The organism is Streptomyces sp. LE64, from assembly GCF_052606915.1.
In genome coordinates, this window is sequence record NZ_CP199708.1 from 5,974,864 (window position 1) to 6,205,549 (window position 230,686).

Consider the following 230,686-nt stretch of genomic DNA (forward strand, 5'->3'; position numbering starts at 1 on the left):
TTCGGGGCAGGTGGGTGTGGGGGTGTGGGCCCGGACGGGCCAGTCATGACGCGGGGTTTCGGCAGTGCGCGCCGAGTCTGTGTGCAGCGGTGCGGAGGGACGTCTCAGACGGGGACGGTCGTGTCGTGTGCGGTGAGCGCGCCGGTGAGGACGCGGCGCCCGCGCTCCGAGGCGAGCAGCGCCTCGGAGCGCAGGACGTCCTGCCGGGCCGCGCGCACCAGGTCGTCGGCCGAGGTGAACTTCACCGTGTCGCGGATCCGTGCCACGAACCACAGCCCCACGCGCTCTCCGTAGAACTCGTCCGTGGTGTCGTGGCAGTAGACCTCGACGTGCACCTCGGGGGTGTCGCAGAAGGTCGGGTTCGACCCGATGCTGATCGTGCCGCGGTGCACGGTGCCGGTCGAGTGGCGCACCACCCAACCGCTGTAGATCGCCGGTGGCGGTACCGGTGAGCCCGGGTCCGCCGCCACGTTGGCGGTGGGGAACCCGAGCCCACGGCCCCGACCGGCGCCGTGCACCACGGCACCCGTGAGGTGCGCGGACACCGGCAGGACCTCACCCATGGGGGATGAGCTCCCGGAACTGGCTGGTGTGGAAGACCAGCGGCTCCACGCCGGAGAACAGTTCGGCGGTCAACAGCTCCAGGAGCACGATCTCGTGGTCACCGCCGTCGTAGACCGCGCTCACCCGGGCGGTCAGCCACAGGGCGGCGTCCTCGATCAGGACCGCGCCCTCGGGCGTCGCCCGCCAGGCGACGCCCTCGAAGCGGTCGCCGTCCCGGGACGCCAGCCGCCGGCAGAGCGTGCCCTGACCGTGACTGAGCACGCTCAGCCCCAGAACGGACGCCTCGGCCAGGCGCGGCCAGGTGGCCGAGGTGCGGGCCACGCTGACGGCCACCATGGGCGGTTCGAGCGAGATCGAGACGAACGAGCTCGCCGCGAACCCGACCGGTTCGGTCCCGCGCAGGGCGCCTACCGCGACGACACCGGTCGGGTAGGCCCCGAACGCCCGTCGCAGCATCGCCGCGTCCAGCTCCGCGGGCACGGGCGCCACGGGCGGGGTGTGGGCAGACGTGGCCATGGTCTTCGTCATCCTCTCGTCGGGAGTGGTGGGCTCAGTGCCGGTACCGGGCGGCGGGGTGGCTGGCCGGCAGCGCCTGGTCGGACGCCCCGGTGAGGCGCTCGCGCAGGCTCTCGCCCTCCGTGTACTCCCCGCGGAAGACCCCGCGTTCCCGCAGGATCGGCAGGACCGACTCGACGAAGTCCGTGGTCGAGGTCGGCTGGATCGTCGGGGACAGCAGGAACCCGTCGAGGTCGGCGCCCTCGGCGAGGGAGCAGATCTCGTCGGCGATCTCCTCGGCGGTGCCGACGACCGGACGGGCGCCCACGCCGTGGGTGTGCCAGTCGGCGAGGACGTCCCCGACGGTCTTGTCCGCGAAGCGGGCCACCTGGGTCTGCGACAGCTCGGTCGACAGGTCCTTCATGGGGGTCTCGGGCGCGTAGGACGAGAGGTCCAGCCCGGTGAACATGGCGTAGCTGGCGACGGTCACCTCGGGCCGCTGGGCGTCGAGGATGCGCTGGTAGCGCCGCTCCGCGTCGGAGGTGGTGGCTCCCACGACGCAGGAGAACGCCGACATCACCTTGACCTCGTCGGCGCCGCGGCCGGCCTTGACGGCCTCCTCGCGGATGGCGGAGGTGTGTCCGGCGAGCTGCGCGATCGAGCCGCTGCCCACGAACATGCACTCGCCGTGGCGCCCGCCGACCCGGCGTCCGGCGGGCGAGGCGCCGGCCTGGAACAGCACGGGCGTGCCCTGCGGGGAGCGCGCGGTGTTGCCGTAGCCCTGCGAGCGGAAGTACGGGCCCTCGTGGTTGATCAGGTGCACCTTGGAGGGGTCGGCGAACCGGCCCTCCTTGTCCTTCTCCAGGGCGTCCGGCTCCCAGGCGCCCTCCCAGTACTTGTAGACGAGCTCCAGGAAGTCCTCGGCCATCTTGTAGCGGTCGTCGTGGGCCACCATCTCCATGCCGAACGCCTTGACGGCGGTGTCGGCGGTGCCGGTGGTCACGATGTTCCAGCCGATCCGGCCGCCGGAGAGCTGGTCGAGGGTGGCCATGCGGCGCGCGAACGCGTACGGGGGCTCCACCAGGACCGAGCCCGTCATGACCAGGCCCAGGTTGGTGGTCGTGGACAGCAGGGCCGAGGCCACGACCACCGGGTCGAGCCGGGGGAGGTCGAGGGTCTCCTCGGTGGCGATGGGCGGGCGCTTCCCGTCGATCTCGGACCAGCCCCAGGCGTCGGCGAGGAAGAGGAAGTCCAGCTTGGCGTCCTCGCAGATGGTGGCGAGCTCGCGCCAGTAGCCGAGGGTGTCGAAGAGGTGCCGCTGGCTGTCGGGGTGGCGCCAGGTGGCGGTGCCGCTCGCGTTGGTCTGCGCGTTCTCGAACAGGCCGATCTTGAGGTTCCTCATGGTGGTTCTCCGTAGTGCAGGCGGGGTGACCCGCGGGGGGTGTCAGAGGGAGGAGGCGACGGCGGGTGCGTCGAGCTGGTCCGCGTACGGCATGGAGGTCTGGGCGCCGCGGCCGGTCGCGGCGTGCGATGCCGCCCGGACCGCCCGTTCGACCGCGGCCGGGAGGCCGCTGCCGCGGGCGAGCGCGTCCGCGAGGGCGCCGCAGAAGGTGTCGCCGGCGCCCACGGTGTCGATGGCGTCCACCGTCGGTGCGGGGACGTGGCGGGTGGTGGTGTCGTGCGCCTCCTTCAGGACGGCGCCGTCGGCACCCAGCGTCACCACCACGGCCCGGCACGGGAGCGCGGCGCGCTCCAGCAGGGCCCGTGCCTCGTCGACGCTGGTGGGCCGGTCGGCGCCGAGGAGCGAAACGAGTTCGCCGAGGTTGGGCACGAGGACGTCGACGGCGGCCAGGACCCGGTCGTCCAGCGGACGGGCGGGTGCCGGGTTGAGGACGACGACCCCGCCCTGTTCGTGGGCCCGCAGCACCGCCAGCTCGACCACCTCGGGTGCGATCTCGTGCTGCACGAGGACGATCTCGCCGGCCGAGCGGACGAGCCGGTCCGGCAGGTCGTCGACGTCGAGGTCGGCGTTGGCCCCCGGGTTCACGACGATGGTGTTCTCACCGGAGCCGTCGACGACCACCGCGGCGATTCCGGTCGTGGCGTGCTCGTCCGTCCGCACGGCTTCGACGTCCACGCCCTCCGAGACGAGCGTGTCGAGGATGGCGTCCGCGTCCGTCCCGACCCTGGCGACGAGCCGCACCGGCGATCCGAGGCGGGCGGCGGCGACGGCCTGGTTGGCGCCTTTGCCGCCGACCCCCTCCACGAAGTGCTGTGCGAGCACGGTTTCGCCGGCGTGCGGAAGGTCCGCGACGGTCAGGACGAAGTCGCGGTTCACCGAACCTACGACGGTGATGGGCGACATGTGAACTCCTTGGGAGATCGATTTCCGACATGCTGTACCAGAGCACCCGAGACGTCAAGTAGCCTCATCGTGCCCATTCGCCCCGATGCCGTGGCGCCATCCCGCCCCGACCGAGAGGGACCACCCACGTGACAGCGCCCCGACTGATCGACGTGGCCGAAGCCGCCGGCGTCTCCCGCGCCACGGCCTCGCGCGTGCTCGCCGGCACCCCGCGCAACGTCGACCCCGAGCTCGCGCGCCGCGTCGAGGAGGCCGCGAACCGGCTGGGCTACCAGCCCAACCACTCGGCCCGGGCGCTGCGCACCGGCGAGACCGGCACCATCGGCGTCGTGCTCCCCACGCTCGCCAACCCGTACTTCGTCCAACTCGCCGACGCCATAGCCCAACACGTGCGCGCGGCCGGGGGCACGCTGGTGGTCTCCGACGCGGCGAACGACACCGCGATCGAGGCCGAGCAGATCGACACCCTGCTCAGCGGTCGGGTGGACGGCCTGTTCGTGGTCCCCGTGTCGGCGGGCGCCTCCGGACCCGCCATCCGCGACGCCGCCCGACGCCGTCCGGTCGTCCTCTTCGACCGCTGGGCCGAGGAGTCCGGCACGGTGGCCGTCACGCTCGACAACGCCGCCGCGGTCCGGCTGCTGGTCGACCACCTGGAGGGCATCGGGCGCCACCGGATCGCCCTGGTGGCCGACCAGGCGTCCTCCGCGGGTGCCGAGCGCGTGGCCGCCTTCACCGCGGCGCAGGGGCCCGACGCCACCACGATCCTGCTGCCGGACTTCACCACCGACGCCGGCCGGACGGCCGCCCGCCGCATCATCGAGCGGCGCGACCGGATCGACGCGGTCGTCTGCGGTGCGGACGTCCTCGCCGTCGGGCTGGTGAGCACCTTGCACCGCTCGTCGGTCGCCGTGCCCGGGGAGATCGCCGTCACCGGCTTCGACGACACCGAGATGCTCAAGCTCCTCGACCCGCCGATCACCTCCATCCGCCATCCGCTGTCCGCGATGGCCGAACGGGGGCTGGCCCTGCTCCAGGCGCCCGGCCGCGAACGGGCCGAGCGGGTCGAGCGGTTCGCCCCGCAGCTCGTGGTCCGGGCGTCGACCGACGAGTCCTGACAGCACGTCAACCGGCCCGGGAGCGGCGCGAACCGAAGGCCACGACGCGTCAACTCCGCCCTTGTGCATCCTGGTTGGGCCAGCTTCCACCGGCGCGGTGGACGCGCGCCCGGATCTCGAACGCGGCGTCGAAGCCGGCCCTGCCGCCGGAGGGAACCCCGGCAGGCGTCCACCGCGGGGCGGGGTGTCGCGGCGCACCCGCCGGGGACGGGGAACTCACCCGCCCGGCCCGTTCGGGATGCCGCCGGGCCCGTGCCCGGGCAGATTGGCCGGACCGGACGGGTGCGAGGGGCGGAAGCGGCATGGGCCAGCAGGAAGGGGGGACCGGGGGCCCGGTTCGCCGGTGGCTGGCGCGGCTCGCCGTCCTGGCCGCGCTGGGCGTGCTGGTGGTGTTGGTGGTCGCGTGGGGCGAAGCCGGGCTGGTGATCGTCGGCATCGGACTGCTCGGGGTGGTCGTCTGTGCCGTGGGGGCGTGGTGGTTCCTGGCTCACCGGGGCGCGGTACGCCTCCTGGGCGCGGTGGTGGCGATCGCTGCGCCGGCGGCCGTTCTGGTGCTCTTCACCCATGAGGGCCTGTGGCTCACGGCACTGGTGCTGGGCCTGTGCTGGGTCGCCACCGTGGCCTGCGCCCGGGCGGCGTTGCGGGGCTCCCCCGACCGGCCGCCGCGCAGGACGAGCGTCGCGCCCCGGCCGGAGCACCCGGTGCTGATCATGAACCCGAGGTCGGGGGAGGGGAAGGTGGGCCGTTTCGGCCTGGTCGAGCGGGCCGGGGAACGGGGGGCCCGGGTGCTCCTGCTCGACCCCGCGGCCCCCGCCGACGTCACCGCACTGGCCCGTGCGGCGGTCGCCGAGGGTGCCGACCTGCTGGGGGCGGCCGGCGGGGACGGCACCCTGGCGCTGGTCGCGGCCGTGGCCGCCGAACACGGTCTGCCGTTCCTCGTGGTGCCCGCCGGCACCCGCAACCACTTCGCGCTGGACCTCGGACTCGACCGGGAGGACCCGGCGCGGTGCCTGGAGGCGCTGACCGACGGGGAGGAGTTCCGCGTCGACCTGGGCGAGGTCGCGGGCCGTCCCTTCGTCAACACGGTCTCGTTCGGCGTGTACGCGGACGTGGTGCAGCGCCCCGAGTACCGCGGGGCCAAGGCGGGCACGGCACTGAACCTCATGCCGGACCTGTTGCTGGGGGAGGGCGTCCGGAGGGTGGACGCACGGGCGGACGACACGGTGCTGACCTCCCTCCAGGCGCTGTTGGTCAGCAACAACCCCTACGCCTCGCCCGACGCGTTCGGCGGTGCCGGTCGTCGGCCCCGTCTCGACTCCGGCCTGCTGGGCGTGTTGGGGCTGCGGGTGGAGGGGGCGGCGCAGGCCGCCGACCTCGCCGTGCGGGGCTCGCGGTCCGCGGGGCTGACCGTGCTGACCGCCCGTGTGGTGGAGGTCACCTCCGCGGCGGGCGAGATCCCGGTGGCGGTGGACGGCGAGGCCCTGCGGCTGACCACTCCCCTCGTGTGCGCCCTCCGCCCCGGTGCGCTGCGGGTCCGGGTGCCACGGAGGACGGTGCCCGGGCCCGTGCCCGCCCCGCCGCTGGACTGGCGGCGTCTCCTGCGGCTCGCGTTCGGCCGGTCCCGCTGAGCCCGCCGCGCTACGGCGGGGGCGCGGCGGCCCGCACCGCGCGGTGGACGGCCCGGGCGAGCCGTGCGCCCCACGGGGAGCGGGGGCCCGCGAAGCCGTGCACCTCCGCCCCCGGGGCGGGGACGCGTGCGGCGACGCACACGGCGTCGGTGGGGGTGCCGGAGCAGTCGTATCCGGCGTCGAGCAGCGCCTGGACCTTGGCCTCGGTGGCGGTGACGACCGCGTTGACCAGCGCGGCGTCGGTCAGGGCGACCGGGAGTGCGACGACGATGTTGACCGTGCCGGGCTGATGCGGCACGGTCGCGCTCCCGGCCGGGGAGGCGGCCCACCCGCGGACTCCGAGCCCCGCGGTGGCGACCGCGCCGACCCCGCCGTCCTGCGCCCGGCCGTGGGCCGTAACGTCGGCGGCGGTCATCAGGCCCACCCCCGTGCCCCGCGCTCCGGCGTCCGCCGCGAGTGCGGCGAGGTGCCGGTCCGGGTCGGTGCGCCGGTAGCCGTGCGAGACCTGGGCGTTCAGCACCCAGGCCCGCTCGCCCAGGCCGCCGCCCAGGACGGAGCTGCTGACCATGCGCCAGCCGGGACCCGCCCGCCAGAGCAGGGCGCCCAGGGTCCCGCCGTCCTCGACCCGGGCCAGCCGCTCGACCCGGAGCGGGCCGACGGAGGTGCGGGGCGGCGGGACGACGGTGCTCACCGGGGGACCTTCCACGGACGACGGGGACCGGGCGATCGTACAAGCAGTGCGGCGCCGCCCGGGCTCCGGCGTCGGCGTCCCCCGGGCCTCGCCCGCCCGGGGGACGCCGCGTCCGAACTACCAGGACGACTTGGTCGTCCCCGGGAGGAACCCGGCGTGCGCCAGCTGTCGGGTGCGCACCCGGGAGAGGCCGAACTTGCGCAGGTAGCCGCGGGGGCGGCCGTCCACGGCGTCGCGGTTGCGCACCCGGGTGGCACTGGCGTCGCGGGGCTGCCGGCGCAGTTCCGCGGCGGCGGCCTCCCGCTCGGCGTCGGTGCTGGAGGGGCGTCGGACGACCTCCTTCAGCTCGGCGCGCCGGGCCGCGTACCGGGCGACGACCTCCTTGCGCTTCTCGTTCTGGGCGATCTTGCTCTTCTTGGCCATCAGACCTTCCCTCCGCGGGCCCGGATGCGGGCCACCGCGGCCTCGATCCCGATCGAGTCCACCGTCTTGATCGCCCGGGCGCTCAGCGTGAGGCGGACGTGCCGCCCTTCGCTCGGCAGCCAGTAGCGCTTGTGCTGGATGTTCGGGTCGAAGCGGCGCGAGGTGCGGCGGTGCGAGTGGGAGACGGCGTTGCCGAACCCCGGTTTGGCGCCGGTCAGTTGGCAGTGGGCTGACATCGGTGGTGCGTCCTCTCGAAGGGCTCCGTAAATGATTATGGAAATCATTGTCATATACTGCCCTGGTGATGCGCAACGAGGACCACTCGATCGGCCGGCCGCCGGCCGCCTCCGCGTCTCGACGACACCCCGCCGTCCCGCTCCGTCTCCACCCGCACCGAAAGGGTTCCCGGATGAGTCCGCCCGCCGACCGCTTCCCCCGTAGGTCCCCCGCCCGCCCGGTCGACGGCGGGGGGCGGTGATGGAACGCGCACACCGGCTGTCGGTCGTCGTGGTCGCCGGACTCCACGCCGAAGCGCGGACCGAGGTGGTCGAACGGCTGTTGCGGGCCGTGCCCGGGAGCGTGGCCCTGCACCACGACCTCACCGGGGCGGCCGGGGGCACCGTCCGCTCCCTGCTCCGCGACGCCTCCGGCACCCTCGCCCACCGGGACGCGGCCTGGGTCAACGACTGCGCGTGCTGCACGCTCCGCGAGGACCTGGTCCCCGAACTGGAGCGGCTGGCCGACGACCCGGTGAACCGGCTGGCCGTGGTCGAACTGTGGGACTCCGTCGAGCCGAAGGCCATGGCGGAGGTGATCGCCGCGCACGGCAGCGAACGGCTGGCCCTGACGAACGTGGTCACCGCGGTGGACCCGGCGCTCGTCCTGCCCTACCTCGCCAACGGGGACGACCTCGCCGAGGTGGGCCTCGCCGCGGCGCCCGCGGACCGGCGCACGGTCGGCGACACCTGGGCCCGGCAGGTGGAGTACGCCCCCGTGCTCGCCCTCGTCGAGGGGGCGGCGCAACCGGTCGACGAGGAGGACCGTGCGCTCCTCGCCCAACTGCACCCCACCGCCCTACGGGTGCCGGCCGACTCCGAGGCCCTCGCCCGGATCGTCTTCGCCGGCTTCGACGTCGACGCCGCGGCGGCGGCCCAACACGCGGCCAGCGCGCTGCTGCCGCAGGACGCCGACGAGGCCGGCGTCGCCACGTTCGTCTGGCGCCGGCGCCGACCCTTCCACCCCGAACGGCTCCACGAGGCGCTGGAGGAACTCTGCTGCGCGGCCGCCCGCAGCCGGGGCCGGTTCTGGCTCGCCGACCGCCCCGACACCCTGCTCGCCTGGGACGCGGCCGGGGGAGCGCTCTGCGTGGAGAACGCCGGCCCCTGGCTGGCCTCGCTGCCCGAAGCCGCCTGGGAACTGGTCCCCCCGGTGCGTCGGGCGGCGGCCGCGCTCGACTGGCACCCCGACCACGGCGACTGCTGCCAGCACCTCGTCTTCACCTCGCCCGGCCTCGACCGGGACGGGCTGGAACGCCTCCTGGACTCCTGCCTGTTGACCGACGCGGAGTACGCGGCCGGCCGCGACGGCTGGAAGCGACTGCCCGCCGCCTTCGACGCCCTCCTCGACGCCCCCTGACCCCGTCCGGCACCCCCGACCCAGTGAAGGAGTCTCCATGACCCGCCCGCCCCGGCCCGCCAAGCAGGGCCGACCGCGTCCCAACCCGCTCGACGCCGCCGGCATCACCACCATCGACTACAAGGACACCGAACTGCTGCGGAAGTTCATCTCGGACCGGGGCAAGATCCGCAGCCGTCGCGTCACCCGGGTGACGGTCCGTCAGCAGCGCGCACTCGCCGCGGCCGTCAAGACCGCGCGGGAGATGGCACTGCTGCCCTACGCCGAGCGCTGAGCCCCGCTCCACCCCGGGCGGGGCTCAGCGGGGCCCGGCCGCGCCCGGTCAGGCGAACCGCATGCCCGCGTCCACCACGATGTTCTCCCCGTTGATGCCGCGGCACGTCAACAGCAGCATCGTCGTCGCCACGATGTCGTCCGGGGTGGGCAGTCGTTTCGCCGGGGTCCGCAGGCGCATGGCCTCGTACCAGTCGGCCCGCACCGGATCGGCCTCGTCCACGGCGGCGGTGCCGCCCACCACCCCCGGGGTCAGCGCGTTGACCCGGACCGGGGCGATCTCCACGGCGAGCGAGTTGACCAGGCCGATGATCCCGGCGTTGGCCATGGAGATGGTGGTGGAACCGGGAACGGGGCGCCACATCGACAGCCCGCTGAACAACACCACCGAGGCGTCGTCGGCGAACTTGGGAAGCGCCTTGTTGACGGCGGTGGCGTAACCGACCGTCTTCATCAGGGACGTGCGGGCGCAGTCGTCCGGGCGGAAGTCCCTGATGGTGTTGTGGTCCCGGTCGAGGGCGGTGAGCACCAGGTGGTCGACCCGGTCCATGCCGTCGAACAGCGCACCGATCGAGTCCCAGTCGGTCAGTTCGCAGGCGGCTCCGGTGACCGAGCCGCCGATCTGAGCCGCCCTCGACCGGGCCTGGGCCTCGTCGCGTCCGGTGATGGTCACGCGGGCGCCCTGGGCGGCGGCCGATTCCGCGACCGCGAAGCCCAGGCCCCGGGTGCCGCCGATGATGACGATGTGACTGTCCGGTCGCAGCATGTGCGTTCTCCTCGATGGTGGTTCCGCCGTTCCCGGGCGGGGGAACGGCGGAGGGGAAGGGGATGGGCGGGGAGGGGGCGGATCAGGCCGTCACGGAGCGGCGGCGCAGCAGGCTCGCCCGGGTGATCACCCCGGCCGCGGCCAGGGCCGCCGCGCCCACCGCGGCCGAACCCCAGGCCGCCCCCGACAGTTCGGTGAGCCCGAAGGCGTGGTCCAGCGACCACTCGCCGGGACCGGTGAAGCCGAGGGCCGCTCCGACCACGGCGTACAGCAGGGGGAGTTCGAAGCCGCCGGTCTGGGCCCACAGGCCCTTCGACGCGTTCACCGAACCGGCCACGATCAGCGTGCCGCAGGTCATGGCGGCGGCGAGCGGGGACAGCAGACCGAGCACCAGGAGCGCGGCCGCGGTGATCTCCGAGGCGGCGGCGACGAAGGCCATGGTGCGGCCCGGTCGCAGGCCCCAACTGGAGAACACCCCGCCGGTGCGGTCCAACCCCAGCCCGCCGAACCAGCCGAACATCTTCTGGGCGCCGTGCCCGAAGAGCAGGCCGCCGAGCGCCAGCCGCAGCAGTAGCAGGCCGATTTCCATGGGTGTCTCCTCGTGGTCTGTTCTCGGGTCCGCCGCAGCGGTGGTGAAGGGGAGGCGGTGGGCCCGCGAGGTCCTCGCGGGCCCACCGGGGTGCCGGCTGCGGACCGGCACCGAACGGGGGGCGCTTCGCGGCGGCGGGACCGGACCGCCTGGACCGGTCGGGCCGCCGGGGTGTGCGCAGCGCCCGCCGTGGCGCGGGGGCGGACCCGGGGCGGCCCCGTCGGGACGGGGCCGCGGGGGTCAGGACTTCGGTTGGTGCGCGCCGGTCATCAGCGCCGCCAGGTCCTCCGGGTTGAGGAAGGACGGCGGGGGCGGCGGCCCCCAGTTGAAGAGTCCCTTGGCGCCTTCGAGGACCTCGGGCGTCCAGAGTTCGTCCTCGGAGACGGTGTCCATGTCGGAGTAGTACTCCGAGAAGTTCCCGGCCGGGTCCTTGAGGTACCAGAAGAAGTTGGACCCCGCGTGGTGCCGACCGAGGCCCCAGACGTGACGCTCCGGGTGGTCCTCCAGCATGGCCTGCGCGCCCCGCCCGATGTCGTCGATGTCGTCCACCTGCCAGGAGGTGTGGTGCAGGTAGTTCACCGGGGAGTTGAGGACCAGGATGTTGTGGTGGTCCGTGGAACAGCGCAGGAAGGCGCCCTTGCCCTTGATGTAGTCGCTGGCCCGGAAGCCGAGCCCGTCGACGAGGAAGCGGGTGGTCGCCTCGTAGTCGACCGACCCGATCACCGCGTGGCCCAGCTTGCGCGGGCGCACCGGCCCCTCGCGCAGCACGCCGGGGGCGCGGGCGCCGGCCCGCTCGATGCGGCCGGGCCCGTTGTAGGGCGTCGCCGATATCCGGGGTTGCCGGATGCGTTCGGCGATCCGCACCGTGACCCGCACCCCGGTCACCGCCTCCACGGCCGTCAGGGACGTGTCGTCGAGGGTGACCGGCACGCCCAGCGTGGTGAGGCTGGACGCGGCGCGCGCCAGGTCGTCCGCGTCGTCGGCGCCGATGTTCGCGGCGACCAGGCGACGGACGGGGGAGTCGACGATCCGCAGCTGTGCGCCGCCGTCGAGGGTGGTGAGCCAGCCCGACTCACCACGGCCGAGGCCGAAGTCCTCGTAGTAGGCGGTGGTCGCGGCGACGTTGGGGACGCCGATCACCACCGAGGTCAGACCGTGCAGGGGCATGGAACGCCCTCCCTTCCTGTGACGCGGGTGCGGCGGGTCACGTCAGGCCCCTCGGGCCGCGACCATGCGGTGGCGCATCTCGCCGATGCCCTTGACGTAGCTGACGAGTTCGTCGCCGTCCTGGAGGTAGCGCTGCGGGGTGCGGCCGAGGCCGACGCCGGCCGGCGTACCGGTGAAGATCACGTCGCCCGGCAGCAGCGGGGCGACCGCGGAGAGCCGCGAGATCAGCGCGGAGATCGGGAACACCAGGTCGCGGGTGCGGCCCTGCTGCACCTGCTCGCCGTTGATCAGCGTGCCCAGTTCCAGGTCGTCCCGGTCGGGGACCTCGTCGGGGCTCACCAGGACGGGGCCGACGGGACCGAAGCCGGGGAAGGACTTGCCCAGGCTGAACTGGGGGGCCGGGCCGGAGAGCTGGAGCCGCCGCTCGGAGATGTCCTGGCCCACGGTCAGCCCGGCGACGTGGTTCCATGCCTCGGCCTCGGAGACCTGGTCCGCGTACCGGCCGATCACGGCGACCAGTTCGACCTCCCAGTCGACGTCTCCGCCCGCGGGCAGGGTGACCTGGCCGTAGGGGCCGGTGAGGCAGGAGATGAACTTGGTGAAGACGGTCGGGGTGTCGGGGACCGCGAACTTGGACTCGGCGGCGTGGTCGGCGTAGTTGAGGCCGATGGCGAAGACCTGGCGCGGGCTGGGGACCGGGTTGCCGAGGTCCTCCGGACGCACGCGCACGGCGTCGGGGCGGCCCGGGGTCACCGTGGCCGCGAACTCGGTGAGGGCGTCCCAGCGTTCGTAGGCCGACTGGACGTCCGAGCTGAACCGTCCCGCGCTGGCGCGTTCGACGTCAACGGCTTCTAGGGGGGCGGTCATCAGGCTCAATCGACCGGAAACGTTGGCGACTTTCACGTGCACTGCTCCTCTGCTCGGTGCAGCGGCTCGTCAGCCGTGGGACGACCCGTCGAGCGGGTCCACGGGCCGCCGGAACGGTGCCCGGCGCTGCCGACCGCTGGTCCGTGAAACACCGGATGGTTCACGGAATGCCCTATGTGTACCCCTCGATATTCGACCGGTCAACCATCTTTCGAAAGTTTATCTCGGGTTCGCATTCCGATACAGTGTTCGCATGGCACGTGAGGGGCGCGGGGGGACCACCCGCACAGAGGGCATTTACCGCACACTGCGCAGCGATATCCTGGGAGGCCGCCTCGTTCCCGGCGAACGCCTGAAGTTCCCCGACCTCTGCGAGCGCTACAACACCAGCGTGGGTGCCGCCCGCGAAGCGCTCACCAGACTGAAGGGGGAGGGGTTCGTCAAGGCCCAGCCCCGGCAGGGCTACATGGTCACGCCGCTGTCCCACTCCGACCTCGCCGACCTCACCGAGGCCAGGACGGAGATCGAACCCCTGGTCCTGCGGCTCTCGGTCGAGCAGGGCGACATGCGCTGGGAGTCCGACGCGGTCGCCGCCCACCACATGCTGGAGCGCACCCCCTTCTTCGCCGAGGGCGAGCAGGGGGGCATCTCCGACGACTGGACCGAGGCCCATGCCGCGTTCCACCTCGCGCTGATCGCCGCGTGCCGCAACCGCCGGTTGCTGGACACGGCCAAGGCCATGCGCGAGGAAGCCGAGCTCTACCGACAGTGGTCGGTCTCCTTCGGTCAGGAGCCCCACCGCGACCTGGCGGGCGAACACCGCGCCCTCCTCGACGCCGCGGTCAGCCGCGACGGCGATCTCGCCGCCCGACTGCTGCGGGACCACATCTCCCACACCACCCGGCTGCTGATCACCTGCGCCGTGGACGAACCGAACACGGAGCAGGGCAGCCCCGCACGAGAGTAGTTCGCGCTCCCATGCACAAGGTCCTTCCCACGGCGGCGGACGCCGTCGCCGACATCACCCACGGAGCCTCCCTGGCCGTCGGAGGCTTCGGCCTGTCGGGCATACCCGACGAGCTGATCGACGCCCTGCTGCACTCCGGTACGGCAGGGCTGCGGATCGTCTCCAACAACTGCGGCGTCGACGACTGGGGCCTCGGCCCGCTGCTGACCGCCGGCCGCATCGACCGGGTCACCGCCTCCTACGTGGGCGAGAACAAGGAGTTCGCCCGCCAGTACCTCGCGGGCGAACTGGAGGTCGAACTCGTCCCCCAGGGCACCCTGGCCGAGCGGCTCCGCGCCGGCGGCTGCGGCATCCCGGCCTTCTACACCCCGGCCGGCGCCGGCACCCAGGTCGCCGAGGGCGGACTGCCCTGGCGCTACGGCCCGGACGGCTCCGTGGCCGTGGCCTCGCCGCCCCGGGAGACCCGCGCCTTCCAGGGTCGGGAGCACCTCCTGGAACACTCGATCACCACGGACTTCGCCCTGGTGCACGCGGCCCTCGGGGACCGCCACGGCAACCTCGTCTTCGCCGGCTCGGCCGGCAACTTCAACGCGCTCTGCGCCATGGCCGGCAAGATCACCATCGCCCAGGTGGAGCGCCTGGTGGAGCCCGGCGAACTCGACCCGGTGCACGTCCACGTGCCCGGCGTCTTCGTGCAGCGCGTCGTCCCGGTGGCACAGGGCATCAAGCGCATCGAGAAGCGCACCGTCCGCCCCGTGCAGGGCTGATCCCACCCCATCCGCTCCCCGGGGCGCGCGGGACCCCGCAACCGCGCCCACGGCCCTTCCGGGGCCGTTCGTCGCCCTCCTCGGGGCCTCCCGCGCACCCACCCACCACCAGGAGAACTCCGCCATGGCGCTCACCCGTGAACAGATGGCCCGCCGGGCCGCCGCCGAACTGGTCGACGGACAGTACGTCAACCTCGGCATCGGCCTGCCCACCCTCGTCCCCGGGCTGCTGCCCGAGGGCATCAGCGTCGTCCTGCACAGCGAGAACGGCATCCTCGGCGTCGGCCCCTACCCCGTGGACGGGGAGGAGGACCCCGACCTCATCAACGCGGGCAAGGAGACCGTCACCGTCCGCCCCGGCGCCGCCCTCTTCGACTCGGCGTTGTCCTTCGGGATGATCCGGGGCGGCCACCTCGACGTCGCGATCCTCGGCGGGATGCAGGTCTCCGCCACCGGGGACCTGGCCAACTGGTCCGTCCCCGGCAAGATGATCAAGGGCATGGGCGGGGCCATGGACCTGGTCCACGGTGCCGGCCGGGTCATCGTGCTGATGGAGCACACCACCCGGGACGGCGCGCCCAAGCTCGTCGAACGGTGCGACCTCCCCCTCACCGGGCGGGGCGTGGTGCACCGGGTGATCACCGACCTCGCGGTGATCGACGTGACCGACCGGGGCCTGCGCCTTCGGGAACTCGCGCCCGGGGTGAGCGAGGAGGAGGTCCGCCGGGCGACGGCCGCCCCGCTGCACGTCTGACGGACCGTACGCCGCACGCACACAACGGGAGCGGGCCGGTCACCACCTGGTGACCGGCCCGCTCCCGTTGTGTGCGGCCGCTCGGTCCGGGCGCGCCGAACGGCCGACGGCCCCCCAAGAGCCGTCGGCCGTCCGACGCGGTCAGTCCCTCACCGTCAGCCGGTGACCCGGGACTTGAGCTCGACCAGCGACTCCATCAGCGCCTCCTCGTCGACGCCCACCAGGCGCCCCTCCTCCTTGCGGACGACCCCGTTCACCAGGACCGTCTCGACGTCGGCGGAGGTACCGAAGATCACCGCGTAGGCCGCCGGGTCCCCGACCAGCGGGCTGAAGCGACCGCTGTTCATGACGACCAGGTCCGCCAGCTTGCCCGGCGCGAGCGTGCCCAGGCTGTCCCCGAGGCCGAAGGCGTACGCCGGGTTCACCGTCGTGGTGGCCAGCAGCTCGCCCGGCTTGAGGGTCGCCAGGTTCTCCCGCGGGTTGAGCGGCAGCCGGCCGCCGTCCCGCGCCTGGAGGGCGTCCTGGGCCTGCATCAGGGTGTTGCTGATCCGCAGCTGCGAGAACAGGTCCAGCGGCACCCGGGCGGGGGTGTCGGTGCCGATGCAGAGCTTGACGCCCTGCTTGATCGCCCGGTTCAGGACGGTCAGCGAGCGCCCCACCGACACCTCGACCTCGGGCGTCACCGAGATCGCGATGTCCGCCTCGGCGACCATGGCGAGTTCCTCGTCCGAGGCGGCGTTCACGTGCACCGGGATGAGGTCGCTGCCCAGCAGCCCCTCGTCCCGCATGTCGCGCAGCTGGTGCGGGGCGTTCTGGTGCAGCGTGGAGCGCAGCCCCAGCGAACGGGCGAACTCGACCTCGCGCTTGAAGCGCTCCATGCCGACGACCTCGATCTCCGAGAGGCCGACCCCGAGCTGGACCAGGGCGTCCTCGCCGGTCACCACGGTCTTGCTCAACTCCGCGATGTGCTCGAACTTCTCGTCGAGGTCGCGCTCGGGGTAGCGCTGGCCGTCCAGCGCGTAGCCGAGGGTGAGTCCGTACCCCATGAGCACCCGCTGTCCGGTGCGGTGGTGCGCGGCGAACACCGACTCGGCGTGCTCCCGGGTGAGCAGCCCGTGCGCGAAGTCGACCGCGCCGGTGATGCCCCGGTCGATCATCTCGACGCCGCAGGCGTACACCGCGGTCTCGTAGTCCTTCGGGCTGAAGTCCTCCCGGGCGCGCGAGACCACGTTCTTGTAGATGTCGTGGGTCCACAGCTCCGAGGCGATGCCGCGCAGCGGCTGCTGCCACATGTGGATGTGGGTGTCCACCATGCCCGGGATGACGATCTTCCCGGTGGCGTCGATGGTCTTGTCCGCCGGGCCCGCCAGCCCGGTGCCGATGGCCTCGATCCGGTTGTCGCGGACCAGCACGTCCGCGTTCTCCAGGGTGCCGATCTGCGGGTCCATCGTGACGACGGTCGCGTTCTTGATGAGGATGCTCGACGGCATCGTGTCAACTCCTGTGGGTGAAGAGCGGGGTGGGACGGAACGGGCGGGGACTACCGCTTGGATTCGAGCTCCCAGTACCGGATCACGGACGGGAGCGTCGGGGTGCCCTGCACGTTGTCCACGGTCTTGCCGTTGTAGGCCCAGAACGACTGCGCCTCGTGGAAACCGCAGTCGAGCGCCTGGTCGTTGATGGTCTTCGTCATGTCCTGCCACGCCTTGTCCGCGGCCTTCGCGTCGGGCGCCGCGAGGGCGCGCTCCACGGCGCTGTCCAGCTCGGGGTACGCGTTCTTCTTGGGGTTGCCCGCGCCGCTGGGACCGAACTTGTACAGGTAGTAGTCGTAGACGCTGGCGTCACCGAAGTCCGCCATGATGGCGGCCGGGTACTTGCCGTTGTTGTAGACCGTGTAGTACTGGCCCCACGTCATCATGTCGAGCTTGACGTCCACGCCGATCTGCTTCATCTGGTCGCGGAACAGCTCGGCCACGGTGCGCTGGATGTCGTAGGTCGGCAGGGTGAAGCTGACCTTGGGGTTGCCCGCCTCGGCCATCAGCTTCTTCGCCGCCTCGACGTCGTGCGGGTAGCCCTTGACCGAGGGGTTGTAGCCCTGCTGACCCTCGCTCATGCGCTGCTGGTGGACCTTGGACATGCCGTTGAACTGGGCGTCCACGATCTCCTGCGGGTCCATCGCGGTGCAGATGGCCTGCCGCACCTTCGGCTCGGCGAACACGCCCTCCGTGTCGTACATCAGCAGGTGGAAGATGGACTGCTTGTACGTCAGCAGGGACAGGTCGTTCTGCTTGGCCCGCTCGACGTAGGGCGCCGTGGTGTAGGCGATGTCCAGCTGACCGCTGCGCAGTCCGTTCATCAGCGAGTCGGGGTCGTTGATGAAGTGCACCTCGATCCCGCCCACCTTGAGGTCCTTGGCGTTGCGGTACTTGTCGAACGCCTTCGCCACCACCTTGGAACCGGCGACGGAGGCCCCCGCGTCGTACACGAACGGCCCGGTGCCGGAGGGCTTCTTCGCCCAGTCGCCGGCGTCCAGCGCCTTCGGCGAGATCATGTAGCCCTGGCTCCGGGCCAGGTTGGGCACCAGGTTGGGCGCCGGGGACTTGAGGCTGATCCTGACCTGGTCGGTGCCCACCGCCTCGATGGCGGTGACCGGGGCCATCACCGAGGTCCACTGGCCCTTGCTGGCCTTCATGCGTTCGAGGTTCTTCACCGCCGCGGCGGCGTCGAAGGGGGTGCCGTCCTGGAACACGACGCCCTTCTCCAACTGGAAGGTGATCTCCTTCGCCGTCTCCTTCCAGGACGTGGCGAGCTTCGGCTCGATGGTGACGCCGTCCTTCGCGAGCCCCACCAGTCCCTCGTAGACGAGGGCGGTGTAGGTGCTGTTCGCGCGGTCGATGGTCTCCCAGTCGTTGAGCGGGACGGCCACGCCGAAGCGGGCCATGCCCTTGCCGCCGGTGCCCTTCGCGCCGCCACCGCTGCTGCTGCTGTCGCCCGAACCGCAGGCGGAGACGACGGCGATGGCGAGGGCGACCCCGACGGCGGGGTAGACCTGACGGCTCCTGCGGCGTGATGACCGCCCCGTGGAGGAGACGGGCGTGGTCTTGCTCATGGTGCTCTCCGATTTTCGAGGGTCCGAGGGCCCTAGGTGGGTGAGCTGCGCGGCGGGGAGCGGCCCGCCGCGCAGGAGGTGCGGGGGGAGAGGGGGTCAGGCAGCGGTCCGCGATCCGCGGACCTCTTCGGCGTGGTGGCAGGCCACCAGTCGCTCCCCGGAGCCGGCGGCGGGAACCTGCGGCAGGGGGAGGGAGACCGGCCGTGGGGTCTCGGTGCGGCAGAGGTCCGTGGCCCAGCGGCAGCGGTTCTGGTAAGGGCAGCCCGGCTTGTCGTCCAGGGGGCTCGGCGGTTCCGCCTTGCCACCGGTCAACTCGCGGCGCAGCCGCGACCGCTCGGCCTGCTCGTCCGGGTCGGTGACCAGCGAGGAGGCCATCAACATGTGGGTGTAGGGGTGCCCGGGATCGCCGTGCACCGCCTCCGCCGGACCGCTCTCCGCCATCCGCCCCAGGTACAGGACTGCGATGTCGTGGCTGACGTGGCGGACCACGTCGAGGTCGTGGGCGATGAAGAGGTAGCTGATGCCGTACTCGCGCTGGAGCTCCATCAGCAGGTTGATGACCTGGCTCTGGGTGCTCACGTCCAGCGCGCTGACCGGCTCGTCGCACACGATGAGCTTCGGCCGCACGGACAGGGCCCGGGCGATCGCCACCCGCTGGCGCTGTCCGCCGGACAACTCGCTCGCCATCCGGTCGCCGTGGAACGCGGAGAGTCCCACGTCGTCCAGCGCCCGGGCGACCTCCTTGTCCAGGGCGGCCCGGGACAGGGGGCGGTGCCGGGCGATGGTCTGACCGATGATGGTCGCGACCGTCTGCCGGGGGTTCAGGGACGACAGCGGGTCCTGGAAGACGACCTGCACGTCCTTGCGGTACGACAGCGGGGTCTGCCGGCCGAACCCCGAGATGTCCTGGCCGTCGAAGACGACCGTGCCCTCGGAGACGGGCGCCAGCCGCAGGATCGCCCGGCCGATGGTGCTCTTGCCCGAGCCGGACTCGCCCACCAGTCCCAGCGTGCGTCCGCTGCCGATGGTGAAGCTGACGTCGCGCACCGCGGTGAACGAGCGCCGTCGGCCCGTCATGCCCCGCCCCAGGCCGTACCGGACGCTGAGGTTGTCCACGGACAGCAGTGGTTCGTTGGCGCTCATTTCGTTCCCACCAGACGCAGTTCCCCGGCCCGCACGCAACGGACCCCGTCAGTGATCGGCACCGGCCCCGAAGTGCAGGCGGCGGTCGCGTACTCGCAGCGCGGGTTGAAGCGACAGCCCTGCGGCCACTCCCAGGCCGCCGGAACCCGGCCCGGGATCGTCGCCAGCTCGGCGCCCCCCACGCTGCCCTGCGGCATCGCGTTCAGCAGGGCTTCCGTGTAGGGATGCTTGGGCTTGCCCAGCGCCCCGCGCACGTCGCGGACCTCCACCACCTGGCCGGCGTACATCACGCCCACCCGGTCGCAGACGTCGGCGACCACGCCCAGGTCGTGGGTGATGATCAGCAGCGACATGTTCAGCCGCTCCCGCAGGTCGGACAGGAGCTCCAGCACCTGCGCCTGGATGGTGACGTCCAGCGCGGTCGTCGGCTCGTCCGCCACCAGCAGTTCGGGCTCGCTGGCCAGCGCCGCGGCGATCACCACGCGCTGGGCCATGCCGCCGGAGAACTGGTGCGGGTAGTCGGCCAGTCGGCGCTGCGGGTCGGGCACGCCGACCAGCGAGAGCAGTTCGGCCGCCCGTTCCCTGGCCTGGCCGCGCGACATGTCGCTGTGGGCGCGGATGCCGTCCACGAGCTGGTCCCCGATGGTGTGCACGGGGGAGAGCGCGGACATGGGGTCCTGGAACACCATGCCGATCCGCTTGCCGCGGATCGCCCCCCACTCCCGCTCGCTCAGCCCGACCAGTTCGGTGCCGTCCAGGGTCACCGAGCCGGCGGAGACCTCCACCCCCCGCGGCAGCAGGCCGAGGAGCGTGGACGCGGTGATCGACTTGCCCGAGCCGGACTCGCCGACCAGGCCGAACGCCTCGCCGCGGGCGATGTCGAAGCTGACCTCGGAGACCAGGTCCGCGGGACCGCCGGGGGTCTGGATGGCGGTGACGGTCAGCCCCTCGATCCGCAGCAGCGGAGCTTCCGCGCCGACCGCCTTCACCGCGGTGAGCGGAGCGGTCGCCTTCCCCTCGGCGGCCTGGGCCGCCCGGGTCGCCTTGAGCGCGGCGAAAGCCTTGCGGTGCTTGCGGGTGAAGGGCGTGCGCCGGGCCGTGGCGTCCCGCAGGCAGTCGCCCAGCAGGTTGTACATCAGCACGCTCAGGGTGATCGCCACACCCGGGTACACCGCGAGCATCGGCTCGTCGGCGAAGTGGGCGCGGGAGGCGTCCAGCATGCCGCCCCAGCTCACCTGGGTGGTGTCGATGCCGACGCCGAGGAAGCTCAGCATCGCCTCGATCAACAGGGCGGTGCCCAGGGCGATCGACGCCTGGACGATCACCGGGGCGGCGATGTTGGGCAGGATCTGCCGCAGCATGATCGCCGGCGTGCGCAGCCCCGAGACCCGGGCGGCGTCCACGTAGAGCCGCTCGCGTTCGGCGAGCACCACGGCCCGGGTGATCCGCATGAAGCTCACCGCGAACACCAGGCCCACCGCGAACATGGCCTTGACCAGGCCGTTGCCGATGATCGCGACCAGCGCCAGGGCCATCAGCAGCGCCGGGATGGCCTGCATGACGTCCGCGATGCGCATCCCGATCCGGTCCCACCAGCCGCCGAGGTAGCCGACGAGCAGGCCGAGGCCGACGCCGAGGACCACACCGATGCCGACGCTCTGGAAGGCGGCGATCAGGGCCGTGCGGGTGCCGTAGATCAGCCGGGAGAGGATGTCGCGCCCCAGGTCGTCGGTGCCGAGGAGGTGCTCGGCGCTCGGGCCCTGGAATCGGTTGGAGACATCGGGCTGGATGGGGTCGTGCGGGGCGACGAAACCGGCGGTCAGGGCCACCAGCACCTGGATCAGCAACAGCGCGAGACAGATGACGGCGATCGGCTGTCGGACGGTCCGGCTGAGGACGCCGGCCTGCTTGCGGCGCGCCCGACCCGGTGCGGCACCCTCGGTGCCCGGGGGCTTCTCGCCGATGGTTGCGGCGGTCACTGCGGCCTCACCTTCGGGTTGACGATGCCGTAGAGGATGTCCACGGCGAGGTTGACGCCCAGCACGATCAGGGCGACGACGACGATCGAGCCCTGGAGGACCGGGTAGTCGGCGCGGACCACGCTGTCGATGAGCAGGGTCCCCAGGCCGGGGATGGCGAAGATGCGCTCGATCACGAAGCTCGCCGCGACCAGGACGGACATCTGCACCGCGAGCACCGCGAGCACCGGGACCATGGCGTTCTTGGTGGCGTACTTGAGGACGATGCGCCGCCGGCTCACCCCGCGGGCGCGCAGCGACTGGACGTAGGGCGACTCCAGCGCCTCGATGGTGGCGCTACGGGTCTGCCGGGCCACCACGGAGGCGGTGCTCAGTCCGAGCGCCAGCGCCGGTAGCACCAGGCTCTGCACCCACATCCCGGGATCCTCGCCGAGCGGGGTGTATCCGACCGCGGGCAGCCACTCCAATTCGACCGCGAAGGTCAGCGCCAGCAGCAGCGCCACCCAGAAGCTCGGCAGGGCCAGGCCCAGGGCGACGAGCACGGTCAGCAGCCGGTCGGGGACCGAACCGGGACGCAGGGCGCCCAGCAGTCCGAGCGGGATGCCGGCGAGCAGGGCCACCGCCATGCCGGCCAGGGAGAGCGAGAGGGTGATGCCGAGGCGCTGCGAGATGGACTCGGCCACCGGGACCCCGGTGTACAGCGAGGCTCCCAGGTCGCCCTGGAGGGCGGCGGCGAGCCAGTCGGTGAACTGTTGCCAGAGGGGCTCCTGAAGACCCAGCTGGCGCGAGAGCTCGTCCCGTTGGTCCTGTCCGGCTCCCTCGCCCAGGATCTGGGCGACGGGGTCGGTGCCCGTCAGCCGGACCAGCATGAACACCAGGAGCGACACCAGGAACAGCGTGGGCAGCGCAGAAACGATTCTTCCGAGAACGAACTTGGTCATCGTTCCGCCCCGCCCCGCCCCGCCGTCCACGGCCGTGCGTCACCCCGCACGATCCGCCCCGGGCTCCTGCGCGCATCGACTGCGTCGCCGCGCTCGCATGCCACTTCCACGATGGCCACTCCTTTGTGTCAGTCCGCGAGGAGCTCGGCTCTTTGCGGAATGACCACATGTGTAACCGTTTCACATTCGAGGAGTCAACGATGTTTCGAAACTTTGAGACCTCTTCGTATCCAACGCAAGGTCTCGACCGCCCTCGCGGATGCTCCCGCCGAGGTGGTGGCGTGCGCTCCGGAAGCCCTTCCGGACGCCGGGGTCCTGGGCTAGCCTCGCGTGACGGGGACGTCGCGACGGCACCCCCGGACGGAGGGAGGCGGGCGATGGGTACGCGGACGGCCCGTCGGACCTTACTGGTCGGTAGCGCCAGGGGAGTTGCCCGCCGCACCCGGGCGTGAGGGCCGACCGCTCCTCCGCACCCGCAGCGGGTGCGTGCGTACCGGGCCTGGGTGCCCGCTCAGGGACGCCGGGCCCGGACGACCACCAACTCCTCGTGCACCGCGGCGGGCTCCAGCAGACCGCGGGCGCACAGCCAGTCCCGTCGACGGCGCGACACCGGACCGAAGGGCACCCGGGCCCGTTCGCTGACGCCTGCGTGCAGACCGGCGGCCCGCAGCGTCTCGTCCGTTCCACAGAGCCCGGAGTGCACCACCAGCAACAGCCCGGCCGGGGACAGGAGGCGCGGCGCGTCGGCACAGATCCGGTCCAGCAGGCTCCGCCCGTGCGTCCCCGCGTCCCAGGCCCGGGCCGCTCCGTGGGACGCGGTCACCTCGCACGGGGCGGGAACGTACGGCGGGTTGCTGATGACCAGCCCGACCCGCTCGGCCCGAGCCCGGTGCCCGGTGCCGGGCGTCTCACACCGTGCCCGCCCGTGCGAACTCCTCGGTGAAGGCGCGGGTGAACTCCGGGAGGTCGTCGGGCTTGCGGCTGGTGACCAGGGTGTTCGGGCCGGTGCGGCTCACGTGGACGGGCTCGTCGATCCAGGTGCCGCCGGCGTTGCGGACGTCGGTGCGCAGGCTGGGCCAGGAGGTCAGGGTGCGTCCGGTGATCACGCCGGCCTCGATGAGGGTCCACGGCGCGTGGCAGATGGCCGCCACCGGCTTGCCCGAATCGAAGAACGAGCGCACGAACGCGACCGCGGTGTCGTCCGTGCGCAAGGCGTCCGGGTTGGCCACCCCGCCGGGCAGGACCAGCGCCCCGAACTCCGTCGGGTCGGCCCCGTCCACCACCTGGTCGACGGGGAAGGTGTCGCCCCGGTCGAGGTGGTGGAACGCCTGGACCCGGCCCGGTGCGGTCGAGATCAGCGACGGGACGTCCCCCGCGTCGATCACGGCCTGCCAGGGCTCCGTCAACTCGACCTGCTCGACGCCCTCGGGGGCGACCAGGAAGGCGATCCTCACGTCTCCTCACTCCTCTCCGTGACGGGGCCGCCGGACGGGTGCTGCCGCCGTACCCGGTCCGGGGACGGCGGGGCGGCCCCGACCGGACGGGTACCCGGGCCGCGGCGGGCCAGTGCCGCGGCCCGGGGCGTCGCCGTCCGTGGACCGTCGAGTACCGAGGGTGCCCGTTCCCGCCCCGGGTGCGGATGCCGGGCAGGGTCCTTTCGCCCGGACGATGCGGGGTACTCGGACGGCATGAACGGCATGAACGATGCGAACGGCAGGAATCCCGGCGAGCCCGTCCCGGGTGCGCGACCCGATCCCCGAGGGGGAGTGCCGCCGGGGGAGACCCCGCCCGCCGAGTCCGGCACCGGCCCGGCCACCGGGCCCCGGGAGGACACCGAACGGGGATGGGCTGCCCTCCCCCTGACGCTGATCCTGATCGTGGCGCTGGTCTTCGCCGCGTTCTTCCTCGTCTACGCCCTCACCCTCGCGCTCTGACGCCCGCGGGGCGTGGTGCGGGGGCGGCACGTCGTGGGGCCGGCCCCCGGAGCCCGTCGCTCACCCCGGTGGCTCCGGGTCGAGCAGCGGCATCAGCCCGTGCGGGAGCCGACTGCGGAAGACCGCCCGCTCGGCGGGGGAGAGGGCCCCGGCGACCGTGGACAGGACGGCGTGGATGTCCCACTGGGGGGTGCGCGGCCGGACCCCGGTGTGCCCGGCCACCCGGCCGCAGAACTCCTCCGCCCCCAGCCCCTCGGCCTTCGCCGCGCCGGACGCGCTCACCGTCTTGGCCAGCCGGTCGGGGAGCCACGAGACGATCCGTTCGGCCCCTTCGCGTCCGAGGTGCTGCGCGAGCACGGCGAGCACGGCGTGGCTGACCACCGCGGCCTCCTCGTGGCTGGTGTACTCACCCCGCTCCCGCACACGGGTGAGAAATGCGTCGTCGGACATGGCGAACGCGCCTCCTCTGGGACGGGCCCCCGGGCCCGACTGCGTTGCGGACGGGAACAACGTCGCAGAAACGCAGGCGTCCCGCATGCCGTGGTCCGGGTCCGGGAGCGAACGCACGGGCCTGCAGTTGCTCGGGTGACGTGTGTGAGCAGGGAGGCCGAAAACACTCCGATGAACACCCTTCCGGGTGATCTGATCGATGAAGGGACGCCACTAGAATCCTTGCATCTGAGGAATTCCATTGCTTGCAGATGGGATTCGCCATCACGTGCTCGTGCACATTCCGGTGCCGTGGAAAAGGGCCGGAGGAGGGCGGGCACCTTCCGGGAGGGGACCGCATGGAGTTCGTCAACGGTGTCGACGCGACCGAGATCGAGGGCGTCACCTGGGTCAAGAGCAGCGACAGCCAGGGCATCGGCAACTGCGTGGAGGTCGCGTCCCTACCGGGTGGCGGGATCGCGGTGCGCAACTCCCGTGACGCCTCGGGCCCGGCGCTGATCTACACCGCCGCCGAGGCCCGTGCCTTCCTCGCCGGGGTGAAGCGGGGCGAGTTCGACGGATTGGTGTCCTGAACTGCATCCGAGAGAAGGTTAGTTCGGCGGACGTGTGGACTCGGGCGCTGGAATACTGTGTGTCGATGGCTCGTGACGTCGAGGAGTCCCATGCCCGCCGAACCGTACGATCGTTCGCCTTCGACAGCTCGTGTCCTCTCGCTGCACCGGGGCCGGCGGGACGATCCGCCGGCCCTGCTGCTGGGCGCCCAGTTGCGGCGGATGCGGGAGGAACGGCGTCTCACGCTGGAGGCGGCCGCCGCCTTCATCCGGGGCTCCGCGTCGAAGGTCAGCAGGATGGAGCGGGCCGAGAGCGCCGTCTCCGAACGCGATGTGTGGGACCTGGTCGAGGGGTACGGGTCCCCGGCCGACGAGCGCGCCGAGATCAACGAACTGCTTCGACGGGTGCGCAGGGACCAGGGAAAGAAGGAGTACAGCGACGTCACCCCGGGCTTCCTGCGCCGGCTGGTGAGGTTGGAACAGCGGGCCGTGCGCGTGTTCTCCTACGAGCCCTACGCCGTCCCTGGGCTGTTGCAGACCCCTGAGTACGCCCGGGCCATGGTCCTGTCGGAACTGGCCGACGAGGACGGGCGGGCGGACGAGGCGCTCGTGGAGCGACACGTGTTCGCACGCCGGAACCGGTGGGCCGACTTCTGCGACGCGGGAGGGGCCGAACTCCTGGTGATCATGGACGAGAGGGCGCTGCACTGGTCCGTGTCCGACGACGCCGTGATGGCCGGGCAACTGCGCCGTCTCCTCGACCTCGCGGAGACGGACGGGATCTCCATCCGGGTCATCCCCCGCGACGGGGGCTTCCGGGCGCCGGCCCCCCTCGCGTTCACCCATCTGGTCCTGCCCGACCGGCCGCAGCAGGTCCAGGTGGTCTACGTGGAGAAGATCGACGGCGCCGACTACTGCACCGACGAGACCCGGCTGGAGAAGTACCGGGCCCGCATGGAGCGGGCCATGGGCCTGGCGCTGTCCTGGGAGGACAGCGCGCGCCTGATGCGGCGACTGGTACGGGAGAAGGAGGCGGGGGAGCGCTGAACTCCCCCGCCCGGGTCAGGGCAGCAGGGCGATGCCGCCCCACTCCTCCCAGTCGTCGGTGCGCTGCCGGGGGACGACCTCGGTGTCCGCACGCCAGGTGGTGACGTTGACCAGTCCGGGCTCCCGCACCGTCACGCCGAGGTCGTCGAAGTAGGCCGCCACCTCGGCCTTGGCGCGCACCCGGCCCCAGGAGCCGTGGGTGGCGTCCGCCATCAGCCCGGTGACCCGGTCGCGGATGTCGGCCCGCTCGCTGACGAGCTGACAGATGACGAAGATGCTGCCGGGCGCCAGTTCGCGCTTCACCCGGTGGAGCATGGGGAGCACCTGCTCGTCCTTCAGACAGTGCAGGACCGAGACGAAGAGCGCGGCGGTGGGCTCGTCGGGGCGGATGAGCCGGCGCACCTCGTCGTGGGCGAAGATCGCCGCGGTGTCGGTCATGTCGGCCTGGACCACGGCCGTTTGTCGGTTCTGCTCCAGTCGGGTCCGGCCGTGGGCGGACACGATGGGGTCGTTGTCGATGTAGACGACCCGGGAGTCGGGATCCACCCGCTGGGCGATCTCGTGGACGTTGTCCAGGGTGGGCAGCCCGGAGCCGTGGTCGAGGAACTGTCGGATGCCGGCCTCCTCGGCGAGGAACCGCACCACCCGGCGCAGGAAGGCGCGGTTGTTCAGCGCCAGGGCCTGCGAGTCCGGCACGATCTCCAGCAACTCCGCGCATGCGTCGCGATCGGACCGGTAGTTGTCGACACCCCCCAACAGCCAGTCGTACATGCGGGCGACACTCGGCGTGTGCGTGTCCACCCGAGGAGGACCGGACTGCTCTCCCTGACCCATGCGACCCCCAGAACTCCCCGTGCAACAGGGCGTGAGATGTGAAGTGCCCATGCTAGTAGGAGGGTTGGGGCCTGTCAGCGAGGTCGGGGGGCGCGCCGGGCGCACGGAGTGGCGGTACCGGAGCGGCCGGGCGTCCCGGGGCGCCCCTGCATGGGCTCCCGCCCGGGGACACTGCCTGGTGCGACGGGACAGGGGCCGTCACCTGTCGTCGTCCTCATGCCGGACTCGCGAGGGGATCAGTAGGGCAGTCCTGAGCGCTCCGCATGGGCGATCAGCGCGCGGACGGCCGAGGGGGACGTGCCCGTGATCTGCGCGATCTTCGAGGGCGTCATCCGCAGGTCGCGGGAGAGGAGCACCGCATCGGCGTGGGCAGGCGGGAGCAGCCGGTAGAGCGGGGAGTCCTTGCACTGGCGGCGGGCGGCCTCACCGGTGACCGTGTGGCGCAGCACCTGCCAGGCGGAGGCGAAGGTGTTGGGGCTGCTGAGCAGAGCGGTCCAGCGCACGGCGATCGAGGTGAGCGCCTCCTCCGCGACCGCGACGGTCTCCTGGCCCAGCCGGGCCTCGGCGTAGCGGAGATAGACGGGGCGGGCCAGCGTGCGGAACGCCTGGTAGTCGTGTCGACGGGTGGAGGGCGGCGGGCGGTCACCGGGGTCCGGGGACGGCAGGGCGTCGTGCACGGTGCGCGGGCTACGCGGGCCAGCCGTCAGCTCTGCCTCGACCGGGGCCGGCGGCAGCCGTTCGGTTCGGGTCGGCCGGGTAGCGGCCCGGCGCCGTCCCGGCGTCCTCCGTGCACCGCGCGGACCGTGGGGACGGAAGGCGCGGCTGCTCCGCGGAACGAATGGCGCACGGTGGTGGATCTCCTCGTCGATCGGGCGGCGGGGCGCCGTACCGGGCCTTCCGGTACCGGGCGGGCCGCGGGCTGATGTGCCGATGACCGTACCTCCCTTCGTAGGGCTGCCTTCCGCTTTGCTGACCTTGGAGCAAACGCCGGAGAGGAAACGTAAATGTCGATGCATGGGAAGCGTTTGTTTGTCAAGTTTGAATGTTGGGCTCCTCTTGATGGGTCATGATGAGAGTTGATCGAATGTAAGCGCTTGTTCATTTGGATTTGTATGGAATCTGGGTGGTTATCGACTCTCTTGCATATGCACCTTGGGTGTCCCGCAATATGGCAAGCGCTCGGCGGGTCGCGTTGAGGAAAAAGAAGGTAGTGAAATTAATCCTTAAGAGTGAACTTGGCTCGGACGGAGGGAGGGTGTGGTATGCCGTCAGTGGACATGTGTCATTCGGGCATTTTGCGAGATGTGCGGATGCGAACGGTTCGGCGTGGTGGATGGAGGGGGTGCGGGCCGGATCCGCGGCCACTGCCCCACTCGCGGCGGGCCGCGGATCATCCCCGGCCCGCGGAGCGCTGACGGACGCCGCCTTGACCGCGCCCCGGTCGGTCAGCCGGCCCGCAGCGCGGTGCGCCTCCGTTGCCGGGAGCCGAGCAGCCGGGCGCCGAGCCGGTCCTCCATGAAGGTCGTGGCGTGCACGCCCAAGACCGGGTCCGCTTCCCGTTCGGGTTCGTCGGCCAACAGCCCCTCGGCGACCTCGCCGCGCACCGACTGCTCGTGCACCGCGTCGGCTTCCACGTGCCCGTCGTGGAAGCGCCGGGCCGCGGCCCCGCCCCGCACCGGCGCAGGGCGTCGGCCATCCGGGCCGCGCCGGGGGAGACGGTCACCTCCACCGCGGCGAAGTGCCCGACGAGGGAGCCGCGCCGGGCCCGGTGCAGGCCGAACAGGGACATCGTGGTCACCACCCGCCAACACGTCGCCCGGTGCCGCGTCCAGATGGGTGCCGTAGGCGGGGGCCAGACCGAGGTCGACCATGAGGTCCGCGAACAATCTGGCGTGGACGTCCTCGGCCCGGCCCGCACCGAACTCGTCGTACTCGACGGCGACCATGCCCGCCTTCGCCCGGCCGTCCGGGTCATCCGGGTCGCTCGCGGCGGCGGGGCCCGAGGACCGTTCGGACCAGGAGCCCGGCGAGACCGCTCGTCAGTGAACTGGTGACGAGGTCCCGGACCACCAGCAGCAGCACCGAGAGCAGGAGACCCGCCGCCAGCACGGCCGCGACCCCGAGGGCGACGCGAGCACCGCGACCGCAGCCCCCGCGCGCGGCGGGCAACACCGGTTGCGGGGCTTGCGCCCGGTCCGCCGCGAGGTCGAGGGTCCGTCCGTGGGCGTCCCTGACCAGGTGCGACCCGGCGGTCATGGCCCAGCCTTCCGTCGCCCGTCCCGTTCGGGCCCGCTACCAGTAGTGGCGTCGGCCGCCCACTGCATGGCCCACCGCCCCGAGGAGCCAGAGGACGACACCGATCACCACGAGGGCGACGCCGATGCTCCAGAGGACGCTCACCTGGGTGAGCAGCCCCACGACCAGCAGGGCGACACCGAGAACGATCATGATTACTCCAGGTACGAGTAGACGAATCGATTCACCTCGTCGTGTTCCCGGTGCGCGCCCCGGGCCCGCGCGGACCGAGCGCCGGGGTCCCTCGGGACACCGGAGCGGCCACGTGCCCCGGGCGCGCCCGCACCCGTCCGGTACGCGACCCGGGCGGGTGCGGAGGGCATCGGACGGCCGTCAGGGCTTGAAGGCGTCCTTGGCCTTCTCCTTGGCGGCCCGGACGTCGCCTTCGGCCTCCTTCGCCCGCCCTTCCGCGGCGGTGCGTTCACTGCCCACCGCACGCCCTGCGGCCTTCTGCACCTTTCCCTTGACCTGCTGCGCTTTCGCGCGGGCCTTCTCGCTCTTCGCCATCGCCGGCACCTTTCGTCTTCTCGCTCGATCGCCGTGCACCACACGGGGCACAACGGCGCGTCCCGTCCCGGGTACCCCCGGGACGCCGTCCATACGGAACGCACGCGCACGACCCGGGCGGCGCGCAAGCGCGCCCGTCCGCGGCGGGAGGCCCGTCGCCGGGGCGGGCGAGCAGGTGCGAACGGGTGTTCAGGGTCCGGCGGTGAGGGCCACCGCCCGCGCGTGGAGTCCTTCCAAGGCGTCCAACACGATCGTGCGGTGGTGCCACGTCAACCACGCCCCCGTCCCGCGACCGAGTGCGCACAGCCCCCGGGCGGCCGGGGCCGCGAGCACCTCGTGGGGCCCGGGACGGAACACCGAGAGGTCTCCCAGGAACCGTCCGCCCCCGTCCACCAGGGCCACCCCGTGCCGGGTGCGTCCCCAAGGTGCCTCGGCCCCCGGAAGGGAGGTGTCCAGTACGGTCACGGGCACCCCCGGCCGAGCGGCCCGCACCCCGTCCTCCCCCGGCGGTCGGTGCGTCTCCAGGGCCGCGGACTCGTCACCCAGGTGCGCCTCCACCACGAGGCCGCCGGTGAGCGGGTCGACCAGCCGGACCAGGCCGGTGGGGGCGCCGGTGAGCTCCGCCGCCCGACGCAGCGAGGCGCTGAGGACCTCGGTGTGGTTGGTGAGGGCCACCGCCCTCCGTTCCCCGAGCGGGACCGGGGGCGTCGGCCGTCGGCCCCGCCCGGGGAACCACGGACCGTGCGTGGGCGGGGCCTTGACGACGACGACCGCCGACGCCAGGTGGCGCAGCTTCAGGTTGTGCCGCTGCGCCACGGCCTTGAGCAGTTCCAGGGCGTCCGCCGCCCCGATCGCGTAGCGGCCCTGGAGGACGCCCTGCGCCTGGGCGACCGCGGTGCGCGCCCGCATCTTCCGCACCAGGTGGTGGAGCGGCCCGTCGACCGCACCGGACTCCAGGGGCACCGGTGCGCCCGGAGACCCGGGCGGGGGGCGGTGGGTGCGCCTCGGCCGTCGGCAACGGTCGACCGCCTCCGCCACCGACGCCGCGGTCGACACCGTGCCGGCGGGACGCCACCCGTCCGGCCGCGCCCCGATGACGATGAGGCGCCCGGGGAAGCGGTCCAGGGCCGTCGCCACGACGGGCGGCACCCCGGCCGCACCGGGTCCCGCCGCCGTGGCGCTCAGGTCGAGGACCACCGCGACGCAGTCCCCGGGCCGGCTCGCGGCCACGGCTTCCCACTCCGGCGCGGACACCGGGCCGGCGAGGTGCAGGACCCAGAGCGCACCGGCCCCTTCGGGCAGGAGCACCACCTGGGCGCAGGGAAGGGGGATGCGGTGGGGGGACATGACGAGCGGCCTCCGGACGAACGGGGGGCCAGCGGCCCCGGGGACGGCTCCCACCCTCTCCGGCGGCCGGCGGGCCCACGAGTACCGAGCGCGAAGACCTTTCGCCACGCGGGTCGAAAAACGAAGGCCCGCACGTGGCGGGTGGTGCTCCGGTCGCGCAGCCACCTTCCGGGCACCGCGCTCCCACCGGCCGGGAGGCGCGTCGGGTCCGGGAAGTGACACGCGTAGCGTGAGCCTCGGCACGCGCCCTCCCGGCGCACACGAGCGTGAGGGTGGGGAGCCGGTCAGCATGGGCGCGCTGATGTTCGAAAGTGATGACCTGGAGCGAACGGAGGAGTTCCTGAGCAGGGCGTACGCTGCGATGAGGATCGGCAGCAGCACGCCCGCCGAGAGCCACGCACGGATCTCGCGCCACGCTTCGGCGTCGGTCAGCGTGGACCTGGTGCAGATGAACTTCGAGATGAGCTACGAGGTGGGGCCGCTGGGCCGGATCGGTCTGTGCAGCATGCACACCGGCTTCATCCGGGACCACGCCGCCTCGGCCCCCGCCGACACCTACGGCCCCGGAGACGTCTTCTCCCTGGCCCCACCGGACGAGCCCTACCGCGGTCGGGTGGACCGGGCCCGCTACCACGTCACGCTCATCGCCCCCGAACTGCTCGCCCAGGTCGCCTCGGCGGCCTCGGACCGGGAGCCCGACGCGGTGCGGCTGACCGGTCACCGTCCCCGCTGCGAGGAGGCCGCCCGCAGGCTCCAGGGGATCATCACCCACCTCCGGGACCACGTCCTGGACGCACCCGATCTCCACGACCAGCCGCTGGTCCTGTCCACGGCGGCCCAGTACCTGGCCGCGAGCGTGCTGAGCGCCTTCCCCCACACCGCCCCCACCGAGGAGACGGCCCGGGACCGCCGGGACGCGCGCCCCCTGACGGTGCGTCGTGCTGTCGCCCACATCGAGGCGCACGCCGACCGCGAACTGACCGTCGCGGACATCGCCGCCGCGGCGCACGTGACCACCCGCGCCCTCCAGTACGCCTTCCGCCGGCACCTGGGCACCACGCCGATGAGGTACCTGCGCCGGGTGCGGCTGGCCGCCGCGCACGAGGAGTTACTGCGGGCCGACCCGGGTCGGGGCGTCACGGTCACCACCGTGGCCGCGCGGTGGGGCTTCGCCCACCCGGGTCGGTTCGCCCGGGAGTACCGGGCCGCCTACGGTCGTCGTCCGTCCCACACCCTACGGGCCTGAACCGGACGGTACGGATGAGGCGGATGGTTTGAAGCGTTGCTTCCGGGGCACACGTGAGCCGTGCTTGGGAACGCAGGCACACTCCTGGAACCGGTTCCGGCCGCCCGGTGTGTGCGGCGCGACCGGGACCGCTCTCCCACCGAGGCGAAGAACCCCGTGCAAGGAGCGAGATCCCATGAGCACCCCCCTGTTCGCCCCCCGGGGCGGCCGTCCCCCCGGGCCCGCGGCGGCCTGTCGCGTCCGTCGAGCACCCGGCGGTGCTCCGTGACGGTGGCGTTCGGCTACTCCGCCGTCTTCACGGGAAGTCCCGCCGACGGCGACGAGCACGTGGTCCTCCGACTCTCCGGCGACCTGGACGTCAGCTGCCGGGAGGACCTGGAAGCGGCGTTCGCCCTCTGCCGCTGGTGCCGACCCGAGGCGATCGCCGTCGACCTCACCGCCGTCACCTTCCTGGACAGCGCGGGGTTCGGCCTGTTGGAGGCCGCCCGGAGCGCCGGGGCGCGCCAGGGCGTGCCGGTGGAGTTCACCGGTGTCCTGCGGCCACCGGTCGCGCGGTTCCTGTCCCTGACCGGAACGCCCGTCGCCCGGACCGTCCCCCGTGCCGCCGGGGCGCCGTCCGGCCGCCGCCCGGCGTCGCGGGCGGTCCGGCCGGCTCCCCGGGGCGACGGCCGGGGCCGTCACCGGGCGGTGTCCTGGCGGGCGGTGGTCACCGCCGCGGGCTTCGCGGGGCTGGCGTCCCTGCTCTGCGCGGCGGTGCAGCGCACGGTCCCGTGAACGGGCCGGGGCCGCCCGCCGCGACCGGGGCCCGGAGCGGCCGTGTGGCGCCCCGCCGTCCGTTCGAGGGAAGGGGCCGAGCGGCCCGGCCGGAGCGGTGACATGGCCAGCGGGTTCACGGGTACCCGCTCCCCATGACCCCATCGAACGCTCCTGTCCTGCCGCTCGCCGCCACGGACGGCGTCGCGGGCACCCTCGGGCTCCTGTTGGCGGGCGCGGCGGTCGTGGCCCTGCTGATCGTGATGGTGCAGCGCGGCATCCGTCGGCGCCGCCGCGAGGGCCCGCCGCCCCGTCCCGAGGAACAGCCCCGACCGCCGAGCCATCGGCGGGCGGACCCGGGCCGGGAGGGCCCGCCGCCCCCGCCGCGGGGCTGAGGTCCGCCCGTGTCCCTCGGCCACGCCCCGGTGCGGGCCCGGACCTTCGGGTCCGGGCCCGCACCGGGGCCAGCGACGGCCCGCGCCCGCCCGTCTCCGACTACGCCGGTGCGTCCGTCAGGGACGATCGCACCCATGTCACCAGGTCGGGGTCGTCGAGGCCAGCTACCCACCAGTCCGCGGTGGTGCCCCGGTGCGCCGGCGCCGGTTCCCCGACCCCGATGACCTTGAGTCCCGCCCGGTGCGCGGCCTCGATGCCGGTGAGGGAGTCCTCCACGGCGAGGGTGGCCGGGCCCTCGGTGCCGCAGAGCTCGGCGGCCTTGGCGTAGAGGTCGGGTTCGGGCTTGGGGCGGAGGTCCTCGTCGGGCACCACCAGGTGGTCGAAGTGCTTCAGCAGCCCGGTCCGTCCCAGGCTGGCCTCCACGACGGCCGCAGGGCAGTTGCTCGCGACGGCGAGCGGGACCCGCCCCGAGAGCAGCCGGACCAGCTCGGCCGCACCCGGCAGGACGACCGGCACCGCGTCGGCCAGCGCGGTGAAGTGCGACAGCAGGGACTGCGTCAACTCCTCGGCGAGTTCCGGCTTCCCGGCCTCCTCGGCCATGAGGAGTCCGCATTCCACGTAGTGCACCCCGGCGGCCTTGGCGGCGAAGTCGGGGGGAGCCTTCAGCCCGAAGTCGGCGAACGCGTGGACGCGCGCCGACTGCCAGTGGGACTCGTTGTCCACCAGTGTTCCGTCACAGTCGAACACCACGGCCGCAGGGGCTGTGGAAAGGACAGCAGAAACGGTCATGCGGGGTTCCCTTTCATGAGGATCGCATGCGCGAACAGCCGTGACGGGCATGCGAAGACAGGGGTATTCCCTGTTCAGGAGGGGTGGGGGTGGGTGATTCGCCGCTCCGGAAGGATGTTCCTCCCGGGCGTCCCGCTTGACGGTACGGAGACAAAAACGAGGGGGCAATGTGGCATTGAATGTGGATCTTCCATGAAAAATCAAGAAGAAATGATTCTTCAAGTCGGGCGGGGTGCGAGGTTCCTATGTGATGCCACGTCAGAACTGTTGCTACTCAGGGGAATTGTGAACCCAGTTACGGAAGGTGAAGATGGGTAGTAGTGGTTGGGGTGTGCCTGCTGATCCGCCGGTGTGATTCACCCCCACGTGGGCGTGTTGCGGAATGACGGTCGGTCCATCCGATGAAGTGCGCGGGAGGGGGTGCCCCGGGGCGGGGGGCGAATCGTGCGCCCCGGCGCGGGTCGCCGCCCCGGATCGGCCCGCATTCCCGCCGGTCCCTCCAATGGCCGTCCGCTTTATCGCCTTCTGAAGGATTTGGCCTAGGATCTTCTCTGTGGAGGCGCCGCGCGGCAGCCGTCCTCGCGGCCGGAGCCGCCGGTGCGGCACGGACGCGGATCCGACCCGTCGCCTCACCCGTACGGAGGCACGATGAGCTACTTCCTGCCCGACGACGAGGCGGTCCTGGCCGCCTGCCAGGGACTCGCGCTCGCCCACCCCGGCATCGGCCTGTGCGTCGAACCGCTGTACCTCCTGGCGTCGAGACCGGCCCCACAACGCCGCGTCGCCCTGGTGGCCGGCGGCGGAGCCGGTCACGAACCCCTGCACACCGGCCTCCTGGGGCGCGGCGGACTCGACGCGGTGGTCCCCGGACCGGTCTTCACCTCACCGGGCAACGCGCAGATCGTGGCGGCCTCGCACGCCGCGGCCTCGCTGGGGCAACGCGACGGCGTCGTGCACATCGTGAAGAACTACACCGGCGACCGCATCAACTTCGCGCTCGCCGCCGACCAGATCCGGGCCGCGGGCATCCCGGTCGCCGAGGTCGTCGTCGACGACGACCTCGCCACCGAGCACACGGCGGTCGGGCGGCGCGGCACCGGCGCCACCGTGGTGGTGGAGAAGCTCCTCGGGGCCCTGGCCGACCAAGGGGCCGACCTGGACGGCCTCGCCGAACTCGGCACCCGGGTGGCCGGTGCCTCCCGCAGCCTCGCCGTCTGCGCGCGGGCCCACACCTCGCCCGGGGACCGCTCGCCCTCCTTCCGCCTCGACCCCCGCCACTTCGACTTCGGGATCGGCATCCACGGCGAACGAGCGGCCCGCACCATCGCCGAGGTCGGCACCGACGAACTCGTCGCCCGCATGCTCGACGAGTTGCTGGAGCACGTGCGTCCCGGTCCGCACGGGGTCGTCGTCGTGGTGTCCGGACTCGGCGGCACCAGCGAGCTGGAACTCCGGGCCGTCGGCGCCCTGGCCCACCGCCACCTGGTGAACCGGGGCGCCCGGGTGCACGCCCTGGCCGTGGGGACGTACATCTCGGCCCTCGACATGGCCGGCTTCACCCTCACCCTGACCGCCCTGGCACCCGGCTGGGCCGGACTGTGGGACCTGCCCACCGACACGCCCCTGCGCCTCCCCGGCGCGGCCGCCTTCCGCACCACCGCGCTCCCCCCGGCCCACGGCACCTCCGTCACCTCCCGGTGGGACGCGCCCGCCCCGCCCCGCGCGGAGCGGGGGGCGCGCGCCTTCCTGGACGAACTCCACCGCATCAGCCGGCTCTCCCACGCCGAACTCACCGAACTCGACCGGGCGACCGGGGACGGCGACTTCGGCGACAACTTCTGCGGCGGTGTCACGGCGGCGGTGGGCCTCGCCGACCGCAGCGGCGCGGCGGGCACCGAGGCCCTCGCCGACACCTTCCGCGACCACGTCGGCGGCACCAGCGGCCCCCTGTTCGGCGTGCTCTTCACCGCGCTGGCCCCCGTCGCCGATCGCACCCCGCCCGACGTGCCGGCACTGGCCACCGCCCTGCGCCGGTCGCTGTCCCGGATCACCACGATCGGCGGCGCCGCGCCGGGGGACTGCACGCTGGTCGACGCCCTCGCCCCGGCCGCCGACGCCCTGGCCGCGACACCACTCGCGAGCCCGGAGCGGGCCCTGACCGCAGCCGCCCGCGCCGCCATCGCCGGGGCGCACGCCACCGCGGCCCTGACCGCACGCCGGGGCAGGGCCAGCTACGCGGACGGGTACAGCGAGGGCCGTCCGGACCCCGGCGCGGTCGCCGTCGCCCTCGTCCTCACCGCTCTGGCCCGCGTCCACGAGCCCCTCCCCGCCGGCGACCTGCCGTCCCTGCCCCGCATCGCCCGGGGCGGTGCGGAGGACGTCAGCTGACCTCCCTCAGGGCGTCCCGGCGCAGCTTCGCGCAGGTGGTGGAGAGGATGCGGGAGACGTGCACCTGCGAGAGGCCGAACTCGGCGGCGATCCGGTCCTGGGTCTGGTCGCGGAAGTACCGCAGGTAGAGCATCCGCCGCTCGCGCTCCGGCAGCCGGGACAGCAGCGGCCGGACCGCCTCCCGGTCCACCACCGTGTCCAGCCCGGGGTCGGGCTCCCCGTAGGTGTCCGCCAGCACCGATCCACCGTCGGGGGCGTCGCCGGTCCCGTTCACCGGTGCGTCCAGGGACAGCGTGCTGTGCGCGTGCAGGGCGAGTAGCCCCTCGCGGACCTCGTCCTCGGCCAGCCCGGTGCGTTCCGCGAGGGCGGCGACGGCGGGCTCGCCGCCCTCCCCGCCGAGTTCCTGACGGGCGGTGCGCACCCGGTTGCGGAGTTCCTGGACCCGGCGCGGAACCCGCAGGGTCCAGGAGTGGTCGCGGAAGTGGCGGCGGACCTCACCGGTGATGGTGGGCACGGCGAAGCTCTCGAAGGCGCACCCCCGGTCCGGGTCGTACCGGTCCACGGCCTTGACCAGGGCGAGCGCGGCCACCTGCCTCAGATCGTCGAGGGGCTCGCCCTTGCTGCGGTACTTGGCGGCGATCCGGTGCGCCATCGGCAGCCAGGCCCGGGTCACCTCCTCGCGCACCCGCGAGCGTTCGGTGCCGGTGGGGAGGGACGCGAGCAGGCGGAAGGCCGCGGCGGTGTCCGGGGCGTCGTCATGGGGATGGGCACGGCGAACCGTCGGGGAAAGGGGCGTGCTCATGGGACCTACTCCTTGACAGGGCGTGTCACGCTCGGTCCGGGGGCGCACCAGCAGGTGGTGCCGGCGGGAGCGGATGCGGTGCGCACCCGCCGCCACCCGGCCCCGGCTCGGTGCCTGGGTGTCGAAGCACGTGCTTGCGCGCTTGCCCTCCTTCCACCCTGGCAAACTCCCGTCACCCCCGCATCCGCGCACTCACGGGGTGACCGTCCGTGCCCGAGCCGTCGCCGGCGGAGCGGAACGGCCGCCCGCGGCGGGCGCGCCGGATGCCCGTCCGGGTGGCGGGTACCCCCACCCGGAGCCCCCGCGGTTGCGGCCGGCGGGCCGCCCGCCCTCCATGGGGATGACGGTGGGAACGACGGGAACGAGGAGGAGGCACCGTGCCGCGAGGACCGAGCCCGGACCGGGAGCAGCGGCGCCAGCCGGCGGGGAGCCGACGGGGCGGCACGGTCCGGGGCCCCGGACCGCTCCCGCACGGACGGACAGCCGCTCCGGCGGGTACGCCGCCGTGAGCCGCAACGGCCCGGGGGACCCGGGGACCGTCACCACCCGGGTGCCCGCCCGGCTCGACCGGCTGCCCTGGTCGCGCTGGCACTGGATGATCGTCGTCGGGCTGGGCACGGTCTGGATCCTCGACGGCCTCGAAGCGACCGTGGTCGGCGCCATCGCCAGCCGCATCTCCGAGGACGGCAGCGGGCTGTCCATCACCGACGCGCAGGTCACCGGCGTCGCCGCGGCCCTCTACGTGGCCGGGGCCTGTTCCGGCGCCCTGTTCTTCGGCCGGCTCACCGACCGGTACGGCCGCAAGCGCCTCTTCCTCGTGACCCTGTCCGTCTACCTCGCCGCCACCGCACTGACGGCCGTCTCCTTCTCCGCCTGGTGGTTCTTCCTCTTCCGCTTCCTCACCGGCTTCGGGATCGGCGGGGAGTACGCGGCCATCAACTCCGCCATCGACGAGTTGATCCCCCGCAAGTACCGCGGCCGGGTCGACCTGATCATCAACGGCAGCTACTGGCTGGGCGCCGTGGGCGGGGCGCTGCTGTCCGTGCTGGCCCTCGACACGGACCTGTTCCCCAAGGACCTGGGCTGGCGGCTCACCTTCGCCCTCGGGGTGGTCCTCGGACTGGTGATCCTGCTGGTCCGCCGGCACGTTCCGGAGAGCCCGCGGTGGATGCTCGTCCACGGCCACGCCGACGGCGCCGAACACCTGGTCGACGAGGTGGAACGGGAGGTCGAGCGGGAGACCGGACGACCGCTGCCCGAGGCCGAGGGCGAGCTGACCGTCCACCAACGCGGCGTCATCGGCTTCGGGGAGATCGCCCGCACCGTCTTCGGGGTCTACCCCCGCCGGGCCACGCTCGGCTTCGCCCTCTTCGTCGGACAGGCGTTCCTCTACAACGCCATCACCTTCGGCTTCGGCTCCATCCTGGTCACCTTCTTCGACGTCCCCACCGGGGCCACCGGCTACTACTTCGCGGTCATCGCGCTCGGCAACTTCCTCGGCCCGTTGCTGCTCGGGCGGCTCTTCGACACCTGGGGGCGGCGGCCGATGATCGCCGGCACCTATCTGCTGTCGGGGGTGCTGCTCTTCGTCACCGCCGCGCTCTTCGGCGCCGGGGTCCTCACCGCCACCACGATGACCGCGTGCTGGTGCGTGGTCCTCTTCTTCGCCTCCGCAGGGGCCAGCTCCGCCTACCTGACCGTCAGCGAGATCTTCCCGATGGAGACCCGGGCGATGTCCATCGCCTTCTTCTACGCCATCGGCACCGCGGCGGGCGGAATCTCCGGTCCCCTGGTGTTCGCCGGGCTCACCGAGAGCGGCGTGGTCGCGGAGGCCGCCCTCGCCTTCTGCATCGGCGCGGGCCTGATGGTGGCCGCCGGCCTGGTCGCCCTCTTCTTCGCCGTCGCCGCCGAAGGACGGTCGTTGGAGGACATCGCCACCCCCCTCTCCGTCCGGAGCCCCGAGGGGCCGGACGGACCGGCGGTCACCGGATCGGCGCGGCGGCCGGACGGAGGGGGCCGCCGAGCCGGACCGGGACGCCGGGGGAGTACAGGACGCTGACCGGTGCGGCCCGGGGCGCCGGCACCCCGGCGGCCGTGAGCAGGTCCTCCTCGCACGCCACCAACTCGGCGCGGTGCAGCGGCCAGCGCGGGTGGTGGTTGGCCAAGTAGGACGCCCTGCCGAAGAACGCGTTGTGCAGGCCCCAACGTGCGGTGAGGAAGTGCTCCAACTCGGTGGGTTCCGGGATGCGGGCGCCGGTGCGCACCACCAGGCGGCTGGACGCGCGCCGGGGCCCGGGCCAGCGGCGGGTGCTGGTGTAGGTGACGGTGTCCCCGCTGGTGCGCACGCCCATCCGGGACCACAGGTACGGCAGCCGGAAGCCGATGCGCCCGAGCAGTACGGGGACCAGCCGCGCCGCGTCCATGGACCGGAAGACCACCCCGCGCCGTCCCCGTGCGTCGACCGAGTACAGCCGGACGTTGGTCTCCGGGAAGGAGCCGAAGTACGGCACCGCGGGGAGTCCCAGCCAGCCGACCCGGTGCATCCGGAAGGCGATCAGCCCGACGTACGTCAGCCCCTCGTGCGTGTCGGGAACGGTGCCCGCGGGCAGCAGGTGCGCCACCTCCTCGGGGGGCACGGCCCAGTGGACGAAACACAGGTCGAGCCACTGCTGGGTGAGCAGCGGCCGAGGTATCGGCACCGGGGCGTCGGGGGTGACCGGGGTTGGCTCCTGCACGGCGCCAGCATGGCAGAGGCGCGGTGCGGGCGGGAGGGCGCCCACCGCGATCGCGGTGGGCGCGGGCCGGTCAGCCGGGCAGCACGGGGAAGTTGGCGCCGAAGACGTTGTCGGGGTCGTAGGCGGCCTTGACCCGACGCAGCCGGTCGAGGGTGGCGGGCGGGTACACCCGGGGCAGGGCGGCGTCGTGGTCGTGCGTCTCGAAGCTCAGGTACAGCCCGGTGGCGCCCAACGCGTCCCAGGCGGTGTCCCCGTGACCGCCGGGTGCCCCCCGCAGCATCGCGGAGAGGGCGAAGTTCTGGGTGCGGTGGGCGTAGGCGGTGGCGTCCGCCGGGACGTCGTTGACGGCGCCGCCGACCGACCGGATCTGGAAGTAACCGGTGTCCCCGCTCTCGAACATGCCGGCCACCGTGGTGGTGACCCGCTCGTCGAGGTGGTCGACGAGGGCCGAGCGCATCCGGTAGCCGCCCTCGCCCCGGTGCGCGTTGCGGCCCTCGGTCACCACCCCCGAGTACGGCACCAGGTGCGCCTGCTGCTGGAGCAGCGGCGCGACCGCCAGGAGGGGTTCGAGCGCCGCGACCGCCGCGTTCGGTTCGTCGTCCGCCCACATCGCGTACGTCTGGCCGATCATGCGCCCGCCCTGCCGGACCACCGTGAGGAACGGGGTCAGCTCGCGCGGGCTGGCCTCGACCACCTGCCCCCAGGCGCTCAGGAACCCGGCCAGGTCGGAGGCGTCGTGGGTGAGGACCGCGAGGACGACGTCACCGAGTTCGGTCGCCTCGACGTCCAAGGAGGTGATCACGCCCATGTTGGCTCCGGCCCCGCGCACCGCCCAGAACAGGTCGGGCTCGTGCTCGGCGTCGGCGACCACCGTCCGCCCGTCCGCGAGGACCACCTCGGCGGCCCGGACGTGGTCGATGGTGAGCCCGTAGGAGCGGGCGAGGAAACCTATCCCGCCGGCCGCCGCGAGGCCGCCGACCCCGACGCCGCCGGAGTCCCCGGAGCTGACGGCCAGTCCGTGCGGGGCGAGCTGCGCCGCGACCCGGCCCCAGCGGGCGCCCGCCCCGACCCGGACCAGACGCCGCTCCCGGTCCAGCAGCGTGACCCCGTCGAGGGCACCGAGGCCGATGACGATCCCGCCGTCGTTGGTGGCGCGGGAGCTGATGCCGTGGCCGCCGCTGCGCACGGAGAGCGGTACGGACTGGGCGCGGGCGTAGCGCACCGCCTCGGCCACCTGCCCGGTGGTGGAGGGGCGCAGGACCAGGCCCGGGGCGCCGGGCCAGAGGTAGGTGGAGCGCACGGAGCCGTAGGCCCGGTCGCCGGGTTCGACGGCCCGGTCCGCCAGGGAGTCGGGCACCGCCTCGTAGTCGATGCCCGGGCGGCGGGCGGCGAGGGCCGCGGCGGGGCGGACCCGGTGGCCGGTGGCGGTGCCGGCGGTCCTCCGCTCGGCCTCCACCGCCTCCCGCAGGGCGGGTGCCACCTCGCGGCCGAACACGGAGAGGGCGCGGGGGTCGTCCGAGCCGAGGATGAAGGTGCTGAAGCCCTCGTCGAGGACGAACGGCAGCAGTTCCTCCACCCACTGGTCCGGCGGGCCCTGGAGCTGTCCGGTGGAGGGGCCGAAGCTGCCCGAGACGTTCAACAGGCGCCGGATCTCGCGGGGGTCGCGGCCGACGCGCTCCGCCTCCCGGTCGATGAGGGCGTTGCTCTCGGTCACCGTGGGGGAGCCCAGGTAGCTCAGGCTCGGCAGCCAGCCGTCGCCCTTGGCCCCGACCAGGCGCAGCATGCGCGGCTTGTACGCGCCCAGCCACAGGGGGATGTCGTGGGCGGGCGCCGGTCCCCGCTTGGCGCCGCTCACCGAGTGGAACTCTCCCGCGATGCGCAGCGGGCCGCGTTCGTCGGCGTCCCAGATGCCGCGGATGATGTCGATGGCCTCGCTGAGCGCGGTGATGCGCTGGCCGGGGGTGAGCGGGGGCACGCCCATGGCGCTGATGGCGTCCCAGAAGGCGCCGGCGCCCACGCCGAGGCTGAGCCGGCCGCCGGAGAGCAGGTCCAGGCTGGTGGCGGCGCGGGCGAGGACGGCGGGGTTGCGCAGCGGCACGCTGGTGACGTTGCTGGCGATCCGGATGCCCTCGGTCCGGGCGGCCACCCAGGTCATCAGGGTCCAGTTGTCCAGCAGACCCGGGTTGTAGGGGTGGTCCTGGAAGGTGACCAGGTCGAGGCCGACCTCTTCGGAGAGCACGGCGAGGTCGACGACCCCCTCGGGATCGCCGCTGCCGGGCGTGAGGAAGGAGCCGAATTCCAGTTCGTGCCCGTAGTCGGCCATGGTGCTGTCTCCCCTGGAGGTCTCTGCGCGTCAACCAACAACCTAGTTGATTGATAAACCAAACAGGGGGGCGGTTTATGCCCGACCGTCCGGGCGCGGCACGCCGTCACCGCCGCGTCGGGTTCAGCCCGCCGCCACGGCCGCCCGGACCGCCGGCACGACCTCCGCCGCGAACCTCCGGACGACATCGGCCCCGTCGTCGCCGGAGGCGTCCACGACATGGGTGTTGAACCCGCCCGCGCCGTGCTCCAGGACCGCGCCGGTCAGCTCCTCGACCCACTGCCGCACCGAACCGCCCGTCCACCGGCCCTCCGGATCGCGGGGCGAGAGAACGTCCCGGTCGGTGAGGACCCCGCCGAAGTTGAAGTACGAGATCACCTCGGCCGGGTCCCGGCCGGCCTGGCGGGCCGCGCGGTCGATGCGCGGACGGGCGGCCCGGTAGCTCTCCGCCAACCAGTCCGCACCGAAGCTGGGGATCCAGCCGTCGGCGAGCCGCCCGGTGATCGCGAGGGCCCGGGGGCCGTTGGAGCCCGTCCAGATCGGCGGGGTGGGGACCGGGGCCGGCAGCACCCCGCTGACCCGGTAGAAGCGTCCGTCGAAGTCCACGGGGCCCGCGCCGCCACCGGTGAGCAGCCTGATCAGCACGATGGCCTCCTCGAAGGCGCTGACCGCGTCCTTGGGGGCCAGCGTCTGTGCGCCGAAGGCCGCGATGCGCTTCCAGATGCCGCCCGAGCCGAGCCCCAGGACGAACCGTCCTCCCGAGAGGGCGGAGAGGGTGGCGACCGTCCGCGCGAGCACCGGCGCCGGCCGCAGCGGCAGATTGGTCACGCCCACGTAGCCCGAGATCCGTCGGGTGCGGCCGAGGGCGAAGCCGAGGGCGGCGTACGCCTCGTGGTGGTCACCCGCGTAGGGGTGGTCCATCAGGGAGAAGAGGTCGAACCCGGCCTCCTCCGCGACCAGGACGCGCTCGGAGAGCGCGGCCGATTGCGGGAACGGGACGTTGGCGTCCAGTCCGAAGTACGGGGGGCGTTCGAGGGGCATCGGTTCCGCTCCTTCTGGCGTGCGCGGGACGGCTCTCCGACAGCTTCCCCCACCTCGTCGCGGGGCGCCCGGTGTGCGGACCCCGCCGGGTGGGCCGGGTCGGGGAGAATGACCGCCATGTCCGCACGCCCCGCCCGCACCCAGCGCACGCCCCGACTCACCGCCGCGACCGTGGTCGACACCGCCCTGCGGGTGGCGCGGGCCGAAGGACTGCCGGCGGTGAGCATGCGGCGGCTGGCCGAGGAGTGCGGCGTCTCCGCCATGGCCCTGTACCGGCACGTGGCGGACCGGGAGGACCTGCTGATCCGGATGTTGGACGTGGTCGCGGACGGGGTGGCGCCGCCCCCCGCGACCGGGACCCCCCGGGAACGGCTGACCGCGGTGCTGCACGGCATGCACGACGCCTTCCACCGCGACCCGTGGGTGGTGCAGGTGCTGGCGACCGAGGGGCTGGCGAGCACCCGCGTCCTGCCGGTGCTGGAGGTCGTGTTCGCGGCGTTCGCCGATGCCGGCATCCCGCCGCAGCGGGCGCGCGACTCGTACGCGATGCTCTTCAGCTTCCTCTTCGGCGAGACCCTGGTGACGCACAGCGACCACGAGGGCACCCAGGCGCGGCGGATGATGCGGGAGCTCGACCCGGAGCGCTATCCCCGGCTGGCCGCCGCGATCGCCACGGGCGCCCCGCCCGGCACTCGTGACCGGGAGCGCTTCGCCCTCAACCTGGAACGCCTCCTGGACGGGGTGCTCGGGGCGTAGCCCCGCCCGGCCGGAAGTCCGTCGCCCCGTCGGGGAAACCTTGACACCGTCAAGTCACTTAGGGCAGCCTCACTTTTGTATACGCCGTATACCTGTGGAGGCGGGATGCCCACGACCCACGACGGGCCACGTCGACCGAACGAGGGCCCGGTGACCCCCGCGGGGGCCCGACCGCCGGCCCCGCCCCCCGAACCGGAACCCGCCCCCGAACCGGACCGGGGGGCGGGGCTCGGTGACCTGCTCGCCCCCGTACGCGGACGCCTCGTCCTCGCCGTGTCCCTCCAGGCCCTCGCCGCCGTCGCCTCGGTGGTGCCCTTCGCGGCGGTCGCGGAACTGGGCCGGGTGCTCCTCGACACCGCGCCGGACGGCGCCGTCGACCGGGAGCGCGCCTGGTGGGTCGCCGGCACCGGAGCCGCCGCCATACTGCTGGGCCTGCTGTGCACCCTCGCCGCCTCGGCCCTGGCCCACCTCGCCGACAACGACCTCAGCCTGGCGCTGCGCCGCCGCCTCGCCGCCCACCTGGGCCGGGTGCCCCTCGGCTGGTTCACCGAACGCAACTCCGGCCTCGTCCGCAAGTCCGTGCACGACGACGTCTCGGCCATGCACCACCTGGTCGGACACACCCTCACCGACCTCACCCGCGCGATCGTCGTCCCGCTCGTCTCCCTGGCGTACCTCTTCGCCGTCGACTGGCGCCTGACCCTGACCGTCCTCGTGCCCGTGGTGGTGGGGCTGGCGCTCTACGGCCGGATGACGGGCAGTGCCTCCGCCCGTGCCGCCTACACCCGCTACGACGAGGCCCTCGCCCGGGTCGGCTCGGCCTCGGTGGAGTTCGCGCACGGGATCGCGGTCGTCAAGACCTTCGGGCGCAGCCGCCGTGCGCACCACCGCTTCACCGAGGCCACCGACGACCTCGCCGCCTTCTTCCTCGGCTGGGTGCGGAACACGTTCCGCACCAGCGCCACCGTCGAACTGGTGCTCTCGCCGGTGTTCCTGCTGCTCTGGATCCTCGGCACCGGCTGCCTCTTCGTCGGTCGGGGGTGGGCGCCCGCCGTCGACCTGCTGCCCTTCGCCCTGCTCGGCCTGGGACTGACGGCGCCCCTGCTCGGCCTCGGCTACTCGGTGGAGGACGTCCGCAAGGCCCGCCAAGCAGCCGGCCGGGTGGGCGCCGTCCTCGCGACCCCGCCCCTGCCCGACCCCGCCCCCCACGAACGCGCCGAACCCCGTGACACCACCGTGGAGTTCGACCGGGTCACCTTCGGCTACGACCGGCGCTCCCGTGCCGTCGAGGAGGTCTCCCTCACCCTGCGGCCCGGCACCGTGACCGCGCTGGTCGGCCCCTCCGGCTCCGGCAAGACCACCCTCGCCCGGTTGCTCCCCCGGTTCTTCGACGTCACCGGGGGAGCCGTCCGGATCGGCGGCGTCGACCTGCGCCACCTCCCCGCCGAACGCCTCTACCGACTGGTCTCCTTCGTCTTCCAGGACGTCCAACTCCTGCGCGCCACCGTCCGGGAGAACATCGCCCTCGCCCGCCCCGGCGCGAGCGACGCCGAGGTGTGGGCCGCGGCCCGCGCGGCCCGCATCCACGACCGCGTCCTGCGGCTGCCCGCGGGCTACGACACCGTCGTCGGGACCGACGCCCACTTCTCCGGGGGCGAGGCCCAACGGATCTCCATCGCCCGGGCCCTGCTCGCCGACGCCCCCGTCCTCGTCCTGGACGAGGCGACGGCCTTCGCCGACCCGGAGTCCGAGGCCGCCATCCAGGAAGGACTCTCCGCACTCGTGGCCGGACGCACCCTGTTGGTCATCGCCCACCGGCTCTCCACCGTCGCCGGCGCCGACCGGATCGTCGTCCTCGACCGCGGACGGATCGCGGAACAGGGCACCCATGAGGAACTGTTGGCCCTGAACGGTCGCTACGCCCGCTCCTGGGCCTTCGACGAGTACGCCGCGGCCCCGTCCGACCGGCGCGCCCCGGAGGCCACCCGATGATCCGCCGGTTGCTCGCCGTGCTCGACCCCGAGGGCGCCGCCCGGCTCCGCCGGATGCTGGTCGGGCTGGTGCTCTGCGCCGTCCTCCAGGGGGTCGCCTTCGCCCTGCTCGTCCCCCTGCTGCGGGAACTCCTCGACGGCGGCGGCGCCGGGAACGCCCTGCCGTGGTGGGGAGCCCTCGCGGTGGTGGGCGCCGGCTACGCGGTGGCCCACTGGGACAGCACGCTGTGCGGCTACCACGTCGGGGCCGGTCTGGCCCGTACCCTCCACCACCGGATCGGCGACCACGTGGCGAGCCTCCCGCTGGGGTGGTTCACCGCCGAACGCAGTGGCCGGCTCACCCAGCTGACCGCCAAGGGCGTCATCGACGTGATGGGCGTCCCGGCCCATCTGCTGCGGCCGATCGTCACCGCGTTCGTCACCCCGCTGGTGACCGTCGCGCTGATGTTCTTCTTCGATTGGCGGCTGGCCCTGGCCGCGCTCGTCGGACTGCCGCTGGCCGCGCTCGCCCATCGGATCACCGGGCGGGTGGTGGCCCGCAACGACCACGCCCACGACGCCGCGTCGGCCGAGGCCGGCGGCCGGGTGATCGAGTTCGCCCGTGCCCAGCCGGTGCTGAGGGCCTTCTCCCGCTCCGGCGAGGGGCACCGGGCGCTCGATGCCGCCCTGGTCGCCCACCGGGCCACCGGGCGCCGGCTGCTGCTGACCGCGGTTCCCGGGTTCGCCGCCTTCGTGATGTCCCTCCAACTCGCCTTCACCGTGGTGCTCCTGGCGGGCACCGTGCTGGCCCTCGACGGATCGGTGGGAGCCCCGGAACTGATCGCCCTGCTGGTGCTGGCAGCCCGGTTCGTGGAACCGCTCGTGGTCGCGGCCGACCTCGCGGCCTCGGTGCGGATCGCCGGGAACTCGCTGGACCGGGTCGAGGCGCTGCTCGCCACCGAGCCGCTCCCGGAGCCCGGGGCGCCCGCCGTGCCGGCCGACCCGGAGGACACCTCCGTCGAACTGGACGGAGTGGTCTTCGGCTACGACCCGAAGACGCCGGTCCTCGACGGCTTCTCGCTCCGGGTGCCCCCGCGCACCCTGACGGCGCTGGTCGGCCCGTCCGGCTCCGGGAAGACCACCGTCACCCGGCTGCTGGCCCGGTTCTTCGACGCCACGCAGGGCAGGGTGCTGGTCTGCGGCACCGATGTGCGGGAGTGGACCACCGAGCAGTTGATGTCCCGGATCTCCCTGGTGTTCCAGGACGTCTACCTCTTCGACGCGACGATCGCCGAGAACATCCGGATGGCCCGCCCCGACGCGGACGAGGAGGAGTTCCACCGGGCGGCGCGACTGGCCGGAGCGGACGAGATCGCGGCCCGGTTGCCCGACGGGTGGGACAGTCGGGTCGGCGAGGGCGGGGCGGCCCTCTCGGGCGGGGAGCGCCAGCGGGTGTCGATCGCCCGGGCCCTGCTCAAGGACGCCCCCGTCGTACTGCTGGACGAGGCCACCGCGGCGCTCGACCCGGAGAACGAGCACGTGGTCCACAGCGCGCTCACCGCGCTGGCCGAGGACCGCACCCTCCTGGTGATCGCCCACCGCCTCCAGACGATCGTGGCGGCCGACCGGATCGCGTTCCTGGACGAGGGACGGGTCGTCGAGTGCGGCACCCACGAGGAACTGCTGGCCCTCGGCGGTCGGTACGCCCGCTTCTGGGAGGAGCGCACCCGGGCCCGCGGCTGGAGCCTGGCATCGCGGTCCGGGTGACCGGAGGGGAACGCGCGCAGGGGTGGACGCGGCGGTCGGCCGGGCACGTCGGTGTTCGGCCGACCGCCGTTGCGGCTCGGACGGCCGGGTGAAACGTGACATCGAACACCCCCTGCCAGCAGGGGTGTTGGGGTCATTTGCGGGCATCCGCCCGCAGTCCCGTTTCGAACAGTCGTAAACCTGAAGTGGATCAAGTTCACCGTATTGAAGGATCAAATACCGCTTCCCGTGGTTCAACGGGCACGGCACGACCTACGGTTCTCGCGGATCGGGGACGGACCTCGCGGACACCTCCTCCTCGGCGCATCCGCCCCCTTTCCGTCCCTTCTCCCCTTCCCCGCCTTCCCGGACCTTCCGGACTCCGCGGATCGTCCCGAAGTGCCCCCGCCCGAAACCAAGTTCACCCGACGTGCGCGCACGCGCCGGACGTCGACCAGCAAGGAGAGCCCAGCCCGATGACCGTGGACTCCAGCCCGGAGCTGCACCAGGAACCGCGCCAGCAGAGCAGCCTCAGCACGGCGGCTGCCCGCAACCTCGCCACCACCACCAAGTCCGCTCCGCAGATGCAGGAGATCACCTCCCGCTGGCTGCTCAAGATGCTGCCCTGGGTGGAGGTGTCCGGCGGTGCCTACCGGGTGAACCGCCGACTGTCCTACACCGTGGGCGACGGTTCCATCGAGTTCGTGCAGGACGGTGCCGCGGTCCGGGTCATCCCCCGCGAACTCGGCGAACTCTCCCTGCTGCGCGGCTTCGACGAGGTGGACGTGCTGACCGCGCTCGCCGACCGCTGCGTGCAGCGCGACTTCCGGGCCGGCGAGACCCTGATCGAGCGGGGCGCTCCGGCCGAGCAGATCCACCTGATCGCCCACGGCCGCGTCGAGCAGGTCTCCACCGGTCCGTACGGGGACGAGACCGTGACCGCGGTGCTCGCCGACGGCGACCGCTTCGGCCAGCAGGCGCTGTTGGACGCCGAGGCCAGCTGGGAGTACACCGCGGTCGCCCGGACCGCCGGCACCCTGCTCACCCTGTCCCGGGCCGACTTCGAGTCCGTGACGGCGGGTTCGCCCGCCCTCCAGGCGCACATCCGGGAGTTCACCGCGCTTCCCGAGAAGCGGCAGAACCGGCTCGGCGAGGCGGAGATCGCCATGTCCGCCGGGCACGAGGGGGAGTTCGCGCTCCCCGGCGCCTTCGTCGACTACGAGTTGAACCCGCGCGAGTACGAACTCTCCCTGGCGCAGACGGTGCTGCGGGTCCACACCCGCGTCGCCGACCTCTACAACAAGCCGATGAACCAGACCGAGCAGCAGCTCAGGCTCACCATCGAGGCGTTGCGCGAGCGCCAGGAGTACGAGCTGGTGAACAACCGGGAGTTCGGCCTGCTCCACAACGCGGCCTTCAACCAGCGCATCCAGCCCCGCTCCGGCCCGCCCACCCCGGACGACCTCGACGAGCTGCTGTGCCGCCGCCGCGGGTCCAAGTTCTTCTTCGCCCACCCGCGGACCATCGCCGCCATCGGCCGGGAGTTCAACGCCCGCGGTCTGTACCCGGACCACGTGGACGTGGGCGGTCAGCAGGTGCCGGCCTGGCGCGGGGTGCCGATCCTGCCCTGCAACAAGATCCCGATCACCAAGGAGAACACCAGCTCCATCCTGGTGATGCGCACCGGCGAGGACAACCAGGGCGTCATCGGCCTCAACCAGACCGGGCTGCCCGACGAGTACGAGCCGGGCGTGTCGGTGCGGTTCATGGGCATCGACGAGACGGCGATCATCTCCTACCTGGTCACCACGTACTACTCCGCCGCGGTCCTGGTGCCCGATGCGCTGGGCGTGCTGGAGAACGTGCAGATCGCGCGCACCAGCGGCTGAGCGCGCGGGCGCCCGGCTGCCGGGCGCCCGCCCCACCGCGTGCCGCCGGTCGGTCCCCGTGTCCCGACCGTCCCCGGTCGCCCCGACCCGACCGAGTGAACGATTCGGCGGTCGGCACGGTCCGGTTCCGGCACCCCCGGGGGCGCCGGAACCGGTGCGCCCGGAACAAGACCACCCCAGTCAAGGAGAAGTGGTGCGCCCATGAGCACCGAAGCGCTGCAACGCGTCCTGCGCGGCCCGACCGGCCTGGGCACGGCGAGCCTCTACCCCGGGCGACGGGAGACCGCGCCCGTTTCCCCGGGCACCCCGATCCCGGGGCTCTACCACCATCCGGTGACGGAGTGCGACCCCACGCGGGTGGCGGAGGTGGACCGCCGGATCAAGACGTGGGCGATGGACGAGATCGAGCTGTACCCGCCGGAGTGGGAGGAGGAGTTCGACGGGTTCCGGGTGGGGGAGTACATGACGGTCTGTCACCCCGACGCCCCCACCGTCGACCACCTCATGATCGCCGCCCGGCTGATGGTCGCCGAGAACGCGGTCGACGACTGCTACTGCGAGGACCACGGCGGTTCGCCCGTCGGCCTCGGCGGACGGCTGCTGCTCGCGCACACGGCCCTCGACCCGCTGCACACCGTCGGCGAGTACCAACCGCCGTGGGCCGCCTCCCTGCACGCGGACGCCCCCCGGCGGGCCTACCACTCGGCGATGGAGCACTTCCTGGAGGCGGCGACCGCCTCCCAGGCGGATCGTTTCCGGCACGACATGGCCCGGTTGCACCTGGGGTACCTGGCGGAAGGCGCCTGGGACCACATGGACCACGTGCCCGAGGTCTGGGAGTACCTGGCCATGCGCCAGTTCAACAACTTCCGCCCCTGCCCCACCATCACCGACAGCGTCGGGGGCTACGAGCTCCCCGCGGACCTGCACGCCCAACCGGCCGTCCAGCGGGTGATCGCCCTCGCCTCCAACGCGACCACCGTCGTCAACGACCTGTACTCGTACACCAAGGAACTCGACAGCCCCGGCACCCACCTCAACCTGCCGGTGGTGATCGCCGAGCGCGAGGGGCGCACCGCCCGCGAGGCGTACCTCAAGGCGGTCGAGGTCCACAACGAACTCATGCACGCCTTCGAGGCCGAGTCCGCCGCGCTGGCCGCGGCCTGTCCCGTCCCCGTGCTGGCGCGCTTCCTGCGCGGGGTCGCCGCCTGGGTGGACGGCAACCACCACTGGCACCAGAGCAACACCTACCGCTACAGCCTGCCCGATTTCTGGTAGAGGAAAGAGAACGCCCGTGACCTCCGTGTCCATCCCTGAGACCACCGTCCGCGACGTCGTCAACGGGCCGGCCCCGGCCACCCCGTACCAAGGTGACATCGCCCGCTACTGGGACCACGAGGCCCGGCCCGTGAACCTGCGGCTCGGTGACGTGGACGGCCTGTACCACCACCACTACGGCATCGGGGACGTCGACCACGCAGCCCTGGAGGGCACCGACGACGCCGACCGGGCCCAGCGCCTGATCGCCGAGCTGCACCGGTTGGAGTCCGCGCAGACCGATGTGCTGCTGGACCACCTCGGTCCGGTCCGACGGGACGACCTGCTGGTCGACGCCGGCTGCGGTCGGGGCGGTTCCCTGGTGATGGCGCACCAGCGCTTCGGCTGCCAGGTGGAGGGCGTCACCCTCTCGGCCAAGCAGGCCGACTTCGCCAACGGCCGCGCCCGTGAACTCGGCATCGACGACGCGGTCCAGGCCCGGGTGTGCAACATGCTCGACATGCCGTTCGGCACCGGTCGGGCGGCGGCCTCGTGGAACAACGAGTCGAGCATGTACGTCGACCTGCACGACCTGTTCGCCGAACACTCCCGCATCCTCGCCCCCGGCGGTCGGTACGTGACCATCACCGGCTGCTGGAACCCGGTCTACGGCCAGCCCTCGAAGTGGGTCTCGCAGATCAACGCGCACTTCGAGTGCAACATCCACTCCCGCCGCGAGTACATGCGGGCCCTCGCCGACAACCGACTGGTCCCGCAGGCAGTGATCGACCTCACGCCCCAGACCCTGCCCTACTGGGAGCTGCGGGCGACCTCGCCCCTGGTCACCGGCATCGAAGAGGCGTTCCTCAACTCCTACAAGGACGGTTCCTTCCAGTACCTGCTGATCGCGGCCGACCGCGTCTGACGGTTCCGGCCCGCCCGCCCCCGTCCGCCCCGTAGCTCACCGGGGCGGACGGGGGCGCAGTCGCGCGCCGGGATTCACCCGGGCGTGTGGACGGGTACCGGCCCGGCGGGCGGGGGCGTCCGGGTCCGCGGGGCCCGGACGTGGCGCGGAGCGCGGGTCCGGTCACCTGATGGAGGCATGACGATCTGGTCATCAACCGCCAGATGCGAACATTTCACCGACCCTGAATTTCGTATGTGATGTTCAGTCAAGTTGGCGGGAAACTACGTAAGTTGACGGTCCTATGGGCGGACCGGGGCGGTATGGTGACCGACCGTGCGAGACAAACCGCGGGTCGTTAGCTTAGGCTCCCCTAAGTTAAGAGTCCGCGGTCGGGGATTCCTCGTGCGCCGTCATAGGAGAGTCGTGTCTCAATCGGACAGCACCGACACCGGGTCGGCGCCCGCGCCCGTCCGGTCGCCGCGGTCGTCACACGCCCTCTGCGGGTCGACCTTCCCCTGACACCGACGCGTCCCCCCACGCTGGACCTCCCACGGCGTCCTCGGGCGTCAGCTCCGCCGTGCCCCCTCTCGACCCAAGGCAGACTCGTGTCCATTCAGTTGCCACCCTCCTCCGCCCCCCTCTCCGCCCACCCGGTGGAGGTCCTCCCGCCGGCGGTCCGTGCCCGCCTGACGGAGCTGGCGCGCCGGGAGATCCCCGTCTCGACCTACCTCTACGACCCCGCGGTGGCGATCGGCCGGGCCCGACAACTGCGCGAAGCGCTCCCGGAATGGGCAGCCGTCTACTACGCGGTCAAGGCCAATGCGTTCCCCGCCCTGGTCGAAGCCCTCGCCCCGCACGTGGACGGCTTCGAGGTCGCCTCCCGCTCCGAAGTCGAGCTGGCCCTCGCCGCGACCGGGACGCCCGCGGGCGCGCCCGCCCCCCTGGTCGCCGCCGGCCCAGCGAAGTCGGTGCCCGTCCTCACCGCCCTGGTCCGGGCCGGCGTCGAGGCCGTCAACGCCGAGAGCCCCCTCGAACTGCACCGGATCAGCCGCATAGCCCGGGCCGAAGGGGTCACCGCCCGGGTGGCCCTGCGGGTCAACCCGGCCGAGATCCCCGTCTCCGGGTCGCTGCACATGGGCGGCGCCCCGTCACAGTTCGGCGTGGCGGAGCCCGAGGTGCCCGCCGTGCTGCGCGAGGCCCGCACCCTCCCCGGGATCGACCTGGTCGGCTTCCACATCCACGCCGCCTCCAACAACCTCGACGCCGAGACCCACGCCGCCTACCTGCGCTGGTGCGTGGAGTGGAGCGTGCGCACCGCGCGGGAGAACGGCATCGACCTGCGGCACGTCGACATCGGCGGCGGCATCGGCGTCGCCTTCGAGGGCGAGCCGCCCTTCGACGTCGCCCGGTTCGGCGAACTGGCCGCCGCCGTGGAGGTCCCGCCCGGCGTCAAGGTCGTCCTGGAACCCGGCCGCTTCCTGGTCGCGGACTGCGGCTGGTACGCGGCCGAGGTGACCGACCTCAAGACCTCCTACGGCGAGACCTTCGTCATCCTGCGCGGCGGCATCAACCACTTCCAACTCCCCACCTCCTGGGAGATCGTGCACAACATCGCCGTGCTCCCGGTGGACGACTGGGCCGAGTCCTGTCCCCGCCCCGTCGCCGAGGACACCCGGGTGACCGTGGTCGGCGAACTCTGCACCCCCGAGGACACCCTGCTGCGCGACGTCCGGGTGGACCGGGTGCGCGCCGGTGACCTCGTCGTCTTCCCCTACGCGGGCTCCTACGGCTGGGAGTTCGCCATGCACCGGTTCCTCGGCCACCCGGTGGCGGAACGCCACCTGATCTGAGCCCACCCGCTCCACGCACGGACCTCCGACCGGGGCCGACGACGCGCCCGGTCGCGTCCCGTGCTGCCCGCTCCCTCCCCGAACCCCACACAGGAGCAGTGACCATGACCGTCCACCCCGCCGAGCGCACCGCCACGGGCGCCGCCGAGATCCTGGAGCGCCAGCGTTCCCGGGAATCCTCGGCCCGCACCTACGCCCGCTCCTTCCCTATCGTCCCCGCCCGTGCCGAAGGCATGTGGGTGGAGGGCACCGACGGCCGCCGCTACCTCGACTGCCTCTCCGGCGCCGGCACCCTCGCCCTCGGACACAACCATCCCGTGGTGCGCGAGGCCATCCAGCGCACCCTCGACTCCGGGGCCCCGCTGCACGTCCTGGACCTGGCGACCCCGGAGAAGGACCGCTTCACCGACGCCCTGTTCGCCACCCTGCCCCGCGGCTTCGCCGACCGGGCCCGCGTCCACTTCTGCGGGCCCGCCGGAACCGACGCGGTCGAGGCGGCCTTCAAACTGATGCAGACCGCCACCGGACGCCGGGGCCTGCTCTCCTTCGGCGGCGCCTACCACGGCATGACCGCCGGCGCCCTCGCCGCCTCCGGCGGGGTCGCCACCCGCACCCCCGTCCCCGGCATCGCCGCCGACGTGACCCGCTTCCCCTACCCGTACCCCTACCGCTGCCCGTTCGGCGTGGGCGGGGAACAGGGCGCCCGCCTCTCCAGCACCTACATCCAGCGTCAACTGGACGACCCCAACGGCGGGATCGTCCAGCCGGCGGCGATGATCCTCGAAGCCGTCCAGGGCGAGGGCGGCGTGGTGCCCGCCCCCGACGACTGGCTGCGCGAGGTGCGCCGCATCACCGCGCAACGGGACATCCCGCTCATCGTCGACGAGGTCCAGACCGGGGTCGGGCGCACCGGTGCCTTCTGGGCCGTCGAACACAGCGGCATCGTTCCGGACGCCATGGTGATGTCCAAGGCGATCGGCGGCAGCCTCCCGCTCGCCGTGCTCGTCTACCACCAGGACTACGACGGCTGGCTCCCCGGCGCGCACACCGGCACCTTCCGCGGCAACACCCTCGCCATGGCGGCCGGAGCCGCGACCCTGGAGTACGTGGCCGGGCAGGGGCTCGTCGAACGCGCGGCCACCGTGGGAGCCCTGATGACCGCTCGGCTGGAGGCCCTGCGCACGGCGCTGCCCGCCATCGGCGACGTCCGGGGCCGTGGCCTGATGCTCGGGGTCGAACTCGTCGACCCCGAGGCCGAGCCCGACGCCTGCGGTGCCCGCCCGGCCGACCCGCAGACCGCGGTGCAGGTGCGGGCCGCCTGCCTGGAACGCGGGCTGATCGTGGAACTGGGCGGACGCTACGACGCCACGGTCCGACTGCTGCCGCCGCTGATCATCTCCGACGAGGAGGTCGAAGCGGTGCTGGACCGGCTCACCGACGCCATCGCCACGGTCACCGCACTGCGCAGCCCGGGGGCCCCGGCATGACGCACGACCTCGCCGTCCCCCCGGGCAGCGGCTCCGCCACGGTGGACGCCCCGCCCGTCGACCCCCTTCCCGCCGCGCCGGTGACCCCCGCCGGCCCCACCGGCCGGGCCGCCGCCCTGTCCGGGAGCACCGCCGGGCCGGCCGCCCTGGAGCCCCTGGTCCGCACCGTGCTGGACGCCCTCGCCGCCGGGGCGGCCCGCCGCCGCGGCCCCCTGCCCGCCGGCGCCCCCGAGGAGGGGGCCGCCGAAGTCGTGGCGGCGCTCGCCGCCGCGCACGGGGACGGGGCCCTCGGCCTGCTCACCGAAGCGCTGGCGCACGGCAGCGCCGACCCGGCGGACCCGCGGTGCGCCGCGCACCTGCACTGCCCGCCGCTGGCCGTCGCGGTCGCCGCCGACCTCGCGGTGTCCGCGCTCAACCCCTCCCAGGACTCCTGGGACCAGGCCCCCGCCGCGACCACCCTGGAAACGCAACTCCTCCAGGAGCTGGCCGCCCTGGTCGGCTACGACCCGACCACCGCGGCCGGGGTCCTCACCTCCGGCGGTACCGAGTCCAACCTGATGGGCCTCATGCTGGCCCGGGACCGGGTCCTGGGCCGGGCGACCGACCGGCAGATCGAGCTGACCGGAGTGGCGGGCAGCACGCTCCGCCCCCGGATCTTCGCCTCCGCCGCCGCCCACTTCTCGGTGGCCCGCTCGGCGGCCCTGCTCGGCCTCGGGGAGGACGCGGTCGTCGCCGTCCCGGTCGACCACGAGCTGCGGATGCGCCCCGAGGCGCTCGCCGCGGCCCTGCGCGAGAGCACCGCGCGCGGTGAGGTGCCCCTGGCCGTCGTGGCCACCGCCGGAACCACCGACACCGGCGCCGTCGACCCCCTCCACACCTGCGCCGACCTGGCCGCCGAACACGGGGCCTGGCTGCACGTCGACGCCGCCTACGGCGGCGGTGCGCTGCTGTCCGACGCGCTCGCCCCGCTGCTGGACGGCATCCACCGGGCCGACTCCGTCTCCCTGGACTGGCACAAACTCGGTTGGCAACCGGTCGCGGCCGGCGTCTTCCTCGCCCGCGAGGCCCACACCTACGCCTCCCTCGCACGCCGGGCCGTCTACCTCAACCCGCAGGACGACGAGGAAGCCGGCTACCCCAGCCTGCTCGGACTCTCCCTGCGCACCACCCGCCGCGCGGACGCCTTCGGCATCGCCGTCACCCTGCGCACCCTGGGGCGCAGCGGACTGGGAGCCCTGGTCGACACCTGTCACGCCCTGGCCCGGCACGGCGCCGAGGCGGTCCGGGCCGAACCCCGGCTGGAACTGCACGCCGACCCGGTGCTGACCGCCTTCCTCTTCCGCTACCTGCCCGAGGACCCCGACCCCGTGCACGCCGACCGGGTGAACGCGGCCCTGCGCCGCCGACTGCTGCGCGAAGGCCGGGCCGTCGTCGGCCGCACCGAGCTGCCCGGCGAAGGCCCCGGACGCGTCCGGCTCAAGCTGACCCTGCTCAACCCGCACACCACCCCCGCGGACCTGGAACACCTGCTGCGGACCGTGGTGGCCGCCGGCCGGACCGAGGAGGAGGACCGGTGAGCACCCGGCACCCCGTCACCCCCGACCCGCTCGACGACCCCGACCCGCTCCGGGCCGGCGACGCCGCGGCCACCGAAACCCTGGTCCGCGCCTACGTCCGCGAGACCGGCACCGAAGTCCCGCCGACCGGAGGGACGTTGACGCTCGACCTGCCGGCGAGCGGACTGACCCTGTCAGTCCCGGTGCGCCACCGCTCGACCACCGGCTGGCACCGCTTCGGCATTCCGCGGCCGAAGGGGGGCGGCCCCGAGGCCGACGCCGCCCTGGTCGCCGCCGCCCTGATCCGGGAGACCACCGCGGACCGCGGCGTCGGTCCGCACCTGGGCACCGACGCCGCCGCCCGGGTGCTGAACTCCGCCCGCCGCACCGCCACCCACCTCGCCCACCGGCGTGCCGAGGGCGAGGCGGGCCACGGCCCCACCCCGTTCCTCGACGCCGAACAGGCCCTGCTCCTGGGGCATCCCTTCCACCCCGCCCCCAAGAGCCGTGAGGAGGCGTCGGACGCCGAACTGGCCGCCTACTCGCCCGAGGTGCGCGGATCCTTCCCCCTGCACTGGTTCGCCGCCCACCCCGATGTCGTGGTCGGCGACAGCGCGGACGCCCGCACCCCGCAGCAGCTGCTGGCCCCCTCGGCCGCCGGCCTCCCGGTGCCCGAGGGCTGGTCCGCCGTCCCCGCCCACCCCTGGCAGGCCCGGGACGTGCTGGCCCGGCCCGAGGTCGCCGCCCTGGTGGACGCCGGCCTGCTGCGCCCGCTCGGCCCCGGCGGCCCCGCCTGGTACCCGACCTCCTCGGTGCGCACCGTCCACCGGCCGGACGCCGAGGTGATGCTCAAGCTCTCCCTCGGCATGCGGATCACCAACTCCCGCCGCAACAACCTGCGTTCCGAGATGCACCTGGGAGTGCGGGCCAGCCGGCTGCTGGCCGCGGGGCCGAACGACTGGCTGCGCGCCGAACACCCCGAGTTCGGCGTCCTGCGCGAGTTCGCGTGGATCTCGGTCGGCCCCGACGGCCCGGAAACCGGACTGGAGACGGCCTTCCGCGACAACCCGTTCCGCGGCACCGGCGCCCCCGAGGGCCAGTGCGTCGCCGGACTCCTGGCCGAGCGCACCGGCCCCGGCGACGGCCGCCCGCCCCGCCACCGCGCCCTGCTCTGCGAGGCCGTCGAACGGGCCGCACGGGCCGCCGGCACCACCCCCGCCGAGGCGTCCCGGCACTGGCTGGAGCGGTACCTGCGGGTCCTGGTGGTCCCGCTGATCCGGCTCCAGGCCCGCTACGGCATCGCCCTGGAACCCCACCACCAGAACGTCCTGGTCACCCTGGACGCCGACGGAGTGCCGTGCGCCGGCTGGTACCGGGACAGCCAGGGCTACTACCTCGCCGCCTCCCGGGCCGAGGACGCCGAACGCCTGCTGCCCGGCGCCACCGAGGGGGTGGAACTCGTCTTCGACGACGCCTTCGTCGACGAACGCGTCGCCTACTACCTCGGCGTCAACAACGTCCTCGGACTGGTCGGCGCCTTCGGCGCCCTCGGACTGGCCGACGAACGGGACCTGCTGGGCGTGGTGCGCGAGGTGCTGGAACGACTGCGCGCCGCCGAACCCGCCGCCAAGGGCCTGCTGGACCTGCTGCTCGACGCCCCGGTGCTGCGCTGCAAGGGCAACTACCTGACCTGCGTCGACGGACTCGACGAACTCGTCGGGGACGTCCACACCCAGTCCGTCTACATCGATCTCCCCAACCCGCTCACGGAGGCCCCGCGGTGACCGCCCCCACCCCCGTCGACCAGCACGCCCCGTACGACCTCCTGGGCGTGGGCATCGGCCCCTTCAACCTGTCCCTGGCGGCGCTGGCCGACTCGGCCACCGACCTGAACGCCCTCTTCCTCGACTCCCGGCCCGGCTTCTCCTGGCACCCCGGCATGCTGATGACGGGCACCACGCTCCAGGTGCCCTTCCTCGCCGACCTGGTCACCATGGCCGATCCCACCAGCCGCTGGTCCTACCTCAACTACCTGCGCCACCACGACCGGATGTTCCGGTTCTTCTTCTCCGAACGCTTCCACATACCGCGCCGCGAGTACGACGCCTACCTCCGCTGGGTCGCCGAGGGCCTCGACTCCTGCCGCTTCGACTCCGAGGTCACCGCCCTGGAGTGGGACGAGCGGGCGGACGCCTTCGCCGTGACCTACCGCACCGGGGGCGCCGAACACCGGGTGCTGGCCCGCCAGGTCGTCCTGGGCGTGGGCACCGACCCGGTGCTGCCGAGCGCCCTCGCGGACCTGTCGACGGGCCCGCACGCCGCCCGCGTCCTGCACAGCGCCGACTACCGCACCCACCGCGCGGCGCTGGCCACCGCCACCGACGTCACGGTGGTCGGCTCCGGCCAGTCCGGCGCCGAGGTCGTCCTCGACCTGCTGCGCCACCAGGACGGCGAGGGCCTCGGCGGCCCGTACGTCCGCTGGCTCGCCCGCACCCCGGCGTTCGCCCCCATGGAGTACTCCAAGCTCGGCCTGGAACACTTCACCCCCGACTACGTCCGACACTTCCGGGCCCTGCCCGAGGCCACCCGGGAGCGCCTGGTGGGCGACCAGTGGCAGCTCTACAAGGGCGTCAGCGGGGACACCCTGGGCGAGATCTACGACGAACTCTACGAACGCACCATCGGCGGCGGACAGCCCCGGGCGTCCCTGCACCCCGACACCGCGGTCGTGGCCGCCGCCCCGGAGGACCGCGGCTACCGCCTCACCTGCCGGTCCGGCCAGCAGGACGAGGAGTTCGAGGTGCACACCTCCGCCGTGGTCTGCGCCACCGGCTACCGGGCCTCCCGCCCCGCCTTCCTCAAGCCCCTCGCCGACCTCGTCGCCTGGGACGCGCAGGGCCGCTACCGGGTCGACGGCGCGTACCGGGTCGCCCTCGACGACCGGATCACCGGAACGCTGTACGTGCAGAACGCGGAGATGCACACCCACGGGGTCGGCGCCCCGGACCTCACCCTCGGCGCCTGGCGCTCCGCCACCATCCTGAACGCCGTCACCGGCCGCCCGGTCCTGCCCATGGCCGAGCGGCAGGCGTTCACCACCTTCGGCGTGCCCGCCCCGGAGTCCGAGGGCGGGCCACGGTGACCGTCGCCGGGCGCCCGCGACGCGACGGACGGCAGGCCCGCACGGTCCTGCTGTCCGTCATCGGCCTGCACCTCGTCGCCGAGACCGCCCTCACCCCCTTCCTGCCGCAACTCTTCGACCGGCTCTACGGCATCGAGGACCCGCAGGCGACGGGGGTCTACATCTGGATCTGTCGCATCGTCGGACTGGCCGCCCTGCCCCTGTGGGGCCTGGCGGCCCGCCGCTGGGCGCTGCACCGGCTGGTGCTCGCCGGCCTCTGCGGCTCCGCGGTCTTCGACCTGCTGCTCGGCATGGCACCCGACTACACCGCCTACACCGTGCTGTCGACCCTCGTCGTCGCCACCAACAGCGCCCTGCTGCTGGCCTATCCGGCGTTCATCGCCGAGCACGGCGACGAGTCCGCGGACGGCGAACGGGGCAGGCTCGCCGGAGTGTGCACCCTCGTCGTCGTCTTCCACCTCTCCGTGGTGGTGTCCACCCTCGTGGGCGCCGGGGTGCTGGCCCTGCCCGACCCCCGGTTCGGCATCTCCGCCTTCGCCGTGGTCGACCTGGTCCTGGCGGCCTGGACCTACCGCATCCTGGGCCGACGCCCCACCGCCCCGCTCCACCCGCCCGTGGCCGTGCCGGTGGGGGACGGAGCCGCTCCCCGCACCGCTCCGGTCCCGAAGCGTCGGACGAACCGCCGGGCCTGGTGCACCGCGCTCGCCTTCGTCGCCCTGATCGGCGTCGCCTTCGACTTCTCCGTCAACGTGTCGCGCCCCTTCCTCACCGCCTTCTCCGAGGACCTCGGCAGCGGTTCCGTCGGCTCCGCCGTGCTGTTCTTCCTGCCGAGCCTGTCGGCGCTCGCGGTGCTGCCGCTGGTGCGCCGCTGCCACGCCCGGTTCGGCGACCGCCTGCTGCCGGCGGCCCTCGCGGTGGGTGCCCTCGGGCTCGTCTGGTCGTTCCTCGCCGACTCGCTCCCCGCCCTGACCGCCGGCCGCCTCCTGTACGGGGTCGGCCTCGGCCTCGGCCAGGTCGCCGTCGAACTGTGGGTGTTCCGCGCCACCGGCACCGAAGGCCCCGCCTACACGGCGGTGGAGACCGTGCGCAACGCCGGTCTGCTGCTGGCCCCGCTGGCCGCCGCGGCGGCCGTCACCCACGACCTGGCCCTGCCTCTCGCGATCGCCGCGGCCGTGCAGTTCGGTGCCGTGCTGCTGGCCCTGCGGCCCCGCCGGCCCGCCGCCGAACCGCCGGCGGCCGAGGCCCCGCCGCACCCCCGACCCCCGGCGACCGCGAGCCCTGTGCCCGCCGTCGCAGAACCCGCCGCCTTCGCGGCCCTGGCCCGAACCGAGGAGAACCCCCTATGAACAGCGCAGTCCGCGAAGCCTGGGACGAGGCGGGCCGACGCCTGCTCGGCAAGGCGGTGGCGGAGTTCGCCTACGAGGAACTCCTCGTACCCGTCCCGGACCCGACCGCCGGAGCACCGGACGCGTACCGACTGGACTTCGCCGACGGGGTGCACTGGACCTTCCGCGCCGCCCGCGGCACCTTCGCCACCTGGCGACCGGTGCCCGGCACCCTGCGCCGCCACCCCGAGCCCGCCGACGCCACCGAGCCCGGCCCCGAGCACCTGCTCCTGGACGCCCGGTCCGTGCTCGGCTGGGACGGCCCCACCACCGCGGAGGTGCTCCGCGAGTTGACGGCGACCCGGCGCGCCGAAGCCGAGGTGCTGGCCCGCGGGGTGCCCGCCGCCGACCTCGCCGACCTGGACCACCTGGACCTGGAGGCGCACCAGGACGGCCACCCCTGCATGCTGCTCAACAAGGGGCGCCTCGGGTTCTCCGCCTCCGACGCCGCCGCCTACGCCCCGGAGGCCCGGGGCGCGGTGCGACTGCTGTGGTTGGCGGTGCACCGCACCCTCGCCTCCTACTCCGGGGTGCCCGGGCTGGACGCGGACACCCTCCTCGGGGAGGAACTGGACGAGGGGACCCGGCGGACCTTCGACGGGGCCCTGCGCACCGCCTGCCACGACGGCGCCCTCGACCCGGCCGACTTCCACTGGCTGCCGGTGCACCCCTTCCACTGGGACGAGGCGGTCGCGCCGCTCTTCGCGCCCTACCTCGCCGAGGGCCGGATGGTCCTGCTGGGCGAGGGGCCCGATCGCTACCGGCCCCTCCAGTCCATCCGCACCCTGGCCAACCTCGACCACCCCGGGCGCCGCAACGTGAAGGTGCCGCTGCTGATCCGCAACACCCTGGTGTGGCGGGGGCTGTCCACCCGGCCGACCGAGGCCGCGCCGGACGTCAGCGCCTGGTTGCACGCCGTGCGCGAGGCCGATCCCTACCTCCGCGACGAGCTGCGCTTCCACCCGCTGGGCGAGGTGGCCGGGGTGGCCGTGAGCCATCCGCTGTACGAGTCCGTCCGGGACGCCCCGTACCGCTACCACGAGTTGCTGGGCGCGGTGTGGCGCGAGCCGGTGACCGGGCTGCTGCGCGAGGGCGAGCGCGCCCGGACCATGGCCGCCCTGCTGAAGGTCGGCTCCGACGGACGGTCCCTGGTGGCCGAACTGGTCGAGCGGTCGGGCCTGGCGCCCCGGGACTGGCTGGAACGATTCTTCGCGGCATTGCTCCCCGGGCTGCTCCACTACCTGTACCGCTACGGCGTGGCCTACTGCCCGCACGGCGAGAACACCGTCGTCCTCTACGACGCCCACGACCGTCCCCTGGGCATCGCGGTCAAGGACTTCGCCGAGGACGTCAACCTCCTGCCCGGCCACCACCCCGAGTACGAGGCCCTGTCCCCGCGCGCGGACGCCCTGCTGCTGCGCTGGCCCGCCGCCGAACTGGCCCACTCGCTGCTCAGCGCCGTGTTCGCCGGCCACTTCCGCTTCTTCGCCCCCCTGGTCGCCGAGCAACTCGACGTTCCCGAGGAGGAGTTCTGGGTGATGGTCCGCGCCGAGGTGGTCCGCTACCACGAGCGCTTCCCGGAACTGGCCGACCGCTTCGACGACTTCGGACTGCTCGCCCCCGCCTTCGACCGGGTCGCGCTCAACCGCGAACAACTGCTCGGCGGCGGATTCCACGACCGTGCCGAGAAGGACGAGGGCTTCGACGTCGTCCACGGCACGGTGCCCAACCCCCTGGCCCACCCGGCCGCCCCCGCCGAGGAGCGGATATGAGCGACGCACCCTACGCCCGGCTGCGCGAGGACGCGGCCCACGGACGCATCGACGAGGTCATCGTCGGCGTCCCCGACCTCCAAGGCCGCATCCAGGGCAGCCGGCTGTCCGCGCCGTACTTCCTCGACGAGGCGGCCCGGAACGGATTCGGGGCCTGCGTCTACCTGTTGGCCGCCGACGTCGACATGAACACCGGACCCGGCTACGCCCTCGACGCCTGGCGCAGCGGCTTCGGGGACCTCGTGCTCCACCCCGACCCCGCCACCCTGCGCACCCTGCCCTGGGACGAGGGGACCGCACTGGTCCTCGCGGACGCGGTGGGGCAGGACGGCGAGCCGGTGGAGGTCGCCCCGAGGCAGGTCCTGCGCACCCAGCTCGACCGGCTCGCCGCCCGCGGGCTCACCGCCTTCGCCGGGACCGAGCTGGAGTTCCTGGTCTTCGGCGAGTCGTACCGCACGGCCTGGGAACGCCGCTACGCGGGGCTGCGGCCCGCGACCGACTACAACGTGGACTACTCCCTCCAGGGACTCTCGGCGATCGAACCGGTGACGCGCCGCATCCGCCGCGAGATGGTGCGCGCCGGCCTGAGCATGGAGACCGCGCGGGGCGAGTGCCACCCCGGCCAGTACGAGATCGTCTTCCGCTACGCGGAGGCGATGACCACCTGCGACAACCACGTCTTCTTCAAGTACGGGGCGAAGCGGATCGCCGAGCAGGAGGGGGTCGCGCTCACCTTCATGCCCAAGTACGACGAGGGCGAGGGCAACTCGTGCCACATCCACCTCTCGCTGCGCGGCACGGACGGCTCCGCCGTGTTCGCCGATCCCTCGGCGGCGGACGGGATGTCCGAGCTGATGCGCCACTTCGTCGCCGGACAACTCGCCTGCCTGCCGGACTTCGCGCTGCTGATGGCGCCGAACGTCAACTCCTACAAGCGGCTGAAGCCCGGGGCGTTCGCCCCGACCGGGATCGCCTGGGGGCGGGACAACCGCACCTGCCCGATCCGGGTGGTCGGCACCGGCCACTCGCTGCGGATCGAGCACCGGGTGCCGGGCGGCGACGCCAACCCCTACCTGGCGGTGGCGGCGGCGGTCGCGGCCGGGCTGCACGGCATCGAGAACGCGTTGACCGCGCCGCCGCCGCACGCGGCCAACGCGCTCGCGGACGCCTCGGTGCCGCAGTTGCCGGGCACGCTCACCGAGGCGCTGCACCGCTGGGAGAACAGCGAACTCGTCGCGAAGGTCTTCGGCCCCGAGGTGGTGCGGCACTACGCGCAGGCCGCCCGCACCGAACTGGCCGCCTTCGAGACCGCGGTGACGGACTGGGAGCGGGTCCGCGGCTTCGAACGCCTCTGACCCCTGCCGTCGAAAACGGGTGGGCCCGGTCACGGAACTTCCGTGACCGGGCCCACCCGGTGGTGCCGGGGGAGGAGCCTAGGACAGCTTCTCGCCCATCTGGTCCAGGATCTGGCCGGCCCCGGTGTAGCCGATGCCCAGCATCCACAGGTTGTCGTCGACCTTGAAGGTCTTCCCGTCCTTCACCGCGCCCAGCTTCTTCCACAGCGCGCCTCCGGTGGTGGAGGTCTCCTTGGCCTTCGCCGGGTCGCCGTAGGTGGAGTAGAAGATGACGTCCGCCTCGGCCTCGTTGATCCGCTCGGGGCTGACGTCGAGGGAGAAGCCCGTCTTGTCGACGTTGTCGGGCCGCCCCACCTTGAGGTCCTTGAGGATGGAGCCGATGAACGTGTCGTTCATGTACAGACGGGTGTCGGCGCCCTCCAGGAAGCGGACGAAACCGACCGTGGTCCCGGCCGCCGCGTCGGCGCCGCCGAGGGCCTCGGTGACCTCCGCGATCGACTTCTCGTAGTCGGCGACGACCTTCTCGGCCTCCGCCTTCTTCCCCAGGACGTCGGCGTGCAGGGTGAAGTTCTTGCGCCAGTCGGGCCCGGTGGTCTCGGTGAAGACCGTCGGGGCGATCTTGGACAGCTCGTCGTAGTTCTTCTCGTCCCGCGCCTTGCTGCTGATGATCAGGTCCGGCTTGAGGCCGTGGATGGCCTCCAGGTTGGGCTCCGAGATCAGGCCGACCTTCTCGATGCCCTTCAGCTTCGCCTCGGGCAGGTAGGTGGAGAGCGGCGCTCCCCCCTCGGCGGTGACGGCCCCGACCGGGGTCACCCCCAGGGTGACGGCCGAGTCGAGGGCGTCGGTGTCGAGCACCACCACCCGCTTCGGGGTTCCGGGCACCTTCACGTCCCCCATCACGGTGGCCACGGTGCGCTGGTCGCCTCCGGCCTTCGGCTTCTCCTCCTCCTTGTCGGAGCCGCAGGCGGACAGGGCGAGCGCGGCCACGGCGGCGAGGGCCGCGGCACGACGGGTACGGATGGTCGACATGGGTGGGGACGCCTTTCGGGGCAGGACCGTTGGCTCAACGGGACGAGTTAGGTAAAGCTCACCTTAGTATGATCGATGGGTGGGTGCGGTCCGATGTCCCGACTCGTTATGGAAGCGTGTGCGAGCCGGGGGTGGGGCGGGCCCGGTTCCGCCGTCCGGACGGACAGCACCCGGCCGCGCGTGGTGGTCCGCCCGGTGGCGGGCCCCGCGCGCCTCCGGCGGGCGCACGCGACCGGGGCCCACGAGGGGCCGAGCGGGCGCACCGGGCGGCGGGGTCAGGAGGTGAACAGCACCGACATGAAGGCGCTGTCCGCGCTCCACTGCCCGGGGTCGAGCTCCTCCGCCACCGTCTGGCGACAGTTCTTCTCGACGTACAACACCGCCCGACGATCGGTGTTGTTGACCACCTTCCCCCGGGCGTTGCGGCCCACCGGGTAGCAGTTGCCGTCCATCGGGTGGGTCAGGGTGCGGGCGACGTCACCGGGCTGGACGTGGTACACGAATTCTCCGGTGGCGGCGTGGGCGCTCTGGGGGACGGCGACACCCAGGGCGGCGACCGCACCGAGGGCGACCAGGGTCGTGCCGGTTCTGCTCCTCATGGATTCCTCTCCGACGACGCGTCCCGCCCCGTGCGGTGCGGGACCGACAGTGATGTCCTACCCGCCGCCGGCCGCGTCCAAGGCCGCCCGCGAGCCGCGCCCGCCGGGGACGTGCGGGACGGTCCTCGGGTCGCTGCGGACGGGGTCGAAGTACCCCCGTGTCCCGGGAGCACGACCTGCAGACCGTCCTCGTCGCGGAGGGGCGGTGCCGGGTTACGACATTCACCGAAGAAGTTCTCCGAAAGCTCGCTGAACAAGGAATCGAAACGGTGGACCAAAAAGAGTAAAGCCGCTCAATCGAGGGCGACTTCAGGCGATCCGGTCATGATCATTCTGTGTCCCCGGAACTCTTTACTTTGCTTTGGCTCGATGGCAGGCTGACTTTCACTTCAGCCCCCCACAGGTGAAACCCTCACAACGCCCTTTCCCTCAAAGGGAATTGATGCCTGGGCTGAGTTCTCTTCATGTTGAGATCTCGGATCGAGGAGTAAAAATGAACCGTCGTGTCCGCGGTGCGTCCGTTGTGGCCACCCTGGTGGCCGGTGTCTCCGTCGCGCTGTCGAGCGGCACCGCCCAGGCCCAGGGCTCGTCCGACGCCCCCGGCTCGTTCAGCCTGATCAACATCAACGCTCCGCTGATCAACGGCCCGCTGATCAGCAACACCGGTGACATCGACTTCCTGGAAGACATCCTGGAGCACATCAGCATCCCGATCCTGGGACAGTCGGTGCACCAGATGTACGAGCAGGCCAAGTTCGAGGGCGGCTTGTTCGGCAGCAACAACAAGAGCAGCAACAACAAGAACGGCAGCAACGAGAGCAGCAACAACGAGAGTCGGAGCGAGGGCGGCGAGAAGCAGTAACCCGACCCCCGAGCGACGGCGCACTGAACGTCGACCCCGCGCACGCCCGCGCGGGGTCGACCCGTTGTCCGCGCCGTGCTGTTGGGGAATGTCCCGGGTCGTCAGGACGGTTCTCGCCACGCCCGAACGCATTCTGTCGAAAAGAAGACTTAACATCCGCGCGGGTGAACATCATCCCTCCGTTCGCCCGAACTCCACGGGACGTGCCAGAGTTCCTCCGGTGCCTCTCCCCACGGCACCCCGATCGACTTCTCCGGCCGCCCCGAGGCAAGCCGTCGGCGCACCTGCGGTCGGTGAAGTCCAGGGAGGAAGCGGTTGTCCACGCGGAATGCATCAGACCTCATCCAGGTGCTCGAAACGCGCAGCGCGGTACGGCAGTACACCGAACGACCCGTCGAGGACGCCGAACTGGAGCGCCTGCTCGACGCGATACTGGCCGCCCCCACCGGCGGCAACAAGCAGGCCTGGGCCTTCGTCGCGGTCCGCGATCCGAGGACCCTGCGGCTGCTGAGGGCCTTCTCCCCGGGGATCATCGAACCGCCGCCCCTGGTCGTCGTCGCCTGCTTCGACCGTTCGCGGGCGGTCAAGGACGACGGGGAGTTCTGGGACGAGGGGCTGCTCTGCGTCGCCATGGCCGTGCAGAACCTCCTCCTCGCCGCACACGCCCTCGGGTTGGGAGGCTGCCCCGCGGCGAGCTTCCGCCGGCACGCGGCCCGCATGCTGCTGGGGCTGCCGGACCACCTCGAACCCCTGCTCATGGTGCCCATCGGACAGCCGACGCGGGCCCTCGTGTCACCACCCCGTCGAGACCGCAGTGAGGTAGTCAGTTATGAGTTCTGGGGAAACCACAGCCTGGCCCGTCGATGAGGAACTCCTGCTGCTCGCGGCCTATCTGCTGAGCAGCGGGCGGGGACTGATCGACGAACCCCAGCAGTACGGCCCCTTCCGCTGCATCGACGCCGCCCGGCGCGTCCTCGTGCTGCTGCGCGGGCGCGGCGCCGTCACTCACGAGGAACTGGAGCGCGTGCACGCACAGTTGGAGGACTTCATGTGTGGGCCGATGACCCCGAAGGACCTGCCCGCCTTCCTCGACGAGGTGTGCGGGAGGCTCACCGTGCTGCTCAGGGACTCCGACCTGATCCAGCGGGCCCCCGCCCCCGTCGTCTGAGCACGGCGGCGAGGGTGCCGGTCGAAGAAGGACGACATCACCATGTTCGACGTCATGCCCGTCACGGGCACGTGCCGAAGGGTCCTGGAACGCGGTGACCACGCGCTCATCGGAGTCAGCACCGGCAACAGCTACTTCAGTCAGGACCGCCTCGGCTCCCTACTGGTCTGGGCCGAGCAGCGCTTCTCCCTGGTCGACGTGGTGTACGTCGACACCCACATCGACGCCATGCTCACGGCGACGGGGTTGGAGCCCGCACAGGCCCGCAGCCGCACCAAGAGCATGCTCAAGGACGTGCGGCGCAGGATCCGCCGCGCCCTGGAGATGACTTCGGGGGCCGCACACGGTCGCATCCGGGCGCGGCCCCTCTCCGAGTACCTCCAACTACCCCAGTACAAAACGGTGCTGGCGCGCCTGGAACCGACCCTGGGGGCGGACGGGCCCCTCGCGGAGTCCGCCGCGGCCCAGGTGCGCGAACTCCTGGTCTCCCATGTGCCGGACTCCGCCGAACCGGACCTGGCCGACGCCCAGATGCGGGCCGGCCTCGCCTATCTGCGTGCGGAACTGCCCTTCCTGCTGGACACGCCGGCCATCCTCGACGTCCCCTCCTCGGTCACCTGCTACCACAAGCTGATGCCCGTGGTCCAGGAGATGTTCGGGGGCCTCGGCTCCCTCCACCGCAACCCCCGCCAGGGGTTCCTCGTGGTGCGGCCCGCGCCACTGCGATCCCCGGACCGTCCCTGGTCACCGCCCTTCCCTACGAGGAGCAACGAGTTGACGCTCACCGAGCAGTACGACGAAATCTCCAGCGACTACACCGACGTGGAACGGGTGTTCAGCACCTACCGCACCCTCGTCGAGGAGCCCTCCCTGCTGAAGGCCCTCGGACCCGTCGACGGTGCGACGGTGCTGGACATCGGGTGCGGTTCGGGCGCCTACACCCGCCTGCTGAGCCGGCGCGGCGCCGAACGGGTGCTCGGCGTGGACGTGTCCCCCGGCATGGTGGACGTGGCGCGCCGGTGGGAGCAGCGCGACCCGCTGGGCGTGCGCTACGAGGTGCACGACGCGATCGACATGCCCGTGCTGGGCGCCTTCGACGCGGCGGTCGCGGTCGCCGTCCTGCACTACGCGGACGACCGCGAGGAGCTCACCCGGATGCTCGAACGGACCCGCGCCAACCTGGTGCCCGGCGGTCGCTTCGTCGCCTTCGTCGGCAACCCGCGGCTCCCCGCGGGCACCGCCCAGGTGAACGGACTGGTCGTGCACCGTCCCGACCGGGCCCGCGACGGCGACCCGTCCCCCCTCACCATCCCCACCACCCCGCCCACCACGCTGCCGGCGCGCTACTGGAGTTGCGGAACCATCGAGGAGACGCTGCGCGCCACCGGCTTCGACGACGTGGTGTGGGAGCCCCTCCAAGGGCTGCCGCCGGGCGTGGAACAGCCCGTCAACCTCCTGGTGAGCGCCCGAGCGGTGGTCGCCGGCACCTGACCGCACCGATCGGCCCCCGGCACTCCGGGGGCCGACGGGGCGATCAGGGTTCCCGCGGGCAGTGGACGTCGGTGGACGGGCGCACCCCGGTGGTCAGGAAGGCCGTCACGGTGCGGTCCGCGCAACTGTTCCCCGTGGTGAGGTAGGCCCCGTGGCCTCCCGCGTCCACACTGACCATCCGGGCCCGCTCGCCGAGCGCCCGGCGCATCCGCAGGGCACCGTCGTACGGAGTGGCCGGGTCCCGCAGGTTCTGCACCATCAGGACCCGGGACGGGCCCCGGTCGGTGATCCTGGTGGGCGCGTCGACGGGTCGCTCCCGCCAGAAGGCGCACGCGACGATGTTCTCCGGCTGCCCCGCGGTGAGCGGACGGGCCGCCCGGTCGGCGGCCACCGCCCTGCGGTAGTCCTCGACCCGGCCCGGGAACTCCACGTCGTTGCAGACGGTCGCGATCATGGCCGCGGCCTCCTCCTGTCCCCACACCGCGGTCAACTCCGCGGGGGGCTCCGGCACCCGGTCCTCCTGCACCGCCCGGATGACCCGCGCGAGCCCGGCGAACCCCGCCTCCGGCCCGCTCAGCGCGGACTGGAGGTGCAGCCGCAGCAGGTTGCCGGTGAGCCGCACGTCCCTGGACGCGGTGTCCCGGGGCGCCGCGTCCAGGGCCCCGGCCAGTGCGAGGAAGGTCGGACGCACCTGCTCGGGACGCTCGGCGACCCGGAGGGCGCCCCGGTCCGGGTGGGCGGCCCAGGCGGCGAAGTCGGGGAACCGGTCCTCGACGCCCCGCCCCAGGTTGGCGAGCCACCCCCGGCCGACCCTCCTCGGATCGGGGTCGCCGTTGCTGTCGAGCACCCAGCGGTCGATCCGGTGCGGATGGCGCTGTGCGTACACCGCGGCCACGTAGGCCCCGTACGAGGTGCCCCACGCGGACAGCTTCGGAACCCCGAGCGCCTTGCGGAAGGACTCGATGTCGCGCACCTCGTTCGCGGTGCTCATGCTGCGCAGCACCGGTCCGCCGGCACGGGCGCAGGCGTCGGCGACGCGCCGGGCCCGGGCGACGTTGGCGTCGATGGAACCGTCGGGCCCCGGCCAGGCCCGTGCGAGGTGGTGGAACCGCCGGTCGTCCTCCGTCAACCCGCAGCCGGCGCCGGTGCTGCCACCCACCCCCCGGGGGTCGAGGGCGACCAGGTCGTAGGCGTCCTTCAACTCGCGCTGGAGGGCGGCACCCCGCTGCGCCAGCCGCTGGACGCCCGAGCCGCCGGGCCCGCCGGGGATCACGACGAGCGTGCCCCGGCGGGATTCCGGCCGGTCGGAGACCAGCCGCGACACGGCCAGGGAGATCTGTCGACCGTCGGGGTCGCGGTGGTCCAGCGGCACGGTCAGGCGGGCGCACTCCTGCTGCTGGGGGCCGCCCGGCCGGGCGCAGCTCTGCCACGCCAGGTCGCCCGTCCGCACGGTGGACGAGGCCGCCGCCCGGGTGGTGGGGGCGACTTCGGCGACCGGGGCGAGCAGCCCCGCAAAGCCCGCGGACAGTGCCAGCAGTATGCCCGGAGTGGAGTAAGTCGTCATGGGGACAGCGTGATTGATGCTCCGTCAGTTACGCCCTCCGGCTGGCAGGGGGAAGGAGCTGGGGGTAGCACCAGCACGGTGCCGGGGGCTTGTGGGGGAGGTCACCGTCCACCGGCCCGCCGCTCCAGATGGATGCCGGTGAACACGGCGACCTTGGCCCGCAGCGCCCAGGGGTCGAAGGGCTTGCCCAGGTAGTCGACCGCTCCCGCCGCGTACCCCCGGGCCGAGTGCTCCGGGTCGGTGCCCATGGCGGTGAGGAAGATGATCGGCACGTCCCGGGTCCGGTGCCGCCGCTTGATGTGCGCCGCCGTCTCGTACCCGTCCATGTCGGGCATCTGGACGTCCATGATGATCACCGCGAAGTCGTCGTCGTCCAGCAGCGCCTTCAGCGCCTCCCGCCCCGAGGACACCGCCACCACGTCCTGGTCGAGCGTGGCCAACACCGCGGTCATCGCCAACAGGTTGTCCGCCTGGTCGTCCACCACGAGCACCTTCGGCAGCCTCCGCCGTTCCGAGGACGACCCCGCGGTCAGCACGGCGCCGCGTGGAGCCCGCTCCACCGCCTCCAACTGGCGCTCCAGCAGTCCACACCGCCTCTCGGCCTCCTCGTGCTGCTCCCGCGCCTGACGCAGCTCCGCGGCGAGGCGCGCCACCTCCTCGCGGAGCACGTCCCGCTCCCGCAGCAGCTCGGAGACGTCCGGGCACGCCGCCTCCAGGGCGTTGGCCCGGGCCCGTTCCGCGCTCCACTCGGCCTCCAACTGGCGCAGCCGCACCTCCAGATCGGCGATCCGGTGCATCCGGTCGAGCAGCGCCTCTCCCAGCGCGTCACCGCGGACCGTGGAACGACGGGAGTCCCGGTCGGCATCGGCGAGTTGGCGTTCCAGCACCTCCATGGCGTGCCGGGGCGAGCCGCTCGTGGCGACCGCGGCCCGGTGCAGGTCCCGCAGCAACTCCATCGCCCGCGGCGTGGCCGGGGTGCCCCGGTGCTCGGCCAGGTCGGTGAACAGGTCCGTCACCACGTCCCAGGGCGGCACCCGGGTACCGCTCAGATAGCGCGAGAGGGTGCCCGGATCACGGCGCCGACGCGCCGCGTACCGTCGCACCGACACCTCCAGGCCCTCGAACAGTTCGCGCAGCGCCTGGGCCAGGGCCCGCGCCTCCCGCGACAGGTCCGGTCCCAGCGGCCGCAACTCAGCCACGACGCCCCCGCCCCGCGGCCCGTTCCCCCGCCGGCTCGGGGGCGATCACCTGGTGGGCCACCGGCAGGGCGAGCCCGACCGCGGTCAGGGCGGCGAGCAGGCTACGGGCCGCGCCGTCCCCGGCGAGAGCGCTGAGCGCGCCCACCGCCGTACCCGTCAGCACGGCGAGCAGCAGCACGAGCGCCGTCCTCACCGAGAGCAGCGACCGGTCCATCGTGATCTCCTCTTCTCTCCGCCGCGGGCGCCTGAGCACACCGGACGGCAGCCGTTTCCCCCGGTACGACCCCGGGCGAGGCACAGCATGGAGGGTGCGGGGACCGTTGCGGGCGGCAACGGTCGGATCGGCAACGCCCGGAGCGGGCTCAGCCCCCCGGGCCGGCGCCCTCGGCCGGGGCGGAGGCGGGGGAGGGGTCGGTACCGTTGCGGGCCCGGAGCAGTTCGCCGGTGCCGAAGGCGACCACCGCGGACACCAGGACGACCGCCATCTGGTCCGCGGCGTCCGGGCCGAGCAACAGGGCCGCCAACACGGACGAGGTCACCGGCAGCCGGGTCACCGCGGCCGCGGCCGAGGCGATGCCGACGGCCAAGGCCGTCGTCGAGCCGAACCCGGGCATCGGGGCGAAGACCATCGCCAGCACCGGCCCCAGGAACACCGCCGGGAAGATCGGACCACCGCGCAACGCCCCCAGGCACACCGCCCAGGCGAGCCCCTTGAACAGCAGCAGCCACAGCAGCACCCCGACCGGCCAGGCCCCCGGGTCGGCGGCCAGCCGGGCCAGCGCCGCCTGCCCGGAGAGTGCGGCCTCCTCCGGCGACCGACCGGTGCACAAGCCGTACCCGGCGAGCAGGGCCCCGGCCACCAGGGCGCCCAGCACGGTCCGCGGTCCGGGGCGCTTCGCCGTCCAGTCGGCGACCCGGCGACCCAGCGCCAAGGCGGTGGACACCGTGGCCGCGATGACCACCGCGAGCGGCAGCCCCCACAGGAAGTCACCGGGGTCCAGGGTGTCGACCGGCGGCACCGACGGCAGCGTCAGCCCGCCGGTGTCGAGCCCCGTCCACCGGCCGAACCCGGTGAAGACCAGGGCGCCCACCCCGCTGGCCAGCAGTGTGGGCAGGATCAGCGCCAGCAGCCCGGGGCCGCCGAGCCCGGCCGCCTCGATGATCAGGACGGCGGCGACCAGCGGACTGCCGAACACGGTGGAGATCGCGGTGGCCGAGCCGGCCGCCCCCAGGACGGCGACGAGCCGGGGCGCCCGGGCGCGGCGGGCGGAGCGGACGGTCAGCAGGGCGAGCCCGCTGCCGAGCGCCATCAGGGGGGCCTCCGGCCCGAGCACCGCCCCGAAGGGCAGGCACACCAGCGCCGTGAGCACCACCCCGGGCAGCGCGGACGGCTCGGTGGCCCGACCGCTCAGACCCCGGGCGGGCACGTGGCCGCCGGCCCCCGGCAGTCGGGTGATGAGCAGGGCGGCCAGCAGTCCCCCGATCGCCAGCAGCGGCAACGGCCACCACCACGGGGCGACCGCATGGCCCAGCCGGCGCGGCAGGTGTTCCCAGAGCCCGTTCTGGAGGGCGTGCTCCAGGGTCAGGAACCCGAACGCGGCGAGCGAGAGCGGCACCCCCAGCAGCGCCGAGAGCAACAGCAGCCGCAGGTAGCCGGGGTCCCGGAGCACCTCGCCCACCGGACGCGCCCCGCTGGGAGGGGTCTCCTGAGCCATCCGCGACCTCGTCTCCTCAGCCCGCCGCACGGCGTTCCCCGCCAGACTCCGTCAGGGCCGGTCCGGCGGCACGTCCAAGGGGACCGAACGGACCGCCGGACCGCTTCGCGGGGCGGATCAGCCCGCGGTCACCGTGTCGGTGAAGGCGGTGCCCGCCGCCCGGTACGCGCCGACCCGGGTGGCCACCTGGGCCGGGGTGAGGACCTCGTCCTTGACGTGCAGCACGTAGTCGACCTGCTGCTCGTAGGACCGCGGCTCGGTGCCGGTCTGCCCGGTCAGGTCGGTGAACCACTGGTTGAAGCTGATCAGCATGCCCCGCTCCGGGAGGAAGCCGGCGCCGTGCGTGCCGAACGGCTGCCCGTCGACGTAGTAGCGGATGTCGTTGCCGTCGATGGTGAACACCAGGTCGCGCCAGCCGTCATGGCTGCTGCGGGCCACCGTGTAGGTCTTGACGGCGTCCCCGGTCACCGGGTGGTACGTGTCCCAGGAGGTGGTGAAGAAGGCGTTCGAGGTCTCCCCCCACCCGCCGTTGGGCAGGTACTCGAAGTCGTACTCGGCGTAGTCGTCTGCCATCGGCGCCTTGAGGTCGTTGATGGCGAAGAACGTCTGCACGACGTGGTCCCCGTCCGGGCCCTGGACGGGGGCGTCGGCGAACTTCACCCGCGCCGCGTAGGTGCCGTTCCTGAACTTCATCGAGGTCGTGGAGATCTCGGCCTGGCCGGTGCTCGCCGAGGTGCCGGCGGTGCCCGCCTTCAGCGTCATGAGCGATGAGCCGCCCTGCTCGGAGAAGGAGACGTTCTCCGGGGACCAGGTGGCGCCCGGCACGCCGGGGCCGCCCGCCCAGGACCGCAACTGCCAGCCGTTCGCGGCGAGCCGCGGGTCGGTGCGGGAGGTGTAGGAGAAGTCGTCGAACAGCACCTGCCCGGGCGGCGGTTCGGTGGCTCCGCCGGGCTCGGTGCCCCAGACGGTGGTGCCGGCCACCCGTGCGGTGACCTTCGGCCAGTCGGCGTAGGTCGTCCGCCCGGCGTCGAAGGAGTGGTCGTCGCTCTGCGTCAGCTGCTGCCAGTCGGTGCGGTGGAACCGGAGCTGGACGTCCCCGGTGTCGGCGCCGGCGGCCAGCGAACCGGCGCCCGCGGTGAAGCCGACCTCCAGATAGCGGTCGGCGGTGGCCGTCGGGCGGGCGGGGGTGCCGAAGGTGCCGGTGACGTTGGCACAGCCCTTCACGGCCCAGTCGCAGGCGAACCGGTACCCGGCCTGCGCCGAGTCGGCCTTGAAGTAGTACCGGAGCGTCACCTGCTGGAGGGGCAACGCGGTCGGGCCGGTGTTGCGCACCCGGAACGAGGGCGCCGCCTGGGAGGCGCTGGCAGCCGTCGAGCCGGTGCGGTACTGCACCACGAGTCCGCCGCCGGCGGCGTGCGCGGTGGTGGGGAGCGCCGCGAGGCCGATGCCGGCGAGGGCGGTGGCGAGCGCCCCGGCGACGACGTTGCGCAACCGGGTGCGTGGGGGTCTTCTCATGGGTGGGGGCCGCCTCTCCTGAACGGTTGGGACCAACGGGCCGCCCGCCCGCGGGCGGGACGGCACCCGCGTGATCGTACGGAACACCTGACGCGTTTCAACTCCCCCGTACGAAGGGCGAGATGATCGAGTCCGGCCCGTCCCGGTTCGCACCGTGCCGCACCCCCGACCGGGTGGGCCGTCCCCCCGGCCAGGGGACGGCCCGGGGCGTGAGCGGCCGTCAGCCGGCGGCCAGCGCCCGTGCCGCGCGCACCAGGGCCGCGTTGTCGGCGGCGGGCGCTCCGTCGGGCAAGGCGGTGCCGTCCTCGAAGCCGACCCGCGTCTCGTGCCCGTCCTCGACCGCCGCCCGGACCAACGGCCAGACCGTGGCGCCGTCGCCGTGGTACAGGATGGGGCACGCCACCCCGGCCGCCCGGACCTGCGCGGCCATGGCCCGCGCTTCGACGACCGCCCGCACCGGGTCCTCCTCGACGGGTTCGATCAGGATGCGCACGTTGTCGTGCAGGGTGGGGGAGGCCAGCAGCCGCGGTACGTCCTCGCGGGTCCACACCGCGCTCTCCAGGACCATGCCCCGCTCCCGTACCAGGACGGCGGTCTCCGCGGCGCCCTCCTCGCTGAACGCGACGGAGGCGAAGTCCGGCAACTGCGTCCACGCCCGGACCAGTTCGTACCGTTCGGCGGGGCCGGAGCAGGTCCACAGTCCGGTCGTGGTGCCGACCACGGCGTCGGGGGCCGCGGCGCGGATCGCGGTGAGGACCTCGGCCAGGGCGTCGGGGCGGATGGTCTGACCGCCGTCCGGGGTGCGGACGTGGAAGTGGACCACGTCCGCTCCGGCCGCGAGCACCGCGACGGTGTCGGCGGCGAGTTCCGCCGGGGTGAGCGGGACGGTGGGCCGCTCGGCCTTCGAACGTCCGCCGTTGACGGCGGCTTTGAGCAACACGGGGTTTGGCCTTTCGTGGGGTGCGGTGGGGGAGCGGGTGCCCGGAGGATCAGGACAGCCGCTGGAGGGTTTCGGTGGCGCCGGTGAGCGAACCCAGGGGCTCGCCCTGCCAGAGCCGCGCCACCAGGGCGGGTTCTTCGGCGTCGTCGGCGAGGGCCTGGTCGATGACGGCCGCCAGCCGCTCGGCGGGGGCGACGATCACCCCGTTGGCATCGCCGAGCACCAGGTCACCGGGGTGGACGGGCACCCCGCCGCAGACCACCGGGGCGCACAGCGAACCGTCGGCGAGGCCGTGCAGCTTGGTGGTGAGCGGGGTGCGGCCGTAGGCGTAGACCGGCAGGTCGAGCGCGCGCAGGGCGTCGACGTCGGTGCACAGTCCGTCCACCACCACGCCCGCGGCGCGTCGGGAGGCCAGGGCGTTGGCGACGACCTCGCCGAGCGGGGCGTGCCGGCGGTCTCCGCCGCAGTCGACGACGACCACGTCACCCGGCTCCACCAGCCCGGCCGCGTGGTGCAGCAGGGTCGAGTCGGTGGCGGTGGTCCGGACCGTGACGGCCCGGCCGACCAGCCGTTCGGTACCGGCCATGCGCTGGAGCCCGGGGGCGCAGAACCCCTCCTCCAGGTAGTGGCCGAGGGTCGGGAAGTCGACCCGGCGCAGCTTGGCGAGGAGTGCGGCGTCGGCCGGGGCCGGGAGCGCGCGGATGTCGAGCGGCATGGGGCAGGTCACCTCGGTCCGATGATGATGCGGCGGTTGCGGAGCACCGGGAGGACGGTGCGGGCCCGGTCGATGCGGTCCTTGTCGGCGTCGACGAGGAGCAACGACCGCTCCTCCTCGCCCAGGGCGGCCCGGACGACCCCCAGCGGGTCGACGGCCATGCTCATGCCGATGCAGTCCGGGGTGGTGAGCGAGGAGGCCACCACCCAGCAGGTGTTCTCGATCGCCCGGGTGCGCAGCAGGGTCGTCCAGTGGTCCTCCTTGAGGGGGCCCTTGACCCAGGCCGCCGACACCGACAGCAGATCGGCGCCCATCTCGACCAGGGACCGGGTGAACTCGGGGAAGCGGACGTCGTAGCAGTTCACCAGGCCGACGTTGAAGTCCCCGATGCGGACGACGACCGGGCCGGTGTCCCCGCGCTGGATCTTCTGCGACTCCCGGTAGTCGAAGGCGTCGTACAGGTGCATCTTGCGGTAGAGGCCGAGGACCTCGCCGCCCGCGTCCACGGCGGCGATGGTGTTGTAGGGGAGGGCCTCCCCGCTGTCCTCGAAGCCGGCGGCGATCAGCGCGATCCCGTGGGTGGCGGCGATCCGGGCGAGCCCGTCGAGGAAGGCGGGCCAGTGCCGCTCGGCGAGCTCCCGCAGGGGGGTGCCGGCGGTTCCGTCGGCGTCCGAGGGGACCATGGACTCCTCGGGGAAGACGACGAGTCGGGCGCCGCCCGCGGCGGCCTCGCGGGTCATCTCCTCGATCACCGCGAGATTGGCCGCCGGGTCGGCGGTCGGGGCGAACTGGGCTGCTGCGACCTTCACGGCCGGGTCTCCTTGGCGGTCGGGTACGGAGGGGGTGCGGGGGAGGGGAGCGGGCGGCGGGTCACTCGGCGAGCACCCGCCCGTGCCGGACCGCCCAGCCCGCGGTCACCGGCGCGCCCGGCGCGAGCCCGCCGGCGTCCGCCCCGCGGGCCTCGGCGACGAGTTCGCCGCCACCGGTCAGCGCCAGGTGGTACCGGGTGGCGTTGCCGAGGTAGACGACCTGTTGGAGGGTGCCCGCCACGGTGACCTCGGCGCCGTCCGGGACCGTGCCCGCCGGAGCGAGGCGGACGTTCTCCGGGCGGACCGCGAGGTGGGCTTCGCTGCGGTCGGGGAGTCCGTGGCCGTCCGGGACATCGAGGGGGCCGAGTCCCGGTACGTCGAGCCGGCCGGCGGTGAGGGTGCCGGTGAGGAGGGTGGAGGTGCCGATGAAGTCGGCGACGAAGCGGGTGGCGGGCCGCTCGTAGATCGCCTCCGGGGTGTCCACCTGGAGGACCCGCCCGCCGTCCATGACCGCGATGCGGTCCGACATGGTCAGGGCCTCCTCCTGGTCGTGGGTGACCGTGACGAAGGTGACGCCGACCTCGCGTTGGATCTTCTTCAGCTCCACCTGCATCTCGGCCCGCAGCTTCTGGTCGAGCGCACCGAGCGGTTCGTCCAGGAGCAGCAGCGAGGGACGTCCGATCAGGGCCCGGGCGATCGCGACGCGCTGTCGCTGCCCGCCGGAGAGTTGGGCCACGGTCCGGTCGCCGTACCCCTCCAGCCGCACCAGGGCCAGGGCCTCCCGCACGGCGGCGCCGATCTCCGCCTTCGGCCGGGACCTGCGCACCTTCAGTTCGAAGGCGATGTTGTCGTGGACGTTGAGGTGGGGGAACAGGGCGTAGCTCTGGAAGAGCATGTTGAGGTCGCGCTTGTGCGGGGGCACGCCCGCGACGGGGACCCCGCCGAGTTCCACGGTGCCCTCGGTGGGGGTCTCGAACCCGGTGATCATCCGCATCAGGGTGGTCTTGCCGCAGCCCGAGGGGCCGAGGATCGAGAAGAACTCGTTGGGGCGGATGTCGAGGGTGACGTCCCGGACGGCCGGGGTCCCGTCGAAGGACTTGCCCACCCCGACCAGGCGCACCGCGGGGGCGGACCCCGCTTCCGTGCCGCTCGCTCCGTTGACGGTCGTCGTCATGTCAGGACGCCTTCACCTTGGTCCAGCCCTGCTGGAAGTGCTTCATGGCGGTGCCCGGGTCGAGCAGGAAGTCCGCCTCGGCGATGGACTCGTCGGAGGCGTAGACCGCCGGGTTGTCGAGCGCCTTCTTGTCCTTGATGTGCTCGCGGGCCTTGGCGTTGGTGCTGGCGCTGCCGCCGTCGTCGGTGGCCATGGCGGCGATCTCGGGACGCAGCGTGAAGTTGATGAACTCGTACGCCGCGTCGGTGTTCTTGGCGCCCTCGGGGATGGACAGCCCGTCCGTCCAGATCGAGCCGCCCTCCTTCGGGATGACGTAGTGGACGTTCTCGTTGGCGGCGACGACCTTGGCCATGGCGGTGCCGCTCCACGCCTGGGCGGCGCACGCCTGCCCGCTGGCCAGGAGCTGCGGGTAGTTGGTGGAGTTGTAGCCGGCCAGGAGGTCCTTCTGCTTCGCCAGGGCCTCGGTGGCGGCGGCGATCTCGCCCTCGTCGGTGCTGGTCGCGCGGGAGCCGGTGATCTGGAGGCCGGCGATGTAGGCCGCGAGCATGTTGTCCAGCATGTAGACCTTGCCCTTGTGCTCCGCGTCGAAGAGGGTCTGCCAGCTGTCCGCGGAGTCGATGCAGGTGTCGTTGTAGGCCAGGCCCGTGGTGCCCCAGATCCACGGGACGCTGTACTTGTTGCCCGGGTCGTAGGAGGGGTCCCGGAACTTCTCCGCGAGGTTGTCGAGCCCCTTGATGCGGGAGTGGTCCAGGGGCTGGATCAGCTTCTGCCCGATGAGCTGCTGCACCGTGTACTGGCTGGGCTCGACCAGGTCGTACCCGGCCGATCCGGAGCTCAGCTTGGCGGTCATGGTCTCGTTGCTGTCGAAGGTGTCGAGGGTGACCTCGATGCCGGTCTCCTTCTCGAACGCCTTCACCACCGACTCGGGGATCTCCCCGGCCCAGGCGTAGACGTTGAGCTTCTTGCCCCCGCCCCCGGACCCGCCGTCCGAGCCGGCGCAGCCGGTGACGACGAGGGCCGTGACGGTGGCGACCGAGGCGGCCAGGACGGTTCTGGAGAGGCTCTTCTTGCGCATGAGGGCGTGCCTTTCACGAGGCCGGTGAGGGAGCCGGCAGGGGGACGGGAGTGGGACGGGTCCGACGAGGCGCTAGCCGCGCTTGCCGCCGAGGAGCACCTGACGCATCTGGCGCATGCCGACGCCGACGATGATCAGCAGGGTGAACAGCACCAGCAGGGTGCCGAGGGCGTTGATCTCCGGGGTGAGGCCGCCCTTGAGCATCGAGTACACGCGCAGCGGCAGGGTGGTCGAGCCGATGCCGTTGGTGAAGGTCGACATCACGATGTTGCCGAAGGAGATGGTGAACGACAGCAGCCAGGCGGCGAGCAGGGGTTGGCGCAGCAGCGGCAGGGTCACCCGTCGGAACGCTTCCCAGGGGCCGCAGCCCAGGTCGGTCGCCGCCTCCTTCAGGGAGGGGTCCAGGGCGTTGTGGGCGCCGAGGACGATGAGCGAGGCGTAGGGCAGGGTCACCACCAGGTGTCCGAGGACCAGGGTGGTCATCCCGAGGGTGGCGTTCATCGCCCCGAAGACGGAGAGCAGGGCCACGCCCAGCACGATCTCCGGGATGATCAGCGGCAGGAAGAGCCCGCCGGAGAACACCGCCTTCCAGCGGCGGGCCAGCCGGGCCATGCCCATGGCGGAGAGCAGTCCGCAGACGGTGGCCAGGGTCGCGGAGAGGAGGGCGACCTCCGCGCTGACCCGCAGTGCGGCCAGGAGTTCGGCGTTCTCCGCGAGGGAGCCGTACCAGCGGGTGGAGAAGCCCGCCCACTGGTAGGTCACCTCGGAGTCGTTGAAGGACAGCACCACCACGACGACGATGGGGACGTACAGGAAGGCGATGACGCCCCGGGCCAGCCAGGCGGTCACGGTGTCGAGGGCGTGCTTCATGCCGTCTTCCTCCTCAGCCGCCGGGCGGCGAGTCCGAACGCCGCCGTCGAGGCCACCATGAGCACCAGCAGGATCACGGAGGCCGCGGCCCCCATGGGCTGGTTGCGGAACTCGGTGTACAGGGTCACGATCAGGTTGCCGACCAGCTGGTCGCGTCCGCCGCCGAGCAGGACCGGGATGACGAAGACGCCCAGGGTGGGGATGAAGGTGAGCAGGGCCGCCGCGAGCATCCCGGGCCGGGCGATGGGCAGCAGCACCCGGCCGTGCACCCGCCACCAGCCGCAGCCGAGGTCCCGGGCGGCTTCGCCGAGCGAGGAGTCCACCCCGCGCAGCGCCGCGTAGATCGGGAAGATCGCGGTGGGCAGGAAGGCGTACACCAGGCCGATGAACGACGCCCCCTGGCTCGGTATCCACTGGGTGGGCCCGTCGGTGAGGCCGATGGCGTCGGTGAGGCTGTTGACCGGACCGCTCGGGCTCAGGAGGTTGATCCAGGCGAACGTCCGGACCAGGAAGTCCGTCCAGAACGGGACGATGATCAGCAGGAGCAGCAGCATCTGCCGTTGGGGCGGCCGGCTGGCGATGTAGTACGAGACGACGTAGCCCAGCACCAGGCAGACCGCCGTGTTGAGGGCGGCCATGCCCAGGCTGTAGCCGAAGACCTTGAGGTAGATCGGCTCCAACAGGTCCTGGTAGTGGGCGAGGGTGAACCCGCCCGTCACGCTGCCGTACGCGTCCGACGTGGCGAAGCTGTTGCGCACCACGAGCACGAGCGGCACCAGGACCAGGCCGATCACCGTGATGCCGGCCGGGGCCAGCAGCGCGGTGGTGACGGCCGCCCGGCCCGCGGGGCCCGGCGCGGTCGCCGTCACCGGGGCGTCCGGCAGCCGGTCCGGTCGGGCGGAGGGGTCGAGTGCATGCGCGTTCTCCTGGGTCCGGGGCGGGGCGTGATGGAGAACAGCGTCGATGATGCGCCAGTGGCCGGAAAGATGAAGGACAAACGAATTCCGTGGAAGGTGAGGGTGATTTCCACGGATCTCGCGATGTGAGCGTTCCTCCAAGGGGGACCTTGACAGCGCGGGGGATCATTGGTGCGTAGACCACCCACTCTCTCGGAGGTGTCCCGTGATCGATGACCTGGACCGACAGATCATCGACCAGCTACGGGTGGACGGGCGGCGTTCGTTCGCGGAGATCGGGCGCACGGTCGGGCTTTCCGAGGCGTCCGTGCGCGCCCGTTACCAGCGGCTCCAGCGCAAGGGCGTGCTCCAGGTGGTGGGCATGACCGATGCGGTGCGGATGGGGGAGATGGAGGTGCACCTCGCCGTGCGCGTCCACCACGTGCCCGTGGCATTGGTGGCGCGTGAACTGTCCCGGATGCCCGAGGTGCGTTACGTGGCGTCCTGCGTCGGCCCCTACGACCTCATCGTGGACGTGCGCTGCCGTGACCTCGCACACCTGGCGGAGTTGTTGACCGAGCGGGTGCGGCGGGTGAACGGGGTGGCCCACGCGGAAGCGCTCACCGTGTTGGAGGTCATCAAGGACTCCTACCTGTGGGCCGGCTTCCGGGAGGTGCCGGTGCGGTCGGGGGAGCGGATCATCCCGGGCTGAGGGGGCGTGCTGCCCGCGGAGCGCTTCAGCCCTGTTCCGCGGTGACGCCCTGGCCGACCGCACTGGCCAGCCCGCTCCAGGAGTAGTCCTTGAAGAGTTCGAGCAGCAGGAGCACCTGGACCCGGGACACCCCGGGCAGCATGCGGATGTCGTCCAGCAGCTGGACGAGTTGGGCCTGGTCGCGGCAGGTGCCCTCCAGGAAGATGTCCTGGCTGCCCGCGCAGAGCGCCACGTGGTTGATCATCGGCATGCCGGAGAGGCTCTTGGCCACGGCGCGCGGGGTCAGGTCCCGCACCCGGATCATCAGGCGCACCGACTGGTGGCCCATCGTCAACGGATCGCACAGGGCGACGATCCGGAGGACCCCGCTGTCCTGGAGCCGCGCCACCCGCTGGCGCACCGTGGTCTCGGAGACGCCGAGGTCCCGGGCGAGACCGGTGTACGGGGTCCGGCCGTCGCGGGTCAGCGCCTGCACGATCCTGCGGTCGATGTCGTCGAGCACGCCTCCACCATGGCACACCCGTCGGACGGGGCGATCGGTGCACCGACGCCCGCGCCCTCCCGGACGTCCGGTCCGGGAGGGCGCATGGAATCCGTCGGGCGGACGGGGTCCGTCGGCGAGGGCTCAGGTCGCCCGGCCGGTGACCTCGTACCCGGCCTCCTCGACGGCGCGGGACACCGAGGCGTCGTCCGGCTCCGCCTCCGTGATGACCGTGACCCGGCCGCTCGCCACGTCGACCTCGACGGACCGCACGCCCTCCAGCGCGCCCACCGCCTCGGTGACCGACGACTTGCAGTGGCCGCAGGTCATGCCGGACACCTGGTAGACGGTGGTGCGACCGTCGGTGATCTCGACGGTGGTGCCGCCGGTCGAGCAGGTGCCGTCGGTGGAGCAGCAGGACGACATGGTGGTTTCCTCCTGGAGATGGGTGGGTGGGGACGGAGCGGGAGCCCGGTACCCCCCGGGGGTATCCCTCCGCCCTCGACATTTATACCCCCACTGGGTATATGAGGCAAGGGTGGTCCGGCCCGCCTCGGCCGCGGTCACCCCTGCGCGGCCCGCGCCGAGAGCACCCCCGACATGTCCTCCGTCAACAACCGCTTGGAGATGCCGTCCACCGCGGCCCGCAGCGCGGCGTCCGGGGGCCGTCCGCCCTCGTGCTCCAACCGCTCGTCCAACCACGCCGCCCACGCCCGGGTGATCACCGCGGCCTCCCGTTCCCCGGCCGCCGTGTGCGAGAACAGCGAACCGTCCCGCGTCAGGTACCCCTCCGCCACCATTCGCTCGAAGACCGGCACCAACACCTCCGGCGGCATGTGTCGCCGGGTCGCCATCAACCCCAGGCTCGCGTGCCCCACCAACCGGTGGAGCATCTCGACCTCCATCACCGCCCAGGCGCCCGCCGGATCGAGCCGGGTGTCGGAACCGGCGACGATCCGCCGCGCGGTTTCGGGCCCCGCCGTGCGCAGCACCTGCGCCACCGCCGTCTCCAACAGCTTCTGGTTGTCACAGGGCGACGGCCGGGCGAAACCCTCGCCCATGTCCGTCGACGACATCCGCGCGCTGTCCCGCAGCGGCACCTCCCGCAGGAACAAGGCCACCAGGAAGCCCACCAGGGCGACCGGCACGGTCCACAGGAACACCGTCTGCAAGGTGTCCTGGTACCCCTGCACGATCGGCGCCGCCACCTCGGCGGGCAACCGGTGCAACTCCTGCGGGCTCGTCGCGGCCCGACCCACCACCGCCGGATCCACCCCGCCGACCCGGACGGCCTCGGCCACCCCGGCGGAGAGGTTCGGCCCCAGGGAGTTGGCGTAGATGGTGCCGAAGACCGCCGTGCCGAACGAACTCCCCAAGGTGCGGAAGAACGTCACCCCCGAGGTCGCGGTCCCCAGATCGGCGTAGGCGACGGTGTTCTGCACCGCGATCATCAACACCTGCATCGACAGGCCGATGCCGGTCCCCAGCACGAACATGTAGAGCGAGGACAGCCAGGTGCTCGTCCCGCTCCCCATCAGCGACAGCAGGTACAGACCCGCCCCGGTCACCAGCGTCCCCATGATCGGGAACACCCGGTAGCGCCCCGTCCGACTGACCACGCTGCCGCTGAAGACGGACGCGATCAGCAGCCCCACGACCATCGGCAGCGTCCGCACCCCCGACACCGTCGCCGAATCCCCGTCGACGTACTGGAGGAACGTCGGCAGGAACGTCATCGCGCCCAGCATCGCGAACCCGACGATGAAGCTCAGCACCGAACAGACCGTGAACACCGGATCGCGGAACAGGTGCATCGGCAGCATCGGCTCGGCAGCCCGGGCCTCCACCAGGCAGAACGCCCCGAGGGCCGCCACCCCGCCCACGAACAGCCCGATGACCAGCCCCGAACTCCACGCGTACTCGTTGCCGCCCCAACTCGTCGCCAGGATCAACGCACTCGCCCCGACCGCGACCAGGGCGATCCCCAGGTAGTCGATCACCGGCCGGGTCGCCGCCCGCACCACCGGAATCGTCCGCGCCGCCGCGATCACCACCACGATCGCGATCGGCACGTTCACGTAGAACGCCCACCGCCACGTCAGGTGGTCGGTGAACAACCCGCCCAGCAACGGTCCGATGACCGTCGCCACCCCGAAGACGCCCCCGATCGCCCCCTGGTACTTGCCCCGCTCCCGCAACGGGATGACGTCCGCGATCAACGCCATCGACGTCACCATCAACCCGCCCGCCCCGACCCCCTGCACCCCGCGCCACACGATGAGCAGCGTCATGTTCGTCGCCAGCCCGCACAGGAACGACCCCGCGATGAAGACCACCGTCGACACCTGGAAGACGATCTTGCGGCCGAACAGGTCGCCGAACTTGCCCACCAACACCGTGGCGACGGTCTCCGCCAACAGGTACGCGGTCACCACCCACGACATGTGGTCGCCGCCACCGAGGTCCGACACGATCGTCGGCAACGCCGTCCCCACGATCGTCTGGTCCAGCGCCGCGAGGAGCATCCCCAGCACGATCGTCACGAAGACCACGTTGCGACCACGGCGGTCGAGGACCGGCGCGGCGGGCGCTCCGGCGGGGTCCGCCGCGGCCGGGACGTCGGTGGTGGTCACGCACAGCAGCGTCACACCCCCGCCGCCCGCCCGCACCCGGGGCCATCCGTCCCGGTGACGCCCGCCCGCAGCCGTCAGCCGACCCGGCTCACCCCGCCGCGGTGAGCCGCGGCGCGTCCCGCACCGCCGCCAGCGGACGGTCCGGCTCCGCTTCCAGGGCGTCCGCCAGTCCCCGCGCCCAGCGGACCAGCCCGGCCAGGTCCAGTCCGCACGGCCGCGGTGCCCCGTCCGGCCCCCGGGCCCACCCCTCGATCCCCGCCGCTCCCCGGCGCAGCAACCGCGCGCCGCCCCTCGCGTTCCCCCGTGCCCCGTGCGTGAGCCCCACCGCGAGCTGTGCCAGGGCCCGCCACAGGGGGCGCAGGGGCGCCGCGCCGCTCTTCCACGCGTCCTCGAACACCTCGTGCGCATGGAACGGCATGCCCGCGTCCAGCAGCCGCTGGGCCTCCGCCACGGTCGCCGCCGGGGTCCGGACCACCCCCTCCGGCTGTCGGGCCACCCCCGCCGTCCCGTAGGGCAGGGGACGCCCCAGACCGTCCCGCGGGCGAGCGTTCCGCGCCCGCCCGTCCTCGTCCCGGTCCCGCCCGCCGGCCGACCCGCCTCCCCGGACCTCCGGGGCCGTGTCCTCATCCATCCACCGATTGTCCCGCCCGCCCGGCGCCCCCTGCCAGGAGGCCCGGCGGCCCTGGCGGGGGCACCGTTCCGGGTGCGGTAGAGTTCTTCCTGCGTGATCACGCGGGACACCGCGGGAAGCGCATCGGGACGTGGCGCAGCTTGGTAGCGCACTTGACTGGGGGTCAAGGGGTCGCAGGTTCAAATCCTGTCGTCCCGACTTGTGTTTTCGCAGGTCGTAGGCGGTATCGGAGGAATCCGGTACCGCCTTTTCGTTGTTCTTGGGGTTCGGTTGGGGACCAGTCGGACCAGCGACGTCGGCCGAGGGCGGGCTGGATGGCGAGGCTGAGGGTGGAACCGCTCCCACTTCGTTCGTCCGCGGGCGGTTGCCCACGAAGGTGTCGACCGTGCGGTGCCGGAGGACTCATCGGTGGGAGGGAGGAGAAGCGTGGTCCCACCAGCGTTCCCACTCCCCGCGGCATTGTCAGGGGCCGTACCGGCTGTGTGATACTGCGGTTTTGGTGGAGCGCGGAGTCCGGCGTGCGCCCCGCCGCGTTCCTGCCCGTGCCCATGAGGGGGATTGCCGCGTCATGGCGACAGCACCTGATTCCGCGGCTCCCGAAGGCGCCGAACGTCGGCCCGCCGGCCTCGACGCGCAGGGCGATCCGGCCGGTTCCGTCGCGCGCGCCGCCGGCACGGTGCAGATCGTCGACCACGCCATCCAGGTGCTCAAGGCCATCGCCGAGGCCGATCGGCCGCGCGGGGTGCGGGAGCTGAGCCGGGACCTGGTGATCAGCAAGAGTTCCGTGCAGCGCATCCTCGTGTCGCTGGAGCGCGAGGGGCTCGCCGTCGCGGACGAGGGCACCCGCAAGTACGTCATCGGCCCCGCGGCACTCACGCTCGCCTGGCGGCACGCGGCCAACAGCGACCTCGTCGGGGCCTCTTCGGCCACGGCGTCCCGGATCGCCGCGGTGACCGGCGAGACGGCGTGCGTCTCCACGATCGTGGACGGCCGCCGGGTGACCGTCTACGAGGCGGAGAGCCCCCAGCCGCTGCGTCTGATCACCGGCGTGGGGCGGCCCTACTCGGTCTTCTCCGGGGCGACCGGGCGGGTCCTGTTGTCCATGCTGACGCCCGAGCGGGCCCGTCAGCTGGTGGCGGAGCACGCCCGCGGCGAAGCCGACGTGGAGGTGGACGTCGAGGCCGCGGTGGCGCGGATCGACGCGGCGCGGCAGCGGGGGTACGCGATCAGCCGGGCGGAGTGGATCGCCGGCGGGTGCGGGGTCGCGGTCCCGCTCGGCGTCCAGGGCAGCGTCGTCGCGGCGCTGAGCATCTACGGCCCCGAGACGCGGATGACCGACGAGCGCATGGCCGAACTCGTGCCCGTGCTGCGGACCGCCGCGGCCGAGATCACCGTCCGCTGGCGCTAGAGCGGGTCCGCGGAGTCGCGTGCGTGTGGACGTGGCCGCCCTAAGACCTGTCTGATGATTGGTCTCGTGGCGGGTCGGGGAGAGTTGACGCACGTGGCACGGGGGCGGATGGAGCTCTTGTTGCCGCGGGTGGGCGGGCGTGGTCGTCCGCCTGGCTGTCGAGGGTCGCGGCCTGCCGCTGTCGATCGTGCTCACGCCGGGCAAGGTCAACGACGCCACCACGTCCGGCCAGGTACCCGGCGGGACCCGTGTTCCGCGTGCCGCCTCGGGCCGCCCGCGCACGACGCCGGAGCGCGTGCTGGGCGACCATGCCCATTCCAGCCGGGCGATCCGGCACCTGCTCCGGCGCAGGGCAGCGCCGTCACGATCCCCGAGCGCCGCGACCAGGCGGACGACCGCCGACGGCGCGGGGCCCTGCCCGGCCGGCCACCCGTATTCGACCGGCCCTCTACCGCGACCGAAACGTGGTCGAACGCTGCTTCGCATGCCTGAAGCAGTTCCGCGCCGCCTCCACCCGCTTCGACGAGCTCGCAGACCGCTACCGTGCTGGGGTCGTCCCGGCCTCACCGATCCTCTGGCTCCGCGAACCAGCCAGAGGATCGATTCTCAGACCGGCCTCCTCTCAGAGGGGAAACGGCGCCCACGTCCACCCGCACAGGGCAGCGCACGAGGCTTCGCCGGTACGGGAGGGGGTCCGTCCTGCCGATCTTGCGAGCGGTTCGGGGAGCGGTAGCCGCCGTCCCCAACGGCCGTTTCCTGCAACGTGGTTGACGCCTCCAGCGGCCGGTGGGCGGCTTCGTTCTCCCCGGTATCCGACGCGTCGAGCCGCCGTGCGCGGCTACCGCGCCGCCGAGCCCGCGCCCGTTGGCCGAACGTCGGCGGGATATGGCGCATTCATTGCTTCCGTCCTGCCCATTGACCTGTCTCGAAAGCCGTGGGTACGTTGTCCATGCAGATCTGGTCCACTGTCCCAGATCGGGTGGGGTGCTCCGCACGGCAGACCCCGGCAGCGCCGCCCCGCCCCTCCTGGACCCGCAGACCGAAAACGATTCCACCGTCCGACGCCACCGCCCGGCGTTCTCGCGGGCCGCTCGGACGACAACCATGAGGAGCCGATCCGTATGCTGCTTGGCTGGCGTGCCCGTATTGGACAGATTCGTCCGGCGACCGCGATCGAAGGCGCCGAGGAATGGCGCTCCGTCGCCCCGGTGGGGGTGGCCTTCGCCGACGCCCGGACCATCGTCCCCAGGGTGGACGCCGAGGGCCTGGAGACGATGATGTCCCAGGTGTTGGAGGCGTCGCGGCAACTGGCCACGGCGAAGGTGGACCTCATCGTGCAGTGCGGGGCCCCCGGCACCTTCATCCCCGGCCCCGGCACCGACGAGAAGGTGGTCGCGCAGATCACCGAGGAGACCGGGATCCCCGCCCTCACCATGATGCAGGCCCAGGTCGACGCCCTGCGCGCGGTCGGCGCGACCTCGGTCGCCGTCGGCAGCATCTACACCGACGAGGTCAACGAGGCACTGTGCGCCTACCTCGCCGCCGTCGGCTTCGAGGTCCCGGTCGTCGAAGGGCTCCAGATCACCGACCCGTACGAGGCCAGCGTCCACGACGCCGACAGCGCCTACCGGCTCGGCCGCCGACTCCACCGCGCCGCGCCCGACGCGGACGCCCTGCTGATCTCCTGCGGCACCTTCCGCACCTTCGAGGTCCTGCCCTACCTGGAGTCGGACACCGGGGTGCCGGTGGTCACCAGCAACCAGGCGTCGCTGTGGCGCGCGCTGCGCCTGCTCGGGCTGCGCGACGAACTTCCCGCGCTGGGCCGGCTCGGCGGCATCGCCGACTGCTGACGCGCGGCCCCGACCGGGCAGCCGGCCCTCATCCGTACCCACCGAAACCTGAGGAGGAGCACGTCGTGCTCGTCGACGCACTGCAGTTCGTCAAGCCGTCCCGGGAGCGCTTCGAGGAGTGGCGCGCCGCCGGCATCACGGCGATCCACGCCACCGTCGCGATCTGGGAGGACTCCACCGAGACCATGCGCGAAGTGGGCCGCTGGCAGCGCCTGCTCGCCGAGAACGCGGACCTCCTGCGGGAGGGCCGCTCCGCCGCCGACCTCCACCGCGCCGCGGACGAGGGACGCACCGCCGTCGTCCTCGGCTTCCAGAACAGCAGCCCCTTCGAGGACGACCTCGACCTCGTCGGCGCCTTCCACCAGGCCGGCGTCCGCATCGCCCAGCTCACCTACAACACCCAGAACTCCGCCGGCGCCGGCTGCTGGGAGGGCGATGACGCCGGGCTCTCCCGGACCTACGGGATCAACCTCATCCGGGAGATGAACCAGGTCGGCATGGTCGTCGACATCTCGCACTGCAACGAGCGGACCTCGCTGGAGGCGATCGAGGCGTCCGAGCGGCCCGTCGCCGTCACCCACGCCAACCCCCGCGCCTTCGTCGGCGAGGACGTGGAACTCGCGCTCCGCAACAAGTCCGACACCGTCCTCAAGCAGACCGCCGCCTCGGGCGGGGTGGTGGGGCTGAGCATGTACCCGCGCATCGCCCCCGACGGCGTCCACTGCACCGTGGACCGCTTCTGCGACATGGTCGCCCACACCGTCGAGCTGATCGGAGTGGAGCACGTCGGATTCGGCTCCGACTACTACGCCGGACACGGCGACGAGGAACTGCACTGGTGGCGGCAGGGACGGTGGAGCCGCAAGCCGATGGTCCCCATCTCCGGCCCGGTCGAGTTCCCCGACTGGTACGCGGCGGGCCGCGGGTACGCCGCCGTCCGGCAGCGGCTGCTGGAGCGCGGGTTCACCGCCGCCGAGGTCGAGCGGATCTCCGGCGGGAACTGGGCGGACCTGTTCGAGGCCGGCTTCGCCCCCGCCGCCCGGAGCTGACGTGCACGGCCACGGCAGCAGGAGGGCGGGCCGCAGATGAACCACTACGACGCAGTCGTCGTCGGCGGCGGCCACAACGGATTGGTGACCGCCGCCTACCTGGGGCGCGCGGGGCTGAAGGTCGCGCTCCTGGAAGCCCGGTCGACGCCGGGCGGACCCTGCGGGGGTTACGAGTTCCTGCCGGGCCGCCGCCTCGCCTTCACCAACTCGCCGGGCTCGCTCAACCCGGCCGTCGTCGCCGAACTCGACCTCGCGCGCCACGGGCTGCGGTTCGTCCGGGTCGACCCGACGGTGGTGCACCACTTCGACGAGGGGTGCTTCGTCGGCTGGCGCGACCAGGCCCGGGTGGACGCCCAGCTGGAAGCCTTCGCCCCCGGCGAGGCCGCCCGCTACCGCGCGCTGATCGCCGGACTCGAACGCCTCGGCGCCCGTCTCGGAGTCCGGCTCGACACCCCGCCACCGGATCCGGACCACTTGAAGAAACGTTTGTCCGACCCCGTGGACCTACGGCTCTTCGACGCCGTCTTCGACGGCTCGCTCACCGAACTGCTCGACGAGCACCTGCGCTCCGACCGGGCGAAGGCCCTGCTGGCGCTGCTCGCGCTGAACGCCCAACTCGTCCCACCGTCCGCCCCGGGCACCGCGGTGGGCCTGATGATGCGCCCCTTCGCGCTCGCCGCCGCCGGCGCCAGTGCCCCGGACGCCGCGGAGCGCACTGCGCTCCGTGGCTCCACCGGGCTCCCCGTCGGCTCGATGAGCGCCATCGTCGACGCGCTGACCGGTGCCTGCCGACAGCACGGGGTGGACGTGCGCACGAACACCCCCGTGGCCCGGGTGCTCCACGGACCGCTCGGTGTGCGCGGCGTCGTCACCCCCGCCGGAGAGGAGTTCACCGCACCCCGGGTGATCTCCACCGTCAACCCCGTCCACCTCTTCCGCGACCTCCTCGACGACGGCGCGATGGACCCCGCCGTCCGCGACGGGGTGCTGAGCACCCCCATGCGGGGCTCCGCCTTCAAGCTGGTGCTGGAAGTCGACTCCCTGCCCTCGTACGCCGGGCTGCCGAAGGACGCCGACCCCGACGCGGTGCGCGCCTGTCAGTTCCGCTTCGGTTCCTCCATCGCCGAGGTCGAACGGGCCGTACGCGCCGCACTGGACGGCCGCGCCTCGGCCGAACCCCTGATGTGGGGCCTGACCCCCACCCTCACCTCGCCCGCCCTCACCCCCGGCACCACCCAGCTGATCAGCGTCAACGCCTGGCACGCCCCCTACCGGCCGCACGACGGCCCCTGGAACGCCCGGCGCACCGAGGAGTTCGGCCGCCGCTGCCTCGCCCGGCTCGACGCCCTGATGCCCGGCATCGCCGACCGGATCGTGGACAGCCGCTTCATGAACCCCGTCGACATCGAGGCCGAACTCGGCCTGCTCGGCAGCAACATCACCCACGGCGACATGCTCCCCGCCGCACTGTTCGGCGCCCGTCCCCACCCGTCCGTCGCCGGCTACCGTACCCCGCTGCGCGGCTTCTACCTCGGCGGCAGCGGCACCTGGCCCGGGGGATACGTCACCGGCACCCCCGGCAGGAACGCCGCCACGACGGTCCTCGGCGATCTCGCCCACGAGCAAAGGCCGCACTCATGAGACCCACCACCACCCACCGCGCGGGCCGGCCCCGCCCACCCCTGCGCCGCGCCCTCGGCGCCCTGGTCGCCGCCGCGCTGCTGCTCACCGGCTGCACCGCGCCGGCCGCCTTCGGCCGCGACCCGGACACCCTCGTCATCGGCGCCGAGGGCGAGATCCCCGTACTCGACCCGCACCGTCTCTCCGGCACCGTCGGCCTGCGCGTCGTCGACGCCCTCTTCGACCCCCTCGTCCGCGAGGACCTCAGCACCGAGACCGACGGCGCGCCCGCGCTGCGGCCCGCCCTCGCCACCTCCTGGCAGGTGTCCCCGGACGCCCGCACCTACAGCCTCGCGCTGCGCGAGGACGTCACCTTCAGCGACGGCACCCCCTTCGACGCCGAGGCCGTGAAGACCAACTTCGACCGGATCCTCGACAAGAAGTCACCCGTGTACGACGCCACCGCCGCCGGCAACATGAAGTTCCTCAGCCGCTGGATCGAACGCGTCGAGGTCAACGGCGCGCACGCCGTGACGCTGCGGCTCACCAAGCCGTACGCCGGACTGCTCCGGCTCCTCACCGACCGGCGCATGTCGCTCGTCAGCCCGGCCGCGCTGCGCGCCCACGCCCCCGACGACGTCGGCCTGCACCCCGTCGGCACCGGCCCCTTCCGACAGCGCGCGGCCGACCACGGCAAACGGATCACGCTCCAGCGCAACGACTCCTACTGGGGCGGCGTCCCGCGGACCGAGACCATCATCGTCGAGTCCGTCAGCGACCCGACCACCCTCGCCATCGCCGCCCAGACCGGCGAGGTGGACGCGATCCTCAGCGCCGGCGCCCAACAGGTGCGGCAACTCGCCGGCCAGGGCACGATGACGGTCCAGTACCCGGAGCCCGCCAACCAGTACTTCCTCCGGCTCAACACCCGTACCGCCCCCACCGACAACGCCCTCGTGCGCCGGGCCCTCAACCACGCCGTGGACCGGGAGGCGATCGCCACCCTCACCGCGGGGCAGGTCGCGCCCTCGCACGGCCCGCTCCCGCGCGGCAACGAGGCGTACCGGGCGGACCCGGCCGCCGACGGCCGCTACGCCCACGACCCGGCCCTCGCCAAGCGGCTGATCGCCGAGAGCGGCGTGCCGACGCCCGTACGGCTGCGGCTGCTCGCCCCCGACAGCGGCCCCGGCTTCTCCCAGGCCACCGAGATCATGTCGCTGATCCAGCAGGACCTGAAGGCGGTCGGCGTCAAGCTGGAGGTCCAGTACATGGAGTTCGCCTCGCTCGTCGCGGAGGAGGGCGCCGGATACAAGAAGGGCGTCCACGGCTCCTTCAACGGCTGGACCACCGGTGCGGACGCCGCCGACTTCCTTGAGCGGATGTTCGGCGGCACGCTCCACCCGCCCAACGGCGTGAACCGCGGCTGGTACCGCAACCCCGCCGTGGACGCCCTCCTCGACGAGGCCCGCGCCGAACCCCGCGAAGCGACCAGGACCGACCTGTACCGCCGGGCCGCCGACGCCGTCGCGGTCGACGCGCCCTGGGTCTTCCTCTACCAGGACCGGCTGCCGCGGCTGCTCAGCCGCAAGGTCGACGGCGTCGTCCCGGCCCCGTCCGTCTACATCGACTACACGACCATCCGCCGCCGGTGAGGAGAGCCCTGCCATGAAGGCCACTGCGGCACCCGCAACACCCCGCACCCCCTGGTGCGTCCGCCTGCGGGCGGTCGGCGGCGGCAACGCCGCCACGGCCGTCGGCGGCTGCATCGTCGCCGTCACCGTCCTGGTCGCCCTGTTCGCGCCCTGGCTCGCCCCCGCCGACCCGCTCGCCACCGACCCGGCCGCGATCGGTCTCGCCCCGCTCAGCGACGGACACCTCCTCGGCACCGACGAAGTCGGCCGGGACGTGCTCAGCCGGCTCATGCACGGCGCCCGGCTCGCCCTGCTCGTCGCGGTCGTCCCGACCCTGCTCGCCCTGCTGATCGGCGGGCTCCTCGGACTCCTCGCCGGCTATGTCGGCGGCTGGCTCGACAGCGTGCTGATGCGCGTGTTCGACGTGATGTTCTCCTTCCCCGGCATCCTGCTCGCCCTCGGCATCGGCGTCGCCCTCGGCCCCGGGCTCACCTCCATGGTCATCGCCATGGTCGTGGTCACCGTCCCCGAGTTCGGCCGCATCGTCCGCGGCAGCGTGGTGTCCCTGCGCCAGGAGAGCTACGTCGAAGCCGCGGCGGCCCTCGGCTACGGCCACCGCCGGATCGCCCTGCGCCACATCACCCCCAACCTCCTCGGCCCCCTGACCGTCTTCGCCACCCTTCAGACCGGACGCAACGTCATCCTCGGCGCCAGCCTCGCCTTCCTCGGCCTCGGCGCCCAACCGCCCGCCCCCGACTGGGGCCAGATGCTCAGCGGCGGCCGCGCCCTGCTGGTCACCTCGCCCCACGTGGCGACCGTCCCCGGGCTCGTCATCGTCGTCCTGGCCGTGGGGTTCAACCTCCTCGGCGACGGCGCACGGGACCGGCTCGACCCCCGCAGCCGCCGGAAGCGGTCCACCGGCAGCGCCAGTCCCGGCATCCTCCGCACCCGGTGGAGCCGATCGTGAACAGTCCAGGAGACGCGCCATGCTGACCTTCACCCTGCGCCGGGCGCTCCAGATGATCCCCGTCGTCCTCGGGGTGACCGTCGCCACCTTCGGGCTCGGCCAGATCATCCCCGGCGACCAGGCGACCGCCCTGCTCGGCCCCACCTCCACCGAGGAGGACCGACAAGCCCTCCGGGCGGACCTCGGCCTCGACGAACCCGCCATCTCCCGCTACTTCACCTACCTCGGCAACCTCCTCGGAGGCGACCTCGGACGCTCCCTCTCCTTCGGCCGGCCCGTGTCGGAGGTGCTCTCCGACCGGCTGCTCAACACCGCCCTGCTCTCCGGCACCGCGATCGTCCTCGCCACCGTCGCCGGCGTGGCGATCGGCACCTGGGCCGCCATGAAGCCCGGCTCCCTGCGGGACCGCGGACTCAACGTCCTCGTCCTCTTCTTCAACTCCGTGCCCTCGTTCTGGTTCGGCCTGGTGCTGATCGTCGTCTTCGCGCTCCAACTGCGGATGCTCCCCGCCACCGGCATGACCTCCATCGGCGGCGACGGGGGAGTCCTCGACGTCGCCGCCCACCTGGTGCTGCCGGTGATCACCCTGGCGGCCTGGTCCCTCGCGGTGATCGCCCGGATGACCCGCTCCGCGGTGCTGGAGGTGATCGGCAACGACTACGTGCGCACCGCCCGCTCCCGTGGCGTCGGCGAGTTCCGCGTCATCACCCGCCACGTCCTGCCCAACGCGATGCCCGCCGTCGTCACCGTCATCGGACTCCAGGCCGGCTTCCTGCTCAGCGGCGCGGTGCTCACCGAGACCGTCTTCTCCTGGCCCGGCCTCGGCCTCGCGCTCCACCAGGCCGTGTCCACCCGGGACATCCCCCTCGTCCAGGGCGGAATCCTGATGATCGCCGTCGCCTTCGTCCTCATCAACTTCCTGGTGGACGTCCTCCAGGCGTACTTCAACCCCAAGATCAAACTCGCCTAGGAAGAGGCACCGACGTGTCCGTCCTCGAAGTGGAACACCTCCAAGTCGCCTACCGCGACCGCCCCGGCGCCGCCGCGGTGCAGACCGTCAGGGACGTCTCCTTCCGCGTCGCCGAAGGCGGGTCCCTCGGCATCGTCGGAGAGTCCGGCTGCGGCAAGAGCCAGACGGTGCTGGCCGTACTGGGACTCCTCGGCCACCAGGGTGCCGAAGTCTCCGGCCGCATCCGCTTCGACGGCCGCGACCTCACCGGCCTCGCCCCGAAGCAGCTGCGCGAGGTACGGGGCAGCGGCATCGCCCTGGTCTCCCAAGACGCCCTGTCCGCCCTCAACCCCGCGATGACCGTCGGCCGTCAGATGGCCGAACCCCTGATCCGGTACGACGGGTACAGCCGTCGCGCCGCCGTCGCACGCTGCGCGGAACTCCTCGACCTCGTCGGCATACCCGGCCCGCGCGAACGCCTGCGCAGCCATCCCCACCAACTCTCCGGCGGCATGCGTCAACGCGTCCTCATCGCCATGGCCGTCAGCCGCGAGCCCCGCCTCCTGATCGCCGACGAACCCACCACCGCCCTGGACGTCACCATCCAGTCCCAGGTCCTCGCACTCATCGACCGACTGCGCCGCGAACTGCGCACGGCACTCGTCCTGATCACCCACGACCTGGGCGTCGTCGCCGGGGTCACCGACCACATCGCCGTCATGTACGGCGGCCGGATCGTGGAGGCCGCACCCACCACCCAACTCTTCGACCGCCCCACCCACCCCTACACCCGTGCCCTGATGGCCGCCGTCCCCAGGATGGACCGTCAGGTCGACCGGCTGCCGGCCATCCCCGGCTTCCCGCCCCACCCCGCGTCCCCGCCGCCCGGCTGCGCCTTCCAGCCGCGGTGCGGCCGGGCGCGCCCCGACTGCGCCGACGCCGTACCCGAACTCGTCGCCCCGCCCGGCGCCCACTCCACGCACGAGGTCCGCTGTCCCTACCCCGCGCCCGCCGCCGGCGAGCCGCACCCCGCAGGAGCACCCGCATGAGCACCGCCGCGACCGCCGAGCCGCCCCCCGCCGTCACCGTCGAGGAACTGGAGGTCCGCTTCCCCGTCCGCACCGGAGTACTGCGCCGCACCACCGGCACCGTGCGCGCCGTCGACGGCGTCTCCTTCACGGTCCCCGCCCGCAGCATCGTCGCGATCGTCGGCGAGAGCGGCAGCGGCAAGACCACCACCGGACGTGCCCTCGTCGGCCTCTCCCCGGTCGCCGCGGGCCGTGTCCTCATCGAGGGCCGTCCCCTCGCCGAGCTGCGTGCCGACAAGTCCCTGCCCCGTACGGTCCAGATCGTCCACCAGGACCCGTACGCCAGCCTCAACCCGCGGATGACCATCGGCGCCACGGTCCGCGAGGTCGTCCACGTCCACCGCACCGTCCCCCGGGACAGGACCGCGGCCCGCGCCGTCGAACTGCTCGGCCACGTCGGACTCGCCCCCGAACTCGCCGACCGCCATCCGCACGAACTCTCCGGCGGACAGCGCCAGCGGGCCGCCATCGCCCGCGCCCTCGCCGTCGAACCCCGCATCGTCGTCTGCGACGAGGTCGTCTCCGCCCTCGACGTCAGCGTCCAGGGCCAGATCGTCAACCTCCTCAAGGACCTCTGCCGCGACGGCGACCTCAGCTTCCTCTTCATCTCCCACGACATGAGCGTGGTGCGGCACATCTCGGACCACGTCGTCGTCATGTACGGCGGTCGCGTGATGGAGAGCGGCCCGTGCGCCGAGGTGTTCACCGCGCCCCGCCACCCGTACACCCACTCCCTGCTGGCCGCCGTGCCCGTGCCCGACCCCCGGGCGCCCGCGCCCGGCGCGGGGGCGCGCATCCGCACCGAACCGCCCGACCCCGCCGACCCGCCGCCCGGCTGCCGCTTCCAGCGGGCCTGCCCCTTCGCCACCGACCTCTGCCGCACCGAAGCCCCGCCGCCGACCGACGTGGGCGGGAGCACCGTGGCGTGCCACCACCACGCGGCGCCCGAGGTGCGCACCGCACTGACCGAAAGGACCCCGGCACCATGACCCGAGCCGACAGCCGCCCCACCCCGCCCGCCCCGGTGTGGACGTCGTACGCCGGCGGGCGCAGGACGCCCGCCGCGGGCACGGCGGTCCCCCTGGTGGATCCCGCGACGGGGGAGACCTGGGGCACCGCGCACCAGGACCCCGCCGCCGTCGACACCGCCGTCGCCGCCGCCCGCACCGCGCTCCTCGCGCCGTCCTGGGGCGGGCTGCCCCAGCACGCCCGGGCCGACCTGCTCCACCGCCTCGGCGACGTGCTCGCCGACCACCGGGACGAACTCGCCGCCCTGGAGACCCTCGCCAACGGCAAGCCGCTGACCGCCACGCGCGCCGAGGTGTCCGCCCTCGCCCGCTGGTACCGCTACTACGCGGGCGTCGCCGAGACCCTGGAGGACCGCGCCCGCACCCTCAGCGCCACGGCGCACGCGGTGGTCCGGCAGGAGCCGCTGGGCGTCGTCGCGGCCCTGACCCCGTTCAACGGCGCGCTCTCCCTCGGGTCCTGGAAGCTCGCCCCCGCCCTCGCCGCCGGCAACACCGTCGTCCTCAAACCCCCGCCGCAGGCCCCCGCGTCCTCCGTCCGCCTCGCCGAACTCGCGCTGGTGGCGGGCCTGCCGCCCGGCGTCGTCAACACGGTCATCGGGGGGGCCGAGGAAGCCCGGTTGCTCACCGACCACCCCGACGTCGCGATGGTCACCTTCACCGGCAGCACCGCCGTCGCCCGGGAGATCGGCGCCCGCGCCGCGGCCGGAATGAAGCGCTACGTCTGCGAGGCCGGCGGCAAGTCCGCGCACCTGGTCTTCGCCGACGCCGACCTCGACGCCGCCGTGACCGCCGCCCGCCAGGGCGCCTTCTCCGCCGCCGGACAGACCTGCGTCGCCGGCTCGCGCATCCTCGTCCAGGCCGAGGTGTACGACGCGTTCCTGGAGCGCTTCGCCGAGGCCGTGGACGCATTGCGGGTGGGCGACCCGGGGGACCCGCGCACCCACGTCGGCCCCCTCGCGTCGGCCGCGGCGCTCGCTCGGGTCGAGGGGTACGTCGACGACGCGGTGCGCGACGGGGCCCGTGCCGTGACCGGCGGCCGCCGGCCCGACGCCGAAGGCGGCTTCTGGTACCTGCCGACCGTCCTCGCCGGCGTACGGACCGGGATGGCGGTCTGCCGCGAAGAGGTCTTCGGCCCCGTCGCCACGGTCCAGCCCTTCACCACCGAGGAGGAGGCCGTGGCCCTCGCCAACTCGCTGGAGTACGGCCTCGCCGCCGGCCTGTGGACCCGGGACGGGGCCCGCGCCCACCGGCTGGCCGGACGGCTCGACGCCGGCGTCGTCTGGGTCAACACCTACCGACTGCTCCACTGGTCCGTGCCGTTCGGCGGCCACAAGCAGTCCGGCATCGGCCGGGAGAACGGCGTCGAGGCCGTCCACGAATTCCTCCAGACCAAGTCGGTCGTCACCGAGCACGGCACCCCCGTCGACCCCTTCGGCGACTGACCGCCCCACCCATCCACCGAGCTCCGCCCCCCGACCCGTCCGGAGAGGACACCATGGAATTCCTCGTCAACATCCACATCGTCTGGCCCCACGACATGGACCCCGCCCACAAGGACGCCGTCTCCACCGCCGAGCGCCGCCGCGCCGCCGAACTCGCCCAAGCCGGCCACCTCGTCCGCATGTGGCGGGTGCCCGGCCGCACCGAGAACTGGGGGCTGTGGCGCGCGGCCGACGCCACCGAACTTCACGCGATCATCTCCTCGCTGCCGGTGTGGCCCTGGATGGACGTGACCGTGCACGCCCTGGCCCAGCACCCGGTGGACCCGCTGCCCGACGCCTGACGAAAGGAAGTGCGCACTTCGGTGACGCCGTGCCGACCGGGCCCGAACTCGTCTCGACCCTATAGTCGTTGAGCATCGGGACCGGGAGTGCAGAAGGGGTGCGCATGGCGGAGGTTCACGCGGAGCTGGTCCGTCCGTTGGCCGAGGCGCTGCGGCTGCACGCCGCCCGCGCGGCGAGCGGGACCGCGTTCAGCGCCGGTCGGCACCAGGTGACGTGGGCCGAGTTGGAGCGCCGCACGGCCCGGGTCGCCGGCCATCTGTCCCGGCTGGGGATCCGCCGCGGGGACCGGGTGCTGCTCTGCCTGCCCAGCCGGCTGGAGACGGTGGAGGGCTCCCTCGCCGTCCTGCGGGCCGGCGCCGTCGGGGTGCCGCTGGACCCGGAGGCCGCCGACGGCGAACTCGCCCACGTCCTCGCCGACAGCGGCGCCGTGGCGGCCTTCGCCGAGGCGCCGCTCCTCGCCCGGCTCACGCGGGCGGCGAACGGCCGGACCCCGCTGCGGGCCGGCGTGGTCGTGGGCCCCGCGGGTCCGCCGGCCGAGCAGCCGGGCCACCCGGTGCCGTACGAGGAACTCGCCGACACCGACGCCCCCGAACCGCCGCGCGACGACCTCGGACTCGACGAGCCCGCGTGGATCCTCTACACCTCCGGCACCACCGGCACCCGCAAGGGCGCCGTGACGACCCAGCGGGCCCTGCTGTGGTCCACCGCCGCCGCCTACGCGCCGCTGCTCGGCATGTCCGAACGGGACCGGCTGCTGTGGCCGCTCCCGCTGCACCACGCCTACGCCCAGTCGCTGTGTCTCGTCGCGGTCGTCGCCACCGGCGCGAGCGCCCACCTCCTCGACCGCGGCGTGGACGTCGAACAGGCACTGCGCCGACAGCCGCCGGACGAGCCCTTCACGATGATGGCCGGCGTCCCGGCCACGTACCACCTGCTGGTCAGCGCGGTGCGTGACGCCCCGCCGCTCCCCGGTGGGCTGCGGGTCTGTCTGACCGGGGGAGCGCCCTGTCCCCCCGAACTCTTCGCCGCGACCGAGGAGTTGCTGGGCGCACCGCTGCTGGACGGCTACGGCTCCACCGAGACCAGCGGCAAGATCACCCTCGCCCTGCCGGGCGCGCCGGGCCCGGACCGGGTGCCGCGGCCGTTGCCCGGCACGGACGTCAAACTCACCCACCCGGTCTCCGGGGACGCCGTCGCCGACGGCGACGAGGGCGAGATCTGGGTGCGCGGCCCCGGCCTGATGACCGGCTACCACGGCCGCCCCGACGCCACGGCGCAGGTCCTGCGGGACGGCTGGTACCGCACCGGCGACCTCGGCCACCGCACCCCGGACCGCGGGCTGCGGGTCACCGGCCGCGCGGTCGACCTGATCATCCGCGGGGGCCAGAACGTCAACCCGGTGGAGGTGGAACAGGCGTTGCTGTCCTGCCCCGGCGTCGCGGACGCGGCCGTCGTCGGCCGCCGCCACGACGTGCTGGGGGAGGTCCCGGTGGCGTTCGTGGTCCCCGGCCCGCAGGGCGTCGACCTCGCGGAGTTGCGGGCCGAGTGCCGACGGCGGCTGTCGGCGTTCAAGGTGCCGGACGAGTTCCGCACGAGCGAGTCCCTGCCCCGTACGTCGTCCGGCAAGGTCCGACGGACCGTCCTCGCCGCCCGGCTCGCCGACGCCCTCGCACGAAGCCGTGCGCACACCCGCGACGAACTGCGCGCCCGGCTGCTGGCCTCGTCCGCCCCCGAACGGCGGCGCGCGGTGCTGCGGCTCGTCCTCGACGCCATGCCCACGGCCGGGGAGCAAGGGGGCTGCGACCCCGGGCAGACCTTCGCCGACCGGGGGCTCGGCTCCCTCCAGGGCGTACTGCTGCGCGACCGGCTCGTCGCGGCCACCGGTCTCGACCTGCCCCCGACCCTGGTCTTCGACCGGCCGACCCCGGACGCCGTGACCGACTTCGTGTGCGACGCGCTGCTCGGCGCTGCGGGCCCGGCATCCCGCGCCATCCACGGACGCGGGGCCGGTGCGGAGCCCGACGAGCCGGTGGCCGTCGTCGCGATGGCCTGCCGCTTCCCGGGCCCCGTGGACGACGTCCGCACTCCGGAGGAGCTGTGGCGGCTGCTCGCCGACGGCGCCGACGCCACCTCCGGCTTCCCCGCCGACCGGGGCTGGGACCTGGCCGCCCTGTACGACCCCGACCCCGACCGGCCGGGCACTTCGACCACCCGGCGCGGCGGGTTCCTGCGCCGGGCCGCCGACTTCGACGCGGCCTTCTTCGGGATGTCGCCCCGGGAGGCGCGGGCCACCGACCCCCAGCAGCGGCTGCTGCTGGAGACCGCGTGGGAGGTGCTGGAGCGGGCCGGCATCGCCCCCACCGACCTGCGCGGCAGCGACACCGGCGTCTTCGTCGGGGTGATGCACGCCGACTACGCCGGCCGGCTGCTGCACCGTGGCGGCCACGAGCAGGAGGCCCACCTCGCCCTCGGCTCCGCCGGCAGCGTGGCGTCCGGGCGCGTCTCCTACACCCTCGGCCTGGAGGGACCCGCGGTGACCGTGGACACCGCCTGCTCCTCGTCGCTGGTCGCGATGGACTGGGCGGCGCGGGCGCTGCGCTCGCGGCAGTGCTCCCTCGCGGTGGCCGGCGGCGCCACCGTCATGGCGAGCCCGGCGCCCTTCGTCGCGTTCAGCAGGCTGCGCGGGCTCGCCCCGGACGGCCGCTGCAAACCGTTCTCCGCCGCCGCCGACGGCACCGCCTGGGGCGAGGGCGTCGGACTGGTGCTGCTGGAACGGCTGTCCGACGCCCGGCGCAACGGACACCCGGTGCTCGCCGTGCTCCGCGGCTCCGCCGTCAACGGCGACGGGGCGTCCAACGGCCTGACGGCGCCCAGCGGATCCGCCCAGGAACGACTGATCGGCCAGGCCCTGGCCGCCGCCGGACTCACCCCCGCCGACATCGACGCGGTGGAGGCGCACGGCACCGGAACCCCGCTCGGCGACCCCATCGAAGCGCGGGCGCTGCTCGCCGCCTACGGCCCGCAGCGCCCGGCCGCCCGCCCCCTGTGGCTCGGCTCCCTCAAGTCCAACCTGGGCCACACCCAGGCCGCGGCCGGAGTCGCCGGAGTCATCAAGACCGTGCTCGCGATGCAGCACGGCGTACTGCCGCGCACGCTGCACCTCGACGAGCCGTCCCCCGGGGTCGACTGGGCCTCGGGCGCCCTGCGGCCCCTGACCCGGGAGCAGCCGTGGCACCCCGCCCCCGGGCAGCCGCGGCGCGCCGCGGTGTCCGCCTTCGGCATCGGCGGCACCAATGCGCACGTGATCCTGGAGGAGGCCGACGCGGAACCCGACGCGGTTGCCGACCGCGAGCACGGACCGGCCGCCGCGCAACTGCCGCTCCTGCTGTCCGCCGCCGACGAGGACGCCCTGCGTGCGCAGGCCAGGCGCACCGCCACCTTCCTCCGGGAGCGGCCCGAACAGCCCCTCGGTGACGTGGTGTTCACCGCCGCCACCACCCGTGCCGCCCTTCGCCGCCGGGCGGCGGTTCCCGCCGACGACCGCGCCGCCCTGCTCGACGAACTGGACCGGCTGGCCGCCGGGGCGCCGGTCCCCGCCCCGATCCGTACGGCCCCGCGGCTGGCCCTGCTCTTCACCGGCCAGGGCTCCCTGCGCCCGGGCCTCGGCCGGGAACTGTGCGCCGCCCACCCCGTCTTCGCCGACGCCTTCGGCGCGCTGTGCGGCCGGTTCGACGCCGTCGGCGCGGGGGACCGGCCGCTGCGCGCGAGCCTGTGGCCCGAGCCGGGCCGTGACGCCGACGCCCTCGACCGCACCGACGTCGCCCAGGCGGGTCTGTTCGCCTTCGAGGTCGCCCTGTTCAGGCTGTTCACCTCCTGGGGCGTGCGGCCCGACGTGCTGGCCGGCCACTCCGTCGGCGAACTCGCCGCGGCCCATGTGTCCGGTGTCCTCACGGAGGACGACGCCGTCGAACTGGTCGCCGCCCGGGGCCGGTTGATGCAGCGTCTGCCGGCCGACGGCGCCATGGTCGCCGTGGACGCCACCGAGGACGAGGTGACGGCGGAACTCGCGCGGACCCCCGCGGCCGCGGGGCCGGTCGCGATCGCCGCGGTGAACGCCCCGCGGTCCGTCGTCGTCTCCGGGGCGGAGCCCGCCGTGGCGGCGGTGGCACGGAACCTCGCCGCCCGCGGCCACCGCACCGAACGCCTGGGCACCCGGCACGCCTTCCACTCCCCGCTGGTCGAACCGGCGCTCGCCGAGTTCGCCGCCGCCACGTCCCGCGTCACCTTCCACGAACCCCGCGTCCCGTTGGTCTCCACCCTCACCGGACGCCCCGCCACCGGGGACGACCTGCGCTCCGCCGACTACTGGGTGCGCCACGCCCGCCAGGCGGTGCGCTTCGCCGACGCCGTACGCCACCTCGCGGACGAGGCAGGTGTGAGCGCGTTCGTCGAGGTCGGTCCCGCGGGCCACCTCACCTCGGCCGCGCTGAGCACCGTCGGGGAGCCCGGGGGCCGGGTGTTCACCGCGACGACCCGGCGCGGCCACCCCGAGCCCCGCACCCTGATGACGGCCCTCGCCCGGCTGTACGTGCACGGTCTCCCCGTCGACTGGGCGGCCGTCCGCCAGGGCCAGGCGGGCCCGCCCGCCCGACGGGTCGACCTGCCCACCTACCCCTTCCAACGCGCACGCCACTGGCTGACCGTGCCACCCGCCACGGGCCCCGCGGACCCGACCGCGCACCCCACCGGCCACCACCCGGTGCTGACCGGGACGACGAGCCTCCCGGGCACGGACAGGCTGTTGAGCGCCGGCCGGCTGTCGACCGCCGGACAGCCCTGGCTGCGCGACCACGTCGTGCACGGCCGGGTGCTGGTGCCCGCCACCGCGCTCGCCGACCTCGCGCTCACCACCGGCGCCGCCTGCGACCTGACGGAGTTGGAAGAGCTGACCCTGCTCCACCCGCTGCTCCTGCCCGACCCCGAGGGGCACGTCGACGTGCAGGTGGCACTCGGCGCCCCGGACCCGTCCGGCCGCAGGACCGTCGACCTGCACGCACGCCCCGGGGACGACGGCCCCCTCGGCGCGTGGACCCACCACGCCACCGGCCGCCTCGGCCCCGCGACCGCCGACCCCGAACAGGCCCTGGGCGACGAGGAGTCCTGGCCGCCGGTGGACGCCGAACCCGTCTACCTGACCGGGGCGTACGAGCGCCTGGCGACCGCGGGCCACACGTACGGCCCGGCGTTCCGCTGCGTACGGGCGCTGTGGCGACACGGCGACGACCTGCTCGCCGACGTACGCCTGCCCGAGGACACCGGGCCCGATGCGCACCGCTACGACCTGCACCCCGCGCTGTTCGACGCCGCACTGCACGCCTCGCTGCTGCTCCCCGCCGAACCGGGAGGGCCGGGCGGCACCGGCCGACTGCCGTTCGCCCTGCGGGGCGTCAGCCGGCACGCCGCGGGAGCCACCGCCCTACGGGTCAGGCTGCGCCCCACCGGGTACCACACCGTCACGGCGAACCTCAGTGACCCGGCCGGGCGGCCCGTGTTGCGGATGGCGGAGTTGACCACCCGCCCGGTGGGCGACGCCGGAGCGAGCGCGCGGCCCGAACCGCTGTACCGCCCGCGCTGGAAGCCCGTCGACCCGCCCCCCGCGACCCCGCCCGGCTGGGCGGTGGGCACGCCGGACGACCTCGACCTGGCGCCGGGGCTTCCTGGTCCCGGCCCGTCGGGCCCCGGGGCGTCCGCCACCGCTCTCGTCGTCTCCCTGGCTCCGCCCGCCCCCACCACGGACCAGCCGGTCGCCGTCCGCGCCCTGGTCACCCGCGCACTGGAGTTGCTGCGCCGCCGACTGCCCGCCCTGACCCCGGGAACACGCCTGGTCCTGGTGACCCACGGCGCCACCGGTCGGAACCCGGACCTCTCGGCCGCGGCCGTATGGGGCCTGGCACGCACCGCCCAGTCCGAGTACCCCGGCCGGCTGACCCTCGTCGACATCGACGACCACCCGGATTCCCCGCGCCGGCTGCCAGCCGCCCTCGCGAGCGACGAACCCCAACTCGCCGTTCACGCCGGCAGGGTGCACGTACCGCGGCTGACCCGCCAGGCGCCGGCCGCGCCCCCCTCTGCGGGCGCGTTCCCGGCCGACGGCACGGTGCTGATCACCGGCGGCACGGGGGCGCTCGGCGCCCTGCTCGCCGGCCATCTGGCCGAGCACCACGGCGTACGGCGCCTGCTGCTCACCAGCCGCAGCGGACCCAACGCCCCCGGCGCACGGGAGTTGCGGGGCCGCATCGAGCGGGCCGGTGCCCGGGTCGACGTGGTCGCCTGCGACGCCGCCGACCACTCCGCACTGGCCCGGCTGATCGACGAGCACGGCGCCGACCTGACGGCCGTGGTGCACACGGCGGGCGTACTCGACGACGGCGTACTGGAGGGCCAGACGCCCGACCGCGTCGCGGCCGTGCTGCGCCCGAAGGCAGACGCGGCCTGGTACCTGCACGAGCTGACGCAGGACCTGCCCCTCTCCCAGTTCGTGCTCTTCTCCTCGGCGGCCGGCCTGCTCGGCAACCCCGGCCAGGGCGGCTACGCCGCCGCGAACTCCTTCCTCGACGCCCTCGCACTACACCGCACCGCCCGGGGGCTGCCCGCGCTCTCGCTGGTCTGGGGGCCGTGGGCGTCAGCGGAGGCCGGTGGCGGGGGCATGGCCGTCCGCACCGGCAGGACGAGCGACGGCGTGCTCCGGGCCGTCACCGCCGACGAGGGACTGGCGCTGTTCGACACCGCCCTGACGACGGGCGAGCCCGTCCTCGCGCCGCTGCCGCTGGACTCGGCCGCGGCCCGGCCGGGCCGCGCCGTTCCACCGCTCCTGCACGACGTGATCCCACAGCAGGCCACGGCCGGCACCCGCTCGGACACCACCGGCCCGACCTCGGACGAGACGCCCGGCGCCTGGCACGTCCGACTGGCACAACTGCCCGCCGCCGACCGGGCCCCCGCACTGCTCGACCTGGTCCGCGCGGCGGTCGCAGACGTGCTCGGGCACAGCGGGGCAGCCGCCGTCACGCCCGACCGGGCCCTTGGCGAACTCGGCCTCGACTCCCTGGCCGCCGTACAACTCCGCAACCGACTCGGTCTGCTCACCGGCCTCGACCTGCCGCCCACCCTCACCTTCGACCTGCCCACCTGCCGACGACTGACGGACCATCTCCTGGCCCGGCTCGCCGAGACACCGCCACCGCAGGGCGGGGCCGCCGTCGAACCGACCCGCCCCGCGGTGCCCCGCTCCCCGCAGACCCTCGCCTCCCTCTACCGTCGCGTGTGCGCGACGGGCGACACCGTCTCGGCGATGCACCTGCTCGTGACCGCCTCCCTGGCGATCCCCGGCTTCGGCCCCGAGGACGCCGCCGCACACGCCGTCGACCCACTGCACCTCGCCAAGGGCGACCCGGACCGACCGCCGCTGGTGTGCTTCCCCGGCTTCTCCCCGACCCTCGGCAGGCCCTGGTACGCCGCGCTCGCCCGCCACTTCGAGGACGAACGGGACGCCCTGGAAGTGCGGCATCCGGGGATCGCGTCCGGCGACGCGGCCCCGCGCGACTGGTCGACCCTGGTGGACCTGCACGCGGCCACCCTGCGCGAACGGCTGGACGGGCGCCGCCCCGTCCTCGTCGGCTGGTCCATGGGCGGCTGCCCGGCCCACGCGGTCGCCGCCCGACTCGCGGACACCGGCACGCCGCCCGCCGGCCTGGTCCTCCTCGACAGCTACCACGTGACCCCCGACCGGGAGGACGAGCCGTGGCTGCTCGCCCTACCCGCCCGGATGGCCCTCGCGATGGGGACCGCGTTCGACACCGCGGTGGACGACATGGCCCTGACCGCGTTCGGCTCCTACGTCCGGATGCTCCGCGGCTGGCGCCCCGAACCCCTCGGGGTCCCGACCCTGTTGGTCCGCGCCGCCGAACGCCCGTCGGATGCGGACACCGGCCGTACGGGACGGGCGCCCTGGCCCGGCCCGTACGACACCGCGGAGGTCCCGGGCGACCACTGGACCATCGTCGACGACCACGCCGCGACCACCGCCCGAGCCGTCCGGACCTGGGCCGACGGCCTCACCGAGCGCACCTCCTAATGCTGTTGTCAAGCGGCGACTGTGACAGGGAGTTCACGTTGGAAGCGCTGTCCGTCACGGATGAGGGCCCACAGGACGTTGACCCGTCGTCGGGTCAGGGCGAGGACGGCCTGGGTGTGCCGCTTGCCCTCAGCGCGCTTGCGTTCGTAGAAGCGGCGCGACTCCTCGCAGCTGCGGATGCTGATGAGCGCGGAGGTGTAGAAGACGCGCTGCAGGCCGCGGTGGTAGCGCCGGGGGCGGTGCAGGTTGCCGCTGACGTTGCCGGAATCGCGGGGCATCGGGGCGACCCCGGCGAAGCCCGCCAGGCGGTCGGCGCTGCCGAAGCGGCTCATGTCGCCGGCGGTGGCGGCCAGGAACTCCGCTCCCAGCAGGGGGCCGATGCCGGGCATGCTGGCGATCACGTCGGCGAGGTCGTGCTCGCGAAACCGGGCCGCAATGAGCTTGTCGATCTCTGCGATCTGCTCGTTGAGGCCCATCACCTCCTTCGCCAGGGTGTGGATCACCTGCGCGGCGACCTTCTCCCCGGGGAGGGCGGTGTGCTGGCGCTCGGCGGCTGTCAGGGCGGCCTGGGCCAGCGTGTCGGCCCCGCGGACCTTGCGATTGCGCAGCCAGGTCTCCAGCCGGCTGCGGCCGGTCCGGCGCAGGGAGGCCGGTGTCTGGTAGCCGGTCAGCAGAACCAGCGGGCCGACGTTACCCAGGTCCAGGGCGCGCTCCAACGCGGGGAAGATGCTGGTGAGTTGGCCGCGGAGGCGGTTGATCCGGCGGGTGCGGTCGGCGTTCAGGTCGGCGCGGCGGTTGGTGAGGATCCTCAGCTCGACGGCGTGCTCGTCGTCCGGCCGGATGACGGCCAGGTCCCGGCGCATCCGGGCCTGGTCGGCGATGACGGTGGCGTCCTTCGCGTCAGTCTTGCCCATGCCCCGGTAGCCGGCCGAGGCCCGGTTGACCGCCAGGCCGGGTATGTAGACCAGTTGCTGGCCGTGGTTGAGGAGCATGTTGATCAGCAGGGCGGCCATGCCGTCGGCGACGTCGACCGCCCAGACCACGTTCTCGTCGATGGCCAGTACGTCGGCGAGCAGGGCCAGCAGTTCCGGCTCGTCGTTCAGGACCCGGCGCGAGAGCAGCTTCCTGCCCTCTGTGTCCAGGACCACGCAGTGGTGGTGGGTCTTGCCGATGTCCGTCCCCGCCCAGATCTGGACCACCTGTTCCTCCGGTCGTTCGATGTGCACTGTTCGTCCGGACGACCTCGCCAGCGTGGTCCTACTCAGCGATGCACCCGAGGGGCCCGCAGCTCCTAATCAGCGGTCGAGTCGTCGTGAGACACCGGGCGGCCAGGTGAGCTGAACAATCGAGGGCAACCGACTGAAAGCCATACCCGGTGTCTCTGGATCTCTGGACCCTACGACGGCCCGTCCGACCCACCAACAACGTAGGACCGACTGACGTGCGGGGCCGCGTCGTTCACCCGGGGCTACCACCTGGCCGCGAGGCCGGGGCGACCGGGTCCGGGTCGCCGCGGACCGGCTGCTGGATTCGGTGCTGCCGCCGGTAGCGTGCTCGACGGCCGTGCCGCTGGACACCGCCTCACCCGAGACCGACCACACCCCACTGCCCGGATATCAGCGGCCGGGGGCGCTGCTGTGCAGCGGGGTGTGGAGTTCGTCTCGGTAGAAGTCGAGGAAGGCGTCGGGGTCGGGGCCGGCGTTGAGCAGAACGAGACGCTCGAAGCCGGCGTCGGTGTAGCGCTGGGCGCGTTCGAGGTGGACCGCGGGGTCGGGGCCGCAGGCGAACGCCTCGTACATGTCGTCCTCGCGGACGGTGGCGGAGGCGGCATCGAAGTGGGCGGGGCCGGGGAGTTCGGCGAGGACCTTCCAGCCGTGGACGGACCAGCGGAAGGTGCGATGGGCTGCCCGAGCCGCGGTCCCGGGGTCGGCGGCGTGGGCGAGGGGGACTTCGGCGTAGGCAGGGCCGGTGCCGCCGGCGGTGCGGTAGGTGTGGACCAGTTCACGGTCGTCGTCGGTGGCGAAGAGGCCGTCGCCGTGTTCGGCGGCGAGCCGCGCGGCCCGGGGCCCACCGGCGGCGATGACGATCGGTGGCGGGGTGTCCGGGAGGTCGAAGACGCGGGCGTCGCGCAGACACAGGTGTTTGCCCTGGTGGGAGTGGTACCCGCCCTGCCAGAGCGCGCGGATGATGATCACCGCTTCGGTGAGGAGTTCGTGCCGGTCGTGGACGGTGTCGGGGAAGCCGCCGGTGACGTGTTCGTTGAGTCGTTCGCCGGAGCCGAGGCCGAGGGTGAACCGGCTGTCGGAGAGCAGGGCAACAGTGGCTGCGGCCTGGGCGATGATCGCGGGGTGGTAGCGCACGCTTGGGCAGGTCACCCCCGTGGCCAGGCCGATCCGGGTGGTGCGCTCCGCGATGGCGCCGAGCACGGTCCACGCGAACGGGGAGTGGCCCTGTTCTTCCAGCCAGGGGTGGTAGTGGTCGCTGATCTCGACGAAGTCGAACCCGGCCTCCTCCGCCCGCACGGCCTGGCGGACCAACTCGGCGGGGCCGAACTGTTCGGACATCAGCTTGTACCCGATCTTCATCTCGCCTCCCTGGCGGATCGTCCTCTCCCCCGGGGGGCGGGTACCCGCCCGCGGCGGGTGCACCGGTGCTTCATCCGGGTGGTGGGTGTGGCGCAAGTGGTTTGCGGAAACCCGTCTCCCATGAGGATTCAGCGACAGCGGCCACCTCATGGAACGGCAGCGCGACGCCGCGTGCGCGATCGCGGACGACAGGGGGTTCCTCCCCGTCAGCACCGCGGGCCCGGCGCGGAACGGGTCGCCCCGGGTCCAAGCGCTCTGCCGCCGCTGCTCGGGGCCGCGCCGTGCGCCGCCTTCGCCCGCGGCACCGGCAGACCACCGGCCTCCGGGGCGCCGCCCCGGCCGAAGACCTCGCACGCCGGTCCACCCCGGCCACGACAGGAAGGCAACGGTCATGACCAAGCGCGACGACAGCGAACGGGACAGGGAACCCTTGCCCAGGGACCCCCAGGACCAGCAGGCCACCGGCGACCACGACCCCCTCGCCGTCCCGCTGCCCGGTCGGCACCACCAGGACGAGGAACTGCCCGACACCGACGAAGCCGGCTCCGGTCCCACAAGCGGCCGGAGCACCGGCACCGTGCACCCGGAACATCCGGAACCGGACGAGCCCACCGGATGAACCACCGGCGGCGGGGCCCTGACGAGACGGCCCTTCCCGGTGACCGCTCCCCCCGGGGGCTCCGCTCCGAGACGGCGCCCGAGCGGCGCCGGCCACTTCACTGAGGCTCCACCTTCCACGCAGCCCGCATGCAGGCGTTCCCGGGACCTGGTGCGGTGGACGGGCCCGCGCCACGGACATGGCTGGGGGGGGGGCGGCCCAATGGGCCGCCCCCCCCAGAGCGCCGCCGTGCGGTCGCCGTGTGTCAGGCGCGGGGCCAGTAGTAGGCGCTGAGCGTGTCCCGGTAGCCGGTGTCGGTGAGGTGGTCGTGGCGGTGGAACTCGGGCGCGCCCTTGATCTGGTCCTTCGTCAGGCCGACGTGCACCTTCTCCTCGGCGGTGTCGACGCGGGTGACGGCGCCGGCCGGGATCATCACTTCCTTGCCGAAGATCCACGGTCCGGTGTCCACGACCAGGCAGGCAGCGTCCACGTCCTCGGTGTGCTGGTCGACCTTGCCGATGCCGCCGTCAAGGGCCTCGACCTTGAAGCCGGCGAGGTCGGACCCTGCGGTGTGGCCGGCGGTGGAAGGGTAGTTCCAGGCGTTGTGCGTCATGAGACGTTTCCTCTCTTCCGGGGTACGGGAGCCGTTCACGTTCTCGGACGGGCGCCTGCCCCGGCCCCGGTCGGTTATGCGCTTTTCATGGGATTCGTTCCTCCGGTGTGAGGGCCTGCCCGGTCCGTGCGGCAGGGCTCGGAGCGGAGCCGTGCCCACAGGGGGAGGGCGAACCAGCACAGCAGGAACCAGAGCACGAGGGGGGCGACGAGCCAGAGCGCGAGGGTGTCGTGGAGGACGATGCGGAGGACGAGCAGGAGGGCCGTGATCATGGTGCACAGCAGGAAGACCAGGCCGGTGACGGTGAGGCGGGAGGCCCACCGGACGGTCTGGGGTTTGACGCGGCGGCCGGTCAGCATCCGGTGCAGCGCGACCGGCGCTATGAGCGCTCCGGTCGCGGCGGCGCCGAGGAAGACGGTGGCGAGGTAGATGACGCGGTCGGTGTGCGGGAGGTCGGCGAAGCGGGGTTGGAAGACCACGGTCAGCAGGAACCCGAACAGGATCTGCACCCCGGTCTGCGCCACCCGCACCTCCTGGAGGAGCTCCGCCCACCGCCGGTCCGCGCGTTCCTCCAGCGATTCCTCACGGCCCTGTCTGCGATAGCTCGCTTCTCCCGCCCCCGCTACCCGCCCCTCGTGGTCCCGGTCGCCCGCGGTGGTTCCGGCGGGGCGGACCCCGTCGGCCGGGGCCGCGGTCACGGCGCGCAGGCGGTGCCGGGGCGCGGGGCGCTGAGCAGGGAGTCGTCCGCGGGGCGGGCCCCGGGCAGCTGGTGACGGGCGGCAAGCACGGCGGCGTCCGCGTCGCGGGTACCGGTCGCGACGCACAGGGTGTAGGTGACGTCGTCCAGCCTGCGCCTCGCCCCGGCGCTGCCGTCCTGGGCGTGCAGGGCACGCAGGATCTCGTACTCGCCGACCAGTCGGTGCAGAACGGCGGGGTGGGCCATGAGCATGAGCGGGCCTCCGTCATGTCAAGGGGTGGGGTGCGCTTGGTCCTTGCCGGGGGCGTCTGCCCGGACTGTGCCCAACCACACCACCGGCGGCCCGAGGAGCGTGTCAGCGGTGGCGTGCTCGGCGGTGGAGAGGGTCAGCAGCCCGAGGGCGGCCGAGAGCCCCGCCAGCAGCGGGTGGCCAGGGCGGTCGGGGTCGCGGAAACGGCCGCTGTCGGCCGGTTCTGTTCGATTCACTTATGCCGTGCGAGAACTCGGGACGGCAGGAAGGTGGCCGTTGCCGGCGCTCGTCGGGGCCGACATCCGACCTCGGGTGCCGTGGGCCCCGCGGCACCCGGGGGGTGCTCTATGCACTGGTGAGGATCTGGGGCGACAGGTTTTTGATCATGGTGTTGGTCCAGCGGATCTGCCGGAGCGTTTGCGGGTGGCATGCGGACGCCAGGTCGAGGAGTTCTTCGTTCCGTATCGCCTGGGCGGCTTGGGCGAGCATCTCCCAGCGCAGGGAATTGCCCGACGCGGAGAGGTGCAGTGCTCCGAGGTCGTGCAGCAGAAGCAGTCCGGGCTCCCGGGGCCGGCCGGCTCCCACGGCGGCCCCGGGTGTTCCGAAGAGGCCGGGGCCGGGAGCGAGGGTGGTTCCCCCGCCTGCGGTCTCGGCCAGGCGGTGGGCGTGTTCGCGCGACCAGGCGGCGAGGTCGCGGCCGACGTGGTGGACTTCGTGCTCGCCGGGGTGCCGGTCGACGACGGCGAGGAATTCCTCGGCGAGGTGTTGTTCGCCGTGGTGCAGGGCACGCAGGACGGCGGTGACGCTGTTCACGACGGCGTGTCCTCCTCGGGGCGCGGGGGGCTGTGGAAGGTCTCGGTGACGAGGGCGCCGCGCCCACCGGTTGTCGCCCTGATCCTGCCGGGGCGGGCGGCGGCGGAGGCTGCCGTCGTGGGTGCCGGTGCGGTGGCGCCGTCGCCGCGTTCGAGCAGGGTCAGGGCGGCTGCGGCGGTTTTGAACAGGGGTTGTTTGGAGACGGGGTCCCAGTCGGTGACGGTGGTCTCGTTCGCCGCACGGGGCGGTGTGCCGGCGTCGGGTTGGTGGCCTGCGGGGGTGTCGAAGTAGCCGTAGTGGAAGGGGACGAACAGCAGTCCGGCGCGGATGTCGGTGGTCCGCAGCCGTCCCTGGAGGTTGCCGCGCGGGGTGGCGACCTCGACGAGGTCGCCTTCGCGGAGGTCCCTGGCGCCGGCGTCGCTGGTGGAGATCTCCACCCATACCTCGGGGGCGGCGGCGTTCAGCTGGGGTGCCCGTGCAGTCTTGGTGCGGGTATGGAAGTGGTAGATGGTGCGTCCGGTGGTGAGCTGGAAGGGGTACTGCGGGGACGGTTCCTCGTGCGGAGGGAGATACTCGGCGGCCTTGATCACGGCCTTGCCGTCCGGGTTCAACGACCGGTACTCCGCCACGTCTGCGGAGGCACCGGTGATCAGGTCCTTGCCGTAGGACTCGCAGTCGTCGGAGTGCGCCCAGGTGATGCCGTCGGTGTAGAGGCGTCCGGTACCGCGCGGGGCTTGGTCGTTGCACGGCCACTGGATGCCGGTGCCGTCGCGGAGTTTGTCGTAGGTGAGGCCGGTGTAATCGCAGGGGCGTCCGGCGCTGCAACGTTTCCACGCCTCGAACGCGGACTCGGGGTCGTGCCAGCCGATGAGCGGGCGGCCGTCCTTGTCACGGAAGTCCATCCGGGCGGCGTAGTCGAGGAAGATGTCCAGGTCCGGGCGGGCGTCACCCGGGGGTTCGACGGCCTGGTCGGTGAGGTGGACGGTGCGGTCGGCGTTGGTGAAGGTCCCGGTCTTCTCGCCCCAGGTCGCGGCGGGCAGCACCACGTCGGCCAGCTGGGCGGTCTCGGTGAGGAACAGGTCCTGTACGACGACGAAGAGGCGCTCCTGGGCGAGGATCTGACGGATGCGGGCGAGTTCGGGCAGGGACACGGCCGGGTTGGTGCCGCTGATCCACAGCATCCGGATCGAACCCTGCTCGGCGTAGCGGAACATCTGCATGGCGTGGGTGGACGGCGCGAAACGGGGAATCGCGGACGGTTCCACGTTCCACACCCGGGCGAGGTCGGCGATGTGGGCGTCGTTCTGCCAGTTGCGGAAACCCGGAAGGTCCCCGTTCGCACCGCACTCGCGGGTGTTCTGCGCGGTGGGCTGACCGTTCATCTGGAGCACCCCGGCACCCGGGCGCCCCAGCATCCCGCGGATCAGATGGAGGTTGTTGACCTGGACCGCGGCGGCGGTGGCCTGATGGGACTGGTACACGCCCTGGAGGACGGTGGAGGTGAGCCGCCGCGCGCGCCCGAGGAGACGGGCCGCCTCGGTGATGCGCGCGGCCGGGACGTCGCAGACGGCCGCCGCCCATTCCGGGGTGCACTCCTTCACTCGCTCGGCCAGCGCATCGAAGCCGACCGCGTGCGCGGCGATGTAGTCCGGGTCGGTGCGGCCGGTGCGGATGATCTCGTGGAGCAGGGCGTTCAGCAGTGCCACGTTCGTCCCCGCCCTGGGGGCCAGATGCACGGTCGCCCGGCGGGCGACGGGAGTGGGGCGCGGGTCGACGCAGACCAGATCGGGCGGGTCGGCGCCGTCCAGCCGGTCCAGGATGCGCATCCACTGCACGGGCTGTGTCTCGGCGATGTTGTGCCCGAACAGGGCGATCACATCCGCGTGGTCGAAGTCGTCGAAGCTGCCGGGCTGGCCGTCGCAGCCGAACGACTCCTTCAACGCCTCCGCCGCGGTCGCCGTGCACATCCGGGTGTTGCCGTCCAGATGGTTCGTACCGATACCGGACCGGGCCAGCACCGCCAGGGTGTAGTACTCCTCCAGGAACAGCTGCCCGCTGGTGTAGAAACCGAGGGAACCCGGCCCGCGGTCCGCCAGCAGGACCCGGGAACGGGCGGTGATGCGCTCCATGACCGTGTCCCAGTCGGACTCCACGAGCCTGCCGCCGGTGCGGAGCAGGGGCCGGGTCAGCCGGTCGGGGGAGGTGTTCGCCCGCCAGGCGAACAGGTCCTTGGGGCCGAGACGGCCCAGGTTCACCCGATCCGTGGCCCGGCCCCGCACGCCCGCCATCCGCCCGCCGACCACGGCGATGTCCATGGCGTCACCGTCGGAGTGCAGAAGCGACGCGGCCTGCACCCACCGCTCCACCATGTGCGGTTCCACGCCGTCGGCCAAGAAGCTGTCCACCCGCACCGGCCATCGCCCGTGCCTGCCGTACGGGGTGCGAGTGCCCCAGGGGGACGCGATCCGGTCCACCGACCGTTCCATACCTGTCCTCCCGGTCCTGCACCGTGTCGGTCGGCCCTGCCGCTGGCCCCGATGGTGGGTGCACGGTCCAGTCATCCGGACGGGGCCGGCCGCGAGGGGCCGCACCGCCGCAGGCAGCACGCCGCGGTACCCGTTCGGGTCAATCACGGCGGACGGGGGCGACGCGCCGTGCCCCGGGGCGTGGGAGCGGCATCGGCGTGGTGGGCGTACGGCCGCCCCCGTCTGCCCCGGCGGTCGTCGTTCCCGGTGCCCGGCCCCGGTCCGGTCACCGGGAACGCACGCTTCGGCCGGCGTCCCTGGCCAGAGGCACGCTGCCTGCCGGGCAGCGGGACCACCGCCCGCGGTCCCGGTCCGGCAGAGCGACGCCGGGATGGTAGACGGCTGAGCGGGGCTCGGCGGCGGGAAGGGCGGGGAGGAGCGCTGCTTGTCCGTCGTGGGCCCGCCGTGGATGTCTTCTCGGGACGCGGCCGGTCATGCGCCTGAGCCGGCCTGTGTCACGGGCGGCGGGCTGGGTACCCGCAGCGTCATCAGCCCGCAAGGGATCCGAGCAAGCCGATGGAACGGAGTCGAGCGTGTCGAAGATCGAGGAGTCCGTCGAGGTCGCCGTCCCCCTGACCACCGTCTACGACCAGTGGACCCGGTTCGAGGACTTCCCGCGGTTCATGGAGGGCGTCGAGCGGATCGAGCAGCGCACCGAGACCCTCACCCACTGGGTGACCGAGGTCGGCGGGGTCCGCCGCGAGTTCGACGCGGAGATCACCGAGCAGCGCCCCGACGAGCGGATCGCCTGGACGACCGTCCGCGGCGAGGTGCGGCAGGCCGGCGTGGTCACCTTCCACCGTCTGGACGACGCCCGGACCAAGGTCATGCTCCAACTGGACCACGACCCGTCCGGGATCGCCGACACCGTCGGCGACAAGCTCGGTTTCGTCCGCCACCGCGCGAAGGGCGATCTGGAGCGGTTCAAGGCGTTCATCGAGGACCGCGGAACAGCGACGGGCGGATGGCGCGGCACCGCGTGAGCACCGCCGGGTGGGTGCCCGCACCGCGCGGTGCGGGCACCCACCCGGGCAGGCTGGACTTCACGTCACCCGATGCCCGGAGGTTGTGATCATGTCCCGTGCGCTGGCCCTGGTGTGCACGCTCACTCCGTCCCCCGACCGTTCCAGCAGTGATCTCCTGGCCCGGCAGGTGATGGAGGAACTGGGGAGCCTGGGGGTGGAAGGGGAGGTGGTGCGGATCGCCGACCACGACGTGAAGGCCGGTGTGGCGGTCGACCTGGGCGACGGGGACGCCTGGCCCGCGCTGCGGGAGAAGGTGCTGGCGGCGGACATCCTGCTGCTGGCGACCCCGATCTGGCTCGGCCACCCCTCCAGCCTCGCCCAGCGCGTCCTGGAGCGGCTCAACGCCGACATCTCCGAGACCGACGACCACGGCCGTCAGCTTCCCTACGGGAAGGTCGCGGCGGTGGCCGTGGTGGGGAACGAGGACGGCGCCCACCACGTCAGCGCCGAACTCTTCCAGGGCCTCAACGACCTCGGCTTCACCCTCGCCCCCGGCGCGGTGACCTACTGGGTCGGCGAGGCCCAGCACGGCACCGACTACCAGGACCTCGACGAAGCCCCCGAAGCGGTCGCGAAGACCACCCGCGAGCTGGCCCTCAACGCCGCCCATCTGGCGCGGGTGCTGGGCCGGTCGCCGTACCCGCCGCGCTGAACACCGGGCCCGCGCGGCGTCCGCAGCCACTCTTCAGGAGGTTCCGAACATGGCTCACGAGACCGACGATCCCGTCACCCGTCACCCCCGGCCCGAGTTTCCCGACCAGAACCAGCAGCATCCCGGGTGGACCGGACCGATGGACCCGCCCCCCGACCACGGGGAAGACTCCTACCAAGGGCACGGTGTCCTCACGGACCGCATCGCGGTGATCACCGGCGGGGACTCCGGGATCGGCCGGGCCGTCGCCCTCGCCTACGCCCGCGAGGGCGCCGACATCGTCTTCACCCACCTCACCGAGGAACAGGAGGAAGCCGGCCGGACCACGGAACTCGTGGAAGAGGCGGGGCGGCGGGCGGTGGCGGTGGAGTGCGACATCCGCGAGGAGGACGCCTGCCGGGCGCTGATCGACCGGGCGGTGGGGGAGTTCGGGCGGATCGACGTCCTCGTCAACAACGCCGCCTACCAGATGTCCCAGCCCGACGGCATCGCCGCGATCACCACCGAGCAGTTCGACCGGGTGATGCGCACCAACCTCTACGGCATGTTCTGGCTCTCCAAAATGGCGCTGCCGCACATCCCGAAGGGCGGCAGCATCATCAACACCGCCTCCGTCCAGGGCTACAAGCCCAGCCCCCACCTGCTGGACTACGCCACGACCAAGGGCGCGATCGTCACCTTCACCCAGGGCCTGGCGCAGATGCTCGCGAAGGACGGCATCCGCGTCAACGCCGTCGCCCCGGGCCCGGTGTGGACCCCGCTGATCCCCGCCACGCTCCCCGACACCGTCGAGTTCGGGAAGCAGTCCCCGCTCGGCCGCCCCGCCCAGCCCGCCGAAATGGCACCCGCGTTCGTCTTCCTCGCCTCGCCGCGGGCGAGCTACATCACCGGCGAGATCGTCAACGCCACCGGCGGCACCCCCCTGCCCTGACCGAGCAGTCCGCTCCCTCCGCCGGCCGCAGGCGGGCCGGGGGACCGGCTGCGCGGAAGCGGCCGACCGAGCCGTCGAGAAACCCGCCAGGAGGCGGAAGACGGTGTCCAGAGCGGCAGACGCCCCGGGCGGCGGACATCCGTGGGTCGTCCGTCTTCACCCGGACCGTCCGAACGCTCCGCCGGGGTGAGAACCGGGTTCTCGGGTACCCGCGCACCAGTGGGGCCGCCCCGGTGCACGCCCGCGGGCCCTACAGGTGCCCCGGCACCCCGGGGGACGACTTCACCGACCGGTGGCGTGGCGCCCCGGACTTCCATCGGAGGGAAAGAGCCCGAGATGAACGGACTGCTGCACACCCTGCGCACCGTCCACGTCGATGAGACGATGCTGGAAGGGCAACTGCTGCGCCTCGCGGCGCGCCATCGCGCGGACCGGGAGATCGGTGGGGCCGCCACTGGTCTCGCTGAGTGGACACATGACCATCTCGACCGTCTGGCGGCAACCGGGCGCTGCCCGGGCGCCCGGCGCTCCGCCCGCCGGTGGCGGCCCTGGCGGGCGGAGCGCCGCGTGGCAACCCCCGGCGGATCTGCCGGTCTGGCCCTGCTGGGTGACCTGCGGGCCCTGCATCTGGCGGCGGGCCGCGCTTCCCTGTCCTGGGAGTTGCTCGCCCAGGCGGCCCAGTCCGCGCGGGACACGGAGCTGCTGGACATCGCCTCCCGGTGCCACCCGCAGACCCTCCGTCAGATCCGCTGGACCAACACGATGATCAGGAATCTTGCGCCGCAGATCCTTTCCCGGACCTGAACGGCCCGGGCCTTCCCGCCCCGCGCACGACGAACGAGAGTCCTCGGAGTGGGCAGCCCGGCCCGGGGACCCGAGGACGGAGCATCCCATGGCGATTCGCCACCAGCTGATCGACCGCGACCCCGCCGCCGTGTGGGCGGTGCTGTCGAACCCGGCCCGATATGCCGACTGGGTGGTCGGCACCCGAGACTCCGCCCCCGGTTCCGGTGACTGGCCGGAGGTCGGCTCCACTCTGACCTACACCCTCGCCCTCCCGGGGCGGCGGCGGGCCGACGGACACACGGTGGTCCGCCGCTTCGAGCCCCCGCGCCACCTGGAACTGGAGGCACACAACCCTCTGGGGTCGGCCCGAATCGCCCTCGACATCCGGCCCTGGGGCGACCACACCCTCGTGATCCTGGACGAGCACCCCCTGCGGGGCGCGGCCGGCGCCCTCCACAACACCCTGGTCGACGCGCTGATCCAGCTCCGTCACCGCCGGATGCTTCCGAGCCTGGCGACGGTGGTCGAACGCGAGCACCCCCTTCTCCACCCCGGTCCGGAGCGGGAGAACGCATGACGGACGCCGTCGTGATCGGGGCCGGCCCCAACGGGCTGGTCGCCGCGAACCTCCTCGCCGGCTGCGCTCCGGACCGTGCGGCGCGACAATGGGCAAGGACCCGGAAGTCCTTCACGGGAGCGACCATGATCATTCTTGGGATCATTCTGCTGGTGATCGGCTTGATCACCGGCCTGAGCGTTCTGTGGACGATCGGCATCGTCCTCGTGGCGATCGGGCTCGTGCTGTGGGCGCTGGGCGCGGTCGGGCACGCGGTGGGCGGCCGGCGCCACTACTGGTAACGGTCCTGGTACCCGAGGGCCGCCACCAGCCCCTGCCCGGGCGGACGCGGGCGGCCACCCCTTCCGGCGGTGCCGGAAGGGGCCCCTCGAACGGCAACCGCGCCAGGTGTGCGCCGGGCGCCCGCGGGCATCCGCACATCACCGGAGCCCCCAGGGGGCGGGTGCCCGGACGCCCATCCGTCGTGTGAGACGAGGAGCCCTCATGGCGAGTACCGCAGTGTCCGGCACGGCTTTCCCAGACCCCGAGGTGGTGACCGTCCCCGGGGTCTACGCCCCGCAGGACGACACCCGGCTCCTGGCCGCAGCGCTCGCCCGGGAGGACATCACGCGCGACACCGACGCGCTGGACCTGTGCACCGGCAGCGGCACGCTCGCCCTCGCAGCGGCCCGCCGGGGAGCACGCGTGACCGCCGTCGACATCTCCCGCCGCGCGGTGTGGAACGCCCGCCTCAACGCGCTGCTCGCACGGCGGCGGATCCGGGTGCGCCGCGGCGACCTGACCGCTCCGCTGCCCCACGGCCGCCGGTTCGACCTCGTCGTCAGCAACCCGCCCTACGTCCCCTCCCCGGACACCGCGACCGCGGGGGCCGGGCGCGCATGGGACGCCGGCGTGGGCGGGCGGCTGCTGCTGGACCGGATCTGCGACGACGTCCCGCCCCTGCTGCGCCGCGGTGGTCTGCTCCTACTGGTCCACTCCGGCCTGTGCAACCCGCAGGAGACGCTGCAGCGGCTGACCTCCACCGGACTGCGCGCGACCGTCAGCGTCCGGGCGCGGGTACCCTTCGGGCCCGTGCTACGCGAACGCTGCGGCTGGCTGTGCGAGCGCGGTCTGCTCAAGCCCTGGGACGAGAGCGAGGAACTGGTGATCATCCGTGCCCACCGCCCCTGACCCCGCCCCTCGCCGCGCACGGGCCGAGACGAACGGACCGGTCCTCGTCGACGGCCCGGTGGAGGCGGTGCGCCGCGACGGCACCACCGCCGTCTCCCGACGGCCCGTGGTCGCCCTCTGCACCTGCGGGCGCAGCCGGATCCACCCCTGGTGCGACACCAGCCACCGCCGCCATCCCCGCAGGAACCCCCGCGACGGCGGTGGAGCCGAAGCCGGCGGCCAGGAGGGAACACGGTGACCGCCCCGCTCTCCCCCCGACCTCGACCGCCCCGGGCGCGAGGGGAGCTGTCGGCCGCTGTTCTCGACCGCCTGACCGGCGGCACCACCCCGCTCCCGCACCACGCGGCGGCCGAACGGGCGGACCCGTACGGGGACGATCTGCAACTCGCCCTCTACACCCTTTACGAGCTCCACTACCGGGGCTTCGACGGCGTGGACGACGCCCTGGAGTGGGACGCGGACCTCCTGCGGCTGCGGGCCCACTTGGAGCGCCGGTTCCTGACCGCCCTGCGCACCGACACGCCGTCCGGCGGGAGCGCCCGGGAGGCGTTGGCGGAGCTGATGGACGAACCACCCGGCGGGAAGGGGAGCACGAGTCACTTCCTGCTGCGCTCCGGGGAGCTGTGGCAGCTGCGCGAGTACGCCGCGCTGCGCTCCCTCTACCACCTGAAGGAGGCCGACCCGCACCTGTGGGTGGTGCCCCGGCTGACGGGGCGGGCGAAGGCGGGCATGGTCGCCGTCGAGTACGACGAGTTCGGCGCCGGACGCGCCCAGGACATCCATGCCCGCCTCTATGCCGAACTCCTGGACGACCTCGGCCTGACCAGTGCCTACGGCGCCTATGTGGACGAGGTGCCGGCCGAGATGCTGGCCGTGGCGACGATGATGTCCCTGTTCGGTCTGCACCGGGCACACCGCGGAGCCCTCGTCGGGCACTTCGCCGCCGTCGAGGTCACCTCCTCGCCCGGCTCCGCCCGGCTGGCCGACGCGCTGCGCCGCTGCGGCGCGGGCCCGGCGGCCCAGCGCTTCTACGACGAACACGTCGAAGCCGACGCCGTTCACGAACAACTCGTCCGCCACGAGGTCGTCGCCCCGCTCCTGGACGACGAGCCCCACCTGGAGGACGACGTCGTCCTCGGGATCCGGGCCACGACCCTGCTGGAGGACCGGCTCACCGCCCGTCTGCTCGACGCCTGGGGCGATGGCCGGAGCGCTCTGCGTCCTGCCGCCTGAGAGACGCATCCACTCGGCGGCCCCGGGGCACGTCTTCACAGCCGGCCCCGATGCGCGTTCCCGGCAAAACGGAAGGTCATGTTCCGTGAGTCGTTTACCGTCACGGTCCCCGGGAACCCGGCAAGCGTGGCGCCGGTAACGGCCTGTGCCCTGATTCCCGGAAGGACGGTGTGCGTGATGGCCAAGGACGAGAAGGCGCGGGCAAAGGCCCAGCAGGTCAAGGGGAAGGTTCAGAAGGAGACCGGCCGGGCCGTCGGCAACGAAGGCATGGCGGCGAAAGGCCGTGCCAAGCAGGCCGAGGGTGACGCCCGCCAGGCCAAGGAGAAGGCCAAGGACGTCTTCAAGCGCTGACCCGGCCGAGCGGCCCGCACCGGCAGTCCGGCTGCGGCTCCGGGCTGCCGGAGCGCTTCGGCCGAGAAGAAGGAAGGGACCGAACATGAGGGCTCTGACCTGGCACGGTCAGCGCGATGTCCGCGTCGACACCGTGCCCGACCCGAAGATCGAGGACCCGGCCGATGTGATCGTGCGCGTCACCTCGACCGGGGTCTGCGGTTCCGATCTGCACCTGTACGAACTGTTCGGTCCCTTCCTCGACCCCGGGGACATCCTCGGCCACGAGGCCATGGGCATCGTCGAAGAGACCGGCCCCGCGGTGCGTACCCTCGCCGCCGGGGACCGGGTGGTGGTCCCGTTCAACATCTCGTGCGGAACCTGCTGGATGTGCGGGCACGGGCTGCACTCCCAGTGCGAGACCACCCAGGTCACCGAGTACGGCATGGGGGCCTCGCTGTTCGGCTACACCAAGCTCTACGGCCAGGTGCCCGGCGGCCAGGCGGAGCTCCTGCGGGTCCCGTTCGGTGACACGCTCCCCATCAAGGTCCCGGACGCTGCGCCGGACCAGCGATACCTGTACCTGTCCGACGTCCTGCCGACCGCTTGGCAGGCGGTGGCGTACGCGGATGTGCCGCCCGGCGGCACGGTGACCGTCCTGGGGCTCGGCCCCATCGGCGACATGGCCGCCCGGATCGCCCTCCACCGGGGCGCGTCCCAGGTCATCGGCGTCGATCTCGTCCCGGAGCGCCTCGCCCGAGCCCGCGACCGCGGCGTGATCACCCTCGACCTCACCGACCACGACGACAACGGCGTCGGTGACCGGGTCCGCGACCTCACCGGCGGCCGGGGCAGCGACGCCGTCATCGAAGCGGTCGGCATGGAAGCGCACGGTGCCCCGCTCACCAAGGCCGTCCAGCGCTTCACCGGACTGCTGCCCGACGCGATCGGGAAGAAGCTGATGAGCAACGCCGGCGTCGACTCCATGACCGCCTTCAACACCGCTGTCGACACAGTGCGCCGCGGCGGCACCATCAGCCTCGTCGGCGTCTACGGGGGCGCCGTCGACCCCGTACCGATGCTCACCCTCTTCGACAAGCAGGTCCAGCTCCGCATGGGCCAGGCCAACGTCCGCCGCTGGACCGACGACCTTCTCCCCCTCCTCACGGACGACGACCCGCTCGGGGTCGACCACTTCGCCACCCACACCCTCCCCCTGGAAGACGGCCCGGCAGCGTACAAGGCCTTCCAGGCCAAGGAGGACGGCATGATCAAAACCGTCCTCACCCCCGGCCGGGCGCCCGCGACCCCGCCCGGCTTCCCCTGACCCGCGTGACCCGCGGTCCGCCTCAGTCGGCTGGTTCGCGGGGCCGGGCGAAGAACCGGACCGGCCGGCGGCGCCCGGGTACAGGGCGAAGCCCCGGCGCCCCGCTACTCCTCCGGGCCCTCGCCGGCTGAACCTCCCCCACCTCGGGTAGAAGGGCCAGACGCCTGTGCTCCGGTTGCGGTCCGGTACGGGGCCTGGATGCATGGACACCGACAGCACCCCGCTCCAGTTGAGGAGAAGCTCATGCCCCGAGGTTCGAGCCCCAAGAGGGAACGCCAGTACGAGCACATCAAGGAGTCCGCACAGAATCGCGGGGAGTCCACCCGGCGGGCCAAGGAGATCGCCGCGCGGACCGTCAACAAGGAACGCGCCCGCTCCGGCGAGTCGAAGACCGCCAGCAAGACCTCCACGCAGGACCCGAAGTCCGCCTCCCAGCGCGGCGGGCAGCGCTCGCACTCCGGATCCCAGGGCCCCACCAAGGACCAGCTCTACGCGGAGGCGAGGAAGAAGAACATCCACGGCCGTTCCACCATGGACAAGCAGCAGCTCAAAAAGGCACTCGGCCACTGAACCGACCGCCCGTCAGGTGTCCACCCTCGCCGGCCATCTCGCGCCCGCCGAACGCGCGACCGACGGCCTGCCCTTGCCGGCCGGCGCGGGCGGTCAGTCCGGCGGAGGCCGGTCCAGGCTGATCTGCACGGCAGGCCGGATCTCGGCGCCCATGTTGCGTTCCATCATGTGGAAGGCCGCTTCGGCGAGGTCGGGGTGGATGTGGGCGACGGCGTCCTTCGCGACGGTGACAGCGAGGTGGCGGATGTGGGCGTCGAGCGCCGAGTACAGCACGCACTGCTCGGTGACCTGCCCGCACAGCACGATCCGCCTGATGCCGTGCTGGTCGAGCAGATACTCCAGGGGGGTCTGGTAGAAGATCGAGTGCCGGGCCTTCACCACGAACGTCGAGGTGTCGTCCGGTCGGACGGGTTCGACCAGATCGGCGTGCGGGCCCCGCAGGGCGGCCTGGAGGAGTTCGTCGTGGTGCGAGCGCCAGCGTCCGAAGTTGTCGTTGACGTAGATCACGTCCACGCCCTGCTCGCGGGCGCGGTCGATCAGGTCCCGAATCCGCGGCAGCGCCTCGCGGACGGAGGGGATGAGCAGGCCGGCGTCCTCGTGCTCGTAGGTGTTGATCATGTCGATGACGATCAGCGCGGTGTCCGGCACCACGTCTCCCTTCCGGCGGGCGCCCCGCCGGGCACACCGCCCGTGTCCGGTCCGGATCCCCGCAGAGGGGGCCGGGTGCCCACCCTGGCAGGGCGGGTGCCCGCCGCCCGCCCCGACACGCGTCCGTTGGCCTCTCCGCTCAAGGGGTCTGCTCCCCCTGGGGCAGGCGGGGCGCCGCCGCGCCGTCCGGCGACCTACGAGGACGGACATCAGCCTTCGACACCGCTCGCCTCGTGTGCGGCGCCCATGCGCCGGTCAAACCCTGTGGTGAGGTCGTCGTCGAGGCGGGCGTGTGCGTAGGGCACGGGTGTGTCCGCGCCCGGCGGTCCCTGGGGAGTCCGCCGGCACGTGGTCGGCGGGGGCGCTGGAGGCACGTCGTTCGCTCGCGGCGAGCGACGGGGTTCTCATCCGAAGGTGAGGGCGTACGCCTGGATCCCTTCCCCGATGCGGAGTTCGAGGCGCGCGGTGCGCGCGTTGTCGTCGTCGGTGAGGCGGTGGAGGGTGGGGGTGGCGGAGATGGTGAGGGTGCGGGTGGGTGTGCCGTTGACGAGGACCTCGACCCGGCCGGTCCCGGCGAGGACGATGTTGGCGTTCTTGGCGTGGTAGGTGAGGGCGAGGCGGGCGTCGGGTCCGGCGGTGAAGTGTTCGTAGCCGGCGGTCCAGGTCCCGTCCAGGGAGATGCGGTTGAGGGGGAGGGGCCGCTGGGGGAAGCGGTAGCGGGTGGGTGTGCCGTCGGTGAGGGGGGTGCCGGTGTAGCCGCGGATGCGGTGGGTGCTGAGGTAGGTCTCCGGGGTGCGGCCTTTGGTGAGGTCGTCCATGGCCCGGTCGGTGGGGGCGGGGAGGGTGACGGTGGGGTCGGCCCGGCGGAGCAGGTCGCGGATCATGTGCTCCGTGCGGTCGTACTGGCCTTCGCCGAACGTGAAGTAGCGGACGGTGCCGTCGGCGTCGATGAGGTACTTGGCGGGCCAGAACCGGTTGCGGTAGTTGTTGAAGGTGGTGAGTTCGTTGTCGAGGGCGACGGGCCAGGTGACGCCGAGCTTGCGGGCCTCGGCGGCGACGTTGCCGCGTTTCTTCTCGAAGGCGAACTCGGGGGAGTGGACGCCGATGATGCGCAGTCCGGCGTCGTGGTAGGCGCGGTCCCAGCCCCGTAGGTGGGGTGCAGCGCGCTGGCAGTTGATGCAGGAGTAGGTCCAGAAGTCGACCAGAACGACTTTCCCGCGCAGGCTCGCGAGGTCGAGGGGGCGGTTGCCGGGGGTGTTGAGCCAGGAGTCGATGTCTTCGAGGGGTGGTGCCTGGCCGCAGGAGCGCAGTTCGTCGGCGCCGTCCTGGCAGCGGGAGAGTTCCTTGTTGGAGTCGTCGTAGAGGCCGGAGAGCTTCTGGCGGGCGATCTCGTTGTCCTCGACCGTGCGCTGCGCGGTGGCGGTGTAGTCGGGCAGGGCGCGCTGGAGCGCGGTGGTGAGGTCGAGGGCGAGGGCCGTGGCGAGAGCGATCATCAGGATTCCGGCGGTGATCCGCAGGCCGCGGGCGCGGGTGCGGAAGGCGGCGACGCGTTCGGCGACGCGGTGGCCGGCGAGGGCGAACGCGAGGAGCGGGACCGCGGTGCCGGTGGCGAAGGAGAGGGTGAGGGCGATGATGTCGGCGCTGATCTCGCCGCGGGCGCCGGCGACGGTGATGGCGGCGAGGACCGGTCCGGCGCAGGGCACGTAGAGCAGGCCGAGGCCCAGGCCGAGGACGAGCGCGCTGCCGTCCTTGTTCACCGGGCGTTGCGGCATGCGGGAGAACGGCTTCTCCAGCAGCCGTTCGACGGGCGGGAAGAGGAGCCCGAGGCCGATGAGGACGAGGAGGGCCAGGCCGGTGTGGCGCAGGATGTCCTCGGGCAGTCCGAGGGCCGAGACGATCGTCACGCCGAGCAGGGTGAAGAAGCCGAAGCTCAGGACGAGGCCGACGACGACGGCGTAGGGGCGACGGTTCCGGTGCGGACGCACGGCGGTCTCGGGCGGGGAGTGGAGGAGGACCTCGCCGCCTGCCGCCTCGACAGCCGTGGTGCCCGTGCTGTGGGCGTCGGGTGGGGGCTTTCCCGCGGTGCCGCTGGCGAGGAACACCACCGGGAGCACGGGCAGGATGCAGGGCGAGACGGCAGTGATGAGACCGCCAAGGAGGCCGATCAGGACAAGGGTGAGCATGGGCGACCGCCTCTGCCGGTGGAACGCCGGACGCGTCCCCTCGGCAGATGATTCGGACCCCTCACCCCGATGGATGGGTGCTCGCCGCGCTTGCGAAGGACCGCGCACGGCCGTCGGGCGGTTGCGGGCGTGTGCCCCGGTGCGGCGTTACGCCCCGGCGGCCCGGGACCCCGTTCTGGCTTCGAAGGGGTACCGGGCCGCCGGGCGGGGACAGCAGCAGGAAGGGGTGGCTACCGAGGCATCAGCACGGTGTCGACGATGTGGACGGTGGCGTTGGAGGTGCTGACGTTGCCGCAGACCACGTTCGCGGTGTCGTTGACCTTGTAGGACTTGCCGGACCCACTGGTGGTGACCACGCCCTTCTGGAGGGTCTCGAAGGAGCCGTTCTCCAGCTGCTCCGGCGTCAGGTTCCGTCCGACGACGTGGTAGATCAGGATGTCGGTGAGCGCCTTCTTGTCGGCGAGGACCTTGTCGAGATCGGCCTTCGGGATCTTCGCGAAGGCGTCGTTCGTCGGGGCGAACACGGTGATGCCCTCGGCCTTGTTGAGGGTGTCCACCAAGCCGGCCTGCTTGACCGCTGCGACCAGGGTGGACAGGGCCGGGTTGTTGGAGGCGGCGGTGGCGACGGGGTCCTTGGCCATGCCGTCGAAGCTGCCCGCACCTTCCTTCGGGACACCGGCGCAGGCGGACCCGAACGGCTGACCGGAGGCCGTCGCGTCACTCACTGGTGCCTTGTCGGCCGCCTCGTCGGAGGCCGGGGTCGCAGCGGCCTTGGTGTCCTTCCCGGAGCCGGAGTCGGAGCAGGCGACAAGCGCGAGGGGCAGGACAACGGCCGCGGCGAGAGCGGTCGCAGCACGGCGGGTACGCAGACGGTTCATGATCAGGATCTCCTGTGGCAGAACGAAGGGTGGGTGTCCCGGCTGGTGGGGGAAGGTCGGCTGGTCGCTCCGTGGCGGGCGGGCTGCACCACGAGAACGACAGGGGGTTGCGGCTCATGGGCCGATACCGCCGAAGGTGGCGAGGGGGACCCCTCTGGTGCTGGTAGTGCTTGTGGTGCCAGTGGTGCGGGGACGGGGGCGCGGGAGGCTTCATGTCCGGTGTTCGCAGCCACCGGGCTACCGGATGGGTCTGTCATCCGTTCCGGTGACCCAGGAGCGGCCCCAGCCGTGCCAGGCCGCCGCTTCACGTGGCGTGCCCACCAGAGAGCGCACTGCCGATCCCTGCGCTCCCGGGTCGGCCACCACCAGCGAACCGCCCGCGGGGCGCCGGCGGCCACCCCTGTCGCGACGCTCCCGCACCATGACACGTACCTCCCGGACATGGAACACCGGTCTCGGAAGCCCCGACCAGCCGGTGAGTGACCCGGCACCACACCCGCCGCCCTCTCGACCCTGCTCCGTCACCTCCGGCTCCCGGACGGCTCAAGGCAGCCGGGACGCGCCGAAGGAAGCAACCAGCACCGCACCGATGACACGAACCCGCCCACCCATCCGGAGCCCGCCCCGCTCCGAACACGTAACAGGAGACCACCGCACCACGCGACCGTCGGTTCGAGACGAGCCCCGTCGGCCGCATGCCTGTCAGTGAAGGACAACGCCATGCCATGGACACCCCGGCCGAGGGCGGCCGGCACCGGCTTCCGCCTCACCCGGCCGCCGCAGCCGGAGCCCGCCCGGTGAGCCGGCCGCTCCCCACCACCCCCGCCGGACACACTGCCGCACCCGACCTCGCCACCCTCATGGAGCAGACCGCGCGGGGCGACAAGGAAGCCTTCTCCGCCCTCTACGACGCTCTCTCCCCCCTGGTCTTCGGGATCGTGGTCAAGGTGGTACGCGACCGCGCCCAGTCGGAGGAAGTCGCCCAGGAAGTCATGATCGACCTGTGGCGGCGGGCCGCCCACTACCAGCCGGGTGCCGGCAGCGTCACCACCTGGACGGCGACCATCGCCCACCGCCGCGCGGTGGACCGGGTCCGCTCCGCCCAGGCCGCCGCCGACCGCGAACAGGCCCGGGCCGCCCGTGAACACACCACCGCGTTCGACGAAGTCGCCGAACAGGTCGAGACCCGCCTCGACAGCGAACAGGTACGCCGCTGCCTCCGCGGCCTGACCGAACTCCAGAACCAGGCCGTCACCCTCGCCTACTACCGGGGGCTGACCTACCGAGAAGTGGCCGAGACACTCCGCACACCGCTTCCCACGATCAAGACACGCATGCGCGACGGCCTCATCCGGCTCCGCGACTGCATGGGGGTGACCACATGAAACAGCCCACGTCCGACATCCACACCCTCGCGGCCGCCCACGCCCTCAACGCCCTCGACGGCACCGACCGTGAGGAGTTCACCCACCACCTGCGCCAGTGCGAGGCGTGCCGGCAGGACGTCGCCGAGTTCGAGGCCACAGCCGCCCGCCTCGCCACCGCGGTCGCCCAGCAGCCTCCGCCGGACATGAAACAGCAGACCATGACCGCCATCGACGGCATCCGCCAGCAACCCCCGCACACCGCCGCACCGAGAACGGGATTCCGCAAGCGTCGCCGCATCGCCGTCCCCCTCGCCCTGGCCGCAAGTGTCGCCGCAGCGGCGTCCTTCGCCGGACTCGCCGCCTGGCAGCACCACACCAGCCAGGAACACCGGCAACACGCCGCCCGGACCCAACAGCAGCTCGACGACATCAGCAGCGTCCTCGCCGCGCCCGACACCCGCACCGTCCACGGCAAGAGCAGCAACGGAGCCCTCACCACGGTGGCGGTCTCCACCAGCCGGAACAAGGCCGTCTTCACCGCCACCGGCCTGCCCCAACCCGCCGCCGGCACGACCTACCAACTCTGGCTCGCCCACCAGGGCACCATGCGCCCCGCCGGATTCATCCACCACAACGGCACCGTCCTTCTCCACGGCGACCCCGCCCGTGCCTCCGCTCTCGGACTCACCGTCGAACCCTCCCGCGGCTCGCCCCGGCCCACCACTTCCCCCCTTCTCCTCATGGCCCTCCCCACCTGACACCCCAACAGTCAACTCCGGCCCCACCCGAACCGCCCGTCGGCAGCACGGTCACCGCGGTCCCGCACAGGCGTGCCCCCGGGTGGACGGGGCGCAGGTAGGGGCGCATCAGCCCGGTCCGGCCCATCGCCTCGTGGATCGTCGCGACGCCGAACGTCGACAGCGCGGCGACGGCCTCGGGATCGGCACGGCGGATCGAGGTGCGGACGACACCGATCTCGGTGTGCTCCATGCGTTCTCCCCCTGGGTTCAGTGGCCGGTCGGGGCGAGCCGGGCGGCGAGCCGAGGGAACACGCGCAGCGCGTTGCCGCCGTAGACGGCGGCGCGTTCCGCGTCGGTGAGGTTCGAGGTGGCCTCGACGTACCGCCTGGTGTCGTCGAAGTGGTGACCGGTGCGCGGGTCGACGCCGCGGACCGCGCCGATCATCTCGCTGGCGAACAGGACGGACCGGCTGGGGATCACGCTGGTGAGCAGGTCGATCCCGGGCTGGTGATACACGCAGGTGTCGAAGGAGACGTTGTCGAGCAGCGTCTCGGGGTCCGGCCGGCCCAGGGCCATCGCCAGGCCGCGGAACCGGCCCCAGTGGTAGGGCACCGCGCCGCCGCCGTGCGGGATCACCAGCCGAAGGGTGGGGAAGTCGTCGAACAACCGGCCCTGGACCAGCTGCATGAACGCCGTGGTGTCGGCGTTGAGGTAATGGGCCCCGGTGGTGTGGAAGGCCGGGTTGCACGACGTACTGACGTGGACCATGGCGGGCACGTCGTACTCGACCATCGCCTCGTAGAGCGGGTACCAGCTGCGGTCGGTCAGCGCCGGCGCGGTCCAGTGGCCGCCCGACGGATCGGGGTTGAGGTTGATCGCCACCGCGCCCAGCTCCTCCACCGCACGACGCAACTCGGGCAGACAGCTCGCGGGGTCGACACCCGGCGACTGCGGCAGCATCGCCCCCACCGCGAACCGGTCCGGGTAGAGCGTGCCGACCCGATGCACCAGGTCGTTGCAGAGTCGCGCCCACACCGAGGAGACCTCGAAGTCGCCGAGGTGGTGGGCCATGAAGCTGGCCCGCGGGGAGAAGACCGTCAGGTCGACGCCGCGTTCGTCCATGAGCCGCAGCTGGTTGCCCTCGACCGCCCGGCGCAGGTCGTCGTCGGTGATGACCGGACCGTCGGGGTCGGGCGCGCCCTTCGGGGTACCGGCCGCAGCCACCTGCCTTTCCCGCCACCGGGCCAGCTGCGGCGGGGCGGTGGTGAAGTGTCCGTGACAGTCGATGACCACGGGCCCGTCCGTCCTCGGTGTTTCCGTCAGGCGGAAGTCGACGCGAAGATCAGACCGTTGCGCGGGCGCGCCGTCCCGGTTCGTCGGGGGTCCCGCCGACGGGCTTCAGGAGCGGTCCGCGCGGCCCGCCTGCACGGCTGGCGCTCCCCGCCGTGACGGCGAGCCCCGGTGCCGCGCCGACCGGCCCGGTCCGGCGGCCACCGGTGGACGCGGGGCGGATCGACGGGGCCGCTGTCGGCCTGCGGATGCTCGCCGCTCGCGGTCTTCGAGTCCTCGCGCCGTTGCACAGTGGCCGGAAAGTGCGTGTTCTGCCTCACACCCCGAATGTTGATCAAGGTTCTACCTGCGGCGTTCCGCGATGCGGACCGAACCGTTGATCCGATGCGGCCATCACCTCACAGTGATCCCGGGACGCAGCGTAAATGTCGGACTCGGCTGCTTGCCCGACCTTCGGTGGTTCTCGCGTCATATCTCCCTTTCTTGTGAGGACAGCGTGCAAAGAAACAAGGGTGCCGCGACAGGATTGTTCGTGGGCACGGACGTCGGTGGGACCTTCACCGACCTCGTGGTCCTACAGGACGGCCGCGCGCCACGGCTCTACAAGTCACCGACCACTCCAGACGACCGTTCGGAAGGGGTCATCGCCGCCCTGCGGCTGGCGGCCGAGTCCTACGGCAGGGACCTGCCGTCCTTCTGCGCGGACATCGTCTACTTCGCCCACGGCACCACGGCCGCGACGAACGCCCTGATCGAGCGCAAGGGCGCCCCGACGGCCCTGCTCACCACCCGCGGGTTCACCGACACGATGCTGATCCAGCGTTCGATGACCTCCTGGGTGGGCATGGGGGCCGCGACCGGTCACTACAGCCGCCGCCGCAACCCCGGACAGATCGTCCCCCGGTCCCGGCTCGCTGCCGTGACGGAGCGCATCGACTCCTCGGGCGTGCAGGTCGTCGCGCTCGACGAGCAGGAGGTCCGGGCGACGCTGCGCCGACTGCGCGAGGACGGCGTCGAGGCGCTCGCGGTGTCGCTCCTGTGGTCCTTCGTCAACGGGGAGCACGAAGCGGCGGTGGCCCGGATCGTGCAGGAGGAGTGGCCCGAGGCGTACCTGACGCTCTCGCACGAGGTCGCCCCCGTCATCGGGGAGTACGAACGCTCGGCGACCACCGTCGTCAACAGCTACCTCGGTCCGGTGATCCGCGACTACGTCGCCAATCTGGAGGACCGGCTGCGGGGTTCCGGGTTCACCGGAGACTTCTCGATCATGGACTCCGGCGGTGGCGTCATGCGCGCCGAGGACGCCGCACGGCGCTCCGCGTCGATGCTGACCTCCGGCCCGGCCGGCGGGGTGCTGGCGTCGACCGCCCTCGCGCGTCGACTGGGCCACCCCCATGTGATCACCTCCGACATGGGCGGGACCAGCTTCGACGTCGGCCTGATCATCGACGGGGAGCCGGTCGTCGAACGCGTCAGCGAGGTCGGCGACCTCCATCTGGCCCTGCCCCGCATCAAGGTGACAGCGATCGGCGCGGGCGGCGGCTCCATCGCGGGAGTCGACGAGTCCGGGGTCCTCGTCGTCGGACCCGAGAGCGCCGGATCGGTGCCGGGCCCCGCCTGCTACGCCCGGGGCGGCGACCGTCCCACCGTCACCGACGCCGATGTGGTCCTCGGCGTCATCGACCCCTCCCGCTTCCTCGGCGGCCGGATGCCGCTGGACCGGTCACTGGCGGAGAAGGCCATCCGCGAGCACGTCGCCGACCCGCTCGGCCTCACCGTGGAGGAGGCCGCGGCCGGCATCAAGCGCGTCGCCGACAACCAGATGGCCGACCTGCTGCGCAAGGTCACCGTCGAACAGGGACACGACCCGCGTGACTTCGTCGTCTACGCGTACGGCGGCGCCGGGCCGACCCACGCCTACGCGTACACCGAGGCGGCCGGCATCGCGACGCTCGTCGTGCCGCCCACCTCCACCGTCCACTCCGCCTACGGCACGGTCACCTCCGACCGCTACCGCGCCGTGCAGACCACCGAGGTCCACCGCACCCCGCCCGGGGCGAGCGACCCCGCGGCCCACCTGGACGCGGAACGCATCGGCCGGACCCTCGACGAGTTGGCCGCCCGCTGCCGCGAGGACCTCGACGGGGACCCGCGCACCCGGCTCAGCCGCATCGCCTACCTGAAGTTCCGTCGGCAGTCCCACGAACTGCCCGTCGCGGTGCCCGTGGGCGAGGTCACCACGGAGGTCCTGCGGGACCTGATCGACGAGTTCCGGACCGTCTACGAACGCATCTACGGCGCCGGAACCGCCCTGCTGGGCGCCGGTGTCGAGCTCCACACCCTGCGCGTCGAAGGCCGGGTCAGCGTCACCGAGGTCACCGAGGGCGACTACCCCGGCACCCGGGACGTCGAGGCGGCCAGGATCTGCGAGCGCGACGTCCACTTCCCCGGCGCCGGACGCGTTCCCACCGGTGTCTACCGCGGCGAGGACCTGGGAGCGGGAGCGGCCCTGCGGGGCCCGGCGATCCTGGAGTTCGCCGGCACCACCGTGGTGATCGGCCCCTCGCAGTCGCTCACCGTCGACCGCCACAGCAACCTCGTCATCGACTGCAAGGGGGACGCGTGACCGCCATCGACACGCCCACCACGCCCATCGACCCCGTCACCTTCGAGGTCATCCGCCATCGACTGTTGGCCATCACCGACGAGCAGGGCGCGACGCTCGCCGCCATCTCCGGCTCCACGCACGTCGTCGAGGCCAGCGACTACAACGTCGGCCTCTACCTCCCCGACGGCTCCGTGGCGGCGATGGGCCGCACCATCCTCTCCCACTCCTCGTCCATGGCCGCCATCACCCGCTCCGTCATCGACGACTGCACCGAGGACCCCGGCATCAACCCCGGCGACATGTTCATCGTCAACGACCCCTGGAAGGGCACGGTCCACGCCCAGGACGTCGGACTCATCGCGCCGATCTTCCACGAGGGCGAACTCCTGGCCTGGACCGGCGCCATGTGCCACATGGTCGACGTCGGCGGCATGACCCCCGGCAGCTTCTGCGTCGACGCGACCGACTCGTACCAGGAGGGCCTCCAGATGCCGCCGACCAAACTGGTCGACGGCGGACGGGTGCGCACCGACGTGTGGAACCTGATCCTCGCCCACACCCGCATGGCGCCCACCGTCAACCTCGACCTACGGGCCCTGATCGGCGCCAACAACACGGCCGTCCGCGCCATGACCGCGCTCGCCGAGAAGTACGGCGCCGACACCGTCCGCACGGTGATGGGCAACCTCATCACCCTCTCCGAGCGGCGGCTGCGCAACCGGCTGGCCAAACTACCGGACGCCCGGGTGCACTCCCGCGCGTTCCTGGACAACGACGGCGGCCTGGCCCAGTCCACCGAGGACGCCGTCTACGAAGTCGACCTGGTGCTCACCAAACGGGGCGAGACCCTGGAGTTCGACTTCTCCGCCTCGTCGCCCCAGGCCAAGGGCTACGTCAACTGCGCCCGCTCCGGCATGATGGCCGGCATCGCCGCGGCCCTGCTGCCGACCCTGGCGTTCGACGCACCGTGGAACGAGGGACTGTTCAGGCCCGTCGACGTCATCTGCCCCGAGGGACTCATCTGCAACGCCTCCCGCCCGGCCGCCGTCAGCGGCGGCGCGCTGGAGGCCGGCTGGCTGGTCGAGATGACCGCCGTCGAATGCCTGTCCAAGCTCGCCGCCTGTTCCGACGAACTGCTCTCCGAGGCCCAGGCCGTCCCGGCCGGCGGACCCGACAAGTTCGTGCTCACCGGAACGGGCGAGAACGGAGCCCGCCAGACGTACGTGATCATGGACTGTCTGGCCACCGGCGGCGGCGCCTACGCCCACCGCGACGGCGCCTGGACCCAGGGCCAGCACAACATCGAACGGCAGCGCATCTCCAACATCGAAGCGGTGGAGATGGACTCCCCGCTGCTGTACGTGTGGCGCGGCCTGGTCGCCGACTCCGGCGGAGCCGGTCGCCGCCGCGGCGGCATGAGCATGGGAGCCGTCTACACCGTCCGCGGCGGCAGGGACGTCACCGCGTTGAACTCGGCACACGGCTGGACGGTGCCCAACTCGACCGGGATCTTCGGCGGATACCCCGGTGCACAGAACACCCGGACCGTCCTGCACGACAGCGATCTGGCCGACCGGTTCGCCACGGGCCGCATCCCCGAGGTCGAGGAACTGTCGGGCACCCGGCCCGACATGCGCGGCCGGCAGGGCCTCTACCACCTGGACGACCACGACGTCCTCGCCACCGTCCCACAGGCGGGCGGTGGCTGGGGCGACCCGCTGGAGCGCCCCGCCGAGGAGATACAGGCCGACCTCGACTTCGGGGCGGTCACCCCCGGTGCCGCGCAGCGGATCTACCGGGCGGTGCTCGGCGAGGACGGCCGGGTGGACCCGGAGGCGACCGCCCGGCAGCGCGAGCAGATCCGCGCGGAGCGCACGTCCTGGCCGGTCGCGCGCCCCCAGCCCCGGGTCCCGGACGGGCCCGCCACCCGGGTCCACCCCCTCGGCGACGTCCTGAGCGTCGTGGAGATCGCCGGCAGCCGCTTCACCGCCTGCGCCTGCTCCCGGGTGCTCGCCCCGGCCGACGAACCCTGGCGACCGTACGCGGCGTTCCGGGCCACCGGCGACATCCACGCGTTGAGCCATGCCACCCGGCTGGACGAGGACCTGGAGCTGCGGCAGTACGCCTGCCCCGGCTGCGGGCTGCTGCACTCCACCGACGTCGTGCGGCGGGGCGCCCCGCACCCCGACGACGTCCGGCTGACCGCGGGCGCGGGAGGCGAGCGCTGATGGGACGCGTCGTCCTGGCCGCCGCCACCTCACACGTCGGCGCGATCGTGAAGAACCCGGACGCCGACCCCGAACGCTCGTCGGTGCTGCACGCCGCGTGGCAGCGGCTCGACCGCGAGATCGCCGAGGCGGAACTCGACGCGGTCGTCGTCGTCGCCACCGACCACTACGAGACGTTCGGCCTGGAGAACTACCCGGCGTTCTGCATCGGGCTCGCCGAAGAACACCGGGGCTGGGCCGAGTTCGGCAACCCCGGCGGAACGGTGCCCGGTAGGCCCGTGGTTGCCGAGTACCTCCTCAAGGGGCTCACCGAGCGGGGCTTCGAGGTGTCCCGCTCCCACACCATGGACCTGGACCACAGCTTCATGGTGCCGCTGACCAAGCTCCCCTCGGCCGCAGCCGCCGGTGTCGTCCCGCTCTTCGTCAACTGCAACACGGAGCCGCTGCCGGCACTGGCACGCTGCCTGGAGTTGGGAAGGGCGATCGCCGCGGCGGCCGGTGACCTGCCCAAGGACGCCCGGATCGGTGTCCTCGGTACCGGCGGCCTCTCCCACTGGGTGGGCCTGCCCCGGTTCGGCGAGATCAACGAGGACTTCGACCACGACTTCCTCGCCCTCCTCACCGAGGGGCGGGCGGACGGAGCGGCCTCCTGGAGCGACGAGCGGATCCAGGACGAGGCGGGCAACGGAGCACTGGAGGTCCGGACCTGGCTGATCGCCGCGGCCGCCGCCGGCGGCGCTGCCCGGGTCCTCGCCTACGAGCCCATGCCCTCCTGGACCGTCGGCATCGGCATCTGCGCCTTCGATGTCGAGGAGGCGCCGTGAGCATCGTCGGCCTCAACCGGCTCGCCCGCGAACTGGAGCACACACCCGGCCTGTTGGACCGGTTCCGCGAAGCCCCGCAGTCGGTGCTCCGCGCGTACCACCTGAGCGAGGACGAGAAGCGGGCGGTGTGCCACACCGATGCCACCTGGCTGCTCGCCCACGGAATGAACCCGGTGGCCCTGCGCAACCTCATGGTCGTCCTGGGCATCGCCCACCACGCGATGTACCCGGCACGACGGACGGGGGCCTGAAGTGACGACCGTGCCCAAAGGAACGGCCACCGCCGGGTCCGCGCTCGAACTCCGCAAGGTCAGCAAGTCCTTCGGCGGGGCGCACGCCCTGCGGGAAGTGGACTTCACCCTTCGCCCCGGCGAGGTGCACGCCCTCGCCGGCATGAACGGCGCCGGCAAGTCGACGCTGGTCGAGGTCGTCTGCGGGGCGCTGTCCCCGGACAGCGGTGAGATCCTGGTGGGCGGCGAGAGCAGCCCGTCGCTCACCCCCCGCAGGGCGCGAGCCCTCGGCGTGAGCATCGTGCACCAGCGGCGCACCCTGGTGCACCAGCTGACGGTGGCGGAGAACCTGCTGCTCGGCAGGCTCCCCCGGGCCAAGGGCCGGGTGGACTGGGCCGAGGTACGGGCGGAGGCGGCCAGAGCCCTGGACGACCTGGGCGTCGAGGTGCCCGTGCGGGCCGCCGTCGGTGACCTCACCCCCGCCCAGCAGACGCTCGTCGAGATCGCACGGGAAGTGCACGTCGGCGGGAACGTCCTCATCCTGGACGAACCGACCGCCGCCCTCGGCGGCGCGGACGCCGCCCGCATCCACGACCTGGTCCGTCGACTGAGGTCCCGGGGCACGGCCGTCGTCTACATCTCCCACCACCTGGACGAGGTCCTGGCACTGGCCGACCGGATCACGGTGATGCGGGACGGCCGGACCGCGCTGACCGAGGCGGTCGAGAACGTGGACCTCCCCGCCCTGGTCCGGGCCATGGTGGGCGACCGCCTGGTCGCCGAACCGGCCGCCCGGAAGAGGGACTTCGGCGCACCCGCCCTCGAACTGGACGGACTCGGCGGAGCCCGGCTGCGGGACTTCGACCTCACCATCCGCGCCGGCGAGATCGTGGCCGTGCTCGGCCCGGCCGGGGACGCCCAACGCGAACTCTTCCCGCTGCTCAGCGGGGTGCGGCAGCCCTCGTCCGGAACCGTCGACGTGGGCGGGACCCGGATACGGGCCGGTAGCGTCCGGGCATCGCTGTCGGCGGGGCTGCGCTGCGTCACCGGGGACCGGCTGCTGCACGGACTGGTCCCCGGCCTCAGCGTCGACGAGAACCTGGCGCTGGCCGACCGGGGCATGAACCGGCCCTGGCTGGTGCGCTGGGCGGCACTGCACCGCAAGGCCACCGACACCCGCCGACGCTACGGGGTCGTCACCCTGTCGGCCGACCCCGCCGTCGACTCCCTGTCCGGCGGCAACCAGCAGAAGGTGCTGCTGGCGAAGTGGCTCGACACCGAGCCGACCGTGTGCCTGCTGGAGGAACCCACCAGCGGCGTGGACGTGGCGGCCAAGGCCGACATCCACCAGTTGGTCGACGCACTCGCCGACCGCGGCGCCGCCGTACTCCTGACCTCGGCGGACGTCGACGAGGTCAGCCGACTGGCCGACCGCGTGGTCGTCGTCCGCGGCGGACGCGCCGTGGCCCGACTGAACCGGGACGAGTGGTCCCGCGACGATCTCGTCTCGCTCACCGTAGGAGGACACGTCTCATGAGCGCCGCATCCGCCTTCCGCGACCGGACCGGACTGAGCCTGCCGCCCGGTGTCGCCCGACACGTCGGACTCCTCAGCGTCCTGCTGTTGATCGGGCTGTTCACCTCCCTCAACAGCGAGGTCTTCCTGACCACGCCCAACCTGGTCAACGTCTCGCAGCAGGTCGCGGTCGTCGCCGTGCTGGCGGCCGGGCTGACCCTGCTGATGACCGCGGGCGGCATCGACTTCTCCCTCGGGGCGATCGCAGCCGTCTCCCACGCCGTGGTCGCCAAGCTCATCCAGGGCGGCATGAACGAGTGGGTCGCGGTCCTGGTCGCCCTCGCCCTGGGCACCGCCATCGGCCTGGTCAACGGGGGTGTCGTCACGGTGTTCTCCGTCGCCCCGTTCGTGGCGACCCTGGCCTCCTCGACCATCCTCACCGGGGTCGCCCTGCTGCTGCTCGACGGCATGAGCGTCAGCATCGGCGACCACCTCGACGTCCTCGGCTTCGGTGAGCTCTTCGGGGCGATCCCCTCCCTGGTCGTCCTCGCCGTCCTGGTGTGCCTGGTGGTGGGGCTGCTGATGCGGTGGTCCGCGTTCGGCCGCAACGCCTTCGCCATCGGGGGCAACGAGAGCGCCGCACGGCTCTCCGGCATCCCGGTGGTCCGCAGCAAGCTGCTCCTGTACGCGCTCGGCGGATTCCTCGCCGCGCTCGGCGGCGTCATGCTCGTCGCCCGGCTCGGCGCGGCCAGCCCCGGTACGGGGGGCCTGCCGCTGGAGCTCACCGTGGTCGCCGCCGTCGTCATCGGCGGCACCTCCCTGCACGGCGGCAGCGGAACCCTCGTCGGCACGGTCCTGGGCGTCCTGCTGCTCGGCCTGGTCGCCAACTCGCTCAATCTCCTCCAGATCGACCCCGTCTTCCAGGACATCGCCGTCGGCACCGTCCTGATGATCGCCGCGATCGTGAACCACCAGCGCGGTCGCCGCACCTGAGCCCCCCTTCGTTCCCCCCGGTGAAAGGAAACGTCATGAGCCGCACCACCACCCGACGCCTCACCGCACCACTGGCCCTCACCGCAGCCCTCGGACTGCTGGTCGGAGCCTGCTCCGTGGACAAGGGCCAGAGCAAGGACGCCGCTCCCGTCGACCGGAGCAAGAAGCTCACGATCGGCTTCGTCAACGGGAACAACATCGAGTTCCACACCTGTCTGCTCAGATCGATGCAGGCGCGCGCCAAGGACAAGGTGGAACTGCTCACCGCCAACTCCGCGATGGACCCGGCGAAGGAGCTCTCCAACATCGACGACATGATCGCCAAGCGGGTCGACGTGATCGTCGTGCAGACCGTCAACATGGACGCCCTGGAGGGCGGCATCGCCCGGGCCAACCGGGCGAACATCCCCATCTTCCTCACCTCCGTCGCCGCCGTGGACCAGTCCAAGATCCTCGGTGCCGTGGTCACCGACGTCGCGGGCGTGGGCAAGCAGCTCGGCACATGGCTCGGCGAGGACAGCAAGGGCGAGTCCGTCGAGGTGGGCGTCATCGGCGGTGCCCCCGGTGCGGCGGCCGACCTGATGGACGCCGCCTTCAAGAAGGCGCTGCCGAAGCAGGCGCGCGTCGTCTTCGACCAGCCCGCGTTCTGGCAGCGGGCCAAGGCACAGGACGTGGCCGAGAACATGCTCCAGGCCCGCCCCGGGGTCCAGTACGTCTTCGTCCACAACGAGGACATGGCCATCGGCGTCCTCGCCGCGCTCAAGGCCGCCGAGCGCCACGACGTCAAGGTCATCACCAACGGCGGCAGCCCGGAGGGCACCGAGGGCATCCGCACCGGGGAGATCGCCGCGACCGTCAGCAACACCCCGAGGTCCGTCGGCGAGATGGCGATCGACAACGTGGTGGGGCTCATGCACCAGGAGGAAGGGGTACAAAAGATCTCCACCGTGCCGAACCTGCTGGTCACCAAGGCCAACGTCAGCGAGGCACCCCCCTACTGCGCGTGAGGCGGTATCTCCGATGGCACACCACGACAACGGTCCGCGCCGCCGCGGCGTCCAGTCGGTCGACCGGGCGTTGGACATCCTCAGCGCCCTGAGCGCGGCCTACCCCCGCCTCCAGCTCTCCGAGCTCGCCGAGGTCGCCGGGCTGCCCAAGACCAGCGCCCACCGCATCGCGGTGACCCTGGTGGGGCGCGGGTTCCTGCGCCAGGAGGAGGACGGGGCCTACGTACTGGGCACCCGGCTGCTGGAACTGGGCAGCCTGGTGTCGACCACGACGGCCCTCGCCCACCTCACCCAGGGCGTGGCCGAGGAACTGGCACGTGCCACCGGGGAGACCGTACTGATCGCCGAGGTCGACTGGCGGGACCGATCGCTGATCATCACCGGCCGGCGCGAAGTGGGACACGCCCCCGACGCCCTGTCCTCGATCGGCCAGCGTTCGGTCCTCGCCAACGGCTGCATCAGCGGCGCGATCCTCAGCGCCCTGCCCCCGGACGAGGCCAGGAGGATCGTCCCGCAACTGCGGCTCGCCCGGCGCACCCCCCTCAGCATCACCGACCCCGGAGCGCTCCTCCAGGAGATCGAGGCCAGCCGCTCCCGGGGCTTCGCGATAGAGATCGACCAGTTCATCGAGGGCATCGCGGGAGTGGCGGTCCCCGTCCTCGTCGCGGGCCGTCCCGCGGGAGCCGTCGCCGTCTGCGGCCCCACCGTCCGGATGCCCCGCCGCCGCCTGGAGAGCATCGCCGCCCTGACGCAGGAACTGCGGGGCCGGGCGGCCCGCCCGCCGGCCCCGCCCAGGGCCGGAACCTGACAGCACACAAGGAGAGACCATGGTTGCAATCACCGCGGACTGGGTGACCTTCCCCAGCGGCGGCGTCGAGATCCGCGGCTACCTGGCCCTGCCGACCGGGGGCGCCCACCGCCCGCCGGCAGTGATCATGGCGCACGAGAACCTCGGCGTCATCCCCCACCGGCAGCGCGTCACCGAGCAACTCGCCGCCGAGGGCTACGCCGTCCTGACCGTCGACCTCTTCAGCCGGATCGGAGGCCAACCGCCCCAGGACTACACCACCCAGGAGGAACGGCGGGCCAAGGCGTTCCTGGCCGCCCGCGACGAGCAGGCCGTTCCCGACCTGGAGGCCGGACTCGACCACCTCGCCGCCCGCGGCGACGTCGACACCGACCGCGCCGCCGTCGTCGGCTTCTGCCTCGGGGGAGGGCTCGCCCTCGTCTGGGCCGCGGAGTCGGACCGGCTGTCGTGCGCGGTACCGCTGTACGGCATCCCCGAACTCCCCGCCGCCTACAGCCCGACCGGCGCCGTCCGCTCCCGCATCGACATCGCCGACCGGGTGCGCTGCCCGGTCCAGGCCCACTTCGGCGGCGCCGACTCGGTCATCCCGCTCGACCAGGTCGAACGGCTCGGCGAGGCCCTCGGCCACAGCGACCATCCGACCGAGGTCCATGTGTACGAGGGCGCCGGTCACGCCTACCACGACGACACCCATCCCAACCACGATCCACAGGCCGCCCGGCTCACCTGGGAGCGGACCCTCGACTTCCTGCGGAAGCACCTGTGAGCCTGTGGACCGACCTGCTCGGAGCCCAGGTCGAGCACGTCGACGCGGACGGAACGCCCACCCGTGCGGTGTCCCTGGGCACGGGACCGGCCGTGCTCTTCCTCCACGGCCGCGGCGGGCACCTCGAAACCTTCGCCCGCAACCTGGCCGCTGTCGCCGCACAGGGCCGCCGGGCGATCGCCGTCGACCTGCTCGGCCACGGCCTGACCGGCCGCAGCACCGAGGGGCGGTACACCGTCCGCGAACTCGCCGACCACGTACGGGCCGTGCTGGACGCGTTCGACCTCGCCCAGGCCGATCTGGTCGGCCAGTCGCTCGGCGGCTGGGTCGCCGCGCTCACCGCACTGGAGGCCCCGGGCCGGGTCCGCAGGCTCGCCCTGATCGAGCCCGCCGGGCTCCAGTCGGAGGTCGAACGGCTGTCGGACGACGCGGTGCGGGCGGCCTACCGGCGGGGAGGCCGGGCCTACGAGGAACCGACGGCCGACGCCGTCCGGGCCCGGCTCGGCGGTCTGCTCGCCGATCCGACGACCGTGGACGAGGAACTCGTCGAGCTGCGGACCAGCCTCTACGGGCCGCCCGCGGCCCGCGACGTCCACCGCCGGGTGCGCGCGGCGGACAACACGCCCTGGCTGCTCACCGAGGAGCGGTTGGCGCACCTGAGCGTCCCCACCCTGTTCCTCCGCGGCGAGTCGGGACACACCCCGCCTGACGTCGTCGAGGCCGCCGCCCGTGCGGTGCCCGACGCGGTCGTCGTCACCGTGCCCGGCGCCAAACAGTGGCCCCAGTTCGAACGACCCCGGCAGGTCAACGAACTCCTCAACCGATTCCTGGCAGAAGGAAGTACCGATGTCGTTCTGGACTGATTCACTGGGCGCGGAGGTCCGATTCCGCGAGGCCGCCGGCTGGCGCACCCGCTCCATCGAAGCCGGCGAGGGACACCCCGTCGTCCTGATGGGCGGGCTGACCGGCCACGCGGAGGGCTTCCTGCGCAACGTCGTCCCGCTCGCCGAGCGCGGACTCAGGGTGTACGCCCTCGACGCCGTCGGGCACGGACTGAGCGCCCGGCCCACCGACGTCACCTACCACGCGCCGCTGTTCACCGAACACCTCATCGGCTTCCTCGACGCGATAGGCGCCGAACGCGCCCATCTCGTGGGCCAGTCGTTGGGGGGATGGACGGCCCTGCACACCGCACTGCACCACCCCGGCCGGGTGGGCCGGGTCGTCTCCGTCACCGGGGCGGGCCTGCTGCTGTCGGACCGGGGGAGCAAGGAGGAGAGCGAGCAGGTCCACGCCCGGGTCAAGGCGGTCACGGCGAAGGCGGCGGCGGCGCCGACCCGGGAGAGCGTCCGGGCGCGGCTGGAATGGCTCATGGTCGACCCGGCCGTGGTGACCGACGAACTCGTGGAGTGCCGCTACCGCTACTACACCCTGCCGGGCACCCAGGAGGCACAGGCCAAGCTGGTCGCCGAGCAGCCCGGCGAGGAGAACCGGGCGCACATGCTGGACGAGGCGGCACTGGCACGGATCGAGGCCGAGACGCTGGTGGTCTGGACCGACCACAATCCGACCACGCCCGCAGAGGTGGGGCGCCGGGCGTCCGAGATCCTGCCGAACGCGCGCTTCGACATGATCACCGGCGCCGGCCACTGGCCGATGTTCGAGCAGCCCGGGCAGTTCAACCGGATCGTCGGGGACTTCCTCGCCGGGGACGCGGGATGACGCCCGCCGAGGAGGTCGCCCTCGGCTGCCGGGTCCTGGCCGCGCACGGCAACGCCGACCTGGTGTGGGGGCACCTGTCCCGGCGCGATCCGGGCGGGACGGACCTGTGGCTGAAGGCCGCCGGGTACGGCATGGAGGAGATCACCGCCGACCGGGTCGTCCGCATCGACCACGAGGGGCGGCCGACGGGCGGCGAGGGCCGCGTCCACCTGGAACACCCCATCCACACCGCGATCATGGCGGCCCGCCCCGATGTGGGGGCGGTCGTCCACAGCCACGGCGAGGCGGCGGTCGCGTTCGCCGCCACGGGCCTGCCGTTGCGACCGGTGGGTCACGAGGCAACCCTCTTCTGGCCGCCCGACATCGCGCGCTTCAGCGAGACGGGCGACCTCGTCGACACCCCCGAACGCGGTGCGGCCGTCGCGGCGGCGCTCGGCGACCGCAACGCCCTGCTCCTGCACCGGCACGGGCTGGTGACGGCGGGACCCGACGTCCCCACGGCGGTGCTGACGGCGATCTTCCTGGAGAAGGCGTGCCGCATGCAGCTCACCGTCGCGTCCGCCGCACCCCCCGACCCGGCCGGGCACCACGACGACCCCGCCGAGGCGCTGACCAAGCGCGACCGCTGCTACGGCCCCCGCCAACTCGCCGACGCCTGGGCCTACCTGGTGCGCTCGCTGGACGCGCGCGCCTGACGGTCGCCCCACCCCACGCACCCCGCCAGGACCCGGTCGCCCGGGCCGGCCGGGTGCCCCCGACTCGACGCAAAGGACCGCCATGGAGGGAACCAGCATGGACACGCACACCCGGGAGAAGGCCGCGGCCGAACTCCTGGGCGCCTACGCGACGCGGACCCCCGTCCGTCCGCCGTCAGAAGCCCTCCCCGGACTCGGGCCGGCCGACGCCTACGGCATCCAGCGGCTCCAGGTCGAACGGTGGCTCGCCGAAGGCGCCCGGATCAAGGGGCACAAGGTCGGCCTCACCTCGGCGGCCATGCGCCGCCAACTGAAGGTCGACCAGCCGGACTACGGCCACCTCATGGACACCATGTTCCACACCGACTCGGCCCCCATCGACCCCGCCCGTTTCCTCCAACCGAGGATCGAGCCGGAGTTCGCGTTCGTCCTCAAGCGCCCGCTGGAGGGCCCCGGCGTCACCTCGGCCGAGGCGGCGGCGGCGGTCGACTTCGTCCTGCCGGCGCTGGAGATCATCGACTCCCGGATAGCGGACTGGCGGATCACCCTGGTGGACACCGTCGCCGACAACGCCTCCAGCGGCGGGGTGGTCCTCGGCGCCCGCCCCGTCCGCCTCGACGCCGTCGACCTGGCCTCGACCCCCTGCCTGCTCCACCGCAACGGCGTCCTCGCGGACACCGGCGCCGGAGCTGCCGTACTGGGGAACCCCCTGAACGCCCTGGTGTGGCTGGCCAACACGCTGGCGCCCCTGGGCATCGGGTTGGAGCCCGGACACGTCGTCCTCCCCGGCTCCCTCACCGCCGCGCTGCCCGTCGTCGCGGGCGACGTCGTCACCGCGACCTTCGCCGGACTCGGCACGGTCACCGCCGACTTCTCCGAGGAGCACACGTGCTGACCGCCGCGATCGTCGGTCCCGGACACATCGGGACGGACCTGATGGTCAAGCTGCTGCGCAGCGAACTGATCGACCTCCGTTCCGTGGTCGGCGTGGACCCGGACTCCGCCGGACTGGCGCGGGCCCGGGAACTGGGCGTCACCGCGTCCGCCGGGGGCCTGGACTGGCTGTTGGGCCGGGACGAACTGCCCGATCTCGTGTTCGAGGCGACCTCCGCCGGGGCCCACCTCGCGCACGCACCCCGGTACGCCGAGGCCGGCATCCGGGCCATCGACCTCACCCCGGCGGCCACCGGGCCGTTCGTCTGCCCGCCCGTCAACCTCGACGCCCTCGCCGAGGCCCCCAACCTCAACATGATCACCTGTGGCGGCCAGGCGACCGTCCCGATCGTCAGCGCCGTCTCCGCCGTGGTCCCGGTCGCGTACGCGGAGATCGTGGCGTCCATCGCCTCCCGGTCGGCAGGCCCCGGAACCCGCGCCAACATCGACGAGTTCACCGAGACCACGGCGGCGGCGCTGGAAGAGGTCGCAGGCGCGGCCCGCGGCAAGGCGATCATCGTCCTCAACCCCGTCGAGCCGCCCATGATCATGAGGGACACGGTCTACTGCGCGATCCCGGCCGACGCCGACCGCGACGCCGTCACCGAATCCGTGGTGCGCCAGGTGGAGCGCGTGGGGCGCTACGTCCCCGGCTACACCCTGCGCGCCGACCCGCAGTACGACGAGGCCCGGGCCGACTGGGACGGCCACGCCCGGGTCGCGGTCTTCCTCGAAGTCCGCGGCAACGGCGACCACCTGCCCCCCTGGGCCGGCAACCTCGACATCATGACCGCTGCCGCCACCCAGGTCGGAGAAGAACTCGCACGGAAGGGGTCGACCACATGACCACGGCAGCCACCCCGTCACCGGCCCCCGTACGGATCACGGACTCCACCCTGCGCGACGGCAGCCACGCCGTGCACCACCGCTTCACCGTCCCGCAGGTGCGTGCCGTGGTGCGCGCCCTGGACGACGCGGGCGTCACCGTCTTGGAGGTGTCGCACGGCGACGGACTGGGCGGGTCCTCGTTCAACTACGGCTTCTCCGGCACCGACGAACTCACCCTGGTCGCCGCCGCGGCGGACGAGGCCCGCCGGGCCCGGATCGCCGTGCTCCTCCTGCCGGGCGTCGGAACGGTGCGGGCCCTGGAACGGGCCCACGCCGCGGGCGCCCGGGTCGCCCGGATCGCGACCCACTGCACCGAGGCGGACGTCTCGGTCCAGCACTTCGCGGCGGCCCGGAGGCTCGGCATGGAGACCGTGGGCTTCCTGATGCTCTCGCACCGGATCACCCCCGAGGCCCTGGCCCGGCAGGCCCGCATCATGGCCGACGCGGGATGCCAGTGCGTCTACGTCGTGGACTCGGCGGGAGCGTTGCTCCCGAGCCAGGCCCGCGACCGGGTGGCCGCCCTCGTCGCCGAACTGGGCGCGGACGCCGAAGTGGGCATCCACGCGCACCAGAACCTGTCCCTGGGGTTGGCCAACTCGCTCGCCGCCTACGAGGCCGGCGCCCGGCAGATCGACGGGACCCTGTGCGCCCTGGGGGCGGGCGCGGGCAACGCGCCCACCGAGATCCTCGTTCCCGTACTGGAGCGGATGGGCGTGCCCACCGGCGTCGACACCCAGGCGGTGCTGGCCGCCGCGGACGAGGTGGTCCGTCCGTTCGTCGCCCGACTGCCCTGGACGGATCGGGCCGCGATCACCCAGGGATACGCGGGGGTGTACTCCAGCTTCCTGTTGCACGCCGAACGGGCCGCCGCACGCTACCGGGTACCCGCGCACGCGATCCTGCAACGGGTCGGCGAGGCGGGATACGTCGGCGGCCAGGAAGACATGATCATCGATGTCGCGTTGGACCTGGCGGCCGAGCGGGAACGCGACGGGAGCTGAGAACCGGGCCGGTCGCCGCTGCCGGGGGAGCAGCGGCGACCGGGTGCCTCCCCGGACCGGGCCCGCCCCTGGTTCCGCAACGGTTCCGGTCCGTCATCCGTGCCTCCATCGGCTCCGGGCGAGCAACCCCGACGCCTCCACGGCGGGCGGACCACCGGTGCTCCCGGGAGAGCCTGAGGCACTCACCCGGGACGGAGGGTTCGCGCGGTACGTCCGGCGTTGGGTCACCGGGGACCGACGGGCCGGCCGGCGGTCCCCGGCGCCGTGGGACCGGGGCTTCGGAAGCGTCCGCGCACGCGGGACGGCGCACGGCCGCACGCCCGTCTGCTCGCTGTTGTCGCTGCGCGCTCGCGGCGGGCCGGACGACGATCTCGTCCGAAGCCTCCACAGCACACCGTTGACCACCTGCCGGTGATCACGCCAGGGACGGCACGCCCGGGCACCCGCGGCAACAAGGGATTCGCTCCCACGCCGCTTCCGTCAACTCTCCTCGACCTGCTACAAGATCAATCATCAGACGGACCTGAGTGGCTCCCCCCTGTCTGGCGGTGTCCGCGCCGGGGTCGGTCGGGGGAGCGGTCGGTGAGGAAGCGCACCAGCAGGTCGTTCACTTCCTCGGGGCGCTCCAAGTAGCCGAAGTGCCCGGTTTCCGGGAGTACTTCGCAGTGGGCCTGCGGGATCGCCTCGGCGACTTCGACGCCGAGGTGCGGCGGAGAGAGCCGGTCGTCGGAGAAGGCGAGTACGAGGGTGGGAGCGGTGATCCGGCCCAGTTCGGAGACGCTGTGGGGGAAGTGGGTCAGGGCGGCCTCGAACTGGCGCCGTACTCCTGCGGATGGTGTCGGGGGAGCCATGCTCAGCATGGCGAGCCAGTCCTCGGCGGTGACCTCGTCGCGCAGGCTCGCAGGGGAGAGGTTGGCGAGTGCACCCAGTGCCACCGACACCTCCGGGGGCAGGGCCAGGCCCTGCTGCTGGACCGCGATCTGGGCACGCGCGAAGGTGGTCAGCGCGGCGTCGGCTCGCGCTCTGGTCGCCAACAGGGCGAGCCGGTCGACCAGCTCCGGTCGGGTCGTCGCCAGCCGTTGGGCCATCCGGGCGCCGAGGGAAGTGCCGACCACGTGTGCGGTGCCGCCCGCGACCTGCTCGATGACGGCGGCGAGGTCCTCGGTGAGATCGGCGAGGGTGAAGCCCTCGGGGCACTCCGAGCTGCCGCCCACTCCCCGGTTGTCGAACGTGATCACCCGGAACCCGGCCGCCGTCAACGCCGGTACCTGGTACGGGCGCCACACCCTGCCCGGGGAGCCCGCGCCCATGACCAGGACGACCGGCTCACCACTGCCGGTCTCCTCGTAGGCAAGGGTGATTCCGCCCGCGTCGATGGTTCCGCTCATTCCTCAGTTCCTCTCCTGCTGCTGGGCGGCCCGGGCCAGCACGGCCAGGGCCCGCACCCAGTACCGGGCCAGCTCCTCGATGTCGGCGGTGGCCACGACCTCGGGGTCGTGGCGCCAGGCCGCCTCGAACTCCGGTCCGTCCGGGCCCGGATGCACTGCTGTGATGAGCTCCAGGGCGAAGGCCTGCCGGAGCTCGGGTTCGCTGTCCTCGGGGAACTCCCGGACCAGCGCCTCGTCGGCGACCGCGGTCCAGGGGCGCTTCCCCGCGCCGTCCGGGGCCGGCAGGCGGTCGATGCGGCCCAGATAGCTGAAGAGGACGTCCGGCCCGGCCTCGCCGGCCGCCGGGACCGGCGGGTGGTCGAAGCCGCCGTGGGGTACGGCGTCCAGCTCCTCGCGTACGGAGGACAGCAGTCGCAGTGCCTTCGACGTGTCGCGTTCGGCGTGCTCCAGGGTGGTGCGCCGCGCGGCGCGGTCGATCACCAGGGGATGGAGCACGTTGAACCAGCCGACGGTGCGGGAGGTGTCCACCGGCCCGCCGTCCTGCGCCTTGACATAGGGTTCGACCAGTTCGTCGCGGCGGCCGTGGCCCTCCCGGACCAGAGCCAGACCGGCCTCGGTGCCGGTGCCGGTGGAGTGGGCGGCCCGCCAGGTCGCTTCCGCGAGTGCCGTGGCGGCGAGCAGCGCCGCCTCGGGAGTTGCCGCCGGGTGGCGCAGCAGGGCCGCCGTCGAGTCCGGGTCCGCGCGGACCCGGTGGGAGCGCAGCGCGCCCCGCGTGCCGGTGGGGGGCCAGGGTGCGGCCGGTGCGAGTCGGAGCGCCCCGGCCACCGCCTTCCGGACACCCTGCCAGTACGGCTCCTGCCGGGCCGGCTCCGGGCCCCGGGCACGGCGGGCCAGCCCCCGGGACCAGGCCGCCATGGAGGTGTGCTCGGGCGGAACGTCGATCACGACGGGCTCACCGTCGTCGCCGGCGGCGGCAGCCAGGTCCGCGAGGATGATCCGCCAGGAGACGAGGTCCGCGGCGGCGTGGTGGACGGCGAGGAACAGCAGGTCCCGCCCCGTGCGGTTCTCCCGCAGCAGCACGCCCGCCAGCATGGCGCCGCCGGCCGGGTCCAGCCGGTCCCAGGCGCGGCGGGCCGCGGCGAGCACCGCGGGAGGCGTCAGTTCCTCGTGGGCCTCTTCGGTGAGCATCGCCGGCGGCTCGCCGCCCGGCGCGGCGCCGGGCGCGCGGTTCACCAACCGCAGGCGTCCGTCCGCCCCGGTGACCGTGCGGGCCGACAGCTGGGGATGTGCGCGACGCACCGCGTCGAGCAGCGCCTCGGCCCGGTCCAGGTCGAGTCCCGGTGGCAGGGTGATCAGCTGCGAGAGCGCGAAGCGGCGGTGGTCGCCCAGCCGGTGCAGCCAGTCCAGGACCGGGGTGGCCACCTCCTGGACGGCCTCCTCCCCGGCGGCCGCCCCGGGGGGCCGGGCCGGGGCAGGGGTGGCGTCGATCACCCGGGCGAGCTGGGTGATGGTGCGGTGCACCATCACCTGGCGCGGAGTGCAGGGCAGTCCCGCCCGACGCAGCTCGCCGACGAGGGAGATGGTGGCGATGCTGTCCAGGCCGTGGTGGAAGAGGTCCTCCTCGCAGCCGAGGTCCGAAGCCTCCAACAAGGCCCGCGCCACCCGGTGGACGGCATGCTCGGTGGCGGTGCGGGGGGGCCGGGCGGTGCCGTCGGCCGCCTGGTCACCGGTGGGCCTGGGCAGCGCCCTCAGGTCGGTCTTGCCGTTGACGGTCAGCGGGATGCGGTCCAGCACGGTGACGCGCGCGGGGATCAGGTAGGCCGGCACCCGCCCGGCCAGCTCGTCGCGGAGCGCCACCGGGTCCAGGGAGCGGCCCGTCTCCCCGAGCGTGCGGGCGGCGACCACGTAGGCGGCCAGGGCCTTTCCCTGTCCGCTCGCGAACGGGACGACGACGGCCTTGGCCACGTCGTCGCTCGCCTCCAGCGCGGCCACCACCTCGGCGAGTTCCACCCGGTAGCCGCGGATCTTCACCTGCTCGTCCGCGCGCCCCAGGAAGACCAGCCGGCCGGCCGCGTCGCGCCGTACCACGTCCCCGGTGCGGTACAGACGCTCCCCGGTCTCCGGATCGGGGACGAAGCGCTCGGCGGTCAGCCCGGGGCGGGACTCGTAGCAGCGCGCCACCTGGGACCCGCCCAGGTACAGCTCGCCCCGGGTGCCGAGCGGCACGGGCTGGAGGTCGGGGCCGAGGACCAGGGCGCGGGAGCCCGGTGCGGGCCTGCCGATGGCGGGCTCTTCCCCCGCCCGCACACGGGCGTTGACGGCCTCCACGGTGATCTCGGTGGGGCCGTAGAAGTTGTGGACGCGGGTGCCCCGCAGGTCGGCGAGCGTGTCCCAGGTGGCGCGGGAGATCTCCTCCCCGCCCAGGGCCAGGATGCGCAGCGGGCAGTGGCCGTCCTCGATCAGCCCGGCCTCGGAGAGCCGGGCGAGCATCGACGGTGAGGTGTCCAGCATGTCCACTCCGCGCTCGCGGATGCCGCGGACCAGCCGTGCCGGGTCGTGCTGGTCCTCTTCGTCGAAGAGCTCCAGGGTGTGTCCGCTGAGCAGGGCCAGCTGCGGCTGCCAGGCGGCGTCGAAGGCGAAGGACCAGGAGTGCCCGACCCGCAGCGGCTTCGAGGTCCCTGCGGTCACCGGACCGTAGATCTCGGCCCGGTGGGCGTGCAGCAGAGTGGCCAGCCCCCGGTGGGTGGCCACCACACCCTTGGGTTCGCCGGTGGATCCCGAGGTGAAGACGGTGTGGACGGCCTGGTCCGGGTGGGTGTCGCCGGCAAGCGGTGCGGCGGCGCCGGGAGCGTCGGCGTCACGGGGGGTGCCGGGGGCGCAGCGCGGGCCGGTCCACCAGTCCTGCTGCCCGGGCAGGGCGATCAGCAGCCGGGCGCGGGCGAGCCGCGCGATGGTGGTGTTGCGGTCGGTGGGGGCGGCCAGGTCGAGCGGTACCAGCGTGCCGCCGGCCTTGAGCACGGCGAGGAGCGCGGCCAGGTAGTCCCGGGTGCGTGGCAGGGCGACCGCGACCCGGGTCTCCGGACCGACGCCGAGGGCGCGCAGCCGCCGGGCCAGGGCGTTGGACCAGCGGTCGAGCTCGCGGTACCGGACCTCGGACCGGCGGTCGCGGACGGCGACCCGGTCGGGGTGCCGGGCGGCGGCCCGCTCGAACTCCCGGTGCACCCCGTGGTCGGTCTCCCGCAGTGCCTCGGCTTCTGGTCGTCCGAGGGGCTCGGCGACGCGGGGGCCGTCCGCCAGACGGGTCAGTTCGGCGCGCTCCCCCGGGAGGAGGACGTCCAGGTCCCGGTTGGTGCGGGAGGGGTCGGCGACGCCGGCGGCGATGTCCTGCACGACCTGGAGGAAGCGTTCGGCCAGCCGGCCCGGGTCGAGCCCCCCGAGGAGGGCGTCGATGTGGTCGACGTTGACGTAGAGCCGATCGTCCAGCAGGAACGGCACGACGGTCAGCGGGTAGTGCGTGTAACTGTCCATCGAGACCGGCGACATGCTCACCCCGTCGCCGAGCCGCAGGGTGTCCCGGGCAGCTCCCCTGGGCGTGTTGTGGAAGATCATCAGGGTGTCGAAGAGGTCGCCGCAGCCGTTCGCGCGCTGGATCTCGCTGAGCCCGGTGTAGCCGTGGGACCGTTGCCGGGCGGCGTCGCGCTGGATCCGTCGGCACAGCTCGATCAGCGGTTCGTCGCGGTCGAGGGTGACCCGGGCGGGGATGGTGTTGATGAACAGTCCGATGGCGGACTCGATCTGCGGTACCTCCTCGGGCCGGCCGGAGACGGTGACGCCGAACACGACGTCCTCACGCCCCGTCAGCCGGTTGAGGAGGACGGCCCAGGCGGCCTGGGCGACGGTGTTGACGGTGAGGTTGGCCGCGCGCACCCGGGACAGCAACGCCTCCAGGGGCGGCCCTTGGAGGGACCGCATGGTGAGGGTCGCCCGGTGGGGCTCGCCGTCCACCCGGGTGCGGGAGGCCACGACGGTCGGTTCGCCGACTCCGCTCAGGGCGCGCGCCCACTCGGCGAGCGACGCCGCGCCGTCCTGACGGCGCAGCCAGCCGATGTACTCCCGGTAGGCGGGGTGGGGCGTGACCGGTCCGGGGCCGTCCTCGGTGTAGGCGGCGGCGAGTTCGTTCCAGAAGACGGGTACCGACCACCCGTCGATCACGATGTGGTGGAAGACGCAGAGCAGCCGGTGGTGTTCGGGCCCGAGCCGGGCGAGGGTGACGCGCAGCGGCGGCCCGGCGGTGAGGTCGAACGGGGCCTCGCGTGCGACCTCGACGTGGGCGTCGAACTCCTCGGGCGTCATCCGGGCGACGTGCCAGGGCACGTCGACGGTCGCGGGCACGAGCTGTACCGGGTGGGGCAGGTCCTTGTCCCGGAAGCTGGCCATCAGCTGGGGGTGGCGGGTGAGCACGGTGCGCAGCGCGCGGTGCAGCCGCTCGGTGTCCAGCGGGCCGCGGAAGTCGGTCAGGACGGCGATGGCGTAGCCGTCGGCCTCGGGCCCTGCCGCCGGCCCGGCGGCGTGGGGGTGGTCGTGGTGGAGGCGGTTGAGCGCGTACAGCCCGTGCTGGAGCGGGCCGAGTGCAAGGACATCGGCTATGTCGTGCCTGCCGGTGAAGGACACCGCGGGTTCCTCGTCGTTCGCTGGGGCGGTGGGTCGTGGTCTTCGGACGGGAGGGGGCGGCGGGTTCCGCCCCCTCCCGGCGTGTCAGCCCGTGTGGTCGGCGGCCATCGCCTCCCGCAGGCTGCGGGGGCGCATGTCGGTCCAGGCGTTCTCGATGAACTCCAGGACCTCCTGGCGGGTGGCCTCGCCGTGGACGGACCGCCAGCCCGGGGGGATCTCGCGGAAGGCGGGCCACAGGGCGTACTGGTCCTCGTCGTTGACCACCGCGTGGAAGCGGCCGTTGTCGTCGTCGAAGGGGTTGGTGCTCATGGGGTGACTCCGTTCTCGGTTGGGGTGGGAGTGGGGATGACAGGGCCGGGATTCCGGGCCGGTCGGACGGGGGCAGGCTCATCCGGTGCCGTGAGACGCCAGGCGGCGGCTCGACGGCGGTGGTCGACGAAGCGGCTGTAGACGCCGCCGAGCCGCAGTAGTTCCTCGGGGGAACCGGACTCGGCGACGCGGCCCCCGTCCAGCACCAGAATCCGGTCGGCGCCCTCGACGGTCTCCAGCCGGTGGGCGACCACCAGCACCGTGCGGTCGGCGGCGAGCCGGGCGACGGCCTGCTGGACCAGCCGCTCGTTCACGGCGTCGAGCGAGGAGGTGACCTCGTCCAACAGCACGATCGGGGCGTCCTTGAGCAGGGCACGGGCGATCGAGACCCGCTGCCGCTCGCCTCCGGAGAGGGTGGCCCCGCCCTCTCCGACGCGGGTGCCGAGGCCGTCCGGCAACCGGGCGGCGATCTCGTCGACGCGGGCCAGCCGGACCACCCGGTCCAGCTCCTCGGGGCCCGCGCCGGGCCGGGCACGCCGGATGTTCTCGGCGATGGACTCCTCGAAGAGGTACGGGTGCTGGGAGACCAGGGCGACCCGGCTCAGCAGTTGCTCCGTGCCCAACTCGCGTACGTCCCGGCCGCCGACGAGGACGGCGCCGCCGTCCGGGTCGTGGAAGCGGGCGATCAGGGAGAGCACGGTGGACTTCCCGGCCCCCGAGGGCCCGACCAGCGCGGTCAGCGTGCCGGGCTCGGCGCGGAAGGACAGCTCGTGCAGGACCTGACGGTCTTGGGTGTAGCCGAAGCTCACCTCACGGAACTCCACGGACGGCGGCCCGCAGGCAGCGGGCCGCCGGGGCTCCGGCAGCGTCGGGGTGTCCAGTACCTCGCGGAAGCGCCGCAGCCCCACGGCGGCGATGCGCAGGCCGCCGGCGACCTCGGCCACGGCCGTCAGCGGCTCCACGAAACGCACGGCCAGCACCATCACGGCGATCAGCACCGCGATGTCTCCGCCGCCGAGGGCGAGCACGACGGTGAGGGCCAGCACCGCGGTGAGTACCGTCTGGAGGGCCAGGAAGAGCGGTGCGGTGGCAGCGGAGTTGCCCAGGACCATGCTCCGGGCACCCGCGTCCTGGTCGGTGAGGGCCCGCTCCAGGGGAGCACCGCCGCCACCGTAGGCCCGTAGCACCGGCTGCTGCCGTGCGTACTCCAGGACCCGCTCGGAGGCGCGGTTGGTGCCGGCCTCCCAGGTGTCTTCGACGCGCTCGATGACCCGGAGGTAGAGGCGGTAGGCGAGCAGCGGCAGCGGGGCGCCGAGCAGGAGGGCGAGCCCCATCTGCCATTGCACGGCCAGGGTGACGACGACGATCGTCGCCGGGGTGGCCACCGCCGCCACCACCGGGGCCACCAGGTGGGCGGGGGCGGTGGCCACGTCGACGGCGGTCTTGGTGACCAGCCGGTTGACGGTCGCCGCGCGTCCTTCGGCGAACCATCCCAGCGGGATGCGGGTCAGCGCTTCGCCCAGCCGGGTGTGGAGCAGCCGCAGCAGGGCGCTGGAGAGCTCACCGGCATGGCGGTGGTTGCGCAGCATCACCGTGTGATGGACCAGCACCAGGCCGGCCAGGACCGAGGCCCAGGTCCACACCGCGTCCCAGTCGTCGGTGAACAGCGCACCGAGCAGCGGGATGAGGGTGCAGCCGGCGAGCCCCTGGAGGACGGCGGCCGCGCTGACGCGGATCAGCAGGGCCCGCAGCTGGCGGCGGCCCGCCGGGTCGAGCAGGGCGAACAGGGAGCGGATCATCGGTTCGACAGCTCGCTTTCGGTGGTGTCGTCGGGCCGCTGGGGCTCTGGGCCGCCCTGGTGGGCGGCCCACAGGGCCGAGTAGCGGGTGCCGTTCGCCAGCAGCTCCTCGTGGGTGCCCCGTTCGACGATGCGGCCGCCGTCGAGCACCGCGATGGTGTCGGCCCCGCGCACCGTGTGCAGCCGGTGGGCGATCACCAGGAGGGTCCGGCCCGCGCTGAGCGCACTGAGCGCCTGCTGGATGGCCGCCTCGCTGTCGGGGTCCACCGCCGAGGTGGCCTCGTCGAGGACGAGCAGCGGCCGGTCGGCGAGGACGGCACGGGCGATGGCGATGCGCTGGCACTCGCCGCCGGAAAGGACGGCGTCGTCGCCGATGACGGAGTCCAGGCCCCGGGGGAGGCGTTCGATCACCTCGGTGAGCCGTGCCGCGGAGGCCGCGCGCCGGACCTCGGCGTCGTCGGCGTCGGGGCGGGCCAGCCGGATGTTGTCCCGGACGGAGACGCCGAGCGGCGTGGTGTCCTGGAAGACGAAGCCGATGTGGGCGTAGAGGTCCTCGAAGGAGAGTGCGCGCAGGTCGGTGCCGCCCAGGGTGATCCGTCCCGCGGACGGGTCGTGGAAGCGGGCGGCCAGCTTGGCGAGCGTCGACTTGCCCGACCCGGAGGCGCCGACGAGGGCGGTCACGGTTCCGGGGCGGAGCGTCAGGTCGATGCCGCGCAGGGCGGCGTGGTCGCCGTAGTCGAAGTCCACGGACTCCAGGCGCAGGGCGGCGCCGGCGTCCGGTGCGGTCGCGGGCTCGGCCGGTGCGGGGAGCACGGGCTCGGCGAGGACCTCGCGGACCCGGGCGGCTGCGCCCCGGGCCGCGAGCAGGGCGTGGTAGTTGAAGCCGACGGCGAGCACCGGCGCGGGTATCGCCAGCCCCAGGACGACGAAGGGCAGCAGCTCCAACGGGCCGCCGAGGTACCCGGAGTGCACCAGGGCTCCCCCGGCGAGCACCGTGGTCAGCAGCAGGGTCATCGGCGAGAGGGACAGTTCCATGAAGGTCGCCCCGGCGGAGCTGGAGCGCATCCAGTCCCGGTGGCGGTCGTCGAAGTCCTCGGCGGCCTCCCGGTAGGCGTCGTGGGCCCGACCGAGGGTGCCGAACGTCTTGACCTCGGTGATGCCGTCGGTGAACTGCACGGCGACGGATCCGAGGCGGGCCTGCGAACCCGCGTACTCGACGAGCTTCTCCGTGGTGCCCCGGGTGGCGATCTTGAGGCCGAGCATGCCGGCCGCCACCGGGACCAGGGTGATGAGGGTCATCAGCGGGTCGGACAGCAGCAGGTACCCGACGATCACGGTCGGCACCACCAGCGCGGTGGTCAGCTCGGTGACCGAGTGCGCGACCAGGTGGTGCAGGGCACCGACGTCGTCCTGGACGGCCTTCTTCACCAGGCCGGAGTTGCGCTCGGTGAACCAGCCCAGCGGAAGGCGGCCCAGGTGGCCGACGACCCTGCGGCGGAGCAGGGACCCCAGTCGCACGTCGGCCAGGTGGGAGAGGGTGGAGGCGCACAGCAGCAGCACCAGCCGCAGGGCCAGCGCGGCGGCGGCGACGGCGACGGCACTCCATGCCCCGCCCTCGTCGATGGGACCCCCGGTGAGGCCGGGCAGCAGGATCCGGGCGAGTTCCACCAGGCAGACCAGGGGCACCACCGAGGCCACGGCGGCCACCGCCGAGCACAGCGCAGTGAGGACGAGTCGGCCCCGGACGGGGCGCAGCAGGGCACCCAGGGTGGTGGGTACGGGCGTCGGGTCGGGGGGCGGCACGCTCACGGGGCGGCTCCGTCTCGTTGGACCGGGCTCGGGCGGGCGCCGGTGTCGTGCGGCCCGCGGAAGGCCATGGTGATCAGGACCAGGGCCAGCGCCGAGGTGAGGGCGGTGGCGGCGGGCAGCCAGCCGGCGTCGACGTGGGCGACGATCACGCCGCCCAGGGCGCCGCCGGTGGCAATGCCGAGGTACCCGAAGCTGGTGTTCAGGGCGAGGGCCTGCGCGGTGAGGTCCCCTGCCACCTCGTGCAACCGGGTCTGCACGGCGGGCGCGCTGAGGTAGGCGGTGACGCCCCACAGGGCGATCAGCGCGAGCACCACGGCAGGCGGTACGGGGCGCAGCAGCCAGAGCGTCCCGAGGGCGATCATCAGCACGGTGAAGACGCCCATGCCCCAGCTGATGGTGCGGTCGGGGCCGAGCCGGTCGGTGGCGTAGCCGCCCAGGAAGACCCCGGCGGTGCCCGCCACCCCCAGCACGGCGAAGGCGAAGGCGCGTACTCCGTCCGGCTCGGTCAGCACTCCTTCCAGGAAGGGAACCAGGTAGGTGAGCAGCATGACGGAGCCCATGATGGCCAGCCCGCCGCCGGTCAGGGCCAGGAGGATGGGGCGGGCGGCGAGTGCCCGCAGTTGCCGGCGGACGGGCAGGGGCGGCTTGGGCGCGGTGGCGGGCAGCGATACGGCCACCAGCACCAGGCACACCGCGCCCAGGGCCGCCATCGCCCCGAAGGTGGCCTGCCAGCCCCAGGCGGTGCCGATCCAGCTTCCGAGCGGGACGCCGAAGGCGAGGGAGCCGGTGACCCCGACGGCGAGCGCGGACAGGTAGCGCCCGCGCCGGGCCTCGGGGGCGAGTTCGACGGTGACGGCGAAGACCAGCGGAGTGGCGGCGGCTGCTGCCAGGGCGGCGGCGACCCGCAGTGCGGCCATCGCGGCGTAGTGATCGACGGCCGTGGCGGCGAGGTTGGCGAGGGTGAACACGGCGAGGGCCGCGAGCACCACGGTCCTGCGCGCGGTGGAGGCCAGCAGCAGACCGGCCACGGGAGTGACGACCGCGATGGTGAGGGAGAAGACCGTCACCAGTTGGCCGGCGGTCGCCTCGGAGACGGAGAGGCCGGCCGCGACCTCGGGCAGGATGCCCGCGATCACGTGGTCGTCCGTGTAGAAGGTGAATATGGTCAGGAAGAGCACGGGGAGCCACAGTGGTGTCGCTGCGCTCTTCCTCTTCGTCGTGTCGGTGGCCATCGCCGGCTGATCGTCTCCTCGGCCTGTCGTCTCGGCTGGTGGCGCGGTGCCCCCCGTGGCCACGGGGGGCACCGCGTGTCCGCTGCGGCGCAGCGGCTCTCGGAGTCAGGCCTTGGTGGTGGCTTCCAGGTAGGCGGCCCAGATGTCCTGGATGTTGTCGGCCGAGCTGAGCTTGCCCTTGCCGGAGGCAAGCGCGTGCAGGTCGTGGGCGGACGCGTAGAAGGCGAAGCCGGACATGCCGAACCACACGTCGGCGTCCGGGGTGACGACCTTTCCGGTGGCCTTGAAGGCCGGGTTCTTGGTCAGCGCGTCCGGGGTGTAGAAGTCGCCGCGCGGGATGACGATGAGCTCGGCGTCCTGCTCCGGCAGGTACTCCTCCGACAGCGGAACCGAGTAGCCCTTCACCTTCTTCTGCTGGAAGGCGGGGCGGGTGAAGCCGGCCTCCGCGATCAGAGTGGAGATGGGCACGTGCGGCGGCATGGTGAAGTTGTTGGCCCCGAAGGAGTTGCCCAGCAGGGAGAGGGTGCGCTCGCCCTTCACCGCGTCGGCGGCGGTGCCCAGCACGGTCTCGGCCGCGGCGATCTGGCGCTTGCCGACCTCCTCAGCTCCGAAGAAGCCGGCGGTCCGGCGCACGATCTCGCGCCACTCGCCCTCGATGGGCAGGACGACGGTGGGGGCCAGTCGGCTGAGGCTCTTGTAGTTCTGCCCGGTGGCCCCGGCCGCGCCGGTACCGACCAGCAGGTCGGGCGCGTCCTCCGTGAGCGCTTCCAGTTCGGGTGTCTTGCCGACCTCGATCTTGCGCAGTTCCACGCCGTTGGCGGTGAGGATCTCCTGGGCGCGCGGTTGCGCGCTGGCCAGGTAGACCGCGTCGGGCTTGATGCCGAAGGAGAGCAGGGTCAGTCCGGCGACCTCGTCGAGGGCGATGACGGCCTTCGGCTTGGTGGGCACCTTCACGGTGCCGAGGTCGTGGGAGACCTCGCGAAGGGCCGGGGCGCTCTGGCTCTCGGTGGCCTTGGCAGCCTTGGCGGGCGCGGGGTCGGCGTCACCGCTGCCGCAGGCGGTCAGCAGGATCGGGAGGGCCAGCGCAGCTGCGGCGAAGGCTCGGCGGGTTCTCATTCTGGGGTTTCTTCGCTTTCCTAGTGATGCGTTGCCGCGGAGCGCGGCGAGAGGGTTTCCGTGGTTGTCGGTTGTCGGTTGTCGGTTGTCGGGTTGTCGGTGGTTTCGGTTGTGCGGTCAGGCCCGGGCACCGGCGTTGCCGAGCATCCGGTTGACGCGTTGGGCGAGTGGTCTGGGCAGCCGGGACACCACCGCGATGAAGACCTTGTTGCGCGGTCCCGGCAGCGAGAAGGTCCGACCGCGCGCCGCGTCCCTGAGACACCGGTCGACGACGTCGCCCGGCTCCATCCACCAGCCCTCGGAGACCTGGTGGACGTCTATTCCGGCACGGGCGTGGAACTCGGTGCGCACGAAGCCCGGGCACAGCACCATCACCTGTGTCCCGGTCCCCCGCAGGGCCTCGCTCAGCCCCTGGGAGAAGTACCGGGTCCACGCCTTGGAGGCGGCGTAGGTGGATCCCCTGCCCGGAATCAGGCCGGTGATGGAGGACAGGTTCACCACGGTGCCGCCGTTGCCCTTGAGCATGGTCCGCACGGCGGCGTGGGTGAACTCCTGAGGTGCCGTCACATTGACGGCGAGCTGGTCCTCCAGGACCTTCCGGTCCAACTCCCAGAAGCTTCCGGAGAGGCCGAAGCCCGCGCCGTTGACCAGGAATTCCACCCCCTCCTCGATGCGCTCCGCCACCTTCCGCCGGTCGGCGGCGTCCGTGAGGTCGGCGAGGAGCACGGTGCAGTTCGCTCCGTGGCGCTCCTCGGCCCGCCGGGCGACCTCCGCCAGCCGCCCGGCATCGCGGGCGACCAGCACCAGGTCGTGTCCGTCCCGTGCCAGCCGGTCGGCGAAGGCCGCTCCGAGACCCGAGCTGGCCCCGGTGATCAGGGCGCGCGGCCGGGCCCCGCGCGCTTCGGGCGCCGAGTCAGTCGCCGGCACGGGACCCCTCCTCCTCCAGATAGGCGTCCAGGTCGTCGGCGGTCATCGCGGAGACCTCCCGGTACAGCCCGGCGATCTCCACCAGCCGGCTGGGATCTTCTTCCGTCCGGCGCAGATGGGCGGCGAACTCCTCTGCGCTGCGGGTGGCGAAGACGCCGCCGGGGCGGACGCGCGCACCGGTCAGCACTTCCCGGAGGTCCACCACCACGCGGGAGACGGTCAGGGAATCACCGCCCAGCGCGAAGAAGTTGTCCCCGGGGCCGACCGGCACGCCGTCCAGATGGCGCGACCAGACGTCACGGACCAGCCACACCAGGGCGTCCTCCGGTTCTGCCGGGGCTCCCTGCGGAGCGGCGGAACCGGCCCGGCCCTGCTCCTCCTCGTACCGGCGGGCCAGCGCCTCGCGGTCCACCTTCCCGTTGCGGGTGGTGGGCAGCGTGTCCACGACGACGACCCGCTGCGGGCGCAGGTACGGGGGCAGTCCCCGCCGGGTCGCGGTCCGGACGGCTTCGGCCGCTTCGTGCGGGTCGGCGTCGCCGTCGACCACCACGAAGGCCGCCAGTCCCCGCACGGCGTGCCGCTCGCCCGGTGGCAGGGTCAGCACGGCGGACCGACGCACCCCGGGGCAGCCGTTGAGGAAGGAGGCGAGTTCCCCGGGCTCGACCCGGTGACCGCGGATCTGGACCTGGTCGTCCCTGCGGCCGATGAACTCGATGACGCCGTCGCGCCACCGGCCCAGGTCGCCGGTGCGGAAGTAGGTCTCGCCAGTGGCGGGGTCCGTGTGGTGACGGCGGCGGGCGTCCCGGGGGTCGGCCAGGTATCCGGGCGTCACCCCGATTCCGGAGACCAGCAGTTCGCCCGTCGCCCATTCCGGGCGGTCCGTCAGATCGTCGTCGACGACCCGGTAGCGGGTGCGGGAGATGGGGCGGCCGTACGGGACGGTGGCCCACTCGCCGGTGTCGGCGTCCGGGTCGGGGACGGGGTGCCAGATGTTCCAGCCGGTGGTTTCGGTGGGGCCGCCTATGCTCACCGGCAGCACCTCGGGGGCGGCCCGGCGCAGACGGCGCAGCACCGGCCGGGGCACCCAGTCGCCGCCGGTGAGGACCAGTCGCAGGGACCCCAGGGCCTCACCGGTTCCGGCCCCGTCGAGCAGCATCTCCACCACGGCGGGTGCCGCGCACAGCGCCGTCACCCGGTGGCGGGCGACCGTCCGGGCCCACTCCTGCGGGTCGGTGGCGCAGCCCCGCCCGGCCAGTACGGCCGTGCCTCCGGCGCCCAGGACCACGAACAGGTCGAACAGCGACAGGTCGTGGTGGAGCGAGGCGAGAGCCAGCGAGGTGTCGGTGGCGGTCAGCCCGAAGGAGTCGACGGTGTGCTCCACGCAGTTGGCCAGCCCGCCGAGGGTGATCGGCACTCCCTTGGGCTCGCCGGTGGACCCCGAGGTGAAGAGCACGTAGGCCAGGTCCTCCGGCCCGCGCCCGTCGGCCGGAGGGGGCCCGGGCGGCGGCGCGGCGTCCGGCCGCACCGCGGAGACGTCCACGGTCCGCACGCCTTCCGGGGCGGCGAGCGCGGCGGCCCGGGCGGTCGAGGCGTCGGTGACGACCAGCCGGACGCCGGCCCGGCGCAGGACGGCGGCGATGCGGTCGGGCGGCAGGTCGTCGGCGAGGGGCAGGTAGGGGTGGCCGGCCTCCAGCACGCCGAGGCAGGCCGCGTACTGTCGCCAGCCGCGTTCCAGCAGCACCGCGACCGGCTCGGACGGGGAGGCGGGAGCGCCGCGTGCCGCCCCGACGGCCTCGGCCACCGCCCGGCGGGCGGCGGCGAGTCCGCCCCGGGTGACGGTGACCTCGCCGTCGACGAGGGCGGGTGCGCCGGGGTCGGCGGCGGCCAGCTCGGCGATCGCGGTGTGCGGCCAGCTGCCGGCGGGCTCGCGGTGCGGCCCCCGGTCGCGCTCCCCGGCGTGCTCCGCGGTGAGGGCCGGGAGCGGACGCGCCGACCAGGCGGCGTCGTCCCGGGCCAGGGCTTCCAACTGCCCGGTGAGCAGCCGGAAGACACCGTCCACCACGGGCACCGGGAACAGCTCCTCGACCACGTCCCAGTTGAGCACCAGGGCCCCCTCGCGCTCCCGCAGCAGCAGGTCCATCCAGACCTGCGGGGTCTGGCTGAGCGCGAAGGTCTCGTGGAGCCGGCCGTCGAGGATCCGGTCCACGCCGTCGCCGACGCCGAGCTCGCTGGTCATCACGACCGGGGCGAGCGCGCCGGTGACACCGCCCCGGCGGCGGATCAGCTCGCGGGTGACGTCCATGCCGCTGAAATGCCGGTGGTCCAGGTCGCTCACCAGCCGGTCGCGGATCCGGGCGGCGAGTTCCTCGAAGGAGGAGACGCCCGCGGTGTCGACCTCCAGCAGGGTGAAGGAGGCGAACTCGCCCAGGACGTCGTCCATCCGGGGGTGGACGGGGTGCCTGCTCATCTGCGGCACGTTGAGGACGAAGCGCGGCTCGTCGGCCCACTGCGCGAGTGCCCAGGCGTAGGCGGCCAGCACCACTGCGGTGGGGGTGAGCCCGCGTGCGGAGGCGGCCCGGGACACCCGGGACCACCTCTCCGCCTCGACGACATGGCGGCGGTTGACGAAGACGGGGGCGTCTGCGGCCACGTCCGGGCCGCTTCGGCGCGGCAGCCGGGGGCCCTCGGGGAGGGAGTCGAGCCGTTCGGTCCAGTAGGCGGCGGCCCTCCGGTACTCGGGGGTCTCGCGGACCCGGGCGACGGCGGCGACGTAGTCACGGAAGGAGGGCGTCGAGGGGTGGGCGGCGGCCTCACCGCGCAGCGCGGCGGCCCAGGAGTCGAAGAGCACCTGGACCCCGCGCGCGTCGGCCAGCAGCGCGTCGATGCTCACGCACATCCGCAGCCGTCCGCCCGGCAGCCGTACGAAGACCACGCTGAACAGCGGGAAGACGCCGGGCGGACGGGTCTCGTGGGAGAGCCGGTGGCGCACCTGAGCGGCTGCCGCGGGGTCGGCGACGGCGTCCACCGTCTCGCAGCGGTAGGGCGGCACGTCGGCGCTGGGCAGCACCCGCTGGGTCATGGTGTTCTCGTCGAAGACGGTGCGCAGCATGTCGTGGGCCTCGATGACCCGGCGCAGGGCCTGTTCCGCGTCCCGGATGCTCAGCCCGTCGGGGTCGCCCGGGCCGGTCGCCTCGCGTCCCTCGTACTCCAGGTAGAGGTGGCAGGCGACGCCACCGCCCTCGATGTCGCTGCCCCGGCCGATGAGGTAGGCCTGCTGCTGGTCGAGCAGGTCGAAGGGTTCGAAGCGCAGGTCGGGGCGTGCGACGAGGGTGAGCTCGCCGTCGTCCTCCCGGATTCCCCGGGCGCGGTCCTCCACCAGGGCGGCGAAGTTCCGCAGTCGCGGTTGGGCCGTGATGTCCCGGACGTCGATGCGGACCCCGAAGCGTCCGCGCACGGCGGCGACGACCGCGATCGCGGCCAGCGAACTGCCGCCCGCCTGGAAGAAGTCGTCGTCCGGGCCGGGTTCACCGGTCCCGATGGCCTCGGCCCAGATGCGGGCGATCTCCGCGACGGTCCCGCCCGCGTCGGCGAGCGCCGCCGGCCGGCCGACGGTCTCGGGTGCGGGCAGCGCGGCCTTGTCCACCTTGCCGCTGGGGGTCAGCGGCAGCGCGTCCAGCAGCACCACGGCGGACGGCACCAGGTACGGCGGGAGTGCGGCGGCCAGCCGGTCGCGCAGCCGGTCGGCCAGGTCCGGGGCGGAGCCGGCGGCCGGAACCACGTAGGACACCAGCACCTTGGCACCGCCGGCGGTGGTGCGGGCCGCAGTCGCGGCGTTGGCCACCTCCGGCGCGTCCAGCAACCGGGCGGTCACCTCGTCCGGCTCCACCCGGTGGCCGCGGATCTTGGTCTGGAAGTCGGCCCGGGCGACGTAGGAGAGTTGTCCGTCCGGCAGCAGCCGCACCAGGTCCCCGGTGCGGTACATACGGGAACCGGGTGGCCCGAAGGGGTCGGCGACGAAGCGTTCGGCGGTCATCGCCGCACGGCCCAGGTAGCCGCGGGAGAGCTGCCGGGCGGAGGCGTAGAGCTCACCGACCCCGCCCACCGCCACCGGCCGCAGCTCCTCGTCGAGCACCTGGGCGGAACAGGTGTCGAGGAGCGGGCCCAGGCGCACCGGGCCGCGCGCGTGGCCGCGCCCGCCCCGGGGCAGCGGGAAACCGGTGATGACGTGGGTCTCGGTGGGGCCGTAGTGGTTGTGCAGGGTGACTTGTGGGTTGGCGTCCAGGAAGCGGGCGATCCAGTCGTTCATCACCAGCGGCTCACCGGACTGGTAGACGTGCCGCAGGTCGGGCAGCGCGGTGCCGGTCTCCCGTGCGGCGCGGCACACCTCCTGGAGCATCACCTGGGGGCAGAAGTACTCGGTGACGCGCTGTCGGGCCAGCAGCCGCACCAGCGCCTCGGGGTCGGTGCGCTCCTCGTCCTCCGGCAGCACCAGGCACTTTCCGGCGGCCAGCGCGGTGAGGATCTCCTGGCTGGCGACGTCGAAGTTGAGGCTGGCGAACTGGAGGACCCGGCCGTCCGTCTCGGCGGTGGCGGTGCGGCCGTGCCAGTCCACCAGGTTGCCGATGGCGCCGACGGTGTGCACCACGGCCTTGGGGGTGCCGGTCGATCCGGAGGTGTAGAGCACGTACAGGGCGTCGTCGGGGCCGGTCCGCGCCCAGTGCTCGCCGGCTCCGGCCGTGCTCCCGCCCGTGGCGGGGTCCGGTGCGTCCACCGCGATGGTGGTGAGCTCCGGGTAGGCGGCGAGGGTGGAGCGGTCGCCGAGCACCGTCCGCACTCCGGAGTCCCGGGCCATGTGGCTGAGGCGCCCGCGCGGGTAGGCGGGGTCCAACGGCAGGTAGGCGGCGCCGATGCGGAGGACCGCGACGATCGCGACGACGGCCTCCACCGAGCGGGGCAGCGCGACTCCGATGACGCTGCCCCGCCCGTGGCCGTGGTGCCGCAGCAGCCCGGCCAGCGCGGCGGAGCGCTCCCCGAGCGTCCGGTAGTCCAGGCGGCTGCCGCCCCGGACGACGGCGGGGGCGTCGGGCGCGTCGGTGATGCGGCGGGCGATGCGGACGGGCAGCGCGGTGGCGTCCGGCGCGGGCAGGTCCTCGCCCCGGCCGATGCGCGCGGCCAGCCGGTCGGCGTCGGCCCGGGGAACGGCGGTGACGTCGTGGTCGACGACGACGGTACGGCCGCCGTCGTCCCCGATGCGCACCTCGACGGCGAGCGGGTAGGCGTGCCGGGGGTCCTCGCTGTGCTCCTCGACGGTGACCGTCCGGCCCGGACCCGCGGCGTCCTCGGGCAGGTCCAGTACCCAGGCCCGGTCCACCAACAGCAGGGACCCGCCCTCGGGGTCGGGCGCGTGCGCGGTGTGCCAGGGCGCGTCGGCGGGGCCCTCGGAGGCGTCGCGGACGCTTCCCGGCGAGGCCGCCGGCAGCAGGGCGGAGAGCCAGGAGCGCAAGCGCTCCTGCGGGACCCGATCGGGTACCGCGGCGTGGACGCGGCGCCGTTCGGCGAACCTCGGGCGCGGCGTGGAACCGGCGTCGGCGCCGGTGCGAGCGTCCTGGACCGCGTCCGGCGTCGGGGCGGGCGAGCCGTCCCGGAGTCCGGCGCACAGGGCGGCGGCCGCCGCGTACGGCAGGTGGGCGGTGACCGCCGACCGGGGTGCGGCCAGTGAGACCAGGTGCGTCTCCCGGGGCTCCGCGGGGTGGGCGGGCATCCGTGCGATGCGCAGCGTCCAGTCGCCGTCCGGGCGGGACAGCGCGTCGTGCCACTGCTCCCGCTGCACCTCCCGGAAGGCGGACAGGGCGGCTGCGGGCTCCTTCCCGGAGAGGTCGGTGGTGGCGGTGTGCGCGGCGGGGCGGACGTCCCCGCCGGGGGCGGTCGCCCAGCGCCCGGCGGGCAGCTCGCCCCGGATCCGCAGCACCAGGTGGGCTATCGGCATCCCCATGCTCACTCCGCCTCCGAACGATGACGTGACACAGTCGTGCTCCTCAGAAGATGGAAAGGTCGAGCGGCTCGCCGGCCAGGTGCCGTCCGACGGAGTCGGCGGCGGGCACCCGACCGGGCGGGTGGAAGGCCAGGGCCCGGGCGGCGGACAGCAGATAGGCGGGGTCCGGGCCGGTGACGAAGGCGAGTCCGCCGAGCAGCCGGGCGAGCCGGGAGCACAGCTCGGGCAGGCGCTCCTCCACGTGCAGCCGGGCCAGCAGTGCGGCGGCCATGGCCTTCTCGGCGGAGGCGCCGGCGTCGAAGGTCGCGGCGGCGGCCGCGCAGGCGGCCCGCCCGGCGTACAGGTCGGCGGCTGCCTCCCCCAGTGCCCGGCGATCGGCGCGCGGGGCGTGTGCGGCCCGGTCGAACAGGGCCTGGGCGGTGCCCAGATAGGTGCCGCAGGCGAGGATCTCGAACCAGATCCAGGCCCGGGTCTGGAGCTCGTCCATGCCGCGCTCGGGGTGCCCTCCGGGCAACAGCATCACGGCGGGCACCCGCACCTCGTCGAGGACGATCTCCTCGCTCTCGGCCGCGGCCAGCACCGGACTGTTCCAGAACGGCCGCACCCGGATCCCGTCCAGGCCGGCGGGGATGACCGCCAGGGCGACCGTGCCGTCCCGCTCGTCCTCGGAGCACACGCGGACACTGGTGGTGAGGAGGTCCATGGAACGGGCCAGGCTGCAAGGCTTCTTGGCGCCGCTGAGCAGGAACTCCTCCCCTCCTGCGACGGCGGTGGCGGTGGTCCGCGGCACGAGGGCGTCGTCGCCGCGGCGGGCCTCGGAGGAAGCCGAGGCGAGCAGCCGGCGGTCGCGGGCGACGGCGGCCAGCAGCGACCACTGCGGTGCGTCGTCACCCACGTGGACGCGCAGGTACTCCACGAAGGAGACCACCGCCAGGTGGTGCATCATCGTGCCCACGCCGAGCGAGGGGGAGCGGGTCGCGAGCGCGGACTGCACCCGCAGCGCCTCACCGCAGTCCAGGCCCAGGCCGCCGTGGCGGGCGGGGATCAGCAGCCCGGGGCCGCCCGCCGCACGGAACAGCGGCAGTACCGGGCTGGTGGACGATTCGAGCTCGGCCAACGGGTACTCGGCCAGCCGGTCGAGCAGGCCGGGCAGCCGCTCCTCGGTGAACGCGGCGTCGGCCGCGGTCAGTTCGGTCCATCCTGGTGCTGTCTCAGGCATCGCGCCGCTCCTCCTCGGTGGTGGTCAGCTGGTCCCGCACCCAGCGGGCGAGCCGCTGCGGGGTGTGATGGGTCTGGAAGACGTCGATCGGCACCAGCACACCGAGCGACTCCCGGACGCGGCGACGCAGGTCGATCGTGGTCAGCGAGTCCAGCCCCAGTTCCCGGAAGGGACGGTCGCCCGCCTCGGCCGCCCGGCCGGGCGGGAGCTGGAGCACCTCGGTGACCCGTGCCAGCACGGCCGCCTCGGCGTCCGCCGGGGCCGATGCCCGGCCGGGGGCGGCCCCCTCGGCAGGCGGCGGGGCCGGCAGGACCGGCCGGGCGGGAGCCGGGGCGTCCGTCCGGATCCAGTACCGCCGGTGACGGAAGGGGGTGGGCGGCAGGTCGGCGGCCTCCGCCGTGCCGTCCCGGGAACGTGACCCGGGCCCGCCGGGCAACGCGTCGTCCCAGCGGACCGGGACGCCCTGGGTCCAGGCGTGACCGAGTCGGGCGAGGAAGTCGCGGTAGCCGCCCTGCTCGCGGCGGAGGCTGCCGACGACGGGCGCGGGCCGCTCCCTCAGAGCGTCCAGCACCGCGGTGATCGGCGCGGTGAGCACCTCGTGCGGGCTGACCTCGACGAACGCGGTGGGGCGGGTGTTGCTGACGGCGGCCACCGCGTCCGCGAAGCGGACCGTGCCGCGCAGGTTCTCGTACCAGTACCCCGCGTCCACTTCGGCGCCGGTGAGCCAGTCGGCCCGGGTGGTGGAGAAGAAGGGGACGCGGGCCGGGCGCGGCACGATCCCGGCGAGCCGGTCGGTCAGCGCTCGGGCCACCGGCTCCACCATCGCGGAGTGCGAGGCGTAGTCGACGGCGACCGCGACGGTGCGGATCCCGGCGCGCCGGCAGTGGTCGGCCAGCTCCTCGACGGCCTCCGGCGGCCCGGAGACCACGGTGCTGCCCGGGCCGTTGCAGACGGCGACCTCCACCGAGCCGTCACGGCGCCCGGCCAGCAGCCGCCTGGTCTCGTCCTCGTCCAGGCCGAGCACGGTCATGGCGCCGGTACCCGCCAGGGAGGAGAGCAGCCGCGCCCGGGTGGCGACCACGGCGGCGGCGTCCTGAAGGGTCAGGGCCCCGGCCGCGTAGGCCGCCGCCACCTCCCCCTGGGAGTGGCCGAGCACCAGGTCCGGTTCCACTCCGCCGCTCCGCCACAGGGCGGTGAGCCCGGCCATCATCGTGAACAGCGCCACCTGGACGCCCTCCAGGGAGTCCGCGACAGCGGCCGGTTCCTCCCCGGCGAGCAGACGCGGGACGGAGAAGCCCACATGGGGAGCGAAGGCGTCCGCGCAGCGGTCCACCTCGCGGGCGAAGGCCGGAGCCTCCCGCAGCAACCGCCGGCCCATCCCGGGCCACTGGGAGCCCTGGCCGGGGTAGACGAAGGCCACGGCGTACTCGGCGTGCGCGGTGCCGCGCGCCACTCCCTCCCGCGGCGTCCCGGTCCGTGCCGCCTCCAGGCCGGCGAGCAGCCCGGCGCGGTCGTGCGCGACGACGGCGGCCCGGTGCGGGAACGCGGCCCGGCGGGTGGCCAGGGTACGGGCTGCCTCCGGCAGCCCCGGTCCGGGCCCGGCCAACGCCGCGCCCAGCCGGCCCAGTTGGGTGTCGAGCGCTTCCGGGCAGGCGGCGGAGACGACGAACGGCAGGGAGGTCCGGGGCGAGCGGGTTCCCGGTGGGAGTTCCGGACCCGGGACCGGGTTCGGGTCTTCGAGGATGAGGTGGGCGTTGGTGCCGCTCATGCCGAAGGAGGAGACGGCGGCCCGGCGGACGCGGCTCCCCCGCGGCCACGGGACCGGCTCGGTGAGCATGCGCACGGCGTCGGACGGCCAGTCCACCTTGGGCGTCGGCTCGGTGCCGCGCAGGGTCGGCGGCAGTTCGGCGTGGCGCAGTGCCTCGACGACCGTGATGACCCCGCCGATTCCCGCGGCGGCCTGGGTGTGCCCGGTCAGCGCCTTCAGGGAGCCGATGCGCAGGGGGCCCGGGCCGGCCGCCGGGTCGCCGCCCGCGGCTGCCCGGTCGGTGCCGTAGCCGTCGATCAGCGCCTGCGCCTCCACGGCGTCGCCCAGCACGGTTCCCGTTCCGTGCGCCTCCACGGCGTCGATGTCCGAGGGGCGCAGGCCGGCGTCGGCCAACGCCCGCTCGATGACCCGGCGCTGCGCGGTGCCGCTCGGTGCCGTCAGGCCGTTGCTGGCCCCGTCCTGGTTGACGGCGCTGCCCGCGACGACGGCCAGCACCGGCAGGCCCCGGCGACGCGCCTCGGAGCGGCGGGTCACCACCACCACGCCGGCTCCCTCGCTCCACACCGTGCCGTCGGCGTCGGCGGAGAAGGGGCGGCAGCGACCGTCCGCGGAGAGTCCGCCGAGCCGCTGGAAGTCCCGGTACATCCTGGGGGTGGACATCACGGTGATCCCGCCGGCCAGGGCGATTCGGCACTCGCCCTGGACCAGCGAGCCAACCGCGAGGTGCAGGGCGACCAGGGAGGAGGAGCAGGCGGTGTCGACGGTCATCGCCGGTCCCGTCAGGCCCAGGTGGTAGGCGATGCGCCCGGAGAGGACGGCGTTGGAGGTGCCGGTCAGTTCGTGTCCGCCGAGCTCGTCGCCGGCCTCGCGGGCGGCCTGTGCGTAGTCGCCCGCCATCGCGCCGAGGAACACCGCCGTCTCGGTGCCGCGCAAGGAGCGGGGGTCGATCCCGGCGCGCTCCAGCGACTCCCAGCACAGTTCGAGCATGATGCGCTGCTGCGGGTCCATGGCGCGGGCCTCGCGCGGTGAGATGCCGAAGAAGGGGGCGTCGAAGCCCGCCACGTCGGCCAGGAATCCGCCGGATCGAACCCGTATCCGCTCGTCGGACCAGTGCTGCCCCCGGTCGTCGGGGAAGCCCCCGACGGCGTGCGGCCCGAAGGACGCCAGCTGCCACAGGTCCTCGGGGGAGGACACCGCGCCGGGAAAGCGGCAGGCCGCCGCCGTGATGACCACGGGATCGGGCTCCGGATCGGAGTCGGTGGAGTGCCGCACCGGTCCCGCGGGGGCCGGGGGACGCGGCGGTCCGTCGTGGCGCCGCCCGAGGCGGGCGGCGATGTGTTCGGCCAGCGCGCGGGGGGTGGGGTGGTCGTATACCAGCGACGCGGCGAGGTCCAGGCCGGTGCGCGAGGCCAGTTCGGCGCGCAGCTCCAAGCCGTCGACCGAGGTCGCTCCCAGGTCGGCGAGAGGAGTGTCGGCCGACCGGGCGTGGACGTCGGCGACGTCCAGTACTTCGGCGATCGCCGCACGCACCAGGGCCAGCGGGTCCCGCAGCGCCTGCGCCGCCGGCCCCGGGGCTCCGGCCGCCGGGTCGGACGGGCGGGAGGCGGCTGCGGCCTGCCCGCCAAACCCGTGGTCGCGTCCGGTGAAGCGGTAGGTGGGCAGCGGGGTCCACCCGGGGCCGTCCAGACCCGGCAACTCGTGCCACCGCACCTCGTGGCCGTGGGAGCGGGCGAGCGTCAGTGCGTCCAGGAAGGCGACGTACTCGGAGTCCTCCTCGTGTCCGAAGGAGGCGGCGCTCACCTCGGGGCCGTCTTCCCCGGCTGCCCTGACCAAAGGGGTGAGCGTGCGGGTGGGACCGAGTTCCAGGCAGAGTCGGACGCCGTCGGCCCGCAGTGCGGCGAGGCCGTCGCCGAAGCGGACGGTGTGGCGCACGTGCCGCACCCAGTAGTCGGCGGTGGTCAGGTCCCCGCCCTCGGCGAACCGCCCGCTCAGGTTGGACAGCACCGGTCGGGCCGGTCTGCGGTAGGCGATCGCGGCGGCTGCGGCACGGAACTCCGCCAGTACCGGGTCCATGTGCCGGGAGTGGAAGGCGTGGCGGACCGGAAGCTGCCGGGTGCGGTGTCCACGGGCACGAAGGGCCTCGGCGCAGGCGAGCACGGCGGCGCGGTCTCCGGAGATGACGGTGGAGGCGGGGCCGTTGAGAGCGGCGATCTCCACCTCGGAGCGCAGGGCGGCGAGCGTCTCCCGCACCCGGCTCTCCTCGGCCCGTACCGAGACCATCGCGCCGACGGGTTCGACCGCGGCCATGGCGGCACCGCGCGCCACCACCAGCCGTACGGCGTCGCCCAGGTCGAGGACGCCCGCGACGTGGGCCGCGGTGAGCTCTCCGACGGAGTGTCCGCCGAGGACGTCGGCGCGGACGCCGAGGTCCTCGGCCAGGCCGCTGAGCGCCACCCCGTGGGCGAACAGGGCGATCTGGGTGTAGCGGGTGCCGTGCAGCGGATGGTCTTCCCCCGCTGCGTCGCGGACCCGGGCCAGCTCGCGCAGCGGTATGTCGAGCAGCGGGTCGGCGTGTGCCGCCACGGCGTCGAACCGCGCGGAGTAGCCGGGCAGGTCGAGAAGCCGGCCGCCCATGCCGGGCCGCTGGGCGCCCTGCCCGGGGAAGAGGAAGGCGGTACGGGTGCGCGCCCCGGCGCCCGGGTGCACGGCGCGCCCCGGGACGCCTTGCGCGATCCGGTCCAGGCGGGCGGTGAGTTCGGCGGCCGAGCGGGCGGTGAAGGAGGCCCGCCGGGACAGCCGGGCGCGCCGGGCGGTGAGGGTGCGGGCCACGGAGGCGAGGGCTCCGGGCCGGGCCAGCAACTCGCCCTGTGCCTCGGCCCAGTCGCGCAGCGCGGCGGCGGTGGCGTGCAGCGACTCGGGGGAGGCCGCGGACAGCGTCACGGGGACGGCCTCGGGGACGGGCGTCCGCGCTCCGCCGCCCGGGTGCCCGGAGGAGGGGTCCGCGGGCGCCGGCGGCGGGGCGAGCACCACATGACAGTTGGTGCCGCCCATGCCCAGGGAGCTGACGCCGGCGAGGGCTCCCGGCGGCAACGGCACGGGGGAGGCCGGCACGGTGATGCCGTCGTCGGCGAGGCGGCGGGCCAGTTCGCCGCCCCGGTGCCCGGCCGTGCCCGGCACCGTCCCGCGGGCGACCACCAGTACCGCCTTGACCAGGCCGAGGAGTCCGGCCGCGCCCTCCAGGTGGCCGACGGTGGTCTTGATCGAGCCGACGGCGGGTCCGGTGTCACCGGGGCGGGCGAAGACCCGGCGGAGGGCGTCGGCCTCGGCGCGGTCGCCGACCGGGGTGCCGGTGCCGTGGAGTTCGACGAAGCCGATGGCCGCGGGGGCGACCTCCGCGGCGGCGCAGGCCCGCCGGATGGTCCGGGCGTGCGCCTCGGGGGCCGGCACCAGCAGGGTGCCGGAGCCGTCGTGGGTGACGGCGCTGCCCCGGAGCACGGCGTGGACGCGGTCCCCGTCGCGCAGCGCGTCGGCGAGGGGGCGCAGCAGGACGGCGGCGCCGCCCTCGCCGCGTACGTAGCCGTCGGCGTCGTCCTCGAAGAGCGTGGCGCGGCCGGAGGGCGACTGGCCGCCGAACGAGGCGGTGGCGGTGGCGTTCTCGGTGGAGAGGTTGAGGTTGACGGCGGCCACCAGCGCTCCGGCGCAGTCGCCCGCCCGGATGGCCTGCGCGGCGTGGTGGACGGCGACCAGCGCGGAGGACTGCCCGGTGTCGACGACGAGGCTGGGGCCGTGCAGCCCGAAGGCGTGGGAGACCCGGGCGGCGATCATGGAGGGGGCGGTGGCGGCCAGGGTGCCCGGTCCGATGGCGCCGCGACGGCCGGCGGCGTGTTCCATCGCCCAGTCGGCGCCCATGGATCCGACGAAGACGCCGAGGTCGCGCTCGCGCGGTGCCGAGGGATCCTGGCCGGCGTCCTCCAGTGCGGTCCAGGCCAGCTCCAGCGTCCACCGCTGGTGGGGGTCGACGGCGGCGGCTTCCCGGTCGGACATGCGGAAGAGACGGGCGTCGAAGCGCCCGGCGTCCGGGTGGTAGGAGCCCTGTTCGATCCGGGTGCGCACCTCGGCCGGCGCCTCTGCGGCCGCGAAGCGGCCTTCGGGCGCGCGGCCGTCGGGGCGGCGGCCCTCGGCCAGCAGGCGCCACAGCTCGTCGGGGGTGTCGGCGCCGGGCACCCGGCAGGCGAGGCCGACGACGGCGATGTCCTGGCGGGCCGGCCGCGGGGCGTCTTCCTTCCGGGTGCCCCGGGGCGGGGCACCCTGCTCGGTGTGTGTCATGCCGGCGTGCCGCCCTCCGGCAGGGAGACCCGCGGCCGGGTGGCGGGCGCGGGGGAGTCCCGGTTCTCCGCCAGGACGCGATCGGACAGCAGCCCCAGGGAGCTGAGGTTGGCGAACCCGGGGCCCTGTGCGTAGGCGGCGAGGGTGGGAAGCAGCAGTTTGGGCAGCAGGCCGTCGACGGAGAGGTCCGTGCGGATGTGTCGCTCCAGGGCTTCGGCGGTCTCGGGGGCGTCGCCGACGATCGCTGCGACGGCGGTGCGGGCCCGGTTGCCCAGCAGGTCCAGGAACCAGTCGGGGCGGGCTCCGGTGGCGTCGATGACCACGTCGAAGCGGCAGGTGTGTTCGGCGCGGCCCGGGTTGTGCAGCGTCAGTTCCACCTGGCTTCCCGCCCGGCGCACGGCGGTGACGGTGCCCTGCTGGTGCAGTACCGCCGCCTCGGTCGCGATGGCTTCGATGGCGCGGGGCGAGTACACCCCCCGGTCGGTACGGGCGATGACCTCGCGGCGGTCGTGCTCCGGCAGTTCGCGCCAGCGTTCGGGGCTGGAGTAGAGGGCGTTCTCGAAGAAGCCCTCGCCCCGGCTGTAGACCACGGGGTAGGGGCTGATCACGGTGGTCCGGCCGGAGTGCTGGCGGATCAGGTCCTCGACGACGGCGGCGGCGGTCTCTCCTCCGCCGACCACGGCGACGCTGGGGTCGACCAGCGTGGTGTCCAGGCCGAGCCGCCAGAACTCCTCGATGCTGCAGACCGCGTCGCTCGCCAGCCGGCCGTCGTGCGGACCCGGCCCGCTGATCATGACCCGGTCGGCGCAGAGGACGGCGGACCCTCCGGTGCTGCCTTCGACCGTGACCTCCCACTGACCGCCGGAGGTCTCCAACCCCCGCACCCAGCCGTTGACCAGGGGGAAGTCGACGTTCTCGGCGGCCCACCGCAGATAGGCGGCCCAGTCCGCGTGGCGCGGGCTGGGGCGTCCGGCGTCGACCCAGGCCGCGTAGCGGCCGGTGGAGACCAGGAACGCCGTCCAGGAGAACTCCTGCATCCGCGTGTTGACCGCGGCGTCGATCTCGGCGCCGTGCCCCCGGGAGGCGTAGGGGAAGCCGAGGTCCTTCTCCGGGCTGGTGGACAGTCGGGGGCGGCCGTTGGTGCGCCCGCCGACGGCCGTCCAGTTGGCCCCGACGTCATAGGGTTCGACGACCAGCACGCGAGGCGCGTCCACGCCCAGTTCTCGGAGCACCTGGCTCTTGGCCGCGGTGGCCAGCGCCTTGGGGCCGGCGCCGACGACGCAGATCAGCCCCCGTGTCTCGGGTCTCCCGGCGCCGAAGCGCCGTTCGGCGTCCTGAAGGGACAGCGACTCCATCGGCTCGGTGCTCCAGCTTCCGTACGGTCCCGCCGGGGGCGGGGTTGCTTGGGTGGGGGGTGTCGCGGCGGGCATGTCAGGCTCGCTTCCAGCTGCCGAGCAGCGCCTGAAGGGTGTCCTTGTCGAGGCCGGAGACCTCGGTGTCCGGAGCCGGCGTGCCCGGGGCGGTTGCACGGCCGCGGGCGTCGTCGGCCTCGGCGCGCTCGCACGCCTCGGCGAGTTCGGCGACGGTGGGGTTCTCGAACACCATCTGCGCGGTGACCCGCAGTCCCTTGGCACGGGCCCGGCTGGCGAGTTGGACGGAGATGATGCTGTCCCCGCCGAGGGCGAAGAAGCCGTCCTCCCGCCCGATGTCCGCCGTGCCGAGCACATCCGCGAAGAGCGCGGCGACGGCCTCCTCGGTGGCGCCGCGCGGGGGCTGCCGGGTGCCGGAGGTACGCGGGTCCGGCAGGGGCAGGGCGGGCCGATTCAGCTTGCCGGAACCGGTCAGCGGCATGACGTCCAGCACGGTGAGCACCGAAGGATGCAGGTAGACGGGCAGTTCCCGGGCCAGCTGCGCGCGGACGGAGGCGAGCGCCGCGTCCCGGTCGACGCTCTGGTCGGCCAGGGTGACGTACCCGGCCAGCAGGGTGGAGTCGTTCTCCCGGTGGGTGCGGGCGGCGGCCAGCGCCACCTCGGGCGCCAGGCGGAGAACGGCCTCGATCTCGCCGAGTTCCAGCCTGATGCCGCGCAGCTTCACCTGGTGGTCGGTGCGGCCGTCGAAGAGCAGCCGGCCGTCCCGGCTCCAGCGGGCCCGGTCCCCGGTGCGGTACAGCAGGGTGCCGGGGACGTCGCCGTAGGGGTCGGGCAGGAAGCGGGCGGCGGACAGGCCGGGACGCTTCCAGTAGCCGCGGGCCAACTGGGGGCCCGCGGCGTACACCTCGCCGGGCACCCCGGGCGGGCAGAGGTTGAGGTGGCGGTCCAGGACCAGCACCCGGGCGCCGTCCACGGGGGTGCCCAGGTGCAGCCCGTGACGGTGCATCGGCCCCCGGACGACGCCGCCGCTCAGCTCGGTGGCACCGTAGTTGTTGACGATCTCCGCGTCCGGTGCGACCTCCCGCAGCCGGCGCAGCAGGCTCGCCGTCATGGGCTCGCCGCTGCTGATCCAGCGGGGCACCGAGCGGCACGCCTGCGGGGAGACGCCGATCAGCGCGTTGATGGCGGTGGGAACCGCGGTGACCTGCCCGATCGGGTTGTTCTCGAGCAGACCGGTCAGGCTGCCCACGTCGCGGGCCTCGGCCTCGTCGGCGACGATCAGACGGGCCCCGGCGATCAGGCCGGCGAGGATCTCGCAGCCGCCGTCGTGGAAGCTCAGCCAGCCCTGGCAGAGCCGGACGTCGGGCTCCGCCACGGGGTAGCGCAGGGGCTGCCAGGCCAGCCGGGCGGCGTAGGCCCGCTGGGTGCCGATCACGCCCTTGGGCACGCCGGTGGACCCGGAGGTGTAGAGGAAGTAGGAGATGTTCTGGCCCCGGGCGCGGTGGGCCACCTCCGCGGGCAGCCGTTCGTCGGACTGCCCGGCGAGTTCGGCCCTCGCCTCGGCACCGTCCAGCGCCAGCAACGGCGCCGCGGAGGTGTCGGGCAGGTCGGCCACGGCGTCGGAGCGGGTGAGCACGACGACGGGGGCGGCGTCGCCGATCATGTACGCCAGCCGTTCGGCCGGGAGCCGCAGGTCCAGCGGCAGGTACGCGGCTCCGGTCTTCACGACCGCGAGCAGCGCGACCACCATGTCGACGGAGCGGGGTACGGCGATGGCGACGAAGCGGTCCGGTCCCGCGCCGCGCGCCAGCAGCAGCCGGGCGAGCCGGTCGCTGCGCCGGTGGAGTTCGGCGTAGTCGAGGGTGCGGCCCGCGCACTCCACGGCGGTCCGCTCGGCGGCGCCGGGCAGTTCGAGTGCGGCCCTGGACCGCTCGACGAGTTCGGGCAGGGTCTCGGCGGATTCGGGGGCGGCCTCGGGCCCGCGGCTCCACTCGTCCAGGATCAGCCGCCGCTCGGCTTCGGTGATCAGTTCCAGGGCGTGCAGCCGACGTCCGGGCTCCCTGCCCATGGTGCGCAACACCAGGCCCAGCCGGTCGACCAACTGCCGCACGGTGGCCTCTTCGTAGAGGTCGCGTCGGTAGATCAGCTCTCCGATCCAGCCGCCGGACCCCCCGCTGGGCTCGAAGTTGACGGAGAGGTCGTACTTGGCGGTGGCGGTGTGCTGCGGCAGGGAGTGCCAGTGCAGCCGGCCGGTCGCCCGGGTGAGGTCCTCCTCGTCCCGCAGCTGGACCAGTACCTGGAAGAGCGGGTTGACGCTCAGCGAACGCTCGGCCCCGGCGGCTTCGACCATCCGCTCGAAGGGCAGCTCGGCGTGGTGGTAGGCGTCCACGGCGCGCGCCCTGGCGCGGCGCACGATCTCCTCCAGGGTCGGGTCCCCGGTGAGGTCGTTCCGTACCACCAACAGGTTGACGAAGAGTCCGACGGCCTCGGTCACCGCCTCGTCGGGCCGGTTGGCGACGGGGGTGCCGAGCGGCACGTCGTCGCCGGCGCCGAGCTTGCACAGCAGGGTGGCGACGGCCGCCTGGAGCACGATGAACGGTGTCGCGCCGGTTGCCTCGGCGAGCCGTTCGACGCCCTGGCGGACGTCGGCGTCGAAGGAGAAGGTGACGACGCCGCCGGTCGGGTCGGGTCGGGCCGGGCGGGGACGGTCCGGCGTCACGGCGGTGTCCTGCGGCAGATCGGCCAGGTAGCCGCGCCAGAACTCCGCCAGGCGGTCGGCCGGACCGTCCGCGGCGTCCAGCCGCTCCCGCTGCCACAGGGCGTAGTCGGCGTACTGGACGGGCAGTGGGGGCAGCACCGGGGCGCCGTCCCGGCCGCCGCCGCCCAGCCGGGCCGCGTACGCGCGGGTGAGGTCGTCGACGAGCAGGCGTGCCGACACCTCGTCGCACACGATGTGGTGGAGCAAGAGGGAGAGCACGTGGTGCTGCCCGGACACGCGGAACAGTGCTGCGCGCAGCGGCCGTTCGTGGGCGAGGTCGAAGGGGTGCGCGGCGGCCCCGGCGAGGGCTGACTCCAGGTCCTCGGGACCCGTCGGGGTCACCGGCAGTTCGATTCGGTGGTCGTTGAGGATCTCCTGACGGCCGACACCCTCGTGGTCGGGGAAGACGGTGCGCAGGCTCTCGTGCCGGAGCAGCAGATCACCGAGGGCGCCGCGCAGCGCGTCGGTGTCGAGCGGGCCGGCGAGGTCCAGGGCGATGGGCACGTTGTAGGTGGTGCTGTCCGCCTCGATCCGGTCCACGAACCAGATGCGCTGCTGGGCGAAGGACAGCGGGACGGTCTCCGGGCGGTTCCGGGCGGTCAGCGGCAGGGCGGGGCCGGAGTCCCGATCGTCCGCGGCGCCGTCGCGGATCAGCCGCGCGAGCCCCGCGGGGGTGGAGCGGGTGAAGGCGTCCCGTACCGAGAGGACGGTGCCGTACCCACGGCGAATCAGCGACAGCAGACGGGTGAGCAGCAGCGAGTGGCCGCCCAGTTCGAAGAAGGAGGTGTCGGCACCGACCCGGCGTCCGCCGACCGTCGGCGCACCGTCCCCCGTCGGCTCGGCGGCCGGTGCGAGGAGCTCGGCGAAGAGCGCGGCGATCTCCTGCTCCAGGACGTCGTGGAGAGGACGGAAGGCGGCGGTCTCCTCGGGCGGCGCCTCGGGCAGCGCGCGGCGGTCGGTCTTGCCGGCCGGGGTCAGCGGCAGCGCCTCCAGGACGACGAAGGATCCGGGCACCATGTGGGCGGGGAGCGCGGCGGCCAGTCGGGCCCGCAGTGCCGGCAGGTCGATGTCCTGCTCTCCCTCCGGGGTGAGGTAGGCCACCAGCCCGGTTCCGGTCTCCGCCTGTTCGCGGGCCACGACGACGGCCTGCTCCACGCCCTCCTGGGCGCGCAGCGCCACCTCGATCTCGCCCGGTTCCACTCGGAAGCCACGGATCTTGACCTGGTCGTCCGCCCGGCCGGCGAACTCCAGTTCACCGTCCGCGCCGAAGCGCGCCAGGTCCCCGGTGCGGTAGAGCCGACGGCCGGGGGTGAGCGGGCTGGGCACGAAGCGCTCGGCGGTGAGCGCCGGGCGGCCCAGGTAGCCGCGGGCCAGCGAACTGCCTTCGAGGTAGAGCTCTCCCGTCTCGCCCGGCGGGGTGAGGCCGAGTGCGGGGTCCAGGAGCAGCGCGGTGTTTCCCCACTTGGGCCGCCCGATGGGGACCGTGCGATGCCCCTGCGGACCCTCGACGCGGTAGCCGGTGACGGACTGGGTGGTCTCCGTGGGGCCGTAGTAGTTGCCCAGGGTGAGCCTGCCGCCGTTGCCGAACCGGGCGCGTACCCGGTCGGCCAGCTCGCCGGGCAGCGCCTCGCCGCCCACCGGCAGCCAGCGCAGCGAGGTCAGCGGCCTCTTCGGCGCCGCCGCGGCCAGGTAGTTCAAGAAGGACGGCACGGCGTGGACGACGGTCGCCCGCAGGGCGGCCACCTCGGCGAAGAGCAGGTCCAGGTCGGCCTCGGCGCCCGCCCGGGGCACCAGCACTTCGCCGCCCACGCACAGCGGGCCCAACAGCTCACCGAGGGAGACGTCGAAGGCGGGCGAGGCCAGCTGGAGCCAGCGGACCCTCTCGCCTTCGTCGTGGGTGTCGCGGAAATGGCCGGTCAACCACTCCAGGTGGTCGCCGAGGGCGGCGTGGGTGGTGCCCACTCCCTTGGGCGCGCCGGTCGAACCCGAGGTGTAGATGACGTACGCCAGGTTCTGTGGACGCAGTGGGCGCACCCGATCGCGATCGGTCAGCTCGCCCGGACCCGAGAGCGGTTCCAGCTCGGTGTGCCAGGCGGGGGAGTCGACGACGGTCCGCGGGACGGCGCCTGCGGGTACCCGGTCGTCGGTGTCGGTGCTGGTGAACAGGTGGCGGGGGGCCGCCTCGGCCAGCAGGCGGGCCAGGCGGTCGGCCGGGTGTGCCACGTCGAGGGGCAGCAGCGCCGCACCGGACTTCAGGACCCCGAGCGCGACGACGGCGCTGTCCACGGTGCGTCCCAGTGCGCAGGCGACCAGGTCCTCGGGGCCGATGCCCCGGGCGGCGATCCAACGGCCCACGGCGGTCGCGCGGTCGTTCAGCTCGCGGTAGGTCAGCGTGGACCCGGCCGTGCGCAGCGCGACCGCGGTCGGTCGGGTGGCGGCCTGCGCTTCGATCCGGTCCGTCGCGGAGCGCCAGGGCCCGATGAACGCCGGGGAGGTTCCCCGACCCAGGAGCAGTTCGCGTTCCTCCTCGGTGACCAGCGGGAGTTCGGCGAAGGAGGTTCCGGGGTCCCGCAGGGCCGCTCGCAGTACCCGCAGGGAGGTCTGTGCGAGGGAGCCGATCCGGCCGTCGGGGAAGGCGTCTTCGAGGTACTCGAAGCGCAGCACCCAGCGGCCGTCCGGGGTGCGGCGGGCCATCACCGACAGGGGGACCTGGCCGATTCCGCCGCGCGCCGCGCGGGCCTCGACCGTCACGCCGGGCAGCGCCAGATGGACTCCGGCGTCCTCGATGCCGAAGCTGACTTCGATCGGCCGGGGCCGTCCGGCGGCTCCCAGCAGCCGGACCGCTTCGCCGTAGGGCAGGTCCTGGTGCTGGAGGGCGTCGGCGACGGTGTGTCCGGTGCGCTCCGCGAGCCTGCCCAGGCCGTGGCCGGCGGGAACGTCGAGGGGCAGCAGCACGACGTTGCCGAAGTAGCCGAGGGAGCGGGCGCACAGCTCGCTGTCCCGCTGTGTCACGGGGGTCCCGATCACGGCCCGGTCGTTGCCCGTGTGGCGGCGCAGCCCCGCGGCGAAGGCGGCGAGGAGGACGACGAAGGGGGTGGTGGAGAACCGTCTGGCGAGTTCCTCGACCGTCCCGGACAGGGACGCGTCCAGGGCTGCTTCGTGGAAGCCGCAGGCGCCGGTGTGGTCCTGGGCCGCGGCGCTGCCGACCCCGGTGGCCGGGTCCGCACCCGCCAGGGCCTCGGCCCAGTGCCGGCGCAGGGCGGGCAGCGCCGCCGAGCGCTCGCGTTCCATGGCGTGGGCGGCCTCCGCGTAGCGGACCGTCGGGGCGAGGGCGTGTCCCTGGTAGGCGGCGGCGAGGTCGTTGAAGAAGATCGCCCAGCAGGAGTCGTCCCAGGCGATGTGGTGGGCGGTCAGCAACAGGGTGTGCTGCTCGGGGCCTTCGGCGTAGAGGGTCAGACGTACCGGGTGCGCGGCCTCCAGGTCGAAGGGGACGCGCAGTTCGGCGGTGATCAGCGCGTCCAGGTCGCTGCCCCGGGCGTCGGTGACGGTCACCGGCAAGGTGTCGGCCGTCAGGTCGGGGACGGCCAGCAGTTCGCCCGTGTCGGTCAGGGCGTAGCGGGTCCGCAGGATCTCGTGGTGGTCGGCGACCGTGCGGGCGGCGGCGGTGAGGGCGGGGACGTCGACGGGCCCGCGCAGGGTGAGGGCGGTGCCCACGTTGAGTGCGGCACCGGTGGCGTCGGCAGCGTGCTGGAGCCACAGCCGTTGCTGCGCGGGGCTCGCCGGGGTCTTCGCTCCGGGCGCGAAGGCCAGGGGTTCGGGCTCCGTGCCTCCTCCTGCCGCGCTGCCGCTCTCGGCCATGCGCTTGCGCAGCGCCGCGAGTCTGCGTCGGCGATCGCGCTCCGCCGCAGCGGTGTCCGTCGCGCCCATCGTGCCTCTCCTCATCGCTCTTTCCCCAGCAGTGGGGCATCCGTCCCGTCGCCGCCGTGTGCGGCCCCGCCGCCCGGCGGTCCGTCATGGGGCGCCGGTTCGCACCCCATGGCGCCCGTATCCCCTAGGACCAGGAGCTCAACGAGAAGCGTTCGCTCAGCGTGCGGGCGCCGATGGCGTAGTCACGGAGCTCGGTGGCGTTGCGCACCAGCAGGTCGTCCCCGGAGGACTCGGCGATCGAGCGGAGCCAGCCGTAGGTCTCCTCGGCGGGTACGTCGTAGCGGAAGTGCACCTTGGAGAGGAGGAAGAGGAACTCCTTGAAGTTGGCGCGGTCCACCACCTCGCCGAGCTTCAGGATCGCCTCCCGCCGCTCGGCGGGGAGTTGGGGGCGCTCGATGATCCGGGGCTCGGCACCAGGTCGGTGGTAGGACTTGTCGCGGAAGACGTCCGCCTCCTCGTACGGGCCGTCGAAGGCGAAGTCGACGCAGAGCATCTGCCTGCTGTCCGCCGAGAAGTTGGCGGCGGCGTGCACCGCCCCGGCGTCCAGGAACCAGATCTCCCCGGGGCGCATGTTGAGCACGGTGTCGTCCTCGGAGTGCAGTGCGGCGGAGTTGGGCTCCAGGAACATCAGCACCCGGAAGTACTGCTCGGCGTCCCGCTCCAACTCGACGAAGTCCCGGTGGGGGATCACCACGGCGTCCACCAGGTTGCGGGTGCGGACCATGGTGATCCGGTCGGTGTCGAAGACGCTCTCCACCAGTTCCCGCAGGTAGCCGGTCTGCTTGCCGTGCTCGGTGAGTTGGGCGGGCGAGGAGATGTCCCGGTACAGGTCGTCCCGGGCGTCGCCACTGGCGTTCCACAGCGGGATGTTCTTCCAGTACCCGTTGCTGAACTCGTCGTAGCCCTCCTCCCCGCGCGGCACGGAAGCGAGGTAGGCGAGGTCCGGGGCAAGCCGGCGGTCATCCAGCTCTATCTGTCCGAGGATGTGCGATCGCACGTGGAGAACACCCTTTCTGGCAGGGGATGGTGGCCGCGCGGGGCGGACGGGGGCCGCCTGCCCTCGGTCAGCGCTGTGGTGCGCGTCCGGTGGCGGCGCCTGACATCACGGACTGGGGTCCGGCCGACCCTCCGTGCGGAACGGCACGGGCACCCACAGGGACAGGGCCGTGCCGGGGAACGACGTGACGCAGGAGCACGTGTTCCCCCGGCCAACTCGACATTTCGAGTGGTCGAGTTGGCTGAAACAGGACGCTAATCGACCCATCGTTACTTTGGCAAGCCTTACCTAAGTTGATCACTGGCCAGGTGTGCACGTCCCACCGCCGGCACCACCGCGGAAACACGGGCCGTGGCACCGCGCATCGCGGTCGCCGAGGGCCTCGCCCCCCGGGGGAGCGGCGGTACGTGATCTTCGCCTCACGGGAGCACGCTTGCCTCCGCCTCCTCCCGTACTGAAAAATCCCCGGCAGCCGCCTCACGACGTCCGGCCCGTCCTGAGCGGCCGGCCCGCGTGGTCCCGAGCCCCGCTCGCCCCACGTGCCGCAGGGCGGACAGAACGCAGCCGGCGGACCGGCAGCCGTAGATGTCCCGCGCAGGAGCCCCGCACCTCGGACACCCGCCCCCTCCATGGAGCACTCCCGTGAATGCCAGCACCCCTGTACTGCCCCGCTACGCCCCCGACGGACTGCCCGCCTCCTGGCTTGCCGTCCCACCGCCGCCCACCGGTTTCCACCGCGGGGAACTGCACTTCCGCGACGCCCGCACGGACAACGGCGACATCGAGATGATCTGCGAGTGGATGAACCGGCCGCACACCGCCAAGGGTTGGGAGTACGACTGGCCACTGGAGCGGTGGGACGCCCACATCAAGGCTCAGCTGCGCACCGGCTACTCACGACCCATCGTCGTCGAACAGCACGGGCGCCCCCTCGCCTACATGGAGTTCTACCGGATGGCCCAGGACATCGTCGGCCACCACTACCAGGCTCAGCCCCACGACCTCAGCGTCCACCTGGCCATCGCCGACACGGCCGACACCGGCCGGGGCCTGGGGTCCCGGATCATCGGCGAGATCACCGAGGAGTTCCTGGAGCGGGACCGCGCCTGTGACGCCGTGGTGTTCGAACCCGACGCGGCCAACTCCGCCTCCCGCAAGATGATCGAGAACAACGACGCCGCGCTGCTGGGCGAGGTGCAGGTGCGCCACCGTCACATCGCGTTGTACGCACGGGTCCGCGACGGGCGACCGCTGCCCCGGATGGGACGGCCCGCCTGGACGGCGTCAGCCGACACCGCCGCCGGCTGAAACGGCGCGGCACGGCACAGGAGTTCGCGTGAGGCCCACCCCGTCCCCCGGCGGGAGTGGGCCCTCGTGTCGGATCGGCACGCCTCCCGAACTCGCGACCGTACGGAAGCGTTCTCGCCCGTGCCCGGGGACCCGCACCCGACGGGGCCCCGGCGGCAGGGGGCGAGCGTGGCCGATTCCCGGCTCCAGCCCCGGTTGGCTCCGTCCGCCGTCCCGTTCCGCTCAGCCGTCCTGTTCCGCTCAGCGGCTGAGCGGGATGACCAGGGGGCAACCGGTCTCCTCGTCGTGCCTGACCCGGGCGCGCAGCCCGAAGACCTCCGCCAGCATCTCCTCGGTGAGCACGTCCCGTGGCGTGCCCTGCGTGACGATGCGCCCTTCCTTCATCGCCACCAGACGATCCGCGTAGCGGGCCGCCAACGTCAGATCGTGCAGCACCAGCACCACGGTGCGCCCGATGTCCCGGTGCAGCGCCCGCACCAGGTCCAGAACCTCCACCTGGTGTGCCAGGTCCAGGTGGTTGGTGGGTTCGTCCAGCAGCAGCAACTCGGTTTCCTGGGCGAGCACCATGGTGATCCAGACGCGTTGCCGCTGCCCGCCCGAGAGTTCGTCCAGGCTCCGCTCCGCCAACTCGTAGGTGCCGGTGGCCCGCATGGCCCGGGCCACGACCGCCTCGTCCTCGCTGGTCCAGCGCCGGTACCAGCTCTGGTGAGGATGCCGGCCCCGGGCCACCAGGTCGGCGACGCTGATTCCTTCGGGCGCCGCCGGGGACTGCGGCAACAGGCCGACCAGATGCGCGACCTGTCGGGTCGGCATCCGGTGGATCGGGGTGCCGTCCAGCAGCACCTCGCCGGCGCGTGGCTTCATCAGCCGCCCGAAGGCCCGGAGCAGAGTGGACTTGCCGCAGCCGTTGGGGCCGATGACCGCGGTGAACGAACCGTTCGGGATCTCCAGGTCGAGCCCCTCGATCACCGGGCGCTGCGCATAGCCCAAGGTGAGCCCCCGTGCTTGCAGCCGCACCGGAGCGGCATCCCCTCCGGCCGCCTTCCGTCCCCGTGGCGGGGACACCCCTGTCGCCTTGCCCGGCTTGATGGTCCCGGTCATGAGGTACGCGCCGCCTTTCCACTGCGGACGAGCAGGTAGAGCAGATAGGGCGCCCCGAGTGCGGCCGTCACCACGCCGACCGGCAGTTGCAGATCGCCGAAGGCGGTACGGCCCAGGACATCGGCCCACACGGTGACGGCTGCCCCCAACAGGCCCGAGGCGAGCAGCGGTGGCGTACCGGTGCGGGTCAGCCGCAGGGCGAGCTGTGGTGCGGCCAGTGCGACGAAGGCGACCGGCCCGGCCGCCGCGGTCGCGGTGGCGGTGAGGAGCACGGCGACGAGGAGCAGGGCCACCCGGGCCCCGGTCATGCGCACCCCGAGGCCCCGCGCGGTGTCCTCGTCGTAGACGAGGGCCCCGAAGGTGAAGGAGAGCATCAGGGCGACGGGCATCAGCGCGGCCAGCGCCACGGAGGTGGTTCGGACGACGGACCAGCTGGTGCCCTGGTCGAGGCTGCCGTTGAGCCAGACCAGCGCCCGACCGACGTCCACGATGTCGGCCTTGACCAGCAGCCAGGAAAGCACGCTGCCGAGCACGGCGTTCACCCCGACGCCGACCAGCAGCACCCGGTAGCCGGAGATTCCGCGCCGCACCGCGAGCAGGTAGATGCCCAGGGCGGCGGCCAGAGCGCCACCCACGGCAGCGGTGGGAACGCCGATGTCGGCCAGCGGGCCGCTGACGCTGCCGTAGGAACCGCCCAGGACGATCACGGTGACGGCGCCGACCCCGGCTCCGCTGGTGATCCCGAGGATGTCGGGGCTGGCCAGTGGGTTGCGCGCGATGCCTTGGACGATCGCTCCTGCCAGTCCGAGCGCGCCGCCCACCAGAACACCGAGCAGAGCGCGCGGCAGCCGTAGTTCGAAGATGACGAAGTCGTGGTCCGCAGTGCCCCCGCCCAGCAGCCGCAGGGCCACCTCCCAGGCGGAGAGGGAACTGCTGCCCCGGGCGGTGCTCACCACAACGGCCGAGAGGAGCGCTGCGGCGATCAGCAGCGGCACCAGGACCTGCCGGGGGCGCCAGCCGAGGGAGAGCGGGCCGGCGCGCAACGGCCGGCGGCCGAGAACGGCCGGCCGACGACGGGGCCGGGGACCGTCGTGCTCGGCGGCGGTGTCCGCGGGTGCTGAGGAACGCGGTCCGGGCGTCATGGGAAGGGTCATGGCTGCACGGGCTTTCGGCGGCTCACCAGGTAGATGAAGACGGGGGCGCCGATCAGCGCGAGCATGATGCCGACCTGTAGCTCCCCGGGGCGGGCGACCAGACGGCCGAGGGTGTCGGCGAGGACCACCAGGGAGGCGCCGAGAAGACCCGAGTAGACGAGGATCCAACGGTAGTCGGGTCCGGTGAAGTACCGCGCGATGTGCGTGGAGACCAGCCCGGCGAAGCCGATCGGCCCGCAGACGGCGACCGCAGTGCCGGTCAGCACGGTGATGGCCGTCATGCCGACCGCCCGAGTGAGTCCCACCCGCAGGCCCAAGGACCGGGCCACGTCCTCGCCCAGTGACAGGGCGTTCAGCCCGCCGGCGTTGGTGGCGGCCAGCGCCAGACCCACCAGGATGAACGGGAGCATCTGCACGACGAGTTCCACCGGGCGGCCGGAGACGGTGCCCACCGTCCAGAACCGGTAGACCTCCAGAGCCTGTCGGTCGATCAACACCATGCCCGCGGTGAGTGCCGTGAAGAGAGCGTGCGCGGCCGCACCCGCCAGCGCCAGAGTGACGGGAGTGGCGCCGCCCCGAGCGAGGCGCCCCACCGAGTGAACCAGCAGGCTGGCCGCGGCGGCACCGAGGAATCCGAACCACACGTAGCCGTGGAGGCCGGAGACGCCCAGCAGGAAGACGGCGGCAACCACACACATTCCGGCTCCCGCGCTGATGCCCAGAACCACCGGATCGGCGATGGGGTTCCGGGTGTGACCCTGCATCAGCGCGCCGGCCACCCCCAACGCTGCACCGGCCACGAGCCCGAGCCAGGTGCGCGGCAGGCGCAGGTCCCGGACGATGACGTCAGCCTCCAGGCCCTCCGGACTCCACAGCCCGTGCCAGACCTGGCCTGGGGTGAGCGGCTTGGTCCCCAGGGCGATGGAGAGCAGCACGGCCAGCGCGACCACTCCCAGCAGCACGAGAAGCCCGGCCCAGCGACGGAGGCTGCCGACACCTGTCAGCCGCTGCCGCGCCGGTCGAACCTCCAGGGGGGCCCGGCGCGCCGAGCGCGCTTCGATCACGATCTCCTCCACCACACACAATGATCAACTTAGGTGAGCCTACCCTTATGTCGCTTTGTTCGGAAGGGGTGACCCATCTGACGCCGGAGCAGGGTCCGTCCGACCGCCCCCACCTCCGGGAACGGATCGCGGCTCGAAGAGGCTCCGCTGTCCACGCCCCCACCGCTCGGCGCCGGCGCCCCGAGGCCGTACGCGCCGCGCGCCTGGAGGGCCACCCCGTCGCCGCCCCCGCCCGCGACCACGGCGTCCGGCGCGGCGCGCGTGAATGTCCCCGGCGCAGCGCAAGGAAATCACCACCCGAGAGCGCGGGGAGCGCGAACCCGTCGACTCGGGAAAGAAAGGCCCGGGTTCCGGGCGCCCCCGGAACTGTGGACCGCAGAGGAGTTGTCCGGAGCCGTCACGCCATGTCCGGCCGGACGGAAACGGCCACGGAACTGCTCGCCCCATTCGGCGAGGTGTCGTCGAGCGAGTGCGGAGAGCTGCGGGAGGATGTGGCGCGGCCTGCCCGGCAGGGTGTCCCGTCTCGTTCGCGACGGGCAGGACCGGACCTTCTCCGTGCGCTGGTCAGGTGCAGTTCCACGGCAGGTCCGTGCCGCAAGGCGGCCCCGGCGGCCTGTGCGTTCCGCCTCTGCGCGGTGCTGCGGGTCGCCCTGCGCCGACGGTGCCGTGACGGTTCCGCCGCCTTCTCGCCGGGACCCAGACGGGCCGTTATCGGCCACGATCAAGGGTTCGATTGACGTCGAGGCTCCGGCCGTGAAAACTGAATTTTGATCCGCCTAGTTTTCTTCGGAACTCATCGAACGCCTCCTGTTGAGGGCCGGTCGAATGACGCCGGACAGCAGGTCGGCGCCGGAATTCTGCCACCCCCTCGCGGATTTTCGCACAGAAATTCCATGGACCCCGTCCGAGTGAATCGGGCTCCCGACAGCGCAGCAAGAACTGACCGAATTCCTTCGACGTCGTGTCCGCGGTGGAGCGGGTTCCGACGGTCCGTCGAGCGCGGGCCCAGGGGCCGTGCCCACGGACCGCGTCGCCATCAACGGGTGAAGACGCACAGAGCGCGGGCGACCGCGCTGCGGCGGCACGGTGTGCCACCCCCACGTCCTACGCCCCCCGGTATGCCGAGCGACGTCGTCGACGGCCAAGACCGAGATGAGAGTGATGTACGTGGTCGATTCCGTCTTTGTCATCCCCGGTACGGTGGCTGCCCCTCGGGGGGGGGGCGTCCTCCGCGACCTCCACCACCGCTACGAGAGCGTACGGGAGGCACTCTCCCGCATCGACGAGGCGGCCCGGGAGTTGCAGTTGCCCGCGATCAGCCTTCGTCTGACCGGGCGGACCGAAGCGAGTGACCGGCGCGGTCCCGAAGTCCAGTACCTGGAGATCTTCGCCGTCACCCTGGCGACCCACCACATGCTGGTCGCCGAGGGAGTCGAGCCGGTCGCCATCGTCGGACAGAGCATCGGCGAACTGTGGGCCCTGGCCGCCGCCGAGCACGTGTCGGTGGAGGACGCGGCACGGCTGGCCGTCGCCAGGTCCCGGGCGCTGACCCTCCAGGGTTGGAGCGGGAAGATGCTCGCGATCGGCGTGGACGGGCGCCGCGCCGAGACGCTGGCCGGACTGGTCGACGACCCCCACCTCGTGCTGGCCTGCGAGAACGCGCCCCGGCAGAGCGTCGTCAGCGGGCCCGAGCCGCTGATCGCCCGCGTGGAGCGGGTGGCCGACGCGTTCGGTTGGTCCCATCTGCGGCTGGATGTCCCGCACCCCACCCACACGCCCGCGATGGCACAGGGGGCCCGGCTGCTCAGGGCCGACGCACCCCGCGTGCCCTACGGGGGCGGACGCTGGCGGGTACGCTCGCCCTGGCTGGGGCGAGACATCGGTGACGAGGACCCGGTGGACCTGGTGGCGGGCGCGCTCACGGCCCGGGTCCGGATGCTGCACACCATCCGCGAACTGCACGCGGCGGGCGCCGACGTCTTCGTGGAGTGCGGGGAGTGGCCCGTCGTCACCAAGTTCGTCGAGGCGTCCGTACCGGGCGTGCGGTGCCTGGTGCCACTGAGCGAGAGCGATCCCTGCGCGGCCGTACGGGCGTTGGCGGCGGACTCCACCGCCGAGGGACCCCACCCGCCGCGCGCGCCGGAGCAGAGGAAGTCCGTGCGCCCGCCCGCCCCTCCGCGCCCCGCTCCGGTCGCCCACGACACCGCCTCCTCACGCGCGGCGGAACCGAGGACCGTGACGATACCCGCGCCCGTGACCCTGGCGCCGTCGTCCCGCAGGGCCCCGGGGCCCGTCACCACGTTCGGCCCGGCCACCGCCGCACCCCCGTCCCCCGCCCCGGCGGCGTCCGGGGCCGCCGGACTCGACCATGAAACGGTGCTGGCCGAACTGCGCTCCATCTACGGGGACTTCCTGGGCTACCCGCCGGACCTGCTCGGCGAGGACGACGGGCTGGAGTCCGAGCTCGGCGTGGAATCGCTCAAGCAGGTCGTCCTGCTCAAGCGGGTCTCCGAGCGGTACGAGCTGCCGGACCTGATCAAGAACACCTCTCTGCTCACCTCCGGCACCCTGGGCAGGATCGCGCGGGCGGTCACGGATTCCTGGGCGGAGGCCGCCGGGCGATGACCACCCTCGTGAGTCCCTCCGTCTCCCCGGGCGCCCTACGGGGCCGGATCGCGCTCGTGACCGGTGCGGCGAGAAGCCTGGGAGCGGACATCGTGCGTCAGTTGGCGCACGGCGGCGCCCATGTCGTCGTCAACTACTTCCACTCGGCCGAACGAGCGGCGCAGCTCCGCGCCGAGCTGGAACAGGCCGGTCTCAGCTGCGAGTTCATCCGATCCTCGGTGGCCAAGACCGACGAGATCAACCGGATGTTCGACCTCGTCGAGGAGCGGCACGGCGCCCTGGACATCCTGGTGAACAACGCTGCGGGCGGTGCATTCCTGCCGCTGTTCGACGTCGACGACGTCTACTGGCAGCGGGCCTGGTCCACCAACGTGATGGCGGCCTACCACTGCTCCCGGCGGGCCGCCGTGCTCATGGCCGGGCGCCCGGGTGCGAGCATCCTCTGCCTGTCCGCCGTGGGGGCGCACCAGCCGATCCCGGGGTACGGCCCGGGTGGCGTGACGAAGGCGGCCTTGGAGTCCCTGGTCCGCTACCTGGCGCTCGAACTGGCTGGATCGGGCATCCGCGTCAACACGGTGCTGCTCGGCACCGTGGTCAGCGAGATCTTCGACAACCTCGACGACCCCCGGACACTGCTCGGAGGGCTGCCCGAGGCACACGAGATGATGCGCCGTCGGCTCTCGACCCCGGAGGCGGCCCGGTTGATCGTCCACATGCTGCACGAGGACGCGGGCTTCATCACGGGCCAGACGATCGTCGCGGACGGCGGCATCAGCATCGCGGGGATGCAGGGAACCCAGCTCCGGAGCAGGTTCGCGGACCAGGTTTCCGCTACGGAACCCGCCCGGGCCGGAGCCAGTGCCCTCGTGGAGACCCACGCGGAGCGCGCCGGCGCGCCCGTCGAGCCCCCCGTCGACCTCCTTCCCGGATCCGGCCTCGGCCCCCCGGCAGCGCCCGTGGCCGCGCCCCCGACGGAGGCCGGCCCGGAGCCCCTCCCGGAATCCCCCGTCGGGACCGCGCCGTCAGACGAGGCCCCGGTGCCCACCGGTGCGGTCCCGGCGGGCGGGTCCGCACCGGACCCGGCGCCCGCCCGGGCCGCCGCGCACGGCACCTCGACCGCAGACGACCCCGACCCCGGCGCCGTCGCCGTCGTCGGTCTCGGCGTCGTCCTGCCCGGCGCCAACGACACGGACGAGTTCTGGGAGCGGCTACGGGAGGGCGTTTCCCTCTTCAGCGAGCCGTCCGCCTTCGACCTCGACCACTTCTGGGCCCCCACCCGGGAGATGACGGACGCCTTCTACGTGCGGGAGGCGGGGTACGTACACACCTTCGTACCGGATCCCGCATCCACCGCCGAACCCGACGGGAACGCGGACCATCCGGGGCGACCCCGGACGACCCGGTGGCTGCGGCACTGCGCGGTCCACGCACTGAAGGGGGTGCGGCTGCACCCCGCGGACCGGTGGTTCACTGCGACCACGGGCATCCACGACCAGACGGGGCTCGGACCCCAGGGGGTCGTCCTCGGCGACGAATACCGGCGCATGGTGCGCGGGGCCATCCCCGAGGGGAAGGACAGCGAGTGGCTGGCAGAGCTGGCCGACCACGCGATCAGCGCCTACTACGGCGGCGACGGCGGCGACCCGAAGGACTATCTGCCCGCGTCCGTGGTCCGTGACGCGCTCCGCGGCCTCGCCCCGGACGACACCCAGCACCTCACCCTCGACGCAGCCTGCGCCAGCGGCCTGTTCGCCGTGGACGCGGCCGTCAAGGCGCTGCGCGAGGGCTCCTGCGACGTGGCGCTCGCGGGGGGCACCTCGATCATCGAACCGATCGGGTTCACCCTCTTCTGCCGGGCACAGGGCATCTCGATGAGCGGCCGGGTCCGTCCCTTCGACCGGTCGGCCGACGGCACGCTGATCGGCGAGGGCGCCGTCCTGCTCGTCCTCAAGTCCTACGCGCGGGCCGTGGCCGACGGCGACCGGATCCTCGGCGTGGTCCGGGGCAGCGGCCTCGCCGCCGACGGCCGGGGCAAGGGCATCCACGCGCCCGCCACCCGCGGGCAGGAGCAGGCGATCGCCCGTGCCTGGGCCGACGCGGGCGTGACGGCCGACGACGTCGACTGGGTGGTGGCCCACGGCACCGGGACGCCGGTGGGTGACGAGACCGAGCTGCGGTCGCTGCTCGCCGGGCTGCCCGAGCACCGCGCACGGGCCTGTCTGCTCACCTCCAACAAACAGGTCTTCGGCCACACCGGGGTGCTGGCCGGTCTGGTGTCCCTCGCTCACGCGTTGGTGGCCCTGGAGCGGGGAACGGTCCCCGGGCAGCCCGCGGTCACCGACCCGCACCCGCTCCTGGGCGACGGGACGCGCCTGACGGTGCCGGTGGACGACGTGCCCTGGCCCGCGTCGGACGAACGGCCCCGGGTGGTCGGGGTGTCCTCGTTCGGACTCGGCGGTGCGGACGCCCACGTGGTCCTCTCGGACCGAGCGGCCCCAGCCGCCCCCGCCGGGCGGCGCGCCCCCGGTCCCGACGCGGCGGCGGAGGAGCTGGTCGTCGTGGGCTGGAGTACCCACCTCCCGGGTCTGGACACCGCCTCGGTGCCCGCCTGGCTGGACGGTGGGGGCCCGCGCCCCGAGGCGTGGTTCGGCTCCCCGTACCCCCTGCCGTCTCCCCGTGAGGTCCGCATCCCCCCGCTGACGATGCGGCACATGGACGCGGCGCACCTGATGATGCTGGAGGCCCTGCGTCCGCTGCTCGACGGGCTGGGAGAGGCGGGCACCGGCCTGCGGCCCGCCACGGCGGTGATCGTGGGCTCGGCGCTGCCGACCACCCACAACACCCGGGCCGCCCTGCGGGTGCACGCCCGTGAGTGCGCCGACGCGCTGGACATCCTGCCCGACCCCGAGGTGGTCGCAACGCTCAGGGAGTACCTGGCGAAGGGCATGGCGGAGGCCGAGGGGGTCATCCCGGGCGACCTGAACGAGGACGACTTCACCGGGGCGGTCTCCTGCATCCTGTCCGGGCGGCCGCGAACTACTACGACCTGCGGGCCTTCGGCACCAGCGTCTACTCCCACCGGGACTCCGCGCACACCGCCGTCGACCTGGCCCTGCGCCAACTCCGGCACCAGGCATGCGACCTGGCCCTCGTCGGCGCGGTCTGTCTGCGCCCGATCAGCGGCTGGGACCGGCATCTCTCCGGTCTGGTGCCGGAGGGCAGGACCGTGGCGGAGGGCGCGGCCGTCGTGGCGGTCGCCCGGCGTTCCACCGCCCGGGAGCACGGCCTGCCGATCCTCGGAACGCTCTCGGCCCCGGTCGACGGAGCCGGGTCGACGGACCCGGTCATGCCCGCGCACACCCTGCCCGTGCTGGCGGACGCAGGTCACACCTACCTGTCGCTCGACGCCCTGCTCGCGGTGGTCCGGGGCGTCGTCACCGCAACGGCCGCGACGGTGGCTCCCGCTGCGGCCGGCTCCCCGCTGATCCGGTTCACGCCGCCGGGCGCGCCGGAACCGGCGAACGGTACGCCGGACAGCCGGGCCACCGCGACCGTGCCCGTCTCCGCCGCGCCGAGGGAGGCCCTCGGCACGGCTCCCGGTGAACCGGTAGATGATGCGTTCCGCCTGGAACGAGCCGCTTCCGAGGAGGAGTTCACCGGTCGACGGCAGACCCTCGCGCTCGTCCCGACGGTCCCTCCCCCCGTTTCGGGAGACGGACCGGCCATCCCGTCCGGCACGGTGGTCCTTACCGACCTGCCGGAGCTCGCGGTGCTCTCCACCGGCCCCGACACCGCCGTCTGGTCGCCCGGACCCGGTGTCGCAGGCACCTGCCATGTCCCGCCCGAGGAGGCGGCCGAGGCCCTGGCCGGGCTGCCGTTCATCCCGCGCCACGTCAGGATCCTCACCCGGCTCCCCGACCACGACGGCACCGACGATCCGCCCGGGGCAGCCCGCCTCGAAGACCTCCAAGACCTCGCCTTCACCACCCTCCAGGCGGCGCTACCGGCCCTGCGCTCCGGTGGTTCGCTCAGCGCACTGCTCCTGGGCGCGGGTCCGGACGCGTTGCCCCCGCCGCTGAGCGGTCTGTTCACCGGACTGATCCGCTCCGTCCGGGCCGAAGTGCCGCAGTGCGAGGGGATCGCCCTGCTCAGTGACGCGACGGACCCCGCCACCGCGCTGGAGTTGCTGGCGCGGGCGGCGGCGGTCCGGGTGCCGACGCACACCGTCGCCTGCCGAGGGGACTCCTGGTCCGTCCTCGCGGCCGCGGACGATCCGGCGCCACCAGTCCCGGCGAGCGCGGCCGCGCTGCCGCCCGGCGGGGTCGTGGTCGCCTTCGGCGGCGCCCGGGGCATCACCCCGGAACTCGTTCACGCGGTCGCCCGCGCCACCGAACGCCCGCACGTGTACGTCATCGGCCGCACACCGCCGTCGGAGTCCGGAGAGCCCCTGCCGTCCCAGGCCGAGTTCATCCTCGCCGGGCGGCGCGAACACCCCGGCGTGCCGGTGCGAGAACTGCGCGACCGCTACGAGCGGGTCCTGGCCCGGCTGGAGGTGCGCCGGACGGTGGACCGGCTCGTGGAGGCGTGCGGTCCCGGCCGGGTGCACCACCGGATCTGCGACGTCCTCGACGCCGACCGGACCGCCGCCGTGCTGCGGGAGGTCCTGGACCGGCACGGACGGATCGACCTGCTCGTGAACTCCGTCCTCGACCTGCGGTCACGCGCACTGCACGCCAAGACGCTGACCGACTTCCGGGCGGTCCGCGCCACCAAGGCGACCGGGTACCGCACCCTCAAGCGGGCCCTCGTCGGGCACGCGCCCCGGATCTGGTGCAACTTCAGCACCCTCGCGACGGTCGCGCCCGCGCCCGGCGACATCGACTACTGCGCCGTCAACGAGTACCTCGCGTACGCGAGCGCCCGCGCCCACCGGGACGCCCCCGACGGCCACCAGGAGACCGCGATCCTGTGGAGCGGCTGGCGGGAGGTCGGGGTCGCCAGCACCACCACCATGCGGGAGACCCTCAAGCGCAACCGGATGGACGCATACATCAGCACCGCACAGGGACGCGCGCAGTTCCTCTCGGTCCTGGCGCACGCTCCAGCCGGCGGGGTGACCTTCTTCGCACGAGACGAGGAGCGCGCCCTGCTGGGCGGCCGCGGGATCGAGCTTCCCGGCCCCGGTGCGGGCGGTCGCCGCCCCGGCCCGGGCCCCGGCGCCGTCCTCGCGCCGCCGCCCGCCCCGGACGCGCCGCCGCCCGCCCCACCGGGCCCGGCGCTGGCCTCGCCGCTGCTCGACGGCGTCCTCCACCGGGGGCGCGACTGGGCCGTCTTCACCAAGACCTGGGACCCGCGGACCCACGCCGAGGGCGACGGACGGTGGATGCGCCACCACCGGGTCAACGGCGAGCACACGCTGCCCGGCACCTTCGTCCTGGAGGCGGCTGCGGCCGCTGCCGCCGTCCTGCGCCCCGGGCTCGTCGTCACCGGCTTCCGAAACCTCGACTGCCGCTCCTCGGTCACCGTCAGGGCCTCGGGGCCACCGCGCACCGTCACGGTCGAGGCCCGGGTGGTGGATCAGGGGCGCGACCGAGCCCGCGTCGCCGTACGGATGACGGCACACCGCGTCGGTCAGAACGGGAAGGTGCTGCGGTTCAACGACCCGCTGTGCGGAACGACGGTCCTCCTCGCAGAGCGCTTCCCCGAGCTCCCCACGCCGCCGGACGTCTCCGCCCACCGGCCGCAACCCTGGTTCGCGGTGCCCGTCTACGCCCCCGACGCGCCGATCTCACTGACCGGTCCGTTCGCCGGAACCCACGACCACGCCCGGGGGCCGGACGGCAACAGCGCCCGGTTCGCCTTGGACCACGAGACCTGGGCACCGGTCCTGGCCGGGACGACCGTCCCGGCGATCCTGCTGGACGCCATGGTGCACCTGCTGCTGCTCCCGCCCCCCGGCGGCAGCCCGCCCGTGTTCGGCCCCATGGCCGGACTCGACGCCGTCGACCTCGGCGGTCCGGGCAACGACTGCGAGATCGGAGCGGAACACCCCGGTGTCCGGCTGTACGGCGGCTACGCCGACGGCGTCCTGACCGCCACCTCCGACGACGGGCGGGTACTGGCCCGGATCAGCGGGGTCAGTGCGCACGCCCCGGACCACAGCGGCACCCTGCTGCGACCCAGGTCCGGCGCACCCCAGCCGTCCCTCTCCTAACGGCCCGAGGAGGCAACAGTGTTGTGGCGGGACATCTTCATCGCCGGGACCGGCTCCTGGATCCCCCCGATCAGACCCGACCGGGATCCCTGGAGCGGACCGGTTCCCGGACGGCCTTCGGCGGCGGCGCTCAACGGCTTCACGTCGTCCGCCGTCGCGAAGGACACCACGGCCACCCAGATGGCGACCAGGGCCGGGCTGCGCGCGGTGCGGCACGCGGGCGTCACCCGCGAGGACCTGAGCCTGCTGGTACACGCCAACTTCCAGGACGAGGAACACTTCACGCCCGGGACCTATCTGCTCCGCGTGCTGGGCGGACGGGACACCGCCGGTCTCGAACTCGGAGCCGCGAGCGACGGCGGCACGGCCGCGCTGGTCACGGCGGCCGACCACCTCACCGCCCGCCCCGCTGCGCGGGCCGTCCTGGTCACCGCCGGCGCCCGGTTCCCCGAGGCACGGTGGGGGCACGTCCGGGACGACGGCTACGTGGCCGGTGACGCCGGGGCCGCCGCCGTCCTCACGCGGGGCCCCGGTCTGGCCCGGCTGGTGGCCACCTCGCAGGTCACCGAGCCGGAGCTGGAGGTGCTGACCCGGGCCTCCCCGCACACTGGCAGGCGCTTCCGCCTGGAGGAGACCGGGCTGGTGCCCCACGTCGACACCCTGCGCCGGGGCACCCGGCGCGGCATCGAGAACGTCCTGGACGAGGCAGGGGCGCGACCGGAGGACATCACCCGGGTGGTGCCCATCGCGATCGGGGCGGTCGTGCTCGACCTCGTGCTCTCCGACACCCCGCTGGGCATCCGCGCCGACGACACCAGTTGGACCTTCGGACGCCACCTCGGCCACGCCGGTCCGTCCGACGCCCTGCTCGCCCTCGACCGGCTGTTCCGCTCCGGCCCCCTGCGGGCCGGGGATCGCGTCCTCGTCGTGAGCTTCGGCTTCGGCTTCCGCTGGACCACGGCGCTGCTGGAGGTCACCCGCGACGCGGGGCCCCCGGCAGCGGCCCGTACCACCCCTCGGGAAGGGCATTCATGACCGATACGACCACCGTGACGGCGGCGGAGGTGCCGCTCGCCCCCGGCGCCCTGCCGCTGCTGGGCCACGCGCTGCCCCTGCTGCGCGATCCGCTCGCCTTCATCTCGTCGCTGTCCGGGTACCGCAGGATGGTCCGGGTCCGGCTCGGCCCCAGCACGGCCGTGATGGTCTGCGATCCCGCCCTGACCCGGCAGGTGTTCCTCAACGACCGGGTCTTCGACAAGGGCGGCCCGATCTACGACCGGATCAGCGAGGTCATCGGCGACGGCTTGTCGACCTGCTCCTACACCCTGCACCGGCGGCAACGGCGGCTGTGTCAGCCGTCGTTCCACCCCGGTCGCATCACCGGGTACGCGGCGGTGTTCGCCCGCGCCGCCGAGGCACGGGCGGCTTCCTGGGAGGACGGAGACGCCCTCGACATCACCCAGGAGATGATGACGCTGACGACCCGGGCCACCATGGAGACGATGTTCAGCGGCGCGCTGTCGGCCGAGACCATGAGGCGCTCGCTGGCCGACACCGCCGTCATCGTCTCAGCCTTCTTCCGGCGCATGATGGTGCCCGGCCCGCTGCGCGAGCTGCCCACCCCGAAGAAGCGCCAGTACGACGACGCCCGGGAGCGGCTCTCAGCCACCATCGCGGAGATCGTCGCGGAGCGACGGGCCGATCCGGCGGATCGGGGAGACCTGCTGTCCACCCTGATCGCGGCGGTGGACGAGGAGAGCGAGGAAGGCAAGCGGCAGCTTGACGACTCCGAACTGGCCGACGAGGCCCTGACGTTCTTTCTCGGCGGGATGGAAACCACCGCCATCACCCTGGCCTGGGCGTTCCATCTGCTGGCGGTCAACCCGGAGGTGCAGCGCCGCCTCCAGGACGAGACCGACCGGGTCCTCGGCGGCGGGCGGCTCGATCCGACGCTGGTTCCCTCGTCCGGCCTCGCCTCCCGGGTGGTGACGGAGACCCTCCGACTGTATCCGCCCGCCTGGATGATGACCCGCACGCTCCGGGAGGACGCCGTCCTCGGCGGCGTGCTGCTCAAGGAGGGCAGCACCCTCGTCCTCAGCCCCTACCTGCTGCACCATCGGTCGGACCTCTATCCGGATCCCGAACTGTTCGACCCGGACCGTTGGCTCGACGGCCAGCCGGACCGGGCCGCCTACATCCCGTTCGGTGCGGGCCCCCGCAAGTGCATCGGCGACCAGTTCGCGCTCACCGAGGCGGTGATCGCCCTGACCGCGGTCGTCGCACGCTGGGAGCTGCTGCCCGCGGGCGAACAGCCCTTCCGGCCCAAGGTGGAGACCAGTCTGAGCTCGCGAGGGATGATCCTGAGGCTGCGCGAGCGGCGGCCGTCCGGTGGGCCCGGCTGCGCGGCGGACGACCGTTCGGCACGGCCCCCTTCCGGGTCCGCCCCGCCGGACGCGCCGGAGGACGGCCCCTCGCCGGGCCTGCCGGACGACGTGGGCTGCCCCGTGAAGCACCAGGAGTGACGCCATGAAGCCGCATCTGAAGCCCCTCGTGAAACAGCTCCTCGTCGAGCGCGGGGTCCGGCGACCCGGAGCCGCCCCGGCGGACTCCCTCGGCGGTCCCGTCCGGCCCCGCCCGAACGGATGGTTCTGCCTGGCCTTCTCCGACGAACTGCGGCCGGGGGCGCTCACCACCCGACGGCTCGCCGGGGCGGAGGTCGTCCTGTACCGGACGGGGCGGGGACTGCTGCGCGCCGTGCGCCCGCACTGCCCCCACCTGGGGGCGCACCTCGGGGTCGGCGGCTCTGTCGAGGGCGAAGACCTCGTCTGCCCGTTCCACCGGTTCGCCTTCGACCCGTCGGGGACGTGCGTCCGCACGGGGTACGGTCTGACACCGCCGAAGGCATCGCTGACCTCGTACCCGGTGTGCGAGGCCAACGGCGGGGTCTACGTGTGGTGGCACGCCCTCGGGTTGCCTCCGCAGTGGGAGGTCCCGGTGCTTCCCATGGACGTTCGGCAGCCGTTCAGCCACGACACCTTCGACATCGCGGGGCATCCCCAGGACGTCATCGAGAACGCCTTCGACTGGGGGCACCTGCCCGCGCTGCACGGCCTGCGGGACCTCGACATCGAGGGCACGCCCGAGCCGGGGAAGCCGGTCAGCACGGTCACCGCGACCGCGCGCGGCACCGCCATGCGGGGCTTCCGCCCGTCGTACACCCTCACCGTGATCGGACTCGGCACCATCGCCGCGCGGACGCAACTGCCCCGGGAGCTCGGCACCCTGTACGTCCTGCTGCACGCGACGCCGACCTCCCCGGGTCGGATAGAGCTGCGGTTCGGCACGAAGCTGGAGCTGAACGGCGTTCCCGGGCTGCCAGCACGGCTGGGCCGCGCGGTGGCGACCCCGCTCGCCCGGCTGGCGAGCACCGTCATGCAGCGGGTGGCGAGCGTCGACACCGGCGCCGACCTGCTGATGTGGCACCACCAGCAGCACGTCGAGGCTCCGAAGCTCGCCAAGGGCGACGGTCCGATCGGCCGCTACCGGCAGTGGGCACAGCAGTTCTACTCGGAAGCCGCGGACGGTAAGGCCCCGACACGCCCGCCCCGGAACCGGGTGAGCCGTGCGGGCGAGTGACCGCACGGTGACGACGCCCGGGAGGGGGAGCGGCCGACAGCGGACGGTGCAGGGCGCGGCGGGCGCCGCCTGACGGTCGTCGGCGCGGGGGGATGGGTGCGGGCATCACCCCCGCACTCTCCGCTTCATGAACCAGTCCTGTCCGACCGCGCGCGGTCGAGGTCATCCGGGGCACGGGTACGGGCGGGGCCAGCCCCGGACCAGGTGCTGGAGACCAGCCGGCCCGCGGCAGCGGCCGCGACAGTGCCCTCGCACTGCTCTGCCGGCCCGCCCCTCCCGCCTGGAGCAGTTGCTCACCTTCGACCGGCTGCACAAACTGCCCGGCCTCAACCTGCGCAAGCTCGACCACCTCTCCATGGCCCACGGCATCGAGGGCCATGTCCCCTACTGCCAGCCGGCCGTCACCGAGTTCGCCCGGCGCACCCCCGACCCGCTGAAGGCCGCCGCTGGGCGGCGCAAGCGGATCCTCTGGGACGCGGGCCGTCCGCTCGTTCCGGAATCGGTCCGGACCAGGCAGAAGCAGCCGTTCACCTTCCCCGTCGACAGCTTCCTGGCGCCGGGCACCGGGCTCTGGCGGTTCGCGACCGACGTCCTGGCCAGGCCCCGGCTGTGCGCCGACGGATTCCTGAGCGGCGCCGCGGTGCGCGAGGTGCTGGACCGACACGCCGCGCGCCGTGACAGGCGCGCCTGGTGTGGGGCCTGATGGTGCTGGATATCGCCCTTTCCTGACGGACCGTCCGCACGGGTCGGGCGTACCCGGTACCGTCCGGCGGAACCCTGCAATAGCGAAGCGCGAGGCCGCGGTGCGCAGTATTCACGTCGTCACCCACCCGGAGGCCAGTCGCCAGGTCGAGGGCGTGGTGGGGGGCTGGCACGACTCGGTCCTCACCCCCGACGGCCTGCGTGACGCGGCCGCGATCGCCCGAGCCCCGAGAGCCGAGATCCCCGGGGAGGCCGAAGTCGATCTGGTCTCGTCCGATCTCTTGCGGACGCGGCGCACGGCGCAGGAGATCGGCACTCTGTTCGGCGGAGGCCCGTCCCGCGCGGGCGGGTCCGCTCAGACAGCGAGGTGGCGGGTGTCTCCCGCTGAGCCCCCTGACCACCTACCAGGACCCGGACTGGGCGCACCGGCTGCGGGCCAACCCGAATCTCCCGGCGTACCTGAAGGCGCTGCCGGACGCCTACCGGACGGGGTGAGCCCGCGGTCCGGGCGGCCCCGGACCCGGTGGGACGGGCGGAGGCTCAGGGCACCGGGCGATGCCCCGTCCCGCCCGGCGGCTCCGTCCAGATCGCCAAAGGCCGACTGGCCGGCGGCGGTCCCGAGGCCGTGGGGGATCAAGGCTCCGGAAGCAGGGGGTGCCGCGAGCCTGCGGACGGGAGGCGGCGCACGGGCCGCACGCCCGTCTGCTCGCTGCCGTCACTGCGCGCTCGCGGCGGGTCGGACGACGATCTCGTTGACGTCCACCTGCGGGGGGCGGGAGACGGCGTAGGCGATGGCGTCCGCGACCGCGGAGGCGGGCAGGGCCACGGCGCGGTAGGTCCGCATGAGCTCGCGGGCGGCGGGGTCCGAGATGTGGTCGGCGAGTTCGGACTCGGTGACGCCCGGCGAGACCAGGGTGACCCGGACGTCACCGGCGGACTCCTGCCGCAGGCCCTCGCAGACGGCGCGGACCGCGAACTTGGTGGCGCAGTAGACGGAGGCGGTCGGTGAGACCTCGTAGGCGCCGACGGAGGCGACGTTCACGATGTGCCCGCCGCCCTGCGCCCGCATCACGGGCAACGAGGCGGCGATGCCGTGCAGGACACCCCTCAGATTCACGTCGATCATGCGGTCCCACTCCTCCGTCCTGAGCGCTTCCAGCGGTGACAGCAGCATCACTCCGGCGTTGTTGACCGTCACGTCCAACCGGCCGTACCGTTCGCCGGCCGCCGCCACGAAGTCCCGGACGTCCACGGCATCGGTGACGTCCAGGCGCCGGGCCGCCGCCGTACCGCCCGCAGCGGTGATGTCCGCCACCAGCCGGTCCAGCCGGTCGGTGCGCCGTGCTCCCAGCAGCAGACGGTGCCCGTCGGCGGCGAGCCGCCGGGCGCTCGCCTCGCCGATCCCGCTGCTGGCACCGGTGATCGCGATGACCTTCGTCGTCGTGTCCGTCACGGCCTCGCCTTCCTGTCGGAGGACACCCATCCTGGGTTCGGGGCGTCGGGCGGCCCAGGCCGTGTGCTGCCCGGGTGCACCGCACCCAGGCAACGCACCGGCCCCGGGTCTAGCCTGGGTGCATGGCCGACAACCACCTGGGGGAGTTCCTGCGAGCGCGGCGGGCCGCCGTACGGCCCGAGGACGTCGCGATGGCGAGCCACGGCGTGCGAAGGGTGGCCGGACTGCGCCGCGAGGAGGTCGCGGTACTGGCGGGGGTCAACGCGGACTACTACGCACGCCTGGAGCAGGGACGCGAACGCCGCCCGTCCGCCCAGGTGGTGGACGCGCTCGGCCGCGCGCTGCGGTTGGACGCCGACGCCCGCGAGCACCTGCACCGGCTGGCCGGGACCACGGCCTCCCGGCAGCAGCCGGCTGCCACCGGTTCCCGGGTCGACCCCGCGCTCCGCGCCCTGTTGGCCGGCTACCCCGGCACCCCGGCGTTCGTCATCGACCCGAGCTTGGACGTCTTGGCCGCCAACACCTCGGCCCGGGCCCTGTACAGCCCCTTCGCACCGATGGACAACCTGGCCCGCATGGTTCTCCTCGCACCGGCCGGTCGGCGGTTCCACTCCCGCTGGGAGCGCACGGCCGAGACGGTGGTGGGCCATCTGCGACAGGCGTACGGCATCGATCCGGACAACCCGAGACTGCGCGGTCTCATCGCCGAACTCGACGCTCTCAGCGCCGACTTCGCGCGCATCTGGCGCACGCACACGGTGCGCGGAAAGTCCCGGGCAAAGAAGCACTTCCACCACCCGGACGTCGGCGCCCTCACCCTCACCCACCACGTGTTCGACGTCCGCGACGCCCCAGGCCAGCAACTGGTCGTCTACCACGCCGAACCCGGCAGCCCCAGTGCCGAGGCCCTCGGAAGGCTCGGCACCGGGGCGTGACGCCGCTGCGGTCGCGCCGGGCATCTGGTCGCTCCCGGCCGGCGCGCCCGCACCGGTCCAGGCTCGGGCACACGGCAACGGGGCACGCCGCGCGTTCACTCGTCCAGGTGATTGGGCCGAGTGCGGCGATCCCCCTAGAGTGGCTGCATCGGGACGCTTCCCCGCGGAACCCGTGCACGGGGGATCCGCTTCCGGCGCAGGCGCATTCGCCGTCTCGATACGACAGGACCGGCTCACCGACGCATCCGGCGCCCCACCATGCGGTCGCCGATGAGGACGGCTGCCCCGCGGCGGTCAGCAGGGCGTCCCCACGAGGAATTCGGGGACTCCGCACCGCGCGAACGACGGTGCCGCCCCTCCGTGGAATCCGACGCCCGCCCCTCGGCACCAGAACTGCGCCCGACGGATGGCGGAATCACCCCGGAGGACATGCACCTCCGGTGTGCGAAGGCCGCACAGGACGTACCCGAGCCCGTCCTCCACCCGGTCACCACTCCGCACCCAGGAGGAATCATCAACACGGCCGCCAGCTGGAACGACATCCTCGTCCGCGACAACTTCCCGGACGTGGGACAGACCCCGACGTCCAACCCCGTCTGGGAGTCCCCGGACATCATCCCCTTCGGCAGCGACATCCTCGACTTCGACCTGCTGGAGTCCAGCTACGGCGGTCCCGACCTCGGCGTGGGCCATCCCGTCGTGCACGGGGCGCTGAACCGCATCTACGTCCGGGGCAGGAACCTGAGGACCGGCTGCCCCGCCTCCGGCAACGTCAGGCTGTACTACGCCCCCGGAGGGCTGCTCCTGGACCCGCGGGCGTGGACCCCGATCCCCGCGGAGGGCGGTGGCACCACCGTGCCGTTCACCGTCCGGGGCGGCGGGCGGGAGGTGCCCCCCGGGCAGATCTGCGTCAGCAGGTCCGCCTTCGTCTGGCCGAGCGAGGTGCCGCCGGGCCACTACTGCATGATCGCCACCGTGGACACGCCCGCCCACCCCGTGCCGCCCCAACTGCCCACGTTCAGTTCGCTCGTCGACTACCTGAACTGGGTCAGGTACAACCCCAACGTCGGCTGGCGCAACATCGACGTCATCCCGTGCCAGCGAACCCGGTACGTCCTCTCCGACCTGGCCGTCGTCAACCTGAACGACACTCCGACCCGGTTCGTCTTCGGGGTCTCCGGAACGGATCTGCCCGCCGGCACCGCGACCTTCTCCAACACCGACCAGCAGGCGCCGTTCAGCCTGACGGCCCAGGTCTATGCCCCCGGTACGGACGAGGGGTACACGCGCTCCGTCCTCCTGCCCGCCAACTACTCCGGCACGGTGACGGTCGTGGTCCAGTTCGACCAACCCCTCCCGTGCGACGCCCGGCTCGTCCTGCGGGCCTACAACCCCGTGACCAGGAACGCCGGAACGCGCGAACGGCGACTGGCCGTCCCCCTCACCGGCGTGCCCCAGACCGCGGACGCCCTGTTCCTCGAACTCGGCGCGTACACCTTCGTCGCCGCATCGGGCAGCCCGTGACGTGAGCGGCCGCCGGTGCCCGCCCCGAGCGCCGGGCCGATCGGCCGTCGGCGAGGAAGGCGGGGGCGCGTCGGCGGCGATGCGGTCGAGGGTGGTGAGCCGGGTGAACTGGCCGTTGCCACCGAGGCCGACCGAACCGGTGCGGCAGCGCAGCAACTGCATACCGGTGTTGGAGGCGGCGAACTCCACCTCCTGCACCCGGATCAGCAGGCGCGCGTGGGCCTTGGCGAGCCGTCCCCGGTGGGGGCGGGGGGCGTCGGTGTTCCGCATGCGGACGCCGATCTGCACGCCGCCGGTCTCCGGGTCGGCGAAGCCGCCCGGGCCGCTGACCCGGTCGAGCGCATCGGGTGAGACCTGTGCCGTCGGCGTCGACGACGCAGACGATCACCCGGTCGCGGTCGGCGCCGTGGAGTTCGGCGCCGAGCGCGGCTCCCCTGCCGGTCCGGGCGTCGGGGAGACGACGGGAGACCAGACGGACCCCGGGTCCCGGTCGGCCGGACGGGCCGCGATCGAGGCTCGGACCGCCCGGGTCGGGGAGCCGGACCGTGCTGCGGTGATCCGGGCGCCCCCCCCGTCGGCGCGCTCCGCCGCACGGGTGAACGCGGCGTCCCGCGTCTTGATCCTTCTGGTGGGATCGGGCCCGGAGCACACGGTCCGTTCGGAAGGGTCCTGCATGCCTCACGGTCAGCACCACCACGTCCGCGTCATCTGTCCGCCGGCGGTCGCGACGCTCGGCACCGACGCCCACCTCTCCGGGGACCGGCGGCTGTCCTCGCTCGGGCCGGGGGAGGTGTTCATGATGGGCGACAACGAGGCCCTTCCCGCCATGCCCGAACGGCCCACCCTCGCCGACTTCTTCCGGCTGCGGCTCGCGCTCGATCCCTTCACCGCCCGGCACATGCTGCACAGCGCGCACAGGGCCCGGCAGCAGGGGATGAGCGAGAAGGTGGTGCTGGCCTGCCTCCTCCACGACATCTCCATCGGCTGCCTGGTGCGGAGCCAGCACGGGCACTGGGGTGCCCAACTCGTCGGCCCCTACGTGGACGAGGAGGTCGCCTGGGCCATCCGTCAACACGAGGTCCTGCGCTACTTCCCCGACGAGAGCGTGGGCTACGGCTACCCGGAAGCGTACGTGGACTTCTTCGGCGCCGACTACCGGCCTCCCGCTCACACCCGGCTCGCCTACCTCGAAGCCCGCAACCACCGCTGGTACATGTCCGCCCGGGTGGTCACCCTCAACGACGTGTACGACTTCGACCCCGAGGAGCACGTGGAGTTCGAGGACTTCGAGGACGTGGTGGGCCGCAACTTCCGCCAGCCCGCGCAGGGCTTGGGCTTCGACGGGTCCCCGGTGGCCCACATGTGGCGCACCATGATCTGGCCGAACAACTTCCTCTGAGGTCCCGGTCCGCCGTCGGGGTGACGGGTGCGGCGGAACGGAAGCCGGCCGCCGCCCACACCGTCAGGTCGCCGGGGAAGGGTGCGTGGGCCATCGACGGCTCCCGCTCGGATCGGGGGGATGCGTCCCCGCCGGGGTGAAGGGCGCTGCTGCCGGGGCGGGTCCTCGCGGGCGGTGGCCGGAATTCTCCGCAGTCCCCCACTGCCCGCGGGCGGACGGGGACGCCCGCCGCTCGTGGGCCGTGACCATCGCCGCGGGACGGAAGCACTGCTGGGGCGCCCTCGCCCGGAAGTCGGGTGCCGATGTGTCGGGGGAGGCGTCGAGCGACGGAGGGGGCGACCCGAGGCGAACGTGCGTGCGCATCCGGCCGTTTCGGAGATCGGGCTGCCAACAGCCAGTCAGAGAAGGAAACTTGAGCGCCGGCTTGGGCTCCTCGTTGGCCTGGAACGAACGCAGTACCCATGCATGTGCACGTCTCTGTCGTCGAAGAGATCAGGAGTGCCCGAAATGACCCGTGTGCACGCTCCCCGATCCGTCCCCCTCGCCGCAGCGGCAACGGCCCTGCTCCTCCTGGGCTCCGCACCCGTCGCGGTGGCCGAACCCTCCGAACGACCGCTGACCTCGCGGCTCCTCCCGATCCCGCCGGGCGGCCTCCACAGCTTCGTCAAGGACCTCAACGGCAGGGGCACGATCGTCGGCGAGTACTACACCGAGGGTTCCACCGGACCGCTCGCGATCCGGTGGAACGCGAGACGCCCCGGCTACACCCGGCTGGCGCCGCTACCCGGTGCGCAGTTCAGCACCGCGACCGCGCTCAGCGACCGCGGATGGGCGGTCGGCCTGTCCTACGACGACCTGGCCGACTCCCACCCCGTCCGCTGGACGCCGGGCGCCGCCCCGACGCGGCTGACGCTTCCCGACCGGGCGCGCGGCGGCAAGGCGTCGGCCGTCAACGACTCCGGGACGGTGGCCGGTGAGGCGTCCGCAGGGAACGACCGCTCGCTTCCGCTGCGCTGGCAGCCCGACGGCAGCAGGACCGACCTGCCCGTGCTGCCCGGCGACGACAGCGGCACTGCGAAGTCGATCAACAACGCGGGCACGGCGGTCGGGTGGACCGAGAAGCGCGACGGCACCGACGCACCCGCGCACCCCGTGCGCTGGAACGCGGCGGGCGCCGTCAGCGCGCTGCCCCTCCCGGCGGGCTTCGTCGGGGCCCGGACGAGCCGGATCACCGACAACGGGGTGATCCTCGGCCACGGGCGGCTGGCCGGAAGCACCACGTACGACCGGGTCCTGGTGTGGGCGGCCGACGGCACCGTCCGCGATGCCGGGCCCGGGCGGGGCTATGACGTCAACCGGGCGGGTACCGCCGTGGGCGCCTCCCTGGAGGACGACCCGAACGGCGACACGGCCCGCTGGAACGCGGACGGCACCCGGACCGTGCTCCCCAACCCGGCGGAAGCGGCCGGGGAAGTGCTGGCGATCAACAACCGGGGTGCGGCCGTGGGGTACGCGTGGCCGCCGGCCGGTAACCCCGCCTTGGACAAGGCCCTGTTGTGGAAGCCGGACGGCACCGTCGTCCCGCTGCCGCCCTCGCCCCTCGGGCCCTACGCCGCGGCGTTCGCGATCAACGACGCCGGACTGATCGCCGGATTCGCCGTGGGCACCGACGGCGCGGACAAGGCGACGACCTGGCGTGCGACCGTCTGGAAGCGCTGACGTCCGCCGCCCGACGGGACCCCTGGTGGGGGGCGGCTCCCACGGCTGGGGCTCCGCGGCGCCGGGCCGCGGAGCCCCGGCCCTGCCGGGGTCAGCTCCGGGCCGTCGACGGCGGTTCTCGCCCCCGTCGCGTCACGCCCGGGGGGCACGCCCGGGCAGGGTGATCACCTCCGTGGCGTCCCAGAGCTCGGCGTGCCGGTGGGTGACCGCGACGATCGTGCCGGGCCGTTGCCGTAGCGCCGCCACGACCTGCCGTTCCGTCGTCGCGTCGAGGGCCGACGTCGCTTCGTCGAGGATGAGGACCGGTGCGTCCTTCAGGAGCGCGCGCGCCAGGGCGACGCGTTGGCGCTCCCCGCCGGAGAGCGCGTTCCCGTGGTGTCCGGCCTGCTGGTGGATGCCGTCCGGGGACCGGCTGACGACGGCGTCCAACCGTGCCGTGCGGGCGGCTTCGAGGACGTCGTCGTCGGTGGCCGAGGGATCGCCGAGCCGGATGTTCTCGGCGAGGGTGCCGTCGAACACGATCGGTTCCTGGGGGACGTAGGCGAAGTGCGCGGCGAGGTCCTCGTCACGCAGCTCCGTCAGGGGGGTTCCGCCCAGGGTCACCCGTCCCTCTTCGGGGTCGTCGAAGCGCATGAGCAGCTGGAGCAGGGTGCTCTTGCCGCTTCCCGTGGGGCCGGTGACGAGCACCCGGGCCCCTTCGGGGATCACGGCGGAGACCTCACGGAGCACGGGCGGGTGCGAGACCTGCGCGAGTTCCAGCCGGTGCCCGTTGCCCGGGGCGCTCCGCGCGGGCTGCGGCAGCGCGGGCGCGGTGACCACCGCGCCGTACTGCCGGACCGTGGTGCGCAGGTCGTTCACCGCCGGGCCGGCGAGAGCGAGCGCCTCCAGCGGTGCCGCGGCCCGTCCGGTCAGGACGAGGAGGGCGAGCGCCGCCGCGGGGTCCTCGATTCCCGTGACCGCGAGGAGCACGACCACTCCGGCGAGCGGAAGGGCGCCGGCGAGGCCGGAGACGAGGCCCGCCGGTGCGGCGGCGTCGTTGGTGCGCGAGAGAGCGGCCCCCTGGGCCCTCCAGGCGGCCGTGAGGCGGGCCGCCGCCCGGTCGGGGCCCGCGGCCGTCCGGAGCAGTTCGAGGTGGTCGACGAATTCCAACGACGCTGCGGCTGCCGTCTGTTCGGCCTCGCCCCGGGCGGCGTCCGCGCGGGCCAGGGCCCGCTGGGCCACGCTCTGCGCGAGGAAGGAGACCACCAGGAGCGCACCCACGAAGAGCATCGAGGACGGCCCGTTGACGATCCCGATGCCGACGAGCAGCAGCAAGGGGATCAGCGGCGACAGGACGAAGGTCTGCAACTGGTGGGCGGGCACGCTCATGAGCGTCGGGACGGCACGTCCGGCGACGGTCCCGACCAGCGCACGGTTGGCCTCCGTGAACCAGGAGAGCTTGGTCCGCGCGAACGCGGTGCCGAGCGCGTCGTAGAGGTCGCCCGCGAGTCGGGCGCCGGTGAGGTAGCCGCTGCGTGAGACCAGCACGGTCGTCGCCACGGCCGCTCCCGCCGCGCCGAGCACGGGTCCGGGCGGCAGTCCGTGCGCGAGGGCCGCGGCGAGCGCGGTGTACGCGACGGCTTCGGCGACGGCGACGAGCGCCCAGCCGAGGGAGATCCGCGTCAGCCGCCGCTTCGCCGCGGCGGGGAGCAGGGGGGCGGTCATCGCCTTCCTCCGGTCGTCGTGAGGTGCCCCTCGGCGAGGGTGAGGTGTTCGTCCGCGGCCGCGGCCAGTGTGAGGTCGTGCGTGACGATGACCAGCGTCTTCCCCTCGGCGGCGAGCAGGCGCAGCTCTGCCACGGCCCGGGCGGCCGTCGGTTCGTCCAGTGCGCTGGTGGGTTCGTCGAGGAGGATCACGGGCGCGTCGGTGAGGAAGGCCCGTGCCAGTGCGAGGCGCTGCCTCTCGCCGCCGGAGAGGTTCGTCGTCTCCGCCCCGGGCGGGACGTCGAGTTGGGCCCGCCGCAGTGCCTCGGCGAGGTCCCGGTCGGCCGCGTCGGGGGCGGAGAGGCGGAGGGTGTCGCGGACCGTCCCGGGCAGTGCGTCGCCGCCCTGCGGCACGAGGAGGACCGGCCCCGACGGGGCGGAGACGGGTGACTGCGGGGCCGGGGCGGACGGAAGGACCACCCTCCCCGCCCTCGCCGGTTCGAGTCCGGCGATGACCCGGAGGAGCGTCGTCTTGCCGCTGCCGCTGGGCCCGGTGACGGAGGTGAGCGTCGCCGGCGCGAAGGTGTGCGTCGCCTCGTGGACGAGGACGTGCTCCGGACTCCCCACCGTGAGGCGTTCCAGGGACGTCCCGGTGGACGTCCCCCCGGTGTCGGCCCGCTGCGGAAAGGGCGTGACGACGGGTTCCCGCAACACCTCGGCGATGCGGTCGGCGGCGGCCCGGCCCGCGCGGACGTAGTCCAGCCCGTGCCCGAGGCGTAGCGCCGGGGTGACGGTGGCCAGGCCGAACAGCAGCATCACGGCGAGCGTTGCGGGTTCCCGTCCGTGGCCGACCGCGTAGGCGACGGCGTAGGTCGCGGCCGCCTGGAGCAGTGCGCCCGCGACGGCGGCGAGCGTGGCGACCCGCCCCACCCAGCGGACCATTGCGGTGGTGAAGCGTCGGGTGGCCGCGGCGTAGCGGGCCGCTGCGCCTCCCTGGGAACCGTAGACGCGGGAGATCCGTATGCCGCGGGCGTGGTCGTCGACCGCGGTGACGACCTCGCTCATCACCCGGGCGCTCTCGGCGCCGTGGCGGGCGGAGGTCCGGGGCACCACGAGCAGGTGGTAGCAGGCGGCGAGCAGCCCCGGGACGAGGGCGAGCAGCGCGGCCGGCCCCGCGACGGCGAGGACGACGACCGTGCTCGCCAGGGGGACGACCGCGAGCGCCGCGATCTCGGCGGGCAGGTGGGCGACGGCGTGGTGGAGTGCCGCGATGTCGTCGGAGACCAGGCGGCGCAGCGCGTCACCGCCGCGCCGGGCCAGCGCACTCGCCGGCATCCGCACCAGGTGTCCCGCGACCTCGTGCCGCAGACGTTCCGCGACCCGTGCTTCGCCGCGGTGAGCGGTCCACGAGGACACCGCCGACAGCAGGCTGCCGGCGAGCCACGCGGCACCGGCGCGCACGGCGTGCACGGGCTCCGGGTCGGTGAGGAGCCGGGTCGTGAACCAGAGCGCACCGAGCCCGCAGAGCCCGGAGACGGCGGCGGCGAACGAGGCGAGACCGAGGGCCGGGAGGCTGGGGAGCAGCGCCCGGACGAGGGGCGAACGCCCGGTCGGCGCTGCCCGGGAGTCGTGTTCAGGCGTCATGGGGGGCCTTCCGTCGAGTGGTGCGGTCGCGTCCGATCGGAACGACCTGGGGGGTGCCGGCGACGGGGTCGGGGACGACGAGGCACCGCAGCCCGAAGACCTCCCGGACCAGTTCCGCGGTGACCACGTCGGACGGGGGCCCCTCGGCCACGACGGCGCCGTCCTTCATCGCGATCAGGTGCGTCGCGTACCGCGCCGCCTGGTTGAGGTCGTGGAGCACCGCGACGAGGGTGCGACCGGCCAGGTGCAGGTCGGTGAAGAGTTCGAGCAACTCGATCTGGTGGGTGAGGTCGAGGAAGGTCGTAGGCTCGTCGAGGAGGAGGATGTCGGTCTGCTGGGCGAGCGCCATCGCCACCCAGACGCGCTGGCGTTGCCCGCCCGACAACTCGTCGACCAGGCGTGCGGACAGGTCCTGGACGCCGGTCGCGGCCATCGCGTCCGCGACGGTCCGCTGGTCGTCGTCGGTCCATTGCCGGATGAGCTTCTGGTACGGGTGGCGACCGCGGGCCACGAGGTCGGCGACGCGGATGCCGTCGGGGGCGAGCGAGGACTGCGGAAGGAGCCCGAGCCGGCGGGCGACGTCCTTGGCCTTGTAGGAGTGGATGTCCTGGCCGTCGAGCACGATCCGCCCCTGGGAGGGGCGCAGGAGTCTGGAGAGCCCGCGCAGCAAGGTTGACTTCCCGCACGCGTTGGGGCCGACGACGACCGTGAACGATCCGTCCGGGATCGCCACGGACAGCCCTGCATTGACGGGGCGTTCGTCGTACCCGATGGTCACGTCCTCGGCGCGGAGCCGGGAAGGCCCCGGCGGGCGCACGGGGGTTTCGGGGTCGGAGGGGCTCATGTGTTCCGTCTCGTTTCGCGGATCAGCAGCCGGATCAGGTAGAGCCCGCCGAAGCAGACGGTGATCAGGCCGACGGGCACGGGTCGGTACGCCTGCGCGATCGCCAGCGACGAGGCGTGGGCGAGGGCGACGAGCGCGGCTCCCATGAACGCGGCGGAGGCGACCGTCACCCCCGGGGTGCGGGTCAGCCGGCGTGCGAGTTGCGGCGCGGCGAGCGCGACGAACCCGATCGGTCCGGCAGCCGCGGTCACCAGCGCGGTCGTGGCGACGCCCACGATCAGGAGCACCGGTCGGGCGCGGGCCGCGCGGACCCCTTGGGCGAGCGCCGCGTCGTCCCCCAACTCCAGTTGCCGCAGTGCCGGCGCGAGGGCGATGACGCATCCCAGGACGAGCGCCCCGCCGATCAGGGAGGGGATCAGCGCGGCCCATCCCACGCGGCTCAGCGAGCCCGCCGCCCAGAAGCCGACGCTCATGGCGTCGTTGATGTCGGCACGGGTGACGAGGTAGGCGTTGATCGATCCGAGCATGGCCGAGACGGCGACACCGACGATGATCAGCCGGAACCCCTGCACGCCTCGCCGATGGGCGAGCAGGTAGACCGCGCCCGCGGTGAGGAGACCTCCTGCGAGCGCCGCCGTGGCCACCGACCAGTGCCGGTGGGAGCCGAGGAGCAGCATCGTGATGACGACGCCCGTGTAGGAGCCGGCGTCGAAGCCGATCACGTCCGGCGATCCGAGGGGGTTGCGGGTGAGGGACTGGAAGACCGCCCCGCCGATCCCCAGCAGTGCACCGAAGAGGACCGCGCCGATCGCCATCGGCAGTCGCCACTCGGTCACGATCATCCGGTGGAAGTCGTCGCCCCGGCCGGTGAGCGCCCGCACCACCTGGGCGGGGGTGAGTGGGTAGTCGCCGAAGCCGAGGGCCAGTCCCGCGGCGCCGAGCGCGATCGCCGTGAGCAGCGCGTTGACCGCGAGGCTCCGGACGCTGAGGCGGGCCGCCACCAGGCGTCCGACGCGGAGGTGGACGTGCCGGTAGCCGAAGTCGATCGGTTCCGGTCGGGAGGGGGAGCGGTTCACAGGCCGGCCGCCTTCCTGCGACGTACGAGTGCGATGAGCACGGGTCCGCCGACCAGTGCCGTCAGCACGCCCGCCTCGATCTCTCCGGGGCGGGCGACGAGGCGTCCGGTCACATCGGCGACGAGGACGACGGTCGGGGAGGCCAGGACGGTGTACGCGATGATCCACCGCTGGTCAGGTCCGGTGAACCAGCGCACCACGTGCGGGACCATCAGCCCGATGAACGCGATCCCTCCGGTGAGGGCGGTGGCCCCGCCGGCGAGCAGCGTGACCGCGGCGATCCCGGCGATGCGGGTGCGGGTGACGCCGGCGCCCAGAGACGCCGCCTGGTCGTCGCCGAGGGCGACGGCGTTCAACGCTCCGCCCAGGCAACAGGCGATCACCAGCCCGACGAGGACGAACGGCAGCACGGAGAGCGTGTCGGCGATCGAGGTGCGGGCGAGCGATCCGAGGCCCCAGTTGCGGAAGGCCCGGAAGGTCTCCTCGTCCATCAACATCACGAACGTCGAGAACGCCGTCAGCACCGCGGCCAGGGCCACACCGGCGAGCACGAGCGTGACCGGCGAGGCGGCACCCCGTCCGGCGGAGCCGATGGCGTAGACCGCCGCCGTGGCGAGGACCGCACCCAGGAAGGAGAACCACACGTACCCGGTGACGCCCGACACCCCGAACAGGCCCACGCCGATGGTGATGGCGAACCCCGCTCCGGCGTTCACGCCCAGGATGCCCGGGTCGGCGAGGGGGTTGCGGGTGATCGCCTGGATCAGCGCTCCCGCGACTCCGAAGGCGATGCCCGCGACGACGCCGACCAGGGTGCGGGGCACCCGCAGGGTCCAGACGATCGACGCCGCCTCGGACCCGTCGGGACGGAACACGTTCCGCCACACGTCCCGCAGCGGGAGCGGATTCGTTCCGAAGCTCACGCTCAACGCCAGCACGCAGGCCAGCAGGCACGTCAGCGCCACCAGTCCGAGCAGCCGCCGGGTGTGCGGGAGCCGCTCCGTGCGTTCCGGTCCCGGGGGGCCGGAGCGCGTCGCATCGGTGGTCATGGTTCTCCTCGATCGGACGGACGCGGGGCGCGGCACGGCCCGCGCCCCGCCCGTGCGGGGTGTCAGAGGGCGTCGGCCACGAGGGGGACGAGGTGCTCGGCCGCCCACTTGTTCCCGATCGGTCCGCCGCTGCTGATCGCCCACAGCAGGTCACCGCCGTCGTCCGTCTTCGGGGGGAGTTGGACGAAGTTCCCCGAGGAGACGGCGCCGAGGTTGCGGAACAGGTCGCGGCCGGTCAGCTCCCGCATCTCCGCGTCGCGTGCGGCGGCGCTCTGACCGAGCAGCAGCACATCGGCGTCGATCTTCGACAGCAGTTCGTCGCTCACCGTGGCTTCGCGGGCGAACTCCCGTGCCGCCGGGTTCTTGGCGAAGCCCAGCTCGGCCAGGAACGCCTCGGGCGCGGAACCGGGCCGGGAGAGGTACTGGAGCCCGTTGGCGGAGCCGTAGTTGATCGCCCAGGTCGCGGTGAGTCCGTCGAACTCGGGGTGCTTCTCGCGCACCTTCGCGAAGTGCTTCTCGTGGTCGTCGACCACGGCCTTCGCGGCATCGGCGAGATCGAGTGCCTCGCCGAGCACCCGGACCGAGTCCTGCCAGGGGATGAGCAGTTGCGAGGCGGTGTCCGGACTGGTCACGACCGGGGCGATGGTGGCCAGCCGGTCGTAGTGGTCGGCGAGCTTCACCCCGCCGAGGCCGTCCGTCCAGCCGACGGCGACGATCAGGTCCGGCTTGCTCGCGGCGACGGCTTCCACCGGCACCTTCTCGCCCATCACGAACTCGTAGGTCGCGAGGTGTTCCGCGCCGTGCTCGTCGAGGTATCCGCCCTCGTCGACGAGACCGGAGCTGAGCACGGGCGTCACGCCGAGCGCGAGGAGCAACTCGGTGTCGATCGCGTTCGGGACGACCGCCGCGATCCGTTCGGGGCGCTTCTCCAGCACGGTCTCGCCGAACGGCGACTTGAGGGTCAGAGGGTAGGAGGTGCGCCCCTCGGCGGCCGGTAGCCGGCTCGGCCCCTCGCTGGTCGCGGTCTTCTGGGGGGACGCGGTGGACGAGCATCCGGTCAGTGCGAGGGCCGCGGCCAGCGCCGCGCCGATCAAACCGGTGATGCTGCTGCGTCGGGTGATGTTCATGAGTGCCGTTCTTGTGCTTCTCGGGACGGGGAGGGACGGAACAGGGCAGGGCGGGGCGCGCCCGGCGACCGGTGGGGGAGGGACCGGAGCGGGCGAGGGGAGGGCAGGGGTTCCCGGTGCGGGGCGTCAGGACCGGTCGGTGCCGGTGGCCCCGCGCTTCCAGTAGCCCGTGAAGTCGATCGCGGACGCGGGCATCCGACGCTCGTGGACGAGGTGCCGACGGATCCGCTGGACCTCCGACTGCTCACCGGCCAGCCAGGCGAACCACGCGCCGTCCGCCCAGGTCGTCGCGCGGACGGCGGCCAGCAGCGCGCCGGGGCGCGGGGGAGCGGACGCCCGCGGCAGCCAGGTGACCTCGACTCCCGCGGGACCGCGCAGTTCCAGCGCGTGCGCGGCGTGCTCGACGTCGATCAGCACCCGTCCGAGGGCGTCGTCCGGAAGCTCCTCCAGCAGACGCGCGATGGCGGGGACCGCCGTGTCGTCGCCCGCGACCAGCAGCCGGTCGGTGCCCACCGGGAGCCCCCGCGTCCTGCCGGGACCGGCGATGTGCATCCGGTCCCCCGGCGCCGCCGTCCGGACCCAGTTCGAGGCGACGCCCTCGCCGTGGAGCACGACGTCGACGTCCAGCTCACCTCCGTGCGGGTCGTGGCGGCGCACCGTGTAGGCGCGGGCGATCGGGCGGCGTCCTTCCGCGAACGTGACCCGTCCGTCCTCGATCACGGGCAGGACGGGCTCGCTCTCGCCCGGGTACGGGAACAGCAGTCGGACGTCGTCGTCGAAACCCGGCGACCTGAACGCCGGCCACCGCGTTCCGTCCGCGGAGGTGAACGCGCCCAGCTGGTCACCGGTCAGGGTCACCCGCCGCATCCCCGCCGTGACCTCGACGATCCGGGCGACGGCCAGTTCCCGCAGGGCCACGGGGAACACGGTCAGCGGGCGCGCGGGAAGGGACACGGAAGGACTCCTCGAAGAACGGGACGGGGCCGGGGAACAGGGCGTCAGATCGCCACAGGGGCCACTTAAGTAAGGCTAACCTTGCTTTTCGGTCATTGGTTATCCTGAGGCGCACGATCCATGGACTGACAGGGAGGGGGTGGCGTGGCCGCACGCCCACGGCTCCCGAGCGTGCCCATCCCGGAGGTCCCGGCCGCCCGCGCCACCTCACCGGGGAACGCGCGGGAGCCCGCCCTGCTCTGGATGCACACCGGAACCGCCCGCGTACGGACGGCGACCGAGCGGCACCGCCTCACCAGGGGCCAGGGCCTCTGGGTCCCCGCCGGCCTGCCCTACGAGATCGAGGTCGAGCCGGGATCCCTCGCGCTTCCGATCTTCCCCGCCGCACGCTCCCGGTCGACCGTGATCAACCGTCCCCTCCGCGTCGACTTCCCGGACAACTGGTCGGACTGGCTCACCCACCAGTTCGCCCGCAGCCTCGGCTACCTCCGCGGTGCCGCGGACGACAGCGGGCTGCTCGACCTCCTCGCCCGCGCACGACCGGCTGACGCGGCGCGCGAGCACCGGAGCCCGCTCCCCACCCCGCCGCTGCCCGTGTCGCCCGAAGCCCTCACCGTCGCACGGACGCTGCTCCAGAACCCGAGCCATGGAACGGGGGTCGACGAGCTGGCCCGGTCGGTCAGCATCGGCGTCCGCACCCTCCAGCAGCAGTTCCTGAAGGAGACCGGACTGCCCTTCGCCCGGTGGCGCACCGCGGCCCGGGTGGCCGCCGCGGCGAGCTACCTCGACCTGGGCCACGGCGTCGGCTGGACCGGCAGACAGGTCGGCTTCGCCACCCCCGCGGGGTTCACGAAGGCGTTCCGCGCGCACACCGGAGTGACTCCCCGCGCGTACGGGCAAGGGCGCCGCACCGGTCCGCCAGCGAACCGGCCGCTCCCGAGCGCCCTCGAAGCGCAGCTCGACGCCCATGCGCACGGCGGTGCGGAGGGCGGGGAGACCGGTGAGCCGCCGTCGATCCCGGCGTCGCGGACCTGGAACCGGATCAGCGACTTCCACGTGCTCGTCTGGGTCCACCGGGGCACCGCGCGGCTCGTCGTCGGGGGCCGACGGCACCGACTGCGGCAGGGCGACGTCGCCTGGCTCCCGGCGGGGGTGCGCAACAGCATCACGCTGCCGCGCGACGCCCTCCTGCTCCCGCTCGGCTCCCGTCCCGGGTCCTCGGCCGCCCCGCCGGAGCACGCCCTGGTGCAGGGCTTCCCGCCGCGGGCCGAGGGCTTCCTCCTGCACACGGCCGTCGCCAACTACAGTTTCCTCCGCCCCGAGGGGCACGACCCCAACGCCGTCACCCGACGCTTCCTCGAACTCTCCTCCACGCCCGACCTCCCTGCTGCCGCCGGCGGAACGGTCGCCTCCGCCGTCACCCGGATCGTCGAGGGGTTCCGACGCGATCCCGCGAGCCGTCGCACCCTCGTCCAGTGGGCCACCGAACTGGACGTGGACGCGCGGACCCTCGGACGCGACTTCCTCGACGCCACCGGTCAGACCTACGCGCAGTGGCGGACCCAACTCCGCATGACCCTGGCGCGCCAGTACCTCGAAGAGGGCATGACGGTCGGTCGAGCCGCACGAACCCTCGGCTACGCGGACGCCTCCGCCCTCACCCGGGTCTTCACCCGCGCCCACGGGATGTCGCCGCGCGAGTACCGACGGACCGGCTGGCAGCACACCGAGGAGGAACTCATCCTCCGTTAGGTCCTCCGCGCGGATCGGTGCGGGTGCCGTGGCCGGGGCGGGCCGCCCGGCCGCGCGGCGGGGGAGCGCCCCGCCCCCGCCTCCCCGCAGGTGGGTTCCCCGCGGCACCGAGGAGCCAGGCGCGAATGAACCGTTCCGCGGAGGAGACCCTCCGCGGAAGTGGTCGACGCTCTGGAACGACGAGCCCTCGCGGACCGGACGGAGGCCCTGCCGGCCCTCCGTCCGGTCCGCGCCCTCCTCGCCAACGACGAGGCGGAGATCGCCGTCGACTACCTCGTCAGCACGCTCAACGCGTTCCGGCTCGCCCTGCGGCAGGACGAGTACGGGTGCCTCGTCACGGCAGCCGGCCTGCCGGACCAGGCGGACACCGTGACCGACATCGATCCCCGGTTGCTCCGCTCCGCCTCCGAAGGACGCTGACCGTCCGATCCCGGTGCCGGAGGGGTCGGACCGTCACCGGGGGCGAACCCGGTGTCCGACCCGTGCGCGTCCGGTCGGACCCCTGCCACGGCCGGGGCCGGACGCCCCCGCTCCCGGCGGCTCACTCCAGGGCGTCACCGAAGTCGGGGCGCATCCCGAGTGCGAACTGGATCTCGTCGTTGCTCGTCCCGGCCGCCACCATCGGCCAGACCATCGCGTCCTGGTGCACGACGAAGTCGACCACCACCGGCCGGTCGTTCACCGCGTTGGCCCGCTCGATGACCGCGTCCAGGTCCTCCGGCCGTTCGCACCGCAGCCCCAGACACCCCATCGCTTCGGCGAGCAGGACGAAGTCCGGGACCCGGGTGCCCGGCTCCGCGCCGGGCCCGGCAGGCTGAGCGTGCAGCGTGGTCTGGGAGTAGCGCTGCTCGTAGAAGAGGGTCTGCCACTGGCGGACCATGCCGAGGGCGCCGTTGTTGATGATGGCGACCTTGATCGGGATGTTGTTCAGCGCGCAGGTGACCAGTTCCTGGTTGGTCATCTGGAAGCACCCGTCGCCGTCGATGGCCCACACGGTGCGGTCGGGCCGGCCGACCCGCGCGCCCATCGCCGCGGGCACCGCGTACCCCATCGTCCCGGCGCCGCCGGAGTTCAGCCAGCGGCCCGGCTCCTCGAAGCGGATGAACTGGCTGGCCCACATCTGGTGTTGGCCGACGCCCGCGGTGAAGATCGTTCCGGGCGGGGCGAGGCGGCCCACCCGCTCGATCACCTGCTGCGGGGCCAGCCGGCCCGCCGGGGCGGGAACGTATCCGAGGGGGTAGCGGGTCCGCCAGTCCTCCAACCGGTCCCACCAGCCGTCGTAGTCGCCCCGGTTGCCGGCCTCGTGCTCGGCCCGGACGGCGGCGACCAACTCCTGGAGCACCTCGCGGACGTCCCCGACGATCGGCACGTCCACGGCCCGGATCTTGCCGATCTCGGCCGGGTCGACGTCGACGTGGACGACCTTCGCCTCCGGCGCGAACCCGTCCGGCCTCCCGGTGACGCGGTCGTCGAAGCGGGCGCCGAGGGCGATGATGAGATCGGACTTCTGGAGCGCGGTGACCGCGGTGACCGTGCCGTGCATGCCGGGCATTCCCAGGTGCCGCGGATGGCTGTCGGGGAAGGCGCCGAGTGCCATCAGGGTGGTGGTGACCGGTGCCCCGGTCAGCTCCACCAGGGTCATCAACTCCCGTGCGGCGCCCGCCTTGACGACGCCGCCGCCGACGTAGAGGACGGGCCGTGCGGCTTCGGCGAGCAGCCGTGCGGCCTCCCGGACCTGCTTTGCGTGCGGACGGGGCACCGGGCGGTAGCCGGGCAGCGCGGGGGTGACGGAGCGGGCCCGGGTACGGCCCTGGAGGGCGTCCTTGGTGATGTCGACGAGGACCGGGCCGGGGCGGCCGGAGGCCGCGATGTGGAACGCCTCGGCGATGACCCGGGGGATGTCGTCCGGCTCGGTGACGAGGTAGTTGTGCTTGGTGATGGGGACCGTGATGCCGCAGATGTCCGCCTCCTGGAAGGCGTCGGTCCCGATCATCGCCGAGGGCACCTGCCCGGTGACGGCCACGATCGGCACCGAGTCCATGTAGGCGTCGGCGATGGGGGTGACGAGGTTGGTGGCGCCGGGACCCGACGTGGCCATGCAGACCCCGACCCGGCCGGTGGCCTGGGCGTAGCCGGTGGCGGCGTGGCCGGCGCCCTGCTCGTGCCGGACCAGCACGTGACGCAGCCGGGTGGAGTCCATCAGCGGGTCGTACGCGGGGAGGACCGCTCCGCCGGGGATGCCGAAGACGGTGTCCACCCCCTCGTCCTCCAGGGCGCGGATGAGTGCCTGCGCCCCGGTGGGGCCGGTGGCGTCGGCGGGGTCCGGTGCCGGTGGCGGAGGGACGTCCGTCCCGGCCTCCCAGCCCAGCTCCATCGCGTAGTCGGTCATGGGACACCTCTCGGTTTTCGTCGACGTGGGGCTCCCGCGCCGGGGGCGGGGAGGAGCCGGGCCGAGGGGCCGCTTCGGTACGCGGCGCCCCGGGGTGCCGGGCTGGGTGTCGGGAACACCGGGCAGCAGGGTCTCTCTCCGCGCCGGTCGCCGGTCGTCGCGCGCTGAGGGGTGGTTCAGCGGGTGGTGCGACGTCGTACCGTCTGGAAGCGCGGCCCGGACGACGGTCCTCCGGTCCGCGGGGGATTCGCTCGGCCCGTCCCGGGACGGGCCGGGGCCGGTTCGCGCCTCAGCCGCCCTGGGCGGGGGCCCGCGCGGTGGCGAGGAGGAAGAGCAGGGCCACGGCGGCGATGGCCGCGCCGGCGCCGTAGACGGTGGCCGCGCCGGCCCCGAGGGCGGCGCCTCCGATCGCGGTGCCGAGGCCGATGCCCAGGTAGATCGAGGAGGAGTTGAGGGAGACCACCAGGGGCGCCTCCTGGGGGGCCACCTCGATCAGCCGGTGCTGCTGCGGGGGCGTCTGGCACCAACTGCTGGCGCCCCAGAGCAGCACCAGCAGCCCCACCAGCGGGCGTACCTCGGCACCGACCGCGGCGAGCCAGGCCAGCAGCCCCAGTGCCGCGACCATGGTGACGTACCCGGTGGTGAGCACCCGGCGGGAGCCCCAGCGGTCGGTGGCGTACCCGGAGGCCAGGTTGCCGAGGACGGCGCCGAATCCGTAGAGGAAGAGCATCCAGAGGACGGCGCTCTCCGGTACGCCCACCGCCTCCAGGACGGGCACGCTGTAGGCGTAGGCGGTGTAGCAGGCGCCCATGCCGAGCACGCTCAGCGGGAGGACGGCGAGGACGGCGGGTCGGCGCAGCACGGAGAGCCGGGTCCGCAGCGGCACCCGCTCGTTGCCCGGCACCCAGGGCATCGTCAGCCGCAGGACCACCGCGATGAGCAGGCAGAGCCCGGCCACCAGGGCGAGTGCGGTGCGCCAGCCGAACCAGTTGCTGGCGGCATTGCCGAGGGGCACGCCGAGCGCGGTGGCGACGGTGAGGCCCCCGACCACCACGGCGAGGGCCCGGGCCCGTAGTTCGGGACGGACCAGGGAGGCGCTCACGGCCCCGGCGTTGGGGGTGTACGCGGCGGCGCCGGCGGCGGCGAGGACCCGACTGACCAGCATGACCGTCATGTCGGGCGCGATGGCCGAGCCGAGGTTCGCGAGCCCCAGGACGATCAGGGAGCCGATCAGGACGGTACGGCGCGGAAGGCGGGCGAGGAGGGTGGCCAGGATCGGGGAGAGCACGGCGTAGGCGGCGGCGAAGACGGTGATCGACTGGCCCGCCGTGGCCTTCGACACCTCCAGGTCGGCGGCCATCTCGGGGAGGAAGCCGGCCACGACGAAGGCGTCGGTGCCGACGGCGAAGGTCCCCAGGGCGAGGACGAGGGTGGACGACAGTCCGCCCTGGGGTGGTGCCTGGCCGTGGGTGGTGGACCGCCCCACCGGAATCGAGACATTGGACATCCGGATTCTCCTCGTGGTTCTGCGCGTGTTGGTGGGTGGTGCGCGAGCGCCGGCCCCTCGTGGCCGGTGGCTCAGCCGGTCATGCGTCCGTAGTGGCGCCGGGTGCGGTCGGCCGCCCCGGGGGGTGCGGCGGCCATCAGATCGGCCACCGTCTGTTCGGCGAGCGCGCGGCGCCAGGCCAGCTCGGCCCGTCGCATCGCGGTGGCGACCCCGCAGGGCTGCCGGAACTCCCGCTCCGGCGCCTCGCGGCCTTGGGCCCGCTGTCGGATCTCGGTGCAGCGGAACATGTCGTCCTTGCCCTCGATGGCGGCGACCACGTCCATCAGCGAGATGCTCTCCGGCGGTCGTGCCAACCGGAATCCGCCCCGGGCGCCGGGGGTGCTGCTGAGGATGCCGGCCCGCACCAGCGTCTGGAGACGCTTGTGCAGATAGGCCGGCGGCAGGTCGAACCAGGTCGCCAACCGTCGGGTCGGCACCGGCTCCTCGTCACCGAGCCAGGCCAGGGTGAGGCAGCAGTGCAGGCCCCACTCGACTCCTTCGCCCATCCGCATAACCAGGACCATACACGTCCGGGTTCCCGTTGGTCGGCGGGAGCGCGGGTGAGGGCCGGAAAGAGCCGGAACCGGCAGCTCCTGACCCGCCCTGACGGGACGTCGGACGCCGCGGGGGTCGGGCGCGCGGTCAGCTCCCCGGGCGCAACACCACCCGCCTGCCGTGCAGTTCGCCGCGTTCCAGCCGGGCGTGGGTCTCGGCCGTCGCACTCAGGGGGAGCACCTCCGTCGCCCGGGGGCGCAGCCGCCCCGTCGCGACCAACCGGTTGATGTCGGTCGCGGCCTCGGCCAACTCCGCGGTCGTCGCGTGGGAGATCACGAACCCGACGATCGAACAGTCCTTCATGTAGAGCGGGCCCACCGGGAGCACCGGTCGGGCGCGGGCGCCGGCCAGCAGCACGATCCGCCCGCGCGGTGCGAGCAGCTCGACGGCGCTCGTCAGGTCGTTCGTGCCGGACGTGTCGAGGTGGAGGTCGACCCCCGACGGGCAGGCCGCCGCGAGCCGCGCCGACAGGTGCGGATCGCGGTAGTCGAACGCCTCGGCGGCGCCCAGGTCCCGGCAGTGGTCGAGATCGCGGGCGGCGGCCGTGGCCAGCACCCGGGCCCCGGCGTCGACGGCCAGGACGACCATCGCCGACCCGACGTTCCCGCCGGCGCCGGCCACCCACACCGTTTCGCCGGCCCGGAGCCGGCCGTGGGTGAAGAGGGCCAGCCGGGCGGTGGCCGCCGGATGCACGACGGCCACGGCGTCCTCGACCGGCACCCCGGAGGGGAGGGGGTAGAGACGGTCGGCGGCGACCACCGCCCGCTCGGCGGCAGCGCCCTGGCGGCCCCCGTGCCCCAGGCTGTTGGTCCAGACCCGGTCCCCGACGCTGAAGCCGCACGCCCCGGGGCCGACCCGGGTCACCGTGCCCACCAGGTCGCGTCCCACGACGAACGGGAGCGGAAGCGGGGTGGGGAACAGGCCGGACCGGACGAAGGTGTCCACCGGGTTGACCGTGGTGGCCAGGGTGTCGACCAGGACGTCGGTCGGTCCCGGCACCGGGACGGGGAGTTCGCCGTAGCGGATGTTCTCCGGCGGGCCGGGCTGCTCGATGAAGGCTGCTCGCATGGGTACGGAGTCTGGCACCGGGCCCGCGGCGGATGCATGCGGGAACGGCCTGGTCCGTCAACTCGGCCCCTGATGGCCCCGGCACCCCACCACCGGGTGGACCCCGGCCGCGTCCGGGCGGCCCGCCCGCCCCCTTGGTGGTCACGCCATCGATCACCCGCGGCAGCCGTGTGCTCTGTCCACCTGGGCCCGACCGGAGGGGACTGTCTAAGGTCATCTCACCGTTGCCAGGTCCGCACCGCTTTCAGTTGGGGGATCTCGATGAGCGACTTGTCCCTGTGCGTAGGGGATGCACGGCCGCCCGGTCCGACGCCGGTGGACGCGGACTTCCACGACGTCGTCCTCACCGAGCTGAGCTCGGTCCTGTTCGCGTCGTTGCCCCGGGTGGACCAGCGCCGCAAGGGCGTGGAGTACCTGCGAGGGCTGCTGGACGCCGAGGGCCGCAAGTCGATCCGCAACATCGCTCGACTGGTCGGGGGACAGACGACGGAACAGAACCTGCACCACTTCATCAGCAGTTCCACCTGGGACTGGGCGCCCGTGCGCGCCGTGCTGGCGGGCCACGTCACCGCCGCGGTGCCGCCGCAGGCGTGGGTGGCGCGGCACACGGTCATCCCGAAGGCCGGGGAACACTCGGTCGGTGTCGACCGCTGCTTCATCTCCTCCCTCGGACAGGTGCTCAACGCCCAGCAGGCGGTGGGGGTCTGGTCCGCTTCGGACGCGGTGAGCATGCCGGTCAACTGGCGGCTCCACCTCTCCCAGGCATGGCTCGACGACGTGCCGCGCCGTAGCCAGGCGTCCATCCCCGCGGACGTGCACGCCCGCACGCTCGGGGACTGCGCGGTGGAGGCGGCGCTGGAACTGACCTCGGACTGGCGACTGCCGGTCCGGCCCGTGGTCACGGACGTGCGCGAGTTCGACGGGATGAAGGCGGCCCGACGGTTGCGGGCGGCGGGCGTCCCGTTCGTCCTCCGGGTCAACAGCACGCTGCCGCTCCGCCCCGTCGACGCGGCCCCGGCCCGACCCGGCCCCCAGGCCCTGCCCGCGCACCGGATCGTCGGCGCGTCCCGGGCCCTGTGCCGCCCGGTCGTCTGGACCGACCACGGGCTCGACGCCTCGCCCCGCACCGCACTGGTCGCCGCCGTGCGGGTCCGTCTCCCCGAGACGCCGACCTTCGGACGGCGGCCCCGACGCCGGGACGCCGGCGCGGACGAGGACCTGCTGCTGCTCGGCGCGGGGGCCCCGGGGTGCCGCTGGCCCCAGGAACTGTGGCTGGCCGACGTGCCCGACGCGTCGCCCGGGGCGCTGTTCCGACTGAGCCGGTTGACCGGCCGGGTCGAACGGGACTTCGAGGAGATCGCGGACCGCACCGGCATCCGCGACTACACCGGCCGGTCGTTCAACGGCTGGCACCGACACGTCACCCTGGCCTCCGCCGCGCACGCCGTCGCGGCCCTGGCCGAAGCGGGGCACCGGCCGCTGTGCCGGGCGGGGTGAGCCCCGCCCGCCACCGGAGCGGGAAGCCCTGCCCCGAGGGGGCGTGCCGCGGTCACGGTGCCCGTCCCGGCGCCGACTCCTCGCCCATCAGGACGTCCCGCACCCGGGCGAGCCGGAGGGCGAGCTGCACCTCCAGGGCGTTCCCGGGCTCCTGCCAGTCGGGGCCGAGCAACTCGCCGATCCGCTCCAGCCGCCGGGCGACGGTGTTCGGATGGACGTGCAGCCGCTGGGCGGCGCGGGTCGGGCTGCCACCGGTCCCGAAGTAGACGTCCAGCGTGCGGCACAGCTCGGTGAGGCGCTGTCGGTCGTAGTCGAGCACCGGGCCGAGGACCGAGTCCACGAACGACCGCACGTCCCGGTTGTCCGCGAGCAGCACCCCGAGGAAGCCCAGTTCGTGGGTGGAGGCGGAGCGTCCGGTGGTGCCGAGCGCGGTCATCGCGTCCAGGCAGCGCAACGCCTCCTGGTGGCAGTGGAGGACGGAGGCGGCGTCCGAGACCGGACCGGCGCCGGCCACCGTCACGTCCTCGCCGAGCAGGGGGGTCAGCTCGTCGAGGACGGCGCGTGCGGTGGCGGCGGCGTCCGCGCCGGGCAGCAGCAGGACCACCGCACCGCCGTGGCTGGCGCGGAGCCCGTTGAGCCGCTGGGCCAGGCCCGAGACCAGGAAGCTGGCCCGACCGCAGGCCCCGCCCTCGGGACGGGCGACCACCACCACGTGCGGGGTGCTCAGGTCGATGCCGATCCGGCGGGCGCGCTCGGTCAACTGCTGCGGCGGTCGAGGGGGGTTGGTGAGGAGGTCCTCCAGGAGTTCGTCGTACGCCCGGCCCTGGGAGACGCTGGCCCGCCCGGTCCGCAGCAGGTGCACCGCCACCGCCTGGGCGACCAGCCGCAGCAGTTCCTCGATCTCCTCCCGGCGGCGCGAGCCGGGCTGGGCCGCGAGCGTGCCCAGGACCTCGCCCCCGCCGGTGACCGGCATGGCCCACACCCCGTTCGGAGCCCGGACCGGACGGTGGGCGGCGTGCGCTTCGGTCAGCGCCGCTCCCACGCGGTCCTCCGCCCCCGAACCGGGGAACGTGCCGGTACCGGCCAGGACGGTGCCGTCGACGGCGTGGATCCGTAAGGAACCGCCCAGGCAGCGGGCAGCGGCGACGGTGAGCGCCTTGGGGTCGGTCTCCGACAACGCCTGTTCGATCAGGTCGGTGTGGGCGCGCCGTTGCTCGCGCAGCAGCGCCAGCGACTCGGCGTACCTGCCCACTTCCCCGCGCAGCGTCCGCACCGTGGCGCGGGCCTCGTCGAGGTGGCGGGCGCGTTCGATGGCCAGGCCGGCCAGCTCGCCGAGCGCGCTCGCGGTCGATATCTCCTCCCGGGTGTAGTGGCGGACGTCCCGGTCGGCGATGTAGAGCGCGCCGAACGGTCGGGTCCCGTGACTCAGCGGGACCGCCATGACCGCGCGCAGGCCCTCCGCTTGGACCACCTGGTCGATGTCCGTGCTGTGCCGGATCCTGACGTCATCGAGGTAGTCCGGGGTCCAGACGGGTGCCGAACTGGCCACGGCCACATGGCCGAGCCCCGCCTCGCCGGTCAGTCGCAGACCGACGTTGAGCGCCGAGACGTGCCCGTCCGAGGCCCGGACGCGGAAGACGCCCTCCTCCGCGTCGGGGAAGCTGATGTAGGCCATGTCCGCGCCGAGCAGCAGCCGGGTCCGCCGGGTGACCATCTTGAGCAGCTCGTCGAGCCCGTCCGGGGCGACGAGGTCCCGGGCGGTGTCGAGCAGCGCGGAGAGGCCCGCTTCGCGCTGCTGGCGCTGTCGGTGCCGGGCGTGGACGTCCAGTCCGAGCCGTACCGCCCGCTCCAGGTGGGCCAGTTCGGTGCCGGCGGCACCGCTGCGACGGGCCTCCTCCGACAACGACTCGATGGAGGCCGCCGGCGCTTCCTCGGCCAACAGCCCCAGTACGGTCAGCGCGTCCGGCCGGTTCCCGGCTTCCCGTAGCGCCATGTCCCACCCCGCCTCAGTCCGTGGCAGTCGCCCCTGGCAGCGCATATGCCATGTCGATCGAAGTATTTACCATGTAACACTCCGTCAGGAAGCGTGGATCCACGCTCTGGACGGTGGTCGGCCCACTGCTGGAAGCGGTTCGATGTGGTGCCGGCCCACCTTCCCGCACGTCGGGGGCCCCGAGGAGGATGGTCCGGGCGCGGAAACGGCGGTCGGGCCGCCCGGCCGGACGAGGACGGGGACGGCGGCGAACGGCATGGAGGCCATACAGGACTACCGACGCTCCCTGGCGCGCAGCCGATGGGCCCTCACCCACGCGGGCCGGCCGGACACCTTCCAGCTCTGCGGCTCCACCTGGGACCTCCTCCCCGGAGTCTTCGCCCCGGTCTACTCGCCCACCACCGGGTTCTCCCTGCGCCTGCTCGGCCTCGACGACCCCCGGCCGGGCTCCCGTTCCGGTTCGCTGTTGGAGATCGGCTGCGGCACCGGCGTCATCGCGGTGGCCGGGGCACTGGCCGGACACGACCGGGTGGTGGCCGTCGACATCAACGAGGCAGCCGTGCGCAACGCCGCGCTGAACGCCGAACGCCACGGGGTCGCCGACCGCGTCCGCGCCGTCCACAGCGACCTCTTCGACGCCCTGCCGCCCGGGGAACGCTTCGACACGATCTTCTGGCACTCCAACTACGTCCTGGCGCCCGCGGACTACCGGTACGCGTCGATGCACGAACGCGGCTACGTCGACCCCGGATACGCCGCCCACCGGCGCTTCCTCGCCCAGGCGCCCCAACGGCTCGCCCCCGGCGGCACCGTACTGCTGCACTTCAGTGCCCGGGGCGATCTGGACGCCCTGCGCCGGATCGCCGCCGAGTGCGGACGGGCGCTGCGGCCGGTGCGCCGGGCCGTCTTCCAGGAGGGCGCCCACGCGATCGAGCACCTGCTCGTCGAGGTGACCACGGCCGCGCCACCGCACCCCACCGGCGGCTGACGGGCTCGGCGCGCACCTCCCGCCATCGGCCCGTCGCCTTCCGTGACCGCCGGGAGGACGTGGTCCGTCCCGCCCCCCAAAGTGGTGTGCTCCGACCACCGGCAGCAGGGTGTGCCGACACCACCCGCTCCGACCGGGTGGGGGAGCCCGGGAACCGGCCGGCCCGCCCGAGCAGGGCCCGGACCGTGCGGGGGTACCCCGCCGGCCTCGGACTGACACCTCGTCAACCCGAGCTGTTCCATGGCGACATGATGAAGTATCCGGTACCTGACGGAGTGACCTCGCGACCACTTGGCGACACCCGCCACCGCCCCACAAGATCTGGGGGAGCCGCAGCCGTCCCGCGGCCGGCGGACCGCCGCTGCCCGGGCCGGGCAGCGGCGCCTGCCGCCGTTCCGGCCCCGTACGTCCGTCCCGACGCCCCTGGCCCGCCCCGCCCCCGTACCGGGAGACATCCATGGTCGCCGCACAGCCAGCCCTCAGCTCCAGGCCCGCACAGCACCAGCCGGAGTGGTCCGGCCACGAGCGCTTGGAGGAGGTCAGGGACCGACTGACGGGTCTGCCGCACCTGGTCGACGCCGCCGACGTGGGGCGGCTGCGCGGGCTGCTCGCCCGGGTCGCCGCGGGGGAGTTCAGGGTGGTGCAGGCGGGGGACTGCGCGGAGGACCCGGCGGAGTGCTCGGCCGGATACGTGGCCCGCAAGAGTGAACTCCTCGACGTCCTGGCCGGGGTGATGGAGACGGCCACCCATCGGCCCGTGCTCCGGGTCGGCCGGATCGCGGGACAGTTCGCCAAGCCCCGCTCGAACCCCACCGAACGGGTGGACGGGCGTGAACTGCCCGTCTACCGGGGGCACATGGTCAACGGTCCGGAGCCCGACCCGGAGCTGCGCCGCCCCGACCCCGGGCGCATGCTCACCGGCTACCACGCCGCTGCCGAGGCCCTCACCCACCTCGGCTGGCTCGGCCCGGCCCGCCGCCCGGCTCGGGGGCGCCGGGTGTGGACCAGCCACGAGGCCCTGCTGCTCGACTACGAACTCCCGCTGACCCGCCGGACCCCGCGGGGCGGAACCCTGCTGACCTCCACCCACTGGCCCTGGATCGGTGAACGGACCCGGCAGCCGGACGGCGCCCACGTCGCGTTGCTCGCGTCCGTCGACAACCCGGTGGCCTGCAAGGTGGGCCCCGGGACCACCGCCGACGAACTGCTGGAGCTGTGCCTCCGCCTGGACCCCGCACGGGAGCCGGGCCGACTGACCCTCATCGCCCGGATGGGCGCCGACCTCGTCGGGGAACGGCTGCCGTCGCTGGTCAGGACCGTGCGCAGGGCCGGCCATCCGGTCGTCTGGCTCACCGACCCGCTGCACGGCAACACCGTCACCGCCCCCGGCGGACTGAAGACCCGTTTCGTGGAGACCGTCGTCCGCGAGGTCCGGGAGTTCCAGCGGGCCGTCCTGGCCGAGGGCGGCGTCGCCGGCGGGCTGCACCTGGAGACCACCCCCGACCAGGTCACCGAGTGCGTCCCCGACGCCACCGGCATCGAGCGGGTCGGCGACAAGTACACCAGCTTCTGCGATCCCCGGCTCAACCCCGGCCAGGCCGTCACCGTGGTCTCCGCCTGGGCGGCCTGAACCCCGGCACCAGCCGCGCACCACACCGAGACGAGGTCCGGCCCCGGGCCGGCAGAGGAGGGGAACGGCAGTGACGAACAGCATCGCCCTGGTCACCGGCGCCGCGGGCGG

Annotated in this window: 185 protein-coding genes, 1 tRNA gene and 5 pseudogenes (1 of these 191 cut by a window edge); 98 read left to right on the plus strand and 93 right to left on the minus strand. The window is 73.2% G+C overall.

Annotated features, from left to right (window positions below; genetic code table 11):
- Positions 1-104: 104 nt before the first annotated feature.
- The 4 genes from ACSMX9_RS26720 to ACSMX9_RS26735 are packed head-to-tail and all read right to left on the minus strand — an operon-like array spanning position 105 to position 3,424.
- Entirely contained in the window at positions 105-563 is a 459-nt protein-coding gene (locus tag ACSMX9_RS26720; RefSeq protein WP_366115035.1) for a riboflavin kinase, read from the minus strand.
- Positions 556-1,080: a flavin reductase family protein gene (locus ACSMX9_RS26725; protein WP_445397724.1), complete on the minus strand. Its 525-nt coding sequence runs from the start codon at positions 1,078-1,080 to the stop codon at positions 556-558. The genes ACSMX9_RS26720 and ACSMX9_RS26725 overlap by 8 nt, the downstream gene beginning before the upstream one ends.
- Before the next feature lie 34 nt (positions 1,081-1,114).
- The gene (locus ACSMX9_RS26730) at positions 1,115-2,461 is read right to left on the minus strand and encodes an NtaA/DmoA family FMN-dependent monooxygenase (protein ID WP_351243981.1); all 1,347 of its coding nucleotides are present in this window, start codon (positions 2,459-2,461) and stop codon (positions 1,115-1,117) included.
- Positions 2,462-2,503: 42 nt separating this feature from the next.
- Positions 2,504-3,424 carry a ribokinase gene (locus tag ACSMX9_RS26735; RefSeq protein ID WP_445397726.1) on the minus strand — a complete coding sequence of 307 codons (921 nt, stop codon included), beginning with the start codon at positions 3,422-3,424 and terminating at the stop codon, positions 2,504-2,506.
- 128 nt (positions 3,425-3,552) lie between these two features.
- Here ACSMX9_RS26735 and ACSMX9_RS26740 point away from each other — a divergent pair, with 128 nt between their 5' ends.
- Entirely contained in the window at positions 3,553-4,539 is a 987-nt protein-coding gene (locus ACSMX9_RS26740) for a LacI family DNA-binding transcriptional regulator (protein WP_445397728.1), read from the plus strand.
- A gap of 302 nt (positions 4,540-4,841) precedes the next feature.
- Positions 4,842-6,167 (plus strand): diacylglycerol/lipid kinase family protein, encoded by a 1,326-nt coding sequence (locus tag ACSMX9_RS26745; protein ID WP_445397730.1) that lies wholly within the window; start codon positions 4,842-4,844, stop codon positions 6,165-6,167.
- A gap of 10 nt (positions 6,168-6,177) precedes the next feature.
- Here ACSMX9_RS26745 and ACSMX9_RS26750 read toward each other — a convergent pair whose 3' ends face one another.
- The 3 genes from ACSMX9_RS26750 to rpmB form a co-directional block, all read right to left on the minus strand.
- Complete coding sequence (locus tag ACSMX9_RS26750; protein ID WP_445397732.1) at positions 6,178-6,858, minus strand: adenosylcobinamide amidohydrolase; 681 nt, start codon at positions 6,856-6,858, stop codon at positions 6,178-6,180.
- A 117-nt stretch (positions 6,859-6,975) separates the two neighbouring features.
- On the minus strand, positions 6,976-7,281 hold the full coding sequence (gene rpsN / locus ACSMX9_RS26755) for a 30S ribosomal protein S14 (RefSeq protein WP_351243971.1): 306 nt from the start codon (positions 7,279-7,281) through the stop codon (positions 6,976-6,978).
- Entirely contained in the window at positions 7,281-7,517 is a 237-nt protein-coding gene (gene rpmB, locus ACSMX9_RS26760; RefSeq protein ID WP_351243969.1) for a 50S ribosomal protein L28, read from the minus strand. The genes rpsN and rpmB overlap by 1 nt, the downstream gene beginning before the upstream one ends.
- A gap of 241 nt (positions 7,518-7,758) precedes the next feature.
- Here rpmB and ACSMX9_RS26765 point away from each other — a divergent pair, with 241 nt between their 5' ends.
- Together ACSMX9_RS26765 and rpsR are read left to right on the plus strand one after the other, a co-directional pair.
- Entirely contained in the window at positions 7,759-8,916 is a 1,158-nt protein-coding gene (locus ACSMX9_RS26765) for a CobW family GTP-binding protein (protein ID WP_445397733.1), read from the plus strand.
- Between the two features lie 37 nt (positions 8,917-8,953).
- Positions 8,954-9,190, plus strand: a complete 237-nt coding sequence (rpsR, locus tag ACSMX9_RS26770; RefSeq protein ID WP_445397735.1) for a 30S ribosomal protein S18 — start codon at positions 8,954-8,956, stop codon at positions 9,188-9,190.
- A gap of 48 nt (positions 9,191-9,238) precedes the next feature.
- Here the strand turns inward: rpsR and ACSMX9_RS26775 are convergent, their stop codons facing one another.
- From ACSMX9_RS26775 to ACSMX9_RS26790, 4 genes are all read right to left on the minus strand, one after another.
- Positions 9,239-9,955, minus strand: coding sequence for an SDR family oxidoreductase (locus tag ACSMX9_RS26775; RefSeq protein WP_445397737.1), 717 nt, complete (start codon positions 9,953-9,955; stop codon positions 9,239-9,241).
- A gap of 82 nt (positions 9,956-10,037) precedes the next feature.
- Positions 10,038-10,544, minus strand: coding sequence for a DoxX family membrane protein (locus tag ACSMX9_RS26780; protein ID WP_351243959.1), 507 nt, complete (start codon positions 10,542-10,544; stop codon positions 10,038-10,040).
- Positions 10,545-10,784: 240 nt separating this feature from the next.
- Positions 10,785-11,711 carry a VOC family protein gene (locus ACSMX9_RS26785; protein WP_445397739.1) on the minus strand — a complete coding sequence of 309 codons (927 nt, stop codon included), beginning with the start codon at positions 11,709-11,711 and terminating at the stop codon, positions 10,785-10,787.
- A 42-nt stretch (positions 11,712-11,753) separates the two neighbouring features.
- A complete protein-coding gene (locus tag ACSMX9_RS26790) occupies positions 11,754-12,614 on the minus strand; it encodes a fumarylacetoacetate hydrolase family protein (RefSeq protein ID WP_445397741.1) in 861 nt (286 codons plus the stop codon).
- A 217-nt stretch (positions 12,615-12,831) separates the two neighbouring features.
- On the opposite strand from ACSMX9_RS26790, the gene ACSMX9_RS26795 reads away from it, so the two are divergent.
- The 3 genes from ACSMX9_RS26795 to ACSMX9_RS26805 all read left to right on the plus strand — a co-directional run bounded on the left by ACSMX9_RS26795 (position 12,832) and on the right by ACSMX9_RS26805 (position 15,066).
- Complete coding sequence (locus tag ACSMX9_RS26795) at positions 12,832-13,545, plus strand: GntR family transcriptional regulator (protein ID WP_445397743.1); 714 nt, start codon at positions 12,832-12,834, stop codon at positions 13,543-13,545.
- An 11-nt stretch (positions 13,546-13,556) separates the two neighbouring features.
- Positions 13,557-14,312, plus strand: a complete 756-nt coding sequence (locus ACSMX9_RS26800; protein WP_351243951.1) for a CoA transferase subunit A — start codon at positions 13,557-13,559, stop codon at positions 14,310-14,312.
- A gap of 124 nt (positions 14,313-14,436) precedes the next feature.
- The gene (locus tag ACSMX9_RS26805; RefSeq protein ID WP_351243949.1) at positions 14,437-15,066 is read left to right on the plus strand and encodes a CoA transferase subunit B; all 630 of its coding nucleotides are present in this window, start codon (positions 14,437-14,439) and stop codon (positions 15,064-15,066) included.
- A 155-nt stretch (positions 15,067-15,221) separates the two neighbouring features.
- Here the strand turns inward: ACSMX9_RS26805 and ACSMX9_RS26810 are convergent, their stop codons facing one another.
- The 7 genes from ACSMX9_RS26810 to ACSMX9_RS26840 form a co-directional block, all read right to left on the minus strand.
- On the minus strand, positions 15,222-16,556 hold the full coding sequence (locus ACSMX9_RS26810) for an amidohydrolase family protein (protein ID WP_366116747.1): 1,335 nt from the start codon (positions 16,554-16,556) through the stop codon (positions 15,222-15,224).
- A gap of 50 nt (positions 16,557-16,606) precedes the next feature.
- Entirely contained in the window at positions 16,607-18,175 is a 1,569-nt protein-coding gene (locus ACSMX9_RS26815; protein ID WP_445397745.1) for an ABC transporter substrate-binding protein, read from the minus strand.
- A gap of 96 nt (positions 18,176-18,271) precedes the next feature.
- Complete coding sequence (locus tag ACSMX9_RS26820; protein WP_351244964.1) at positions 18,272-19,318, minus strand: ABC transporter ATP-binding protein; 1,047 nt, start codon at positions 19,316-19,318, stop codon at positions 18,272-18,274.
- A complete protein-coding gene (locus ACSMX9_RS26825) occupies positions 19,315-21,297 on the minus strand; it encodes a dipeptide/oligopeptide/nickel ABC transporter permease/ATP-binding protein (protein ID WP_445397747.1) in 1,983 nt (660 codons plus the stop codon). The genes ACSMX9_RS26820 and ACSMX9_RS26825 overlap by 4 nt, the downstream gene beginning before the upstream one ends.
- Positions 21,294-22,238, minus strand: coding sequence for an ABC transporter permease (locus ACSMX9_RS26830; protein ID WP_351244968.1), 945 nt, complete (start codon positions 22,236-22,238; stop codon positions 21,294-21,296). The genes ACSMX9_RS26825 and ACSMX9_RS26830 overlap by 4 nt, the downstream gene beginning before the upstream one ends.
- Before the next feature lie 511 nt (positions 22,239-22,749).
- Positions 22,750-23,061: a hypothetical protein gene (locus ACSMX9_RS26835; RefSeq protein WP_445397749.1), complete on the minus strand. Its 312-nt coding sequence runs from the start codon at positions 23,059-23,061 to the stop codon at positions 22,750-22,752.
- Between the two features lie 85 nt (positions 23,062-23,146).
- Positions 23,147-23,692, minus strand: a complete 546-nt coding sequence (locus ACSMX9_RS26840) for a type 1 glutamine amidotransferase domain-containing protein (protein WP_445397751.1) — start codon at positions 23,690-23,692, stop codon at positions 23,147-23,149.
- Positions 23,693-23,935: 243 nt separating this feature from the next.
- Between ACSMX9_RS26840 and ACSMX9_RS26845 the strand changes: the two genes are divergently transcribed.
- Entirely contained in the window at positions 23,936-24,172 is a 237-nt protein-coding gene (locus ACSMX9_RS26845) for a DUF6480 family protein (RefSeq protein WP_351244974.1), read from the plus strand.
- A 60-nt stretch (positions 24,173-24,232) separates the two neighbouring features.
- Here the strand turns inward: ACSMX9_RS26845 and ACSMX9_RS26850 are convergent, their stop codons facing one another.
- On the minus strand, positions 24,233-24,622 hold the full coding sequence (locus ACSMX9_RS26850) for a DUF2267 domain-containing protein (RefSeq protein WP_445397753.1): 390 nt from the start codon (positions 24,620-24,622) through the stop codon (positions 24,233-24,235).
- Positions 24,623-24,960: 338 nt separating this feature from the next.
- Here ACSMX9_RS26850 and ACSMX9_RS26855 point away from each other — a divergent pair, with 338 nt between their 5' ends.
- Both ACSMX9_RS26855 and ACSMX9_RS26860 read left to right on the plus strand, forming a co-directional pair.
- Positions 24,961-25,194, plus strand: a complete 234-nt coding sequence (locus tag ACSMX9_RS26855) for a DUF397 domain-containing protein (RefSeq protein ID WP_351244978.1) — start codon at positions 24,961-24,963, stop codon at positions 25,192-25,194.
- A gap of 90 nt (positions 25,195-25,284) precedes the next feature.
- Positions 25,285-26,220, plus strand: coding sequence for a DUF5753 domain-containing protein (locus ACSMX9_RS26860; RefSeq protein WP_445397755.1), 936 nt, complete (start codon positions 25,285-25,287; stop codon positions 26,218-26,220).
- Between the two features lie 15 nt (positions 26,221-26,235).
- Here ACSMX9_RS26860 and ACSMX9_RS26865 read toward each other — a convergent pair whose 3' ends face one another.
- From ACSMX9_RS26865 to ACSMX9_RS26895, 7 genes and pseudogenes are all read right to left on the minus strand, one after another.
- Positions 26,236-27,054, minus strand: coding sequence for an SAM-dependent methyltransferase (locus tag ACSMX9_RS26865; protein WP_445397757.1), 819 nt, complete (start codon positions 27,052-27,054; stop codon positions 26,236-26,238).
- Positions 27,055-27,290: 236 nt separating this feature from the next.
- Positions 27,291-27,731, minus strand: coding sequence for a hypothetical protein (locus ACSMX9_RS26870; protein WP_445397759.1), 441 nt, complete (start codon positions 27,729-27,731; stop codon positions 27,291-27,293).
- 768 nt (positions 27,732-28,499) lie between these two features.
- Positions 28,500-29,018, minus strand: a pseudogene (locus ACSMX9_RS26875) (iron-containing redox enzyme family protein); the annotation flags it as partial.
- Positions 29,019-29,025: 7 nt separating this feature from the next.
- Complete coding sequence (locus tag ACSMX9_RS26880; protein WP_445397761.1) at positions 29,026-29,310, minus strand: hypothetical protein; 285 nt, start codon at positions 29,308-29,310, stop codon at positions 29,026-29,028.
- Between the two features lie 36 nt (positions 29,311-29,346).
- Positions 29,347-29,529 (minus strand): DUF6131 family protein, encoded by a 183-nt coding sequence (locus ACSMX9_RS26885; protein ID WP_351245118.1) that lies wholly within the window; start codon positions 29,527-29,529, stop codon positions 29,347-29,349.
- A 153-nt stretch (positions 29,530-29,682) separates the two neighbouring features.
- On the minus strand, positions 29,683-29,856 hold the full coding sequence (locus tag ACSMX9_RS26890; RefSeq protein WP_445397763.1) for a CsbD family protein: 174 nt from the start codon (positions 29,854-29,856) through the stop codon (positions 29,683-29,685).
- A 189-nt stretch (positions 29,857-30,045) separates the two neighbouring features.
- A complete protein-coding gene (locus ACSMX9_RS26895) occupies positions 30,046-31,203 on the minus strand; it encodes an ANTAR domain-containing protein (RefSeq protein ID WP_445397765.1) in 1,158 nt (385 codons plus the stop codon).
- A 301-nt stretch (positions 31,204-31,504) separates the two neighbouring features.
- Between ACSMX9_RS26895 and ACSMX9_RS26900 the strand changes: the two genes are divergently transcribed.
- From ACSMX9_RS26900 to ACSMX9_RS26910, 3 genes are all read left to right on the plus strand, one after another.
- The gene (locus ACSMX9_RS26900; protein WP_445397767.1) at positions 31,505-32,449 is read left to right on the plus strand and encodes a helix-turn-helix transcriptional regulator; all 945 of its coding nucleotides are present in this window, start codon (positions 31,505-31,507) and stop codon (positions 32,447-32,449) included.
- A 264-nt stretch (positions 32,450-32,713) separates the two neighbouring features.
- The gene (locus ACSMX9_RS26905; protein WP_445397769.1) at positions 32,714-33,223 is read left to right on the plus strand and encodes an STAS domain-containing protein; all 510 of its coding nucleotides are present in this window, start codon (positions 32,714-32,716) and stop codon (positions 33,221-33,223) included.
- A 134-nt stretch (positions 33,224-33,357) separates the two neighbouring features.
- Positions 33,358-33,597, plus strand: coding sequence for a DUF6479 family protein (locus ACSMX9_RS26910; RefSeq protein WP_445397771.1), 240 nt, complete (start codon positions 33,358-33,360; stop codon positions 33,595-33,597).
- Positions 33,598-33,697: 100 nt separating this feature from the next.
- Here ACSMX9_RS26910 and ACSMX9_RS26915 read toward each other — a convergent pair whose 3' ends face one another.
- Entirely contained in the window at positions 33,698-34,387 is a 690-nt protein-coding gene (locus tag ACSMX9_RS26915) for an HAD family hydrolase (protein ID WP_445397772.1), read from the minus strand.
- Between the two features lie 648 nt (positions 34,388-35,035).
- On the opposite strand from ACSMX9_RS26915, the gene ACSMX9_RS26920 reads away from it, so the two are divergent.
- The gene (locus ACSMX9_RS26920) at positions 35,036-36,775 is read left to right on the plus strand and encodes a dihydroxyacetone kinase subunit DhaK (RefSeq protein ID WP_445397774.1); all 1,740 of its coding nucleotides are present in this window, start codon (positions 35,036-35,038) and stop codon (positions 36,773-36,775) included.
- On the opposite strand, the gene ACSMX9_RS26925 is transcribed toward ACSMX9_RS26920, so the two are convergent.
- A complete protein-coding gene (locus tag ACSMX9_RS26925) occupies positions 36,768-37,577 on the minus strand; it encodes a SigB/SigF/SigG family RNA polymerase sigma factor (RefSeq protein ID WP_445397776.1) in 810 nt (269 codons plus the stop codon). The genes ACSMX9_RS26920 and ACSMX9_RS26925 overlap by 8 nt on opposite strands.
- A 505-nt stretch (positions 37,578-38,082) precedes the next feature.
- Between ACSMX9_RS26925 and ACSMX9_RS26930 the strand changes: the two genes are divergently transcribed.
- Complete coding sequence (locus ACSMX9_RS26930; protein WP_445397778.1) at positions 38,083-39,636, plus strand: MFS transporter; 1,554 nt, start codon at positions 38,083-38,085, stop codon at positions 39,634-39,636.
- On the opposite strand, the gene ACSMX9_RS26935 is transcribed toward ACSMX9_RS26930, so the two are convergent.
- The 3 genes from ACSMX9_RS26935 to ACSMX9_RS26945 form a co-directional block, all read right to left on the minus strand.
- Positions 39,560-40,312 carry a YqjF family protein gene (locus tag ACSMX9_RS26935; RefSeq protein WP_445397780.1) on the minus strand — a complete coding sequence of 251 codons (753 nt, stop codon included), beginning with the start codon at positions 40,310-40,312 and terminating at the stop codon, positions 39,560-39,562. The two genes, ACSMX9_RS26930 and ACSMX9_RS26935, sit on opposite strands and share 77 nt — an antisense overlap.
- Positions 40,313-40,382: 70 nt before the next feature.
- Entirely contained in the window at positions 40,383-42,635 is a 2,253-nt protein-coding gene (locus tag ACSMX9_RS26940; RefSeq protein WP_445397782.1) for an LLM class flavin-dependent oxidoreductase, read from the minus strand.
- A 123-nt stretch (positions 42,636-42,758) separates the two neighbouring features.
- Positions 42,759-43,676: an LLM class flavin-dependent oxidoreductase gene (locus ACSMX9_RS26945; protein ID WP_445397784.1), complete on the minus strand. Its 918-nt coding sequence runs from the start codon at positions 43,674-43,676 to the stop codon at positions 42,759-42,761.
- A 117-nt stretch (positions 43,677-43,793) separates the two neighbouring features.
- Between ACSMX9_RS26945 and ACSMX9_RS26950 the strand changes: the two genes are divergently transcribed.
- From ACSMX9_RS26950 to ACSMX9_RS27015, 14 genes are all read left to right on the plus strand, one after another.
- Positions 43,794-44,432 carry a TetR/AcrR family transcriptional regulator C-terminal domain-containing protein gene (locus ACSMX9_RS26950; RefSeq protein ID WP_445397786.1) on the plus strand — a complete coding sequence of 213 codons (639 nt, stop codon included), beginning with the start codon at positions 43,794-43,796 and terminating at the stop codon, positions 44,430-44,432.
- Positions 44,433-44,537: 105 nt separating this feature from the next.
- The gene (locus ACSMX9_RS26955) at positions 44,538-46,424 is read left to right on the plus strand and encodes an ABC transporter ATP-binding protein (RefSeq protein WP_445397788.1); all 1,887 of its coding nucleotides are present in this window, start codon (positions 44,538-44,540) and stop codon (positions 46,422-46,424) included.
- Positions 46,421-48,169: an ABC transporter ATP-binding protein gene (locus ACSMX9_RS26960; RefSeq protein ID WP_445397790.1), complete on the plus strand. Its 1,749-nt coding sequence runs from the start codon at positions 46,421-46,423 to the stop codon at positions 48,167-48,169. Before ACSMX9_RS26955 ends, ACSMX9_RS26960 begins: the two co-directional genes overlap by 4 nt.
- Before the next feature lie 455 nt (positions 48,170-48,624).
- Positions 48,625-50,037 (plus strand): family 2B encapsulin nanocompartment shell protein, encoded by a 1,413-nt coding sequence (locus ACSMX9_RS26965; RefSeq protein ID WP_445397792.1) that lies wholly within the window; start codon positions 48,625-48,627, stop codon positions 50,035-50,037.
- Positions 50,038-50,238: 201 nt separating this feature from the next.
- Complete coding sequence (locus ACSMX9_RS26970; protein WP_445397794.1) at positions 50,239-51,315, plus strand: family 2 encapsulin nanocompartment cargo protein terpene cyclase; 1,077 nt, start codon at positions 50,239-50,241, stop codon at positions 51,313-51,315.
- Between the two features lie 16 nt (positions 51,316-51,331).
- Positions 51,332-52,219, plus strand: coding sequence for a geranyl diphosphate 2-C-methyltransferase (locus tag ACSMX9_RS26975; RefSeq protein WP_445397796.1), 888 nt, complete (start codon positions 51,332-51,334; stop codon positions 52,217-52,219).
- Between the two features lie 587 nt (positions 52,220-52,806).
- A complete protein-coding gene (locus tag ACSMX9_RS26980; RefSeq protein WP_445397798.1) occupies positions 52,807-54,051 on the plus strand; it encodes an alanine racemase in 1,245 nt (414 codons plus the stop codon).
- A 104-nt stretch (positions 54,052-54,155) separates the two neighbouring features.
- On the plus strand, positions 54,156-55,538 hold the full coding sequence (locus ACSMX9_RS26985) for a diaminobutyrate--2-oxoglutarate transaminase (protein WP_445397800.1): 1,383 nt from the start codon (positions 54,156-54,158) through the stop codon (positions 55,536-55,538).
- On the plus strand, positions 55,535-57,115 hold the full coding sequence (locus tag ACSMX9_RS26990) for a pyridoxal phosphate-dependent decarboxylase family protein (protein WP_445397802.1): 1,581 nt from the start codon (positions 55,535-55,537) through the stop codon (positions 57,113-57,115). The genes ACSMX9_RS26985 and ACSMX9_RS26990 overlap by 4 nt, the downstream gene beginning before the upstream one ends.
- Positions 57,112-58,878 carry an IucA/IucC family protein gene (locus ACSMX9_RS26995; RefSeq protein WP_445397804.1) on the plus strand — a complete coding sequence of 589 codons (1,767 nt, stop codon included), beginning with the start codon at positions 57,112-57,114 and terminating at the stop codon, positions 58,876-58,878. Before ACSMX9_RS26990 ends, ACSMX9_RS26995 begins: the two co-directional genes overlap by 4 nt.
- Positions 58,875-60,236, plus strand: coding sequence for a lysine N(6)-hydroxylase/L-ornithine N(5)-oxygenase family protein (locus ACSMX9_RS27000; protein WP_445397806.1), 1,362 nt, complete (start codon positions 58,875-58,877; stop codon positions 60,234-60,236). The genes ACSMX9_RS26995 and ACSMX9_RS27000 overlap by 4 nt, the downstream gene beginning before the upstream one ends.
- On the plus strand, positions 60,233-61,582 hold the full coding sequence (locus tag ACSMX9_RS27005; protein ID WP_445397808.1) for an MFS transporter: 1,350 nt from the start codon (positions 60,233-60,235) through the stop codon (positions 61,580-61,582). The genes ACSMX9_RS27000 and ACSMX9_RS27005 overlap by 4 nt, the downstream gene beginning before the upstream one ends.
- Positions 61,579-63,393 carry an IucA/IucC family protein gene (locus ACSMX9_RS27010; RefSeq protein ID WP_445397810.1) on the plus strand — a complete coding sequence of 605 codons (1,815 nt, stop codon included), beginning with the start codon at positions 61,579-61,581 and terminating at the stop codon, positions 63,391-63,393. The genes ACSMX9_RS27005 and ACSMX9_RS27010 overlap by 4 nt, the downstream gene beginning before the upstream one ends.
- Positions 63,390-64,748, plus strand: coding sequence for a glutamine synthetase family protein (locus ACSMX9_RS27015; protein ID WP_445397812.1), 1,359 nt, complete (start codon positions 63,390-63,392; stop codon positions 64,746-64,748). Before ACSMX9_RS27010 ends, ACSMX9_RS27015 begins: the two co-directional genes overlap by 4 nt.
- Positions 64,749-64,826: 78 nt before the next feature.
- Here ACSMX9_RS27015 and ACSMX9_RS27020 read toward each other — a convergent pair whose 3' ends face one another.
- Positions 64,827-65,777: an ABC transporter substrate-binding protein gene (locus ACSMX9_RS27020; RefSeq protein WP_445397814.1), complete on the minus strand. Its 951-nt coding sequence runs from the start codon at positions 65,775-65,777 to the stop codon at positions 64,827-64,829.
- A gap of 275 nt (positions 65,778-66,052) precedes the next feature.
- A complete protein-coding gene (locus ACSMX9_RS27025) occupies positions 66,053-66,376 on the minus strand; it encodes a hypothetical protein (protein WP_351245045.1) in 324 nt (107 codons plus the stop codon).
- 493 nt (positions 66,377-66,869) lie between these two features.
- Between ACSMX9_RS27025 and ACSMX9_RS27030 the strand changes: the two genes are divergently transcribed.
- From ACSMX9_RS27030 to ACSMX9_RS27045, 4 genes are all read left to right on the plus strand, one after another.
- A complete protein-coding gene (locus ACSMX9_RS27030) occupies positions 66,870-67,238 on the plus strand; it encodes a hypothetical protein (RefSeq protein ID WP_351245047.1) in 369 nt (122 codons plus the stop codon).
- Between the two features lie 315 nt (positions 67,239-67,553).
- The gene (locus tag ACSMX9_RS27035; RefSeq protein ID WP_351245049.1) at positions 67,554-68,105 is read left to right on the plus strand and encodes a nitroreductase family protein; all 552 of its coding nucleotides are present in this window, start codon (positions 67,554-67,556) and stop codon (positions 68,103-68,105) included.
- The gene (locus ACSMX9_RS27040; protein WP_445397816.1) at positions 68,068-68,406 is read left to right on the plus strand and encodes a DUF6092 family protein; all 339 of its coding nucleotides are present in this window, start codon (positions 68,068-68,070) and stop codon (positions 68,404-68,406) included. The genes ACSMX9_RS27035 and ACSMX9_RS27040 overlap by 38 nt, the downstream gene beginning before the upstream one ends.
- A 42-nt stretch (positions 68,407-68,448) precedes the next feature.
- Positions 68,449-69,897 (plus strand): tRNA-dependent cyclodipeptide synthase, encoded by a 1,449-nt coding sequence (locus tag ACSMX9_RS27045; protein WP_445397818.1) that lies wholly within the window; start codon positions 68,449-68,451, stop codon positions 69,895-69,897.
- A gap of 43 nt (positions 69,898-69,940) precedes the next feature.
- Here ACSMX9_RS27045 and ACSMX9_RS27050 read toward each other — a convergent pair whose 3' ends face one another.
- From ACSMX9_RS27050 to ACSMX9_RS27105, 12 genes are all read right to left on the minus strand, one after another.
- Complete coding sequence (locus ACSMX9_RS27050; RefSeq protein WP_445397820.1) at positions 69,941-71,461, minus strand: alpha/beta hydrolase; 1,521 nt, start codon at positions 71,459-71,461, stop codon at positions 69,941-69,943.
- 101 nt (positions 71,462-71,562) lie between these two features.
- Positions 71,563-72,660, minus strand: a complete 1,098-nt coding sequence (locus ACSMX9_RS27055) for a response regulator (RefSeq protein ID WP_445397822.1) — start codon at positions 72,658-72,660, stop codon at positions 71,563-71,565.
- The gene (locus tag ACSMX9_RS27060) at positions 72,653-72,874 is read right to left on the minus strand and encodes a hypothetical protein (protein ID WP_445397824.1); all 222 of its coding nucleotides are present in this window, start codon (positions 72,872-72,874) and stop codon (positions 72,653-72,655) included. Before ACSMX9_RS27060 ends, ACSMX9_RS27055 begins: the two co-directional genes overlap by 8 nt.
- A gap of 148 nt (positions 72,875-73,022) precedes the next feature.
- Positions 73,023-74,375 carry a chloride channel protein gene (locus ACSMX9_RS27065; RefSeq protein WP_445397826.1) on the minus strand — a complete coding sequence of 451 codons (1,353 nt, stop codon included), beginning with the start codon at positions 74,373-74,375 and terminating at the stop codon, positions 73,023-73,025.
- A 117-nt stretch (positions 74,376-74,492) separates the two neighbouring features.
- A complete protein-coding gene (locus ACSMX9_RS27070) occupies positions 74,493-75,890 on the minus strand; it encodes a cellulose binding domain-containing protein (RefSeq protein ID WP_445397828.1) in 1,398 nt (465 codons plus the stop codon).
- A 220-nt stretch (positions 75,891-76,110) separates the two neighbouring features.
- Positions 76,111-76,830, minus strand: a complete 720-nt coding sequence (locus ACSMX9_RS27075; RefSeq protein WP_445397830.1) for a 3-keto-5-aminohexanoate cleavage protein — start codon at positions 76,828-76,830, stop codon at positions 76,111-76,113.
- Between the two features lie 49 nt (positions 76,831-76,879).
- Entirely contained in the window at positions 76,880-77,545 is a 666-nt protein-coding gene (locus ACSMX9_RS27080) for an RraA family protein (protein WP_445397832.1), read from the minus strand.
- An 8-nt stretch (positions 77,546-77,553) separates the two neighbouring features.
- Positions 77,554-78,354 (minus strand): carbon-nitrogen hydrolase family protein, encoded by an 801-nt coding sequence (locus tag ACSMX9_RS27085; RefSeq protein WP_445397834.1) that lies wholly within the window; start codon positions 78,352-78,354, stop codon positions 77,554-77,556.
- 61 nt (positions 78,355-78,415) lie between these two features.
- Complete coding sequence (locus ACSMX9_RS27090) at positions 78,416-79,528, minus strand: ABC transporter ATP-binding protein (protein ID WP_445397835.1); 1,113 nt, start codon at positions 79,526-79,528, stop codon at positions 78,416-78,418.
- A gap of 1 nt (position 79,529) precedes the next feature.
- Positions 79,530-80,603: an ABC transporter substrate-binding protein gene (locus ACSMX9_RS27095; RefSeq protein ID WP_445397837.1), complete on the minus strand. Its 1,074-nt coding sequence runs from the start codon at positions 80,601-80,603 to the stop codon at positions 79,530-79,532.
- 72 nt (positions 80,604-80,675) lie between these two features.
- Positions 80,676-81,473 (minus strand): ABC transporter permease, encoded by a 798-nt coding sequence (locus ACSMX9_RS27100; RefSeq protein ID WP_445397839.1) that lies wholly within the window; start codon positions 81,471-81,473, stop codon positions 80,676-80,678.
- Positions 81,470-82,342 (minus strand): ABC transporter permease, encoded by an 873-nt coding sequence (locus tag ACSMX9_RS27105; RefSeq protein ID WP_445397841.1) that lies wholly within the window; start codon positions 82,340-82,342, stop codon positions 81,470-81,472. The genes ACSMX9_RS27100 and ACSMX9_RS27105 overlap by 4 nt, the downstream gene beginning before the upstream one ends.
- Before the next feature lie 253 nt (positions 82,343-82,595).
- On the opposite strand from ACSMX9_RS27105, the gene ACSMX9_RS27110 reads away from it, so the two are divergent.
- The gene (locus ACSMX9_RS27110) at positions 82,596-83,081 is read left to right on the plus strand and encodes an Lrp/AsnC family transcriptional regulator (RefSeq protein WP_351245082.1); all 486 of its coding nucleotides are present in this window, start codon (positions 82,596-82,598) and stop codon (positions 83,079-83,081) included.
- Between the two features lie 25 nt (positions 83,082-83,106).
- On the opposite strand, the gene ACSMX9_RS27115 is transcribed toward ACSMX9_RS27110, so the two are convergent.
- The 4 genes from ACSMX9_RS27115 to ACSMX9_RS27130 all read right to left on the minus strand — a co-directional run bounded on the left by ACSMX9_RS27115 (position 83,107) and on the right by ACSMX9_RS27130 (position 86,826).
- Complete coding sequence (locus tag ACSMX9_RS27115) at positions 83,107-83,583, minus strand: Lrp/AsnC family transcriptional regulator (protein WP_351245084.1); 477 nt, start codon at positions 83,581-83,583, stop codon at positions 83,107-83,109.
- A 123-nt stretch (positions 83,584-83,706) separates the two neighbouring features.
- Positions 83,707-83,988, minus strand: coding sequence for a heavy-metal-associated domain-containing protein (locus ACSMX9_RS27120; protein WP_445397843.1), 282 nt, complete (start codon positions 83,986-83,988; stop codon positions 83,707-83,709).
- Between the two features lie 137 nt (positions 83,989-84,125).
- Positions 84,126-86,195, minus strand: a complete 2,070-nt coding sequence (locus ACSMX9_RS27125) for an MDR family MFS transporter (RefSeq protein WP_445397845.1) — start codon at positions 86,193-86,195, stop codon at positions 84,126-84,128.
- An 88-nt stretch (positions 86,196-86,283) separates the two neighbouring features.
- The gene (locus tag ACSMX9_RS27130) at positions 86,284-86,826 is read right to left on the minus strand and encodes a DUF309 domain-containing protein (protein ID WP_445397847.1); all 543 of its coding nucleotides are present in this window, start codon (positions 86,824-86,826) and stop codon (positions 86,284-86,286) included.
- A 124-nt stretch (positions 86,827-86,950) separates the two neighbouring features.
- Between ACSMX9_RS27130 and ACSMX9_RS27135 the strand changes: the two genes are divergently transcribed.
- The 14 genes and pseudogenes from ACSMX9_RS27135 (at position 86,951) to ACSMX9_RS27200 (ending at position 108,334) form a co-directional block, all read left to right on the plus strand.
- Positions 86,951-87,024: transfer RNA gene (locus ACSMX9_RS27135), tRNA-Pro, on the plus strand.
- 370 nt (positions 87,025-87,394) lie between these two features.
- On the plus strand, positions 87,395-88,234 hold the full coding sequence (locus ACSMX9_RS27140; RefSeq protein ID WP_445397849.1) for an IclR family transcriptional regulator: 840 nt from the start codon (positions 87,395-87,397) through the stop codon (positions 88,232-88,234).
- Positions 88,235-88,379: 145 nt separating this feature from the next.
- Positions 88,380-88,830: pseudogene (locus ACSMX9_RS27145) on the plus strand (transposase); the annotation flags it as partial.
- 525 nt (positions 88,831-89,355) lie between these two features.
- Positions 89,356-90,084 carry a maleate cis-trans isomerase family protein gene (locus tag ACSMX9_RS27150; protein WP_445403109.1) on the plus strand — a complete coding sequence of 243 codons (729 nt, stop codon included), beginning with the start codon at positions 89,356-89,358 and terminating at the stop codon, positions 90,082-90,084.
- Between the two features lie 65 nt (positions 90,085-90,149).
- Entirely contained in the window at positions 90,150-91,133 is a 984-nt protein-coding gene (locus tag ACSMX9_RS27155; protein ID WP_445397851.1) for a dipeptidase, read from the plus strand.
- Positions 91,134-91,169: 36 nt separating this feature from the next.
- Positions 91,170-92,774 carry a phytoene desaturase family protein gene (locus ACSMX9_RS27160; RefSeq protein WP_445397853.1) on the plus strand — a complete coding sequence of 535 codons (1,605 nt, stop codon included), beginning with the start codon at positions 91,170-91,172 and terminating at the stop codon, positions 92,772-92,774.
- Entirely contained in the window at positions 92,771-94,405 is a 1,635-nt protein-coding gene (locus tag ACSMX9_RS27165; RefSeq protein WP_445397855.1) for an ABC transporter substrate-binding protein, read from the plus strand. The genes ACSMX9_RS27160 and ACSMX9_RS27165 overlap by 4 nt, the downstream gene beginning before the upstream one ends.
- Before the next feature lie 13 nt (positions 94,406-94,418).
- Complete coding sequence (locus ACSMX9_RS27170; RefSeq protein ID WP_445397857.1) at positions 94,419-95,351, plus strand: ABC transporter permease; 933 nt, start codon at positions 94,419-94,421, stop codon at positions 95,349-95,351.
- 19 nt (positions 95,352-95,370) lie between these two features.
- Entirely contained in the window at positions 95,371-96,321 is a 951-nt protein-coding gene (locus ACSMX9_RS27175; protein WP_351245104.1) for an ABC transporter permease, read from the plus strand.
- 14 nt (positions 96,322-96,335) lie between these two features.
- Positions 96,336-97,349 (plus strand): ABC transporter ATP-binding protein, encoded by a 1,014-nt coding sequence (locus ACSMX9_RS27180; protein WP_445397859.1) that lies wholly within the window; start codon positions 96,336-96,338, stop codon positions 97,347-97,349.
- On the plus strand, positions 97,346-98,377 hold the full coding sequence (locus tag ACSMX9_RS27185; RefSeq protein WP_445397861.1) for an oligopeptide/dipeptide ABC transporter ATP-binding protein: 1,032 nt from the start codon (positions 97,346-97,348) through the stop codon (positions 98,375-98,377). The genes ACSMX9_RS27180 and ACSMX9_RS27185 overlap by 4 nt, the downstream gene beginning before the upstream one ends.
- Complete coding sequence (locus tag ACSMX9_RS27190; RefSeq protein WP_445397863.1) at positions 98,374-99,858, plus strand: aldehyde dehydrogenase; 1,485 nt, start codon at positions 98,374-98,376, stop codon at positions 99,856-99,858. Before ACSMX9_RS27185 ends, ACSMX9_RS27190 begins: the two co-directional genes overlap by 4 nt.
- Before the next feature lie 53 nt (positions 99,859-99,911).
- Positions 99,912-100,199 (plus strand): muconolactone Delta-isomerase, encoded by a 288-nt coding sequence (locus ACSMX9_RS27195; protein WP_445397865.1) that lies wholly within the window; start codon positions 99,912-99,914, stop codon positions 100,197-100,199.
- A gap of 104 nt (positions 100,200-100,303) precedes the next feature.
- Positions 100,304-108,334, plus strand: coding sequence for a type I polyketide synthase (locus ACSMX9_RS27200; protein ID WP_445397867.1), 8,031 nt, complete (start codon positions 100,304-100,306; stop codon positions 108,332-108,334).
- An 8-nt stretch (positions 108,335-108,342) separates the two neighbouring features.
- On the opposite strand, the gene ACSMX9_RS27205 is transcribed toward ACSMX9_RS27200, so the two are convergent.
- Complete coding sequence (locus ACSMX9_RS27205) at positions 108,343-109,533, minus strand: IS110 family transposase (protein ID WP_445403110.1); 1,191 nt, start codon at positions 109,531-109,533, stop codon at positions 108,343-108,345.
- A gap of 249 nt (positions 109,534-109,782) precedes the next feature.
- Between ACSMX9_RS27205 and ACSMX9_RS27210 the strand changes: the two are divergent.
- Positions 109,783-110,002, plus strand: a pseudogene (locus tag ACSMX9_RS27210) (NAD(P)/FAD-dependent oxidoreductase); the annotation flags it as partial.
- On the opposite strand, the gene ACSMX9_RS27215 reads toward ACSMX9_RS27210, so the two are convergent.
- Positions 109,951-110,919 (minus strand): TIGR03557 family F420-dependent LLM class oxidoreductase, encoded by a 969-nt coding sequence (locus ACSMX9_RS27215; protein WP_445397869.1) that lies wholly within the window; start codon positions 110,917-110,919, stop codon positions 109,951-109,953. The pseudogene ACSMX9_RS27210 and the gene ACSMX9_RS27215 sit on opposite strands and share 52 nt — an antisense overlap.
- A gap of 391 nt (positions 110,920-111,310) precedes the next feature.
- Between ACSMX9_RS27215 and ACSMX9_RS27220 the strand changes: the two genes are divergently transcribed.
- Positions 111,311-111,538, plus strand: a complete 228-nt coding sequence (locus ACSMX9_RS27220) for a hypothetical protein (RefSeq protein ID WP_445397871.1) — start codon at positions 111,311-111,313, stop codon at positions 111,536-111,538.
- 244 nt (positions 111,539-111,782) lie between these two features.
- Here ACSMX9_RS27220 and ACSMX9_RS27225 read toward each other — a convergent pair whose 3' ends face one another.
- From ACSMX9_RS27225 to ACSMX9_RS27250, 6 genes are all read right to left on the minus strand, one after another.
- Positions 111,783-112,130, minus strand: a complete 348-nt coding sequence (locus tag ACSMX9_RS27225; protein ID WP_445397873.1) for a PRC-barrel domain containing protein — start codon at positions 112,128-112,130, stop codon at positions 111,783-111,785.
- Between the two features lie 74 nt (positions 112,131-112,204).
- Positions 112,205-112,705, minus strand: coding sequence for a DUF6328 family protein (locus ACSMX9_RS27230; RefSeq protein ID WP_445403111.1), 501 nt, complete (start codon positions 112,703-112,705; stop codon positions 112,205-112,207).
- 119 nt (positions 112,706-112,824) lie between these two features.
- Positions 112,825-113,079 (minus strand): DUF5133 domain-containing protein, encoded by a 255-nt coding sequence (locus ACSMX9_RS27235; RefSeq protein WP_445397875.1) that lies wholly within the window; start codon positions 113,077-113,079, stop codon positions 112,825-112,827.
- 18 nt (positions 113,080-113,097) lie between these two features.
- Positions 113,098-113,313 carry a hypothetical protein gene (locus tag ACSMX9_RS27240; RefSeq protein WP_445397877.1) on the minus strand — a complete coding sequence of 72 codons (216 nt, stop codon included), beginning with the start codon at positions 113,311-113,313 and terminating at the stop codon, positions 113,098-113,100.
- Between the two features lie 109 nt (positions 113,314-113,422).
- Positions 113,423-113,890, minus strand: a complete 468-nt coding sequence (locus tag ACSMX9_RS27245) for a hypothetical protein (RefSeq protein WP_445397879.1) — start codon at positions 113,888-113,890, stop codon at positions 113,423-113,425.
- Positions 113,887-116,376 (minus strand): molybdopterin oxidoreductase family protein, encoded by a 2,490-nt coding sequence (locus ACSMX9_RS27250; RefSeq protein ID WP_445397881.1) that lies wholly within the window; start codon positions 116,374-116,376, stop codon positions 113,887-113,889. The genes ACSMX9_RS27245 and ACSMX9_RS27250 overlap by 4 nt, the downstream gene beginning before the upstream one ends.
- A 572-nt stretch (positions 116,377-116,948) precedes the next feature.
- Between ACSMX9_RS27250 and ACSMX9_RS27255 the strand changes: the two genes are divergently transcribed.
- The 12 genes from ACSMX9_RS27255 (at position 116,949) to ACSMX9_RS27310 (ending at position 125,016) form a co-directional block, all read left to right on the plus strand.
- Entirely contained in the window at positions 116,949-117,398 is a 450-nt protein-coding gene (locus ACSMX9_RS27255; RefSeq protein WP_445397883.1) for an SRPBCC family protein, read from the plus strand.
- Between the two features lie 91 nt (positions 117,399-117,489).
- On the plus strand, positions 117,490-118,092 hold the full coding sequence (locus ACSMX9_RS27260; RefSeq protein WP_445397885.1) for a flavodoxin family protein: 603 nt from the start codon (positions 117,490-117,492) through the stop codon (positions 118,090-118,092).
- Between the two features lie 49 nt (positions 118,093-118,141).
- Positions 118,142-119,023 carry a glucose 1-dehydrogenase gene (locus ACSMX9_RS27265; RefSeq protein WP_445397887.1) on the plus strand — a complete coding sequence of 294 codons (882 nt, stop codon included), beginning with the start codon at positions 118,142-118,144 and terminating at the stop codon, positions 119,021-119,023.
- Positions 119,024-119,359: 336 nt separating this feature from the next.
- Positions 119,360-119,827 carry a hypothetical protein gene (locus ACSMX9_RS27270; protein WP_445397889.1) on the plus strand — a complete coding sequence of 156 codons (468 nt, stop codon included), beginning with the start codon at positions 119,360-119,362 and terminating at the stop codon, positions 119,825-119,827.
- Between the two features lie 88 nt (positions 119,828-119,915).
- A complete protein-coding gene (locus ACSMX9_RS27275; protein WP_445397891.1) occupies positions 119,916-120,386 on the plus strand; it encodes an SRPBCC family protein in 471 nt (156 codons plus the stop codon).
- A gap of 125 nt (positions 120,387-120,511) precedes the next feature.
- Positions 120,512-120,667 carry a DUF6131 family protein gene (locus ACSMX9_RS27280; RefSeq protein ID WP_445403112.1) on the plus strand — a complete coding sequence of 52 codons (156 nt, stop codon included), beginning with the start codon at positions 120,512-120,514 and terminating at the stop codon, positions 120,665-120,667.
- A gap of 202 nt (positions 120,668-120,869) precedes the next feature.
- A complete protein-coding gene (locus ACSMX9_RS27285; RefSeq protein WP_445397893.1) occupies positions 120,870-121,556 on the plus strand; it encodes a HemK2/MTQ2 family protein methyltransferase in 687 nt (228 codons plus the stop codon).
- The gene (locus ACSMX9_RS27290) at positions 121,540-121,794 is read left to right on the plus strand and encodes a CDGSH iron-sulfur domain-containing protein (protein ID WP_445397895.1); all 255 of its coding nucleotides are present in this window, start codon (positions 121,540-121,542) and stop codon (positions 121,792-121,794) included. Before ACSMX9_RS27285 ends, ACSMX9_RS27290 begins: the two co-directional genes overlap by 17 nt.
- Positions 121,791-122,789 carry an iron-containing redox enzyme family protein gene (locus ACSMX9_RS27295; RefSeq protein WP_445397897.1) on the plus strand — a complete coding sequence of 333 codons (999 nt, stop codon included), beginning with the start codon at positions 121,791-121,793 and terminating at the stop codon, positions 122,787-122,789. Before ACSMX9_RS27290 ends, ACSMX9_RS27295 begins: the two co-directional genes overlap by 4 nt.
- Positions 122,790-122,966: 177 nt before the next feature.
- Positions 122,967-123,140, plus strand: a complete 174-nt coding sequence (locus tag ACSMX9_RS27300; protein WP_445397899.1) for a CsbD family protein — start codon at positions 122,967-122,969, stop codon at positions 123,138-123,140.
- An 85-nt stretch (positions 123,141-123,225) separates the two neighbouring features.
- Positions 123,226-124,446, plus strand: a complete 1,221-nt coding sequence (locus ACSMX9_RS27305) for a zinc-dependent alcohol dehydrogenase (RefSeq protein ID WP_445397901.1) — start codon at positions 123,226-123,228, stop codon at positions 124,444-124,446.
- 243 nt (positions 124,447-124,689) lie between these two features.
- Positions 124,690-125,016, plus strand: a complete 327-nt coding sequence (locus ACSMX9_RS27310; RefSeq protein ID WP_445397903.1) for a plasmid stabilization protein — start codon at positions 124,690-124,692, stop codon at positions 125,014-125,016.
- Positions 125,017-125,109: 93 nt separating this feature from the next.
- Here ACSMX9_RS27310 and ACSMX9_RS27315 read toward each other — a convergent pair whose 3' ends face one another.
- From ACSMX9_RS27315 to ACSMX9_RS27325, 3 genes are all read right to left on the minus strand, one after another.
- The gene (locus ACSMX9_RS27315) at positions 125,110-125,664 is read right to left on the minus strand and encodes a cysteine hydrolase family protein (protein ID WP_445397905.1); all 555 of its coding nucleotides are present in this window, start codon (positions 125,662-125,664) and stop codon (positions 125,110-125,112) included.
- A 404-nt stretch (positions 125,665-126,068) separates the two neighbouring features.
- Positions 126,069-127,847, minus strand: a complete 1,779-nt coding sequence (locus ACSMX9_RS27320; protein WP_445397907.1) for a cytochrome c biogenesis protein CcdA — start codon at positions 127,845-127,847, stop codon at positions 126,069-126,071.
- 230 nt (positions 127,848-128,077) lie between these two features.
- Positions 128,078-128,725 carry a fasciclin domain-containing protein gene (locus ACSMX9_RS27325; protein ID WP_445397909.1) on the minus strand — a complete coding sequence of 216 codons (648 nt, stop codon included), beginning with the start codon at positions 128,723-128,725 and terminating at the stop codon, positions 128,078-128,080.
- Positions 128,726-129,522: 797 nt separating this feature from the next.
- On the opposite strand from ACSMX9_RS27325, the gene sigK reads away from it, so the two are divergent.
- Together sigK and ACSMX9_RS27335 are read left to right on the plus strand one after the other, a co-directional pair.
- Positions 129,523-130,110, plus strand: coding sequence for an ECF RNA polymerase sigma factor SigK (sigK, locus tag ACSMX9_RS27330; protein ID WP_445397911.1), 588 nt, complete (start codon positions 129,523-129,525; stop codon positions 130,108-130,110).
- Positions 130,107-130,850: an anti-sigma factor gene (locus ACSMX9_RS27335; protein WP_445397913.1), complete on the plus strand. Its 744-nt coding sequence runs from the start codon at positions 130,107-130,109 to the stop codon at positions 130,848-130,850. Before sigK ends, ACSMX9_RS27335 begins: the two co-directional genes overlap by 4 nt.
- 43 nt (positions 130,851-130,893) lie before the next feature.
- Here ACSMX9_RS27335 and ACSMX9_RS27340 read toward each other — a convergent pair.
- Together ACSMX9_RS27340 and ACSMX9_RS27345 are read right to left on the minus strand one after the other, a co-directional pair.
- Positions 130,894-131,082, minus strand: a pseudogene (locus tag ACSMX9_RS27340) (4-carboxy-4-hydroxy-2-oxoadipate aldolase/oxaloacetate decarboxylase); the annotation flags it as partial.
- Between the two features lie 17 nt (positions 131,083-131,099).
- Positions 131,100-132,125, minus strand: a complete 1,026-nt coding sequence (locus ACSMX9_RS27345) for an amidohydrolase family protein (RefSeq protein ID WP_445397915.1) — start codon at positions 132,123-132,125, stop codon at positions 131,100-131,102.
- Between the two features lie 529 nt (positions 132,126-132,654).
- Here ACSMX9_RS27345 and ACSMX9_RS27350 point away from each other — a divergent pair.
- From ACSMX9_RS27350 to dmpG, 15 genes are all read left to right on the plus strand, one after another.
- The gene (locus ACSMX9_RS27350) at positions 132,655-134,748 is read left to right on the plus strand and encodes a hydantoinase/oxoprolinase family protein (protein WP_445397917.1); all 2,094 of its coding nucleotides are present in this window, start codon (positions 132,655-132,657) and stop codon (positions 134,746-134,748) included.
- On the plus strand, positions 134,745-136,958 hold the full coding sequence (locus ACSMX9_RS27355; RefSeq protein ID WP_445397919.1) for a hydantoinase B/oxoprolinase family protein: 2,214 nt from the start codon (positions 134,745-134,747) through the stop codon (positions 136,956-136,958). Before ACSMX9_RS27350 ends, ACSMX9_RS27355 begins: the two co-directional genes overlap by 4 nt.
- The gene (locus tag ACSMX9_RS27360) at positions 136,958-137,782 is read left to right on the plus strand and encodes a hypothetical protein (RefSeq protein ID WP_445397921.1); all 825 of its coding nucleotides are present in this window, start codon (positions 136,958-136,960) and stop codon (positions 137,780-137,782) included. The genes ACSMX9_RS27355 and ACSMX9_RS27360 overlap by 1 nt, the downstream gene beginning before the upstream one ends.
- Complete coding sequence (locus ACSMX9_RS27365; protein WP_351242116.1) at positions 137,779-138,033, plus strand: hypothetical protein; 255 nt, start codon at positions 137,779-137,781, stop codon at positions 138,031-138,033. The genes ACSMX9_RS27360 and ACSMX9_RS27365 overlap by 4 nt, the downstream gene beginning before the upstream one ends.
- A 10-nt stretch (positions 138,034-138,043) precedes the next feature.
- Complete coding sequence (locus tag ACSMX9_RS27370) at positions 138,044-139,549, plus strand: sugar ABC transporter ATP-binding protein (RefSeq protein ID WP_445397923.1); 1,506 nt, start codon at positions 138,044-138,046, stop codon at positions 139,547-139,549.
- On the plus strand, positions 139,546-140,520 hold the full coding sequence (locus ACSMX9_RS27375; protein ID WP_445397925.1) for an ABC transporter permease: 975 nt from the start codon (positions 139,546-139,548) through the stop codon (positions 140,518-140,520). Before ACSMX9_RS27370 ends, ACSMX9_RS27375 begins: the two co-directional genes overlap by 4 nt.
- 35 nt (positions 140,521-140,555) lie before the next feature.
- Positions 140,556-141,527, plus strand: coding sequence for a sugar ABC transporter substrate-binding protein (locus tag ACSMX9_RS27380; RefSeq protein WP_445397927.1), 972 nt, complete (start codon positions 140,556-140,558; stop codon positions 141,525-141,527).
- A 13-nt stretch (positions 141,528-141,540) separates the two neighbouring features.
- The gene (locus ACSMX9_RS27385; RefSeq protein WP_445397929.1) at positions 141,541-142,335 is read left to right on the plus strand and encodes an IclR family transcriptional regulator; all 795 of its coding nucleotides are present in this window, start codon (positions 141,541-141,543) and stop codon (positions 142,333-142,335) included.
- Positions 142,336-142,354: 19 nt separating this feature from the next.
- On the plus strand, positions 142,355-143,101 hold the full coding sequence (locus tag ACSMX9_RS27390; RefSeq protein ID WP_445397931.1) for a dienelactone hydrolase family protein: 747 nt from the start codon (positions 142,355-142,357) through the stop codon (positions 143,099-143,101).
- Entirely contained in the window at positions 143,098-143,964 is an 867-nt protein-coding gene (locus ACSMX9_RS27395) for an alpha/beta fold hydrolase (protein ID WP_445397933.1), read from the plus strand. The genes ACSMX9_RS27390 and ACSMX9_RS27395 overlap by 4 nt, the downstream gene beginning before the upstream one ends.
- Positions 143,948-144,823 carry an alpha/beta fold hydrolase gene (locus tag ACSMX9_RS27400; protein ID WP_445397935.1) on the plus strand — a complete coding sequence of 292 codons (876 nt, stop codon included), beginning with the start codon at positions 143,948-143,950 and terminating at the stop codon, positions 144,821-144,823. The genes ACSMX9_RS27395 and ACSMX9_RS27400 overlap by 17 nt, the downstream gene beginning before the upstream one ends.
- The gene (locus ACSMX9_RS27405) at positions 144,820-145,518 is read left to right on the plus strand and encodes a class II aldolase/adducin family protein (RefSeq protein WP_445397937.1); all 699 of its coding nucleotides are present in this window, start codon (positions 144,820-144,822) and stop codon (positions 145,516-145,518) included. The genes ACSMX9_RS27400 and ACSMX9_RS27405 overlap by 4 nt, the downstream gene beginning before the upstream one ends.
- A 97-nt stretch (positions 145,519-145,615) precedes the next feature.
- Positions 145,616-146,413, plus strand: a complete 798-nt coding sequence (locus ACSMX9_RS27410; protein WP_445397939.1) for a 2-keto-4-pentenoate hydratase — start codon at positions 145,616-145,618, stop codon at positions 146,411-146,413.
- The gene (locus ACSMX9_RS27415) at positions 146,407-147,297 is read left to right on the plus strand and encodes an acetaldehyde dehydrogenase (acetylating) (RefSeq protein ID WP_445397941.1); all 891 of its coding nucleotides are present in this window, start codon (positions 146,407-146,409) and stop codon (positions 147,295-147,297) included. Before ACSMX9_RS27410 ends, ACSMX9_RS27415 begins: the two co-directional genes overlap by 7 nt.
- A complete protein-coding gene (gene dmpG, locus ACSMX9_RS27420; RefSeq protein WP_445397943.1) occupies positions 147,294-148,340 on the plus strand; it encodes a 4-hydroxy-2-oxovalerate aldolase in 1,047 nt (348 codons plus the stop codon). The genes ACSMX9_RS27415 and dmpG overlap by 4 nt, the downstream gene beginning before the upstream one ends.
- Before the next feature lie 372 nt (positions 148,341-148,712).
- Here the strand turns inward: dmpG and ACSMX9_RS27425 are convergent.
- From ACSMX9_RS27425 to ACSMX9_RS27495, 15 genes and pseudogenes are all read right to left on the minus strand, one after another.
- Positions 148,713-148,854: pseudogene (locus ACSMX9_RS27425) on the minus strand (IS5/IS1182 family transposase); the annotation flags it as partial.
- Positions 148,847-149,728, minus strand: coding sequence for an alpha/beta fold hydrolase (locus ACSMX9_RS27430; RefSeq protein ID WP_445397945.1), 882 nt, complete (start codon positions 149,726-149,728; stop codon positions 148,847-148,849). The pseudogene ACSMX9_RS27425 and the gene ACSMX9_RS27430, both read right to left, overlap by 8 nt.
- Before the next feature lie 3 nt (positions 149,729-149,731).
- On the minus strand, positions 149,732-154,399 hold the full coding sequence (locus ACSMX9_RS27435) for an amino acid adenylation domain-containing protein (protein ID WP_445397947.1): 4,668 nt from the start codon (positions 154,397-154,399) through the stop codon (positions 149,732-149,734).
- Positions 154,400-154,483: 84 nt separating this feature from the next.
- Positions 154,484-154,708 (minus strand): MbtH family protein, encoded by a 225-nt coding sequence (locus ACSMX9_RS27440; protein WP_351242143.1) that lies wholly within the window; start codon positions 154,706-154,708, stop codon positions 154,484-154,486.
- Positions 154,705-156,507, minus strand: a complete 1,803-nt coding sequence (locus tag ACSMX9_RS27445) for an ABC transporter ATP-binding protein (protein ID WP_445397949.1) — start codon at positions 156,505-156,507, stop codon at positions 154,705-154,707. The genes ACSMX9_RS27440 and ACSMX9_RS27445 overlap by 4 nt, the downstream gene beginning before the upstream one ends.
- Entirely contained in the window at positions 156,504-158,315 is a 1,812-nt protein-coding gene (locus ACSMX9_RS27450) for an ABC transporter ATP-binding protein (RefSeq protein ID WP_445397951.1), read from the minus strand. Before ACSMX9_RS27450 ends, ACSMX9_RS27445 begins: the two co-directional genes overlap by 4 nt.
- Complete coding sequence (locus tag ACSMX9_RS27455) at positions 158,312-159,547, minus strand: MFS transporter (protein ID WP_445397953.1); 1,236 nt, start codon at positions 159,545-159,547, stop codon at positions 158,312-158,314. The genes ACSMX9_RS27450 and ACSMX9_RS27455 overlap by 4 nt, the downstream gene beginning before the upstream one ends.
- Positions 159,548-159,652: 105 nt before the next feature.
- Positions 159,653-160,663: a hypothetical protein gene (locus ACSMX9_RS27460; protein WP_445397955.1), complete on the minus strand. Its 1,011-nt coding sequence runs from the start codon at positions 160,661-160,663 to the stop codon at positions 159,653-159,655.
- Between the two features lie 117 nt (positions 160,664-160,780).
- Positions 160,781-161,590 carry an SDR family NAD(P)-dependent oxidoreductase gene (locus tag ACSMX9_RS27465; RefSeq protein WP_445397957.1) on the minus strand — a complete coding sequence of 270 codons (810 nt, stop codon included), beginning with the start codon at positions 161,588-161,590 and terminating at the stop codon, positions 160,781-160,783.
- Entirely contained in the window at positions 161,577-167,582 is a 6,006-nt protein-coding gene (locus tag ACSMX9_RS27470) for an amino acid adenylation domain-containing protein (RefSeq protein WP_445397959.1), read from the minus strand. Before ACSMX9_RS27470 ends, ACSMX9_RS27465 begins: the two co-directional genes overlap by 14 nt.
- 43 nt (positions 167,583-167,625) lie before the next feature.
- On the minus strand, positions 167,626-168,801 hold the full coding sequence (locus tag ACSMX9_RS27475) for an acyl-CoA dehydrogenase family protein (protein WP_445397961.1): 1,176 nt from the start codon (positions 168,799-168,801) through the stop codon (positions 167,626-167,628).
- Positions 168,794-174,895, minus strand: coding sequence for a type I polyketide synthase (locus ACSMX9_RS27480; protein ID WP_445397963.1), 6,102 nt, complete (start codon positions 174,893-174,895; stop codon positions 168,794-168,796). Before ACSMX9_RS27480 ends, ACSMX9_RS27475 begins: the two co-directional genes overlap by 8 nt.
- Positions 174,892-176,250: a SidA/IucD/PvdA family monooxygenase gene (locus tag ACSMX9_RS27485; RefSeq protein WP_445397965.1), complete on the minus strand. Its 1,359-nt coding sequence runs from the start codon at positions 176,248-176,250 to the stop codon at positions 174,892-174,894. The genes ACSMX9_RS27480 and ACSMX9_RS27485 overlap by 4 nt, the downstream gene beginning before the upstream one ends.
- A 76-nt stretch (positions 176,251-176,326) precedes the next feature.
- Complete coding sequence (locus ACSMX9_RS27490; protein ID WP_445397967.1) at positions 176,327-182,950, minus strand: amino acid adenylation domain-containing protein; 6,624 nt, start codon at positions 182,948-182,950, stop codon at positions 176,327-176,329.
- Positions 182,951-183,074: 124 nt separating this feature from the next.
- Complete coding sequence (locus ACSMX9_RS27495; protein WP_445397968.1) at positions 183,075-183,947, minus strand: aspartyl/asparaginyl beta-hydroxylase domain-containing protein; 873 nt, start codon at positions 183,945-183,947, stop codon at positions 183,075-183,077.
- Between the two features lie 642 nt (positions 183,948-184,589).
- On the opposite strand from ACSMX9_RS27495, the gene ACSMX9_RS27500 reads away from it, so the two are divergent.
- Positions 184,590-185,255 (plus strand): GNAT family N-acetyltransferase, encoded by a 666-nt coding sequence (locus tag ACSMX9_RS27500; protein WP_445397970.1) that lies wholly within the window; start codon positions 184,590-184,592, stop codon positions 185,253-185,255.
- 240 nt (positions 185,256-185,495) lie between these two features.
- Here the strand turns inward: ACSMX9_RS27500 and ACSMX9_RS27505 are convergent, their stop codons facing one another.
- Genes ACSMX9_RS27505 through ACSMX9_RS27515 form a run of 3 tightly spaced genes read right to left on the minus strand, consistent with a single transcriptional unit; the run spans position 185,496 to position 188,586 of the window.
- Positions 185,496-186,356 (minus strand): ABC transporter ATP-binding protein, encoded by an 861-nt coding sequence (locus tag ACSMX9_RS27505; protein WP_445397972.1) that lies wholly within the window; start codon positions 186,354-186,356, stop codon positions 185,496-185,498.
- Positions 186,353-187,498, minus strand: a complete 1,146-nt coding sequence (locus ACSMX9_RS27510; RefSeq protein ID WP_445397974.1) for a FecCD family ABC transporter permease — start codon at positions 187,496-187,498, stop codon at positions 186,353-186,355. The genes ACSMX9_RS27505 and ACSMX9_RS27510 overlap by 4 nt, the downstream gene beginning before the upstream one ends.
- An 8-nt stretch (positions 187,499-187,506) precedes the next feature.
- Positions 187,507-188,586, minus strand: a complete 1,080-nt coding sequence (locus ACSMX9_RS27515; RefSeq protein WP_445397976.1) for a FecCD family ABC transporter permease — start codon at positions 188,584-188,586, stop codon at positions 187,507-187,509.
- Between the two features lie 1,188 nt (positions 188,587-189,774).
- Here ACSMX9_RS27515 and ACSMX9_RS27520 point away from each other — a divergent pair.
- From ACSMX9_RS27520 to ACSMX9_RS27555, 8 genes are all read left to right on the plus strand, one after another.
- Entirely contained in the window at positions 189,775-191,199 is a 1,425-nt protein-coding gene (locus ACSMX9_RS27520) for an acyltransferase domain-containing protein (protein WP_445397977.1), read from the plus strand.
- Complete coding sequence (locus ACSMX9_RS27525) at positions 191,196-194,684, plus strand: SDR family oxidoreductase (protein ID WP_445397979.1); 3,489 nt, start codon at positions 191,196-191,198, stop codon at positions 194,682-194,684. The genes ACSMX9_RS27520 and ACSMX9_RS27525 overlap by 4 nt, the downstream gene beginning before the upstream one ends.
- Positions 194,685-195,523: 839 nt before the next feature.
- The gene (locus tag ACSMX9_RS27530) at positions 195,524-197,413 is read left to right on the plus strand and encodes a KR domain-containing protein (RefSeq protein WP_445403113.1); all 1,890 of its coding nucleotides are present in this window, start codon (positions 195,524-195,526) and stop codon (positions 197,411-197,413) included.
- Positions 197,414-197,431: 18 nt separating this feature from the next.
- Positions 197,432-198,448 (plus strand): ketoacyl-ACP synthase III family protein, encoded by a 1,017-nt coding sequence (locus ACSMX9_RS27535; protein ID WP_445397981.1) that lies wholly within the window; start codon positions 197,432-197,434, stop codon positions 198,446-198,448.
- Entirely contained in the window at positions 198,445-199,935 is a 1,491-nt protein-coding gene (locus ACSMX9_RS27540; protein ID WP_445397983.1) for a cytochrome P450, read from the plus strand. Before ACSMX9_RS27535 ends, ACSMX9_RS27540 begins: the two co-directional genes overlap by 4 nt.
- A gap of 4 nt (positions 199,936-199,939) precedes the next feature.
- Entirely contained in the window at positions 199,940-201,049 is a 1,110-nt protein-coding gene (locus ACSMX9_RS27545; RefSeq protein ID WP_445397985.1) for a Rieske 2Fe-2S domain-containing protein, read from the plus strand.
- A gap of 127 nt (positions 201,050-201,176) precedes the next feature.
- Entirely contained in the window at positions 201,177-201,752 is a 576-nt protein-coding gene (locus tag ACSMX9_RS27550; RefSeq protein ID WP_445397987.1) for an asparagine synthase-related protein, read from the plus strand.
- Positions 201,753-201,909: 157 nt separating this feature from the next.
- Positions 201,910-202,539: a histidine phosphatase family protein gene (locus ACSMX9_RS27555; RefSeq protein ID WP_445403114.1), complete on the plus strand. Its 630-nt coding sequence runs from the start codon at positions 201,910-201,912 to the stop codon at positions 202,537-202,539.
- Here ACSMX9_RS27555 and ACSMX9_RS27560 read toward each other — a convergent pair.
- Positions 202,467-203,234: an SDR family oxidoreductase gene (locus ACSMX9_RS27560; protein WP_445397989.1), complete on the minus strand. Its 768-nt coding sequence runs from the start codon at positions 203,232-203,234 to the stop codon at positions 202,467-202,469. The two genes, ACSMX9_RS27555 and ACSMX9_RS27560, sit on opposite strands and share 73 nt — an antisense overlap.
- Positions 203,235-203,326: 92 nt before the next feature.
- Here ACSMX9_RS27560 and ACSMX9_RS27565 point away from each other — a divergent pair, with 92 nt between their 5' ends.
- The 4 genes from ACSMX9_RS27565 to ACSMX9_RS27580 all read left to right on the plus strand — a co-directional run bounded on the left by ACSMX9_RS27565 (position 203,327) and on the right by ACSMX9_RS27580 (position 208,781).
- Positions 203,327-204,139 (plus strand): helix-turn-helix transcriptional regulator, encoded by an 813-nt coding sequence (locus ACSMX9_RS27565; protein WP_445397991.1) that lies wholly within the window; start codon positions 203,327-203,329, stop codon positions 204,137-204,139.
- A gap of 429 nt (positions 204,140-204,568) precedes the next feature.
- A complete protein-coding gene (locus ACSMX9_RS27570; protein WP_445397993.1) occupies positions 204,569-205,663 on the plus strand; it encodes a hypothetical protein in 1,095 nt (364 codons plus the stop codon).
- A 673-nt stretch (positions 205,664-206,336) separates the two neighbouring features.
- Positions 206,337-207,062: a hypothetical protein gene (locus ACSMX9_RS27575; protein ID WP_445397995.1), complete on the plus strand. Its 726-nt coding sequence runs from the start codon at positions 206,337-206,339 to the stop codon at positions 207,060-207,062.
- 507 nt (positions 207,063-207,569) lie between these two features.
- Entirely contained in the window at positions 207,570-208,781 is a 1,212-nt protein-coding gene (locus ACSMX9_RS27580) for a hypothetical protein (RefSeq protein ID WP_445397997.1), read from the plus strand.
- Positions 208,782-208,913: 132 nt separating this feature from the next.
- On the opposite strand, the gene ACSMX9_RS27585 is transcribed toward ACSMX9_RS27580, so the two are convergent.
- The 7 genes from ACSMX9_RS27585 to ACSMX9_RS27615 all read right to left on the minus strand — a co-directional run bounded on the left by ACSMX9_RS27585 (position 208,914) and on the right by ACSMX9_RS27615 (position 217,157).
- Positions 208,914-210,485, minus strand: coding sequence for an ATP-binding cassette domain-containing protein (locus ACSMX9_RS27585; protein WP_445397999.1), 1,572 nt, complete (start codon positions 210,483-210,485; stop codon positions 208,914-208,916).
- Positions 210,482-212,107, minus strand: a complete 1,626-nt coding sequence (locus ACSMX9_RS27590; RefSeq protein ID WP_445398001.1) for an ATP-binding cassette domain-containing protein — start codon at positions 212,105-212,107, stop codon at positions 210,482-210,484. Before ACSMX9_RS27590 ends, ACSMX9_RS27585 begins: the two co-directional genes overlap by 4 nt.
- Positions 212,097-212,951, minus strand: a complete 855-nt coding sequence (locus ACSMX9_RS27595; RefSeq protein ID WP_445398003.1) for an ABC transporter ATP-binding protein — start codon at positions 212,949-212,951, stop codon at positions 212,097-212,099. The genes ACSMX9_RS27590 and ACSMX9_RS27595 overlap by 11 nt, the downstream gene beginning before the upstream one ends.
- A complete protein-coding gene (locus ACSMX9_RS27600) occupies positions 212,948-214,027 on the minus strand; it encodes a FecCD family ABC transporter permease (RefSeq protein ID WP_445398005.1) in 1,080 nt (359 codons plus the stop codon). The genes ACSMX9_RS27595 and ACSMX9_RS27600 overlap by 4 nt, the downstream gene beginning before the upstream one ends.
- Entirely contained in the window at positions 214,024-215,076 is a 1,053-nt protein-coding gene (locus tag ACSMX9_RS27605) for a FecCD family ABC transporter permease (protein WP_445398007.1), read from the minus strand. Before ACSMX9_RS27605 ends, ACSMX9_RS27600 begins: the two co-directional genes overlap by 4 nt.
- Positions 215,077-215,138: 62 nt before the next feature.
- Positions 215,139-216,203 carry an ABC transporter substrate-binding protein gene (locus tag ACSMX9_RS27610; protein WP_445398009.1) on the minus strand — a complete coding sequence of 355 codons (1,065 nt, stop codon included), beginning with the start codon at positions 216,201-216,203 and terminating at the stop codon, positions 215,139-215,141.
- A gap of 126 nt (positions 216,204-216,329) precedes the next feature.
- The gene (locus ACSMX9_RS27615) at positions 216,330-217,157 is read right to left on the minus strand and encodes a siderophore-interacting protein (protein WP_445398011.1); all 828 of its coding nucleotides are present in this window, start codon (positions 217,155-217,157) and stop codon (positions 216,330-216,332) included.
- Between the two features lie 144 nt (positions 217,158-217,301).
- Here ACSMX9_RS27615 and ACSMX9_RS27620 point away from each other — a divergent pair, with 144 nt between their 5' ends.
- Positions 217,302-218,909: a helix-turn-helix domain-containing protein gene (locus ACSMX9_RS27620; RefSeq protein ID WP_445398013.1), complete on the plus strand. Its 1,608-nt coding sequence runs from the start codon at positions 217,302-217,304 to the stop codon at positions 218,907-218,909.
- 159 nt (positions 218,910-219,068) lie between these two features.
- A complete protein-coding gene (locus ACSMX9_RS27625; protein WP_445398014.1) occupies positions 219,069-219,329 on the plus strand; it encodes a hypothetical protein in 261 nt (86 codons plus the stop codon).
- A gap of 121 nt (positions 219,330-219,450) precedes the next feature.
- Here the strand turns inward: ACSMX9_RS27625 and ACSMX9_RS27630 are convergent, their stop codons facing one another.
- The 4 genes from ACSMX9_RS27630 to ACSMX9_RS27645 form a co-directional block, all read right to left on the minus strand.
- Positions 219,451-221,298 (minus strand): acetolactate synthase large subunit, encoded by a 1,848-nt coding sequence (locus tag ACSMX9_RS27630; RefSeq protein ID WP_445398016.1) that lies wholly within the window; start codon positions 221,296-221,298, stop codon positions 219,451-219,453.
- Between the two features lie 289 nt (positions 221,299-221,587).
- Complete coding sequence (locus tag ACSMX9_RS27635; protein ID WP_366116605.1) at positions 221,588-222,805, minus strand: MFS transporter; 1,218 nt, start codon at positions 222,803-222,805, stop codon at positions 221,588-221,590.
- Positions 222,806-222,876: 71 nt separating this feature from the next.
- Complete coding sequence (locus ACSMX9_RS27640) at positions 222,877-223,356, minus strand: RrF2 family transcriptional regulator (RefSeq protein ID WP_445398018.1); 480 nt, start codon at positions 223,354-223,356, stop codon at positions 222,877-222,879.
- Positions 223,357-223,486: 130 nt separating this feature from the next.
- The gene (locus ACSMX9_RS27645) at positions 223,487-224,467 is read right to left on the minus strand and encodes an NADPH:quinone reductase (RefSeq protein ID WP_445398020.1); all 981 of its coding nucleotides are present in this window, start codon (positions 224,465-224,467) and stop codon (positions 223,487-223,489) included.
- 261 nt (positions 224,468-224,728) lie between these two features.
- Between ACSMX9_RS27645 and ACSMX9_RS27650 the strand changes: the two genes are divergently transcribed.
- Entirely contained in the window at positions 224,729-225,964 is a 1,236-nt protein-coding gene (locus ACSMX9_RS27650; protein WP_445398022.1) for an IS701 family transposase, read from the plus strand.
- Between the two features lie 52 nt (positions 225,965-226,016).
- On the opposite strand, the gene ACSMX9_RS27655 is transcribed toward ACSMX9_RS27650, so the two are convergent.
- A complete protein-coding gene (locus ACSMX9_RS27655; protein WP_445398024.1) occupies positions 226,017-227,957 on the minus strand; it encodes a helix-turn-helix domain-containing protein in 1,941 nt (646 codons plus the stop codon).
- Positions 227,958-228,213: 256 nt separating this feature from the next.
- Here ACSMX9_RS27655 and ACSMX9_RS27660 point away from each other — a divergent pair, with 256 nt between their 5' ends.
- From ACSMX9_RS27660 to ACSMX9_RS27670, 3 genes are all read left to right on the plus strand, one after another.
- Complete coding sequence (locus ACSMX9_RS27660) at positions 228,214-228,945, plus strand: methyltransferase domain-containing protein (RefSeq protein ID WP_445398026.1); 732 nt, start codon at positions 228,214-228,216, stop codon at positions 228,943-228,945.
- A gap of 457 nt (positions 228,946-229,402) precedes the next feature.
- The gene (locus ACSMX9_RS27665) at positions 229,403-230,575 is read left to right on the plus strand and encodes a 3-deoxy-7-phosphoheptulonate synthase (RefSeq protein ID WP_445398028.1); all 1,173 of its coding nucleotides are present in this window, start codon (positions 229,403-229,405) and stop codon (positions 230,573-230,575) included.
- A 70-nt stretch (positions 230,576-230,645) separates the two neighbouring features.
- Positions 230,646-230,686: the 5' portion of a 2,3-dihydro-2,3-dihydroxybenzoate dehydrogenase gene (locus ACSMX9_RS27670; protein WP_445398030.1), read on the plus strand. Its footprint extends 730 nt past the window's final position; 41 of the gene's 771 nt are visible here — the first part of the coding sequence; it begins with the start codon at positions 230,646-230,648; its stop codon lies off the right edge, out of view.

What these genes read in the sequence shown, in the direction of transcription:
- ACSMX9_RS27280 (WP_445403112.1), top strand. Translation starts at nt 120,512, where the DNA reads ATGATCATTCTTGGGATCATTCTGCTGGTGATCGGCTTGATCACCGGC.
- ACSMX9_RS27630 (WP_445398016.1), bottom strand. Translation starts at nt 221,298, where the DNA reads ATGACCGACTACGCGATGGAGCTGGGCTGGGAGGCCGGGACGGACGTC.
- ACSMX9_RS27320 (WP_445397907.1), bottom strand. Translation starts at nt 127,847, where the DNA reads ATGCTCACCCTTGTCCTGATCGGCCTCCTTGGCGGTCTCATCACTGCC.
- ACSMX9_RS26960 (WP_445397790.1), top strand. Translation starts at nt 46,421, where the DNA reads ATGATCCGCCGGTTGCTCGCCGTGCTCGACCCCGAGGGCGCCGCCCGG.
- ACSMX9_RS27025 (WP_351245045.1), bottom strand. Translation starts at nt 66,376, where the DNA reads ATGAGGAGCAGAACCGGCACGACCCTGGTCGCCCTCGGTGCGGTCGCC.
- ACSMX9_RS27645 (WP_445398020.1), bottom strand. Translation starts at nt 224,467, where the DNA reads ATGCGAGCAGCCTTCATCGAGCAGCCCGGCCCGCCGGAGAACATCCGC.
- ACSMX9_RS27595 (WP_445398003.1), bottom strand. Translation starts at nt 212,951, where the DNA reads ATGAGCCCCTCCGACCCCGAAACCCCCGTGCGCCCGCCGGGGCCTTCC.
- ACSMX9_RS26810 (WP_366116747.1), bottom strand. Translation starts at nt 16,556, where the DNA reads ATGCCGTCGAGCATCCTCATCAAGAACGCGACCGTCGTCACGATGGAC.
- ACSMX9_RS27360 (WP_445397921.1), top strand. Translation starts at nt 136,958, where the DNA reads ATGGGACGCGTCGTCCTGGCCGCCGCCACCTCACACGTCGGCGCGATC.
- ACSMX9_RS27610 (WP_445398009.1), bottom strand. Translation starts at nt 216,203, where the DNA reads ATGAACATCACCCGACGCAGCAGCATCACCGGTTTGATCGGCGCGGCG.
- ACSMX9_RS27430 (WP_445397945.1), bottom strand. Translation starts at nt 149,728, where the DNA reads ATGAGCGGAACCATCGACGCGGGCGGAATCACCCTTGCCTACGAGGAG.
- ACSMX9_RS27120 (WP_445397843.1), bottom strand. Translation starts at nt 83,988, where the DNA reads ATGTCGTCCTGCTGCTCCACCGACGGCACCTGCTCGACCGGCGGCACC.
- ACSMX9_RS26860 (WP_445397755.1), top strand. Translation starts at nt 25,285, where the DNA reads ATGCCCGCCGAACCGTACGATCGTTCGCCTTCGACAGCTCGTGTCCTC.
- ACSMX9_RS27285 (WP_445397893.1), top strand. Translation starts at nt 120,870, where the DNA reads ATGGCGAGTACCGCAGTGTCCGGCACGGCTTTCCCAGACCCCGAGGTG.
- ACSMX9_RS27580 (WP_445397997.1), top strand. Translation starts at nt 207,570, where the DNA reads ATGACCCGTGTGCACGCTCCCCGATCCGTCCCCCTCGCCGCAGCGGCA.
- ACSMX9_RS27165 (WP_445397855.1), top strand. Translation starts at nt 92,771, where the DNA reads ATGAGACCCACCACCACCCACCGCGCGGGCCGGCCCCGCCCACCCCTG.
- ACSMX9_RS27565 (WP_445397991.1), top strand. Translation starts at nt 203,327, where the DNA reads ATGGCCGACAACCACCTGGGGGAGTTCCTGCGAGCGCGGCGGGCCGCC.
- ACSMX9_RS26990 (WP_445397802.1), top strand. Translation starts at nt 55,535, where the DNA reads ATGACGCACGACCTCGCCGTCCCCCCGGGCAGCGGCTCCGCCACGGTG.
- ACSMX9_RS27175 (WP_351245104.1), top strand. Translation starts at nt 95,371, where the DNA reads ATGCTGACCTTCACCCTGCGCCGGGCGCTCCAGATGATCCCCGTCGTC.
- ACSMX9_RS27650 (WP_445398022.1), top strand. Translation starts at nt 224,729, where the DNA reads ATGAGCGACTTGTCCCTGTGCGTAGGGGATGCACGGCCGCCCGGTCCG.
- ACSMX9_RS26785 (WP_445397739.1), bottom strand. Translation starts at nt 11,711, where the DNA reads ATGCCCCTGCACGGTCTGACCTCGGTGGTGATCGGCGTCCCCAACGTC.
- ACSMX9_RS26865 (WP_445397757.1), bottom strand. Translation starts at nt 27,054, where the DNA reads ATGGGTCAGGGAGAGCAGTCCGGTCCTCCTCGGGTGGACACGCACACG.
- ACSMX9_RS26735 (WP_445397726.1), bottom strand. Translation starts at nt 3,424, where the DNA reads ATGTCGCCCATCACCGTCGTAGGTTCGGTGAACCGCGACTTCGTCCTG.
- ACSMX9_RS27445 (WP_445397949.1), bottom strand. Translation starts at nt 156,507, where the DNA reads ATGATCCGCTCCCTGTTCGCCCTGCTCGACCCGGCGGGCCGCCGCCAG.
- ACSMX9_RS27270 (WP_445397889.1), top strand. Translation starts at nt 119,360, where the DNA reads ATGAACGGACTGCTGCACACCCTGCGCACCGTCCACGTCGATGAGACG.
- ACSMX9_RS26895 (WP_445397765.1), bottom strand. Translation starts at nt 31,203, where the DNA reads ATGTCCCCCCACCGCATCCCCCTTCCCTGCGCCCAGGTGGTGCTCCTG.
- ACSMX9_RS26850 (WP_445397753.1), bottom strand. Translation starts at nt 24,622, where the DNA reads ATGTCCGACGACGCATTTCTCACCCGTGTGCGGGAGCGGGGTGAGTAC.
- ACSMX9_RS26745 (WP_445397730.1), top strand. Translation starts at nt 4,842, where the DNA reads ATGGGCCAGCAGGAAGGGGGGACCGGGGGCCCGGTTCGCCGGTGGCTG.
- ACSMX9_RS27560 (WP_445397989.1), bottom strand. Translation starts at nt 203,234, where the DNA reads ATGGGTGTCCTCCGACAGGAAGGCGAGGCCGTGACGGACACGACGACG.
- ACSMX9_RS27550 (WP_445397987.1), top strand. Translation starts at nt 201,177, where the DNA reads ATGAACCAGTCCTGTCCGACCGCGCGCGGTCGAGGTCATCCGGGGCAC.
- ACSMX9_RS27140 (WP_445397849.1), top strand. Translation starts at nt 87,395, where the DNA reads ATGGCGACAGCACCTGATTCCGCGGCTCCCGAAGGCGCCGAACGTCGG.
- ACSMX9_RS27095 (WP_445397837.1), bottom strand. Translation starts at nt 80,603, where the DNA reads ATGCGCAAGAAGAGCCTCTCCAGAACCGTCCTGGCCGCCTCGGTCGCC.
- ACSMX9_RS26955 (WP_445397788.1), top strand. Translation starts at nt 44,538, where the DNA reads ATGCCCACGACCCACGACGGGCCACGTCGACCGAACGAGGGCCCGGTG.
- ACSMX9_RS26720 (WP_366115035.1), bottom strand. Translation starts at nt 563, where the DNA reads ATGGGTGAGGTCCTGCCGGTGTCCGCGCACCTCACGGGTGCCGTGGTG.
- ACSMX9_RS26795 (WP_445397743.1), top strand. Translation starts at nt 12,832, where the DNA reads ATGGCACGTGAGGGGCGCGGGGGGACCACCCGCACAGAGGGCATTTAC.
- ACSMX9_RS27305 (WP_445397901.1), top strand. Translation starts at nt 123,226, where the DNA reads ATGAGGGCTCTGACCTGGCACGGTCAGCGCGATGTCCGCGTCGACACC.
- ACSMX9_RS27080 (WP_445397832.1), bottom strand. Translation starts at nt 77,545, where the DNA reads ATGCCGCTCGACATCCGCGCGCTCCCGGCCCCGGCCGACGCCGCACTC.
- ACSMX9_RS27400 (WP_445397935.1), top strand. Translation starts at nt 143,948, where the DNA reads ATGTCGTTCTGGACTGATTCACTGGGCGCGGAGGTCCGATTCCGCGAG.
- ACSMX9_RS27065 (WP_445397826.1), bottom strand. Translation starts at nt 74,375, where the DNA reads ATGGCTCAGGAGACCCCTCCCAGCGGGGCGCGTCCGGTGGGCGAGGTG.
- ACSMX9_RS27660 (WP_445398026.1), top strand. Translation starts at nt 228,214, where the DNA reads ATGGAGGCCATACAGGACTACCGACGCTCCCTGGCGCGCAGCCGATGG.
- ACSMX9_RS26965 (WP_445397792.1), top strand. Translation starts at nt 48,625, where the DNA reads ATGACCGTGGACTCCAGCCCGGAGCTGCACCAGGAACCGCGCCAGCAG.
- ACSMX9_RS26725 (WP_445397724.1), bottom strand. Translation starts at nt 1,080, where the DNA reads ATGGCCACGTCTGCCCACACCCCGCCCGTGGCGCCCGTGCCCGCGGAG.
- ACSMX9_RS27010 (WP_445397810.1), top strand. Translation starts at nt 61,579, where the DNA reads ATGAACAGCGCAGTCCGCGAAGCCTGGGACGAGGCGGGCCGACGCCTG.
- ACSMX9_RS27380 (WP_445397927.1), top strand. Translation starts at nt 140,556, where the DNA reads ATGAGCCGCACCACCACCCGACGCCTCACCGCACCACTGGCCCTCACC.
- ACSMX9_RS26920 (WP_445397774.1), top strand. Translation starts at nt 35,036, where the DNA reads ATGAGCTACTTCCTGCCCGACGACGAGGCGGTCCTGGCCGCCTGCCAG.
- ACSMX9_RS26985 (WP_445397800.1), top strand. Translation starts at nt 54,156, where the DNA reads ATGACCGTCCACCCCGCCGAGCGCACCGCCACGGGCGCCGCCGAGATC.
- ACSMX9_RS27455 (WP_445397953.1), bottom strand. Translation starts at nt 159,547, where the DNA reads ATGGCCACCGACACGACGAAGAGGAAGAGCGCAGCGACACCACTGTGG.
- ACSMX9_RS27030 (WP_351245047.1), top strand. Translation starts at nt 66,870, where the DNA reads ATGAACCGTCGTGTCCGCGGTGCGTCCGTTGTGGCCACCCTGGTGGCC.
- ACSMX9_RS27585 (WP_445397999.1), bottom strand. Translation starts at nt 210,485, where the DNA reads ATGACCGCCCCCCTGCTCCCCGCCGCGGCGAAGCGGCGGCTGACGCGG.
- ACSMX9_RS27215 (WP_445397869.1), bottom strand. Translation starts at nt 110,919, where the DNA reads ATGAAGATCGGGTACAAGCTGATGTCCGAACAGTTCGGCCCCGCCGAG.
- ACSMX9_RS26950 (WP_445397786.1), top strand. Translation starts at nt 43,794, where the DNA reads ATGTCCGCACGCCCCGCCCGCACCCAGCGCACGCCCCGACTCACCGCC.
- ACSMX9_RS27100 (WP_445397839.1), bottom strand. Translation starts at nt 81,473, where the DNA reads ATGAAGCACGCCCTCGACACCGTGACCGCCTGGCTGGCCCGGGGCGTC.
- ACSMX9_RS27195 (WP_445397865.1), top strand. Translation starts at nt 99,912, where the DNA reads ATGGAATTCCTCGTCAACATCCACATCGTCTGGCCCCACGACATGGAC.
- ACSMX9_RS26730 (WP_351243981.1), bottom strand. Translation starts at nt 2,461, where the DNA reads ATGAGGAACCTCAAGATCGGCCTGTTCGAGAACGCGCAGACCAACGCG.
- ACSMX9_RS26900 (WP_445397767.1), top strand. Translation starts at nt 31,505, where the DNA reads ATGTTCGAAAGTGATGACCTGGAGCGAACGGAGGAGTTCCTGAGCAGG.
- dmpG (WP_445397943.1), top strand. Translation starts at nt 147,294, where the DNA reads ATGACCACGGCAGCCACCCCGTCACCGGCCCCCGTACGGATCACGGAC.
- ACSMX9_RS26940 (WP_445397782.1), bottom strand. Translation starts at nt 42,635, where the DNA reads ATGGCCGACTACGGGCACGAACTGGAATTCGGCTCCTTCCTCACGCCC.
- ACSMX9_RS27090 (WP_445397835.1), bottom strand. Translation starts at nt 79,528, where the DNA reads ATGACGACGACCGTCAACGGAGCGAGCGGCACGGAAGCGGGGTCCGCC.
- ACSMX9_RS27475 (WP_445397961.1), bottom strand. Translation starts at nt 168,801, where the DNA reads ATGCCTGAGACAGCACCAGGATGGACCGAACTGACCGCGGCCGACGCC.
- ACSMX9_RS27655 (WP_445398024.1), bottom strand. Translation starts at nt 227,957, where the DNA reads ATGGCGCTACGGGAAGCCGGGAACCGGCCGGACGCGCTGACCGTACTG.
- ACSMX9_RS26800 (WP_351243951.1), top strand. Translation starts at nt 13,557, where the DNA reads ATGCACAAGGTCCTTCCCACGGCGGCGGACGCCGTCGCCGACATCACC.
- ACSMX9_RS27460 (WP_445397955.1), bottom strand. Translation starts at nt 160,663, where the DNA reads ATGAGAACCCGCCGAGCCTTCGCCGCAGCTGCGCTGGCCCTCCCGATC.
- ACSMX9_RS27545 (WP_445397985.1), top strand. Translation starts at nt 199,940, where the DNA reads ATGAAGCCGCATCTGAAGCCCCTCGTGAAACAGCTCCTCGTCGAGCGC.
- ACSMX9_RS27150 (WP_445403109.1), top strand. Translation starts at nt 89,356, where the DNA reads ATGCTGCTTGGCTGGCGTGCCCGTATTGGACAGATTCGTCCGGCGACC.
- ACSMX9_RS27390 (WP_445397931.1), top strand. Translation starts at nt 142,355, where the DNA reads ATGGTTGCAATCACCGCGGACTGGGTGACCTTCCCCAGCGGCGGCGTC.
- ACSMX9_RS27480 (WP_445397963.1), bottom strand. Translation starts at nt 174,895, where the DNA reads ATGACACACACCGAGCAGGGTGCCCCGCCCCGGGGCACCCGGAAGGAA.
- ACSMX9_RS26880 (WP_445397761.1), bottom strand. Translation starts at nt 29,310, where the DNA reads ATGACCGCCGGGTCGCACCTGGTCAGGGACGCCCACGGACGGACCCTC.
- ACSMX9_RS26945 (WP_445397784.1), bottom strand. Translation starts at nt 43,676, where the DNA reads ATGCCCCTCGAACGCCCCCCGTACTTCGGACTGGACGCCAACGTCCCG.
- ACSMX9_RS26970 (WP_445397794.1), top strand. Translation starts at nt 50,239, where the DNA reads ATGAGCACCGAAGCGCTGCAACGCGTCCTGCGCGGCCCGACCGGCCTG.
- ACSMX9_RS27505 (WP_445397972.1), bottom strand. Translation starts at nt 186,356, where the DNA reads ATGACCGGGACCATCAAGCCGGGCAAGGCGACAGGGGTGTCCCCGCCA.
- ACSMX9_RS27220 (WP_445397871.1), top strand. Translation starts at nt 111,311, where the DNA reads ATGACCAAGCGCGACGACAGCGAACGGGACAGGGAACCCTTGCCCAGG.
- ACSMX9_RS26925 (WP_445397776.1), bottom strand. Translation starts at nt 37,577, where the DNA reads ATGAGCACGCCCCTTTCCCCGACGGTTCGCCGTGCCCATCCCCATGAC.
- ACSMX9_RS27470 (WP_445397959.1), bottom strand. Translation starts at nt 167,582, where the DNA reads ATGGGGATGCCGATAGCCCACCTGGTGCTGCGGATCCGGGGCGAGCTG.
- ACSMX9_RS26775 (WP_445397737.1), bottom strand. Translation starts at nt 9,955, where the DNA reads ATGCTGCGACCGGACAGTCACATCGTCATCATCGGCGGCACCCGGGGC.
- ACSMX9_RS26765 (WP_445397733.1), top strand. Translation starts at nt 7,759, where the DNA reads ATGGAACGCGCACACCGGCTGTCGGTCGTCGTGGTCGCCGGACTCCAC.
- ACSMX9_RS27335 (WP_445397913.1), top strand. Translation starts at nt 130,107, where the DNA reads ATGAAACAGCCCACGTCCGACATCCACACCCTCGCGGCCGCCCACGCC.
- ACSMX9_RS27410 (WP_445397939.1), top strand. Translation starts at nt 145,616, where the DNA reads ATGGACACGCACACCCGGGAGAAGGCCGCGGCCGAACTCCTGGGCGCC.
- rpsR (WP_445397735.1), top strand. Translation starts at nt 8,954, where the DNA reads ATGACCCGCCCGCCCCGGCCCGCCAAGCAGGGCCGACCGCGTCCCAAC.
- ACSMX9_RS26855 (WP_351244978.1), top strand. Translation starts at nt 24,961, where the DNA reads ATGGAGTTCGTCAACGGTGTCGACGCGACCGAGATCGAGGGCGTCACC.
- ACSMX9_RS27665 (WP_445398028.1), top strand. Translation starts at nt 229,403, where the DNA reads ATGGTCGCCGCACAGCCAGCCCTCAGCTCCAGGCCCGCACAGCACCAG.
- ACSMX9_RS27225 (WP_445397873.1), bottom strand. Translation starts at nt 112,130, where the DNA reads ATGACGCACAACGCCTGGAACTACCCTTCCACCGCCGGCCACACCGCA.
- ACSMX9_RS27275 (WP_445397891.1), top strand. Translation starts at nt 119,916, where the DNA reads ATGGCGATTCGCCACCAGCTGATCGACCGCGACCCCGCCGCCGTGTGG.
- ACSMX9_RS27540 (WP_445397983.1), top strand. Translation starts at nt 198,445, where the DNA reads ATGACCGATACGACCACCGTGACGGCGGCGGAGGTGCCGCTCGCCCCC.
- ACSMX9_RS26820 (WP_351244964.1), bottom strand. Translation starts at nt 19,318, where the DNA reads ATGAGCGCCAACGAACCACTGCTGTCCGTGGACAACCTCAGCGTCCGG.
- ACSMX9_RS27250 (WP_445397881.1), bottom strand. Translation starts at nt 116,376, where the DNA reads ATGGAACGGTCGGTGGACCGGATCGCGTCCCCCTGGGGCACTCGCACC.
- ACSMX9_RS27325 (WP_445397909.1), bottom strand. Translation starts at nt 128,725, where the DNA reads ATGAACCGTCTGCGTACCCGCCGTGCTGCGACCGCTCTCGCCGCGGCC.
- ACSMX9_RS27640 (WP_445398018.1), bottom strand. Translation starts at nt 223,356, where the DNA reads ATGCGGATGGGCGAAGGAGTCGAGTGGGGCCTGCACTGCTGCCTCACC.
- ACSMX9_RS27160 (WP_445397853.1), top strand. Translation starts at nt 91,170, where the DNA reads ATGAACCACTACGACGCAGTCGTCGTCGGCGGCGGCCACAACGGATTG.
- ACSMX9_RS27405 (WP_445397937.1), top strand. Translation starts at nt 144,820, where the DNA reads ATGACGCCCGCCGAGGAGGTCGCCCTCGGCTGCCGGGTCCTGGCCGCG.
- ACSMX9_RS27510 (WP_445397974.1), bottom strand. Translation starts at nt 187,498, where the DNA reads ATGACGCCCGGACCGCGTTCCTCAGCACCCGCGGACACCGCCGCCGAG.
- ACSMX9_RS27635 (WP_366116605.1), bottom strand. Translation starts at nt 222,805, where the DNA reads ATGTCCAATGTCTCGATTCCGGTGGGGCGGTCCACCACCCACGGCCAG.
- ACSMX9_RS26910 (WP_445397771.1), top strand. Translation starts at nt 33,358, where the DNA reads ATGACCCCATCGAACGCTCCTGTCCTGCCGCTCGCCGCCACGGACGGC.
- ACSMX9_RS27525 (WP_445397979.1), top strand. Translation starts at nt 191,196, where the DNA reads ATGACCACCCTCGTGAGTCCCTCCGTCTCCCCGGGCGCCCTACGGGGC.
- ACSMX9_RS26845 (WP_351244974.1), top strand. Translation starts at nt 23,936, where the DNA reads ATGAACGATGCGAACGGCAGGAATCCCGGCGAGCCCGTCCCGGGTGCG.
- ACSMX9_RS27015 (WP_445397812.1), top strand. Translation starts at nt 63,390, where the DNA reads ATGAGCGACGCACCCTACGCCCGGCTGCGCGAGGACGCGGCCCACGGA.
- ACSMX9_RS27235 (WP_445397875.1), bottom strand. Translation starts at nt 113,079, where the DNA reads ATGCTCATGGCCCACCCCGCCGTTCTGCACCGACTGGTCGGCGAGTAC.
- ACSMX9_RS27385 (WP_445397929.1), top strand. Translation starts at nt 141,541, where the DNA reads ATGGCACACCACGACAACGGTCCGCGCCGCCGCGGCGTCCAGTCGGTC.
- ACSMX9_RS27490 (WP_445397967.1), bottom strand. Translation starts at nt 182,950, where the DNA reads ATGGGCGCGACGGACACCGCTGCGGCGGAGCGCGATCGCCGACGCAGA.
- rpmB (WP_351243969.1), bottom strand. Translation starts at nt 7,517, where the DNA reads ATGTCAGCCCACTGCCAACTGACCGGCGCCAAACCGGGGTTCGGCAAC.
- ACSMX9_RS27310 (WP_445397903.1), top strand. Translation starts at nt 124,690, where the DNA reads ATGCCCCGAGGTTCGAGCCCCAAGAGGGAACGCCAGTACGAGCACATC.
- ACSMX9_RS27485 (WP_445397965.1), bottom strand. Translation starts at nt 176,250, where the DNA reads ATGGAGTCGCTGTCCCTTCAGGACGCCGAACGGCGCTTCGGCGCCGGG.
- ACSMX9_RS26780 (WP_351243959.1), bottom strand. Translation starts at nt 10,544, where the DNA reads ATGGAAATCGGCCTGCTACTGCTGCGGCTGGCGCTCGGCGGCCTGCTC.
- ACSMX9_RS27300 (WP_445397899.1), top strand. Translation starts at nt 122,967, where the DNA reads ATGGCCAAGGACGAGAAGGCGCGGGCAAAGGCCCAGCAGGTCAAGGGG.
- ACSMX9_RS27170 (WP_445397857.1), top strand. Translation starts at nt 94,419, where the DNA reads ATGAAGGCCACTGCGGCACCCGCAACACCCCGCACCCCCTGGTGCGTC.
- ACSMX9_RS26815 (WP_445397745.1), bottom strand. Translation starts at nt 18,175, where the DNA reads ATGAGCAAGACCACGCCCGTCTCCTCCACGGGGCGGTCATCACGCCGC.
- ACSMX9_RS27050 (WP_445397820.1), bottom strand. Translation starts at nt 71,461, where the DNA reads ATGACGACTTACTCCACTCCGGGCATACTGCTGGCACTGTCCGCGGGC.
- ACSMX9_RS27070 (WP_445397828.1), bottom strand. Translation starts at nt 75,890, where the DNA reads ATGAGAAGACCCCCACGCACCCGGTTGCGCAACGTCGTCGCCGGGGCG.
- ACSMX9_RS26805 (WP_351243949.1), top strand. Translation starts at nt 14,437, where the DNA reads ATGGCGCTCACCCGTGAACAGATGGCCCGCCGGGCCGCCGCCGAACTG.
- ACSMX9_RS27200 (WP_445397867.1), top strand. Translation starts at nt 100,304, where the DNA reads ATGGCGGAGGTTCACGCGGAGCTGGTCCGTCCGTTGGCCGAGGCGCTG.
- ACSMX9_RS27130 (WP_445397847.1), bottom strand. Translation starts at nt 86,826, where the DNA reads ATGGATGAGGACACGGCCCCGGAGGTCCGGGGAGGCGGGTCGGCCGGC.
- ACSMX9_RS26890 (WP_445397763.1), bottom strand. Translation starts at nt 29,856, where the DNA reads ATGGCGAAGAGCGAGAAGGCCCGCGCGAAAGCGCAGCAGGTCAAGGGA.
- ACSMX9_RS27020 (WP_445397814.1), bottom strand. Translation starts at nt 65,777, where the DNA reads ATGTCGACCATCCGTACCCGTCGTGCCGCGGCCCTCGCCGCCGTGGCC.
- ACSMX9_RS27040 (WP_445397816.1), top strand. Translation starts at nt 68,068, where the DNA reads ATGAGTTCTGGGGAAACCACAGCCTGGCCCGTCGATGAGGAACTCCTG.
- ACSMX9_RS27590 (WP_445398001.1), bottom strand. Translation starts at nt 212,107, where the DNA reads ATGACGCCTGAACACGACTCCCGGGCAGCGCCGACCGGGCGTTCGCCC.
- ACSMX9_RS27575 (WP_445397995.1), top strand. Translation starts at nt 206,337, where the DNA reads ATGCCTCACGGTCAGCACCACCACGTCCGCGTCATCTGTCCGCCGGCG.
- ACSMX9_RS26915 (WP_445397772.1), bottom strand. Translation starts at nt 34,387, where the DNA reads ATGACCGTTTCTGCTGTCCTTTCCACAGCCCCTGCGGCCGTGGTGTTC.
- ACSMX9_RS27265 (WP_445397887.1), top strand. Translation starts at nt 118,142, where the DNA reads ATGGCTCACGAGACCGACGATCCCGTCACCCGTCACCCCCGGCCCGAG.
- ACSMX9_RS27605 (WP_445398007.1), bottom strand. Translation starts at nt 215,076, where the DNA reads ATGACCACCGATGCGACGCGCTCCGGCCCCCCGGGACCGGAACGCACG.
- ACSMX9_RS27570 (WP_445397993.1), top strand. Translation starts at nt 204,569, where the DNA reads ATGCACCTCCGGTGTGCGAAGGCCGCACAGGACGTACCCGAGCCCGTC.
- ACSMX9_RS27190 (WP_445397863.1), top strand. Translation starts at nt 98,374, where the DNA reads ATGACCCGAGCCGACAGCCGCCCCACCCCGCCCGCCCCGGTGTGGACG.
- ACSMX9_RS26830 (WP_351244968.1), bottom strand. Translation starts at nt 22,238, where the DNA reads ATGACCAAGTTCGTTCTCGGAAGAATCGTTTCTGCGCTGCCCACGCTG.
- ACSMX9_RS27060 (WP_445397824.1), bottom strand. Translation starts at nt 72,874, where the DNA reads ATGGACCGGTCGCTGCTCTCGGTGAGGACGGCGCTCGTGCTGCTGCTC.
- rpsN (WP_351243971.1), bottom strand. Translation starts at nt 7,281, where the DNA reads ATGGCCAAGAAGAGCAAGATCGCCCAGAACGAGAAGCGCAAGGAGGTC.
- ACSMX9_RS27185 (WP_445397861.1), top strand. Translation starts at nt 97,346, where the DNA reads ATGAGCACCGCCGCGACCGCCGAGCCGCCCCCCGCCGTCACCGTCGAG.
- ACSMX9_RS27045 (WP_445397818.1), top strand. Translation starts at nt 68,449, where the DNA reads ATGTTCGACGTCATGCCCGTCACGGGCACGTGCCGAAGGGTCCTGGAA.
- ACSMX9_RS27440 (WP_351242143.1), bottom strand. Translation starts at nt 154,708, where the DNA reads ATGAGCACCAACCCCTTCGACGACGACAACGGCCGCTTCCACGCGGTG.
- ACSMX9_RS27375 (WP_445397925.1), top strand. Translation starts at nt 139,546, where the DNA reads ATGAGCGCCGCATCCGCCTTCCGCGACCGGACCGGACTGAGCCTGCCG.
- ACSMX9_RS27260 (WP_445397885.1), top strand. Translation starts at nt 117,490, where the DNA reads ATGTCCCGTGCGCTGGCCCTGGTGTGCACGCTCACTCCGTCCCCCGAC.